This window comes from Actinomycetospora corticicola (assembly GCF_013409505.1).
Lineage (GTDB): Bacteria > Actinomycetota > Actinomycetes > Mycobacteriales > Pseudonocardiaceae > Actinomycetospora > Actinomycetospora corticicola.
On sequence record NZ_JACCBN010000001.1, the window covers coordinates 2,782,956 to 3,009,011 of the forward strand.

Consider the following 226,056-nt stretch of genomic DNA (forward strand, 5'->3'; position numbering starts at 1 on the left):
CCAGGTCGATCCGTCCGGTTCGACCGGTTTTCCGCTCCGGGCGCTCGTCGTCAGGAAGGCTGCGGCGCGACGGCGGCCATCACCGCCGCCTCGATGGCCCGACGGCGGGTGGGGTCGAGGGGCGTGACGCGTCCGGTGCCGGGGCTGTCGTGCTCGCCGTCGTCGCCCTCGGGCGACGCCTCGAGGCAGAACGCGTCGACCACCGACGACCCGAGGGTCGACACGCGTGCCCACCGGACGTCGACGGCCTCGGCCTCCAGCGCCGCCGCGACCCCGTGGAGCAGCCCGATCCGGTCGGCGGTGCGCAGCTCGAGCACCACCGCCCCGGTCGCCTCGTCGTCGAACCAGAGCACGCGGGTCGCGGGCGGGGTGCCCGTGGCCGCGGAGGACGAGTAGTCGCGCTCCTTCGCGGCGAGGCGCGCGGGGAGGTCGAGCGACCCGGTCAGCACCCGCACCAGGTCCTCGCGCAGGAGCGAGGCCTCGGGGAGCCGGCCGAACCGCGGCGAGACGGTGAAGCTGTCGACCGCGACGCCGTCGTGCTCGACCAGGACGGCCGCGTGGACCTGCAGCGAGTGCAGGGCGAGCACGCCCGCCGCGCGGCTGAGCAGGCCCGGTCGGTCGGGGGCGGCCACCGTCATGGTGACCGTGGTCAGCTCGTCCGCGGCCTCGACGGAGACCTCGGGGCTGCCCGAGGCGGCGACGGACCTCGCCAGCGCGAGCCGGTCGTCGGAGAGCGGCTCCGGGCCGGGCATCCCACCGCCGGCCATGACCTGGCGGCACCGCCGCACGAGATCGCCCAGCAGGGTCGCCCGCCAGGGCGTCCAGACGCCGGGTCCGGTCCCGAGCGCGTCCGCCTCGGCGAGGGCGTGGAGCAGCTCGAGCAGCACCGGGTCGCCCTCGAGGGTGTCGACGACGCGTTGCACCGTCGCCGGGTCCTCGGGGTCACGACGTTGCGCGGTGTGGGGCAGCAGGAGGTGGTGGCGGACCATCAGGCCGAGGGTCTCGACGTCGTTGGGCCAGAGCCCGAGCCGGCGCCCGATGTGCCGGGCCAGCTCCGCCCCGACGACCGAGTGGTCCTCGTCCCGACCCTTGCCGATGTCGTGGATCAGGGCGCCGATGAGCAGCAGGTCGGGCCGGGCGACGCGGGTGGTCAGCTCCGACGCGCGGCGGGTGACCTCGACGAGGTGGCGGTCGACGGTCCACACGTGGGTCCGGTCGCGCGGCGGCAGGTCGCGCACCGCGCCCCACTCCGGGAAGAGGCGCCCCCAGAGCCCGGTGCGGTCGAGCGCCTCGACGACGTCGACCATCCCCTCACCCGCGGCGAGCAGGGCGAGCAGCTCCTCGCGGGCGGCGCGCGGCCACGGCTCGCGGAGCTCCGGGGCGGCGTCGGCGAGCCGGCGCAGGGTCCCGGCCGCGATCGGCAGCCCGGTCCGGGCGGCCACCGCGGCCAGGCGCAGGACGAGGGCCGGGTCGCGGGTGACCTGGGCCTCCCGGGCCAGCACGATCTCGCCGGCCTGTTCGACCACGCCCTCGTCGAGACCACGACGGGACGGGGTGCGCCGCAGCGCGGCGAGCCCGCGGCGCGGCAGGGCCGCCTTGGCCGAGCGCAGGGCGACGTCGGTCGCGTAGACCACCGTGCGCGCGGCTCCGGACAGCGAGCGCGCCAGGTCGTAGCGGTCGGCGACCCCGAGGTCGGGGATGCCGGCGAGCTCGTGGGCGTCCTCGGCCTGCAGCACGTCGCGGGCGCGGCCGGCGCGGCGGTGCAGCTCGGTGCGCAGGTCGAGCATGAGCGTCCGGGCGGAGCGGACGTCGACGGCGGGCCGGTCGACGAGCTGGGCGGCGGAGAGGGCGTCCAGGAGCTGGACGTCGCGCAGTCCGCCGCGGCCGTTCTTCAGGTCGGGCTCGACGCGGTGGGCGACCTCCCCGGACCGCTGCCACCGGGAGCGGGTGGCCTCGACGAGGTCGTCGAACCGGTTGCGGATGCCGGCCCGCCAGGCCTGGCGGGCCGACGACGACAGGCGCTCGGCGAGCTCGGCGTCGCCCGCGATGAGGCGCACCTCGAGCAGTCCGAGCGCGACCCGGAGGTCCTCGGTGGCCACCCCGACGGCCTCGCCGACGGTGCGCACCGAGTGGTCGAGGCCGATCCCCGCGTCCCAGAGCGGGTACCAGAGCGCGTCGGCGATCCGGGCCACCTCGTCGGGGGTCCTCCCCCGGCTCCGCCCGGTCCCGTCGTGGATCAGGACGAGGTCGAGGTCGGACCACGGGGCGAGTTCCCGGCGACCCAGCGCACCGACCGCGACGAGGGCGGTGCCGGTGCCCGGCCCGACCCCCACGGCGGCGGCGCGGGTGGCGAGCCAGAAGTCGTGCAGTTCGACGAGGGCGTCGCGCAGGGCGGCCGGGCCGAGGCGCCGGGCCCCGGGCGGCGGGGTGAGCAGGGCGGTCCGGGCCCGGACCAGGTCGACGGCGGCCCCCTCGTCCGACTCCCCGGAGACGGCCAGGGAGGGCAGGACACCCTCGCCCCCGGTCTCGTCCCCGGTGCGCCCCGACCCGACTGCGACCATGCCCGTCCTCTCCGGTGGTGCGGGCCCGATGGAGGCCGGCACGGTGACTGCCGGGGGTCGACGTGCAGCACCGGGCCCGCCGTCGAAGCCTTCTCGACGGCGGGTCCGGTGGCGGTCGACCTGCGAGCTAGAGGGCGTCGGCCCCGCGCTCGCCGGTGCGCACGCGCACCACGGTCTCGATCGGGGTCACCCAGACCTTGCCGTCACCGATCTTGCCGGTGCGCGCGGTCTCGGCGATCGCGTCGAGGACCTTCTCCGCGGTCGAGTCGTCGGTGACGACCTCGATGCGGACCTTGGGCACGAAGTCGACCGAGTACTCCGCGCCGCGGTAGACCTCGGTGTGGCCCTTCTGGCGGCCGTAGCCCTGGACCTCACTGACGGTCATGCCCAGGACGCCGAGCTGCTCGAGCGCCCCCTTCACGTCCTCCAGGACGAACGGCTTGATGATCGCCGTCACCATCTTCACGGGTCAGCCCTCCTGACCGGCCGAGGCCGGCACCTTCGACGTCGCGGCCTCGAGGATCGAACCGCTCCCGCCGCCCGAGCGCAGCCCGGAATAGTCGTAGCTCGACTCGGCGTGCTCGGACTCGTCGATGCCGGAGGACTCGTCCTCGGCGGTGATGCGGAAGCCGATCGTGTACTTGATCAGCAGCGCGATGATCGTCGTGACCACGAAGGAGTAGGCGAGCACGGCGAGCGCGGCGACCACCTGGATGCCGAGCTGACCGAAGCCACCCCCGTAGAACAGGCCGTCGGCGCCGGCCGAGTTCAGCGACGTGGTGCCGAAGAACCCGATCAGGACGGTGCCGATGAGGCCACCGACGAGGTGGACGGCGACGACGTCGAGCGAGTCGTCGAACCCGAACCGGAACTTGATCGAGACGCAGAGCGCGCAGATCGCACCGGCGATGAAGCCGACGGCCAGACCGCCCACGGGGTTGACGAACGCACAGGCCGGGGTGATCGCGACGAGGCCGGCGACGGCACCCGACGCGGCGCCGAGCGTGGTCGGCTTGCCGTCGCGGAACTGCTCGACGACGAGCCAGCCGATGACGGCGGCGGCGGTGGCCAGCGTCGTCGTCGTGAAGGCGATCGCGGCGTTGGCGTTGGCACCCAGCGCCGAGCCGGCGTTGAAGCCGTACCAGCCGAACCACAGCAGGCTCGCCCCGAGGAGCACGAAGGGCAGCGAGTGCGGACGGCCCGGGTCACGCGGCCAGTTGCGGCGCTTGCCCAGCACGAGGCAGAGGGCCAGACCCGCGGCACCGGCGTTGATGTGGACCGCGGTCCCGCCGGCGAAGTCCAGCGCCTTGAGCTGGTTGGCGATCCAGCCGCCGGTCTCGGCGGTGTAGCCGTCGAAGGCGAACACCCAGTGGGCCACGGGGAAGTACACGATCGTCACCCAGACGGCGACGAACAGGCCCCAGCTCCAGAACTTCACGCGCTCCGGCACGGCGCCCGAGATCAGGGCCGGCGTGATGATCGCGAACATCAGCTGGAACATCGCGAAGGCGAGGATCGGAATCTTGTCCGGGTCCGTGCCGACGGGGTCGGTCGGCAGCCCGCCGAGCCCGACGAACTGGAAGTTGCCGATCAGGCCGCCGAACGCGTCGTTGCCGAACGCCAGGGAGAACCCGTACAGACACCACAGCACCCCCACGATCGCGAGGCACATGAAGTTCATCATCAGCATGTTCAGCACGCTCTTCGAGCGGACCATGCCGCCGTAGAAGAACGCGAGCCCTGGCGTCATGAGCATCACCAGCGCAGCGCTGGCGAGTACCCACGCGGTACTTCCGGCATTCAACACGGTCGTTCGTCCCTCCTGCGGTCGCCATCCGGCGCGGCGGTCACTGGGAGGAAAGAATGCTGAGAGCTTGTTTCGAGCGACGTCCACCGGTGTTTCTCGGCAGTTAACAGCCCGCCGATCCGTGTGACCATCAGGTTGCCGAATCGGACATCGCGGGGCGCAGTGTGCCAGGTCACGCGAACGCGGTCACGATGTGCGACATCCACGGCTCGTTCGTGACGCTTCGTGTCACCCGATCGGTCGTGCGAGGTGACGGGCGGACCCGCGCGCCGCGAGGTGCACAGGGCACAGGTTCCACGGCCCGCGCGACATGCCTGACGGACGTCTCGCGACGGCGCCAGCTCGGGCGGCCCGGGCCGCCCGAGCGAGATGCACACCAGGGAGCTCCGGAGGCCGTCCGGGCTGCCTCACGTGGACCTCGCGGCGGGGTGCGGGCCGACTCGGGCGCGAGGTTCACGTGGCGCAGGTTCCGGGGCCGTCCGGGCTGCCTCACGTGGACCTCACGGCGCTGCGGTCAGCGCAGGAGCGCGTCCACGAAGGCGTTCGGCTCGAACGGCGCCAGGTCGTCCGGCCCCTCGCCGAGGCCGACGAGCTTCACCGGCACGCCCAGCTCCCGCTGCACCTGGAACACGATGCCGCCCTTGGCCGTGCCGTCGAGCTTGGTGAGCACGACCCCGGTCACGTCGACCACCTCGCGGAACACCCGGGCCTGGGTCAGCCCGTTCTGCCCGGTGGTCGCGTCGAGGACGAGCAGCACCTCGTCGACCTCGGCCTGGCGCTCGACGACGCGCTTGACCTTGCCGAGCTCGTCCATCAGGCCGGTCTTGGTGTGCAGCCGGCCCGCGGTGTCGAGCAGCACGGCGTCGACCCCGGCCTCGGCGCCCCGCTTGACCGCGTCGAACGCCACGCTCGCCGGGTCCGCGCCCTCCGCGCCGCGCACGACGCGGGCGCCGGCCCGCTCCCCCCACGTCTGCAGCTGCTCGGCGGCCGCGGCCCGGAAGGTGTCCGCCGCGCCGAGCACGATCTCGTGTCCGCCGCCGACGAGGACGCGGGCGAGCTTGCCGGTGGTGGTGGTCTTCCCGGTGCCGTTCACCCCGACGACGAGCACGACGGCAGGTCGCCCGTCGTGCGCGAGGGCGCGCACGGAGCGCTCCATGCCGGTCCCGAGGGTCTCGACGAGGACCTCGTGCAGCAGCTCCCGGACCTCGTCCGAGGTGCGGACCCCGCGTGAGGCGATCCGTTCGCGGAGCTTGCCGACGACCTCCTGGGTGGTGGCCGACCCCAGGTCCGCCATGAGCAGCTGGTCCTCGACCTCCTCCCACGAGTCCTCGTCGAGGTCGCCAGCGCCGAGCAGGCCCAGCAGCCCGGTGCCGAGCGTGGATCGGCTGCGACCGAGGCGTCCGCGCAGCCGCTCCAGCCGTCCCTCCGGGGAGGCGATGGGCTCGCTCGGGGCGGGCGCGGCGTCCGGGGCGGCCGGAGCCGGGGGTGCGGGCTGCGCCGGCGGTGCGGACGCGGGGGCCGGCGGAGCCGCGGCGGGCGGGATCTGCGTGGTCCGGTCGGGCGTGGCCGGGGTGATCTCGGTCGTCCGGTCCGGGGCGGGCGACGCGGGGCGCTGCGGCGCCGGGGGCGCGGGGGCGCTCGCCGCGGGCGGGGTCGGCGTCGTCCGGTCCGGAGCAGCCGGCGGAATCTCCGTCGTCCGGTCCGGCGCGGGAGTCGACGGGGCGGGTGCGACCGGCGGGACCGCGGTCGTCCGGTCCGGGGCGGGAGCCGTCGGAGCGGACGCGGTCGGCGGGATCTCCGTGGTGCGGTCACCGGCCGGCGGGATCTCCGTGGTGCGGTCGGCGGACGGCGCCGGAGTCCCGCCGGGAGACGAGTCGATCTCGGTCGTGCGGTCCGGCTCGATCTCGGTGGTCCGCTCGGGCGCGACCGGCGTGATCTCGGTCTGCTCGGGGATCGCGGACGGGGCCTGGGTGGTGCGCTCCGGAGCAGGAGCAGGAGCGGACGGGCCCGACGGGCGCGACGGGCGCGCCTCGATGTCCGGGCCGGTCCCGGTGGGCGTGGTCCCGACCGTCGGCGGCGTCGGCCCGACCTCGGGCCGGTCCTTCGTCCCCGTCGCCCCGCCGCCCGCGGAGAACGAGAAGCCGCCGCCGGCGCTGTAGCTGCCCTTGGTCGGCTTCGGCGGCTCGGCCTGTTCCTCCTCCTGGTTCCGCAGCGAGATGCGGCGCCGGCGGGCCAGGACGAGCCCGACGATCAGGACGAGGAGGAGCACCACCACGACGACCGCGACGATGATCCCGGTCAGCACACCCGGCGAGAGCCCGGCGGCGGGGGCCTGCGCGAGCAGTTCCCGGGTCGAGGTGTCGAGGGTGGTCAGCGGCGACGTCACGCGTCCCATCCTGTCAGCCGTCGCGTCCGGCGGCCGCGACCGAACGTGGCGGGTTGCCGACGTCGATCATCAGCCGTGTGCCACCGCTGACACCGGCCGAGGTCAGGCCAGCAGCGAGAGCAGTGACCACACCCCGACGCCGAGGAGCGCGAGCAGCACCAGGAGGGCGGCGAGCAGGGCCACCACGCCGCGGGTCTGCTGCGGCACCGGCCCCAGTGCACCGGCGCCGGGCAGGACGGGCGCGCGGTAGAAGACGTCGACGGTGTGGCCCGCCGCGACCGGCACCGCCTCGACCACGCGGCCCCAGCCGTCCCCGCGGTCGACGGCGATCTCCACGCGGTGCCGACCGGGCGGGAGCGCGATGTCGGTGCGGCCCCAGCGGATGCTCAGCGGCAGGTCGTCGACGAGGACCGTCACCGGGTGGCCGGCGAGGAACGGGGTGAGGCTGCTGTGCGAGGCGTCGACCACGAGGTGCCCGACGGCGGGCTGCGGGGCCGAGGGCATGCGCCAGGACCCGCGGGCGGACGGGGCGCGCTCGACCTGCACGCGGCGCTTGGGCTGGAGCACCGTCATCCCGACCCACCTCCCCCGAGGGGAGCCCCCGCTCCCCTACCCGACGAGGTCGACGGTAGGCCCGGTCAACGCCTGGCGGCATTCCCCGTGCGCGTCGTTCGTCGGGCACGACCGCGTGATGTCTTGATCACGCAGCGCTAGGATAGCGCAACACAGCGTCACGACACGGGCGAGGGGTCCGCCCGGGCGAGTGGTCCGGGTGCCTCGGCCCCGCGGAGCCGCTGGGAGACGACCGCCGTGATGCCGTCGCCGCGCATGCTCACGCCGTAGAGCGCGTCGGCGATCTCCATGGTCGGCTTCTGGTGGGTGATGATCACCAGCTGCGAGGTGCGCCGGAGGTCGTCGAGCAGCGAGATGAGCCGCCGCAGGTTCGCGTCGTCGAGGGCCGCCTCGACCTCGTCCATCACGTAGAACGGCGAGGGGCGCGCCCGGAAGATCGCGACGAGCATCGCCACGGCGGTCAACGACTTCTCGCCGCCCGAGAGCAGCGAGAGGCGCTTGACCTTCTTCCCCGGCGGGCGGGCCTCGACCTCCACCCCGGTGGTCAGCAGGTCGTCGGGGTCGGTGAGCACCAGCCGTCCGTCGCCCCCGGGGAAGAGCACCGGGAACACGACCTCGAACTCCCGCGCCACGTCCGCGAACGCCTCCGCGAACACGTCGAGGATCCGCTGGTCGACGTCGGCCACCACCGAGAGCAGGTCCCGCTTGGAGGCCTTCACGTCCTCGAGCTGGGTCGACAGGAAGCGGTAGCGCTCCTCGAGCGCCGCGTACTCCTCGAGCGCCAGCGGGTTGACCTTGCCCAGCGTGCCGAGTTCCTTCTCCGCCCGGGACGCCCGCCGCTGCTGCTCCGCCCGGTCGTAGCGCAGGGGCGGCGGCATCGAGACCTGCTCGCCCCGCTCGCGCGCGGCCGTGACCTCCGCGACCTCGGCCTCGCTCGGCGGGATCCCGACGTCGGGGCCGTACTCGCGCACGAGGTCGTCCAGGCCGATCCCGAAGCGCTCGACGATCGACTCCTCGAGCTGCACGAGCCGCGTGCGCTGCTCGGCGCGCAGGACCTCGTCGCGGTGCACCGCGTCGGTGAGCCGTTCCAGCGTCTGCTGGAGGCCCCGCGCCCGCTCGCGGACCGCGTCGAGCTCGGCCGCCCGCGCCTGCCGCGCCGCGGCCAGCCGGTCCCGCGCCGCCGCCGCGGCCGCCACCGACGTGGCGATCCGGTCGACCCCGACCCGGCCGTACTCCAGGATCTCCCCGAGCAGCGCGGCCTGCCGCTCCCGTTCCCGCCGACGGGTCGCGGCGCGCTCGCGCTGCTCGCGCTCGGCCCGGGCCCGGTGGCGCAGTGCCTCCGCGCGGCCGGTCACCGCCCGGGCCCGCTCCTCGGCGGTGCGCAGCGCGAGCCGGCCCTCCACCTCGGCGGCCCGTGCCGCGTTGAGCGCCGCCGACGCGGCGTCCCGGCTCGCGACGTCGGCCCCGTCGACCTCGTCGGCGTCGGTGTCGGCCTGGTCGGTCGCCATCTCCAGGCGCTCCGCGAGGTCGTCCAGCTCGGCGCGCCGCTCCTCGTGCGCCTGCTCGACCGTCGCGCGGCGCTCCGTGAGCCGGGTGAGCTCCGCCTCCGCCCCGCGCACCGTCTCCGCCAGTCCGCCGAGCCGGCGCGCGAGCTGCGCGCGCCGGGCCTCGTCCTGCGCCCGGCGGGCGTCGGCCACCTTCCGCCGCTCGACGTCGGCCCGGCGCGCGTCGTCGCGGACCTGGCGGGCCACCCCGACCTCCGCCCGCGCCGCCGACTCGGCCTGCCGCGCCGCCTCGAGCGCGGCGGCCGTCGCCCGCTCGGCACGTTCCGCGTCGGCGCGCCGGTCCCCCGCCTCGTCGGCTGCCGACTGCATCTCCAGGATCGACCGGTTCCCCGAGGGCCCGCCGATCGCCCAGGCCCCGCCCAGCACGTCGCCGGCACGGGTGGCGGCGGTCAGCTCCGGGTGCGCCGCGACGAGGGCGCGTGCCGCCGGCAGGTCGTCCACCACGGCCACCCCGGCGAGCAGCCGGCCCACCGCTCCGGCGACCGCATCGGGCGCCCGGACGAGGTCGGCCGCCCAGACGGCGCCGGCCGGGGCGGGCCCCGTCGGCGCGGCGGGCCCCGCCCCCGCGACGAGCAGCCCGGCCCGGCCCGCGTCGCTGGCGTGCAGGTGGGCGAGGGCGTCGGCGGCGGCGTCCACCCCGGACACCACCACGGCGTCGGCCACCGGCCCCAGCGCCGCGGTCACCGCCGTCTCGTCACCCGGACCCACGCGCAACAGCGCGGCCACCGAGCCGAGCACCCCGTCGCGCGCCCCGGCGAGCAGTTCCCCCGCCCCGTCGCGCCGGGTGAGCGTCAGCTCGAGGGCCTCCACCCGCGCGCGCCAGTGCGCTCGGTCCCGCTCGGCGTCACGGTGGGCCGCGGCCGCGCGGTCGACCTCCGCCCGCACCTGCTCGTGGCGCTCGGTCGCGGCGTCGAACGCGGCCTCGGGATCGGGACCCCCGGCCCCGTCCTCGCTGCCGACCTCGACCGACACCCCGGAGTCCGGTGCCCCGTCGTCCGGCCCGGTCGGAGCGGACTCGCCCGCCGCGGCCTCCTCCTCGGCGAGCTCCGCCCGGGCCGTGGCCGCCCGCGCGGTCGTCTCCGCGATCGACGTCGCCAGGGTCTCGAGCTCCTCGACCGCCGCCGCGACGCGCCCACGCTGCGTCTCGACCTGCCCGGCGAGCCGGGCGAGCCCCTCGCGCCGGTCCGCGGCCGCCCGTGCCGCCGCCGCGACCCGCCGGTCGGCGGCCTCGAGGGTCTCCTCGGCGTCCTCCCGGCGGGCGGCGGCGTCCTCGAGGGTCTCCCGGGCGAGCGCGACCTCCTCGGCGAGTGCCTCCTCGTTCTCCGCGGCCGACGCGGCCTGGCGCTCCAGCTCGTCGGGGTCGGGGCCCGAGGTCGTCTCCTCCACCGCCGTCAGGTGCCGGTGGCGCTCGGCGGCGAGCGCCACCGTGCCGCGCAGCCGCTCGGCGAGCGACGCGAGCCGGTGGTGCGCCTCCTGCGCCCGGTCGTACGCCGGGGCGTCGACCTCGAGGGCGGCCTCCAGCTCCGTCATCGCCTCCGACTTGACCGCGAGCGCCCGCTCGGTCTCGTCGCGCCGGCGCCGGGCCTCGTCCTCGTCGGCCGCGTCCCGCGCGATCGTGCTCCGCAGCGTCACGAGGTCGTCCGCGGCGAGCCGCAGCCGCGCGTCGCGCAGGTCGGCCTGGATCGTCTGCGCCCGCCGGGCGATCTCTGCCTGGCGCCCGAGCGGCTTGAGCTGGCGGCGGAGCTCGGTGGTCAGGTCGCCGAGGCGGGCGAGGTTCGACTCCATCGCCTCGAGCTTGCGCAGCGCCTTCTCCTTGCGCTTGCGGTGCTTGAGGACCCCCGCGGCCTCCTCGATGAAGGCGCGGCGCTCCTCGGGGCGGGACTGCAGGATCGCGTCGAGCTGCCCCTGGCCGACCAGCACGTGCAGCTCGCGGCCGATCCCGGAGTCGCTCAGGAGCTCCTGCACGTCGAGCAGGCGGCAGGAGCTGCCGTTGATCTCGTACTCGCCCGCGCCGGAGCGGAAGACCCGCCGGGTGATCGACACCTCGGTGTACTCGATCGGCAGCGCCCCGTCGGAGTTGTCGATCGTCAGCGTCACCTCGGCCCGGCCCAGCGGGGCCCGCCCGGTGGTGCCGGCGAAGATGACGTCCTCCATCTTCCCGCCGCGCAGCGCCTTCGCGCCCTGCTCGCCGAGCACCCAGCTGATGGCGTCGACGACGTTGGACTTGCCGGAGCCGTTCGGCCCCACCACGCAGGTGATGCCCGGCTCGAAGCGCAGGGTGGTCGAGGACGCGAAGGACTTGAAGCCCTTCAGCGTCAGGCTCTTCAGATGCACCCGGACCAGGCCCCCTCCCGTCGCTGCGCTCGCCCAGGTCTCCCCGACCTGCCCGGGAAGCTACGCGACCCCTCCGACAGCCTCCCGCAGCACCGTCGCGACGTCGTCCGCCCGGTCCGCGAGGGCGCCCGTGCGGTCGATCACCGACACCGCGGCCACCACCCGCCCCTCCGACCACACCGGTACCGCCACCGCCACCGCGTCCGGCACCAGGCGCCCGCTGCGGCCCGTCTCGCACCCCGTCGTCCGGATGCGCTCGAAGTCCTCCAGCAGCGCGAGGGCCGCGGCCGGATCCTCCGGGCGGGCCGCCCGCACCACCGCCCGGCGAGCCTCGGCGGCGAGGTGCGCCACGAGCACCCGTCCGGCCGCGGTGTCCACCAGCGGTCGCCGCACCTGGGAGGAGAGCGCGTAGTCGAAGGCCTCGTCCGCCCCTGCCCAGTCGACCCAGACGGCGTCGTTTCCGACCCGCACCGCGAGCTGCACCGGGAGCCCCAGCCGCTCGGCGAGCCCGCCCAGCACCCCGGGCCGCACCGGGACCGCGGGCCGCCCGGCCCGGACCGAGAGCACCGACGGCGCCGGCCCGAGCGTGTACCGGCGGTGGGACTCGTCGAGGTACCCGACCGCGACGAGCCCGTCGACGAGCTTCTGCACCGAGGACACCGGCGCGTCGACCATCCGGGCCAGCTCGGTGAGCGACGCACCGGGCCGGGCGACCGCCGCCTCGAGCAGCTCCGCCACCCGGTCGACGGTCCGATGGTGCTTGTTACCCATATACGTAACGGTATCTCACATTGCGGAGAAGTTGTTAGCACGCCTAACGTCGATGGTGATCACGAAGGAGGCACCACATGCAGACCGACGGCGCCCTGAGCGGCGTGCGGGTCATCGACCTCGCCACCGTGGTGATGGGCCCCTACGCGGCGCAGATCCTCGGCGACCTGGGGGCCGACGTCATCAAGGTCGAGGCCCCGGGCGGCGACAGCGCCCGGCTCGCCCCGCCCGCCCGGCACCCCGGGATGGGCCATCTCGCCCTGAACGTCAACCGCAACAAGCGCTCGGTCACGCTCGACCTGAAGTCCGCGGACGGGAAGGCCGCGTTCCGCGACCTCGTCGCGGGGGCCGACATCCTGATCACCAACATGCGTCCCGGCGCGCTGGACCGCCTCGGCATCTCCCACGCCGAGCTCGCGGAGATCAACCCGCGGCTGATCACCTGCCGCGCACAGGGCTTCCGGTCCGACTCCGCGCTCGCCGACCGCGCCGCCTACGACGAGATCGTCCAGGCCGCGTCGGGCATGACCGACATCGTGCGCCGCGCCACCGGCACCCCGAGCTACGTGCCGACGGTCCTCGCGGACAAGGTCTGCGCGCTGACCATCGCCTACTCGGTGCTCGCGGCGCTGGTCCACCAGCGCGCCACCGGTGAGGGCCAGGAGGTCGAGGTCCCCATGGCCGACACGATGCTCGCCTTCACCCTCGTCGAGCACCTCGCCGGCCACACCTTCGTTCCCGACGACGGGGGCACGGGCTTCAACCGGTCCCTCGCGGCCGGGCACGCGGCAGTCGCGACGCAGGACGGGTGGGCCTGCATCCTGCCCTACAGCCCGCGCAACATCGCCGACTTCTTCGCTGCCGCCGGGCGCGACGACCTGGCGACCGACGAGCGCTTCGTCGACCGCACGCAGCTCGCCCGCCACCAGGAGGAGCTCTACGGCGAGATCGCCGCGATCGCCCCGACCCGCACCACGGACGCCTGGGCGACGCTGTGCGCCGAGCACTCCATCCCCTTCGCACCCGTCCTGGACCTCGAGACCGCGCACGAGGACCCCTACGTCGTCGACGGCGGCCTGCTCACCAAGCAGCAGCACCCGACGGAGGGCACCTACCGCTCGATCGGCTTCCCGGTCCGCTTCTCGGCGACCCCCGCCGGGATGCGCACCCCGACCCCGCGGCAGGGCGACGACACCGCCGAGGTCCTGCGGGAACTCGGCCGGTCCGAGGAACAGATCGAGGCGATGGTCCCGTGAACACCGACGAGATCCTCCGGCGCGGGACCACCCCGCTCTCCGCGCCCGCCTTCCCGCCCGGGTCGCACCGGTTCACCGACCGCGAGTACCTCAACGTGGTCTACCGGACCGACCCCGACGCGTTCCGCGCCGCGCTGCCCGAGCCCCTCGAGGTGGTCGAGCCGCTGGTGCGCTTCGAGGTGATGCGCATGGGCGACGTCGACGGCTTCGGCCCCTACACCGAGTGCGGCCAGGCGCTGAGCTGCGCGTTCGACGGCGAGCAGGGCGAGTACCTGCACGCGATGTACCTCGACAACGCCCCGGCCACCTTCGCCGGCCGCGAGCAGAGCGCGTACCCGAAGGCGTTCGGCTCGCCGCGACTGTGGGTCGAGCAGGGCACGCTCGTCGGGCAGCTGCACGTCGGCTCCCTGCCGGTCGCCACCGCGACCATGGCCTACAAGAACACCCCGCTCGACCCGGACGAGGCCCGCGCGCAGGTGGGCGTCCCGACGTTCGCGGTGAAGCTCTCCCCCGGCCGCGGCGGCCCGACCGCCGCGACCCTGCAGCGGACCCGGATCACCGACCTCGTCGTGAAGGACGCCTGGGAGGGCCCCGCCCGCCTGGAGCTGCACCCGCACGTCATGGCTCCCCTGGCCGACCTGCCCGTGCTCGAGGTCGTCGCGGCCTCGCACGTGCTGACCGACCTCACGCTCGCGCCCTTCACCCCGGTGCACGACTACCTGGAGGACCGATGAGGATCACCGAGATCGGCGCCGGCACGATCGGCGTCAGCTGGACCGTGCTGCACGCGGCGCACGGCCACGAGGTCACCGTCACCGACCCGCGCCCCGACCTCGACGAGGCGGTGCGCGACGGCGTCCGCCGCTTCGCGCCGTCGATCGGCGCGGACGCCGACGACCTGCTCTCCCGCGTCCGGACCGACCCGGACCTCGCCTCCGCCGTCGGGAAGGCGGAGATCGTCCAGGAGCAGGGACCGGAGCGCCTCGCGGTCAAGCAGGAGATCTTCACGACGGCGGGTGCGGCGGCTCCGGCCGACGCCCTCCTGCTGACCTCGACGTCGGGCATCGTCGCGAGCGACATCGCGGCGGACCTCGGCGCGGACGTCGCCGCACGGCTCGTCGTCGCGCACCCGTTCAACCCGCCGCACCTGCTGCCGCTGGTCGAGATCGTCGCGGGCGCCCGGACCGCCGCGGAGACGGTGGAGCGCGCCGCGACCTTCCTGCGCTCGGTGGGCCGGGACCCGGTGGTGGAGCACCTCGAGGTGTCGGGCTTCGTCGCGAACCGCCTGCAGTCGGCGCTGTTCCGGGAGGCCGTGAGCCTCGTCCGGCGCGGCGTGGTCTCCCCCGAGGAGCTCGACCGCGTGGTCACCGGCTCGCTCGGCCCCCGCTGGGCGACCGGCGGTCCGTTCCTGTCGTTCCACCTCGGCGGCGGGGCGGGCGGACTACGCCACATGCTGACCCACCTCGGGCCGGGGATGGAGCGTCGCTGGGCCGACCTGGGGCACCCCACCCTCGACGACGCGACGGTCGAGGCCCTGGTCACAAGCACCGAGGCCGCCTACGGGGACGACTACGACGCACTGACCCACGACCGCGACCGCGCCCAGGCGGCCGTGCTGAGCGCACGGGAGGAATCATGATCGAGCCGCTGCCGGGTGACGTGTACGGCTACGTCGAGCTGCTGGACCCCGAGGAGCAGGAGATCCTGGCCCGGGTGCGGGCGTTCGCCGAGCAGCGCATCGCGCCGATCGCGAACCGCTACTGGGCCGACGCGGAGTTCCCGCACGAGCTGATCGCGGGCTTCGCCGAGCTCGACGTCGTGGGCCTCGCCCGGGAGTGGCCGGACCGTCGCGCCTACTCCCGGCTGCTGACCTCGTTCGTCTCCCTCGAGCTGTCCCGGATCGACCCGTCGATGGCGACGTTCTTCGGCGTCCACGCCGGGCTCGCGCTGACGAGCATCGACCTGCTCGGGTCGGAGGAGCAGAAGGAGCGCTGGCTGCCGGCCATGCGCCGGATGGAGAGGATCGGGGCGTTCGGGCTCTCCGAGCCGCACGGCGGGTCGGACGTGGCGGGCGGCCTCGAGACCACCGCTCGACGCGAGGGCGACGAGTGGGTCCTCGACGGGGCGAAGCGCTGGATCGGCAACGGGACGTTCGCCGACCTCGTCGTCGTGTGGGCCCGGGACACCGACGACGGCGAGGTGAAGGGCTTCGTCGTCGAGCAGGACACGCCCGGCTTCACCGCGACCAAGATGGAGGGCAAGCTCGCCCTGCGCTCGGTGCAGAACGCCGACCTGACCTTCGAGGGCGCCCGCGTGCCCGAGGCGAACCGGCTGCCCGGCGCGCAGAGCTTCAAGGACACGAACCGGGTGCTGCGCGTGACCCGTGGCGGGGTCGCGTGGAACGCGGTCGGCGCGATGATGGGCGTCTACGAGCTCGCCCGCGACTACGCCGCCGAGCGGGTGCAGTTCGGCTCCCCGATCGCCTCCTACCAGCTGATCCAGGACCACCTCGTCTCGATCCTGGGGCACGCCACGGCGTCGCTCGCGATGGCGGTGAAGGTGGCGCAGATGCAGGACGCGGGCACCTTCCGCGACGAGCAGGCGGCCCTGGCGAAGCGCGAGGCCACGATCCACCTGCGCGACGCGGTGGCACGGGCACGCGAGGTGTTCGGCGGCAACGGCATCCTGCTGGAGAACAGCGTGGTGCGGTTCTTCAACGACGCCGAGGCCCTGTACTCCTACGAGGGCACCCGCGAGATCAACACCCTCGTGGTCGGCCGCTCGATCACCGGCGTCGGCGCGTTCGTGGGGCACGCCCCCCGTCGGTGAGATGCGCCGTTTGCGAGGACGGGTCGAGCGGCCATCACCGCGCATGGCAACCGCTACGCACTATCTCGAGGTCAACGCGCCGGCCGCCCAGTGCTTCCGCTGGTGGCGGCCGCTCACCCACCTGCCCCAGATCCTCGACGACGTCGAGTCCGTCGAGCCGAAGGACGGCAGCGCCGACGTGACGCACTGGGTCGTCGACGGCCCGCTCGGCAAGAAGATCGAGTGGGACGCGAAGATCATCGACGAGGAGCAGGACCGCAAGATCGCCTGGAAGTCGCTCGAGGAGAGCAACAACCACGTCGAGACCGGCGGTGCCGTGCGCTTCGACGACCACGGCGGCAAGACCGGCGTGGAGGTCAGCCTGCACGTCGAGACGCCCGGGGGCGCCATCGGCGACCTCGGCGCGAAGCTCTTCGCCGACCCGCAGAAGAAGATCGAGAAGGCCCTCCAGGAGTTCAAGCAGCTCATGGAGAAGTAGGTGCGCTGCGCGCACGTGAGCAGAAACGGTCGCTACGACGACCCTTTCTGCTCACGTGCCGCTCGCGGCACCTTCTGGCAGGTCGGGCACCAGAACGACGACCGGTTCATGAACGCGGTCCGTCGGATCGCCGTGCCGCACCGCGGGCACGGCTCGTCCTCGCGGCCGTAGACGGCGAGAGCACGCGCGAAGTACCCGGAGTCGCCGTGCACGTCGACGTAGAGCGCGTCGAACGACGTCCCGCCCTGGGCCAGGGACTCGGTCATCACCTCGTGGGCCGCGGTGAGGACGTTCCGGACGTCGGGTCGGGTCAGCCGGGCGGTCGGGCGCAGCGAGTGCAGGCGCGCCCGCCACAGGGACTCGTCGGCGTAGATGTTGCCGATGCCCGAGACGAGCGTCTGGTCGAGCAGGGCCCGCTTGAGCTCGGTGCGGCGGCGCCGGTAGGCCCCGACCGCGGCCTCCAGGTCGAACGCCGGGTCCAGCGGGTCGCGGCCGATGTGCCCGACGGGCAGGGGCACGCGCTCGCCGTCGGACTCGACGGTGTCCACGGCGGTGAGCCCGCCGAAGGTCCGCTGGTCGACGAACCGCAGCTCGGACCCGTCGTCGCGAAAACGCAGGCGCACGCGGAGGTGCTTCTCGTCCGGCCGGTCGGCGGGCTGCACGAGCAGTTGGCCGCTCATCCCGAGGTGGGCGAGCAGCGCCGTCCCGTCGTCGAGATCGACCCACAGGAACTTGCCGCGTCGGCGCGCGGCGACGAGCGTGCGGCCCGCCAGGCGGGCGCCGAGCTCGGGCGCTCCCCCGGCCTGGCGACGCACGGCGCGGGGATGCAGCACCTCGACCGACGCGACGGTCCGCCCGACCGCGTGGTCGGAGACCCCGCGCCGGACGACCTCGACCTCGGGGAGCTCGGGCACCTAGACGACGGGCCCGTGGATGGCCTCGTAGGCCGCCTGCGCGGCCTTCTGCTCGGCGTCCTTCTTCGTGCGGCCGATCCCGGTGCCGAGGCCCTCGCCGGCGACCACCGCCGTGGCGGTGAACTCCTTGGCGTGGTCGGGCCCCTCCTCGGTGATCCGGTATTCCGGGACACCACGGCCGGAGGCGGCCGTCAGCTCCTGCAGGCTGGTCTTCCAGTCCAGGCCGGCGCCGAGCCGCGGGGCCTGGTGGAGCAGGTCGCCGAACAGGCGGCCGACGAGTTCGCGCGCCACGTCGATCCCGTGCTCGAGGTGCACGGCACCCAGGATCGCCTCGACGGCGTCGCCGAGGATCGAGTCCTTGTCGCGGCCGCCGGTCATCTCCTCGCCGCGGCCGAGGTACATCAGCGCGCCGAGCCCGAGCGTGCGCGCGACGCTCGCCAGCGCGTGCATGTTGACCACACTGGCGCGCAGCTTCGCGAGCTGGCCCTCGGGCAGGTCCGGGTGCTCCCGGTACAGGCGTTCGGTCACCGCGATCCCGAGCACGGAGTCCCCGAGGAACTCCAGGCGCTCGTTGGTCGGCAGCCCGCCCTTCTCGTAGGCGTACGACCGGTGCGTCAGGGCGAGCCGGAGCAGCTCGGGATCGACCTCGATCCCGAGCACCCGGCAGAGCCGCTCGGCCGGCGAACCGTCCTGGTCAGTCGCGCCGGCCGCCGTCGCGGCCACGGCGATCAGGCCGGCGTGACGGCCCGACGGCCGGCGTACTGGCCGCAGGTGGGGCAGGCGACGTGCGGCGGCTTGGGCTGGCCGCAGGCCTTGTTCTGGCAGGCCACGAGGGTCGGCACGGACGCCTTCCACTGCGAACGGCGGGCGTGGGTGTTGGCGCGCGACATCCGGCGCTTGGGGACGGCCACGGTGCTTCTACTCCTCAGTTCTCAGTGCTGCCGCCGGCGAAACGCTCCTGCAGGGCGGCCCAGCGAGGGTCAATCCTCTCATGGGTGGTCCCCGCCGGGACGAAGGCCCATGCCTCCGGGTCCGGGGAGGCCACGCCGGGGCAGTCGTCGCTGCACAGCGGGGCGTTCGGGAGCTCCAGGAGGACGGCGTCGCGGGCGGCCGGCTCGAGGTCGATCTTCTCGTCGACGATGCGCGCGACGTCGTCCTCGTCGGTCGTCTCCTCGGTGACCGAGTGGGGATAGGCGTACAGCTCGGTGACGTCGACCTCGACGTCCTGGGTGACCTCACCGAGGCAGCGCGAGCACTCCCCCACGACGTGGGCGCTCACCGTGCCGCTCGCGAGGACGCCCTCCATCACCGACTCCAGGCGCAGGTCGAGGTGGATGGGGTCGCCCTCGGGGACGCCGATCACCTCGAGCCCGAAGTCGGACGGGGCGGGTACGTCGCGCACCCAGAGCTTCATGGTGCCGGGCCGGCGCGACAGTTCGCGGGCGACGTCGACGACCCACGGGCTCGATGCGTCTGGGCTGGGCGTGTGCTTCTCAGTCATCTCGATACGGACCAACGTGCTGCAGGCCGGGACGTGTTCCCGACGACGGGCGCGGCCCGGTTCTCCAGGCTACGCGGGCGCCCCCTCCCCGAACGAACGGCACTCTCGCGCGCGGGCGGGTTCCGAGCGAGCGGCACTCTCGCGCACATAGACGCTGCGAACGTGCCGCTCGCTCGGCCGGGAGCGCGGGCGGACGGTCCTACGCGCTGGCCCGTTCGGGGGTGTGCTCCTGGGCCGCGGCACCGACCTGGCCGGTCCGCAGCTGGTGGCGGTGCCGCCCGACGGTGTCGAGCACCGACTCGAGGGTCTCGGTGAACTCGGCGAGCGAGGTCTCGACGTAGTGGTCGCAGTCGGTGCGGGCCTGGTGCGCGTCGTCGGCGGCCCGGTCCAGGACGCGGGCGGCCTCGTCGCGCGCGGCGAGGGTGACCTCGTGTTCGGACACGAGCCGCTGCTGCTCGGCGCGCCCGTCGGTCACGGCCCGCTCGTAGCTCTGGCGGCCGGCCTCGGTCATCCGGTCGGCCTCGGCGGCGGCCCGGTCGGTCAGGTCGGCGTACTCACGACGGCCCCGCGCGACGACCCGCTCCGCCTCGTGCTCGGCCTCCGCGATCATCTGCTGGGTCTGCTCCCGCGCCTCGGCGAGCAGCCGGTCGGCCTCCGTGCGGGCCTCCTCGGTGGTCCGCTCGGCCTCCTCCGCCGCGTCGTTGACGAGCTTGTCGCGGTGGTCCAGCACATCCTGGGCGTCGTCGAGCTCGCCCGGGATCGCCTCGCGGATGTCGTCGAGGAGCTCCAGGACGTCACCCCGGGGGACGACGCAGCTCGTCGTCATGGGGACGCCGCGCGCCTCCTCGCAGATGGTCACGAGCTCGTCGAGCGCCTCGAACACCCGGTACATGTCGACCCACCTCCCGCGTCGCCGACCGCCAGTGTGCGGCGCGCGCTCCCCCGCCCGGCGCATTGCGGCGTGTCGGGCGTGTCCTCAGCGTCCGGCGAGCCGCTCCTGCAGGGCCGCGTGCACGCCCGTCGTCAGGAAGGCCGAGACGTCCCCGCCGCCGCGGGCGACCTCCTTGACCAGCGAGCTGGAGACGAAGGTGTGCTCCGGCGAGGCGGAGAGGAAGACCGTGTCGACCCCGGTGAGGTGCCGGTTCATGTGCGCCATCGGCAGCTCGTAGGCGTAGTCGGTGCCCGAGCGCAGGCCCTTGGCGATGACACCGACGCCCTGCTCGCGGCACCAGTCGACGAGCAGGCCGGAGAAGGCCGCCGTCGAGACGTTCGGCAGGTCGGCGAACGTGTCCGCGAGCAGCCCGCGGCGCTCGTCGACGGTGAACAGGCCCTGCTTGTTCGGGTTGACCGCGACGGCGACCACCAGCTCGTCGAACATCGCGGCCGCACGCCGCACCACGTCCACATGGCCGAGGGTGACGGGATCGAACGAACCTGGACAGACGGCCCTCATGGTCGAGCTCCGCTGCGCTGCGTCTCCTGCCTCATGATCCGGGGGTTATAGCAGGATCCGACCGTGGACTACGTCCGGGACGACCTCGCGGCGCTCTATCCCTGGTTCGCGATCCGGGTCGCGCACGCGGGTCTCGTCCTCACCCCGCCGACCGACGTCGAACTGCTGGAGATCGCCGCGTTCGTCGCCGAACCCGCCGGGGTCCTCGCTCCCGGCGCGGAACACTTCCTCACGCGGCCGATGGGCGACGACGCCGCCGCCCGCGTCTTCCTCGAGCACTCCTGGTCCCTGCGTCGCTTCCCGACGGCGGGTGGGGCGTGGCGGGTGCCCTTCGCGGTCCTCGACGGCGGGCGGGTCGTCGGCCACGCGACGCTCGACGCGGGCGAGCGGCCCGGCGAGGTGGGGACGACGTCGTTCCTGGCGCGGGCCGAGCACGGCCGGGGGCTCGGGCGGCGGGTCCGCCTGATGCTCCTGGAGCTGGCGTTCGAGCACCTCGGGACGACCCGCGCCGTGACCTCGGCGGCCGACGACAACCACGCCTCGCTGCGGGTGTCGCAGCGGTGCGGGTACCGCGAGACCGACCGCCGCCGCCACTCCGACGGCACCCCCGAGGTCCACCTCGCCGTGACCCCGGGGGCCTGGCGGCGGCGCCGGCTCGACGGTGTGGTGGTCGAGGGCGTCGAGCCGTTCCTCGCGGCGATCAGGCCGTGACGGTCCCGGTGATCGACGGCGGCACCCCGGGAACACCGGCCGCGACGCCGCCGTGGTCGTCGGTGCGGTCGGCGACGATCCGGGTCCCGGCGAAGGCGGGCCGCGAGAGCCGGTAGTCGAACGAGCGCACGGGGCGCCCCCGACGGCGGGGGATCTCCAGGCACATCAGGGCGAGCAACGGCCCGTGCACCACGAGGCCCGGGTAGCCCTCGACGCCGGTGACGTACGGCTGGTCGTAGTGGATGCGGTGGGTGTTGTAGGTCAGCGCGGAGAACCGGAACAGCAGCCGCTCGTCGGGGGTCAGCACCACGGCCTCGTCGGACGGGGCGGGCGCGTCGGCGTCCGGGTCGTCGAACGCGATGCCGCGCGCCTGGCCCGGCGCCTGCGAGCGGTAGACGACGTCGGACTCCTCGGTGACCAGCACGTCGTCCCCGTCGAAGAACTCGGTGCGCACGGTCACCAGCAGCATGTCGCCCGACCGCCCGTGCTTGACCTGCGAGCTCACCAGCGACGACCGGCGCGTGTAGGTCCGGCCCACCTGCATCGGCTCCCCGATGCGCAGGCGCCCGCCCGCGATCATGCGGCGCCGGTCGGGGATCGGCGGCAGGAAGTGGCCGTGGAGCGGGTGCCCGTCGTCACCCAGCTCGTCGGTCCGCGGGTGGTCGAGGAACCCGAACCAGTGCCACATCGGTGGGAGCGGGTCCCCCTCGCCGGCCACCGGGTCGAGGTCGAACATCCCGCTCACCGCCGCCACCGTCCAGGCGGAGGTCCCACCCGTCGTCGTGATCGGCTCCGGGGCCCAGTCCTGCGTCGCGTCCGCGAGGTCCACGGTGGTCGATCATGCCTCTTCCCCTGTGGCAGCGGAGCGTCGTTGCTGTCATCCAGTGGCAGAGAACCCACATCGTCGGACCGCCATGATCAGTGCTTCGGCGCCTTCCCCCGCCACGCGAGCGACTGCGCGTCGAGGGCCCGCACCGTCTCGGCGCCCTCGCGCAGCATCCGTTCCCCCTGCGCCACGGCGTGTTCGAGCTGCTCGGGCTCCAGCCGCCGGAAGGCCGCTCCGCGACCGCGCCCCAGCACGTCGTACCAGCACCCACCCACCGCGTCGTCGAGCAGGACCCGTCCGAAGCAGTGGTCGTTCCGGATGACCCAGCCGTCCCGACGGGCAGCCTCCGGCAGCTCGGACCGCACCAGCTCCAGGTACCGGTCCTCGAGGTCGCTCACCGGCCACGGGTACCCGTCGAGCGTGTCCCGATCCTGACGACGGGTGTCAGCCGTGTGCCACCGCTGACGTCAGGCCGGGCCCGCGAGGTGCAGCGTCGTCTCCCCGTAGACCCGCGGGTCCTCGGCCTCCAGCCCCTCCGGCCACGCGGGCGTCCGTGTCCGGGAGTCCCGCTCCAGCACCACCAGGGCGTCCGGGGACAACCACGGCACGAGCAGCCCCAGCACGGCGTCCACCTCGTCCTCGGTCCCGGCGTACGGCGGATCGACGAACACGAGGTCGACGGTGTCGGTCGGCCGCTTGAGGTAGGTCGGCACCGATGCGCGCCGCACGAGGGCCCCCGAGAGCCCCGTCGTCCGGACGTTCGTCTGGATGAACCCGCAGGCACGGGGGTCCCGCTCCACCAGCGTCGCCGTCAGTGCGCCGCGCGAGAGCGCCTCGAGGCCCAGCGCGCCCGACCCCGCGTACAGGTCGAGCACCGCGGCGTCCTCGAGCACGCCGCGGGCCGCGAGCAGGGAGAACAGCGCCTCACGGACCCGGTCGGACGTGGGCCGGACGCGGTGCGGCGGCACCTGGATCCGCTGCCCGCCGGCCGTGCCCGCCACGATGCGACTCATCGGTCGGAGAGCCTAGGTCTCGAAGCAGCGCACCTCGACCGCACCCGGTCCCAGGACGGCGGACCGGTACACGATCCCGCCGCCCGGCCGCGGCGCCCGGTGCTGCGCCACCACCGGCGTTCCCGACGGCAGGTCCGGTCCGAACTCGAGGTCCGCCGCGCCGACCGAGGGCACCGCGGACGGCATCCCGCCGCCCGCGAGCCAGTCCCGCGCCGACCCGCCGTCGAGCAGGACCCGGAACACCACCAGCCCGTCGATCCCCTGCTCGCGGCGCAGCGGACCGACCGGAGCCGGAGGTACCGGCAGCGCGCAGAACCCGGCCGCGGACGCGACCTCGGCGGCGGTGGGCGACGCCGTGATACCGCGGTCCAGCTCGACGTCGCGCGCCACCCAACGGCCGACGAGCACCCCCGCCACCACCGTCAGCCCCAGCGCGACCAGCCCCGCCGTCAGGAACGGGGCCCACCTAGCCAAGCACCACGACCAGGTCGCCGCCCTCCACCTGCTGCACCCTCCCGAGGGCGAGGCGCTGCACCGTTCCCGACGACGGGGCGGTGATGGCGGCCTCCATCTTCATCGCCTCGATGGTCGCGACGGTGTCCCCGGCGGACACCTCGTCGCCCTCGGCGACCTGCAGCGTCACCACGCCCGCGAACGGCGCCGCGACGTGTCCCGGGTCGGAGCGGTCGGCCTTCTCGGCGGCCTTGACGTCGGTGTCCACCGACCGGTCGCGCACCTGCAACGGCCGGAGCTGCCCGTTGAGCGACATCAGCACGGTCCGCAGCGCCCGCTCGTCGGGCTCGGAGATGGCCTCCAGCTCGATGAGCAGCTGGACGCCGGGTTCGAGGTCGACGGCGTACTCGGTCTCGGGGCGCAGCCCGTAGAAGAACTCCTGGCTGCGCAGCACCGAGGTGTCGCCGTAGGAGGTCCGGTGCTCGCGGAACTCCGTCGTCGGGCCCGGGAAGAGCAGCTCGTTGAGCGTGCTCCCGCGGTCGGAGTCGAGCCCCGCGCGCTGCTCGTCGGTGAGCTCCGCGACGCCGGGGCGCTCGGTCCGGCCCTCGAGCGCCCGGGTCCGCAGCGGCTCCGGCCAGCCCCCGGGCGGGTCACCCAGCTCACCGCGCAGGAAGCCGATCACCGAGTCGGGGATGTCGTACTTCGCGGGGTCCGCCTCGAAGTCCTTCGGGTCCACGCCCGCGCCGACGAAGTGCAACGCGAGGTCGCCGACCACCTTCGACGACGGCGTGACCTTCACCAGGTGCCCGAGCATCCGGTCGGCCGCGGCGTAGGCGTCCTCGACCTGCTCGAACCGGTCGCCCAGCCCGAGCGCGACGGCCTGCGTACGGAGGTTGGAGAGCTGCCCGCCGGGGATCTCGTGGGTGTAGACCCGCCCGGTCGGCGACGCGAGGCCCGACTCGAAGGGCGCGTAGACCTTCCGGACCAGCTCCCAGTACGGCTCGAGCGCGTTGACCGCGTCCAGCGACAGCCCGGTCTCCCGGTCGCTGTGGTCGGTCGCCGCGACCAGCGCCGACAGCGACGGCTGCGAGGTGGTGCCCGCCATCGAGGCGACGGCCGCGTCGACGGCGTCCACGCCGGCGTCGATCGCCGCGAGCAGGGTGGCGAGCTGCCCGCCCGCCGTGTCGTGGGTGTGCAGGTGGACCGGGAGGTCGAACCGCTCGCGCAACGCCGTCACGAGCTTCCGGGCCGCCGGCGGCCGCAGGAGACCGGCCATGTCCTTGATCGCCAGCACGTGGGCGCCCGCGTCGACGATCTGCTCGGCGAGGCGCAGGTAGTAGTCGAGGGTGTAGAGGTCCTCGGCCGGGTTCATCAGGTCGCTCGTGTAGCAGAGCGCGACCTCGGCGAGCGCCCCGCCGGAGCTGCGGACGGCGTCGATCGCCGGCCGCATCTGCGCCACGTCGTTGAGCGCGTCGAAGATGCGGAAGACGTCGATCCCGACGCGGGCCGCCTCGGCGACGAACGCGTCGGTCACCTCGGTCGGGTAGGGCGTGTAGCCGACCGTGTTCCGCCCGCGCAGCAGCATCTGCAGGCAGAGGTTGGGCATGGCCTCGCGCAGGCGCGCAAGCCGCTCCCACGGGTCCTCGGCGAGGAAACGCAGCGCCACGTCGTAGGTCGCGCCGCCCCAGCACTCCACCGACAGCAGCTCCGGCGTGGTCCGCGCGACGTGCGGGGCGATCTCGAGCAGGTCCCGGGTGCGCACGCGGGTGGCCAGCAGCGACTGGTGGGCGTCGCGGAACGTGGTGTCGGTGACCGGCACGGTCGTCTGCGCCCGCAGCCACGCCGCGAACCCCTCGGGGCCGAGCTCGCCGAGCCGCTGCCGCGACCCGTCGGGCGGCGCGGTCCCCAGGTCGACGGCGGGCAGCTTGTCCCGCGGGTCGACCAGGTCGGGCGGGGTGCCGTGCGGCTTGTTCACCGTGACGTCGGCCAGGTAGCTCATGATCCGTGTGCCGCGGTCGGCGGGTGCCCGGGCGGCGAGCAGCTCCGGGTGCTCGGCGATGAAGCTCGTGGTCACCCGGCCCTCGCGGAAGTCCGGCTCGTCGAGCAGGGCCATGAGGAACGGGATGTTGGTCGAGACGCCGCGGACCCGGAACTCGGCCAGGGCTCTCCGCGCGCGTCGGACGGCCGTCGTGAAGTCCCGGCCGCGGCAGGTGACCTTGACCAGCAGCGAGTCGAAGTGCGGGCTGATCCGCGCGCCGGCGAAGGCGGTCCCGCCGTCGAGACGGACGCCCGAGCCCGAGGCCGAGCGGTAGGCGGAGATCATCCCGACGTCGGGACGGAACTCGTTGGCCGGGTCCTCGGTGGTGATGCGGCACTGCAGCGCGAAGCCGTGCAGCGACACGGTGTCCTGGGACAGCCCGAGGTCGGCGAGGGTCTCCCCCGAGGCGATGCGCATCTGGGCGCCGACGAGGTCGACGTCGGCGACCTCCTCGGTGACCGTGTGCTCCACCTGGATGCGCGGGTTCATCTCGATGAAGTGGTGCCGGCCCTCGGCGTCGAGCAGGAACTCGACGGTGCCCGCGTTGACGTAGCCGATCGCGGTCGCGAACTTCACGGCGTCGGCGCAGATCCGCTCGCGCAGTCCGGGCGACAGGTTCGGCGCGGGCGCGATCTCGACGACCTTCTGGTGGCGCCGCTGCACGGAGCAGTCCCGTTCGAAGAGGTGCATCACGTGGCCCTCCGCGTCGGCGAGGATCTGCACCTCGATGTGCCGCGGGTCGATCACCGCCTGCTCGAGGATCACCGTCGCGTCACCGAACGCCGACGACGCCTCGTTCATCGCGGCCTGCAGGGCGTCCCGGAGGTTCCGTTCCTCCGTGACCAGCCGCATCCCGCGACCCCCGCCGCCCGCGACCGCCTTCACGAACAGCGGGAACGTCATCTCCGCCGCCGCCGCGAGCAGGGTCTCGATGTCGTCGGAGGGGTCCGAGGAGTCGAGGACCGGCACCCCGGCCTCCCGCGCCGCCGCGACCGCCCGGTGCTTGTTGCCCGCCATCGCCAGCACCCGCGCGGGGGGCCCGATGAAGGTGATGCCGGCCTCGGCGCAGGCCGTCGCGAGCTTGGGGTTCTCCGAGAGGAAGCCGTACCCGGGGTAGATCGCGTCGGCGCCCGCCTTCTGCGCCGCGCGGATCATCTCCTCGATCGACAGGTACGCCCGGACCGGGTGCCCGGCCTCGCCGATGAGGTAGGCCTCGTCGGCCTTGAGCCGGTGCTCGGACTGGCGGTCCTCGACCGGGAACACGGCCACCGTGGCGGCGCCCAGCTCGTAGGCGGCGCGGAAGCCCCGGATCGCGATCTCACCCCGGTTGGCCACGAGCACCTTGCGGAACATTCGGTCGTCCTCCCGGCGGGAACGGGCTGATCTCGGCGGCGCACGGTACCGCGGGCGTGGTCCGCCGCCGGGTCTTCCGGTACCAAAGAAGGGGACACGAGGAGGCGGCCCATGCCGGGTTCGACGATCACGCCGATGCGGCGCTCCGCCGTGCCGTGGCTCTACGGGCTCTCGGTGCTGCTGGCGGTCGTGTCACCGCTGGTGTTCCTGGGCGTCTGGGTCGCCGACGGCACCCTCGAGGGCGTCGGCGCCGCCCTCCTCGCCGCGGTGGCCGACCTCGTCGCCGCCGCGCTCGCCGCCATCGTCGCCACGGTGCTGGCGGCGCAGCGCGGGGTCCGGCGGGTCCGCACCGTCGTCCTCGGTCATCCCGACGGCAGGTCGGGTCGGCTGGGCGAGCACCGCGCCGCCCGGTGGGCCCTCGCCCGGGACCGCTTCGCCGCCCTGCAGCGCGACTACGCCGCGTTCGAGTCCGACCCGCGGGCCGTCGCCGCCCGGCCGGCCCTCGTGGACGTGTCGGTGCCGACGACGGAGGCGTTCGTCGAGGCGCTGGCCGACGCCCAGGTGCTCGCGACGCCCACCGAGCCCGGTGACCCGCGCCGCGAGGAGTTCGTCGCCGCCGTCGACCGGGCGGTCGCGGCGTGGGACGAGGCCCGCCGCTACGCCGACGCGGTCGCTCCCCGGATGTCCGCCCCGGGGTCGACCCCGCCCCACCCCGCCGAGACCCGGCCCCCGTCCGCCCTCCCCCCGCGGCACGGCACCCCGGTCGACGAGTACGCCGCGGTCGCCGACGCCGTGAAGCAGGCGGCCGCCCGGGGCATGCGCGACCTCCGGGGCCGGTTGCGCGCCTGAGTCGTCCACCGGCCGCGACGTCAGCGGTGGCACACGACTGTCACCCTGACGTCAGCAGCGCGCCACGCTCACCGGGCCCGCGACAGGAATGGCCCTTTCATGGCACCCGATGCGTCGACGGCGCCACCGACGCGCGGCCGCGAGCACCGGGCGGACGACAGGAATGGCCCATCCATGGCACTCGATGCGTCAACGGCGCCATCGGAGCGCGGCCGATCGCCCCACCCGCTCCCGCCGGTGTCGAGGTGCACAGGGGGCAGGTCCAGGGGGCGTCGAGCCTGCCTGACGTGAACCTCGCCGCCGGACCGGCCGGGCGGTCACCGGACCTCACCGGTGGGCGATCGACCGGATCGCGGCCGCGGTCCCGTGCGGCCGGTCCTCCTGCAGGTAGTGCCCCGCCCCGGGCACCACGACGACGTCCGCGCCCGGCAGGGTCGCGGCGCTGATCCCGGGCGCCCCACCCTCGAGCGCCGTCGCGGGCACGGCGAGCGGGCCGGCGTCCCGGTTGCGGGCGGCGTCACGGGGCAGGGCCCGGTACCGGCCCATCGCCGCGTCGTAGCGGCCGGGCGCCGAGTACGCGCGGACCGCGTCGTCGAGCGACCCCGACGCGACCACCGCCGGGTCCCCGACGAAGCGGGCGAGCACCTCCCGTTCGCGGCCCGCGACCTCGGCGGCGAGCCGTCCCCGCGGGGCGGCCGCGAAGGCGGCGACGTGCGGTGGTGCCAGCTCCTCCAGTCCACGACCCGGGACCCCGCCGCCGGAGAGGACCAGGTGCCGGACCTGGTCGGGCCGCGCGTGGGCCCAGGCGTACGCGGGCATGGCACCCATGTCGTGGCCGACGACGACCGCCGGCGCCAGGCGCAGGCGCGTGGCGAGCTCCGCGAGGTCACCGGCCAGCGTGGCCGCGTCGGGGTCGACGACGGGGCCGGGGTCCGAGCAGCCGGCGCCGCGGAGGTCGGGGACGACGACGCGGTGGTCGGCGGCCAGGTCGAGCGCGACGGTCCGCCACGTCCGCCACGTCTCGGGGAACCCGTGGAGCAGGAGGACGGCGGGGGCCTGCTCCGGTCCGCCGACCGCGACGTGCAGCTGCACGTCCCCCACGTCGACCGACGACGTCACCAGACCCGGCACGTCCGCACCGCACCGGGTGGCGCTCGCCGTCGGCACCGGGAGGACGGCGACGAGGACCGCCGTCAGCAGGAGGACGCGCCACACGGGGGCGGGATGTCCCGTTCCGGGCCGGTTCATGACGCCGGACCGACCGAGATCCCGTCCTGTGGGTGCGGCCCGTACCCGTTGGTCGGCAGGTCACCGCACATGGTGACGGTGTGACGCGCGCGATATCACACGATCAGACCCGCTTGAGACGCCGCCCGAGCGGACATTCCTAGTGCGTCGGGAGCGGGTGCCGACGACCGAGACCTTCGGTGCCGGGAGCTGGGGAGCGTCCGAACACCGATCACGGCCCGGGGTCCCCATCGGGGTGGGGGCCCCGGGCCACTCTCTTCTGCAGGGCTACACCACGCGGCGAGCGCCCACCGCGTTCTTCTCGATCTTCGAGAGCGGCGTGTACTTGACGTCCTGGCCGCTGGTCGGCGCCTCGATCACCTTGCCGTCGCCGATGTACATGACGACGTGGCTGACGGGGCTGTAGAGGAAGATCAGGTCGCCGGGCTGCAGGTCGTCCATCGACACCTTCTGGCCGACCTTGGACTGCGCGGCCGAGGTGCGGGGCAGGTCCTTGCCGGCCTTCTCGAACGCGTACTGCATCAGCCCGGAGCAGTCGAAGCTGTTCGGGCCGGTGGCGCCCCAGACGTACGGCTTGCCGAGCCGCGACTCTGCGGCCTCGATGGCGTCCTGCGCCATCTGCGCGCCGGCCGAGAGCTGCGGCGCGGCCGGGGCGGCGGCCTTCGCGGCCGCGGCCTGACGGGTCGTCGCGGACACCGTCTTGTACTGCGGCGTCGCCTGCGCCACGGCGGGGGCGGCGACCGGCATGACCGCGGTGATCGCGGAGGAGACCTGGGGGGCGGCCGGCAGGGTCATGCTGCTCGCCGCCAGCGTCGGGAGCGCGAACTCCCCGGTCGCGGCGGGCTCGTCCCCGGTCGGCACGAGTCCGTGGGCCGCGGCGCCCCCGGCACCGGCGAGCGCCCCGAGCGCGGCCAGCGACAGGCCGGCGGTCCGGGCGGCACGGTTGAGGGGCTGGGGGCCCTGCGGGGCGGGACGGCGCGCGCTGCGCGGGTCGGCGACCTGACGGGCGTCGCGGAGACCGGCGGGCGCCCCGTGGGCGCCGCGGCCGACCATCTCGGCGGGGATCGGCCCGAGGGAGCCGGTGGTGGCGGCGGCGGGAGCGGCGTGGCGGCCGTTCGGCGTCCGCACGGGCGGCAGCACTGCGGTCATACGTCGTCTCCACGCCCGGCGGCGACCTGGCGGGGACGCGCGTGCGACCCGTCCGTGTCGATCCGCTGCTGGGGAGTGCAGTCGGACCGACGATCTCCGTCCCGTCCTGGACGTCGTGCGCTCCGGGGAGGCCACCGGACGGGAATCCGAGCGAAGCGGCCGAGCGCATCGGGTCGCTGTTGCGAACCGACCGCCGAACCGTAACCGAACCGTGACCGCGAGCGCGCACCCGGCCGTTGCGTGTCGCGCCCGGAGGTCGCCCCCGCGCGCCGATCGGCTACCTCCGGGTATCCGACCGGTCACCCCGGGTGGGCCGCGACGGGCGGGCCGTCACAGCTTGTCGAGGAAGCTCGCGCCCTCCTCGCCGACCACACCCCGGACCAGACCGGCCAGCCGCGGGTGGTGGGCGAGCGTGGGGTCGTCGGCGAGCAGGGCCCGGGCGACCTCGCGGGCCTCGGTGATCTCGTCGAGGTGCCGGCGGACGGACAGGAAGCGCAGCGTCTTGCGGCGTCCGGCCTGCTCGGTGCCCAGCACGTCGCCCTCGTTGCGCAGCTCGAGGTCGAGGTCGGCCATGGCGAAGCCGTCGGTGATCTCGGCGATCCGTTGCAGGCGCTCCATCGACGGCCCCTCGAGGTCGCTGACGAGGAAGCACGACGAGGCGGTGTCACCCCGGCCCACGCGGCCGCGGAGCTGGTGGAGCTGGGAGACCCCGAACCGCTCGGCGTCGAGCACGACGATCACGGTGGCGTTCGGGACGTCCACCCCGACCTCGATCACCGTCGTCGAGACGAGCACGTCGACGTCGCCCGCGGCGAACCGGCGCATGACGTCGTCCTTCTCCTCGGCCGGCAGCCGTCCGTGCAGCACCTCCAGGCGCAGCCCGGCCAGCGGGCCGGCCGCGAGCAGCTCGGCGACCTCGAGGGCCGCGAGCGGTGGGCGCCGCTCCTCGCCGTCGGCGCCGCCGCCCTCCTCCTCGTCGCTCGCCGGTCCGTCGTCGCCGATGCGGGGGCAGACGACGTAGGCCTGGTGGCCCGCGTCCACCTCCTCGCGCACCCGCTCCCACACCCGGGCGAGCCACTTCGGCCTCCCGCCGGGCACCGCGTGGGTGTCGATGGGCTTGCGTCCGGCCGGCAGCTCGTCCAGCACGGAGTTCTCGAGGTCGCCGTACACGGTGAGCGCGACCGTCCGCGGGATCGGCGTCGCGGTCATCACCAGCAGGTGCGGGGCGGTCTCCCCCGGCCGTGACCGCAGCTCGTCCCGTTGGCGCACGCCGAACCGGTGCTGCTCGTCGACCACCAGCAGCCCGAGGTCGGCGAACCCGACCTTCTCCTGGATCACCGCGTGCGTCCCCACGACGATCCCGGCCACGCCGGACTGCACGTCGAGCAGGGCCTGCTTGCGCTCCTTCGCGGCCAGTGACCCGGTGAGCAGGACGATCCGCGTGGCCCGCTCGTCGGTGTCCAGCTCGACCGGCTCGTCGCCGTCGTCGCCGAAGAGGCCCGCGGGCTCGCCCGAGCGCCCGAGCGGGCCGAGCATCGCCCGCAGCGACCGTGCGTGCTGGGCCGCGAGCACCTCCGTGGGCGCGAGGAGCACGGCCTGCCGGCCCGCGTCGACGACCTGGAGCATCGCCCGCAGCGCCACGACCGTCTTGCCCGACCCGACGTCGCCCTGCAGCAGGCGGTTCAGCGGCGTGGTGCCGGCGAGGGCCTCGGCGAGCTCGGCGCCCACCCGGCGTTGGCCGCCCGTCAGCTCGAAGGGGAGCCGGGCGTCGAAGGCCGCGGCGAGCCCGTCGTCGGTCCGGGGGCAGGCCGGCGCGGGGCGGGTGGCGGCGTTCAACCGCTCGCCCTGCAGGGCCAGCTGGAGACCGAGGGCCTCGTCCCAGGTGAGCCGGCGCATCGCGGGGCGGGCGGCGTCGAGCGAGGCGGGGAGGTGGATGTCGCGCAGGGCCCGCCCGAGGTCGATCAGGCCGTGCCGCTCCCGGACCTCCTGCGGCACCGGGTCGATCGGGTCGTCGAAGACGTCGAGCGTCTGCCGGACCGCGGCGAGCAGCTCCCAGGTCTGCACGTCCTTGGTGGCGGGGTAGATCGGCGTGACCGGCGGGAGCTTGATCGACTCGTCGTCGGGATCGGTCTCGTCGTCGCCGGTGCTGATCCGCATGGCGCGCGGCGAGCCGAGCTGCCAGCGGTCACGGAACTTCTCGAGCTTGCCCGCGAAGAAGGCCCGGCTCCCGACGGGCATGGTGCGCACGCGCCAGGGCTGGTTGAAGAACGTCACCGACAGCTCGAGGTCGCCCGCGGCCACCGCCATCGTGGTGATGTGGATCTGCTTGCCCCCGCCGCGGCGGAACTTGCGCTCGCCCCGCGCGCTGCGCACCTCGGCGATCATGTTCACCTGGTCGCCCACCGACAGATCCCGCGGATCGACCTTGTCCAGGTCGTTCATCGTCTCGTAGCGCCGGGGCAGGTGGCGCAGCAGATCGCCCACGGTGTGCATGTCGAGGTGCTTGCGCAGCACCGAGGCCGAGCGTCCTCCGACGGCCTCGGCGAGGGGGGAGTCCATGTGCACCACGGACGCCAGCGTGCCACCCGGGTCCGACAGCGTCCGGCGGGCTCGGTTACCCTGGTGACCTGCCACGCGGTGGTGTTCCCGCGTGCTCTGGTGTCCGTTGAGGTCGAGAGGTGTTCGAAGTGGCTGCGGTGTGCGACGTGTGCGCGAAGGGCCCCGGTTTCGGGAAGTCGGTCTCGCACTCCCACCGCCGGACCAACCGCCGGTGGAACCCGAACGTGCAGACGGTGCACGCCCGGATCGGCAACGGGAACCGGCAGCGCCTCAACGTCTGCACCTCCTGCCTGAAGGCGGGCAAGGTCAGCCGCGCCTGACCCTCCCCACGCACACCACGGGCCCGGTACGCCTCTGCGTACCGGGCCCGTGGTCTGTCCGGGCCCGGATCAGGCGGGGCGGTCCTGCTCGGTGAGGTCGTCGAACTCGCCGTCGCGCACGCCGCGCACGAAGGCGTCCACCTCGGCGCGGGTGTAGTGCAGGACGGGGCCGTCGGCGTCGCCGACGACGCGGACGAGCAACCCGCCGTCGGGATGGCGGGCCGTCTCCAGGCCGGGGCCGCTCGCGACCCAGTCGCGTGCCGGACAGCACATCGGACCCCCTCGGCGCGGGCGTGGAGCGCCTCACGCACATGCGTTCGTCCTTGCGCCTGCACCGTACGTAGGTGAAGATCGAACAGATGTGGCAGGCGCGACGCAGCGACGAGCGGAGGTCCCGGTGAGCCGACCGGACCAGTTCTCCGGCTCGGCGGCCGACGAGCCCCGCCTCCCCCGGGCCGCCCGCACCGTGCACCGCCGCTCGGCCGCCGTGCCGCTGCGCGTGGTCTCGCACCGGGTCCGCGCGGACGAACCGTCCGACCGTTCGGCGCACGGGGCGCCGGTCCCCACCGTCGTGGCCGGCGTGCCCGCGACCGGGGCCGTCGCGACGCTGCAGCAGGCGCCGCTGCCCTCCCCCGACGTCGTCGGGCTCCCCGTCCGTCGGGCCGAGGCCGCGCCGGTGCTCGCCCGGCGCCGCCCGGTGACCCGACTCCTCGACCTGGTGCGCGGTCGACGCGACGGGGCCGGCCGGCACCGGCCGGACACGATCCCGAGCCGGGGCTGGAGCATGTTCGCCCCGGCCCGGCGCTCGCGGCGGCGCTTCGGCGTCCGCCGCTGACTCAGGGCAGGCGCCAGTCCACCGGCTCGTCGCCCAGCTCCTCCAGGAACTCGTTGACGCGGCTGAAGGGCCGTGACCCGAAGAACCCGCCGGCGGCCGACATGGGGCTGGGGTGGGCGGACTCGACGGTCGGCACGTCCTCGCCGAGCAGCGGGGTCAGCGACCGCGCGTCCCGGCCCCACAGGATCGCGACGAGGGGCTGGTCGATCCGCTCGACGAGGGCGGTGATCGCCTGCTCGGTGACCTTCTCCCAGCCCTTGTTGCGGTGCGACCCGGGCGCACCCGGCGCCACCGTGAGGACCCGGTTGAGCAGCAGCACGCCCTGGTCGGCCCACGGCGTCAGGTCGCCGCTGGTCGGCGCCGGGAGCCCGAGGTCCTCGGTGTACTCGCGGAAGATGTTCTGCAGGCTCTTCGGCAGCGGCCGCACCTCCGGCGCCACGGAGAAGGACAGGCCGACGGCGTGCCCCGGCGTGGGGTACGGGTCCTGCCCGACGACGAGGACACGCACCTGCTCGAAGGGCTGCTGGAAGGCCCGCAGCACGTTCTTCCCGGACGGCAGGTAGGTGCGGCCCTCGGCCACCTCGGCGCGGAGGAAGTCGCCCATGGCGGCGATCGTCTCGGCGACGGGCTCCAGGGCCTCGGCCCACCCCGCCTCGACGGACTCGGACAGCGGGCGGGCCATCAGGCGGTCCTCCGGAGCTCGGCGCTCGCCCGGGCGGAGGCGCCCGGACGGATCGGCACGCCGAGCACGCTAGACGCGCCACCGACGCCCGTGCCGGGCGGGGGCGGGACCCGCGGACCGGTCACGGCGCCGCGATCAGGTCCCGGGCGAAGCAGGTGCTGTCCGGCTCGGCGCGGTGCACGCCGAAGTTCGGCATCGGCACGTAGCCCTGCCGGCGGTAGAGCGCCTCGGCCTCCGGCTGCCGCGTGCCGGTCTCGAGCACGGTCCGTCGGCAGCCCGCGGCCGCGGCGGTGCGCTCGAGCTCGTCGAGCAGGGCCACGGCGAACCCCCGTCGGCGGTGGGCGGGATCGACCCACATGCGCTTGACCTCGGCGTCGAGCGGACGCAGCACCCCGCGGTCGGCCTCGGGGATCGCTGCGGCGGTCAGCCGTCGCCAGCCACCGCAGCAGACCGGGCCGACCGTGGGCAGCGCCCCGACCAGGAACAGCCCGCGCGGCGGCGCGAACTCGGCGGGGTCGACCGGCGTGCGGTCGATCCCGCCGTAGCGCTCCCGGTAGAACGCCTGGACGGCGTCCACGAACCGGACGCTCGTCGGGTCGTCGTACGCGACGACCCCGAGCACGAGTCCGCTGGTCCCCACCTCGCCGATCATCCCGGACGCGGGCAGCATGCGGACGTCGATCCGCCGTCGGGACGAGGAGGTCGGGCCGTGCCACGTCCGGTGGGGGTCTGCTGGGACATCGACGGCACGCTGCTGCGCGGCGGACGGGTGGGGGGTGACGTGCTGCGCGAGGCGTTCCTCGAGGTCACCGGCCACGAGCCCCCGCACGTCCCGATGGGCGGGATGACCGACCACCTCGTCGCCGAGGCCTTCCGCGACGGTCTGGCGCCCGCGGCCGCGGAACCGCTGCGCGGCCGCGGCCGGGAGTACACCGACGCGATGATCGCGGCGATCGGCGCCCAGTGGCGGGGCCGCGACGCCGCCCTCGCGGAGACCCTCCGGGTGCTGCCCGGCGTCCGCGAGGCGGTCGGGCTGCTCGCCGCCGAGCCGGGCGTCGACCAGATCGTGCTGACCGGCAACGTGCGCGCCGGGGCGGAGCTGAAGCTGAGCGTCGCCGGGCTCCACCCCGGGCTCTTCGATCTCGACGACGGGGTCTACGGCCACCTGCCCGGGCCGCGGTCGGCCCTGGTCCACGCCGCCCGCGCGGCACTCGAGCGTCGGCACGGACGGCCGGTGGGGCTCGTCGTCGTGGGCGACACCCCGCGCGACGTCGAGGCCGCGCACGCCGCAGGTGCCCTCGCCGTCGGGGTCGGCACGGGAGCGGCCACGCTCGACGACCTCGTGGCGGCGGGGGCCGATCACGTCACCCCCGACCTGTCCGACCCGGCGGCTCTGGTGGCGGTCGTGCGCGCGGCGGGTGAGGATCCGGAGGCCACCCGAGGGGATGTGTGACGCCCATGAGCACGACCACCACCGCGGCTCCGACACTGACGACGTCGCTCGCACGTGAGTTCGCCGCCGTCCTGCCCGAACACTGCGTGATCACCGACGAGGTCGGCCTGCGCAGCTACGAGTGCGACGGCCTGACCGGCTTCCGGCAGGTCCCCGCCGTCGTCGTCCTGCCGCGGGACACCGAGGAGGTGGCCGCCTGCGTGCGCGTCTGCGCACGTCACGGCGTGCCCTTCGTCGCGCGCGGCGCCGGGACCGGGCTGTCCGGGGGCGCGCTCCCGGTGGCCGACGGCGTCGTGATCTCGCTGCAGAAGCTGCGCCGCATCCTGGAGATCGACGTCGAGAACCGTCGGGCCGTGCTCGAGCCCGGGGTGTTCAACCTCGACATCTCCCGCGCCGCCGCGCCGCACGGGCTCTACTACGCGCCCGACCCGTCGAGCCAGCAGGTGTGCACCATCGGCGGCAACGTCGCGGAGAACTCCGGCGGGGCCCACTGCCTCAAGTACGGGTTCACCACCAACCACGTCCTCGAGATGGAGGTCGTGCTCGCCGACGGCAGCGTGATCACCCTCGGCGCTCCGACGGCGGAGCAGGCGGGTCCCGACCTGCGCGGGGTCTTCCTCGGCTCCGAGGGCACGCTCGGCATCTGCACGAAGGTCACCGTGCGGCTGCTGCGCAAGCCCGAGGCGGTCCGCACCGTCCTCGCCGACTTCCCGTCGATCGAGGCCGCGGGCGAGACCGTCGGCGCCATCGTCGACGCGTCGATCGTGCCGGCCGCCGTCGAGATGATGGACTCCCTCGCGATGGAGGCCGCCGAGGCCGCCGTCGGCGCGGGGTACACGGTGGAGTCCCCGTCCGCCCTGATCATCGAGCTCGACGGCCCCGCCGAGGAGTGCGACGAGCAGTTCGCCGAGATCACCCGGATCTGCGAGGAACACGGGTCGACCCGCATCCACGTGGCCGACAGCGCCGACGAGCGGGCCCGGGTGTGGAAGGGCCGGAAGGCCGCCTTCGCGGCGGTCGGCCGCATCAGCCCGGACTACATCGTCCAGGACGGGGTCGTCCCGCGGACCCGGCTCGCCGAGGTGCTCTCCCAGATCGCGGAGATGGGCTCCGAGGTCGGGCTCCGGGTCGCCAACGTCTTCCACGCCGGCGACGGCAACCTGCACCCCCTGGTCCTGTACTCGGAGTCCGCGGGTGAGCACGACGCGGCCGAGGACCTCTCGAGCCGGATCGCGGAGCTCTGCGTCGAGCTCGGCGGGTCGCTCTCGGGCGAGCACGGCATCGGCGCCGACAAGGCGTGCTCGATGGGCCGGATGTTCACCGACGACGACCTCGCCGTGATGCAGCGGGTGCGCACGGGCTTCGACCCCGAGGGCCTCTGCAACCCCGGGAAGATCTTCCCGACGCCCCGGCTGTGCGGCGAGCGCCCGGGGCCGTTCCGCGCGCACCCCCTGGAAGAGGCCGGAGTGATCAGCCGACTGTGAGCACCGCATCCGTGAACACCTCACCGACCTCGCTGGTCGAGCTGCGCGACGCGGTCCGCGACACCCCGGGCCCCGTGGTGGCGACCGGCGCGGGCACCGCCGCCGACTGGGGCGCGCCCGTCGTCGGAGACGCCACGCCGGTCTCGGTGGCCGGCCTGTCCGGCGTCATCGCCCACAACCCGGGCGACATGACCGTCTCGGTCGGCGCCGGGACGCCGCTGTCCGAGCTCCAGGACACGCTCGCGGGGTCCGGGCAGCGGGTCGCCCTCGACGCCGCCCGCGTCCGCCGCGGTGCCACCGTCGGCGGCCTGCTCGCGACGGCGGACGCCGGTCCGCTCGCGCTCGGGTTCGGCTCGCTGCGCGACCTGGTCATCGGCGTCACCGTGGTGCTCGCCGACGGCACCGTCGCGCGCTCCGGCGGGCACGTCATCAAGAACGTCGCGGGCTACGACCTGACGAAGCTGCTGCACGGCGCGTACGGGACCTTCGGGGTGATCGCCGAGGTCGTGCTGCGGCTGCACCCGCTGCCCCCCGCCACCCGCACCGTGGCCTACCGCGTGGCCGACCCCGCCGACCTCCCCGGCGCGGGCCGGGCCGTCACCGACACCCCCGTCGAGGCGGCCGCGCTGGAGTGGGTCGACGGGCGCCTGCTGGCCCTGCTCGAGGGCACCGAGGCCGGGGTCGAGGGGCGGGCCGGCCGGCTCGTCGACCTGCTGGGCACCGGCGCCGAGGTCCTCTCCCCCGCCGACGCCGACGCGGCCTGGGACGCCCACCGCGCCGCCGTCGACCGGCGCCCCGACGACCGCGCGGTCGTCCGCGTCGGCGTCGCCCCGACGAGGCTCGGCGACCTGCTCACCGGGCTGGTCGCCGACGCCGGGGCGGACGACGTCACCGCCGCCCCCGCCACCGGCGTCGCCACGCTCACCGTCCCGGCCGAGGCCGCCCTCGTCGACGCGGTGCACGCCCGCGTCGCCGGCGTCGGCGGCACGTCGACCCTCCGCGCCCGTCCCGCCGGCGCCGCCGTGCCCGCCTGGGGCCCGGCCCCGTCGAGCGCGGCCCTGCTGCGCGCCGTCGCCACCGCGTTCGACCCCGACCAGCGCCTGGGCCGTGGCCGGCTCGCGCCCTGGCTGCCCGTCCCCGAAGGAGCGTCCGCGTGACCAGTACCCCCACCACGGGTCCCGCGGGCCCCGGCCCCGACTTCACCTCGCAGCGCGGGGAGAACGCCCCCGGTCCGGAGCGGACCGACGCGCTGGCGGCCGCCACGTACGGCAGCTTCGACGACCACCACCCGCCGGCCCAGGAGCTGCTCGACGACTGCGTGCACTGCGGGTTCTGTCTCCCGACGTGCCCGACCTACGCCCTGTGGGGCGAGGAGATGGACTCGCCGCGCGGACGCATCTACCTCATGGAGATGGCCGAGAAGGGCGAGATCCCGCTCGAGGGTGCCTTCACCACGCACATGGACCGCTGCCTGGGCTGCATGGCCTGCGTGACGGCGTGCCCCTCCGGCGTGCAGTACGACCGCCTGCTGGAGGCCACCCGCCCGCAGATCGAGCGCAACGTCCCCCGCAACCGGGCGGACCGGCTCTTCCGCGAGGCGATCTTCACGCTGTTCCCGTACCGCCGTCGGCTGCGGGCCGCGTCGCTGGGCGGAGCGCTCTACCAGAAGCTGCGGCCGAAGCGGATGGACGCGCTCCTCGCCAAGCTGCCGAAGCGCTTCGAGCGGCTCGTGGCGATGGAGTCGCTGCTGCCGCCGGTCAGCGTCCGCGACGCCTTCGCCCGCACGCCCGCCGTCACCCCGGCGCGCACCACCTCCGAGCACCCGGTGCGCCGGGGCCGGATCGGGATGCTCGTCGGCTGCGTGCAGGACGTGTTCTTCCACCAGGTCAACCTCGCCACCACGCGCGTGCTCGCGGCCGAGGGCTACGACGTCGTCGCGCCCCGGGAGCAGGCGTGCTGCGGCGCGCTCGGGCTGCACGCGGGCCGCGAGGAGGAGTCGATCCGGCGCGCGAAGGACCTCATCGCCGTCTTCGAGCAGGCCGACGTCGACGTCATCGCCGTGAACGTCGCCGGGTGCGGTTCCTCGATGAAGGAGTACGGCGAGCTGCTCGCGGACGAACCGGAGTGGAAGGAGCGCGGGGAGGAGTTCTCGCGCAAGGTCCGGGACGTCTCCGAGGTGCTCGCGGACGCCCTCGCCGAGTCCCGCGCGCCGCGGCACCGGGTCGACGCGACCGTCGTCTACCACGACGCCTGCCACCTCGGGCACGCCCAGAAGATCCGGCAGCAGCCGCGGGACGTGCTGCGGTCCGTCCCGGGCGTCGACCTCGTCGAACTGCCCGAGGCGGAGATCTGCTGCGGGTCGGCCGGGATCTACAACATGCTCCAGCCCGAGGCGGCCGGGGACCTCGGCCGGCGCAAGGCCGACAACATCCGGGGCACCGGGGCGGACCTGCTCGTCACCGCCAACCCCGGGTGCCTGTTGCAGATCCGGAAGTACCTCGAAGGCGACCTCCCGATGCTGCACCCGATCCAGCTGATCGACGCGTCGATCCGGGGGGTGCGCCCGCCGGGGATGTAGGTGGCTCCGCCCTGTGAGTACTTTTCCGTGTCTGGACACGGATTACTACTCACAGGGCGAAGCCACCTAGCGCCAGTGGCGCCAGCCCGGGTCCCCGGCACCGCCCCACCGGTCGGCGTCGACGGTGACCCCGATGCCGAGCCGGCAGTCGGCGAACACGGTCCACCCCTCCGGCACCGCGTCCTCGTCGGGGAAGCAGGCGACCAGCGAGTGGTCCTCGCCGCCGGTGAGGGCCCACCGCAGCGCGTCCCCGCCGAGTGCGGACGCCACGTCGCGCAGCTTGTCCGCGACCGGCACCAGCTCCGACCGGATGTCGATCCGCACCCGGGACGCCTCGGCCACGTGCGCGAGGTCGGCGAGCAGACCGTCCGACGTGTCGATCATCGCGCTCGCTCCGGCCCGGGCGGCGATCGGACCGGCCGCGATCGGGGGGCGCGGCGTCCGGTGCGCGGCGACCATCGCGAGCGGCGAGCGGAACCCGCGGCGCAGGACCTCCATGCCGGCCGCCGACCACCCGAGGACGCCGCACACGGCGACGACGTGGCCCACCTTGGCGCCCGACCGGCGGACCGGCTCGCGGCCCTCGAGGTCGCCCAGCGCCGTGATCGTCACCACGATCTGGTCGGCGGAGACGGTGTCCCCGCCCACCACGCCGACGCCGACCTCGGAGGCGGCGTCCCAGATGCCGGCGGCGAGGCCCTCGACGACGTCGGTCGACGTGGACGCCGGGCACGCCAGGGAGAGCAGGAGACCGGTGGGGACGGCGCCCATCGCGGCGACGTCGGCGAGGTTCGCGGCGACGGCCTTGCGCCCGACCTGCTCCGGCGCCGACCAGTCCAGACGGAAGTGCACGCCCTGCACCAGGGTGTCGACGGTGGCCACCACCCGGCCGTCGGGGGCGGCCACGACGGCGGCGTCGTCCCCCGGTCCGAGCAGGGTGCCGTCGGGCTGGGGGCGGCCGGCGACGATCCGGTCGATCACCCCGAACTCGCCCAGCTCCGACACCGGCCCGCCGGACGACGCCCGGGACGTCCGCCGCTGTGACGCGTCTCCCACGTCCGCGGGCGAGCTGCGTCGCGCTCCGTCTCCCGACCGCCTCACCCGTCTCCTCCCTGCGGTACGTTCCGACCCGTCGTGTCACCCGTGTGCGCCCACTCGAGCCCCGAGCGGGTGCGCCCGCTCCCCGAGGAGGCCCGTTCGTGGTCCAGGCCTACATCCTGATCCAGACCGAGGTGGGCCGCGCCGCCGCGGTCGCGTCGGACGTGGCCGGGATCGACGGCGTCTCCCGGGCGGAGGACGTGACCGGCCCCTACGACGTGATCGTGCACGTGGACTCCAACGACGACGCGGCCCTCTCGGACACCATCACGGCCGTGCAGAAGGTGCCGGGCATCACCCGCACGCTGACCTGCTCGGTCGTCGGCTCCCCCGTCGCCTGACCCGACGGTGGCGCGCACCCGGGCACCGGAGCTCGACCGCCGCCTCCCCCGCATCGTGCTGGGCGTGGCGCTGGCGTTGCCGGTGCTGCTCGTCGTCGGTGTGCTGGTGGCCTCGCAGGTCCTCGGACGCCGGACCGACCCCAACCCGGACACCGGGCCGCTGGCGCTGACGGCGGTCCCGGTGCCCGCGGCGGCCTCGGCCGACTGCTCCCGCCTGCTCTCCGGACTCCCCCAGGAGATCAACACGGGCGACGGCCTCCTCCCCCGACGGGTGCTGGCGAACCCGGTCCCGGCCGGGACGGTCGCCTGGGGCGGGGAGAAGGAGGCCACCGGCCGCCCCGAGGACCAGCCCGTGGTGCTGCGCTGCGGGCTCCCCCAGCCCCCGGAGCTCGGGCCCACCAGCCCGCTGCTCGACGTGGACGGCGTCGACTGGCTCCGCATCCCGGGCAACGGGACGACCACCTGGGTCACCGTGGACCGCGCCATCTTCGTCGGCCTCACGCTGCCCGACGGCATCGGCAGCGGGGCCATCCAGGACGTCTCCCGCGGCGTCAAGATCACCCTGGTCAGCCGGGACACCGAACCGGCCGACCCGACCGGCGCGCCGACCACCGCACCGTCGCGCTGATCAGCGGACGCCGGTGCCGCTCGCCAGCGCGGAGTCGACGAGCGTGGTGAGCAGCGTCGGGTAGTCGACGCCGGTGGTGGCCCACATCCGCGGGTAGAGCGAGGTCGCGGTGAACCCGGGCATCGTGTTCAGCTCGTTGACCAGGATCCGGCCGTCGTCGGTGACGAAGAAGTCGACCCGGGCGAGGCCGGCGCAGTCCATCGTCCGGAAGACCCGGACCGCCGCCTCGCGCACCCGCTCGGCGAGGTCGTCGTCGAGCTTGGCCGGGACGTCGAGCTCGCAGGCGTCGTCGAGGTACTTCGTGTCGAAGTCGTACCAGTCGGCCGCGCCGGTCAGCCGGATCTCCGCGGGCACGCTCGCCTCGACGCGGCCGTCCGGGAACTGCAGGACCCCGCACTCGATCTCCCGGCCGGCGATCCCGGCCTCGATCAGCACCTTCGGGTCGCTCTCGCGGGCGAACGCCACCGCCGCCGGCACGTCCTCCCAGTCCGTGACCCGGGAGATGCCCACCGAGGAGCCCGCCCGGGACGGCTTGACGAAGACCGGCAGGCCGAGCAGTTCACGCTCGGCGGGCTCGAGGTCGGGCGCGGTCCGGTCGAGCGCGACGGCCTCGCCCGTGGCGAGCCCGGCGTCGCGCAGGATGCGCTTGGTGACGACCTTGTCCATCGACGCGGCGCTCGCGCAGACCCCGGCGCCGACGTAGGGGACGCCTGCCGTCTCGAGGAGCCCCTGGATCTCGCCGTCCTCGCCCGCCGGGCCGTGCAGGACCGGGAAGACGACGTCGATCGTGGCCACGGTCTCGCCGCGGCGGCCGTCGGCGAGGCTGATCAGCTCACGGCGGGTGGGGTCGGGCAGGAGCGCCACGGGCTCGCCGGACGCGAGGGTGACCTGCGGCATCTCGCGCCCGTGCAGCCGCCAGGGCGCGGTGTCGTCGCCGACGTCGAGCCACACGCCCTCCGCGGTGATGCCCACCGCGACGACGTCGAACCGGTCCCGGTCGAGGTTGTCGAGGATGCCCCCGGCGGAGACGCACGAGACGGCGTGCTCCCCCGACCGCCCGCCGAACAGGACCAGCAACGTCGGCCTCGTCCCCATGGCGCGGCACCCTACGCGCGGGCGCTCCCCACCCCGGCCAGCACGCCCCCGAGGCGCCCGAGGGCCGCCTCCAGCTCCACGCGGGACGGGGCGGCCCAGCCGACGAGGATCCCGGACACCCCGGCGGCGCCGAGGTGATGGGCGGCGAGGCCGTCGACCACGACGTCGACCTCCCAGGCGGCCGCCACGACCTCCCGTTCGACCGGTCCCATCGGGAGCGGGACCACCAGGTGGGCCCCGGCCCGGTCCCCCAGCACCTCGTGTCCCGCCGTCCGGACCGCGTCCACCACGAGGCCGCGCCGGACGCCGAGCTCGCGCCGCAGCCGCGCGAGGTGCCGCCCGCACCCGCCGTCGTGCACCCAGGCCGCGAACACCTGCTGCCCCGCCGGCGCGGGACGCGTGCCGGTGGCCCGCCGCAGCGCCAGCAGGTCGGCCGCGAGCGCGGGCGGCGCGACCATCCAGCCCACGCCGAGGCCCGGCGTCGCGATCTTGCCCGCGGTGCCGAGGTGGACGACGACGTCGGGGCCGAGCGCGGCCAGCACCGGCAGCGGGGCCACGTCGTAGCGCAGCTCTCCGTCGTAGTCGTCCTCGACCAGCCAGAAGCCCTCCGCGCGGGCCCGCTCCACCAGCGCCGCGCGCCGCGCGACCGGCAGGCGCCCGCCGAGCGGGTACTGGTGGGCCGGGGTCACGTAGACGAGGTCGAGGCCCGGCGGGAGGTTCCCGACGACGAGCCCCTCCGCGTCCACCGCGAGCGGGGTCACCTCCGCGCCCGCGGCGCGGAGCACGCCGACCGCGCGGCGGTAGCCCGGGTCCTCGATCCCGGCCCGCGGCGGGCGCCCGAGCCGGCGGGTGAGGACGGCGACGAGCTCGCCGAACCCCGCGGTGGCGCCCGCCGTCGCGAGCACGCCGGCCCCGACGAGGCCGCGGTGGCGCAGCAGGTGCTCGCCCACCGCCGCCCGGAAGGCCGGCACCCCCGCGTACTCCGGTCGGTCGGACGGCGGGAGGTCGCCCGCACGGCGCCAGGCCCGGCGCCAGGACGCGGGGTCGAGCACCTCCAGGCACGGGGCGCCCGGCCGCAGGTCGGTCGCGTCGGCGCTCGACGACGACGTGGCGTTCCTGTCATCGGGTGCAGGCACCGACGCCCTGCGTGCACCGGGAGGTGCCGCGAGCACGAACGTCCCCGCCCCGTGGCGGGCACCCAGCCACCCCTCGGCGACCAGCTGGTCGTACGCCGCCGCCGTGACGGTTCGGCTGACCCCGAGCTCGCGGGCGAGCGTGCGCGTCGCCGGGACCCGGTCGCCGACCCGGAGCCGGCCGTCCAGCGCCGCGGCCCGCAGCCCGTCCGCGACCTGCACCGCGAGCGGGGTCGCTGCGGTGCGGTCCAGTGGCACGGTCACGAGTGGCCTCCCGGATCGAGGCGGAAGTGGCCCTCGAAGAATGCCACTCGGGGCGCCGATGATCAGCGCATGCTCTCCCCGACCCCGCGCACCCGGCTGCGGCGCAAGCGTGACCGGCAGCAGTCCGACCCGACGACCCTGCACGCGATCCTCGACGAGGCGCTCCTCTGCCACCTCGGGCTCGTCGACCCCGAGGGCGCCCCGCTCGTGCTCCCGACGATGCACGCCCGGGTGGGCGACGTCGTGTACGTGCACGGCTCCAGCGGCGCCGCGAGCCTCGCGCGCGACGGCGAGGTCTGCCTGACCGTCACCCTGCTCGACGGGCTGGTGCTCGCCCGCTCGGTGTTCTCGCACTCCGCGAACTACCGCAGCGCGGTGATCCGGGGACGGGCACGGCGGGTGACCGACCCCGACGAGCACCTCCGGGCCCTCGAGGCGATCGTCGAGCACCTGACCCCGGGGCAGTGGGACCACGCGCGGCGACCGGACCGGAGGGAGAGCGCCGCGACGGCGGTCCTCGCCCTCGCGCTCGACGAGGCCAGCGTCAAGGTGCGGCAGGGCCCGCCCGGCGACCCGGAGGCCGTCGCGGAGGGCGACGGACGGTGGGCCGGGGTGGTCCCGGTGACGACGGTGTTGGGTGCCCCGGAGACCTGCCCGGCACTGCCGGCGGACGCCGAGGTGCCATCGCACGTGGCGCGGTGGTGCGGCTGACGCCGCTACGGGGAGACCCGGCTCCGCAGCTGCACCGTGGTGCCGTGGACGCCGGAGAGCACGGTGGCCCGGGTGAGGGTGTGCATGAGCGGCAGCCCGCGCCCGCGCCAGCCGCAGCCGGTCGAGCGCCGCCAGGACCCGTCGTCGGAGACCGTGATCACGAGGTCACGGCCCCCGGCGAGCGGCGGCGAGACGGCGGCCCACAGCCGCATCTCGCCACGCCGCGGTGCGGCCGAGTAGGCGTGGTCGACCACGTTGGCCAGGGCCTCGTAGACGGCGAGCGCGAGGTCGTCCGCCGTGTCCGGGTCGGCCCACTCGCGCAGCCAGGACCGGAAGGTGCGGCGCAGCGCCGAGGCACTCGCCCGGTCCGCCGGCACGGTCCGCTCGAGCATGACCACCGGGCGGTCGGCGCTCACCCGGGGCGGCGGCCCCATGCGCTGCAGAACGTCCACGAAGCCGGGGATTCCTCGGACGAGCCGCCACGAAACGCACTCGATGCGGCGCCCGCCCTCACTCCGGCTTGCGTTCCCGGTTGATCAACTCGTCCCCGACGTCACGCGCCGAGACCGAGCCCGCACACACGCGGCGGACGGCGTCCACGATCGGGGTGTCGACCCCGTGCGTGCGGGCCAGTTCACCGATCGCCTCGCACGACTTGACGCCCTCGGCGACCTGCCCGTGGTTGGCCTCCTCGGCCTCGGCCACCGACATGCCCCGGCCCAGCGACTCGCCGAAGCGGCGGTTCCGCGAGAGCGGGGACGAGCAGGTGGCGACGAGGTCCCCCATCCCGGCGAGCCCCGCCAGCGTCATCGCCTCCCCGCCGAGGGCCACGGTGAGCCGCGAGATCTCGGCGAGCCCGCGGGTGATCAGCGACGCCGTCGTGTTGTCCCCGTAGCCCTGGCCGGACGCCATCCCGCACGCGAGCGCGATGACGTTCTTGCACGCCCCGCCGAGCTCGCAACCGATGACGTCGACGTTGGTGTACGGCTTGAAGTACCCGGTGGAGCACTCGTGCTGGACGGCGACGGCCCGGTCGTGGTCCGAGCAGGCGACGACGGTGGCGGTGGGCTGCTCGGCGGCGATCTCGCCCGCGAGGTTCGGTCCCGAGAGCACCGCGATCCGGTCCGGCGCCACGCGCCCGGCGTCGGCGATGACCTCGCTCATCCGCTTGAGCGTGCCCATCTCCACCCCCTTGGCCAGGCTCACCACCGTGGCCCCGCGCGGCAGCTGGTCGGCCCAGTCCTGCAGGTGCTCGCGCAGCCGCTGCGCGGGGATCGCGAGCACGACGGTGGTCACCCCGTCGAGCGCGGCCGCGGCCTCGTGCGTGGCGCGCAGCGCCGGCGGCAGCTTGATGTCGGGCAGGTACTCCGCATTGACGTGGTCGGTGGCGATCGCGTCCGCGACCTCCTGACGGCGGGCCCAGAGGGTGACGTCGGTGCCCGCATCGGCCAGCACCTTCGCGAAGGTCGTCCCCCAGGAGCCGGCGCCGAGCACCGCGTACCGGCTCACGCCCCGTCCCCCGTCGGCCGGACCTCGCCGCGCACGTCCTCGAGCAACGCCCCGACCGCGCTCATCATCCGCTCCGTCGTCTCCTTCATCAGCCTCGCGCCGGGCGGGCGGTCGCCGACCCGGGCCCGCAGGTCGTCCATGGGCAACGGCTCGCCCGCGCGCACGGTGATCGTCGTGCCGAACGGCGAAGGTCGCACCCGCTTGCGGTAGTGGTCGTAGACCGAGAGCGTCCCCCAGTGCACGACCGGGATCACCGGGACGTCGTGCAGCAGCGCCAGCCGCGCGGCCCCCGAGCGGGCCTCCATCGGCCAACCGGCCGCATCCCGGGTGATCGTGCCCTCCGGGTAGATCACCACCACCCCGTCGTCGGCCAGCGCCGCCTCGGCGGCCGCCAGGCTCGACCCCGCGTCCCGGGAGCCGCGGGCGACCGGGATCTGCCGGGAGCCGGCCATGATCCGGCCGAACACCGGCACCCGCCAGAGCGAGTCCTTCGCGAGGAACCGCGGCACGCGACGGGCGCGGTGCACGAAGACCGCGGTGTACACCGGGTCGAGGTAGGAGACGTGGTTCGAGACCAGCAGCGCGGGACCCTCGGCCGGCACCTGCTCCAGCCCGACCATCCGGCGCCGGGCCAGCAGCCAGGTCATCGGGTAGAAGACCACCGCGGCCAGGAACACCCACGGGCCACCGGGCTCCCGGCGGCGCCGTGTCACCGGCGCCGGGGCCGTCGGAGAACCGTCTGCGATCGCCACCCGGGCCCGCCTCCTCGTCAGCGTGGAGTCACTCCTCGACCGCGCCGGGGCGGCCCCGGCACGCTGCGGGGCGAGTCTCCCGTGAGCGGTGATCGCCGTCCAGACGGCCGCCGACGAAGATCGGGTCCGCCCGGTGGCCCCGCCCCGCCCGCGAGGTACAGGATGGGTCGCATGGCCGACGGTGGTGCCCCGGCGGACCGGCGGGCGACCGACCTCGTCGTGCCGGTGAAGGAGCTGGTCCGCGCGAAGACCCGGCTGGCCGCCGCGAGCGCCGCCGTGGCGGTCGACCCTCGCTCCGCCCACGCCGACCTCGCCCTCGCGCTGGCCACTGACACCCTCGCCGCCGTCCTCGCCTCGTCGGTCGGACGGCTCGCCGTCGTGACCTCGGAGCCGCGCCTGACCACCGGCGTCGCACCACCCGGCGTCGGGACGGATCCGCGGGTCGAGCTCGTGGCCGATCCCGGCCGGGGCCTCGACGCCGCGATCCGGGCCGGGATCGAGCACCTCGGCCGGTTCCCGGTGGGGGTGCTCCTCGCCGACCTCCCCGCCCTGCGGCCCGAGGAGCTCGACGACGCCCTGGCGGCCGCGCGCGTCGCGCTGCGCACCGCACCGGCGGCGTTCGTGGCCGACCACACCGGGGAGGGGACCGCGCTGCTGGTCGCCGGGCCGGGCTTCGCGCCGCGGTTCGGCCCCCGGTCGGCGGCCGCGCACGCGGCGGCGGGAGCGGTCGCGCTCGGAGGGGACTGGCCGGGGCTGCGCCACGACGTCGACGTGCCCGGCGACCTCGACGAGGTGCGCGCGCTCGGCGTCGGACCCGCGACCCGGGCCTGGCCGGGCCTGGGGACCCTCGCCGCCGGGTGCCGCTGACCCGACGGGTCGGGCGCCACCGACCCGACGGGTCGGGCGCCACCGACCCGACGGGTCGGGTGGCGTGTCCCGCACTGGTCGCCCTCCGGTGGCGCGCGCCGTCAGAATGGGCCGGGTGAGCGACGCGACGGACACCACGCTCGAGGAGGACGGCCCGATCTCGGAGCCCGGACCGCCCCCGCCCGCCCCGGCGCCGCCGACCCGGCCGGCCGACGGTCGGAGCCGCCTGCCCACCGCACCGGCCGCCGCGACGCCGGCCGCCGACGACGTCCCCGCGGACCTGGCCGACGACCGGTACGACAACCGCGAGCTGTCGTGGCTGGAGTTCAACGCGCGGGTGCTCGCCCTCGCCGAGGACACCAGCCAGCCGCTGCTCGAGCGGGCGAAGTTCCTGGCGATCTTCGCGTCGAACCTCGACGAGTTCTACATGGTCCGCGTGGCCGGACTGAAGCGCCGCGAGGAGACCGGGCTGTCGGTGCGCAGCGCGGACGGGCTCACCCCCCGCGAGCAGCTGGCCCGGATCGCGGCCCGCAACCAGGAGCTCGCCGAGAAGCACGCCCGGGTCTGGCGGACCGACGTCGGGCCGGCGCTCGAGGACGCCGGCGTCCACGTCATCGGGTGGGACCAGGTGACCGCGGAGGCCCGCGAGCGGCTCGCGGCGTGGTTCGACGCCCAGGTCTTCCCCGTGCTCACCCCGCTCGCGGTGGACCCGGCGCACCCCTTCCCCTACATCTCCAACCAGTCGCTCAACCTGGCCGTCGCGGTGCGCGACCCGCAGACCGGGGTCGAGCACTTCGCCCGCGTCAAGGTCCCGAACAACGTGCCCCGGCTGGTGCGGGTCGGCCCGGAGCCGGGCGAGGACGACGACGCCGCGAACGACTCGCCCAACCTGGACCGCCGGTGCTGGTTCCTGCCCATCGAGGACCTGATCGCCGAGCACCTCGACCACCTCTTCGAGGGGATGGAGGTCGCCGAGCACCACGTGTTCCGGGTGACCCGCAACGCCGACCTCGACGTCGAGGAGGACCGCGACGAGGACCTCCTGCAGGCCCTCGAGCGGGAGCTCGCGCGGCGCCGGTTCGGGCCGCCGGTGCGCCTCGAGATCACCGACCGGATGAGCGAGCACATGCTCGAGCTGCTGCTGCGCGAGCTCGACGTGGACCCGCACGACGTCGTCCAGGTGCCCGGTCTGCTCGACCTCTCGTGCCTGATGGAGCTGCTCTCGCTCAACCGCCCCGAGCTCAAGGACCCGGTGTTCGTCCCGGCGACGCACCCCGCGTTCAGCGAGGGCGAGACGCCCAAGAGCGTCTTCGCGACGCTGCGCGAGGGCGACGTGATGGTGCACCACCCGTACGACTCGTTCTCCACGAGCGTGCACCGCTTCATCGAGCAGGCGGCGAACGACCCGAAGGTCCTCGCGATCAAGCAGACGCTCTACCGCACCTCCGGCGACTCCCCCATCGTCGAGGCCCTCATCGAGGCCGCGGAGATGGGCAAGCAGGTCGTGGCGGTGGTGGAGATCAAGGCCCGGTTCGACGAGCGCGCGAACATCAACTGGGCCCGCGCGCTGGAGCGGGCCGGGGTGCACGTGGTGTACGGGCTGGTCGGGCTCAAGACCCACTGCAAGGCCGCGCTGGTGGTGCGCCAGGAGGGCTCGAAGATCAAACGGTACTGCCACCTCGGCACCGGCAACTACAACCCGAAGACCGCCCGGCTCTACGAGGACATCGGCGTCTTCACCGCCGACGAGACGATCGGCGCGGACCTCACGGACCTGTTCAACGTCCTCACCGGCTACGCCCGGCGGCGCAAGTACCGCCGGCTGCTCGTCGCCCCCTACGGCGTCCGGCGCGGCCTCATCGAGCGGATCGAGACCGAGCGCAAGCGCGCGACGAAGGGCAAGAAGGCCGGCATCCGGATCAAGGTCAACGGCCTGGTCGACGAGCAGGTGATCGACGCGCTGTACCGCGCGTCGCTGGCCGGGGTGCCGGTGGACCTGGTGGTCCGGGGCATCTGCGCGCTGCGCGCCGGGGTACCGGGGCTCTCGGAGAACATCCGCGTCCGGTCGATCCTCGGGCGCTTCCTCGAGCACTCGCGGATCTTCCACTTCGTGGGGGCCGGCGAGCACTTCATCGGCAGTGCCGACATCATGCACCGCAACCTCGACCGCCGGGTCGAGGTGCTGGCACCGGTCACCGACCCGCGGCTGATCGCCCAGCTCGACGACATCCTCGATTCCGCGACGGCCCCGTCCACCCGGTGCTGGAGCCTCGACCCGGACGGGTCCTGGACCCCGTGGCCGGTCGCGGCCGGCGAGGGGACCGAGGGGATGCAGGTGTGCGACCACCAGACCCAGCTGCTGCTGCGCCGGGACGGGAAGGGGTGAGCATTCCGGCCGACGTCCTTCCCGACGACGGGGCGGTGCCGAGGGCGGTGCACGCGGCCGGCGCCGTGCTGTGGCGGCCCGCGGCCGGGGGTGTGGAGGTGGCGGTCGTGCACCGGCCGCACCACGGCGACTGGAGCCTGCCCAAGGGCAAGGTCGACGAGGGCGAGTCGCGGGCACGGACCGCAGTGCGCGAGATCGCCGAGGAGACCGGCTTCGCGGCCGTGCTCGGGCGCCACGTGGCCACCGTGCGCTACATGGTCGGTGAGGACCGCAAGGTCGTCGACTACTGGGACGCGCGCGCCGGCGCCGGGAGCTTCACCCCGAACGGGGAGACCGACGAGCTGCGCTGGCTCGCCCCGCGCGACGCCCGTCCCCTGCTGTCGTACGACTCCGACCGCGACGTGCTCGCCGACTTCACGGAGGCGCCGTTCCCGCTGCGCACGCTCCTGCTGGTGCGCCACGCGAAGGCGGGCAAGCGGGGCAGCCACCCCGACGACGACGCGCGACCCCTGGTCGACGACGGCCGCGAACAGGCCCGGCGGCTCGGCGATCTCCTCGCGGCCCACGGGGTGACGCACCTGCACGCGGTCGGGCGCACGCGGTGCGTGGAGACCCTCGAACCCGCCTCGCACCGGCTCGGCGTCGGGATCCTCGTCGAGGACGCGTTCGCCGACGAGGCCGTCGCCGCCGATCCGGAGCGGGCCCGCGAGCGCCTGCTCGAGCTGGTCGCCGGCGAGGGCGTCGCGGCGGTGTGCGCGCAGGGCTACGGCATCCCGACCCTGGTCCGCGACCTCGCCGCCGACCCGGACCCGGCCGTCGGACCCCGCCCCGAGGTGCGCAGCAACCGGCGTCTGGCCGACCCGCCGTCACGGAAGGGCAGCGCCTGGGTGCTCTCGTTCGACGGCGACCGGCTCGTCGCCGCGGACTACGTGCGGGATCCGTCCGTCTGACCGGGTCCGGACTGCCGTCCGTCGATCATCGGTACCCGGTCGGCGACCACGCGGCCCCGTGGCGAGGTCACGAATCGGACTCGATTAGCGTGAGGCCCGGCCGTCCGCCGGGTCGGCCCCCGGCCTGAGCTCCCCCGACGTCAGGCCCGATCCGGCACGAGGTGACCGTGGAGGGTTGGGCTTGCGCGCGAAGACACGTCGGTACCGCCAGATCGCACTGGTGGCCGTCGCCGCCGCCGTGCTGCTGGGCGTCAACGTGCCACCGGCGTTCTCCTATGTCCAGGAGTGGCGCCACGAGCAGCTCATCAACAGCCCGGGCTACAAGGCGCAGTACGGGCACTGGGACACCATCGAGGTGCCGCAGGACAACCGCGTCAACTCGATCCACGCGGTCCTGCTGGACAACGGCAAGGTCCTCCTCATCGCCGGGTCCGGCAACAAGGAGGACATGTTCGCGACGCGGGCGCTGAAGAGCCTCGTCTACGACCCGACGACGGGTCAGTCGCGGATGATCCCGGTCCCCGACGACATGTTCTGCGGCGGTCAGACCGTGCTCCCCGACGGCCGCGTGCTCTTCGCGGGCGGGACGCAGCGCTACGAGAAGCTCGACGGCGCCGTCACCAACGCGGCCGGCGCGATGCGCATCAAGAACGAGAACCCGAACGGACCGCGCTTCCTGCCCGCGGGCACCGAGTTCGTGGCGCCGTCCGGCCAGAAGTACAAGTCGGCGTTCGACGTGACGCTGCCGCCCGCGGCCAAGACCGGCGTCGGCAAGCGGACCCAGGTCACCGCGTCCGAGGAGAAGGTCTTCGTCGAGTCGGAGACCCCCGGCCCGCAGGCGGTGAACGGCAACCGCGACAAGTACACCGTCTCGGGGCTCTCGGCGGCCGACTCCAAGAACATCTACGGGCTCGGCGAGCCGATGACCCTGGACAAGCAGGACTACCAGGGCACCAACAAGGCCTACACGTTCGACCCGAAGACCGAGGCCTGGACCGAGCTGCCCAACATGAACCAGCCCCGCTGGTACCCGACGCTCACCCCGCTCTCCGACGGCAACGTGCTCACCGTCGCGGGCCTCGACGGCGTCGGCCAGGTGCTCAACGGGCTCTCCGAGGAGTTCAACCCGCGGACCAACACCTGGATCGACCGCCGGGCGACCCTCACGCAGTACTTCCCGACCTACCCCGCCCTCTTCGAGACCGAGAAGCCGCGGCAGATCGTCTACACCGGCTCGAACGCCGGGTACGGGCCGGCGACCGAGGGCCGCGTCCCGGGCTTCTGGGACCTCGACACCGGCGCCTTCACCCCGATCCCCGGCCTGCGTGAGCCGGAGCTGATGGAGACCTCCGGGTCGTCCTGGATCGGCCCGGTGCAGGACCAGCGCCTCGCCGTCGTCGGCGGCGGCGGGGTCGGCGAGAGCCCCATCTCGTCCTCGCGGATCGACTTCCTGAACCTCAAGGACCCGGCGCCGCACTTCACGCCGGGCCCGAACCTGGCGCAGCCGACCCGGTACCCGAACCTGGTCAACCTGCCCGACGACACCACGCTGATCACCAACGGGTCGCTGGACTATCGCGGCAAGGGTGCGACGAACAACCACCTCGCCTACACCCTCGACCCGGCGACCAACCAGCTCACGCCGATGGCCGACCCGCGGATCGGGCGCGACTACCACACCGAGGCGCTCCTGCTGCCCGACGGCCGGGTGCTCGTGGCCGGGTCGGACCCGCTGTTCGACGACGAGAAGAACACGGTGCCGGGCACGTTCGAGCAGCGCATTGAGATCTTCACGCCGCCGTACCTGGAGAGCGGGGCGCCGCGGCCGACGATCTCCTCCGCCCCGCCCGTGCTGACCCGCGGCCAGACGGTGACGATCCCGACGCCCGACGCGTCCCGCATCGCCAAGGCCCGCCTCATCCGCACGTCCTCGGCCACGCACGTGACCACGACCGACATGCGCGACGTGGCGCTGGACATGCAGAAGACCCCGGACGGCGTGTCGATCACGGCGCCGAACGAGGCGACGATCGTGCCGCCCGGGCCGTACATGCTGTTCCTGGTCGACGACAAGGGCGTACCGAGCGAGGCGAAGATCGTCGACGTGCCCTGACTCCTCCGTGACAGGAAAGCGTCGTTGCTGTCAGCCAGTGACAGCAACGACGCTTTCCTGTCGGACGGGGTGGGCGATCAGACCGTCGTCGGCTTGTGCGACGGGCGGGTCTTCTCGTAGGCGTCGATGTCGGCCTCGTGGCGCAGGGTGAGGCCGATGTCGTCGAGACCTTCGAGCAGGCGCCAGCGGGTGTAGTCGTCGACCGAGAACGGGACCACCAGGTCCTCGGCCGTCACCGTCCTCGCCTCGAGGTCGACCGTGAGCTCCAGCCCCGGACGGGACTCGATCTTCTTCCACAGCAGCTCGACGTCGGACTGCGCGACGGTCGCGGCCAGCAGGCCGGCCTTCGAGGAGTTGCCCTTGAAGATCTCGCCGAAGCGCGACGAGATCACCACGCGGAAGCCGTAGTCCATGAGCGCCCAGACCGCGTGCTCGCGGGAGGAGCCGGTGCCGAAGTCGGAGCCGGCGACCAGCACCGAGCCGCGGTCGTAGGGCTCCTGGTTGAGCACGAACGCCGGGTCGTTGCGCCACGAGGCGAACAGCCCGTCCTCGAACCCGGTGCGCGTGACGCGCTTGAGGTAGACCGCCGGGATGATCTGGTCGGTGTCGACGTTCGACACCCGCAGCGGGGTGGCGATGCCGGTGTGGGTCGTGAACTTCTCCATGGTCAGCTCCCTCAGGCCGTCGTCAGCACGGTGGGCGTCAGGTCCTCGGGCGAGCTCAGCGTTCCCCGGACGGCCGTGGCTGCTGCGACCAGCGGCGACACCAGGTGGGTCCGCCCGCCCTTGCCCTGCCGACCCTCGAAGTTGCGGTTCGACGTCGAGGCGCAGCGCTGCCCCGGCGCGAGCTGGTCGGGGTTCATGCCGAGGCACATCGAGCAGCCCGCGTTGCGCCACTCGGCCCCGGCGTCGAGGAAGACCCGGTCGAGCCCCTCCTCCTCGGCCTGCGCCTTGACCGCCATGGACCCGGGCACGACGAGCATCTGCACCGAGTCGGCGACCTTCTGGCCGCGCAGCACGTCGGCGGCGGCACGGAAGTCCTCGATGCGGGCGTTGGTGCACGAGCCGAGGAAGACGACGTCTACCGCGACGTCGCGCAGCTTCGTGCCGGGCTCGAGGTCCATGTAGGCGAGCGCCTTGCGGGTGGCCGCGGCGTCGTCGTCGTCCATCGTCGCGGGGTCGGGCACCGACTCGCCGAGCGGGAGGCCCTGACCCGGGTTCGTTCCCCAGGTGACGAACGGCGTGAGCGAGTCGGCGTCGATGTGCACGACGGCGTCGAACTCGGCGTCGTCGTCGGTGCGCAGCTCCCGCCACGCCTCGACCGCGGCGTCCCACTCGGCGCCCTGCGGGGCGTGGGGGCGACCCTTCAGGTACGCGAAGGTCGTCTCGTCCGGGGCGACCATCCCGGCGCGCCCGCCGGCCTCGATGGACATGTTGCACATCGTCATGCGCGCTTCCATCGACATGGTCCGCACGGCCTCGCCGCGGTACTCGAGCACGTAGCCCGCGCCGCCACCGGTGCCGATCTGCGAGATGACCTTGAGGATGACGTCCTTGCTGGTGACGCCGGGTCGGAGCGTCCCCTCGATCTCGATCGCCATCGTGCGGAACGGCTTGAGCGGCAGCGTCTGGGTGGCCATGACGTGCTCGACCTCGGAGGTGCCGATGCCGAACGCGAGCGCCCCGAACGCGCCGTGGGTGGAGGTGTGGGAGTCCCCGCACACGACGGTGGTGCCCGGCTGGGTCAGCCCGAGCTCCGGCCCGATCATGTGCACGATGCCCTGGTTGGCGTCGCCCATCGGGAACAGGCGCACGCCGAACTCCTCGACGTTGCGCCGCAGGGTCGCCACCTGGGTCGCCGAGACCTCGTCCGCGATCGGCGCGAGGATGTCGAGCGTCGGGACGTTGTGGTCCTCGGTCGCGATGGTCAGGTCCGGGCGGCGGAGCGTCCGACCGTGCAGCCGGAGCCCGTCGAAGGCCTGCGGGCTTGTCACCTCGTGGACGAGGTGGAGGTCGATGTAGAGCAGGTCGGGCTCGTCGCCCTCCCCCTGCCTCACGACGTGCTGGTCCCAGACCTTCTCGGCGAGTGTGCGTCCCATCGATCCCTGCCTGCGTGGTGGTGAATCTCAGAATATGAGATTACTGTGTCGCTCTATGGGACAGAGTAGCGGAATCGGCGTGCTCGACAAGGCGGTGGGTGTGCTGCGGGCCGCCGCCGTGGCGCCGTGCGGGCTCTCCGAGCTCGTCGACCGCACCGGTCTCCCCCGGGCCACCGCACACCGCCTCGCCGTCGGGCTCGAGGTCCACCGGCTGCTCGAGCGCGATCCCGACGGCCGGTGGCGCCCCGGGCCCGCGCTCGCCGAGATGGCCCACGGCCACCACGACCCGCTGCTCACCGCCGCCGAGGAGGTCCTGCCGACGTTGCGCGACCTCACGGGCGAGTCGGTCCAGCTCTACCGCCGCGAGGGCGACTCGCGGGTGTGCGTGGCGGCCGCGGAGCCGGCGTCCGGCCTGCGCGACACGGTGCCGGTGGGGGTGCGCCTGCCCCTGACGGCGGGGTCGGGCGCCAAGGTGCTCCTGGCCTGGTCGCCGGAGGGCCCGGGCTCCTTCGACGCCGAGCTCCTCGCCGAGATCCGGCGGCGCGGGTGGGCGCAGAGCGTCGCCGAGCGGGAGAAGGGCGTCGCGAGCGTGTCCGCGCCCGTGCGGGGCCCGGACGGCTCGGTCGTCGCGGCGGTGTCGGTCTCCGGACCGGTCGACCGCATCGGACGCAAGCCGGGCTCCCGGTGGGCGAACGACCTGCTCGCGGCCGCCCGCGCGCTGGAGAAGGCGCTGGCGTGAGCCGACCTGCGACGTCAGCCGTGGGCCACCGCTGACACCGGACGTCAGCAGCTCGCCACGACGACGGGCGCAGCGTGTCGATCCTCCTTGCGCAGCTGCTTACCGTGAGCGGGTGACCGAGCAGATCACCACTCTCGAGCAGCTCCGCGAGGTCGTCGGGGAACCGGTCCGGCGCGCGGTGACCAAGCAGCGCGACCGGCTGGACGACGTCGACCGGGCGTTCATCGCGCACAGCCCGTTCCAGCTGGTCGCGACCTCCGATGCCGCGGGCCACCTCGACGTCTCCCCCAAGGGCGACCCGGCCGGCTCGGTCCTGGTCCTCGACGACCACACGCTCGTCCTGCCCGACCGACCCGGGAACCGGCGCGTCGACGGCTTCGCGAACATCCTCGAGAACCCGCACGTCGGGTTGATCTTCCTGGTCCCGCGGCGCCACGACACGCTGCGGGTCAACGGCACCGCACGGCTGCTGCTCGACCCGCCGTACGCCGAGCGGCTGCGCCACCGCAACCACGTGCCGCGCCTGGTGCTGGAGGTCTCCGTCGAGGAGGTCTTCACCCACTGCGCGAAGGCCTTCCTGCGCTCGGACCTGTGGGAGCCGGAGAAGTGGCCGGAGGACGACCTGCCGTCGATCGCCGTCATGGCGTCGCGCACCACCGACGACATGACCGTCGCGCAGATGGAGGCGTACTACACCGAGGAGAACACCCGGGCGATCATGTACGGGACGACGCCACCCTGACCCGACCCCGCTCGACGTCGGGAAGGAAGCCCGCGAGTGCCCGGCCCTCCTCGGTCACCGCGCTGCGGTCGGCGCGCGTGAAGCGTCGCAGCGGCTCGACGACGAGGACGCCCCCGGCGACGGTCCACGTCGCCGCGACCCGGCCGTCGAGCAGCACGAACCGCTTCCCGGCCACCGACAGCAGCCGGTGGGCGTCGTCGATGATCCGGCTGCGGTCGTCGTAGCCGAGGACGGCGTTGTCGAAGGCCGGGAGGAAGCGGACCGGCGCGGGGGTGTCGGGGTCGGGGCGGGGCGCGTCGGGGAGGTCGAGCAGCTCGCGCCCCCGCTCGTCGCGGAACGAGACGAGTTCGTCCCGCACCGCGGCGACGGCCGCCGGGAGCCCTGCGAGGCCGCACCAGGCGCGGAGGTCGGCCGAGGCGGCCGGGCCGTACGCGGCGAGGTAGCGGCGCACCAGCTCCGCGTCGACCCTTCCCGACAGCAGGTGGGGCTCGGTCCCGAGCCACGTCGCCAGCAGCGCGTAGCGCGCCCCCGCCGTCGTCCCGAACAGGCCGCGGGGCGGGGTCTGGACGACCGGTACCTCCGTGATCGCCGCCTCACCGAGGGCGCGGTGGCCGGCGTCGGGGTACCGCTCGGCCAGCGTGCGCCCGACGTCGGGCATCGACGGCTCGCCGGCCGCGAACAGCTCCGCGGCCTCGACCGCGAGCGCGTCGAGGTCGATGTCGGTGAGCTCGGCGCGGTACACCCCCAGCAGCCGTTGGCGCAGCAGCGCGCCGTGGCGGAGCCGCCAGGCGAGCGCGTCGCCCGCCGTCACGAGGTGGACCGTGCGACGCATGAGGTGCAGGCGCGCCACCCGGCGGTCGGTGAGCAGGGTGTCGAGGGCCGCCGGGTCGAAGGGGTCGAGCCGCGACCAGAGCCCGATGAACGGCGCCTGCGGCTCCTGGGCCTGCAGCCCGGCGAGGTGGGCGACGGCGTCGCAGGGGCTCACCGCGGCGCGCTCCAGCAGGTGCTGACGCGCGAGCGTCGCCCGGTTCAGCGCCCGGGCGTCGAGGACGGTCACGGCGACAGCATCCCGGAGGAGGCGGACGGTTCCGGTCCGCCTCCCCGCGTGGCAGCGGAGCGTCGTTGCCGTCGTCCAGTGGCAGGGAAGCCACATCGTCGGCGCGGCCGGCCTGTCCTCCCGGTCCCGGCGGTGCCAGGATCGGCCTCGTGACCGCCGCCGGGCCCGCCGTCGACGCCCTGACCGCACGCTTCGTGGCCGCCCTCGGGCGGCGCGGGGCGATGGCCGAACTGATGGCGGTGGCGAGCCTCGGCGGCCCGCCGCAGCTGGCCGCGCAGCCGCCGGACCTGCCCGTGCTGGCCCACCTCGACGACGCGGTCGCCCGGATCGCCGACGAGGTGGACGGCCAGCTCGCGGAGGCGGTCCGCCTTCTCGCCCGCCGCGCGGCCTGGACACGGACGGCCTCGTACGTCGACGACACGGCGCTGTTCGCCGGGTACGCCCACGCGGGTCTGCGCACCGACGACGACGTGGTGCTCGGCCTCGTGGTCCTCGGTCCCGGCGTGCACTACCGCGCCCACCACCACCCCGCCGAGGAGTACTACCTCCCGCTCGGCGCCATCCGGTGGGACCACGGCGAGGGGTGGGTCGACGAGCCGGCGGGCGAGCTGATCCACCACGCCCCGTGGCAGCCGCACGCGATGACCACGGGAGACCGCCCCGTGCTGCTCGCCTACCTGTGGTTCGACGAGGTCGACACACCGTCGGTGTTCGTGGAGCCCTGACGCCGACCGCCGCGGGCGAGATACACACCACGCAGGTCGGCGGCCGGCGGGACCTGCCCCACGTAAGCCTCGCGAACGCACGGGTCGCTGGACTCTTCGCGAGATACACACCACGCAGGCCGCGGGACCTTCGAACCTGCCCCACGTAGCCCTCGCGAGCGCGGGCGCCGCCGACCCGCCGTCGGGAAGGACCCCGGCAACGACGAAGCGCCCCGGCCCGGGTGGGCCGAGGCGCTGCGTGATGTAGCCCCGAGGGGATTCGAACCCCCGCTACCGCCTTGAGAGGGCGGCGTCCTAGGCCGCTAGACGACGGGGCCCTAGGAGGAACAGCGGCTGGAACTCTACAAGATCGCCCGGTCGCTGCTCGCAGCTGGGGTACCAGGACTCGAACCTAGAACAACTGAACCAGAATCAGCCGTGTTGCCAATTACACCATACCCCATGGCTGTCACCCACCGTGACCAACAGGCCCCGGCGGCGACGCGGACAACTGTACCGAACGCCCGGGACCGGGTTCGAACACCCCCCACCCGTCGCACCCTTCCCGCAGGTCACGCACCCGTCCGGGCGTGCAGGCACGCTGAGTACGCTGGACCGGTGAGTTCGAGCTTCGCCCCCCTGCCCGCCAGCGTCGACCTGCCGGCGGTCGAGCAGGAGATCCTCGAGCGCTGGGACAAGCGCGACGTGTTCCGGCGCTCGCTGGAGCAGACCGCCGAGGGCGAGCCGTGGATCTTCTACGAGGGCCCGCCGACCGCGAACGGCACGCCCGGCACCCACCACGTCGAGGCCCGCGCCTTCAAGGACCTGTTCCCCCGCTTCAAGACGATGCGCGGCTACCACGTGCCGCGACGCGCGGGCTGGGACTGCCACGGCCTGCCGGTGGAGCTCGCCGTCGAGAAGGAGCTCGGCTTCACGAGCAAGGGCGACATCGAGCGGTACGGGATCGCGGAGTTCAACGCGGCCTGCCGCGAGTCGGCGCTGAAGAACGTCTCGGCCTTCGCCGCGATGACCGAGCGCATGGGCTACTGGGTCGATCTCGACGAGGCCTACATGACGATGGCCCCGCGCTACGTCGAGAGCGTCTGGTGGTCGCTCAAGACCATCTTCGACAAGGGCCTGCTGGTCGAGGACCACCGCGTCACCCCGTACTGCCCGCGGGACGAGACGCCGCTCTCGGACCACGAGGTCGCCCAGGGCTACGAGGACGACGTCGACCCGAGCGTCTACGTCCGGTTCCCCCTCACCGACGGCCCCTGGGCCGGCGCGGACATGCTGGTGTGGACGACCACGCCGTGGACCCTGCCGTCGAACACGGCGGTCGCGGTGGAGCGGTCGGTGGTCTACGTCCGGGTGCGCCACGGCGACGAGGACCTGGTGCTCGCCGAGGATCTCCTCGGGCACGTCCTCGGGTCCGACGACGTCGAGGTGACGGCCCGCCTCACCGGCGCCGAGCTCATCGGCTCCCACTACACGCGGCCGTTCGAGCTCCTCGCGGGCGACCGCTTCGGCGACGCCTTCCGGATCGTCCACGGCGACCACGTCACCACCGACGCCGGCACGGGCCTGGTCCACATGGCCCCCGCCTTCGGCGCCGAGGACCACCTCGTCGCGAAGAACGAGGGCCTCGAGATGGTCAACCCGATCAGCTCGAACGGCCACTTCCTCGACGACGTGCCCCTGGTCGGCGGGATGTTCTTCAAGGCCGCCGACCCCACGCTGATCGCCGACCTCGAGGCGCGCGGCGTGATGTTCCGCGCCGAGTCCTACGAGCACTCGTATCCGCACTGCTGGCGCTGCCACACGCCGCTGATCTACTACGCGCTGCCGTCGTGGTTCATCCGGACGACCGCGATCCGCGAGAAGCTCCTCGCCGAGAACGAGGGCACGAACTGGTATCCGCCGCACATCAAGCACGGTCGATACGGCGCCTGGCTGGAGAACAACGTCGACTGGGCGCTCTCCCGCAAGCGCTACTGGGGCACGCCGCTGCCGATCTGGCGCAACGACGCGGACCCGTCCGAGGTCGTCGTCGTCGGCTCGCTCGCCGAGCTCGGGGAGCACGCCGGCCAGGACCTGAACGCGCTCGACCCGCACCGCCCCTACGTCGACGACGTCACCTTCCCCGCGCCGAGCGGCACCGGCACGATGCGGCGGGTCCCCGACGTCATCGACGTCTGGTACGACTCCGGCGCGATGCCGTTCGCCCAGTGGGGCGCGCCGCACCACCACGAGGCCGACTTCGAGACCGCCTACCCGGCGCAGTACATCTGCGAGGCGATCGACCAGACGCGCGGGTGGTTCTACTCGCTGATGGCGGTCGGGACGCTGGTGTTCGACCGGTCGTCCTACGAGAACGTCGTCTGCCTGGGCCTGCTCCTCGACGAGCACGGCCGCAAGATGTCGAAGCACCTCGGCAACATCCTCGACCCGTTCGAGCTCTTCTCCACCCACGGCGCGGACGCCGTCCGGTGGCTGATGCTCGCGCAGGGTTCGCCGTGGGTGGACCGGCGCGTCGGGCACGACACGCTGCGCGAGATCGTCCGGAAGGTCCTGCTGACCTACTGGAACACGGCGTCGTTCCTCGTCACCTACGCCAACGCCGCGGGCTGGACGCCGTCCGCGGACGCCCCCGCGGCCACCCACGTGATGGACCGCTGGGCCCTCGGCGAGCTGCGCGGGTGCGTCACCGAGGTGACCGCGGCGCTCGACGACTTCGACTCCTCGCGGGCCGGTCGCGCGATCGTCGCGTTCATCGACGACCTGTCGAACTGGTACGTGCGCCGCTCGCGGCGCCGCTTCTGGGACGGCGACCCGGCCGCGCTCACGACGCTGCACGAGTGCGTCGAGACGGTCAGCCGCCTCATGGCGCCCTTCACGCCGTTCGCCACCGACTACCTGTGGACGCTGCTGCAGGGCGAGGGCGGCTCCGGGCTGCCCGAGGGCACGCCGGACTCGGTGCACCTCGCGCCGTGGCCGTCGGTGGATGCTCTTCCCGACGACGAGCCCGGGCTGCGGTCGGAGATGGACCTCGTCCGCCGCGTGGTGGAGCTCGGCCGGTCGACCCGCGCCGCCTCCGGGGTGCGGACGCGCCAGCCGCTGTCGCGGGCGGTCGTGTCGGCGCCCGGCTTCTCCTCGCTGGGCTCCGAGCTGCTCGCGGAGATCGCCGAGGAGCTCAACGTCGGGCAGGTCGAGACGGCGGGCTCGGAGCTCGTGCAGCTCGACGTGAAGCCCAACTACCGTGCCCTGGGCAAGCGGTTCGGCAAGCAGACCCCGACCGTGGCCGACGCCGTCAAGGCCTCCACCGACGCGCCGGTCGACGGGGTGCTGACGGTGACCGTCGACGGCGCCCCGGTGGCGCTCTCCGGCGACGAGATCGTCATCTCGGAGACCCCGCGCGAGGGGTGGGCGGTGCGCTCCGAGGGCGGCCTGTCGGTCGGGCTCGACACCGAGCTGACCGACGAGCTGCGCGAGGCCGGTCTCCTGCGCGACGTGCTGCGCTTCGTGCAGGACGCGCGCAAGCGCCTGGGCTTCGAGGTGTCCGACCGGATCGAGCTGTGGTGGACCGCCGGGCGCGCGGACACCGCCGCCGCGATCCGCAACAGTGCCGACACGCTGGCCACCGAGTGCCTGGCCGTGTCGATCACCGAGGGGACGGGGCCGGGCGAGCTGTCGGCGCAGCCGTCCGAGGACCTCGGTCTGACGGTGTGGGCTACGCCCAGGTGAGCACTCAGTGGGCCTATAGCGCTCCTTAATGCTCACCTGCGGAGCACATACCGGCCGCTCGGTGACCGGCACGGCTGCGACGCTCCGCCCATGAGCAGCTTCGAGGGGTCCCGGATCGACCACCTGAACCTCCCCGTCACCGACCTGGCCCGCGCGACGGCCTTCCACACCGCAGCGCTCGCCCCGCTCGGGATCGAGCCCCTGATCACCGTGCCCGCGACGCCGGGCCAGAAGGCCATGCAGGCGTTCGGCGTCCACCCCAAGCCGTTCTTCTGGGTCGTCGAGGTCGATCGCGAGCTCGCCTACGACGAGGACACCCACCTCGCCTTCACCGCCCCGGACCACGCGACGGTCGACGCCTTCCACGCCGCCGCGCTCGCCGCCGGGGCCGTCACGCTCCGCGCGCCGGGCCTGCAGCCCGAGTACCACGCCGACTACTACGGCGCGTTCGTCGCGACCCCCGACGGCGTCAACCTCGAGGCGGTCTGCCATCGGGCAGGCTGAGCGCATGGGACGGCGTATCGCGGTGGGGGTTCCCGACGACGGGCCCTACGCCCTCGGGCTCGACCCGACCGGAGGCGTGTGGGCGTCGCTCGTGTACTCCGGGCGGCTCGCGCGCGTCGGCCCGGACGACGAGGTCACGGTCCACGACCTGGACGCCCCCGGCTCCCGCCCCTCCCGGTTCGCCGCCACCCCCGACGGCAGCCTCTGGTGCACCCGCACCGGCGACCACCGCGTCGAGCGGCTCGTCGAAGGGACCTGGCACGGCGTCGACACCGGGGCGGGGACGGGTCCGTACGACGTCACCGCCGGCCCGGACGGCGCCGCGTGGTTCACGGCGATCGAGGCCGAGGCGGTCGGGCGGATCGACCCGGCCACCGAGGAGGTGACCCTCCACCCCCTCCCGATCGCCGGGATGCCCGCCATGATCACGACCGGTCCGGACGGCGCGCTGTGGTGCACCCTCAACCGCGTCGGCGCCCTCGCCCGCCTGGACCCGGCGTCGGGCTTCGCCCTGACCCACCTTCCCGACGCCGGGTGTGGCCCGGTCGGCATCGCCGCCGACGGGGACGGGCTGTGGTTCGTCGAGATCCTCGCCGGCCGTGTGGGCCGACTGGACCTCGACGGCCGGCTCACCGAGCACGACCTCCCGGACCGCGGGGCGAAACCGCACGACGTCGTGGCCGTCGCGGGCGGGTGCGTCGCCTCGCTGTGGGGCGCGAGCGGCCTCGCGCGCGTCACCTCCGACGGGTCCGTCCACGCCCTCGACGGGTTCGAGCCCGACGACCACCCGCACGGCCTTCTCGGTCGCGGCGACGACCTGTGGGTGGCGTGCGACAGCGGCGCCGTCTTGGTCCTGAATCCGTACTGAACCATTGCGGAAGCGGAGTCCGATCTGTCACGGTAGTCACCATGAGCCTTCCGGAGATCACCGACCGTGACACCTGGCTGAAGGCGCGCCGAGCGCTCCTCGAGGAGGAGAAGGCACACACGCGGGCGCGCGACGCGCTCAACACCCGTCGTCGGGAACTGCCGATGGTGGAGGTGACCGAGGACTACCGGTTCGCCGGGCCGGACGGCGAGGTGACCCTCGCGGAGCTGTTCGGCGGGTACCGGCAGCTCGTGGTCAACCACGTCATGTTCGACCCGGCCTGGGACGAGATGTGCCCGAGCTGCTCGGCCGGCATCCGCGAGTGGTCGCCCGGCACCCGGGAGCACCTGCGCAGCCGCGACACCGAGCAGGTCTTCGTCTCCCGGGCGCCGTACGAGAAGCTGGCCGCCTGGAAGGAGAAGGTCGGCTGGACGATCCCCTGGTACTCGTCCTCCGACTCCACCTTCAACGCCGACTTCGGGGTCACCGTCGACGTCTCCGGCGACACGATGCACTACAACTACCGCGACGACCCGACGTGGGAGGGCGCGGAGGGCACCCAGGAACTGCCGGGATTCAGTGCGTTCCTGCGCGTGGACGACCGCGTGTTCCACACGTACTCCTCGTACGCGCGGGCCGCGGAGTGGTTCGGCGGGTCGTTCGCCTACCTCGACCTCACGGCGCTCGGGCGTCAGGAGGACTGGGAGCAGCCGGAGGGGCGCGCCGAGTCGGTCCGCGCCGGGATCCCGGTCTTCGACTAGGGGCGGCCTACGCGCTCCCCCGGATCACCAACCGCGGCGCCAGGGTCCGGTGCTCCGCCGGGTGGCCGTCGAGACGGTGGGCGAGCACCTCGACGAGCGTGCGGCCGAGCTCGTACTTGTCGGTGTGCACCGTGGTCAGGGGCGGGTCGAGCAGGGCGGCCATGGTGATGTCGTCGTAGCCGACCACCGCGATCTGCTCCCCCGCCCGCCGTCCGGCCGCCCGCAGGGCCTGGACCGCCCCGATCGCGAGCAGGTCGTTGAACGCGAACACCCCGGTCACCCCGGGGTGCCGGGCGAGCAGGTGGCGCAGGGCGGCGGCTCCACCGGCGACGGTCGGGGGCCCGGCGACGACGTGGTCGGCCGGGTCCGGCTGGCCGGCAGCGCCGAGCACCTCGAGGAAGGCCCGTCGTCGTTCCGGCTTGTTCTGCACGGCGCCGTCGAGCATGCCGAGTCGGGCGTGCCCGCGCGACGACAGGTGCCCGCAGGCCAGGCGCGTCCCCGCCCGGAAATCGGTGCGCACGGTGGCCACGGCGCCGTCGGGCGCGGGCCGGTCGGCCACGACCAACGGGATCCGGCGTCCGAGCGCGGCGAGCGCCGCGTCGTCGAGGGCCTCGAAGAACCCGATCGCCCCGGCCGCCCCGGCATCGACGATCGCCCGGCCCGCCTCGGCCTCCGCGCCGGCGTCCGCGTCGGTGTTGTGCACGACGACCGACAGGCCCCGGGCGGCCGCCGCGTCGAACACCCCGCGGGCGACCGCGGGGAAGAACGGGTTCGCGATGTCGGGGAGCACCAGCGCGACCGTCCCCGCCCGCTGCGTGCGCATGCCCCGTGCGAAGGCCGACGGCCGGTAGTCGAGTTCCTCGATCGTCGCGAGCACCCGACGGCGGGTGGCCTCGCTGATGTCGCCCTTGTCGTTCATCGCGCGCGACACGGTCTGGCGGGAGACGCCGGCCGCCCGGGCGACGTCGTCGATGGTCACCCGGACCGAGCCGCCGGTCACGACGCTCGACGCTCCAGGACGACGACGGGGATCACCCGCCCGGCCTCGTCCGCCCGCCGGCGGTCGCTCGTGGACGGCCCGAGGACGGAGCCGAACCGGTGCGCCGAGACCATGGCGCGATCGTAGGGCGACCCGTCCGCGCTCACCCCTCGCGCCGCGCGCCCGGCGCCGGCGCGACCTCGCGCACCGTCGGCCGCGGCGAGAGCGTGGAGCAGGCCTCGTCCACCGCCCCGGTGCGCTCGACCGGCACCAGTGCGATCACCGATCCGCCGAACCCGCCACCCATGATGCGGGCCCCGAGCGCGCCCGCGCCGACGGCCGCCTCGACGATCGCGTCCACCTCCGGCACCGAGACCTCGTAGTCGTCGCGCAGCGAGGCGTGCGAGGCGGAGAGCACCGCCCCGACCTCCGTCGGTCGCCCGGCGCGCACGAGCGCCACGGTCTCGTGGACCCGCGCCTGTTCGGTCACCACGTGCCGCGCGCGCTTCCGGGGCGCCCCCTCGGGCAGGTTCTCGACGGCGGGGAGGGTCGCGTCGCGCAGCGCCGGCACCCCGAGCGCCTCGGCCGCCGCGACGCACGCTGCGCGGCGGTCGGCGTACCCGCCGTCGGCGAGGTCGTGGCGCACCCGTGAGTCGATCACCAGGACCGCGAGACCCGCCGTCTCGAACCCGAGCGCGACGTCCTCGGTGGCCATCGAGCGGCAGTCGAGCAGCAGCGCCGAACCCTCCCGGCACAGCAGCGACGCCGCCTGGTCCATGATCCCGACCGGCGCCCCCACCACCTCGTTCTCCGCCCGCCGCCCGGCCGCGGCGAGCGCGACCCGGTCGAGCCCGGCCCCGGTCAGCTCGTCCACCGCCAGGGCGACCGCGCTCTCCAGCGCCGCCGAGCTCGACAGCCCGGCCCCCAGCGGGACCTCCCCGTGCACCACGAGGTCCCAGCCCCGGTCGACCCCGAGCGCCCACAGCGTGCCCAGCGGGTACGCGCTCCACCCGGTCGCGGTCGCGAGGTTCCCGACGGCGAGCTCGGTCGCCTCGGTGCCCGGGTCGTCCGAGCACACGGTGACCCGGTCGTCGTCGCGCCGGGCCGCCGCGACGTAGGTCCGCCGGTCGATCGCGAAGGGCAGCACGTGCCCCTCGTTGTGGTCGGTGTGCTCGCCGATCAGGTTGACCCGCCCGGGCGCGGAGAAGACGCCCTCGGGGTCCCGGCCGTGGACGTCGCGGAAGGCCTCGAGAACCCGCTCGGCCCCCTCGGGTCGAGCTCCCCTATCGGCGTGCTCTCCCCTTTGGTCCGTCTCCCGCCCGCTCACGCCGGCACCGTCGCGCGCTCGGCCGCCTCGCGCAGCCGCGGGCCGGCGACCTCGGGGGCGACGTCGGTGAGGAACGCGCCGCCGAACGTCTCCGAGCCCGCCAGGTACTTGAGCTTCCCGCCGCCGCGGTGGGGCGGACAGATCTCGAGGTGCAGGTGGCCGAGCCCGCGCTCGTCGTCGGGAACGTTCACCGGCGCCGAGTGGACGCCGAGCAGGTACGAGGTGCGGAAGCCGAAGTACGCGTCGTACCCCGCGAGCACGCGGGCCAGGACGCGGGCGAGGTCGTCGCGGGCCCCGGCGTCGAGCTCGGGCAGCGTGCCGACGTGGTCACGCGCCCAGATGTCCACCTCGTAGGGGAAGCGCGCCCACGGCGGGACCCCGGCCAGGAAGTGCGTGCCCTCGACGACCACGCGCGGCCCGCCCGACTCCTGCGCGACGACGTCGCAGAAGACGCACCGGCCCGTGCGGTCACGGTGGTGGCGCGCCGCGCGCTGCTCGCGGGCGGGCCGGGGCGGGACCTCGGGATACGCGTAGATCTGCCCGTGGGGGTGGTGCAGCGTGACCCCGACGGCCTCGCCCTTGTTCTCGAACGGCAGCACGTAACCGATCTTCCCGTCGGCCGCCAGCGCCGCGAACCGGTGGGCCCAGGCGTCGACGAGCAGCCGGATGCGCCGCTCGCCCACGCTCGCCAGGGTCGCCTCGTGGTCGTCGGTGAAGACGACCACCTCGCAGTGCCCGTAGGCGGGCTCGACCGGCACGAGGTCGGTGCCCGCGAGATCGGGCGCGGGCGGGGTGGGCGACAGCGAGGGGAACCGGTTGTCGAACACCGCGATCTCGAAGTGCTCGCGCGCGATCTCGGTCTCCGGGCCGCCCGGGTGGGTCGGGCACAGCGGGCAGTCGGCGGTGGCCGGCTTGTACGTCCGGTCCTGACGGTGCGTGGCGAACGTGACCCACTCGTCGTGCGTCGGGTCGTAGCGGCGCTCGCTCACGGCCGGACCTCCGCGGCCGACCGGGTCGAGCTCCGCTGCGCTCCGTCTCCCGCCGACCGGGTCGAGCTCCGCTGCGCTCCGTCTCCCGTCGAGAAGTAGGTGATCGACCTGCCGTCGGGAAGGGTCTCCGGCTCGACGACGAGCCCGGGCATCCCGCCGGCCCCGGTGTCAGCGGTGGCACACGGCTGACCCCCACCGTCAGCGGTGGGCCACCGCTGACCGTCCTCGCCCGTCATCCGGCCGTCCCTTCATGCCCTCTTGACGCCCGGCGACTCCGGGCCCACAGTGTGCGCCTGCTAACGATAACGTTCACGGGAACCTTCACGGAACCCCGGACCGCACGAGAGGTCGCGATGCTGCGCCTGAACCCGGGATGGCTGGACTACACGCTCCTGGCGCTCTACTTCGTCGTCGTGCTGGGCATCGGCGTGGTCGCCCGCCGCGCCGTGGGCACCAGCGCCGACTTCCTGCTCGCCGGCCGCTCCCTGCCCGCGTGGGTGACCGGACTGGCCTTCGTCGCCGCCAACCTCGGCGCGACCGAGATCATCGGGATGGCCGCCAACGGCGCCGAGTACGGCGTCGCGACCGTGCACTACTACTGGATCGGCGCCGTCCCGGCGATGGTCTTCCTCGGCATCGTGATGATGCCCTTCTACTACCGCTCGAAGGTCCGGTCGGTGCCGGAGTTCCTCAAGCTGCGGTTCGGCAACTACACCCACGTCCTCAACGCGCTCGTCTTCGCGATCGCCTCGGTGCTGATCGCCGGCGTGAACCTCTACGCGCTCGCGATCGTGCTGAACGCCCTGCTGGGCTGGCCCGAGTTCCTCGGCATCGTGGTCTCCGCCGCGGTGGTGCTGGTCTACATCGGGTTCGGCGGCCTCGGCTCGGCGATCTACGGCGAGGTCCTGCAGTTCTTCGTCATCCTCGCCGGGCTGATCCCGCTCGCGATCGTCGCCGTCCGCCACGTCGGCGGCTTCTCCGCGCTGGCCGACAAGGTCACCGCGTCCGCCCTGGGCGAGGGCGGCCTGCACGCCTGGCAGGGCACCGGGATCGGCGACGTCACCAACCCCATCGGCGCCAACTGGATCTCGATCGTCCTCGGCCTGGGCTTCGTGCTGTCCTTCGGCTACTGGACCACGAACTTCGCCGAGATCCAGCGCGCGCTCTCCGCGAAGGACCGCAGCGCCTCGCAGCGCACGCCCCTCATCGCGGCGTTCCCGAAGATTCTCATCCCCGCCGTCACGATCATCCCCGGGCTCGTCGCGCTCATCGCGATCCCGAACTTCGGCAACGAGAACGCCGGCGGCCTCGAGTACAACGACGCCATCCCGGCCCTGATCGGCCAGCTGCTGCCCGAGGGCGTGCTCGGCATCGCGCTGACCGGCCTGTTCGCCTCGTTCATGGCGGGCGTGGCGGCCAACGTCAGCTCGCTGAACACCGTGGTCACCTACGACCTGCTCCAGCCCTACCTCGCGAAGGGCCGCAGCGACCGGTACTACCTCAACGCGGGCCGGGTCGTCACCGCGGTCGGCGTGGTGATCGCGATCTTCACCGCGCTGCTCGCCGCCGACTTCAACAACATCATGACCTACCTGCAGTCGCTGTTCGGGATCTTCAACGCCCCCATCTTCGCGACGTTCATCCTCGGCATGTTCTGGAAGCGCACCAGCGGGTGGGGCGGGTTCACCGGGCTCCTGACCGGTGTCCTCGCCGGCGCCCTGGTGTTCGTGCTGGCGGAGGCGGGAGTGGTCGACTTCGGCTCCGGGATCGCGACGAGCTTCTACCAGGCCGGGGCGGCGTTCGTCGTCGACGTGGTCGTCACCGTCGTCGTCTCGCTCGCCACCGCCAAGCCCGAGCCGGAGCGCCTCGCGGGCATCGTCTACGGCGTGCCCGGCGCCGACGGCGTGGTCCCGACGCTGCGCCAGCCCAAGGAGCGCGTTTGGTACCGCAAGCCGGTCCTCCTCGGCGGTCTCGCCCTCGCGCTGACCGTCGTCCTCAACATCGTCTTCGCCTGAGCCGGGGAGTCACGTCATGAGCGAACCCATCCAGTCCGGTCAGCCGCAGACGACGGTCGAGACCGGCAGCCGCATGCAGCGGCTGTTCGACCTGCGCTACGTCATCGGCGCCCTGCTGGGCGTCTACGGGGTGATCCTCGTGATCCGCGGCCTGCTCGACGGGCCGGAGCAGCTGGCCCGCGCGGCGGGCCTGTCGATCAACCTCTGGACCGGGATCGGCCTGCTGGTCGTGGCCGCGATCTTCCTGGTCTGGGGCCTCACCCGGCCGTTGGGCATCGACGTGGAGGAGACCGAGTAGGCCCATCCCGACGCCGGGTCCTGCCGGACCCGGTGCCCGGTGCTGGCCGGACCCCGTGGGACAGCACCGGGCTCCGTGATCAACGGACCCTCACCGGTCTCCGGACACCCCGTCGAGCCCGATGAGGGTCCGTTGATCACGGGAAGGAGCGCCCTCGGACGGGCTAGACCTGCGGCCCGACGTCGGGAACGGGGTCCATACGCGGCCGGCGCCCGTCGAGGAAGGTGATCGGCGGCAGCAGCGTGCGGAACGGGCCGTGCGAGGTCTCGACCTCGACGAACCGGCCGCGCTCCTCGTGCTGCGGGTGGGCGAGGACCTGGTCGAGCGTGCGCCGCCGGGCGTTGGCGATCCCGGCCTCCTCGAGCCGCTCGACGAGCTGGTCGCCGGTCAGGTCGCGCAGGACCCCGTCGATCGTCTCGTGCAGGGCCGGCCGGTTCTCGATGCGGTCGGAGTTCGTGACGAACCGCGGATCGTCGGCGACCGTCGCGTCGCCCAGCACGACCTCGCAGAAGCGCCGCCACTCACGGTCGTTCTGGATGGAGAGCACGACCTCCTGCCCGTCGCCGGCCGCGAACGAGCCGTACGGGGCGATCGCGGCGTGGCTCGTGCCGGCCCGCACCGGCGCCTTCCCGCTGCCGGCCGCGTAGTGCAGCGGGAATCCCATCCACTCGCTCAGGGCGTCGAACAGGCTGACCTCGAAGGTCGTGCCCTCGCCGGTGCGCTCGCGGTCGTAGAGCGCGGTGAGGATGCCGGAGAACGCGTACATGCCGGCCCCGATGTCGGCCGCGGGGATGCCCGCCTTCGCCGGGAACTCCTCCGTGCCGGTCACCGAGACCAGGCCCGTCTCGGCCTGGATCAGCGCGTCGTAGGCCTTCGCGTCGCGGTACGGGCCCGACGAGCCGTAGCCCGAGATGCTGCAGTGGATCAGCCCGGGGTGGTCCCGGCGCAGGTCCTCGGCCCCGAGTCCGAGCCGCTCCGCCGCCCCCGGCGCGAAGTTCTGCACGAAGACGTCGGCCTGCGCGATCAGCTGCTTCACGCGCCCGAGCTGCTCGGCGTCCTTGAGATCGGCGGTCACCGACTCCTTCGACCGGTTCAGCCACACGAAGTGGCTCGACAACCCGTTCACCGTCGTGTCGTAGTCCCGGGCGAAGTCGCCCCGTCCCGGGCGCTCGACCTTGATCACGCGCGCCCCGAGATCCGCCAGGTGACGGGTGGCCAGAGGTGCCGCGACGGCCTGCTCGCAGGAGACGACGAGGAGGCCCTCCAGCGGGAGCGCCCGGGTGTTGAGCATGCGGATGATCGTGCCCGTCCCGACCGCCCGGCGCGCGCCATCGTCCGCATCACGCTCCGTTTCGCGTCACGTGAACCGGTCGTGCTCGTTCCGCGAACGAGTGACAGCCATTCGGACCAGTCAGTGACTTCAGGAGTGAGGGCATGAGAGCCACGAGCACCGCGACCGCAGCCCTGGCGGTCGTGTCCACCCTCGGTATCGGTGCCGCGCTGTGCTCCCAGGCCCCACCGACCACGGTCCTCGCCTCCGGTCCGGCCCTCGCCGCCGTCGAGGTGGCAGCGCCGGTCGACCGGGCAGTGCGGCTCCCCTCGGTGCAGGAGTCGTTCGGGTCGAACGCCGCGGCCCTCGCCGCCGAGGCGCCCACACAGCAGCCCGCACTGGTGCCCCTCGTGGTGAGGTCGCCGGTCAGCGCCCTGCCGACCCAACTCTCCGGCACCCCGGTCGGCAACCAGGGCGTACTCCGCGTCGCGCACCTCTCCCCCTCGACCGGCACGGTCGACATGTACATCGAGGGCCCGGGCCTGCCCCTGACCAAGGTCGCCTCCGACGTCGGCTACCGCGCCCTGTCCGGGTACCTCGCGGCGTCGCCCGGCACGTACACGCTGCAGGCGCGCCCTGCGGGCGCTGCCGCGTCCACGCCGCCGGCGCTCAGCGCGAACGTCGAGGTCGGGGTCCGCACCGCGCAGACCGCAGCCTTCGTCGACGTCGGCCCCGACGGGACGCCGCAGGCCGAGGTCCTCCAGGACGGCACGCAGGAGGCCGCGCCGGGCAAGGCCTTCGTGCGGGTCGTGTCCGCCGCCGCCGGCGTCGGCCCGCTCAGCGTCGTCGCCGAGGGCGGCGGCCCGATCGCCTCCTCGATCTTCTACGGCGCCACCTCGCCGTACACCGAGGTCGACGCCCGATCCTGGACGATGGACGTCACGACGACGTCGGGCGAATCTGCCCGGGCGACGCTGCCGGTCACCAGCACCTCGGTGAACACCGTCGTCGTCACACGCAACCCGCAGGGCGACCTCGCCGTCACGGCCGTGCCGGACGCCGCGCCCCTGTTCGCGGGCGCCTCCCCCGCCCCGGCCGCTCCTGCTCCGGCAGCGTCCGCCCCGGCCGCGCCCGCCGTGCCTGCCCCGGCGGCACCGGCTGCGCCTGCGTCGCCCGCCCCGGCCCAGCCCGCTGCACCGGTCCCGGCAGTTCCCGCCCCTGCCGCCCCGGCCCAGCCGAGCCCGTCCGCCACGGCGACCACCTCCGCGCCGCCGACGACCACCTCCGCGCCGCCGTCGCCGGCCCCGTCGACGAGCACCACCCCGCCCGGCACCGCCCCGTCGTCGAGAACGCCCGCGCGACCGACGCCCCAGGGTGGTGTCCCGGCCGGCTTCGGCGGCATGGCGACCTCGTTCGCCGACGGCGCCGCCCTCGCCCCGGCCCCGGCCGCGCCGGACCTGCCGACCTGGGGCGCACCGACGAGCCCGGTCCGCCCGGCGGGCCTGGTGGTGCCGGGCGCGAAGATCGACGCACCCGCCGTCGGGAACCTCGGCCTCGACGCCGACGGCGAGCTGCAGGCGCCCGCGACGCCGCAGGACGTCGGGTGGTTCGGGTCGACCCCGGGTGACACCGGGCCCGCGGTGCTGGTCGGGCACGTCGACTCGTGGCGCGGCCCGGGCGTCTTCTGGAACCTCAAGGACCTGAAGCCGGGGGACCCGATCGACGTGCCCCGCAGCGACGGCACGGTGGCGCGGTTCGCGGTGGACCGCGTGGAGACCGTCGACAAGGACAGCTTCCCCACGCAGGCGGTCTACGGCCCGACGGCGGGTCCGTCGCTGCGGCTGATCACGTGCGGCGGCCCGTTCGACCGCACGGTGCGCTCCTACGAGGACAACGTCATCGTCTTCGCCTCCCCGCGCTGACGAGCGAGCACCCTCGGTGGTCGGGCACCCGTCCGCACCGCCGAGGGTGCTCGTCGATCGTGCGTCGCTGAGCAGGGCTCCGGGCGACCCCGAGACGCGCGCGAGGGCTATCCCGGGGAACTCTGGGGGTTGTCCCCCTCGTTGACCGTGCGTGTCCGCCGCGAGGATGATCTCGCCCGGACCACCGGGCAGCAATCACCCCGAGTGACCAGGAGACGGCCGTGCGCAGCAACCTCTTCGCCCCCGAGAACCAGGAGCAGGAGTCGGCCCAGCCGGGGCTGCGCCTGCAGAACTCGAAGATGCTCAAGATCGAACTCGACGGCGAGGCCATGGCCCGCCAGGGGTCGATGGTGGCCTACCAGGGCGACGTGCGGTTCGAGGCCAAGGGCTCCGGCGGGATCGGCAACTTCCTCAAGCAGAAGCTCACCGGCGAGGGTGTGCCGCTGATGAAGGTGAGCGGGCGCGGCGACGTGTTCCTCGCCAACGCGGCGTCCGACGTGCACCTCATCGACCTCGAGGGCCCGAACGACGCCCTCACCATCAACGGCAAGAACGTGCTCGCGTTCGACCCGACCCTGTCCTATGACATCCAGATGGTCTCCGGCGCCGGGTCCATGGGAGGCGCGGGCCTGTTCAACTGCGTGTTCCGCGGTCAGGGCCGGCTCGCCATCACGTGCAAGGGCACGCCCGTGGTGCTGAACGTCGACGCCCCCACCTACGCCGATCCGCAGGCCGCGATCGCGTGGTCGGCGGGGCTGCAGGTCGGGGTGCACCGGGCGGAGCAGTTCGGGCTGCGCACGCTCATGGGCCGCACCACCGGCGAGGCGTACACGATGGCGTTCGGCGGCCGGGGCTTCGTCATCGTGCAGCCGTGCGAGGAGGTCCCGCTCGACCTGGTCGCCGGCCAGGGCAGCGGTCAGGAGGCCGGCGTGGGCGGCGCGCTCGGGGGCCTCTTCCGCTGAGCGGTTGACCTCGAGTCCGGTCGAGGTTGCACGGTGCTCGACATGACCACCGTGCGACCTCCCACCGACCCCGCCGAGCTGCACCGGCTGATGTCGCTGATGACGGGCGACGAGAAGCACTCCGCCGCGGCCACCTCCACCCTCGACGTGCTGCACGTGCTCTACGACCGCGTGCTGCACGTCGATCCGCAACACCCCGACGACCCGGTCCGCGACCGGTTCCTGCTCTCCAAGGGCCACGGTCCGATGGCCTACTACGCCGTCCTCGCCGTCCATGGGTTCCTCGACGAGGCCGAGCTCGCCACGTGGGCGCAGCCGGGCTCCCGGCTCGGCCTGCACCCCGACCGCGTGCTGGTGCCCGGCGTGGAGATCGGGTCGGGATCGCTCGGCCACGGCCTCCCGCTCGCCGTCGGGACCGCGGTCGGTCTGCGGATCCGCGGTCTCACGACGCCGAGGGTGGTCGTCCTCGTCGGCGACGCGGAGCTCGACGAGGGCTCCAACCACGAGGCCGTCGCCTACGCCGGGCGGTCCGGGCTCGCGAACCTCACGGCGGTCGTCGTCGACAACGACTCCGCGACCCACCGCGGCGACCTCGCCGAGCTGTTCCTCGCCGAGGGCTGGCGCGCGATCACCGTCGACGGCCGCGACCACGACGTCCTCGAGACCGCCCTCACCGCCGCGCACGACGACCGGCCGCTGGCGGTCGTCGCCGTCGTCGAGCCGAAGGGATGACCCTCGTGACGACGAGCCTGACCACCACCACCATGCGCGAGGCCTTCCTGCACGCCACCGCCGACGCCATCGACACCGACGACCGCACCGTGCTCGTCCTCGCCGACATCTCCGCCGGTGCCGACCCGGTCCCGGACCTCGCGCGACGTCGCCCCGGTCGGGTCGTCAACGTCGGGATCCGCGAGCAGCTGATGATCGGGGTCGCCGGCGGCCTCGCCCTGACCGGTCTGCGCCCGGTCGTGCACTCGTACGCCCCGTTCCTCGTCGAGCGCCCCTACGAGTCGCTCAAGCTCGACCTCGGCCATCAGGACGTCGGGGCGGTGCTGGTCTCGATCGGCGCCTCCTACGACCAGCCGGGGATCGGGCGCACCCACGAGGCACCCGAGGACGTCGCCGTCGTCGACACCCTTCCGGGCTGGACCGTCCACGTGCCGGGCCATCCGGACGAGGCCGACCGGCTGGTCCGCGAGGCGATCGCCGGCGACGGTCCGGTCTATGTCCGACTGTCGAGCGAGGTGAACGCGGCACCGCACCACGGCACCGGGCTGCAGACGGTCCGGGAGGGCTCCCCGGACGACGTCGTCGTCGCCGTCGGTCCCACCCTCGACCGCGTGCTCGCCGCGGCCCGGTTCCGCGACGCCACCGTGCTCTACACGTCGACGGTCCGGCCGTTCGACGCCGCCGGGCTGCGGGCCGTGGTCGGCGAGGTCCCCACCGTCACGATGGTCGAGCCGTACCTGGAGGGCACCTCGGCCCGCGTCCTCGACGAGGCGCTGTCCGACCGCCCCCACCGCCTGGTCATGATCGGGTATCCGCGGGAGGAGTCGCACCGCTACGGCGACCACGAGCTGCCGCTCTAGGTCAGCTTCTCGCGGGACCCGTCGTCAGGAACCGAGCTGGCGGCGGACGGCCTCCGGGCCCGCGGCGAGCAGCAGCGTGGGCAGGCGCGGCCCGGTCTCGGAGCCGACGAGCGCCCGGTAGAGCAGCACGAAGAAGCGGCGCTGGGCGGCCTTCAGCTCGTCGGTGGGCGTCGTGTCCAGCGGCAGGCCGGCCTGCTGCTTGGGCACGCCGTAGACGAGCGTGGTCAGGCCGTCGAGCGACCAGTCCTGCTCCAGCCCGTCGAGCAGCAGACGCAGCGACTCCCGGTCGGTGTCGTCCAGCGACCCGAGCAACGACGCGTCCGGCGCCGGCAGCAGCCGGGTGTGCGACTCCTCGGGCATGTAGTGCTCGACCCAGGCCTCCGCGCGGTCCAGCCGCGGGCGCAGGTCGTCGAGCGTCACCGGCTCCTCCGGGTCGCTCGCCACCAGCCCCGTGAGGATGCGCCCGAGCTGCTGCGGGTCGCCGGTGGTCACGTCGACGACGGAGGTGAGGGTGCGGAACGAGACCGGCTGAGGCGTGACCGGCAGCGCGCGCTCCGCCGTCGCCACGGACCGCGCGTGCCCGAGCGCCTCGATCGGCGGGGCCGTGCCGCCCGCGACCTTGCGCGAGAGCGCGTCCCACTCGTCGTAGAGCCGGGAGAGCTCGGCGTCGAACGCGACCTTGATGGCCTGGTTCGGACGACGGCGGGCGTAGAGCCAGCGCAGCAGCGGGGCCTCGAAGACCTCGAGTGCCGACGACGGGGTCGGCACGCCGCCCTTCGACGACGACATCTTCGCCTGCCCGGAGATGCCGACGAAGGCGTACATGGGACCGATCGGCTGCCGGCCGCCGAAGATCTCGGCGACCAGCAGGCCGCCGACCTCGTACGACGAGCCCGGGGACGAGTGGTCCACCCCGCTCGGCTCGAAGTCGACGCCCTCGTAGGCCCAACGCATGGGCCAGTCGACCTTCCACACCAGCTTGCCGTGGGTGAACTCGGAGAGCAGCACCGTCTCGGACGACCCGCAGGCGCAGGTGAAGGTCATCTCGGTGGAGTCGTCGTCGTAGGCGACGATCGTGGTGTCGTCCTTGCCGCAGGACGAGCAGAACGGCTTGTAGGGGAAGTACTCCCCCGTGGCCGAGCCGACCACCTCGTCGTCGGGACCCTCCTCCCCGTCGTCGGGAAGGGTCTTCTTCGTCCGGAAGCGCCCCAGCACCGCGTCGATCCGCGAGCGCTCGCGCATGGCGAGCAGCGTCTGCGTGACGTACGCGCCGGAGGTGTACATCTCGGTCTGGGAGATGCCGCGGAAGGGCACGCCGAGCTGCTCGAGCGCGGCGATCATCGGCGCCTTGAAGTGCTCGGCCCAGTTCGGGTGCTCGCTGCCCCGCGGCGCCGGGACGGCGGTGAGCGGCTTGCCGATGTGCTCGGCCCACGAGTCGTCGATGCCCTCGACGCCCTTCGGCACGCGGCGGAAGCGGTCGAAGTCGTCCCAGGAGACGACGTGCTCGCACGGGAGCCCGCGGCGCCGGATCTCGTCGGCGACCAGGTGCGGGGTGAGCACCTCGCGCAGGTTGCCGAGGTGGATCGGGCCGGACGGGCTCAGCCCGGAGGCGCAGACGATCGTGCGCCCGGGCTCGGCCTTCGCGACGACGTCGTCGGCGAGCGTCGCCACCCAGTCCTGGGAGGTGGACTCGGCGCTCCCACCACCGCGCTTGCGCGCCATCAGCGATCCCGGACCGGGTTCGTCAGCGTGCCGATGCCCTCGACCGTCACCGACACCGTCTGCCCGTCGACCATCGGCCCGACGCCGGCGGGGGTGCCGGTGAGGATCGTGTCGCCGGGCAGCAGCGTCATGACCCGCGAGATGTACGCGATCTGCTTCTCGATGCCGTGGATGAGCATGCTGGTCCGCGACTTCTGCACCGACGCCCCGTCGAGCGTCGTCTCGATCGCGAGGTCGGACGGGTCGAGCTGGGTCTCGATCCACGGCCCGAGCGGGCAGAACGTGTCGTACCCCTTGGCGCGGGTCCACTGGCCGTCGGCGGACTGCAGGTCGCGGGCGGTCACGTCGTTCGCGACGGTGTAGCCGAGCACCACGTCCTTCGCCCGCGCCTCGGGCACATCGCGGCACGGCACCCCGATCACGACGGCGAGCTCGCCCTCGTAGTCGACGCGCTCGGAGTCCGCGGGACGCAGGATCGGCAGGCCCGGCCCGATCACGCTCGTCGAGGGCTTCATGAAGATCAGCGGGTTCGCCGGCGCGTCGCCGCCGCCCATCTCGGCCACGTGCTCGGCGTAGTTCTTGCCGATGCAGACGACCTTCGAGGGCAGGATCGGCGCGAGCAGCCGGACGTCCGCGAGCGGCCAGGTGCGGCCGGTGAAGGTCGGGTCGCCGAACGGGTGCTCGGCGATCTCCGCACACACGTCCCCGCCCTCCGGGCTGCCACCGGCGGTGGTGGGCGACTGGAGGGCGGCGAACGAGACACCGTCGGCGTGGGCGATCCGAGCAAGACGCACGGCGACCACCCTAGTCGCCGCGCGGGACCACCTCTCCGGCCGCCACCGGCTCCTCGTCGGCCACGAGCGTCCACTCCCCGGCCCGCCCGAGCTCGGCGTTGAGGGCCCGCAGATCGGTCCGTGGCACGGCCAGCCACGCGCCCTGGTCCGACCACGTCCACGCCAGTGGGACCTCGGGCAGGGCCCGCGCCACGGCCGCGTGCAGCACCGTCGAGAGGTACTTCGGGTGGCTCGCCCAGGCGAGCTCGAGGGCCTTCCCGACGACGGAGACGGTCAGCTCGGTGCGTCGCTCCCCGACCTCGAGGTGCTCGACCGTGATCGGGGTGCCGGTGAGCCGGGCGAGGTCGGCGACCTGGGCGCGGAGGTCGTCGGAGAACTGCTCGACGTGGCTGTCGTGGAAGGCGAGGGCCGCGAGGTGGTCGTCGGTCTCGAACTCCGGGTGGTAGTACCCGCCCTCCCACAACGCCGAGAGCACGCTGTACGCCGTGACCGGTTCGCCCGCGTCGGCCACCGACTCCATGAGGTCGACCGGCCGCGGGGTGCGGGGGCGGAAGAGGCCGGCGCGGTCGAGGACGCCCACCACCCGCGCCAGCTCGGCCCGTCCCTCGACCGACAGCTCGGGCGGCGACGGGCGCTCGAGGGTCTCCGGGGTCTCCGCCCGGACCGGCACCGGCCCGGCGTCGGGAACGCGAGCGGGGATCCGCCAGCCGGAGACGGGGCCGGACTCCCGCGCCGCCCGGGCCGCGTTCGCGGCCCGGCGATGGCGGACCGCCACGATCGAGAAGCCGACCAGGGCCACGACGGCGAGCCCGACGAGCGGCCACGGCGACCCGAAGCTCCCGGGGCCGAAGGCGAGGTAGAGGAAGTAGCCGGAGACGACGAGACCTCCTGCGCCCCAGAGCAGGGCGAGGAGGTCGTCGATGGTGCCGCGCACGGCTCAGGCGAGGGAGCGGGTCCCCGCGGCGCTGGAGACGAGGGCGGCGAGCCGGTCGCCGACCGCGCTCGTGCCGCCGGGGTTCTGGTGGTCGCGGGTCGCGAGGTCGAACGCGACGGCGGCCTCGACGCGGCGGGCCAGCTCGGGCTCGCCGAGGTGGTCGAGGAGGAGCGCGACACTCAGGATCGCGGCCGTCGGGTCGGCGATGCCCTTGCCGGCGATGTCCGGGGCGGACCCGTGGACCGGCTCGAACATGCTCGGGTTGGCGCGGCTGACGTCGAGGTTGCCGGACGCGGCGAGGCCGATGCCGCCGGTGACCGCGGCCGCGAGGTCGGTGAGGATGTCGCCGAACAGGTTGTCGGTGACGATCACGTCGTAGCGCGACGGGTCGGTGACCAGGTGGATCGTCGTGGAGTCGACGTGCTGGTAGTCGACCGCGACGTCGGGGTGCTCGAGCGAGACCTCCTCGACCACGCGCGACCACAACGACCCGGCGTGGGTGAGGACGTTGGTCTTGTGCACCAGCGTGAGCTTGCGGCGCGGACGGTTGGCGGCGCGGGTGAACGCGTCACGCACCACCCGCTCGACGCCGAACGCCGTATTGATGCTGACCTCGGTCGCGATCTCCTGCGGGGTGTCCTTGCGCAGCAGACCGCCGGTGCCGGCGTAGGGGCCCTCGGTGCCCTCGCGGACGACGACGAGGTCGATCTCCGGCTGCGCGGACAGCGGCCCGCGCACGCCCGGGTAGAGCCGCGCCGGCCGCAGGTTCACGTGGTGGTCGAGCTCGAAGCGCAGGCGCAGCAGCAGCCCGCGCTCGAGGATGCCGCTGGGCACCGACGGGTCGCCCACGGCACCGAGGAGGATCGCGTCGTGCTCGCGCAGCTCGGTGAGCACCGACTCGGGCAGGAGCTCGCCGGTGGAGTGCCAGCGGGCGGCGCCGAGGTCGTAGTGCGTCGACTCGATCTGAGGGGCCAGCTCGGAGAGGACCTTGAGGGCCTCGTTGGTGACCTCGGGTCCGATGCCGTCTCCGGGAACCACCGCGAGTCGCATGTCCTGCATTCCTCCCCCGACGGGCCGACCTCGATGGTGCGACCGGGCTCACCTGCGGTGGAGGCTACCGCGCGTGTCGGCAGGACTCCGCACCGGATCACTCCATGGGATGTGTCGCTACCCGATCTGCCCGATCCGGCGCTCAGCCGAACGGGATCATCCGGGTGGTTCGCGCGTCGAGGGCGGTCCCGATCGGGGCCAACACCTCCTCCGGGACCGCCCGGTCGACGCGCAGCAGCATCAGCGACGAGCCCCGGTCGCGGGTCTGGGAGAGCTGCGCGGCCTCGATGTTGACCCCCGACTCCCCCAGTCGGGTGCCCACCTGCCCCATCGCCCCGGGCCGGTCGGTGTACTCGAACAGCAGGACGTGGCCCTCGGCGCGCAGGTCGAACGAGCGGCCGTTGATCTCGACGAGCTTCTCCACCTGGTCGGTGCCGGTGAGCGTGCCGGAGACCGTGGTGTCCCCGGCGCGCAGCGTGACGAGGCTGCGGTGGTTCGGGCTCTCGGTGGCGGTCTCGACGGCGACGCTCACCCCCCGCTCGGCCGCCAGCGCCGGGGCGTTGACGAACGTGACCGGCTCGTCGACGACCTCGCCGAACACCCCGCGCAGCGCCGCGAGCTCCAGGATCCCGACGTCCTCGTGCCCGAGCTCGCCGCGCACCTCGACGACGATCGACTCCGGCTGCCCCACGAGCGTCGACAGCAGCGTGCCCAGCTTCTGCGTGACGCCGAGCCACGGACGGACCTCCTCGCCGACGGCCCCGCCCTGCACGTTGACCGCGTCCGGCACGAAGTCCCCGCGCAGCGCCTTCAGCACGGAGTGGGCGACGTCGGTGCCGGCGCGGTCCTGGGCCTCGGCGGTGGAGGCGCCCAGGTGCGGGGTCGCCGTGACCTGCTCGAGCTCGAACAGCGGACTCTGCGTGGTCGGCTCGGTGACGTAGACGTCCACGCCCGCTCCCGCCACGTGCCCCGAGCGGATCGCCTCGGCGAGCGCGTCCTCGTCGACCAGCCCGCCCCGGGCCGCGTTGATCACGATGACGCCGGGCTTCGTCCGCGCCAGCGCCTCCTTGCCGATCAGCCCCTGAGTCTCCGGGGTCTTCGGCAGGTGGATGGTCATCATGTCGGCGCGGGCGAGCAGCTCGTCGAGTTCCACGAGTTCGATGCCCAGCTGCGCGGCGCGGCTCGCGGGCAGGTACGGGTCGTAGGCGATGACGTGGGTGTCGAACGCCTTGATCCGGCTCGCGAAGAGCTGGCCGATCTTCCCGAGCCCGATCACGCCGACCGTCTTGCCCTGGATCTCGACACCGGAGTACCTGCTGCGCGCCCACTCACCCCGACGCAGGGCGGCGTCGGCGGCCGGGATGTGGCGGGCGGTGGCGAGCAGCAGGGCGAGGGCGTGCTCCGCGGCCGAGACGATGTTGCTGGTCGGGGCGTTCACCACCATGACACCGGCCGCCGTCGCCGACGGCACGTCGACGTTGTCGAGCCCCACCCCGGCCCGCCCGACCACGGTCAGCCGCTTCTGCGCGGCGAACACCTCGGCGTCGACCTGCGTGGCACTGCGGACCAGGAGCGCGTCGGCGTCGGCCACCGCCTCGAGCAGGGCCGCCCGGTCCGTGCCGTCGACCTGCCGGACCTCCACCTCGTCGCCGAACACCTCCAGCGTCGACGGGGCGAGCTTCTCGGCCATCAGGACGACGGGCTTCGACATGCTTCTCCCCCGGTCGGCGACGCTGCGGACGGCGAACATGGTGCCCTACGCCACACCATTCCGGGCGCCGAGGTGTGACCTGGACCTCATCCAGGCCGTCGCTGTGGCCGGCCAGTGTTGCGGAGTGCGTCAGCGTGGCCACTCGTCCACGGCCCCGCCCTCCGACGCCTCGCCGCGTCCGGGTCAATGGCCGATCCGTGTCACTGGACGCGCCAACGGCGCCACCCACTCACCGGGCCCGCCCTGCACTGCGGCGCCGCCCTTCAGGTCGCTGGCCGATCCGTGTCACCCGACGCGCCAACGGGGCCACCCACCCAGCGACCGCGTCGTCATACCGCCCGAGGAAGGTCGGGCGTCCAGAGCACGTTCGGGGTCGGCAGTCGCTCCGCGACGGCGATCGCGTCGAGCACGTCACGGCGCAGACCGCTGGAGTCACTCCGCATGCGGCTCGGACGGATCCCGTACACGTGCAGTCCGGCGGCCCGGTACGCGCGATGTTGCCGTTCGGTCTCCTCGACCTGACCCGGCGTCATGAAGTGCTGCTCCACCGAGTCGATCGGGAGCACGAGACCGAGTTCGGGCAGGAAGCCGTCAGCGATGCCGAGGAAGATGGCGTCCGACGTCAGCCGGACGTTGAACAGGATCGTGACCCGGGCGAGTTCCGGGTGCGTGAACCACCAGTCGTGGAAGTCCACCTCGGCGACGGATCGCGCTCCGGCCGTGATCGCGCCGAGGACGGCTCGCGGGAGCGCCGACCCCCGGGAACTCGCCGCCTCGACCTCCACCTGCAACGTGGTCGGCAGCAGCATCCGTCGTTGCACCGGCTCGGTGAGGATCGCCGCGACATCGGACCGCGACGACATGCACCGTGCCGCGTCGACGAGGCAGCGTTCCATCGGCGCGACCGGGAGGCCGTCGCGTTCGCGGACGGGAGGCATCCGGTGCGTCCGCTCCACACGGATGCCCGGGACCGACTGCACCTTGATCTCGGCCGGGATCAGCAGGTGGACCGACTCGGGGAGATCTCCGCGTCGGAGGCGGTGTGCCCGAGCACCGTCGAGTCCTGTGAGAGCGGCCTGCTCCCCCGCGTAGAGGAGCGCAGCGCGGGCCAGCTGTCGGCGGGTGGCGGTGCCCGTGCCGAGCCGGACGGTGGCGGGTGCCATGAGCGTCCACGGCCCGCCGTCCCGGCACCGGCGGTAGATCGTGCAGGCCGGCACCCCGAGTCCCACCAGGACGGCCACGCGGATGATCGTGTCGACGGCCGCCGCACGGATCGCCTCCGGGTCGTGGGCCCAGTCCCCTCGTCTCACGGCACTGGACGATGCGCCCTCCGACACCGCAGGTCGATCACGTCGCCGTTGCCTGTGGACAGGGCCGGGGTGCCCTGCCGGTGGGGACGCATGACTGCTCCGGACGGACGCGCTCGCGAGGACCGGCATGAGCGAGAACCGCCACCGACGCGTCCCGTGCCACCGATGGGCCGTTCCCGTCGGAAAGGGGGACCCGACCCACGACGCGTGCCCCCGGAACGACGACGGCGGGCGTACCCGTGAGGTACGCCCGCCGTCGGGCACGGTCAGCAGGTCAGAGGGACTGCTTCGGGATGAACGGCATGAGGTCGCGGAGCTTGGCGCCGACCTGCTCGATCTGGTGGGCCTTGCCCTCGTCCTCGAGCTTGGTGAAGTTCGGGCGTCCGTTGTCGTCCTCGGCGATCCACTCGCGGGCGAAGGACCCGTCCTGGATCTCGGTGAGCACGCGGCGCATCTCGTCCTTCACGGCCGAGTTGATGATGCGCGGGCCGCGGGTCAGGTCGCCGTACTCGGCGGTGTCCGAGCAGGAGTAGCGCTGCCCGTAGATGCCCTTCTCCCACATGAGGTCCACGATCAGCTTGAGCTCGTGGAGGCACTCGAAGTAGGCGATCTCCGGGGCGTAGCCGGCCTCGACGAGGGTCTCGAACCCGGCCTGGACCAGCGCCGAGGTGCCGCCGCAGAGCACGGCCTGCTCGCCGAAGAGGTCGGTCTCGGTCTCCTCGGTGAACGTCGTCTTGATGACGCCCGCGCGGCCGCCGCCGATGGCCGACGCGTAGGAGAGCGCGAGCGCCTGGGCCTGACCTGACGCGTCCTGCTCGACCGCGATGAGGCAGGGCACGCCCTTGCCGTCGACGAACTGGCGGCGGACCAGGTGGCCCGGGCCCTTCGGCGCGACCATCGCGACGTCGACGTCCGACGGCGGCTTGATGAGGTCGTACCGGATGTTGAAGCCGTGCCCGAAGAAGATCGCGTCGCCGGACTTGAGGTTCGGCGCGATGTCGTCGGCGTAGATCTGACGCTGCTTGGTGTCCGGCGCCAGGATCATGATGAGGTCGGCCTCGGCGGAAGCCTCGGCCGGCGTGACCACCCGCAGCCCCTCCTCCTCGGCCTTGGCGCGCGACTTCGAGGACTCGGGGAGCCCGATGCGCACGTCGACGCCCGAGTCGCGCAGCGACAGCGAGTGGGCGTGGCCCTGGGAGCCGTAGCCGATCACCGCGACCTTGCGGCCCTGGATGATCGACAGATCGGCATCGGCGTCGTAGAAGATCTCGACACTCATGGGAACTGCGGTTCCTTCCTGACTGACGCTCTGAAAGACGTACTAACGATTCGCGGCGATCGCGCGCGGCCCGCGGGCCAGTGCGACCATCCCCGACTGGACGATCTCGCGGATGCCGTAGGGCTCGAGCATCCGCCGCAGGGCCGACAGCTTGTCAGCCGTGCCGGTGGCCTCGACGGTGACCGCGTCGGGAGCGACGTCGACCACCTTCGCCCGGAACATCTGCGTCACCTCGAGCACCTGCGACCGCACGGTGGCGTCGGCCCGCACCTTGAGCATGACCAGTTCGCGCTGGACCGAGGTCGTCGGCTCCAGCTCCACGATCTTGATGACGTTGACCAGCTTGTTGAGCTGCTTGGTCACCTGCTCGAGCGGGAACTCGTCGACGCTGACGCAGATGGTCATGCGGGAGATCCCGTGCTCCTCGGTCGGGCCGACCGCGAGCGACTGGATGTTGTAGCCGCGCCGGGAGAACAGCCCCGAGATCCGGGCCAGCACGCCGGGCTTGTCCTCGACGAGGACCGACAGCGTGTGCGTGCTCATCGGACCTCGTCCTCGCGCTCGATGTTCGTGACGACCTCGTCCGCGCCCCCGGCCTCGGGGTCGTCGAACAGGGGCCGGATGTCCCGCGCGGCCATGATCTGGTCGTTGCCGGTGCCGGCGGCGACCATCGGCCACACCTGGGCGTCCGCCCCGACGGTGAAGTCGATGACGACGGGACGGTCGTTGATCGCCATGGCCTGCTCGATCACGCGGTCGACGTCGTCCTTCGACTCGCAGCGCAGGCCCTCGCAGCCCAGCGCCTCGGCGAGCATCACGAAGTCGGGCACGCGGTGCTTGTGCGTGCCGAGCTCGGTGTTCGAGTAGCGCTCCCCGTAGAACAGGGTCTGCCACTGACGCACCATGCCGAGGTTGCCGTTGTTGATGACGGCGACCTTGATCGGGATGCCCTCAATCGCGCAGGTGGCGAGTTCCTGGTTGGTCATCTGGAAGCAGCCGTCGCCGTCGATGCACCAGACGGTCGTGTCGGGCATGCCGACCTTCGCGCCCATCGCGGCGGGCACGCCGTAGCCCATCGTCCCGGCGCCGCCGGAGTTGAGCCACGTCCGCGGGTGCTCGTAGCCGATGAACTGCGCGGCCCACATCTGGTGCTGGCCGACGCCCGCGGAGTAGATGGCCTCGGGGCCGGCGATCTTCCCGATGCGCTCGATGACGTACTCGGGCGACAGGGTGCCGTCGGCCGGCTCGTCGTAGCCGAGCGGGAAGGTCTCGCGCCAGGAGTTGAGCTGGTTCCACCACGACGTCAGGTCGGGGCGCTCGGCCCCGTCCTGCGAGCGGGTGCGCAGGGCCGCGGTGAGCTCGCCGATGACCTCGCGGGCGTCGCCGACGATCGGCACGTCCGCGACCCGGTTCTTGCCGATCTCGGCGGGGTCGATGTCGGCGTGCACGATCTTCGCACCCTGCGCGAACGTCGACAGATCGCCGGTGACGCGGTCGTCGAACCGGGCGCCGAGCGCGACGAGCAGGTCGGAGCGCTGCATGGCCGCGACCGCCGCGACGGTGCCGTGCATGCCGGGCATGCCGAGGTTCTGCGGGTGCGAGTCGGGGAACACGCCGCGCGCCATCAGGGTGGTGACGACGGGGGCCCCGGTCTCGCGGGCGAGGTCCATCAGCTCGGCGGCGGCCTCGGCCTTGATCACGCCGCCGCCCACGTAGAGGACGGGACGCTCGGCCTCGGCGATCAGCCGGGCGGCCTCGCGGATCTGCTTGCCGTGCGGCTTCGTGGTCGGGCGGTAGCCGGGCAGCGCCATCTCGACCGGCCACGAGAACGTGGTCTGCGCCTGCAGCACGTCCTTGGGCAGGTCGACGAGCACGGGGCCGGGACGGCCGGTCGAGGCGATGTGGAACGCCTCGGTGATCGCCCGGGGAATGTCCGCCGGGTCGGTCACGAGCATGTTGTGCTTCGTGATCGGCAGCGTGATGCCGCAGATGTCGGCTTCCTGGAACGCGTCCGTGCCGATCATCTTGCGCCCGACCTGCCCCGTGATGGCGACGATCGGCACCGAGTCGAGCATCGCGTCCGCGAGCGGGGTCACCAGGTTGGTGGCGCCCGGACCCGACGTCGCGATGCAGACCCCGACCCGCCCGGTGGCCTGGGCGTAACCGGTCGCGGCGTGGCCCGCGCCCTGCTCGTGGCGCACGAGGATGTGCCGCACGAGCGTCGAGTCGTAGAGCGGGTCGTACGCCGGGAGGATGGCGCCGCCGGGAATGCCGAAGACGACGTCGCAGCCCACGGCCTCGAGCGATCGCACGAGGGACTGCGCCCCGGTGGCCGGGGTGGGGTCGACGCGGGCAGGACGAGCCGCCGGGCGGGACGACGGCGACGCCTGGGCGGCCGTGTCCTGCTGCTCGCTCGGCGCGCCGGTGCGCGGCGCCGGGCGCGGTCTGGCTGTGGTCATCGGTGATCAGCCTCTGTGGAAGTCAGGCGGGCCAGGACACGAAAAAGCCCTCGCCGCCGGTGGCGGAGAGGGCAGGCGCGTCAGGTTCTTTCAGGCGGCGAGCACGATGCTCGTCAGACGCTGACGCGCCCGGCGAGTACGAGAATTCGCTGCATGGGGCAGACGTTAGCACGCGCCCCGGACCCTCCGGGACCATCACCCGCGTCACACCCGGATGCGGCCGACCCGGCCCGGGATGCCCGACGCTGGCACCATCACGGGGTGGCCGACGAGCAGCAGACTCCCACCGGGACGGCGACCGCCGGACGCCCCGCGCCCGCGGTCTTCCGGGCCGTGCCGACCGTCGCGCTCGTGGCCGTCGCCTTCCTCGCCCTGTGTCTCTCCCCGATCGCCTTCCAGGGCGGGCCCTGGTTCCTGCTGTTCCTGGGCCCGCTCGCCGTCGGCGCGTGGGTCGTGCGGTCGCGGACGCGGGCCGACGAGGAGGGCCTCCACGTGCGTCGGGTCCTCGGGACGCGGTCGGTGGCGTGGTCGGAGCTCTCCATGCTGCGCCTGCCGCAGAAGGGCTGGGTCCGCGCCGTGCCCACCGACGGCGCCGAACTCGAGCTGCGCGGCGTCCGCATCCGCGACCTCGGGCGGATCTCCGAGGCCTCCGGGAACCGGATCACCGCCCCGACGCCCGCCGAGGCGGAGGCCGCCGCGGAGCACGCGCGCGAGCTCGAGGCGGCCCGCATGCGCGTGGCGAAGCTCCGGGAGCTCCAGAACGCCGAGCCCGCCGACGACGAGACCGCCGAGCAGCCCGACGACGAGCCCGCGACGCACGCCGCGACCACGGACACGGCCACACGGGACGCCGCCACCACGGACACCGCGACCACGGACACGACCGCACAGGACGCCGCCGACGCCCCGCACGACGACGGGTCCTCCCGCCGGGACGCCTGAGCGCCCCACCCGCACCGACCCGGCGTCTCCGGAAGTGCGGCGTAGCCTCCGATCGGTACCGCACCCGTTCCAGGAGGACCCCCGTGCCGCCGCTCCGTTCCCGCGTCACCACCCAGGGCCGCAACGCCGCCGGCGCCCGCGCCCTGTGGCGGGCCACCGGCATGACCGACGACGACTTCGGCAAGCCGTTGATCGCGATCGCGAACTCGTACACGCAGTTCGTGCCGGGGCACGTGCACCTCAAGGAGATGGGCGAGCTCGTCGCGGGCGCGGTGCGTGAGGCGGGTGGGGTCGCGCGCGAGTTCCACACCATCGCGGTCGACGACGGCATCGCGATGGGCCACGGCGGGATGCTGCACTCGCTGCCGAGCCGTGAGGTCATCGCGGACGCGGTCGAGCACATGGTCCAGGGGCACGCGGTCGACGCGCTGGTCTGCATCTCGAACTGCGACAAGATCACGCCGGGCATGCTCAACGCGGCGATGCGGCTGAACATCCCGACCGTCTTCGTCTCCGGCGGCCCCATGGAGGCCGGCAAGGCGGTCGTCGTGGGCGGCGTCGCGCAGGCCCCGACCGACCTCATCACGGCGATCTCGGCCAGCGCGAGCAGCGAGGTCACCGACGACGGCCTCACCGAGGTCGAGCGGTCCGCCTGCCCCACCTGCGGTTCCTGCTCGGGCATGTTCACCGCGAACTCGATGAACTGCCTCACCGAGGCCCTGGGCCTCTCCCTGCCGGGCAACGGCTCCACGCTCGCCACCCACGCCGCCCGCCGGGACCTCTTCCTGACGGCGGGTCGCACGGTCGTCGAGCTCGCCCGCCGGTTCTACGAGCAGGACGACGAGTCGGCGCTGCCGCGCGCGATCGCGAACAAGCACGCCTTCGAGAACGCGATGGCGCTCGACGTCGCGATGGGCGGCTCGACGAACACGGTGCTGCACATCCTCGCCGCCGCCCACGAGGCCGGCCTGGACTTCACCCTCGCCGACATCGACGCGGTCAGCCGCCGGGTGCCGTGCGTGTCGAAGGTGGCGCCGAACTCGAACTTCCACATGGAGGACGTGCACCGCGCCGGCGGCATCCCCGCGATCCTCGGCGAACTCGACCGCGGCGGCCTGCTGCACCGCGACGTGCACACCGTCCACGCGGATTCGCTGGACGCCTGGCTCGGGCGCTGGGACATCCGCGGCGCGAACCCGTCCGACGAGGCCGTCGAGCTCTTCCACGCCGCGCCGGGCGGGGTGCGCACGGTCGAGCCGTTCTCCACCTCCAACCGCTGGTCGTCGCTGGACACCGACGCGAGCGAGGGCTGCATCCACGACGTCGAGCACGCCTTCTCCGCCGATGGCGGGCTCGCCGTGCTCACCGGCAACCTCTCCACCGACGGCGCGGTGATCAAGAGCGCCGGCCTGCCCGAGAACGGCCGCCACTTCCGGGGCCCGGCCCGCGTGGTCGACTCCCAGGAGGAGGCCGTCTCGATCATCCTCAACCGCGAGGTGCAGCCGGGCGACGTCGTCGTCGTGCGCTACGAGGGCCCCGCCGGCGGCCCGGGCATGCAGGAGATGCTGCACCCGACGGCCTTCCTCAAGGGCGCGGGCCTCGGCGCGAAGTGCGCGCTCATCACCGACGGCCGGTTCTCCGGCGGCTCGTCGGGCATCAGCGTCGGGCACATCTCCCCCGAGGCGGCGCACGGCGGCGTGATCGCGCTCGTCGAGCAGGGCGACGAGATCCTCATCGACGTCGACTCGCGGCGGATCGAGCTGCTGGTCGACGACGAGGTCCTCGCCGAGCGGCGCGCCAAGATGGAGGCCTCCGAGCGGCCGTGGCAGCCGCGGACCGATCGCGGCCGCCACCTCACCGCGGCCCTGCGCGCCTACGCGAAGCTCGTGACGTCGGGTGCCACCGGCGCCGTCCGCGACATCTAGCTCTTCCTGACGACGGGAGCCGGTGCGGCTCCCGTCGTCAGGAGCCTGTCGTCAGGACCGCAGCGCGAGCAGGACCGTCAGGGCGGAGCCGACCGCGATGAGCGCGGCGACGCCACCGACCGCGGTCTGGGCCCGGTACCAGGGCCGATCGGCGTCCCCGCTGATGCGACCCGGCCCGGCGAGGACGACGACCGCGGCCAGCGCGACCGCGAACAGCGGCAGCTCCGCGGGGCCGACCGTGCCGGACGCCCAGGCGGTGGGCACGGTGACGACCAGCGCCACCAGCGCGACCGCGAGCAGCGCCGACCCGGCGAACGAGGCGAACACGCCGACGGCGACCAGCACCCCGGCGACCAGCTGGACCCAGCCGAGAGCGGTCGAGAGCTCGGCGACGGACCGGAAGCCGTAGCCGCCCAGCAGCGCCTGGGTGTGCGCGGTCCCGTCGCCGTGGCCGCGCGGGAGGTCGAACAGGGTGCGGGCGCCGCCGAAGAGCGCCGTCACCCCGAGGACGACCCGGGCGACCAGCAGCCCGACCTCCGTGCCCCAGGGCCGGACGGCGAGCACGGTCGTCGTCGGGACCGGCTCGTCGATCGTCGAGGCGCCCCGCTCCTCGCGCCACGGGAAGACGGCGGTGTCGTTGGGCGCCCCCTCGAAGCCGAGGAACGCGAGGTCGCCGCCGCCGCTCTCGACCGGGGTCCGCCGCCAGAGGCTCACGACCGAGGAGCGTAGGCGGCCTCGAACGGGTGACCGCGCCGACGCGCGGGGGACCCGGGTCGGTCAGTACTGCCCGACGACCAGGTTCGGCGGGTCCTCCCCCGCGACGACCGCCTCGATCTGCGGCACGACGACCCGGTAGGCCCGCTCGAGGTGGCCCGGCACGCTGCCGCCGACGTGCGGGGTGATCAGCAGGTTCGGCGCGGACCACAGCGGGTGGTCGGCCGGGAGCGGCTCGGGATCGGTGACGTCGACGGCGGCCCGGAGCCGCCCGGACGTCAGCTCGGCGAGGAGCGCGTCGGTGTCGACGACGGGGCCGCGGGCGGCGTTGACCAGGAGCGCGCCGTCGGGCATTGCGGCGAGGAACGCGGCGTCGACCATCCCGCGGGTCGTGTCGGTGAGGGGCACGAGCAGGACCGTGACGTCGTGCGAGGGCAGCAGGTCGGGCAGCTCGTCGACCCCGTGCACCCCGTCGCGGGCCCGGGTGCCGACCAGCGTCACCGGGCCGACGTCGAAGGGCTCGAGACGACGGCCGGTCTGCTCGGCGAGGTCGCCCGCGCCGACGAGCAGCACGCTCTTGCCCGTCAGGGTGTCGGTGAGGTGCTGGTCCCAGTGCGCGGCGACCTGGTGCCGCACGAATCCGGGGATCTCGCGCAGCACGGCGAGGATGGCCGCGAGCACCCACTCGGCGGTGACCCCGCCGTGGGCGCCCTTGCAGTCCGACAGCGCGACCCCGTCCGGGAGCACCCCGACGAACTTCTCCGCCCCCGCCGTCAGGAGCTGGACCAGGCGGACCTGCGGGCAGGCCTCGAGGAGGTCGCGGGCCGCGTCGGCGCCGAGGAAGCCCGGGACGAACACCTGCGCCTCGGCCGCCTCGGCGGGGAGCCCGTCGACGCCGGCGTCCTCGTCGTAGCGCACCACCCGGACGCCGTCGAGCCGGGCGAGCTCCCGCTCGCCGACCTCGTCGGGCACCAGCACGGTCACCGTGTCGTCGCTCATCGGGGCGTGAGGCTAGACCACCGCGCGGGGCTCACGACGGGTTCAGTCGACGCCGCCTACGCTGATCTCGATGTCATCGGGGCGAGCGCAGCGACGGGGTGTGTCCTCGGGTCGGGTCGCGCACGCCGTCGTGCTCCTCGCCCTCGTGGCGGGCTGCGCCCGGTTCCCCGACGCCTCCGACGAGCCGTGGCGCGACAAGCCCGAGATCGGCGCCGAGCGCGCACCCCAGCCCCAGTCGCCGCCCCCGTCGGAGCCCCGGGCACCCTCGGCGCCCGGGGGCGGGACCCCGCCGTCGGGGCCGTGCGTGGACCCCGACCCGCAGGTGGTCGCGACCTGCCTCGCCCCGGTGTCGGCCGTGGTCACCCTGCCCGGCGGCCAGGCCGCCCTCGTCGCGGAGCGGACCACCGGCCGCATCCTGCGGGTCGCCCCGCAGACCGCCCCCGAGGTGGTGGCGACGGTGCCCGTGGACGCCGCGGGCGACGGCGGGCTCACCGGGCTCGTCCTGTCCCCCAGCTACGCCGAGGACCAGCTCCTCTACGCCTACGCGACGACGTCGTCGGGCAACGCCGTCCTGCGCATCGCCGCCGGGGACACCCCGAAGCCGGTGCTCGCGAACATCCCGCGGGGCGCGACGGACAACCGCGGCACGATCGGGGTCGAGCCGAACGGGACGCTGCTGGTGGCGACCGGTGACGCCGGCACCCCCGACCCGGGTCCCACCTCGCTCGCGGGCAAGGTACTGCGGATCGACCCCTTCGGCCGCCCGGCCGCCGGCAACCCGGACCCGGCGTCGCCGATCGTCGGGTCGGGCCTGCACTCCCCCGGCGACGCCTGCGCCGACCCGACGTCGAACACCACCTGGATCACCGACCGCAGCGGTGCCCGCGACGTGCTCCTCGCCGTCCGGCCCGGCGCCCCGGTCGGGACGGCGGCCGCCGCGGCCCCCGCGTGGACCTGGCCGGACCGGCCCGGGGTGGCGGGCTGCGCTGCCGGCGGCGGCACGCTGCTGGTGGCCCTCGGCGACGCCAAGGGCCTGTTCGTGCTCAACCCGACCGCGGAGGGCCGGTTCGTGGGCGCCCCGCAGACCGTCCTGCAGAACACCTACGGCCGGATCGGCGGCGCCGACCTCGCCTCCGACGGGTTCGTGTGGTTCGGCACCACGAACAAGGACGGCGGGACCCCCGGGGCCACCGACGACCGGGTGGTACGCATCCGGCCGCCGTCCGGGGGCGGCTCCGGGCCGGAGTAGGTCGGTGCGGCCCGGCCGTCAGTCGGGCTTGGCCGTCAGTCGGGCTTGGCCGTCGTGCGGGTGACGTAGCGTTCGACCACGTCCCGGGCCTCGTAGACCGTGCGGGCGTGCCCCCACCGGTCGCTGTCGAGCGTCGAGTGCGTCCACCCGCCCGGAGGCACCCGGGTGCCGAGGGTCAGGTACCCGATCTGCCGGTCCCACAGGATTTCCGACTCGAATCCCCGCGGATCGTCCCAGCGCCACGAGTAGCCGTGGTCCTCGGTCGATTCCAGGACCTCGATCCCGTCGATCTCCATGAATTCCTCCTCCTCGCCGAGCCCGAATCGTAGGATCGGTCCGTGACCGTCTACGTGTCCCTTCCGCAGATTCCGCTGACACTGAAGTTCGAGGAGCCGATGGAGGAGGTCGCCACTCATCTGCAGGGGCTCGTCGAGAACGCGAAGGTGCACCGCTACCACCTCGACAACGGTGCGATGGTGCTGCTCAACTGGGGTGTCATCGAGTCGCTGACCCTCAACGAGGGGCCCCGCACGCTGGAGCTCGACGAGGTCAACCGAGGCCTGAAGGCCTCGATCGACACCGTCTCCGACGAGTGAGGATCAGCGGTCGCGTGGCAGCAGCGGGCCCAGCGGACCGAGATCGAGATTCAGGTCCGCGGGCGTGAGCCCGAACTGCTCGGTCAATTCGTCCATGGCGTCCGAGAGCAGCATCAGCGCCGTTCCCAGGTCCTCCTCCTGTTCCTCGGTGAGTTCCGAGTTCTCCACCCGTCGGATGGCCTGACGCTCCATGAGCTGGCGCAGCAGTTCGATGATCGTGAGCACGAGTTTCATCAGGTCACGGCGCACCGCGTCCTTGTCGATCTCGATGCGGTTCTCCCGGGGACCGGTCGGCGGGTCAGCCATCGATCACCCGCTGCTCGCCGACGCGCTCGGAGGGCACCGGCAGGGCCGGCCCCGACTCGGCGGGCGCGATCGAGGTGATCAGCGCCCGCAGCGAGATGCGCACCAGGTCGACGCCGGCCAGCGAGATCGTGATGTCCCCGGTGAGCACCACGCCGCCGGCGAGGAGGCGGTCGAGGAGGTCGACCAGGGCCACCTCGCGGTCCCCGAACAGCGACGTCGGCCGGTGCTCCACCGTCATGTCGCACCGCCCGCGAACGAGTACGGCACCCACGGGCCGGTGAGCTCGAGGTCGACCGACCCCGTCCGGGCGAGCTCCTCCACGAGGGCCCGCAGCTCCCCGGTGGCCGACCGCTCCACCAGGTAGGCCCCGTTGAGCACCATCTGCTCGGGGCGCCCGGTGAGCGACCGGTCCTGCGGCGGGTGACGTCGCGACTCGACGGCCAGGGCGGCGACGGCGGCGTCGATCTCGTCGGCCTCGCGCTCCGCCGCGGCCACGGCGGCGTTGCCCTCCCGGAGGGCCTCCCGACGCGCCCGCAGGTACGCCGCTCCCGACGACGGGCGCTCCGCACCCGCGGACGCCTTCGCCACCCCCGGACGGAGGTAGGCCTTGACGCCCCACTCGTCCCGGCCGTCGACCCGGTCGAGCACCGCGGCGAAGGCGTCGTGGCTCTCGCGCAGCACCGCGCGGACGCGGTCGTCGTCGAGGTACACCGTCGCCAGCGCGAGCGGCGCCACCGCGTGGTCGCGCCCGACGGCCTCGACCACCCCGTGGTGCGCCCGCGCGACCGCCGCCAGCCACGCGAGGTCCTCGCGGTGCTCGTCGAGGTCGGCGAAGGCCTCCCGGTCCACGTCGGAGACCACGGCCTGCAGTCCGGCCTCGCTCACGAGCCGCAGCGCACCGCCCGCGACCCCGCCCGACCCGACGTCGGGAACCCGCTCGAGGTCCCGGCCGACGGCGTAGAGGTAGGTGATCACGCCTCCTCCTCCGCGTCCGGCTCGCGTTCCGGCTCCGGCCGGGGCGCCTTCTCGACCTTCTTGCGCCGCCGCGCCGGGCGGGCCTGCGCCTGCTCCAGCGCCGAGATGCGTTCCCGCAGCCGCTCGTTCTCCTCCTCGAGGTCGCGGTGCCCGGCCGAGAGCGTCGGGTCGCGCTCCCACCAGTCGATCCCCATCTCCTTCGCCTTGTCGACGGAGGCGACGACGAGGCGCAGCTTGATGGTCAGCAGTTCGATGTCGAGCAGGTTGATCTGGATGTCCCCGGCGATCACGATGCCCTTGTCGAGCACGCGTTCGAGGATGTCCGCGAGATCGGTGCCTCCCGGCGCCCGGGCGGCCTGACCACCCTGGCGGCCCTGCGTCGGAGGCATCGAGCCCGTCCAGCGGACCGGCTCGTTCATGCGTCCCTCCTCAGTCGTCGTCGCCCCGGCCGCGGGTGTAGCGGGAGACCCGCTTGTAGCCGACGAGCTCGCCGTCGGCGTCCATCTCGACCTCGTAGATCGCGAGCAGGTCCGTCGAGTCCGGGATGCGCCGGCTCTCGACGACCTCGAGCGAGACCGTCCACCCGTCCTCGTCGCGCCGGACGGACGTGACGCTCTCGGACTCCTTGCCGGTCATCTCCATGACCTGCTCCGCCGCCCACCGCGCCACCACGCGGGCCGGCACCTTGCGCGGTCGCTGGGGCTCGGGTTCCGGCTCGGGCTCGGGTTCCGGCTCCTCGTCGACGTCGTCCTCGGGGTCGTCCTCGAGCTCGTCGTCGTCCTCGAGCTCGTCGTCGTCCTCGAACTCGTCGTCGACCTCGTCCTCGGGTTCGGGTTCGGGCTCCGGTTCGGGTTCGGGCTCCGGTTCCCGACGGCGGGGGCGCTCCTGGTCCGTCGTCGCGTCCCCGGTGCTCCCCCGACGACGACGGGGTCGTTCCTGGTCGGTCGGTGCCGTGTCGCCGGTGCCGTTCCGACGCCGGGGTCGCTCCTGGTCGGTCGGCGCCGCGTCCTCGTCGTCGCGACGACGGGGCCGTTCCTCCGCGGCGCCGTCCGGGTCGCGACGCCGACGACGAGGCCGACCCGTCGACGACGAGGCCGACCGGCCGCCGGACCGGCGGCGGTCGGCCTCGTCGAGCGGATTGCGGCGACGGGGGCGCTCGGTCCCGCTCACGTCCCTCCGCCCGACGGTTCACGTCCGGTCAGGCGGGCGAGCAGCACGTCCTGCTGGGCGTCGCGCTCGGACTCGCTGATCTCCCCGCGCTCGTGCGCGGCGTCGAGATCGTCGATCTGGGCGCGGATCACCGCCGGGTCGTTCAGGCGGTGGTCCACCTGTTCCTCGATGCGTTCGGCGACCCACACCACGCCGCGCACCGGGGCGAGCGGCAGGAGGAGGAGCTCGGTGAACAGCCCCACGGCTCACTCACCGTCCTGATCCGGCACGTCGTACTCCGGCAGGAAGTCGAAGCACGCCGTCGGTCCGAACAGGCGGAGCTCGACGCGGCCGGACCACTCGTCACCGAGGTCGTCCACGGCGCGCTCGAAGTCGGAGCGGTGGTCCCGGCGCACGAGGAACGCCACGTGCACCGCACCGGTCTCCCCGCTGGCCTCCTTGACCACCGTCGCGACCGCGTACCGCCCCAGCGCGTCCAGCGTCGCGTCGGCGTCGTTCGCGCGGATGGCGTCCATCGCCTGCGAGACGGCCTCGCCGAGCTTGACCCGGTCGTAGTAGGAGCTGTCCTCGTCCATCCCCGAGATCCGCTCGCGCAGATCGCGGATGGACGGGTTCTCCTCGACGATCCGCGTGAGGACCACGCCCTGGTCGTAGTCCCCCCGCAGCGAGAACTGGACGAGGTCGGCCATGTCCTCGAGCGCCCGGGCGAAGTAGTCCCGGTGCGGCTCGAGCAGTTCCGAGCGGACCGCATCATCGTCGGTCAGCACCCCGCCGAACCGCATCGGGAGCACCGCGGTCTCGACGGCGATCGCGTTCAGCACCCGCTCGTGGGCGAGCAGGTGCTGACGCGTGCCGAGCGGCCGGTCGATCGCCACGTCGCTGACGACGGCGGCGAGCGGCCCTGCACTGACCAGCCCGAGCCCGGACTCGCCCGCCTCGCTGCCGGTGTCGATCCCCTCCAGCCCGTCCGGGATCCGCTGCCCGGACCGCAGGATGCCGTAGACGTAGGACCCGACCCGCTCCTCACCGGAGTCCTGCTCCGGCGCCTCGCTCACGACTCCTGCTTCCGGCTCGAACGGCGCTCCTCGCGGAGCTCGTCCCACTTCTCCTTGCCGGCGTCGAGGACACCCTTCGTCTTGCCCTTGGCGCCGCCCTTCATGGTGTTCTCGGTCATGCCGCCCATGAACTCCCCGAGGTCCTTGCCGCCCTTGGCGTGCAGGTCGAGCCGGTTGGTGGCCTCGGCGAACCGCAGGTAGGTGTCGACGCTCGCCACCACGATGCGCGCATCGATCGTGATGAGCTCGATCCCGACCAGCGAGACCTTGACGAAGGCGTCGATCACCAGGCCCTTGTCCAGGATCAGGTCGAGGACCTCGGCCAGACCCCCCTGCGGGGCCTTCTGCACCCCACCGCCCTGCCGTTGACTGACGGTCACGTCTCCTCCTCCTCGCGATGCTGTTCACGTGACCGGGCGCGCTGCTGGACCCGGGAGGTGCCGGGGTCAGGCAGGGGCGGGCTGGCGGCGTCCACGACGGCGGGAGGAGCGTCGACCGCTGTCGGCCTCGTCCTCGGTGTCGCTGTCCTCGGGCTCGACGTCGCCGTCATCCGGCTCGTCGTCCGCGTCGGTCACGTCGTCGGCCTCGTCCAGGTCGTCCTCGGCGAGGTCGTCGTCGTCCAGCCCGTCGTCCTGCTCGTCGTCCAGCTCGTCGTCGGCGAGCTCGTCCGTGTCGAGTTCCTCGTCCGAGGGTTCGTCGTCGGCGAGCTCGTCGTCGGCGAGCTCGTCGTCGTAGCCCTCGACGTCGTCGCCCTCCTCCTCGGCTGCGCGCTCCTCCTCGAGGGCCTCCTCGTGGGTCTTGACGACCTCGCTGTCGCGAATCTCGCCGCGCCAGCCCTCGATCTGGTCACGATTGACCAACGAATCCATCATCACGTGCCGACAGAAATGCTTGAACTCGAGTCGTGCCCGCCGGCCGACCGCCCGCCAGAGGTTCCCGGTCTTCTCGAAGAATCCCTGCGGGTAGTACTCCATGATCAGGACGATGCGCGTCAGGTTCGGCGCGAGCTCACTGAAGGTGACGATTCCGTCCGCGCGCCCCTTCTGCCCCGAGGATGTCCACAGGATGTGCGAGTCGGGAATCTGCTCGACGATCGTGGTCTCCCACGAGCGCTTCGACCAGAACACCTTGGCGTGCCACGTGACCTTCTCGTCGGAACTCTGGTCGACGTTCTCGACCTTCTTCATGAAGCTCGGGAAGTCGGCGAACTGCGTCCACTGGTCGTAGGCCAGGCGCAGCGGGACCCCGACGTCCTGGGCCTCGAAGATGTTCATGAACTTGAACTTGCCGCGGGCACCGGCGTTCCCGCCGCCCCCGCCCCCGCCCTCGGAGTCGGCGTCCTCGTCGTCGTCCCCGCCGCCGAGGCCCGGGACCACGTTGCCGAGCGCGCCGGTGACCTTGTCCTTCACCGTGCCCGCTCCGGAGGCGAGCGCGCCCATGATGCCCCGTCCCCCGCCGTCGCCGTCCTCGTCGTCGTCGTCCCCACTGCCGCCGCCGCCGAAGGCACCGGCCAGTCCGACCCCGCCGTTCTGGGCGACGTCGGTGAGGCGGTCGGTCAGTCCTTCCACCTGCTGCAGGGCGGCGTCGCCGAGCTTGCTGACCAACGCCTGGACGAGCCGCTGGGCCGCGTCCTTCATCGCCTCGGTCGGCAGGGCCCCGGCGATCGAGCCGGTGCCCGTGTCCGTCGCGGTCTCAGTCATCGCTTCCCCTCGTACGTCGCGCCGACGAGGTGGTGGCGCCCGAGCGCGAGCGGCCACTCCCCGACGTGCTGCGGGCCGAGCGCCCGGACGACGCCGAACGACCGTTGCTCGACGCGTTCTTGCTGCCCGACGAACCCTTGGCCGCGCGGACCGCGGGCTTCGCGCTCGACCCGGACCCGTTCGACGTGGAGGTCCGACGCGGACGTCGGGGCCGTTCCTGGTCGGTCGGCGCGTCGGCCGGGGCCTCCTCGGCGGCCTCGGCGGTGGCGGCGTCCTCGTCCGCGGGCTCGCCGTCGTCCGTGGTGTCGGCGTCCACCGCTTCCTGCTCGGCGGTGTCCTCGTCGAGGTCCTCGTCGTCGGCGTCCTCGACGTCCTCGAGGTCGTCGGCGTCCACGTCGTCGGTGTCCTCGACGTCGTCACCGGCGGTGTCGACCTCGCCGCGCGGGTCCTCCTCGACGACGTCGTCGTCCTCGGTCCCGTCGACCACGTCCTGCTCGGTGGTCTCGTCCGCCGGCTCCTCGCTCTGCTCGCCCCGCCGCTTGCGACGACCGAGGCCCTTGCGCACCGCACCGCCGGCCTTCTTGCCGGTCTTCCCGACGGTGCCGGTGACGGCCCCGCCGGCCGCACCCGCGGTGTCCACGACCGCGCCGCCCGCCTCGGTCGCGGTGTCACCCACCGCGCCCCCGGCCTGGGTGGCCGCCTGGCCGGCGGCCTGCGCCGCTCCGGACGCGGGCTTGCCGAGGTTCTCGACGCGGTCGACCAGGCTGTCGGTGAGGGCCTCCATCCGGGCGCTCGCCGCGGCCAGGGCCGCCTCCTTGCCGACCTCGAGCAGCCGACCCCGCACGGCGGTGTCGAGACGCTGCAGCTCCGGCGAGGCGTCGACGAGCTTCGACGCGGCGGCGAGGAGCTGGGTCGGGTCGGTCGGGATCTTCTTCCCGACGAGGGCCCCGCCGAGCATGATCGCCAGCTTCATCTTCTTGGTCCGCCCGAGGAGGTAGCCCCCCACCACGGCGAGGACCAATTTCGCGCCACCCATCAGCAGTTACCCCGCAATTCGATCGGGCGCGCTGGTTCGATCCCTCGCGCGTGGTCGCCGTTCTTCCCGAACACTCGGCGTCTCCAAACCTCGTCGGCCAACCGTGTCGACTATTTACGCCGTACTCCGGTGGTGGCGGACCCTACAAGTCGTGATCGCCGGTGGCGACGGCGCGGGCGGAGATCCGGGAAGGTTCGGCCGAATGCCGATCAGCACTTCCCGCAGGGGGCGGATGAATGCCCGGAGAACCACGGCGAATGCTTCCGCAAAAGGGGTCATTCGGTCCGCAACAATGGGCGATCGCATTCGTCGAATGGACCGGACAGGCCCGTGTCCGCTCGACCGAACACTGATGATGATCAGGAGGGCCTCATCGGCCGATCTATCACTGACTGAGAGTGTAAGCCAGGTCACACACCCGTCCGGTCGCAGCTCTCGGCGGACCGGCAGTGCGCGCGCTGGACCGTCCGCTGCAGTCGCGGTACGTCCGTCGGGCGGACAGGGCGCGAGGACCGGAGGGGGCGGACCCGTCGTCGCGACCGCCCCGCTCCGGACGGGGATACCTCGACCACGCAGGCGGCACACCGGGACGGGGCGGGGACGAGTGGGATCGACCCCGGAGGCCGACGTGACCGCTCGGCGCATCGCCCGCCCGGGAGGTGGCGACCGTGCCCGGACACACCACGACCCCGCCGTCCACCCCGGGGCAGCGGGGAGGACGACGGGGTCGTGGGTTCGGGGAGCGGACGAGGACGGACGGGCGGGCCGCCGACCGGGTCGGAGTCGGTCGGAGGGGCCCGCCGTCCGCGTCGCCGCTGCCGGGCGGGGAGGCCCGGCACCCGACCCCGCGTCCGACCCGATCGGGGAGGGGCCGGGATGACGCGGGGCGGTCGGGTCGGTCAGCCGAAGGACAGCAGCGAGGCTCCGGCCGGCACCGACGAGGAGAGCTTCGAGCTCCAGTGCGAGACGTCGTTGCGACCGTTGTCCACGGCGTGCGCGACGTCGTCCCCCATGAGCCCGAACTGGTCGGACGCCTCCTGCGGGGTGAGGCCGTCCTTCGCCGCGGCGGTCCAGTTGTACCGCGCGTGCTCGAGGTCGTTCTTCGTGTTGCTCAGCGCGTGTCCACCGTCGGTCGCCATGTCGGCGAGGACCGAGGACGACGCCTTGCTCTTCAGCGAGGACGCGACGTCCGACCCCTGGTGCTTGAGGTCGGCACCGTGGCTGCGCAGCGAGTCGGCGTCGACCGACGACCGGACCTTCTGCGCGCCCTCGGAGAACTGGTGGGCCCCGTCGGTGAGCGTGCCCTGGACCTCGTGGCCCGCGGACTGCACCTGGTGGGCGGTCGGCGCCTCGTGCGCGAACGCCATCGAGGCGGTGCCCCCGGCGACGACGGCCACGGCGGCTGCCGTGAAGGCGCCGCGGCCGGCGAGGCGGGCAGCCTGGGACGCCACGTGGGGAGCGTGGGGAGCGTGATGAGCGCCCATGCGAAGGCCTCCTCCGATCGGTGTTGGGTGAGTAGGTCGTACGGCGGAACGAGCACTGGTCCGCCCGGAGGACGGCTACGAACCGTCTCCCGCACACCCCAACGGGCGACTCCTGAATGGGTTACGGATCAGTCACGAACGGCGTCGAAAAACGCTGCCTTGGTGACTCACCGTAGATCGGGCACACGCTCGGTGATCATCCCGTGACGCACGAACGGCACCCCCGCGGCGCGAGGGTGCCGTTCGTGGACCAGGAGGTGTCAGGAGCCGGCCGCGACCCGCTCCAGCACCAGCGACTGCACGCGGGCGGCGTCCGCCTGGCCGCGCGTCGCCTTCATGACCGCGCCCACGATGGCGCCGGCGGCCTTCGTCTTGCCCGCCCGGATCTTCTCGGCGATCGCCGGCTGGGCCGCGAGGGCCTCGTCGACGGCGGCGGTCAGCGCCGAGTCGTCGCTGACCACGGCCAGGCCGCGACCCGCCACGACGTCGTCGGGCGTGCCCTCGCCGGCGAGCACGCCGTCGACGACCTGGCGCGCCAGCTTGTTGGTCAGCGTCCCCTCGGCCACCAGCGCGATCACGCGCGCCACGTCGGCCGGGGTGATCGCGAGCTCGGACAGCTCGACGCCCGCGGTGTTGGCCTGCTGGGTCAGGTAGGACACCCACCACGAGCGGGCCGACTCGGCGGGAGCGCCCGCCTCGACGGTGTCGGCGACGAGGTCGAGTGCGCCCGCGTTGACCAGGTCGCGGAGCTCCTCGTCGGACAGGCCCCACTCGGTCTGGATCCGCGCGCGCCGCTCCCACGGACGCTCCGGCAGTCCCGCCCGCAGCTCCTCGATCCACGCCGCGGACGGCTCGATCGGGACCAGGTCGGGCTCCGGGAAGAACCGGTAGTCGGCGAAGGTCTCCTTCGGGCGTCCGGCGGAGGTGGTGCCGGACTGCTCGTCGAAGTGCCGCGTCTCCTGCGTGATCGTGCCGCCGGAGAGCAGGACCCCGGCGTGCCGGCCCATCTCGTAGCGCACGGCCCGCTCGACCGACCGCAGCGAGTTGACGTTCTTGGTCTCGGTGCGCGTGCCGAACTCCGTCGTGCCCTTCGGCATGAGCGAGACGTTCGCGTCGCAGCGCATCGACCCCTGGTCCATCCGCACGTCCGAGACCCCGAGGCCCTGGATGACGTCGCGGAGCGCCGAGACGTAGGCCCGCGCGATCTCCGGGGCCCGCGTGCCGGCGCCGAGGATCGGCTTGGTGACGATCTCGATGAGCGGCACGCCCGCCCGGTTGTAGTCGAGCAGGGAGTACGAGGCGCCGTGGATGCGACCGGTGGCGCCGCCCATGTGCAGCGACTTGCCGGTGTCCTCCTCCATGTGGGCGCGCTCGATCTCCACCCGCCACGTCGTCCCGTCGTCGAGCGGGACGTCGAGGTGGCCCTCGAAGACGATCGGGTCGTCGTACTGGGAGATCTGGAAGTTCTTCGGCATGTCCGGGTAGAAGTAGTTCTTCCGGGCGAAGCCGCTGCGCTCCCGCACCTGGCAGTTCAGCGCCAGGCCGATCTTGACGGCCCCCTCGACCGCGCGGGCGTTGACCCGCGGGAGCGAGCCGGGCAGACCGAGGCACACCGGGCAGACGTGCGTGTTCGGCTCGGCGCCGAACTCGTTGCGGCAGCCGCAGAACATCTTCGTGGCGGTGTTGAGCTCCACGTGCACCTCGAGCCCCATCACGGGGTCGAAGCGCTCGCAGACCTCCTCGACGGTGTAGGGCGCCGCGTCGACGGTGCTGGTCATGAGCTGGTCTCCAGGACGGCGGGCTCCGGGATGGTGTCGGCGAAGGGCCTTCCCGACGACGAGTCCCGGGCGAGTTCGTACGCGGCCGCGACCCGGTAGGCGCGGTCGTCGGCCAGGGCCGGGGCCATGATCTGCAGCCCCACCGGGAGGCCGTCGTCGGCCGAGACGCCGCAGGGCACGGAGAGCGCGGCGTTGCCCGCGAGGTTGGTGGGCACCGTGCAGAGGTCGGCGAGGTACATCGCCACCGGGTCGTCGACGCGCTCGCCGATCGGGAACGCGGTGACCGGCACGGTCGGCGAGACGAGCACGTCGCACTGCTCGAAGGCCGCCGCGAAGTCGCGGACGATGAGCGTGCGGGCCTTCTGCGCCCGGCCGTAGAGCGCGTCGTACGCGCCCGCCGACAGGGCGTGCGTCCCGATCATGATGCGGCGCTTGACCTCCGGGCCGAAGCCCGCCTCGCGGGTCAGCGACATGACCTCGTCGGTCGAGTGCGACCCGTCGTCGCCGACCCGCAGGCCGTAGCGCATCGCGTCGAAGCGGGCGAGGTTCGACGACGCCTCGCTCGGCGCGATGAGGTAGTACGCCGGCACGGCGTAGGTGAACGACGGGCAGTCGACCTCGACGACGTCCGCGCCGAGGTCGGTGAGCACCCGCACGGCGTCGGTGAACGCGGCGAGCACCCCGGGCTGGTTGCCCTCGCCGGAGAGCTCGCGCACGACGCCGACCCGGACCCCGGCGAGGTCGCCGCGCGCCCCGGCGTAGGCGGCCTCGACGACGGGCGGGAGGGGCGCGTCGATGGAGGTCTGGTCGTTCGGGTCGTGCCCGCCGATCACCTCGTGCAGCAGCGCGGCGTCGAGCACGCTGCGCCCGAAGCTGCCGATCTGGTCGAGCGACGACGAGAACGCGACGAGCCCGTACCGCGACACCGTCCCGTAGGTCGGCTTGACCCCGACGATGCCGGTGAACGCCCCGGGCTGGCGGATCGAGCCCCCGGTGTCGGAGCCCAGGGCCAGCGGCGCCTCGCCCGCCGCCGTCGCGGCGGCGGAGCCGCCGCTGGACCCGCCCGGGACCCGGGAGGCGTCCCAGGGGTTGCGCACCGGGCCGAACGCGGAGTTCTCGTTCGAGCCGCCCATGGCGAACTCGTCGAGGTTGGTCTTGCCCAGCGGCACGAGCCCGGCGTCGCGCAGCCGGCGCACCACCGTGGCGTCGTAGGGCGGACGCCAGCCCTCGAGGATGCGCGAGGCGCAGCTCGTCGGCAGGTCGCGCGTGGCGATGTTGTCCTTGATCGCGACCGGGACCCCGGCGAGCGGGCCGCGGACGGTGCCCGCCGCGATCTCGTCGTCGGCGGCGGCGGCCGCGGCGAGCGCCGCGTCGCGGTCGACGTGCAGGAAGGCGTTCAGCGTCGCGTCGACGGCCTCGATGCGGTCCAGGTGCGCGCGGGTGACCTCGACGGAGGAGACCTCGCGGGCCTGGACGCGGCGGGCGATCTCGACGGCGGACAGACGGGTCAGCTCGCTCACTGCGACTCCCCCAGGATGCGCGGGACGCGGAAGCGCCCCTCCTCGGCCTCGGGCGCGCCGGCGAGGGCGGCCTCGCGGGACAGACTCGGCGCGGGTTCGTCGGGCCGCAGGACGTTGGTCAACGGGGCGACGTGCGTGGTCGGCGGCACGTCGTCGGGGATGTCGGAGACGCGACCCAGGGTGTCGAGGATCGCGTCGAGCTGCCCGGAGAACACGTCGAGCTCGTCGTCGGTGACGGCCAGGCGGGCCAGGCGGGCCAGGTGCGCGACGTCGGAGCGCGTGATGTCGGACATGATCCTCCGTGTGGGGAGACGGAGCGCAGCAGAGCTCGACCCATCGGGTGCGGGAGCCCACGCGCGGGCGCGCGGGGCGTACCGATCCAGTCTAGGCGTCGGTCGCGGCGGCGAGGTTTGCCGGGACCGCCTCCGGGCCACCTCCCGCCGGGCGGCCCGCAGGGGCCGCACCGACCCGCCCTCCTCGCCCGGCGGCCGCGCGACTGGCACACTCGCCGCGCCCGACGACGGGTCGCCGCGGGCTCGACGACGGGAGTGGCCCGGGCGCGCGGGATGCTCGACGAGTGGGACGGAGGCGGCGTGACCTACCTGCTGCGCGTGGTGCTGCCGGACCGGCCGGGCACCCTCGGCGCGGTGGCCTCGGCGCTCGGCGTCGAGGGCGCGGACATCCTCAGCGTCGACGTGGTGGAACGGCACCAGGGCCAGGCGGTGGACGACCTCGTCGTCGACCTGCCCAACGCCCGCCCGCCGGACGTGCTGATCACCGCCGCGGAGTCGGTGCGCGACGTCGTGGTCGAGTCGGTCCGGCCGTTCTTCGGCCCGCTCGACACCGCGCGGGAGCTCGAGCTCGTGGAGAGCGTCGCCGCCGCCCCCGAGCGGGGCATCGACCTGCTGGTGGACGCCGTCCCGCGCATCTTCCGGTCGGCGTGGGCGCTGGTGGTGGAGGCCTCCACCGGCGACGTCTGGAGCGACGGCGGCACCCGCGTGCGTCGGGTGGCCGCCAGTTCGGCCGCGCCGGAGACCGAGGCCCAGACGCTGCCGTGGCTGCCGCTGGTCAAGGCCACCGTGCTCGACCCGTCGGCCGGTCAGTCGGTGCCGAGCGCCTGGACCGACCTCGACACCGAGCTCGCGGCTGCTCCCCTGGGCCGGTCCGACCGGGCCCTCGTGGTGGGCCGCCCGGGCGGTCCGGGGTTCCGCCCCTCGGAGCTCGCCCGGCTCTCCCACCTGGCCGGCATCGTCGCCACGATGACGGGCTGACCTGCTCCCTCGAGGTGCACACCAGGCATCCCGCGGGCCGCTTGGAGCTGCCTGACGTAACTCTCGCGGCCGGCCGTGTCGCCGCAGCCACCTCGAGATGCACACCAGGCATCCCCGGCGCCGTCGAAACCTGCCTGACGTCACTCTCGCGGCGTCGGGGCGGTCAGCGACGGTGGTCGGGGCGTCCGCGCAGGCCGAAGCCGCCGAAGTTCGAGCCCCAGCCGGGACGACGGCGCTCGGCCAGACGCGGGGTCACGGCCTGCCCGAGGGCATAGCGGACGAGTTCCTCGTTGCCGGTGGCCAACCAGGTGCCGTCAGGTCCCTTGAGCGTGTCCTCGAAGCCGATCCGGGTGTCGAGGTTGTTGCGGCGCGCGTAGTCGAGCACCGGCCAGGCGCCGCCCTCCTCGCCGTGCAGCAGGATCGGCACCTGCATCGGGCCGAGCGCCTTGAGGATCCGCACCGCCTCGGCGACCGCGGTCTCCGGGTCGGTGACCGTGACCTCGGCGAGGACGCGGACGGTTCCCGCCGGCACGCCGGCCTGTTTGAGCTGCACGGCGTCGCCGGTGGTCCACACCCCGAGCTCGATGCCGATCCCGACCGAGTCGAGCGCTTCGCAGACGATCTCCCAGCCGCGCTCGTGGACGTTCACCGACGCGACGTCGGGGCGGGCGTGCTGGGGCAGGCGGGCCCACTGCTGCACGAGTTCCGTGCGTTTGAAGGGGTTCGGCTCCACCCAGCGCGCGGTGGTCACACCGATCTCCATCGACGGCGCGGCCTGCCGGATGGCGGACACGACGGCTCCGATAGGCCCGGGATCGAGGCTCTCCTGGCCGTCCACGTCGCGCGGGTGGACGTGGAAGCTCGAGACCCCGAGGGCGGCCACGGCGCGCGCGTCCCGCGCGAGGTGGCGCGGCGTCATGGGGACGGCGGGGTAGACGTCGGCGGGCCGGGCGCCGTTCGGGCAACACTGCAGCACCGTCGCGTCACCTCCTGTCCACCGTCCCGGGGACGCCAGAGTGACCCGAGTGCGTCCAGTCTTCAACCTCTCGGGCGTCGACGGCAACGTCTGCACGTGCGTCTGCACGCTTTTCCCGCAATGCCACCCGTCCGCCGCAGCCGGTCACTCTGCGGCGTCCGGCGTGTCGGACTCCTCCCCGCCGACCTGGGCGACCTCCCGGGCCGCGTCGGGGCCCTGCTCGAGCAGCACCCGGAAGCCCGCCTCGTCGAGGATCGGGACCTTCGCCGCCACGGCCTTGTCGTACTTCGACCCGGGCTCGTCGCCGACCACCACGAACGCCGTCTTCTTCGACACCGAGCCGGCCGCCCGCCCGCCGCGAGCGAGGATGGCCTCCTTCGCCTCGTCGCGGGAGTACTCCGGCAGCGACCCGGTGACCACGATCGACAACCCCTCGAGCGTGCGGGGCGTCGACTCGTCGACCGCCTCGACCAGGTCGACCCCGGCCGCCCGCCACTTCTCGACCACCTCGCGGTGCCAGTCCACCGCGAACCACTCCCGCACGGCGGCCGCGATCGTCGGCCCCACGCCGTCGACGTCGGCCAGCTCCTCCTCGGTCGCGGCGTCGATCGCCTCGACCGAGCGGAAGTGCCGCGCCAACGCCTGGGCCGCGGTGGGCCCGACGTGGCGGATCGACAGCCCGACGAGGACCTTCCACAGCGGCCGGTGCTTCGCCGAGTCCAGGTTGGCGAGCAGCTTGCGGCCGTTCGCGGACAGGTTCCCGGCCTTGGTGCGGAAGAGCGGGACCTGCTCGAGCTGGTCCTCGGTGAGCGCGAACACGTCGCCCTCGTCGCGCAGCACGCCGGACTGCAGCAGCGCCGTCGCCGCCTCGTAGCCCAGCACCTCGATGTCGAAGGCGCCGCGCCCCGCGACGTGGAACAGGCGCTCCCGCAGCTGGGCCGGGCAGGACCGGGAGTTGGGGCAGCGCAGGTCCTTGTCGCCCTCGCGCATCTGACGGAGCTCGGTCCCGCACTCCGGGCAGTGGGTGGGCATGACGAACGCGTGCTCGCTGCCGGTCCGGGCCTCGACCACCGGGCCGAGCACCTCGGGGATCACGTCCCCCGCCTTCCGGATGATCACGCGGTCGCCGATGAGGACGCCCTTGCGCTCCACCTCGCCCGCGTTGTGCAGCGTCGCCATCGACACCGTGGAGCCCGCGACGAGGACCGGGTCCATCTCGGCGAACGGGGTGACGCGGCCGGTGCGGCCCACGTTGACGCTGATGTTCCGCAGCGTCGTCGTGGCCTGCTCCGGCGGGTACTTGTAGGCGATCGCCCATCGCGGCGCCCGCGCCGTGGAACCCAGCCGGCGCTGCAGCGTGACGTCGTCGACCTTGACCACCACGCCGTCGATCTCGTGCTCGGCGTCGTGCCGGTGCTCGCCCCACCAGCGCGTGTGCTCGATGACCGCGTCGACCCCGTGGAGCACGCGGGTGTGGGTGGACACCGGCAGGCCCCACGCGGCGAGCGCGTCGTAGGCCTGGGACTGCCGCTCCGGGGTGAACCCGCGCCGTCTGCCCAGCCCGTGACAGATCAGGCGCAGCGGCCGCGTGGCGGTGACGCGCGGGTCCTTCTGCCGGAGGCTCCCGGCCGCGGAGTTGCGCGGGTTGGCGAAGGGCTGCTTGCCCGCCGCCACGAGCCCGGCGTTCAGCTCCTCGAAGTCGTGCACCCGGAAGAAGACCTCGCCGCGGACCTCCATCAGCTCGGGCACCGGGAACTCGTCAGTGCCCGTGAGCTCGGTGGGCACGTCGGCCAGCGTGCGCATGTTGAGCGTGATGTCCTCGCCGGTGCGCCCGTCCCCCCGCGTGAGGGCGCGCGTGAGGTGGCCGTTCTCGTAGAGCAGGTTGACGGCCAGGCCGTCGATCTTGAGCTCGCACAGGTACTGCAGCTCGTCCTGGGGGAAGTCGAGCTCCCGCTGCACCCGCAGCACCCACTCGCGCAGCTCGTCGGGCTCGAACGCGTTGTCCAGCGAGAGCATCCGCTCGAGGTGGTCCACCGCGACGAAGTCGGTGGAGAAGCCGCCGCCGACCCGCTGGGTGGGGCTCGAGGGCGTGACGAGCGAGGGGTACTGCTCCTCCAGCCGCTGGAGCTCGCCGAACAGCTCGTCGAACTCCCCGTCGGTGACGATCGGCGCGTCGAGCACGTAGTAGCGGAACTGGTGGTCGGCCAGCAGCTCGGCCAGCTCCTTGTGCCGCGCCTGCACGTCGGCCGGCACGTCCGGGGAGGTCAGAGGGGTCTCGCTGGTCACGGGGCCGAGGATATCCACGGGGTCCGACGGTCACGCCCGATCGCGCGGGACCACCCCGGACGGGGTCACCAGGACGACGGCGGGTCCGCGAAGGCCGTCGCGAGCTCCACCGTGCGCGCCATCGCCGTCCGCGCCCACCGCGGGGTCGCACCGGCGAGCCCGCAGGTCGGCGTCACGACCGCCCGGTCCGCCAACCGCGCCCGGTCGAACCCGAGCCGGTCGGCGAGGTCGAGCGCGGGACGGGCGAGCGCGGCGAGCTCGGGCGGCGGCTCCGGGGCGGTCCCGCCGGGTCGGGCTCCGCTGCGCTCCGTCTCCCGCGACGGCACGAGCCCCAGCCACAGCTCCCGGCCGGCGTCCCACTGCTCCCCCACCGCGTCGAGCACCGCGCCCGACGGGTCCAGCGCCGAGAGGTCGACGGCCAGCCCGTCCACGCCGGTCGCCCCGAGCAGGGCCAGCGGCGGTGTCGGGTGGCAGCAGTGCGCCACCACGCCCACCGCCCCCGCCTCGCGGGCGGCGTCGACGAGCACCGCGAGCCCCGCCCGCGCGTCCGCCCCGGACACCGACCGCACCGTGCCGAACCCGCTCGGCGTCGGGAGCGACCCCGCCAGGACCGCCGGCAGCGTCGGCTCGTCGATCTGCACGACGACGCCCGCACCGGTGCGCCGGGAGAGCTCGGCGACGTGCCCGCGCAGCCCCTCGGCGAGGCTCTCGGTGAACTCGGCGACGGCGCCGCGGTCGGTGAGCACCCGGTTGCCGGAGCGCAGCTCCACACCCGCGCACAGCGTCCACGGGCCCGCGACCTGCGTCTTCACCCGGCGGGGGGCCGCGCCGGTCTCGTCGATCGTCGAGTCGAGCGCGTCGACGTCGCGGGCGAGCAGGTCGACCCCTCGCCGGTGCTGCGCGCCGGGCCGGGCACTCACCCGGTAGCCCGAGGGCCACACCTCGACGGCGAGGTCGACGAGCAGCGCCGCCGCCCGCCCGACCATGTCCGCCCCGACCCCGCGGTCGGGCAGCTCGGCGACGTGCGGGAACCCCGGCAGCTCCCCCACCACCGTCCGCGCGGCCTCGTGGTGATCGACACCCGGCAGCGAGCCGATCCCGGTGGCACGCTCCTCGGGGCGCAGGGGCTCCTCGGGAACCTCGACCGCGGGCACGGCCCCGTCGTCGGGAAGATCGCTCACCTCGTCAGGTGTACCAGGGAGGATCGTGACCGACCGCAACGGACGGCTGCTCGGCATCGGCGCCGTCGGCGGCGTCGTGGGCGGGCTGCTCGGCGGGGGCAACGGGGTGCTCACGGTGCCCGCGCTCGACCACTACACGTCGCTCCCCCGCCCGGCCGTCCACGGCACCTCCACCCTCGCCGCGACGTGGGTGTGCGCGGCCGGCGCGCTGGTCTACTGGCTGATCGGCGGCACCCTCGACCTGCGGGCCGGCGGCGGCATGATCGTCGGCGGGATGATCGGGGGCTTCTACGGCGCGAAGCTGGTCGCGCGGGCCTCGGAGACCCTGCTCCGCGTGCTGCTGATCGTGATCCTCGTGCTCACGGCGACGAAGCTCTACCTCGACGCGGCGGGGCTCGACCCGGTCGCCGACGGGGCGGTCGTCCCGGCCGACCTGCTCGCGACGTGGTGGTTCGTGGTGCCGCTGTCGGTGGTCGTCGGGATCGTGGTCGGCGCGTGGGCGGGCGCCATGGGCCTCGGCGGTGGGCTGCTCGCCGTCCCGGCCCTGGTGCTGCTCTTCGGCGTCGACCTGCACACCGCGGCCGGCACGTCACTGCTCGTGTTCCTGCCGAACTCGCTGGTCAGCGGGCTCTCGCACTGGCGGCAGGGGACGGCGGACCTGCGGATCGCGAACCTCGTCGGGCTCGCCTCGGCGCCCGGCGCGGTCGCCGGGGCGCTCCTCGCGCTCGCCCTGGGCAACGTGGTGCTCGGCGTCGTCTTCGGCACCTTCGCCGCGGTGATGGCGGTGCGCGAGGTGGTGCTGTTGGTCCGGCGACGGCGCCGTCCCCTTCCCGACGACGGGTGAGCGTGGCGCGCTGCCGACGTCCGGCGTCAGCCGTGTGCCACCGCCGACGTGCCGCGGCAGCCCGCCCTGGCACCCTGGAGTCCGCGATGCTCCACCTCGACGAACCCACCTGGCGCGCCCGGGCCCGGGCGCACGCGGAGCGCGCCGACGTGCTGACCGCCGCCCACCGGGCGCGGCGCGAGCGCCACGAGTCGCACCCCGTCGAGGACTTCCTCTACACCTACTACCCGACCCGGCCGAACCGCCTGCGCGTCTGGCACCCGGGGGCCGGCGTCGTCCTGGAGCACTCCGACCGGGCGGGCTGGAAGCACTACGCCGCCGACGGCGGGTCCGTCGACCCGACGACGATCCGCCCCGCCACCGTCGCGTTCGTCCGGAGCCTGGTGCGGGCCACCGCCTCCCGCGCGCCGCACCTGGGCTGCTTCGGGCTGCACGAGTGGGCCATGGTCTACCGCGCCGACGCGACCCGGCACCCCGTCCCGCTCCGGCTCGGCGCCCCCGGCACCGACGCCGTCGTCGAGCAGCACCGCATCCGCTGCACCCACTTCGACGCCTACCGCTTCTTCACCGACGAGGCCGTGCCGCGGAACGTCGAGACGCCCACCCGCGAGCGGCAGGTCGAGCTGGAGCAGCCGGGCTGCCTGCACGCGACGATGGACCTCTACAAGTGGGCGACGAAGCTCGGCCCGCTCGTGCCCGGCGAGCTGCTGCTCGACTGCTTCGAGCTCGCCCGCGACGTGCGCACCCTCGACATGCGGGCCTCGCCGTACGACCTCGCCGACCACGGCTACGACCCCGTCCGGATCGAGACGGCGGCCGGGAAGGCGACCTACGCGGCGGCCCAGCAGGGGTTCGCGGACCGCGGTGCGGCCCTGCGCGAACGGCTCCTGGACACGCTCGCCCATTGCTAGCATTGCTGTCATGGCCACGATCACGGTGCGGGACCTCGACGACGAGGTGCGGTCCCGCCTGCGCGTGCGCGCGGCGGAGAACGGGCGGTCCATGGAGGCCGAGGTGCGCGCGATCCTGGAGGAGGCGGTCCGTCCCTCCCGGCTCGAACGACGACGGGCCGCGCTCGCCCGGTTCCGGGCGGCGGCCGACAACGATGACGCCATCGACGAACTGATGGCGTCCATCCCACCCCGGAGCAGCTACCCGGCCCCTCGTGGGATCGAGTTCGACCCGTGATCGTCCTGGACACGAACGTCGTGTCCGACCTGGCGAGACATCGGCGGCCGGTGGCCCTCGACGACTGGATCGCGACCGAGGTCGACGACATCGCCGTCTCCGCGGTCTCGATCGCCGAGGTGGAGGCGGGCATCGCGATCATGCCGGTCGGAGCACGCCGGGAAGGCGTCGACGGCGACGTGCGGTTCGTTGTCGACGACGTCCTGGAGGGGAACGTCATCGACTTCGATCGCGCAGCCGCGGAACAGTACGGCGCCGTGGTCGCCGCTCGTCGAGCCGCCGGCCGGCCGATCTCGGTCCCGGACGCGCAGATCGCCGCCATCTGCCGGGCACGCGGCGCGACGTTGGCCACGAGGAACACCCGGGACTTCGAGCACACCGGCGTCACCGTCTTCGACCCGTCGTCGTGACCGTCGACGAGCTCGCGGCGCGGGCACGGCAGCTGATGCGCGACGACCGCCGGGCCCTGCTCGGCATCGCCGGAGCACCCGGAGCAGGCAAGACGACGCTCGCGCTCGCCCTGGTCGAGGCGCTCGGGCCGGAGGCCGTGCACGTGCCGATGGACGGCTTCCACCTCGCCGACGTCGAGCTCGACCGGCTCGGCCGCCGCGACCGCAAGGGCGCGCCGGACACCTTCGACGCCGGCGGCTACGCCGCCCTGCTCGCCCGGCTGCGCCACCCGCCGTCGGGAACGGTCTACGCCCCCGCCTTCGACCGCGAGATCGAGCAACCCATCGCTGGATCGATCCCGGTACCCTCCTCGTGCCGCCTGGTCGTCAGCGAGGGGAACTACCTCCTCGTCGACGACCCGGCGTGGCGGGCCGTGCGTGCCCGCTTCGACGAGGTGTGGTTCCACGAGACCGACGAGGTCCTGCGGCACGAGCGCCTGGTCGAGCGCCACGTACGGTTCGGCAAGACCCGCGACGGTGCCGTCGCGTGGGTCGAGGCCGTCGACGAGCCCAACGCTCGTCTGATCGAGGCCACCCGTCCACACGCCGACCTCGTCGTGACGGAGGACGGGCCGACACGACCGGAGGACCAGTGACGGCGACAGCGGGGGACGACGCGGGGCTCGCGGGCGACATCAAGGCCGACGACCTGCTCATCGAGACGCTCGGCCCGGGCCGCATCACCTCGCCGCTCTCGCCCCTGCTCGACGCCAGCCGGGGCACGACCGAGCACTACGTCGACTCCGGCGACCGGGTGCTCCTCGACGACACCGCGGCCGGGATCGCGGCCCGCGGGACGGCGGTGGAGGACCTGCCGGGCCTCGAGCCCTGCGGCCCACGGCGCCAGATCTACTTCGATCCGTCGAAGACCCGCGCGGGCATCGTGACCTGCGGCGGACTGTGCCCGGGCCTGAACGACGTCGTCGCGGGCCTCGTCCGCACGCTGACCTACCACTACGGGGTCCGGCGGGTCGTCGGGTTCCGCAACGGCTACCGCGGGTTCGTCTCCGCCTACGGCCACGACGTCGTCGAGCTGACGCCGGAGTCGGTCCGGGACGTCCCGGTGGACGGCGGCACGTTCCTCGGGACCTCGCGCGGGCCGCAGGACCCCGAGGAGATCGTCGACTGCCTCGAGCAGATGCACCTCAACGTGCTGTTCGTGATCGGCGGCGACGGCACCATGCGGGGTGCGATGGACATCGCCGGGGTGATCCGCGAACGCGGGCTGCGCATCGCGGTCGTCGGCATCCCGAAGACGATCGACAACGACATCCCGTTCATCGACCAGAGCTTCGGCTTCCAGACCGCCTTCGCCGAGGCGAGCGAGGCGATCCGCTCGGTGACGGTGGAGGCGAAGTCGACACCGGGCGGGATCGGCCTGGTCAAGCTCATGGGCCGCCACTCCGGCTTCATCGCCTGCTACGCCTCCCTCGTCCGCTCCGACGCGGACGCGGTGCTCATCCCCGAGGTGCCCTTCGAGCTCGACGGCGAGACCGGGCTGCTCGAGCACCTGCGACGCCGGGTGCAGACGCGCGGCCACGCGGTGGTCGTCGTCGCCGAGGGCGCGGGGCAGGACCTGCTCGATCCGATCGGCCGGACGGACGCCTCCGGCAACCAGAAGCTCGCCGACGTCGGCCCGTGGCTCAAGGAGCAGATCGAGAGCCACTTCGCGACGGCGGGGACGGAGACCTCGGTCCGCTACGTCGATCCGAGCTACCTCATCCGCAGCGTTCCGGCGAACCCCTACGACAGCGTCTACACCGTGCGGCTCTCGCACGCCGCGGTGCACGCGGCGATGTCCGGGCGCACCGCGATGGTGGTCGGCCGCGTCCGGCGCCGGTTCGTGCACATCCCGATGAGCCTCGCCGTCAGCCGTCGCAACCAGGTCGACCCGCACGGCGACCTGTGGATGGCGGTGCTCGAGTCGACCGGGCAGCCGTGGCGGTTCGGCGAGGACTCGACGAGGCAGACCGGGGCACCGCACGCCTAACCCGCGAGCACCCCGCACACCAGGTGCGACGGGGCCGGCGCGGGTGCGCCCGCCCGCAGCCAGGCGCAGCACTCGGCCACGTCGGCCGGCTCGTGGAGCGGGCCCACCACCAGCGCCGGGCCGGTCGGCCGACGGTGGACGTCGCAGGGCTGCACCAGCACGGTCGCACCCGCCGAGGAGGTCGCCGTGGAGCAGCCCTGCAGGCAGCCCGACCGCACGAGCACCCCGTGCGGGGTCGCCCGGATCGCCGCGCGGAGCTCGTCGTCGCAGTCGTGCGGGGAGGCGGCCGCGTGCGGGCAGGCCTCGACCCCGCACGCGACCACCGTCACGCCGTTCACCGGCTGCGCCCGCTGCCTGGGTCGAGCTCCGCTCCGCTCCGTCTCCCGTACCGCTTGTTGAACTTCTCGATCTGCCCGCCCCGCTCGACCGGGCGGGCGGTGCCGGTCCAGACCGGGTGCGACGACGAGGAGATCTCGACGTCGAGCACCGGGTAGGTCTCGCCGTCGGTCCAGGTGATCGTGGGGAGCGTGCGCGTGCCGACGACGGTCGAGCGGGTCAGGAACATCTCGCCGCTCGTCTGGTCGCGCACGACGACGGGGCCGTAGGTCGGGTGGATGTCCTTCACGTCTGCTCTCCTCGGTTCTCGACGGGGACCACGGGGCCCTCCAGCTCGTCGCACGGATCGGTGTGACTGATGCCGAACGGGTCGGCGTAGGTGCGCCAGACGTCCTCGCCCGCGGCGATCTCGGAGTCGGTGAGCAGCGCGAGGTCGAGGGCGGCGACGATCTCGGCGGGCTCGGCGTCGTGCACGAGCACCACGAGCTGCTGCTCCCGGTCGCCCCAGCGGTCGTCCCACCGCAGCGAGGCCGAGGCGCGGCGCAGCTCGTCGACGTCGTCCCAGGCCAGGGAGTCCGCGAGCCATCGCCCGGCCATCCCGATCTGCAGCCCGCCGCCGGCCGACTCGATCCACAGCGCGTGCTCCGGCCGCGACGCCACCCAGACCCGGCCGCGCACCCGCACGGTGCCGGTGAGCAGCACGTCGAACGCCTCGTGCAGACGTTCCGGGTGGAAGGGTCGGCGCAGCCCGACGTGCAGGAGCGACACCCCGACGTCCCGCGCGAGGGGCGGCTGCCCGCGCAGCAGCGGGCCGTGCGGGTCGTCGGGGACGCCGCGGCGGGCGTCCGGGTGGAGCTCCGCGAGCACCGGCGTCACGTCGGGGACGCCCGCGGCCGCCGACACCACGTCGAGGCGGCGGGCCTGCGGGGCCAACCGCGCCAGCACGGCGTCGCGACGCACCCGCTCCCACGGGTCGGGGGCACCGACCACGACGAGGACGTCCGCGAACTCCGCGTGACCCACGACGATCTGTGCGACCGTGCGGTCGTCGTCCTCGGTCAGGGCCAGGCCGCGGTCGGCCAGCGCCTCGTCGGAGCCCGCGTCGTCGAGCCAGGTCGGACCGTCGAGCACGGCGACCACCCCGACGAGGCCGAGGACGTCCGTCACCGGACCCTCCCCGCCGTCCGGAACGACGTGGGCGAGGGCCTCGCAGACCGGCTCCGGCTCCATCCCCGGGTCGAGCAGCAGGACCACCCGCCCGACGTCGGGATCGGCGGCGAGCGCGAGGAGCAGCGGCAGCAGGTCCTCGCGCAGCGTGCAGGAGATGCAGCCGTGGGCGAGCTCGAGCGCGGTGACGCTCCAGCGGCCGTCCCGGCGGACCGCGCGGGTCACGACGCCCTCGCCCAGTCTCCGCAGGTCGTGGGCCACGAGCACGGTGCGCGGGTCCGCCGTCGCCACCGCCTCGCCGGTGGCGAGCACGGCGTCGCGGTCGACCCCGCAGACGATCACCAACGGGTCGGGCATCGGGGAATCCTCCTCGGTCGGTTAGTGTTAATGATAATCGATACCAACACGGAGGAGGAGTGATGGCTCGCAACGAGATCCGACCGATCGTCAAGATGCGGTCCACGGCCGGCACCGGGACGACCTACGTCACCCGCAAGAACCGGCGGAACGACCCCGACCGGCTCGTGCTGCGCAAGTACGACCCGCGGGTCCGCACGCACGTCGACTTCCGCGAGGAGCGCTGATGGCCGGCCGGGCGGCCCGTGTGGGGCGGCCTCCGAAGAAGAAGGCCAACCCGTTGCACGCGCGCGGGATCGACACGGTGGACTGGAAGGACACCGCGCTCCTGCGGACCTTCGTCTCCGACCGCGGCAAGATCCGGTCCCGGCGCGTCACGGGGCTGACCGGCCAGCAGCAGCGCCAGGTCGCGACCGCGATCAAGACGGCCCGCGAGATGGCGCTGCTCCCCTACACGTCCACGGCGCGCTGATGTCGCGGACGTGCCAGGTGACGGGGCGGACGCCGTCCGCCGGGAAGAACGTCTCCCACTCGCACCGGCGGACGAACCGCTGGTTCGAGGTCAACGTGCAGTCCAAGCGCTACTGGCTCTCCTCGGAGAACCGGTGGGTGCGCCTGCGGCTCTCGGCCAAGGGGATCAGGACGGTCGACCGGGACGGCATCGAGTCGATCGTGGCCCGGCTGCGGGCCGCCGGGGAGAAGATCTGATGGCGAAGCGCAGCAAGATCGCGGCCAACGAGCGACGCAAGGCCACCGTGGCCCGCTTCGCCGCCCGCCGGGCCGAGTTCAAGGAGATCGTCCGGCACCCGTCGTCGTCCGACGAGGCCCGCACGGCCGCCGTCGCCGAGCTGGCCCGTCAGCCGCGGGACGCGAGCGCCACCCGGGTGCGCAACCGGGACGCCGTCGACGGGCGCCCGCGCGGACACCTGCGGGCGTTCGGTCTGTCGCGCGTCCGGCTCCGCCAGTACGCCCACGCCGGCTACCTGCCCGGCGTCACGAAGTCGAGTTGGTGAGGATCATGAAGGTTCGCGCGTCCCTGAAGGCGTTGAAGCAGAAGCCGGGCTCGTCCGTGGTGCGCCGCCACGGCAAGGTCCTGGTGATCAACAAGCTGAACCCGAAGTGGAAGGCCCGTCAGGGCTGATCGGTGACCCGCAGCAGGAGGGCCAGGAAGGCGTCGGCCTGCAGTCGCCCTCCACTGCGGGGCTCCTCGCCGCGGCGCACGTCGTCCTCGCGGAGCTCGTCGGAGACCCGTGCCATCGCCCGGAGCAACGCCTCGGCGAGCTCCGGGGCGATGTCGCCGGTCAGCTCGAGGTCCCCGTCGTCCCGACGACGGGTCCGGACGCTCGCCAGCGCCTCGCGCAGGACCGCGCGAGGTTCGCCGGCGACCTCGTCGACGGACTCGCCGGTCAGCGCCGCGCCAGCCGCCGACCCGTACCGGGCGCGGCCGGGATGCCGTAGTGCTCGAAGATCGCGGGCTCGTCGGAGGCGGGCAGCTCGCCGTCGGTGTCGATCGACGGGGCGTCCTTGGCGAGGTCCTTGTCGACCGTGACCTTCACGTGGTCCGGGTGCACCGTCGCCCCGTGCAGCGGGACGAACACCAGCCGCTTGCCGGAGAACATCCCGGTCGTCACGGTGACGAAGGCGGGCTCGTCGGTGGCGGTGTCGTAGTACACCGCCTCGAGGTCACCGATCTTCGACCCGCTCGGGTCGACGACCTTCTTGCCCAGCCAGTCGCGGATGTTCTCGGCCTCGAAGCCCATGGCCGCTGATCATAGGGTCATCCGGTCCCGACGCCGGGTCGGCGCGGCCGGGCGGGCCCGACCCGCCGTCAGGACGTGGCGTCGATGGTGGCCGAGCCCAGCACCCGGTCGCCCTCGTAGACCACGACCGCCTGCCCCGGGGCCACCCCGCGCAGCGGGGAGCGCAGGGTGACCGCGAGCCCGTCGTCGTGGACCTCCACCGAGGCCGGTGCGAGCCCGCCGTGGGCGCGGACCTGCACCGTGACGTCGTCGAAGCGTCCCGCTCCCCCGTGCCAGACCGGCGCCTCCGTGCCCAGCCGCCACACGTCGAGCGACTCGGCCGGGCCCACCCGCACCTGGCGGGACACCGGCTCGATGCCGAGCACGTAGCGGGGGCTGCCGTCGGGGGCCGGTCGGGACAGGCCGAGGCCGTGCCGCTGGCCGACCGTGAAGTTCTGGACGCCGCCGTGCGACCCGAGGACCGTCCCCGACACCGCGTCGACCAGCTCCCCCGGCGCGTCCGGCACGTGCGAGGACAGGAACCCCTGCGTGTCACCGGAGGGGATGAAGCAGATGTCGTGGCTGTCGGGCTTCTCGGCGACGACGAGCCCACGGGCGGCCGCCTCGGCGCGCACCTCGGACTTGAGCGAGTCGCCCAGGGGGAACATCGCGTGCGCGAGCTGGTCGGCGGTGAGCACGCCGAGGACGTAGGACTGGTCCTTGTCGGGGTCGGCGGCCCGCCGCAGCTCCCCGTCGTGCAGCCGGGCGTAGTGCCCCGTCGCGACGGCGTCGAAGCCGAGGGCCCGGGCCCGGTCGAGGACCGCCGAGAACTTGATCTTCTCGTTGCAGCGCAGGCAGGGGTTCGGGGTGCGGCCGGCCGCGTACTCGGCGACGAACGGCTCGATCACGTCCTCGCGGAACCGGTCGGCCATATCCCACACGTAGAACGGGATGTCGAGCACGTCGGCGCAGCGGCGGGCGTCTCGCGAGTCCTCGATCGAGCAGCAGCCGCGTGCGCCCTCCCGCATCGTGGCGGGCTTCGCGGACAGCGCCAGGTGCACGCCGACGACGTCGTGCCCGGCCTCCCTCGCCCGCGCGGCTGCGACGGCGGAGTCGACCCCGCCGCTCATGGCGGCGAGGACGCGCAGCGGAGCGGAGCCGGACGGGGTGGCCGGGCCGCCCATCAGGTCCCCACCCGCTCGCCGCCGGCCCGGGCCAGGGCGCCCCGGGCGCGCTCGACGACGGGTCCGATGGCCGCGACCGCGGCGTCGACGTCGGCCGCCGTCGACGAGTGCCCGAGCGAGAAGCGCAGCGACCCGCGGGCCGCGGCCTCGTCCACGCCCATCGCGAGCAGCACGTGCGAGGGACGGGCCACCCCGGCGGTGCAGGCGGAGCCGGTGGAGCACTCGATCTCGTGCGCGTCGAGGAGCATGAGCAGGCTGTCGCCCTCGCAGCCCGGGAAGGACAGGTGGGCGTTGCCCGCGAGCCGGGCGGGGCCACCCCCCACCGCGGGCGCGTCGAGCGGCACGCCGTTCAGCGTGGCGTCCGGGACGACCTCGATCAGGCGCGCCACGAGGTCGTCGCGCAGCGCGGCGAGCTCGACGACCCGGCGCGGCATCGCGTCGACGGCCGCGCGGACGGCGGCCGCGAGCGCCACCGTGCCCGCGACGTCGAGCGTGCCCGAGCGGACGTCCCGCTCCTGGCCGCCGCCGTGCAGCAGCGGCACGCAGGTGGCGTCCCGGCGCAGCAGCAGCGCGCCGACGCCGACGGGCCCGCCCAGCTTGTGCCCGGTCAGCGAGAGCGCGTCCGCGCCGGAGGCGGCGAAGTCGACCGGGAGCGACCCGACGGCCTGCACGGCGTCGGTGTGCAGCGGCACCCCGAACTCGTGGGCCACCTCGGCCAGGGCCCGCACGTCGTTGACCGTGCCGACCTCGTTGTTCGCCCACATGAGGCTGACCAGCGCGGTCTCGTCGCCGTGGGCCGCGAGCTCCGCGCGCAGCGCCTCGGGGGTCACCCGTCCGACGGCGTCCACCGGGAGGACGACGAGCGTCGCGCCCTCGTGGGAGGCGAGCCACTCCGCGGCGTCGAGGACGGCGTGGTGCTCCACGGCCGACACGACGACCCGGGTGCGGCGGGCGTCCTGGGCGCGGCGGGCCCAGTAGAGGCCCTTCACGGCGAGGTTGTCGCCCTCGGTGCCACCGGTCGAGAGGACGACCTCCGTGGGCAGGGCACCGACGGCGTCGGCGATCGTCTCGCGCGCCTCCTCGACGTCCCGGCGGGCGCGGCGACCCGCCGTGTGGAGCGAGGAGGGGTTGCCGACGCGGCCGAGCGCCTCGGTGTAGGCGGCGACGGCCACGGACAGCATCGGCGTGGTGGCCGCGTGGTCGAGGTACGTCATCGTCCCACGAGCGTAATCCCCCTCGTGGCGTGCGCACCCGCCGATGTACCGCCGGACACCCGGGGAGGGTGCCGAGACCTGCCCCGGACATGCGTGAGGGGAACCCCCGGGCCGCCGGAGCGGCCGGGGGTTCCCCTCACGTGGGCACTGCGGGGTCGGGTCAGCCCCGCTTGCCGACCTCCTCGGTCAGCTGCGGCGCGACCGAGAACAGGTCGCCCACGATGCCGAAGTCGGCGATCTCGAAGATCGGGGCCTCGGGGTCCTTGTTGACCGCGACGATCGTCTTCGAGGTCTGCATGCCGGCGCGGTGCTGGATCGCGCCGGAGATGCCGAGCGCGACGTAGAGCTGCGGCGACACGGTCTTGCCGGTCTGCCCGACCTGGAACTGGTTCGGGTAGTAGCCGGAGTCGACCGCGGCCCGGGAGGCACCCACGGCGGCGTGCAGCGAGTCCGCGAGGACCTCGACGACGTTGAAGTTGTCGGCCGAGCCGACCCCGCGGCCACCGGCGACGACGACGGACGCCTCGGTGAGCTCGGGACGGTCGCCACCGACGATCGGCGCCCGGTTGGACACCTTCGCCGACTTCGACGCGTCGGTGGCCGGGACCTCGACGGTCTCCTGCGTGCCGGCGCCCGACTGCTCCTCGACCTCGAGCGAGCCCGAGCGCCACGAGACGATCGCGGTGTCGGTGGTGACGTGCGACTGCACGGTGAAGGCGCCACCGAAGATCGAGTGCGTCCCCGCGCGCTCGCCGTCGATGTCGACCAGGTCGTTCAGCCAGCCCGAGTTGGTGCGCACGGCCAGGCGGCCCGCGACCTCCCGGCCGTCGGCGCCCGCCGGGATCAGCACGGCCGGCGGGGAGACCCGCTCGACCAGGGCGGCCAGCACGTCGACCTGCGGGGTCGACAGGTAGTTGACCACGTCGTCCGACTCGGCGACGTAGATCTTCTCGGCGCCGTGGGCGGCCAGGCCGTCGGCGAGCTTCGACGTCGTGCCGGGGGTCCCGACGACGACGGCGGAGGGCTCGCCGATGCGGCGCGCCGCGTTCAGCATCTCGTAGGTGTTCTTCTTGATCTCACCGTCGACGTGATCGACGAGGACCAGTACCTCAGCCATCTCGGTTCTCCTCGTGTGCTCGTGGACGGCAGCTCAGATGAGCTTCTGGCCGACGAGGAACTCGGCGATCTTCGCGCCGCCGTCGCCCTCGTCCTCGACCTTCTGGCCACCCGACTTCGGGGGCCGCGGGGCGAAGGAGTCGACCTGCACGAGCGAACCGGCGAGCCCGACCTCGGAGGCGTCGAGCCCCAGGTCGGAGATCCCGAGGGTGCTGACCGGCTTCTTCTTGGCCGCCATGATCCCCTTGAACGAGGGGTAGCGCGGCTCGTTGATCTTCTCGCCGACGCTCACGACGGCGGGCAGGGCGGCCTCGAGGTCGCAGGTGCCCTCGTCGGTCTCGCGCTTGGCCTTCGCCGTGCCGTTCTCGACGGAGAGCTCGTTGGCGTGGGTCAGCGAGGGCCAGCCCAGGAGCTCGCCGAGCATGCCGGCCATCGCGCCGCTGCGGCCGTCGGTGGCCTCGTTGCCGGCCAGCACCAGGTCGACGTCGCCGACGGTGCCGATCGCCTTCGCGAGGACCTTGGCGGTGGCGACCGCGTCCGATCCGTGGATCGCGTCGTCGTTCACGTGCACGGCCTTGTCCGCGCCCATGGAGAGGGCCTTGCGGATGGCGTCGGTGGCGCGGTCGGGCCCGGCGGTGAGGATGGTGACCTCGGCGTCGCCGGCCTCCTTGATCTTGAGCGCCTCCTCGACGGCGCGCTCGTTGATCTCGTCCAGCACCGCGTCGGACGACGCGCGGTCGAGGGTCTTGTCGCCGTCGGAGAGCTTCCGCTCCGACCAGGTGTCGGGCACCTGCTTGATCAGAACCACGATGTTCATGGTTGTTCCGTGACCTCCTGTGCTCACGTGCAGACGGCTCCCCGGGAGCCTGGTGGCTACCGACGGGTAACAACGCCTCTGACCCGACTGTCCCACGTCCTCGCCCCGAGAGCGACGTGGCGTACCCCTCTCATGTTACTCGTGAGTAGGTAGTAGGGAGCTACTGGCGGGTAACTTGGGGGCCGTACGCTGATGTGGACACAACGGATTCCCGGTAGGAGATCACCGTGCCCGGTCTGTTCAGCAAGGTCTCGGAGTTCCTCAAGAGCCCGCAGGGCCGCAAGTACACCGACCAGGCGAAGCGCTACGCCTCGGACCCGAAGAACCGCCAGAAGGCGCAGGATCTGTTCAAGCGCTTCGGCGGCGGGGGCAAGAAGCACTGATCAGGTGACGGCCACCGCCCGGCCGGCGCGGAACACCGCGCGCAGCCGGGCGGAGAGGTCGTCCAGCCCGGCCCCGCGGGTGAGCGACCCGTCGAGCACACAGAGGTCCGCGGCGAGGCCGGGGGCCACCCGGCCGGTCTCGTCGCCGAGGCCCAGCAGGCGGGCGCCGGCCGAGGTCGACGCGGCCACGACCGCCTCCGGCGCCATCCCGCACGCCGCCATGAGCGGCAGCTCCTCGAGGTTCCGGCCGTGCGGTCCGACGCCCGAGTCCGTGCCCATGGCGATCCGCACGCCCGCGTCGACCGCCCGTCGGATCGAGTCGACGTGCACGTCGACGACGGCCGCCGCCTTGGCGACGACCTCCGCGGGGAGCCGCGCCCCCTGCTCGGCGGCCTCGAGCACGGCCCGGGGCGCGACGAGCGTCGGTACGAGCACGGTGTCGTGCTCGAGCATCAGGGCGATCGCCTCGTCGTCGAGGAAGATGCCGTGCTCGATCGAGCGGACCCCGGCCCGCACCGCGTTCTTCACCCCGAGCGCGCCCTGCGCGTGCGACATCACCTCGCGCCCCTGCGCGGCGGCCTCGGCGACCACGACCGCGATCTCCTCCGGCGAGAACTGGGTGTGCTCGGGATCGTCGCCGGGCGAGAGCACCCCGCCCGTCGAGCAGATCTTCACCACGTCCGCGCCGGCCCGCAGCACCTCGCGGACCTTCCGCCGGACGCCGTCGATGCCGTCGCACACCCCGTCGGGCCGTCCCGGGTGCGGCAGCGAGAGCGGGACGCAGTGCCCGGAGGGCAGCCAACCGTCGGAGTGGCCGCCGGTCTGCCCGAGGATCGTCACCGCGATGCGCATCCGCGGTCCCTCGACGAGCCCGTCCTCGACCGCGCGGCGCACCCCGGCGTCCGCGCCGCCCGCGTCCCGCACCGTCGTGACCCCCGCCCGCAGCGTCGCGGTGAGGTTCCGCGCCGCCGCGAAGAACTGGTAGCTGAACGGCGTGGCGAGCCGCGCCATGAGGTCGACCCCGGAGCTGGTCACGTGGACGTGGGCGTCGACGAAGCCCGGCGTGATCGTGGCCCCGGCGCAGTCGAGTGCCTCGTCGCCGTCGAGACCCGACCCGACGTCGAGAATCCTGCCGTCCTCGACGACGACGTCGGCGCGCCCGGCCGGGGCGCCAGTGCCGTCGAGCACCGTCCCGCCGTGCAGCAGCAACCTCACGGGGCGACCTCCTGCGGGACGGGCCGCCGGGCGCGGCGCTCGAGCAGGGCGCCGATCCCGACGACGACGAGGTTGGGCACGAGCGCGATCAGACCCTCGTTGACCGTGCCCGAGTAGGGCCCGAACGTCAGCGCCACCACCACGACCTCCCCCACCGCGAGCCCCGCCACCACCGGGCGCAGGCCCACCCACCGGCGCGCGAAGAGGGCGAGGACGAGCGCGGGGACGAGCTGGTCGAGACCCGAGTAGGTCAGCAGCAGGAGGTTGGCGAGCAGGTCGGGCCGCACGATCGCCAGCACGAGGGCGAGGGCCGTCAGCCCGACCACCGAGGCCTGGTTCACCCGGGTCTCGGCCCGCGGCGTCGTCGTGCGCACCACGTTGCGGGCGACCAGAGAGGACATCCCGATGATGAGACCGGCGGCCGGGACCATGGCGGTCGCCGCCGTCGCCACGACCACCACGCCGACGAACCACGGCGGGAAGGCCTGTGCGGCGAGGGCGAGGAGGGCGCCGTTGCTGCTCGTCGTCGGGGGCAGCGTGGTGAGCGCGACGAACCCGATGATCATCGGGATGACGATGCAGACGGAGTAGACGGGCAGGAAGGCGTAGTTGCGGCGGACGGCGCGCTCCGACCCGGCGGAGAGCAGGGCGGGCCACATGTGCGGGAGCGTCAGGAAGAGCACCCCGATGGTCGAGGCGACGGTCGAGGAGATGAAGTACCCGGCGTCGTACTCCCCGGCGTGGATCGTGAGCATGCGCGGGGCGTCGGCGAGCACCCGCTCGAAGGTCGCCCCGATGCCGCCGTTGACCTCGGCCGGGATCACCACCAGCAGGACGACGAGCACGACGAGCATGAGCGCGTCCTTGAGGTAGGACGTCGTCGCGACGCCCCGGATACCGGCCCACAGCACGAAGGCCACGGTGAGCACGAACGCGACGACCATGCTCACGGTGCCGTTCGCCTTGGCGCCGGTGGCGAGCTGCACGGCGAGCCCGAGGCCGGTGATCTGCAGCTGCAGGTAGGGCAGCAGGAAGAGCACGCCCAGGACCGCGACGAGCGTGCCGAACGCGCGGGAGCCGAAGAAGTCGGCGAGGAAGTCGGCCTGCGTGACCTGACCCCGTTCCCTGGCCCGGCGCCACACGACCGGGCCGAGGAAGTACAGGCCCGCGTAGGCCAGCGGGACGTAGGGCAGGGCGTAGAGGGCGGCCGCGCCGCCGGCGAACGCCAGTCCGGCCATGCCGAGGAACGTGAAGGTCGTGAAGACCTCGCCGGCCTGGAGGAACCACATGGTCCACGCGCCGAAGCGTCGGCCCCCGACCGCCCAGTCCGAGACGTCGGAGATCGCCCCCCGCCGCCCCGCGAACCCGACCGCGGCGATCACCACGATGCCGATGCCGGTGACCACCAGGACGGTGCTCATGCGTCGTCCTCCGGGCGCGTGAACTCGAGCGCGGCGAGGACCGGGGTGATGAGCAGGACGAGCACGCTCATCCACACCATGATCGCCGGGAGCCCGAACCACAGGGTCGGGGTGTTGACGAAGGGCAGCAGCGGGCTGAGCAGCAGCCCGAGGGTGATGAGTCCGAGCAGGACGTAGCAGGTCGGCTTCACGACGGCGCTCCCGCGACCGGTCCGCGCGCGAGCGCACGGCGGGCGAGTTCGGCGTGCAGCAGCACGCCGTCGGTCATGACCGCCTCGTCGAACACGGCCCGCGGGCTGTGGTTGGACGGGGTCCGCTTCGGGTCCCCGACCGCGGCGCCGAGCAGGCAGAACGCTCCGGGCACCGCGTCGAGCACCCGGGAGAAGTCCTCCGCGCCCGCCTCGGGGTGGGCCATCCCGACCACCCGGTCCGGCCCGAGCAGCTCGCTCGCGACCTCCGCGGCGAAGGCGGCCTCGGCGCCGTCGTTGACCGTGGCCGGGTACTCGCCGGCGACGACGACCTCCGCCTCGCAGCCGTGGGCCCGCGCGATGTCCCGGCACACCTGCGGCAGGAGCTCGAGCATCCGCTCGCGGGCCACGGCCGAGAAGGTGCGGACGGTCGCCTCGAAGAACGCGGAGTCGGGGATGATGTTGCTCTTCGTCCCGCCTTCGATCCGGCCGACGGTGAGGACGACGGGGTCGAACACGTCGAAGCGGCGGGTGACCATGGCGTGGAGCCCCGAGATGACCTCGGCGAGCGCCGAGATGGGATCGCGGGTCCGGAACGGCGACGAGCCGTGCCCCCCGGCCCCGTGCACCGTGACCCCGACGGTGGCACGCGCGGCCATCACCGTGCCGGGGCGGGTGTTCAGGGTCCGCGGGGTGTAGGTCGACGCCATGACGTGGAGGCCGTAGGCGCTGGACACACGGGGACCGGCCGCGTCGAGGACCCCCTCGTCGACCATGGAGGACGCGCCGTCCCAGCCCTCCTCCCCCGGCTGGAACATGAACACGACGTCGCCCTGCAGCGAGTCGCGGTGGGCGCTCAGCACCCGGGCGGCCCCGACGAGCATCGCGGTGTGCAGGTCGTGGCCGCACGCGTGCATCGCGCCGGGGACCTCGCTGGTGAACGGTTCGCCGCTCTGCTCGTCGACGGGGAGGGCGTCCATGTCGCCGCGCAGCAGCACGGCCCGGTCGCGGCTCGCGCCACGGAGGACCGCGGTGACGCTCGTGGTGGACGTGCCGGTCGTGATCTCCAGCGGCAGGCCGTCGAGCGCCTCCAGGACCGTCTCCTGCGTGCGCGGCAGCTGCAGCCCCAGCTCCGGGGCACGGTGCAGACGCCGCCTGAGTTCCACGAGGTCGCCGGAGACGGCCTCCACGTCGTCGCGCATGGATGCGGAAGCTACGCATCCATCGGGTCGTTCGTCACGTGGTGTCCCACGCGCGCTGTCAGCCGTGGCACTCCGCTGACGTCCGGTGTCAGCGGCGCGCCACGCTCAGGTCCGCCGGCCCAGCGCCCGGCGCACCAGGACGATCTCGGCGACCGACGGGCTGCCGGGACGTCGCTCGACGTGCACGTCGTCGACGAAGCAGAGTTCGGCCAGGCGGTGGCGACGGTCCGCGAGGTGACGGAACTCGACCCCGACCGGTAGCCAGAGCCGGACCACCACGCCGCGCGAGCGGGCCGCGCTGCGCAGCACGTGCGGCACGCGGCCCCTCGGGTCGGTGATGCGGAGCGCCAGCAGCGCGGCCCGGAGCCGACGCTCCAGGACCAGGCGCCACGCCTGGTCCACGACGAGATCGCGCACCTCGGGCACGCTGGTGCTCGCCAGGACGACGGCGGTCACCACGGCCACGTCCTCCAGGGAGCCGGTGGCGAGCCACACGCCGGCCGGGATGCTCGCGGCCGCCGCGGCGAGGCCGGCAACGGTGCGGTGCCGCAGGGCGACCCACCACGGCGCCGAGGACTCCCGGGGGTGCGGGCGGTCTTCCCAGTCGCCCGGGTCCGGGCGCTTCACGGCGCACCCCGCGGTGCGGTGGAGGTGAGAGCATCGATCCGGTGCGACATGCCGGCCCCCCAAGGCTCGTGCAGCGATGTCAGTTCATGGTGAACATTGGCACCTACTCTGTCACCTACTTTGTTCCCTACCTTTTGATAACGCTACCTACCGTGCCGAAGCTGCCACTTCGGCCGGCAGCTGCCCGCCACACAGGGGGAAATCGGCCCCCGTCCGGCCTCAAGTCCCCCACTTCACCGGCCGATGTCACTAAGGTGCGCGGCGTGATCGGTTCAGCGGCCTACCTGAGGTAGGTGACATCGTGACGCGGGGTGGCCCGGAGCTGGCCGAGGAGTTCGCGCGCGCGCTGCGGCGGCTCCGTCTCGCCTCCGGCATGACCCAGCAGGCCGTGGCGGATGCGTTGTCCGTCCGACGCCCCACCTTCACGCAGTGGGAGAGCGGTCGATATCTGCCGTCCGAGCGCAACATCGCCGCCCTCGACGACCTGCTGCGGTCCGACGGCGAGCTCGCTCGCGTCGTCGACCCTCAGCCGTCCACGGTCGCTGCCACGCCGGAACCGACGACGCCGTCGGCGTACGAGGTCTTCCGACGGGTCGGTCGCACTCTCGTCGACGAGATGGCCCGGGACGACGACGGCCACCCCGTGGGGTGGCGTCGGGACTTCGGGCAGCGGCCGGCGAGTCCGCTCAGCACCGCGACCGGAATCCGCCTGCTCACCATCGTCGACACCCCCTTCGTCGACCTCGGGCGGCTGGGCAGGTCGCTCGCCGCGATGGAGGACAGCAGCGGCGGCTGGGGCGCCCGGGGCTTCCGCGGTCGCCCCGAGGTGACGGCACTGGTGATGGACGCGCTCGCACGGATCGGGGGACCCCTGGACCTCGATCGTCTCGTCCCGATCCTCGACCGACAGACGACGGCGCGGTCATTGGGGCAGGTCCACGTGACCTCCGAGGTCCTCCGGAGCCTCGCCCCGCTGCGGACGGACGCCGACCTGACGAAACGAGCGGTGCACGCGCTGCTGGGCACACGCCTGGAGAACGGGGCCTGGCCGGAGAAGCGAGCCACCCGGTCCGGCATCACCCCGCAGTCCTCACCCGCCCACACCGCTCGGGCCGTCATCGCGCTCCGGACCTACTGCGACTGCGGCGGCGAGGAGGAGGCCACCGAGGTCGGAAGTGCGCTCGACGAGGCCACGACCTGGCTCGCCGGCCAACAGGACTTCTACTACCCGGTCCGCGAGAACCTCGAGCCGTCGCCCGAGGACCCCGAGTACGGGGACCTCGAGATCCGGCACTTCACCGGCGCCCTGGTCGCCCAGGCACTGCTCCGTCACCGCCCCACGAGCCGTACCGCCATCGACGCCGCCGTCGATGCGACGTGGCAGCACTACTGGCGCGCCGCGGGCCTGTGGGCCTGGCCCAACGGCGACACCCCGATCTGGATGCAGCACGAGGGCGTGCTCGCGATCCTGTTGCTCCTGCAGCGCCGGCACCACGCTCCCCCTGCCGAGCCGGCCATCCCACTCCGTTGACGCGAGGATCGATGACCTCTCCGCACTCCCTCACCGCGGCCCCCGTTCTCCGCGGTGCCGTCGCCGCGCGACCTGACGACCTCGACGAACTCGCCGCGCGGGTCACGGACGTGGCGGGGAACCCGTCGTTCGCCGTCCTGCTCGCGAACCTTCCGTACTCACCCGGGGCGCTCGCGGAGATCGCGGCCCGCTCGTACTGGCACAGCAACGGCTTCGCGAAGATCGTCCTGGCCACGGACGACGACGGCGAGGACGGCGGCAAGCTCCGACTGCACGTCTGGCCCGAGGCGCTGGACGACGCACCACGGGGAGAGAGCGACCCGCACGGACACCGCTGGGACTTCGCCTCCACCGTGCTCGTCGGGAAGGGGTTCGACGTCGTCGAGTACCAGCTCGTCGAGCAGGGCGGTGACCTCTACGGCGGGTACGAGTACGACCCCCGGACCGGCCTGCGCGGCGGGATCGAGGTCCAGCTGCAGGCGGGTCCGTCCCTGCTGCGCCCGGTCGGTGACGTCTACCGATGCCCGACCGACGTGCTGCACACCGTCGAGCCTCGCGGCCGTGGGGTCGCCGCGACCCTCGTTCTCCAGGGCCCGGTCGTCCACGACTCGACGTGGGTCTACCGGCGCGAGCCGCTGCGCTACGGGCGTCCGCGCGCGCTGCGTCCGGACGAGGTGGCGCGCCTGGTCACCCTCGTCCTGAACCGCCTCTGAGGATCACTCCGGCCTGCGGTGCCGGCCACCCGCCTCGCGCACCGGGTGCGGCGTGCGCACGGGCTGACGCGCCGCGGGCGCCGGTGGGAGCGCGAGCATCTCGACGGGCGCCGCGAGCGCCTTCTGCGCCGCCGGCGTCGGCATCCCGGCGCGCAGCAGGCGCACGAGCACCTCGTACCACTGCATCAGGACCGCCCACGGCGTCGGACCGGCCGGCCGGGCCTCGCGCCGACGACGGGTGACCGCCTCGCGGCACGGGCGGCAGACGTGGGCGCCCGTGGCCCCGAGCGGCGCCGGGTCGACCACGACCCCGCACAGGCTCATGGGGGGCGTCCCGGTGCGGTTCGTCTGCTCGAGCTCGGTCGCCATCACCGCGTGCTCGGTCCGGTCGGTGCAGGACGTCATCGACAGCGGACGGTCACCGGGCACGGGCGGCGGCCACGCTCCCCATGCGCCGGGCGGTCGACCCTCGACCGCTGGACGCGCCTCACGGACCTTTCGGCGCGCCTCGATCGTCATGAGTCCATTCTGGGGCCACGACCCGCGACCCGTCGGACGGACCGTGCCGCCCGTAGGGGTGAACTTCGGGCGACCGGGAGACGACCTCCCGCCACCCGACCGGTCGCGCGGGGAGATCGACACTGCTCCGACCGCGCGGTCTGCCGACCGTCACCAATCGGACACCACGCGTGATCCGTCCGACGATGGACCGACGTCCGTCTGACAGGTTAGCCTCGCCTAACTCGACGCCCGAGTCCCTCGTCGGAAGGACCCTGATGTCTGCTGTCCCGCAGCACCCCGCCGGCCGGGAGGCCGTGCTCGACGTCGTCGGGGTCGGGTTCGGGCCCTCCAACCTCGCGCTCGCGATCGCTCTCGCCGAGTACGGCGACACGCACCCGGGGCCGCCGCTCTCCGGCCACTTCCTCGAGCGGCAGGAGCGCTTCGGCTGGCACCGCGGGATGCTGCTCGAGGACGCGACGATGCAGGTCAGCTACCTCAAGGACCTCGCCACGCTGCGCAACCCGCGCAGCGGCTTCTCCTTCGTGTCCTACCTCTACGACCGTGGTCGGCTCGTCGACTTCATCAACTACGGCAGCTCCTACCCCACGCGCGAGGAGTTCCACGACTACCTCGAGTGGGCGGCGGACCGGGTCCCGGCGGACGTCGTGGACTACGGCACCGAGGTCACCGCGCTGCGCCTCGTCCCCGGGCCGGACGGACCCGAGGACCTCGTCGAGGTCGACGTCGAGGGCCCGCAGGGCAAGCGCACCCTCACCGCCCGCAACGTCGTCCTCGGCACCGGACTCGTCCCGCACGTCCCGGAGGGCACGCCCCTCGGCGACCGCGTCTGGCACTCGAAGGACCTGCTGCACCGGCTGCCCGAGATCGACCGCGAGCCCCGGCGGCTCGCGGTCGTCGGTGCCGGGCAGAGCGCGGCGGAGGTCGTGGGCCATCTCCACCGCCGCTTCCCCGGGGCCGAGGTGTCGGCGATCTTCGCCCGCTACGGCTTCAGCCCGGCCGACGACAGCTCCTTCGCCAACCGCATCTTCGACCCGGACGCCGTCGACGACTTCTACGACGCGCCCGCCGAGGTCAAGGAGCGCATCCTCGGCTACCACGGCAACACCAACTACTCGGTGGTCGACGGCGAGCTCATCACCGCGCTCTACCGGCAGCACTACAAGGAGCGCGTCGCGGGCCGCGAGCGGCTGAAGTTCCACAACGCGTCCGAGGTGGCCGAGGTCCGCCCGCGGGGCGACCGCACGGACGTCGTCGTCGAGTCGCTGATCGACGGCCGCCGGACCACCGTCGAGGCCGACCTCGTCGTCTACTGCACGGGATACCGCTGCGCCGACCCGCTCGCGATGCTCGGCGCCGCGGCCGACGGCTGGCCGCGTGACGACCTGGGCCGGGCCCTGTTCCACCGGGACTACAGCGTGGTCACCCCGCCGTCGGTGACCGCGGGGTTCTTCGCCCCGGGGGCCACCGAGCACACCCACGGCCTCACCTCGTCGCTGCTCTCCAACGTCGCGGTGCGCGCCGGGGAGATGGTGGCCGCCATGGTCGCCGCCCGCGACGCGGGCCACCGCGTCCCGGTCACCCGCCCGGCCGTCGCCGCCGTCGGCCGATGACGGTCACCGGCCGGCCCACGACCACCACGCTGCGCACCTGGCCCGACCGGTTCGCCGAACAGGTCGGCCGCCGCGGCGACGCCCTCGCCGTCGTGCACGCCGACGAACGGCTGACCTACCGGGAGCTCGCCGACCGGGCCGCGCGTCTCGCCCACGTCCTGCGCGAGCGGGGCGCCGGGCCCGAGCGGCTCGTGGCGATCGCGCTCCCCCGCGGCGCCGACCTCGTCGTCGCGCAGGTCGCGGTGCTGTGCGCGGGAGCGGCCTACGTCCCGCTCGACGTCGACCAGCCCGCAGCCCGGGTGGCGGCCGTCCTCGCCGATGCCCGACCCGCCGTCGTCGTGACCAGCCGTCGTCAGGACCCGGGCAGCCCGGACGCCCTGTACCTCGAGGACGTCGACCTCGACCGGGGCCCGCAGGCCCCGCTCGACCCCGGCATCACCGCCGCGCACGCCGCGTACGTGATCCACACGTCGGGCTCGACCGGGCGCCCCAAGGGCGTCGTCGTCACGCACGCGGGGGTCGACGGCCTGCTCGCGACGCAGACGGAGCGGTTCGGCATCGGTCCCGACGACGGGGTGCTCGCCTTCGCGTCCCCGAGCTTCGACGTCGCCTTCTGGGACCTGTGCCTCGCGCTGCTCTCCGGCGGACGGCTCGTCGTCGTGCCGAGCGAGCTGCGGACGCCGACGCGCGAGCTCGCGGACTACGCGTGGGCGCACGACGTCACGTTCATGATCCTGCCGCCGGTGCTGCTCGCGGCCATGCCCTCCGACGTCGACCTGCCACCGGCCACCCTGCTCGCGGGCACCGAACGGGTGTCGCCGGAGCTGGTCGCCCGCTGGGGACGCGGCCGGCGGATGTTCAACGCCTACGGCCCCACCGAGGCCACCGTGAACTCCACGCTCGGCGAGGTCGACCCCGACACCACGGCCGCCAGCGTCCCCATCGGCATCGCCGACCCGCTGACCACGGCGCACGTCCTCGGGCCGGACCTGCACCCCGTTCCCGACGGCGGGTCGGGCGAGCTCTACCTCGGGGGTCCCGGCCTGGCGCGCGGCTACCTCGGGCGCCCGGACCTGACCGCCGAGCGGTTCGTCGCCGACCCCTTCGGCGCGCCCGGCGACCGGCTCTACCGCACGGGCGACCTCGTGCGCACCGAGAACGGCGTCCTCGACTTCCGGGGGCGCACCGACGACCAGGTGCAGATCCGCGGGTTCCGCGTGGAGCCCGGCGAGGTCGAGTCGGCGCTGCGCGCCCGACCCGAGGTGGCCCAGGCGGCCGTGGTCGTCCGCGACGAACGGCTCGTCGCCTACGTCGTGCCGTCGCTGGACGACACGGCGGACGTGGCGGAGTGGGAGGAGCTGCACGAGCTGCTCTACTCCGCGGCCGACGCCGACGCGACGTTCGACGACGGGTTCGCCGGCTGGAACTCGACCTACGACGGCTCCGCCATCCCGCGCGAGCACATGCGCGCCTGGCGCGATGCGACCGTCGAGGCGATCCGCGCGGCGGCACCCGAGGCGCGCCGCGTGCTGGAGGTGGGGGTCGGGTCCGGGCTGCTGCTGACCGAGATCGCCCCGCACGTCGAGGCGTTCGTCGGGATCGACCTGTCCGCCGCGGGCATCGAGGGCCTCCGACGACGGGTCGCGCCGCTCCCCTGGGCCTCGCACGTCACGCTCGAGGCGCGCCCGGCGCACGAGGTGGGCAGCCTGCCCGGGCCGTTCGACCTCGTCGTCGTGAACTCGGTGGCGCAGTACTTCCCGGACGAGACCTACCTCCGGGACGTCGTCGCACAGGCGGCGTCGCTGCTGACCGACGACGGCGTGCTCTTCCTCGGCGACCTGCGGCACGCGGGGCTGCTGCGTCCGTTGCGCAGCGGCGTCGCCCGGGCCCAGGGCCTGACCGGCGCGGACGCGGCGCGGGCGGTCGAGGCCGGGGTCGCGTGGGAGCCGGAACTGCTCGTCGACCCGGACCTCGTCTGCGCGGTCGGCGCGTCCCTCGGGCTCGCCGTGGACGTGACGGTCGAGCGTGCGCAGGTGCACGACGAGCTCTCCCGGTACCGGTTCCACGCGGTGCTGCGTCGTGGTCCGGCACCCGCGTCGGACGTCCCGGCGCGGCCGTGGACCGGCCGCGTCCCCGACGAGCGGCCCGTGCGCGTGAACGGCATCCCGAACGCGCGGCTGGCCCCGGACGTGGAGATCACCGGCGGGGTCGACCCCGAGGAGCTGTTCGCGCAGGGAGCGGTCGGCGTCGCCCCCGACCCCGACGACCCGACGTGCCTGGTCGCCCTGTTCGGCGCCGGCGGGCCGGTCTACCTGCCCGCCGGTCCCGGGAGCGCGACCCGGCCGGCCCCGTTCCGCGACGTCGCGCAGGTGACGAGCGCCCTGCGGGCCGCACTGCGGAAGGAGCTGCCCGCGCACCTGGTGCCGTCCGGGATCGTGGCGGTCCCGTCGTTGCCGATGCGGTCGTCGGGCAAGCTCGACGTCGACGCGCTGCCGCTGCCCGACCCGGCCGCCGAGGTCGGCGGGGTGGCGCCCCGCTCCCCCCGCGAGGAGATGCTCGCGGCGCTGGTGGGCGAGGTGCTCGGGGTGCCGGGCGTCGGGGCGGAGGACGACTTCTTCGCGATCGGCGGCGACTCCATCGTCTCGATCGCGCTGGTGGTCCGCGCCCGCGCCGCGGGACTGGAGATCACGCCGCGACAGATCTTCACGGAGCGGACCGTGGCCGGGCTGGCCGCCGTGGCCGTCGCGTCCGACGAGGTGGAGGTGCCGGACGGGCCGCTCGTGTCGGGCCCGGCGGGAGACGCAGCGGAGCGGAGCTCGACCCTTCCGTCGGGTGCCGCCGACGTCTGGCCGGCGTCGCCGTTGCAGGAGGGGTTCTTCTTCCACGCGGCGGTGTCGGACGTCTACGTGGTGACCGAGGTCGTGCGGTTGCGCGGGGCGGTCTCCTCCGCCCACGTCCGGGCGGGCCTGCAGGCGGCGCTGGACCGGCACCCCCAGCTGCGGGCCGGGTTCGTGCAGCGCGAGGACGGGCGCGTGGTGCAGGTGATCGCCGACGCCGTGGAGCTGCCGTGGCGGGAGGTGGACCTGCGGACCGCCGGCGGACCCGTCGACACGGAGATCGCCCGGGAGCGGGCGACCCGGTTCGACCTCGCGGCACCGCCCCTGCTGCGCGCGGCGCTGCTGCGGACCGCCGACGACGAGGCGCGACTCGTCCTGACCTTCGAGCACCTGGTCCTCGACGGGTGGTCGGTCGCGCTGCTGGTCCGCGAGGTCCTGGCAGGTACCGGCGTCGACGACACCGCACTCATGCGTCGGCGTTTCGCCGCCCTCGAGGTGTCCCGGGACGACGACGGGGCGGTGTCGGCCTGGCGCGCGGCGCTCGCGGACCTCGACGGTCCGACCCTGCTGGTCGACGCCCTGCCGCCGGCCGACCCCACCCCACGTGACAGAAAAGCGTCGTTGCTTGCGTCCAGTGACAGCAACGCCACATCGTCAGCCGGCGCGCATCGCGCGGACGACGATGTGGATTCCCTGGCGTCCAGTGCACGCAACGACGCTTTCCTGCCACCGGCGGAGGGGACACCACCCCACCGGCAGATCCGCCACGAGCTGGACGCCACCACGACCCGACGCCTCACCCGGGCGGCCCGGCAGCGCGGCCTGACGTTCGGCACGCTCCTGCACGGGGCGTGGGGGCTGACCGTCGGGGCGCTGACCGGGAGCCGGGACCTCGTCGTCGGGAGCACCGTCTCCGGGCGCGACGCGGGGCTGGACGGGATCGGCGAGGCCGTCGGCCTGTTCATCAACACGATCCCGGTGCGCGTGACGTGGGCGCCGGGCGACACCGCGGCCGCCGTCCTGGGCCGGCTCCAGGAGCGGCGGACGGATCTGCTGGACCACTCCGACGTCCCCCTCGGCGCCCTGCAGCGCGCCCTCGGGCACGGCGAGCTGTTCGACTCGCTCGTCGTCGTCGAGAACTACCCGCCGTCGGGCAGCACCGGGGACGTCGCGGTCGAGGGCGTCGACGTGGTCGACGCCGTGCACTACCCGCTCGCCCTCATCGCGGCGACCGGCGAGCACACCACGCTGACCCTCAAGCACGACGCCGCCCGGGTGTCGGCGGCCGCGGCCGACCTCGTCCTGGGACAGCTCGCGCGCACCCTCGACGCGCTGGCCGCCGACCTCGACGTCACCGTCGCGGCCCTCCCGTCCGGTGTCGAGCCCGTGCAGGACACCGACCACCCGGTCGACGCGCGCACCCTCGGGCAGCGCATCGCCACGCAGGTCGCGGCCACCCCGCACGCCACCGCCGTGATCGACGCCGACGGCACGACCCTCACCTACGCCGAGCTCGACGCCCGGGCCGCGGGCCTCGCGCAGCGACTGCCACACGACCGCGACAGCACCGGCGACACCGTCGGCGTCGCGGTCCCCCGCAGCGCCGACCTCGTCGTCGCGCTCGTCGGCGTCCTGCGCGCGGGCGCGGCGTACCTGCCGCTCGACCCGGACCTGCCCGAGCAGCGCCTCGCCGGGATGATCGCGGACGCGGGCGTCACCACCGTCGTCACCACGGCCGGGACCCCGACCCCGGAGGGCGTCCGGCGGGTCGAGATCGACGACACGACCGGCGACGCCCCCTGGCCCGACACCGACCACGACGCGGCCGCCTACGTCCTGTTCACCTCCGGCTCGACCGGCCGCCCCAAGGGTGTCGTCGTCAGCCACCGGGCCATCGACAACCGCCTCGCCTGGATGGACGCGACGTACGGTCTCGGGCCGGCCGACCGCGTGCTGCAGAAGACGCCGACCAGCTTCGACGTGAGCGTCTGGGAGTTCTTCTGGCCGCTGTCGGTCGGGGCGGCGATCGTCCTCGCCCGCCCCGGCGGCCACCGCGACCCCGGGCACCTCGCCGACCTCGTCGCGCGCCACGCGGTCACGACGATGCACTTCGTCCCGTCGATGCTCGCGGGGTTCCTCGCCGACCCCGCCGTCACCGCGGACGCCTCGTGGGCCACGAGTCTGCGTCACGTGTTCGCCTCCGGCGAGGCCCTCCCGGCCGGCGACGCCCACCGCTGGCACGAGCTCACCGGCACCGCGATCCACAACCTCTACGGCCCCACCGAGGCCGCCGTGGACGTCACCGCCCACACCGTCGTGCCGGGCGAGACCCACGTGCCGATCGGCGCGCCGGTCTGGAACACCCGCGTGCACGTCCTCGACCCCGCGCTCCGTCCGGTCCCGGACGGTGTGCCCGGCGAGCTCTACCTCGCCGGCGTGCAGCTCGCGCAGGGCTACATCGGGCGGCCCAGACTCACGGCCGACCGCTTCGTCGCGGGCCCGGGCGGCGAGCGGTGGTACCGCACCGGCGACGTGGTCCGGCGCCACGACGGCGAGCTGGTGTACCTCGGCCGCGCCGACGGTCAGGTCAAGCTCCGCGGGCAGCGCCTCGAGCTCGGTGAGGTCCAGGCGGCCCTCGCGGCCGTCGACGGGGTCCGACGCGCCGCCGCGATCGTGCGCACCGACGGCCCCTCCCCCGCGCTCGTCGGGTACGTGGTGGGTCCCGACGACGGGGCCGCGGTCCGATCCGCCGTCGCGGGCTCGCTCCCCGAGGCGATGGTGCCGAGCGCCGTCGTCGTGCTCGACGACCTCCCGCTGACCCCGAGCGGGAAGCTCGACCGGGCCGCGCTGCCCGCCCCGACCGCGACCCGCAGCGTCGCCCGCGAACCTGCCACCGACGCGGAACGGACCCTCGTCGCGGTGTTCGCCGAGGTGCTCGACACCGACGACGTCGGCCCGGACGACGACTTCCTCGCCCTCGGCGGCGACTCGATCTCCTCGATCGGCGTCGCGAGCCGGGCCCGCCGCGCCGGCGTCGACGTCGGCCCCGCCGAGGTGCTGCGGGGCCGGACCCCGGCCGGCATCGCGGCCCTCGCGGGCGACGGCCGGGCGGTGCACCGGCACGAGCTGGTCGCCCCCGTGGCCCCCGAGGACGTCCGCGCGCCGTACGAGGTCGCCGAGGTCTGGCCGCTCTCGCCGCTGCAGGAGGGCCTGTACTTCCACGCGACGATGGACGCCGGGGCCGACGTCTACGGCATCCAGGAGACGATCGACCTCGACCACCGGGTCGACGTCGCCGACCTCCGCCGTGCCGTCGCGACCCTCCTCGACCGGCACGACGCCCTGCGGGCCGCGTTCACCGACGCCGGTCTCGACCAGCCGGTCCAGGCCGTCGCCGCGCACCTCGACCCGCCCGTCTCCGAGGTCGACGCCCCGAACGTCACCGACGTCGACCGGATCACCGCCGAGGACCGCGAGCGACGCTTCGACCTCGCGGCCCCGCCGTTGTTCCGGGTCCTGCTCGTCCACGGCCCGGACGCCGACCGCATCCTGCTCTCCCGGCACCTGCTGCTCTGGGACGGCTGGTCGGCCTGGATCGTCCTCACCGAGCTCCTCGACGCCCTGCACGGCGGGGAGCCCGACCCCGTGTCCCTGCCCGACACCGGCTCCTACCGGGACCACCTCGCGTGGCTCGGCGCCCAGGACGACGACGCGGCGACCGACGCGTGGCGGACCGCGCTGGCCGGGCTCGAGGAACCGACGCTGGTCGACCCGCCGTCCCCGCAGCCGTTGCGCGAGGACGAGCTCGAGCTCCCGGCCGACGTCACCGACGCCGTCCGGGCCCTGGCGCGGGACCGCGGGGTCACCCCGAACACCGTGCTGTCGACGGTGTGGGGGCTCGTCCTCGGCGTCGCCACCGGCCGCACCGACGTCGTCTTCGGCACCACGGTCGCGGGCCGCCCCGACGCCGTGCCGCACGTCGAGTCCACCGTCGGGCTCTTCCTGACGACGGCGCCCGCGCGGCTCACGCTGCGCGCGGACGAGCCGGTCGGGGCCCTCGTCGAGCGGGTGCAGACCGAGCGGCTGTCGCTCGCGGCGCACGAGTGGGTCGGGCTCGGCGCGATCCAGCGCTGCTCTACGCACCCGACCCTGTTCGACACCCTCTTCGTCTACCGGCCCGAGGGCGGCGAGGAGCGCATCGCCGAGTTCTCGGCCCGGCACGGCGTCACCGCCCTGCGCAACGCGGACGCGACGCACTACCCGCTGACCTTCGTCGTCACCCCGGGCACCCGCATGCGCCTGATGCTCGGGCACACCCTCGGCGACGCCGGGGCCCGGTGGCTGGACCGCTTCGCCCACCTGCTGCGTCAGGTGCTGGCCGACCCGTCCGCGTCGGCCGCCGCCCTCGACCCGCTGCTGCCCGACGAGCACGCGGCCGTGGCGGCGACCCGCGACGGCAGCACCGTCGACGTCGGGAACGCCACCGTCGCCGACCTGCTCGCCGAGCGTGCCGCCCTGGTGCCGGACGACCTCGCCGTCGTGAGTGAGGCGACCATCCGCCCCTCCGGCCCGCGCCAGGGGTCCCCCCACGCCGATGAGTCGGCCTCCCGCCGGGCGACCCGCCTGACCTACCGCGAGCTGGACGAGGCGGTCGACCGCACCGCCCGGCTGCTGCGTTCGCGCGGCGCCGGGCCGGAGACGGTCGTGGCGCTCGCCGTCCCGCGCAGCGCGGAGACCGTGATCGCGCTGTTCGCGGTGCTGCGCGCGGGCGCGGCGTACCTGCCGCTGGAGCTCGACCACCCGGCCGAACGTCTCGTGGAGACGATGCGCGACGCGCGCCCCGTCGTCCTGCTGACGGTGTCCGCGGTGGCACCGACGCTGGCCGACGCCGACGTGCCCGCGCTGGTGATCGACGACCCCGACGTCCTCACCGAGCGCGCGGCGCTGCCCACCGGGCCGCTCGAGGACGTCGACGGCTTCGCCCGCGACGACCCCGCCCGGCTCGACCGGCCCGCGTACGTCATCTACACGTCGGGCTCGACCGGGAGGCCGAAGGGCGTCGTCACGCCCTACCGGGGCCTGACCGGGATGCAGCTCAACCACCGCACCGAGATCTTCGAGCCGGTGATCGCGGCGGCGGGGGGCCGGCGGCTGCGGATCGCGCACACCGTGTCGTTCGCCTTCGACATGTCGTGGGAGGAGCTGCTCTGGCTGGTCGAGGGCCACGAGGTGCACGTCCTCGACGAGGAGCTGCGCCGCGACGCGACGCGGCTCGTGGAGCACGCGCGCACCGAGCACGTCGACGTCGTCAACGTGACGCCGACGTACGCGGAGGCGCTGCTGGAGGAGGGCCTGCTGGCAGACCGCCCCATGCCGCTGGTTCTGCTCGGCGGCGAGGCGGTGTCGGACACGCTGTGGACCGCGCTGCGCGAGGCCGACGGCGTCCTCGGCTACAACCTCTACGGCCCCACCGAGTACACGATCAACACGTTGGGCGCGGGGACCGCCGACTCGACCACGCCCGCCGTCGGGAAACCCATCGTCAACACGCGGGCGCACGTGCTGGACCCGTGGCTCCGTCCGGTCCCGGACGGTGTGCCCGGGGAGCTCTACATCGCCGGCGACGGCCTGGCGCGGGGCTACCTCGACCGCTTCGGACTGACCGCGGAGCGGTTCGTCGCCGACGCCGACGGTGGGCGGATGTACCGCACCGGCGACCTCGTCCGGCGACGCCCCGACGGCATCCTCGACTACCTCGGGCGGACCGACGACCAGGTCAAGATCCGGGGCCACCGGGTGGAGCCGGGTGAGGTCGCGGCGGCGGTGTCGACGCTGGTCGGGGTGCATCGGGCCGCCGTCGTCGCCGACCGGCGGGGACCGGGCGGGGCACGTCTGGTCGCCTATGTCGTGGGCCGGACCGACGGTGTGCGCGACGAGCTCCGCACCCGGCTGCCCGACCACCTCGTGCCGGCCGCCGTCGTGGCGGTCGACGACCTCCCGCTGACGGTCAACGGCAAGCTCGACGTCGGGGCGCTCCCCGCGCCGGGCCTCGCGTCCCCGGGCAGCGGCCGGCCGCCGGCCGGACCGGTCGAGGAGACGGTGTGCGGACTCTTCGCCGACGTGCTGGGCCTGGAGCGGGTCGGGCCCGACGACGCGTTCTTCGACCTCGGCGGGCACTCGCTGCTCGCGACGCGGCTGCTCTCCCGGGCCCGGACGGCGCTGGCCGCCGACCTGACGTTGCGGGACCTCTTCGACGCGCCGACGCCCGCCGGCCTCGCGGCCCTCGCGGGTGCGGGCACGGGCTCGGTACGGCCGGAACTCGTCCACCGCGAGGTCGACGGCCCCGTGCCGCTCTCCCCCGCCCAGCAGCGGCTGTGGATGCTCGCCCAGCTCGACGGGGCGGGCGCGGCCTACCACTACCCCCTGGTGGTGCGGCTGACCGGCGAGCTCGACACGGACGCGCTCGAGGCGGCGCTGACCGACGTCGTCGCCCGCCACGCGCCGTTGCGGACCGTGGTGTCCGGGGAGGAGCAGCGGATCCTCGAGCGGCCGACCGTCCGCCTCGCGAGGGCGACCGGGGATGTGGCGGAGCGGGTCGACGCCGAGGTCGCCCGTCCCTTCGCCCTGGACCGCGAGCTGCCGGTGCGGGCGCTGCTGATCGCCGACGGCTCCGACCACGACGGGCACGTGCTCGTCCTGACGCTGCACCACATCGCCACCGACGAGTGGTCGGACCGCCCGTTCGCCGACGACCTCGCCACCGCCTACGCGGCCCGGCGGGCCGGGCGCGCGCCCGAGTTCGAGCCGCTGCCGGTCGACTACACCGACTACACGCGCTGGCAGGCCGACCTGCTCGACGCGGTGGGGGCCGACCAGCTCGCGTTCTGGGCCCGCACGCTCGACGGTGCGCCCGAGGAGTTGGTGCTGCCGACCGACCGGCCCCGTCCGGCCCGGCCGACCTTCACCGGCGGCACGGTGACCCTCCCGCTCGACCCCGAGATCAGCGCGGGTCTGCGAACCCTCGCCGCCGACCGCGGCGCGAGCACCTTCATGGTGCTGCAGGCCGCCGTGGCGACGCTGCTCTCGCGGGTCGGGGCGGGCGTGGACCTGCCCCTGGGCGCGCCGGTCGCGGGGCGGGACGACCCCCGGCTCGACGACCTCGTCGGGTTCTTCGTCAACACGGTGGTCCTGCGGACCGACCTCTCCGGCGCGCCCGGGTTCGCCGAGCTCGTCGACCGGGTCCGGGAGACCGACCTCGCCGCGTTCGCGCACGCCGACGTGCCGTTCGAGGCGGTCGTGGCGCACCTCGACCCGTCGCGCACCGCCGCGCGCACCCCGCTGTTCCAGGTGATGGTCGGCCACCACGTGCGCTCCGGGGCGCCGCTCGCCCTCGAAGGGGTCGAGGCGGCCGAGGTCGACGTCGCGCACCGCACGGCGATGTTCGACCTGGTGTTCAGCTTCGCCGAGCACGACGGCGAGCTGACCCTGCACCTCGAGTACGCCGCCGACCTGTTCGACGCGGAGTCCGCCCGGCAGCTGGCGGCCCGGTTCGCGGTGGTGGCCCGGACGGTGGTCGGGTCGCCGGACAGCCCGGTCGACGACCTCGACGTGCTGCTCGCCGGCGAGCGGGAGGCCCTCGCCCGCTTCGGCGGTTCCGCCGCGGCGCGTGCCGTCGAGGAGGAGACGCTGACGGCCGCCTTCGCACGGTGGGTGGCGACGACGCCGGACGCGGTCGCGGTGGCCGACGTCGACCGGGAACTCTCCTACGCCGAGCTCGACCGGCTCGCCGCGGGCATCGCCTCGGTGCTGACCGACGTCGCCCCGGGGGACGTCGTCGGCGTCGCGGTCCCGCGGTCGGTCACGATGGTCGCGACGGTGCTCGCCGTGCTCCGTCGCGGCGCCGCCTGGCTGCCGCTCGACCTCGCCCACCCGGCCGACCGCCTGGAGCACATGATCGTCGACTCGGGCGCGGCGCTCGTCGTCGCGACCCGGGAGACCGAGCCCGCCCTCCCCGACGTCGGGAAGTGCCTGGTCCTGCCGGACGTCCTTCCCGACGCCGGGCCGGGGCCGGTCGCGCTGCCGCTCGCGGCGACCGCGTACGTGATCTACACGTCCGGGTCGACGGGGCGCCCCAAGGGCGTCGCCGTGCCGCACGAGGGCGTCGCGTCGCTCGCGGCGACCGCGGTGGACCGGATGGGGGTGACGGCGGGCTCGCGGGTGCTGCAGTTCGCGTCGGTCGGCTTCGACGTCGCGGCGCTCGAACTGACCATGGGGCTGACCCTCGGCGCGCGCCTCGTGGTGCTGCCGGACGAGGCCCGGGTCGCCGGGCCGGTACTGACGACGTTCCTGCGGGAGCACCGGATCAGCCACGCGATCCTGCCGCCGTCGCTGGTGGCGGCCCTGCCCGACGACGCCACGATCCCCGACGGGACCACCGTCCTCGTCGGGACCGAGACCGTGCCCCCCGCCGTCGTCGCGCGGTGGGCGGAACGCCTCGACCTGTTCGTGGCCTACGGACTCACCGAGGCGACCGTGAACTCGACGTTGTGGCGGGCCCGGCCCGACCACGTCGGGCCGCTGCCGATCGGCGAGCCGGACCCGAACACCGTGGTCCGCATCCTCGACGGGCGGCTGCGGCCGGTGCCGCCGGGCGTGGCGGGCGACCTCTACGTCGGGGGCCGCGGCCTCGCCCACGGCTACCTCGGGAAGTCCGCGCTGACGGCAGGTCGGTTCGTCGCCGCTCCGGACGGCGCGCGGCTCTACCGGACCGGCGACCGCGCGCGGTGGCGGGCGGACGGCGACGTCGACTTCCTCGGACGCGACGACGACCAGGTCAAGGTCCGCGGCGTGCGCATCGAGCCGGGCGAGGTGGCGGCCGCGCTGGCCGACCACCCCGAGGTGCGGCAGGCCGTCGTCGTGGCCGACCGCGACGGGGACCTGACCCGCCTGGTCGGCTACGTGACGCCGGAGTCCTCCCCCGTCGCTTCGCTCGCCCCTGCTGGGGCGCCGGATCCGGCCGCCGTCCGCGAGCACGCCGCGGCGCGGTTGCCGGAACACATGGTGCCGTCGCTGGTGCTCGTGGTGTCCGAGATCCCGCTGACCCCGAACGGCAAGCTCGACCGCCGCGCCCTCCCGGCGCCGGACTGGTCGGCGCTGGTCGGCGGCGAGGCACCGACGTCCGCCCTGGAGTCGCAGCTGGCCGCGCTCGTGGCCGACACGCTGCGGCTCGACGCCGTCGGGGTCACCGACGACTTCTTCGCCCTGGGCGGCCACTCGATGGCGGCGATGCGGCTGCTGTCGGCGATCCGCGTCGAGCTGGACGCGGAGCTCGCGGTGCGCGACGTGTTCGAGGCGCCGACCGTGCGGGCCCTGGCCGCCCGCGTGGCCGACGCCCCGCGGGCGCGGCCGGCGTTGGTCGCCACGGGTGCGGCGCCGACCGTGGCGCCGGCGCAGCGCTGGCGGCTCGCGCGGGGGCTGACGCCCGCGCCGGACCACGTGCTCCGGCTGGCCGGACCGTTCTCCTCCGACGTGCTCGCCGCGGCACTGGACGACGTGGTCGCGCGGCACGAGGTCCTGTCGTGGAGCTATCCCGACGGTTCTCCCGAGCCGGTCGACGTGCCGCTGCGGCGGTCGTCGTCGTCCGCCGCGGAGCTCGCGCGGGTGCCGTTCGACCTCGCCGTCGAGCCGGCGTTCCGGGCGCACCTTCTCGACGACGGGTCACTGCTGCTCGTGCTGGGCTACCTCGCGGTGGACGAGTGGTCGGTCGTGCCGTTGCTGCGGGACCTGGCGACCGCGGTGTCCGCGCGGTCGTCGGGGTCGGCACCGTCGTTCGCGCCGCTGCCGGTGACGTACGCGGACCACGCGCGGTGGGCGGCGTCGCTGCCCGGTGCGTCGTCGGTCCCGCCCGGGCTGGCGGGGGCGCCGACCTCCGTGTTCGGGCCGTCGGACGACGCGGCGGCCGTGACCGACGTGGTGACGGTCGACGCCGAGGTCCGTCGCGGGCTGGACACGCTGGCCCGCCGGCACGGGGCCTCGCTGCTCATGGTGCTGCAGACGGGGCTGGCCCGGACGCTGGGCGGGCTGGGCCACGGTCCCGACCTGCCGCTGGCCGCGCTGACGGCGGGGCGCACGGATGCGGCGCTGGACGGGCTCGTCGGCGGGATCGCGGACCTCGTGGTGCTGCGGACCTCGACGGAGGCGTCGCTGGACGAGGTGCGCCGTGCCGACCTGGCGGCGTTCGCCCACGTGGGGACGCCGTTCCTGGTGACGGCGGAGGCGACCGGGCTGTGGCGGCCGCCCGTGGTACTGGTGCAGCACGAGGAGCCGTCGCTGGAGCGCGAGACCTCGGTGCTCGGCGAGCTGTCGGCCGTGCCGACCGGGTCCTCCGACGCCGACCTCGTGGTGTCGTTCGCCGAGTCGGCGCCCGGCTCCGCGCTGACGCTGGAGGTCACCCGCCGCGTGGCGTCGGTGCCGCCGGAGGTGGCGGACCGGCTGGTGGCGGCGCTGGCGGAGCTGGTCTGACCCGCTCGTCCCGTGGCAGCGGAGCGTCGTTGCTGTCGTCCCGTGGCAGCAACGACGCTTCGCTGTCATGTGGGGTCGGGATACCCGGCGAGCTGCACCCCGCGGGGTCGGCCGCCGACGGTGTGGCTTTCCTGTCACTGGACGACAGCAGTGACGCATTGCTGTCACCGAGAGGCGACCCGGCGTCAGGCCTGCTGGGTCGACCAGAGCCGGGCGTAGCGCCCCCCGGCAGCGAGCAGTTCGTCGTGCGTGCCGGACTCCACGATCCGGCCGGCGTCCATGACGACGATCCGGTCGGCCGTCGCGGCCTGCACCAGACGGTGGGCGACCACGATCCCGGTGCGGCCGGCGAGCACCCGGTCGGCCGCGTCGTCGAGGGCCCGCGCGCCGGAGCTCCCCGCCTCGGCCGTCGCCTCGTCGAGCACCGCGACCGGCGGGTCGGCGAGGAGCAGGCGGGCGAGCGCCAGCTGCTGGGCCTGCGCGCCGGTCAGCCCGTGTCCGCCGGCCCCGACGACGGTGTCGATCCCGTCCGGCAGCGCGGCCACCCACCCCGCGGCGCCCACGGCCTCGAGGGCGGCCTCCAGGTCCGACGACGACGCGGACGGGGCGGCGAGGCGGAGGTCGTCGGCGAGGGTCCCGGCGAAGACGTGGACCTCCTGGGTCACGAGCCCGACCCGGCCCGCGTGCACCGAGCCCGCCGTCGGGACGTGGACCCCCGCGACGAGCCCGGCGAGCGTCGTCTTGCCGGCCCCGCTCGCCCCGACGAGGGCCACGCGGGAGCCCGCCGGGACCTCCAGGTCGACGTCGGAGAGCACCTCGTGGCCGGCGACGTAGGCGTGGTGCACGCCGCGGACCGCGACCGTCCCGTCCTCCCCCGGCGGCCGTTCCGGGGCCGGCTCGAGGTCCGCCACCCCGACCACGCGGGCCAGCGAGGCACCCGCGGACTGCACGGTGTCGAGCAGGAAGAGCGTCTCGTTGATCGGCGTGAACAGCGCGACGAAGTAGAGCGCCGCGGCGCTGGCGGTGCCGACCGACGCCGCGTCGATCGAGACCAGCCACGTCCCCGTCGCGAGCACCGCGGCGATCCCGAGGAACTCGGCGAGGTTGAGCCGCCCGAAGAACCCGGTCTGCAGCCGGACCACCCGCAGGGCGAGCGCCACGACGTCGGCGGCACGCGAGGACACCCGGTCGCGGTGGTCGTCGTGGAGCACGAGGGAGCGCACCGTGCCGATCCCGCCGACGGTGTCGAGCAGCTGCTGCTGCTGCGCTCCGCCCACCTGGCGCTGCTCGGCGTAGAGCGGGGTCGAGCGCCGCAGGTACCAGCGCGCCGTGAGCGCCTGGACCGGGAGCGCGACGAGCGCGGCGATGAGGAAGCGCCAGTCCAGGGCGGCGAGCCCGACGAGGGTCGCGAGGATCACCAACCCGCCCCGCGCCACGTTCGGCACCGCCTCACGCACGGCGTCGCCGACCAGGGAGAGGTCGGAGGTCACGCGGCTGGTGAGGTCACCGGCGCCGGCCTCCTCCACCCGCGCGAGCGGCAGCGACAGCGCCCGGGCGACGAAGCGCTCCCGCAGGTCGGCGAGCAGGCCCTCCCCGGCCCGCGCCACGAGCGCGCCGCCGAGCACCGCGAGCGCGCCCTGCGCGAGGGCGGCCGCGACGAGTCCGAGCACGGGGGCGGTGACGGCGTCCGGCCCGCGGCGCTGCACGACGACGTCCACGACCAGGCCGAGCAGCGGCGCGACCGCCATGCTCGCCCCGGCGCTCGCGAGCAGGGCCAGCAGACCGCCGAGCACCACGCCCCGCCGCTCGCGCAACAGACCGACGAGCACGACACGGATGCGCGCCGCCGGGGCGACCGGCAGCAGGGTCCGGCTCATCCGAGGGCTCCGCGGTAGGTGGGGTCGGCGAGGAGCGTCGCGTGCGTCCCGCCGGCGGCGACCCGGCCGTCGACGACGTGCACGACGCGGTCGGTGGCGGCCAGCAGGGCGGGGCGGGTCGCGACGACGAGCGTGGTCCGGCCCGCGCGCAGGGCCGCGACGCCCGCCGCGATCCGGGCCTCGGTGACGGCGTCGACCGCGGTGGTCGGGTCGTGCAGGACGAGCACGGGCGGGTCGGCCGCGAGCGCCCGGGCGAGCGCGAGCCGCTGGCGCTGGCCGCCCGAGAGCGAGCGGCCCTGCTCGGACACGGCGCTGTCGAGCCCGTCGGGCAGCACCTCGGCGACCTGGTCGGCGTGCGCGGCGGCGAGGGCCGGGGCGACGTCGCCGGCGGCCGCGGCGCCGACCGTCTCGGCGACGGTGCCGGAGAACAGGACGGCGTCGTGGGCGGCGACCAGCACCCGTCGTCGGGAAACGGCGGGGGCGAGGGTGGCCACGTCGGTGCCGTCGAGGGTCACGACGGCGGGCGTCGAGGTCTCGCGGGCCAGGGTGCGGACGATCGCGGCGGCGTCCGCGGGGTCGGCGCACACCACCCCGACGTGGGCGCCCGGCTCGAGCTCGAGGTCGACACCGGACAGCAGGCCGCGGGCGCTGAGCTCGCCCTTGCCGAGTTCGTGAGGGGAGGATTCGAGCGCTCTTGTGGGATGAGGGTTCCCCTCACGCGCAACGTCGACCGCATACGGCGCGGACAGCACGTCGGCGATCCGCCGCGACGACGCCCGGCCCTGCGCGAGCCGGCCGTTGACCCACCCGAGGATCTGCAGGGGCGTCACGAGGAACTGGGCCAGGCCGACGGCGGCGACCAGCTCCCCCACCGAGATCACGCCGGAGGCCGCCAGCCGACCGCCGACGAGCGCCACGAGGGCGAGGAAGAGGCCGTTCGCGGCGAGCACCGCGCCCTGGTAGAGCGCCTGGGCGCGGGTGGCGCCGAGGGTCGCGGCCAGCGCGGCCCGGGAGGCACCGACGTAGCGGGTGACCGCCGCGGGCTGGGCCCGGAGCCCGCCGAGGACGCGGAAGCCCTCGACGAGGTCGGCCGCGACGCCCGACGCGCGGGCCGCGGCCTCCTGCTCCGGGCCGGAGCGGCGCTCCAGCGGGCGGCCGAGGTAGTGCACGGCGGCGAGCAGCAGCGGCGTGCCGACGAGGACGAGCACGCCGAGGACCGGCGACGAGGTCAGCAGCACGGTGGCGGCGACCGCCATCGCGGCCAGCGCGGCGATCCCGAGCGGCAGGGCGAAGGCGACGACGCCCACCCGCTTCGCGTCGTTCACGGCCACCGAGGTGAGCTCGCCGGGCAGGCGCCCGGTCTCGGCGCCGCCGCGCGGGTCGAGGACCCGCTCGGCGACCTGCAGCCGCAGGGACTGGTCGGTGGTGACGTCGGCGTACCAGGAGCGGCGGGCGCCCCAGCGGTAGCAGAAGGACAGGACGAGGAAGTCGAGCCCGAGGAGGGCGAGCCACCCGACGAGGGCGCCCGGGTCGCCGGTGGCGACGGCGCGGTCGATGACTACGCCGACGAGCACCGGGACGAGGGCCTCCCCCGCCTGGTGACCGCAGAACAGGACGGTCGCGGCGGCGATCGGTCCGCGGCGCGCACGGAGTGCGCCGCCCAGGACGGAACGAACGGCACTCTCGGGCGCATCAACGCTACGAGAGTGCCGTTCGTTCGTCATGATCCTGCTCCGATCAGCGCAGGGCCTGGGCGAGCGGCGGCACCATCGCGTCGATCGCGTAGGGCAGCGACAGCGGGCTGCCGAAGCCGACGGCGCCGGCGAACACCGAGGTCTCACCGCCGAGGAACGCGACGCGGCCGGCCTGCACCACGGGGAGGGTGTTGAAGGTCGGGATCGCACGCGTGGTCGCCTCGTCGGCACCGAACACCGCCAGCGCGTCCTTGTTCAGCTCGCCGAGCTGCTCGGAGGAGAGCTCCTGGGTGGTCGGCGCGACCTGCATGCCGAGCCCGGTGAACGGCTGCGTGCGCAGGTCGTCGGTGCCGAGCGAGTTCGTCGAGCCGTTCGCGGTGAGGTCGACGGCGACGGTCTTGCCGGCGAACTGCGGGTTGGCGTTCTTGGCGTCGGTGAACTTCTGCTCGACGCTCGCGATGACCTGGTCGGCCCGCGCGCTCTCGCCCAGGGCCTGACCGGTGATCCGGGTCTGCTCCTGCCACGGCACGGCGACGCCGTCCTGCGGGTCGGCGATCGTCGGCGCGATGCGCGAGAGCGCGTCGTAGTCGGCACGCTCCATGTAGGAGTAGACGCCGAGGATGAGGTCGGGCCGCAGCGAGGCGACCTTCTCCACGTCGATCTGGTTGCCGCCGACGAGCTCGGGGCGCTGCCCGCCGAGCGCCTGCTGCGCCCAGGGGCGGTTCGCGGCGTCGAAGGAGCCGAGGAACTGCCGCTCCCCCACCGGCACCACGCCGAGAGCGAGGGCGAAGTCGACGTCGTTGTAGCCGACGGTGACGACCCGGACCGGCTTGGTCGGGATCGTGGTCTGCCCGAACTTGTGGGTGATCGTCACCGGGAAGCCGGGCGCGGCCAGGGCCGAGGACGCGGTGCTGCCCGACTCCGAGCCGCCTCCGCAGGCGGACAGCACGAGGGCGGCGACGATGCCGAGGAGGAGCGCCACGAAGGGGCGCCGGCGGGGACTCATGGATGCGGCTCCGGACGGACGGTGATGAAGTCGGAGGTGAGGCTTACCTAATTCGACTCGAAGGTCAACTGTCCGAATCGTCACGTCCGCGGTGCCGACGCCCGATCGGGAGCACCAGCGGCGTGCCCGAGACGGGGTCCTCCACCACCTTCGCCTCCAGGCCGAAGACGTCGCGCATCGTCTGCTCGGTGAGCACGTCGGCCGGGGCGCCGGAGCACGCGATCCGGCCGTCGCGCATGGCGACGAGCCGGTCCGCGTACCGCGCGGCGAGATTGAGGTCGTGCAGGACCATCACCACGGTCCGGCCCCGCTCGCGGTGCAGCCGTTCGACGAGGTCGAGCACGTCGACCTGGTGGGCGAGGTCGAGGAACGTCGTCGGCTCGTCGAGCAGCAGCACGTCGGTGCCCTGCGCGAGCGCCATCGAGATCCACACCCGCTGCCGCTGCCCGCCGGAGAGCGTCTCGAGCGGACGGTCGGCGAACTCGGAGGTCCCGGTCCAGGCGAGCGCCTCGGCCACCACCGCCTCGTCGTCGGGACTCCACTGCCGGAACCACCGCTGGTGCGGATGCCGGCCCCGGGCCACGAGGTCCGCGACGACGAGCCCCTCGGGCGCCACCGGGTCCTGCGGCAGCACGCCCAGCACGGTCGCGACCTGCTTCGACGGCATCCGGTCGATGCGCTCGCCGTCGAGCAGCACGTGCCCGTGGCGCGGCGCGAGCAGGCGGGCCATGGCCCGCAGCAGGGTCGACTTGCCGCAACCGTTCGGCCCGATGACCGCGGTCACGGTGCCCTCGACGACGTCGAGGTCCAGGCCCTGCTTTCCGTCTTCCGGGCTGGCCGCGCCCACGACGAGTTTCTCGCCGTAGCCGACCTGCAGTCCCTCGGTGCGCAGCCGGGTCCTCGTCGAGGTCCCGACGGCAGGTCTGGTCAGGTCCGTCGTCATACGGTCCTCCTCCGGGTCCGGCGCACGAGCAGGTAGATCAGGTAGGGGGCGCCGACGACGACCGTGACGACCCCGACCGGCACCGCCTCGCCGAGCACGGTGCGCGCGACCAGGTCCGCGGCCACCACGAGCAGCGCCCCGCCCAGGGCGGAGCCCATCAGCGGCGGCCGCGAGCCCCCGGAGAGGCGCAGCATGATCTGCGGGACGACGAGGGCGACGAACCGGATCGGCCCGGCGCAGGCGGTCGCCACGGCCGCCAGCACCACGGCGACGCCGACCACCCCGGCCCGGGCACGGTCCACCCGCACCCCGAGCCCCCGGGCGGACTCGTCGCCGAGCTCGAGGGCGGCGAGCCGGAACGCCAGGACGATCGCGAGCGGCAGCCCGACCGCCAGGACGATCCCCGCGGGCACCACGTTCTCCCACGAGCGGCTGGCCAGCGACCCCCGCAGCCAGGTCAGCACCTGGCCGGCCTGCTGGACGTTCGCCGACACCAGCAGGTAGGTCGTGAGCGACACCGACGCCGAGCTGACCCCGATGCCGACGAGGAGCAGGCGGAACCCGTCGAGCCCCTTGCGGTACGCCAGCGCGTAGACCAGGGCGGCGGCGATCAGCCCGCCCGCCAGGGCCGCGACCGGGGTGCCGATCGGCGACACCGCGAGCCCGGACACGCCCGCCCCGCCCGCGAGGACCACCGACCCGACGGCGAACAGGCTCGCGCCGTCGGTGACGCCGAGGATGTCCGGGCTGGCCAGCGGGTTCCGGACGACAGCCTGGGTCAGCGCCCCGGAGAGTCCGAGCGCGGCGCCCACGAACACCCCGGTGAGCGTCCGCGGGAGCCGGAGCTCGGTCACGATGTAGGCGTCGGCCGAGTCGCCGCCGCCGAGCAGGATGCGGATCACCTCGGTGACCGGGATCGGGAAGTCGCCGCGGCCCAGGTTGACCGCGGACACCAGCACCAGCAGCACCGCGGCGACGACCGCCACGACGACCGCCCGGGTACGCCACACGCCGGTGACGGGCCCGGCCCGGAACCCGCGCCGGGCCGTCGTCAGGACCCCGGCCCCGAGGGTCGAGCTCCGCTGCGCCCCGTCCCCCGTCACAGCCGTGCCAGCTTCCGCCGCCGCACGAGCGCGATGAAGAACGGCGCCCCGACCACGGCCAGCACGATCCCGACCTGCAGTTCCCCGGGCCGCACCACGAGCCGGCCGACGACGTCGGCGACCAGCACCAGCGTCGCCCCGCCCAGGCCGGCGACCGGGAGCAGCCAGCGGTGGTCGGGGCCGGTGAAGAAGCGGGCGATGTGCGGCGCGACGAGGCCGACGAAGGAGATCGGCCCCGCCACCGCCACGGCGGACCCGGCGAGCAGCGTGATGGCGGCGATCCCGAGCGCCCGGGCGCGGCCGACGTGGTGTCCGAGGCCGCGGGCATTGTCCTCGCCGAGGGCGAGCACGTTGAGGCCCGGCGCGTTGATCGCCGCGAGGACCAGCCCGGCGAGCACGAACGGGGCGATCTGCAGCGAGGCGAGCGAGTCCTTGTCGTCGAGGGCGCCCGCGGACCAGAAGCGGTAGGCGTCGAGCGAGGACGTGTCGCGCAGGACCAGCGCGGACGTGATCGCGATGAGCAGTTCACTGACCGCGACGCCGGCGAGGGCGAGCGTGACCGGGGTCGGGCCGCCGGCGCGGCTGCCGCCGAGGGAGGCCAGGCCGAACACCAGCACGCTCGCGAGCCCGGCGCCGGCGAAGCCGAACCACACCGTGCCGTAGAGGCTCGAGATGCCGAGGAACTGGATCGCGACCACGAGCAGGAAGCCCGCCCCCGCGCTCACCCCGAGCAGGCCGGGATCCGCGAGCGGGTTGCGCGTGTGGCCCTGCATCAACGCCCCGGCGACCCCGAGGGCGATCCCGACGAGGGCCCCGAGCAGCGTCCGCGGCACCCGCAGGTCCTGCACGATCGCGACCGACTGGTCGACCCCGGTCCCGGTCAGCCCGGCCCACACCTGCGCGGGGCTCAGCAGGGCCGCCCCGACCATGATCGAGAGCACCCCGGCGGCGAGGAGCGCCACCACCGCGATCCCGACGACGAGCGTCGGGCGCCGCGTGCGCGGGACGGTCGTCCCCGCCGGGCGGTCGGTGAGCGCGGTCACGGGTCCTCCCTCGACTGAGGTGAGCCCAACCTAACCCACCCGGGCCGTAGCGACAGCGGGCCGTGGTCGGCACCTCCACGGCCGGGCCCCGCGGCACGTCCGGCGCCCTGCTCGGCGAGGATGGCGCCCCGTGAGCGAGACCCTGCCGCTGACCGGCGAGCGCACCGTGCCCGGCATCCCGGCGGAGAACTACTGGTTCCGCCGCCACGAGGCGGTGTACCTCGCGCTGCGTGACGACTGCCGCGACGCCGTCGTGCTCGAGGCCGGGGTGGGCGAGGGCTACGGCGCCGCGCTGCTCGCCGGCGTCGCCGAGCGCGTGATCGGGCTGGAGCTGGAGGAGGCCACGGCCGTGCACGTCCGCCGTCGCTACGGGCTCGACGTGGTCCGCGCCGACCTGCAGCGCCTCCCGCTGCCCGACGCCTCGGTCGACGTGGTGGTGAACCTGCAGGTCATCGAGCACCTGTGGGACCAGCCGGGGTTCCTGCGCGAGTGCGCCCGCGTGCTGCGCCCGGGCGGCCGGCTGCACTGCTCCACGCCCAACCGCCTCACCTTCTCCCCCGGCAACGCCCTCGACGACCGCCCGCTCAACCCCTTCCACACCCGCGAGCTCGCGGCCGAGGACCTCACGGCGATGCTTCCCGACGCCGGGTTCTCCCGCGTCGAGGTGCGCGGGCTCCACCACGGCGCCGCCCTGCGCGAGCGCGACGCGCGGCACGGCGGGTCGATCGTCGACGCGCAGATCGCGCTGGCGCTCTCGGGCGCCCCGTGGCCGGACGCGCTGACGGCCGACGTGGAGGCCGTCACCGTCGACGAGTTCGAGCTGCGTGCCGACGACGTCGACGCCTCACTCGACCTCGTGATCAGCGCGGTACGGCCGACCTGACGTCGGTGTGGACGAAGTCGTCCCCCTTGTAGAGCAGGGGCTCCCCGGTCTCGATGGCCAGCGCGTAGGAGAAGCAGTCGCCGTAGTTCAGCTTCGCCGGGTGCCCGGAACCCCGTCCGAAGTCCCGGTGCGCCTGCCGGGCGATCTCCGCCTGGCGCGCCGTGAGGTCGACGATCTCGATCGCCGCCGTCTGCAGCAGGGCGTCGAGCGTCCGGCTCAGCACCGGTTCCCGGTGCCCGTCGATCACGATGGCGACCTCGAGGTACGTGGCCGCCGACAACCGGGTCCGCGCCGACGCGGCGAGGGCACGCGCGTAGCGCTCGGCGTCCTCCTCGCGCCGCAGGATCGCCACCAGCGCCGACGAGTCGACGATCACCGCGGCAGCCCCGTCTCCTCGTCGTAGAGGAATGCCGTCGGATCCTCGTCCGGGTCGTACGGCCCCCACCGCGCGGCCGCGTCAGCGGCGATCTCGCGGATCGCCGCCAACCGCGCCTCGAACTCGTCGTCCTCGGTGCGCAGCGCCAGCCGGGCGAGCCGCTCCTTCACCGCGGTGGTCACGGCCTCGGTGAGACTCTCGCCGGTCTCGTCGGCCAACTGCCGCGCGAGGGCGTACGTCTCGTCGTTCTTGATGTTCAGCGCCGCCATCGTTCCTCCATGGTGGAACATCGACGGTAGCATGGTGGATTGTCATCCCGGCCCGAGATCACCGCCTACCCGGCAGTAACGTGCGGCGACGATGACGAGGAGGGCGATGAGCGAGGGCACCTTCTGCCTGGTCCTGCACTCCCACCTGCCCTGGCTCGCCCGGCACGGGTCGTGGCCGGTCGGTGAGGACTGGCTCTACCAGGCGTGGGCGCACTCCTACCTGCCCGTCGTCGACGTGCTGCACCGCCTGGCCGAGCGCGGACACCGGGACGTCCTCACCCTCGGCGTCACGCCCGTGCTCGCCGCCCAGCTCGACCACCCGTACACGCTGCGCGCGATGCACGCCTGGCTCGCCGACTGGCAGCTGCGCGCCCACGCGACCCACGCGCGGCTCCCGGACACCGCCTACCGCGAGCACCGCGCTGCCGCCGCGGCCCTGGAGACGTTCGAGCACACCTGGCGCCACGGCGGCTCGCCGGTGTTCCGCGGCCTCGCCGACGCCGGCGTCGTCGAACTGCTCGGCGGCCCCGTCACGCACCCGTTCGGCCCGCTGCTGCCCGGCCGGGTCCGCCGCTTCCTGCTCGACGGCGGGCTCCGCGACACGACCCGTCGGCTCGGCTCCCGCCCTGAGGGCATCTGGGCTCCGGAGTGCGGATACGCACCGGGGATGGAGCGCGAGTACGCCGTCGCGGGCGTGCGGCGCTTCCTCGTGGACGGCCCCGCCCTGCACGGCGACACCGCGGCGGCGCACCCGGTCGACGGGTCCGACGTCGTCGCGTTCGGCCGCGACCTCGAGGTCACCTACCGGGTGTGGTCGCCCCGCTCGGGCTACCCCGGCGGTCCCGACTACCGCGACTTCCACGCCTTCGACCACGCCTCGGGCTTCAAGCCCTTCCGTGTCACCGGGAAGCGCGTCGCCGCGAAGGCGCCCTACGCGCCCGACCGGGCCGCGCTCGCCGTCGGGAAGGACGCGCAGGACTTCGTCGCGACGGTGGTGCGCCGGCTGCGGGAGCTGCACGCCAGGAGGGGCAAGCCCGGGCTCGTCGTCGCGGCCTACGACACCGAGCTGTTCGGGCACTGGTGGCACGAGGGTCCGGCCTGGCTGGAGCAGGTGCTGACGCTGCTTCCCGACGCCGGGGTGCACGTCACCACCCTGCGGGGGGCGGTCGAGGCCGGGCACGTCGAGGAGCCGGTGGTGCTCCCGCCGTCGTCGTGGGGCTCGGGCAAGGACTGGCGGGTGTGGGACGGCGCGGCCGTGCGCGACATGGTCGCCGACAACACCGAGGTCGCGACCCGGCTCCTCGCCGCGGTCGACGGCGTGCCCCGCTCGACGGGCCGCGACGCCACGCTCGACGCGCTCGCCGTGCAGGCGGCGCTGGCGCTGTCGAGCGACTGGGCGTTCATGGTCACCAAGGACTCGGCCGCGCACTACGCCCGACGACGGGCCGCGGAGCACCGCGACCGGGTCCGGGAGCTCACCGACCTGCTCCCGGCGGGCCGGCACGAGGAGGCCGCGCGCCGGGCCGCGTCGTTCACCGCGCAGGACGACCTGTTCGGTCACCTCGACGCGCGGCAGCTGGCCACCGCCCGCGCCCGGACGCTGGTGACCGCGTGACCACATCCCCCGTCGCTCCGCTCGCCCCGACCAGGGTCCTGCTCGTCTCCTGGGAGTACCCGCCGGTGGTGGTCGGCGGGCTGGGACGCCACGTCGGGGCGCTCGCGACGCACCTCGCGGAGCAGGGTCACGACGTCGTCGTGCTCACCCGCCAGCCCACCGGCACCGACGCCTCGACCCACCCGACGAGCGACACGGTCGTCGACGGCGTCCGGGTCGTGCGGGTGGCCGAGGACCCGCCGCACCTAGAGTTCGTCCGCGACCTCGTCGCCTGGACGCTCGCGATGAACCACGCGCTGCTCCGCGCCGCGGCCCGGCTGCTGCGCGGGTGGCGGCCCGAGGTGGTGCACGCCCACGACTGGCTCGTCGCCCACGCCGCGATCACGCTCCGGGACCTGGCCGACGTGCCGCTGGTCGCGACGGTCCACGCCACCGAGGCCGGACGGCACGGCGGGTGGCTCTCCCAGCCGTTGAACCAGCAGGTCCACAGCGTGGAGTGGTGGCTCGCGAGCGCCGCGGACGCCGTGGTGACCTGCTCGCACGCCATGCGCACCGAGGTCGCCGACCTGTTCGACGTCGACCCGGTCGGGATCACCGTCCTGCACAACGGGATCGACGCGGCGGCCTGGTCCGGGATGCCGGTGGAGCGTCGTCCGGTGGCAGAGAACTCCCATCGTCGATCCGGCCCGCGGACGCTCGTCACGTTCGGCCGGCTGGAGTGGGAGAAGGGGATCCAGGACGTGATCGCCGCGCTCCCGGCGATCCGGCGCGCCCACCCCGGGACCCGGCTGATGATCGCCGGCTCCGGCTCGCACGCCGCGTGGCTCGCCGCGCGCGCCCGCGAGGCCCGGGTGCGGCGGGCGGTCGTCATGCTCGGCCACGTCGACGACGTCACGCTCACCCGGCTCCTCGGGTCCGCCGACGCCGTCGTCCTGCCGTCGCGCTACGAGCCGTTCGGGATCGTCGCGCTGGAGGCCGCCGCCGCCGGCGCCCCGCTCGTCGCGTCGCGGGCGGGCGGGCTCGGGGAGGTGGTGCTCGACGGGGTCACCGGGCTGTCGTTCGACCCGGGCGACGTCGCGGGCTGCGCCGCCGCGGTGATCGCCGCGCTCGACGACCCCGAGGCGTCCCGACGCCGGGCCGACACGGCCCGCGCGCGCCTCGACACCGACTTCGCCTGGCCCACGATCGCAGCGGACACCGCCGCGCTCTACCGCGCCACCCGTCGTCGGGAAGAAGGCCCGTTGGAGCGACCGAAGATCCCCGGCGGGAACGTCTTCGGCCGGACCTGAGCCGGGCGTCGAGATGGCGATGGTCGGTCCGCCGGCGCGTCCCGGGCACCCACCAGTGCCAACTCGACTAGTCCCGGGCCGCCTCCGCGGCGGCCTTCGCGGTCTTGCGGGCGATGTCGGCGAGCGCGGCCCGCTCGGCGGCGGCCGCCTCGTAGTCGGCGATCCGGTCCCGGACGACCCGCGCCGGAGCGCCCACCGCGACCGCGTAGTCCGGGACGATCCCCTTCACCACGGCGTGCGCGCCGAGCACGCAGCCGCGGCCCACCGTCGTGCCGCGCAGGATGGTCACCTTCGTGCCCACCCAGGTCTCCGGGCCGACGCGGACCGGGGTCTTGACGATGCCCTGGTCCTTGATCGGGCGGTGGATGTCCTCGTAGCGGTGGTCGAAGTCGCAGACGTAGATCCAGTCGGCCAGCAGCGTGGCGTCGCCGAACTCGACGTCGAGATAGGCGTTGATCGTGTTGTCGGCGCCGAACACGGCCTTGTCGCCGATGCGCAGCGACCCCTCGTGGCAGCGGACCTTCGTCCGGTCGCCGATGTGGGTGAACCGGCCGATCTCCAGGCGCCCGAGCCCCGGCCGGCACTCCAACGAGACGTCCTTGCCGAGGAACACCATCCCGCGCAGCACGATGTGCGGCTGCCGCCACCGGACCTTCAGGATCCGCCAGTAGCGCACGAGGTACCACGGGGTCCACGCCCGGTGACGCACGATCCACCGCAGCGACGCCAGCGAGACGAGGCGCGCCTGGTCCGGATCGTTCCGGGTCGCCCAACTGCCCACCCGGAGAGGGTACGGGCAGGATGTGCCGGTGACATCGGTGACCGTCGTCGGCAGCGTGAACCTCGACCTGGTCGCGCGCCTCGAACGCCTGCCGTCCCCCGGCGAGACGCTCACCAGCCGCGGCGTCACCCGCCACCCCGGGGGCAAGGGGGCCAACCAGGCGCTGGCCTGCGCGCGGTTGGGCGCGACGGTCCGTCTGGTCGGGGCGGTGGGGTCCGACCCGTTGGCCGACGAGGCGCTCGCCCTCCTCCGGGACGGGGGTGTGGACCTGAGCGCGGTGACGACGGTGGACGACGCCCCGACCGGCACCGCGCTGATCCAGGTCGACGACCACGGCGACACCACGATCGTCATCGACACCGGCGCCAACGGGCACGTGTCGACCGGCGACCTCGACGCCGACCTGGTCCTCACCGTCCTCGAGGTCCCCGACGACGCCGTCGCGGCCGCGATGGCCGCGACCGGCTTCACGGTGCTCAACGCGGCGCCGGCCAAGGAGGTCCCGGCCGAGGTGCTCCGGACCGTCGACCTGCTCAGCGTCAACGACGACGAGTACGCCATCCTCGGCCGCACCGCGGACCTGGAGGCGCTGCCCGCCCTCGTCGTGACCCACGGGGCGAGCGGCGCGACGCTGTACCGTCACGGCTCGCTCGCGGCGGAGGCCCCGTCCCCGCAGGTCGACGCCGTCGACGGCACCGCGGCCGGGGACGCCTTCACCGCGACGCTCGCCCTGGCGCTGGTCGAGGGCCGTCCCGACGACGAGGCGCTGACGCGGGCCTGCGCCGTCGGGGCCCTCACCGCCACCCGCGCGGGCGCCCAGCCCGCGCTGCCCACGCTCGCCGACCTCGACGCCTTCCTGGAGGGCCGCGCATGACCCCCCTGATCATCGACACCGACCCCGGCGTCGACGACGCGTTCGCCCTCGCCGTGGCCTGCCTCGCCCCCGAGGTGGACCTGCTCGCCGTGACCACGGTGCACGGCAACGTCGGCGTCGAGCAGACGACCGAGAACGCGCGCCGGCTCCTGGGCACCTTCGGCCGCCCGGACGTCCCGGTCGGCCGCGGCGCGGACCGGCCGCTCGTGTACCTGCTCGACCAGCGCGCCGACGACGTCCACGGTGACGACGGGCTCGGCGGGAAGGCGCTGGACTTCGGCCCGCCCGTCGACGAGTCCCCGCTGCGCGCGGTGGCCCTCATGGCGTCGGTGCTCGAGCAGGCGACCGAGCCGGTGACGATCGCCGCGATCGGGCCCTACACGAACATCGCGACGCTGCTCTCCGCCCGGCCGGACCTGGAGTCCAGGATCGGCCGGTTCGTCCTGATGGGCGGCTCGGTGGCCTACGGCGGCAACGTCACCGCGGCCGCGGAGTTCAACGTGTGGGGCGACCCGGAGGCGGCGCGGCGCATCCTCGCCGGGTCCCGGGTCCCGACCACCCTCGTGCCGCTCGACCTCACCATGCGGATCACGCTCTCCGCCGACTGGCTCGACGACCTCGCGCGGACCTCCCCGATCGGCGCCGCGCTCTCGTCCACCCGCGACGCCTACCTCGCGGCCTACTCCGCCCGCTTCGGCACGCCCGCGATCGCGGTGCACGACGCGGTCGCGGTGCTCGAGGCGATCGTCCCGGGGACCGTCCGGACGATGCCGGTGCCGGTCGACGTCGACACGTCGTTCGGCCCCGGACGGGGCGCGACGATCGCCGACATGCGCGGCGCCGAGGCCGTCGTCATGGGCCGCCCGGTGGACGTCGCCCTCGACGCGGACGCGACGTTCGTCCGGGCGGAGCTGCGGCGGCGGTTGTGCGCGGAGCGCACGTGAGCAGAAGGGGTCGTCACAGCGACCGTTACTGCTCACCAGGCGAAGCCACATGAGTCCCGAGGCGATCGTCCTCGGCCTGCTCAGCGCCGTCCGCGCGACACCGCTCGCCCTGGTCTCGGGCTTCCTGCTCGCCCGGACGCCCGCCCGCCTCGTCGCCGCCTACCTCGTCGGCGGACTCCTGGTGAGCCTGCCGGTGGGGATCGGGGCGGTCCTGGTGTTCGGGGCCACCGCCGGCACCTCGGAGTCCGGGATCGGGCGGGACGTCGTCGACGTCCTGCTCGGGGCGGCCGCGCTCGGGTACGCCGTCGGCTACGCGACCGGGCGGTTCGGACAACGGGCCCCCGACGCCGGGCCGGGTCGGTTCGGGGCGCTCACCGAGCGCCTGCGGACCCCGACCGTGCCCGTCGCGGCCGCTGCCGGGATCGCGACCAACCTGCCCGGGCTCTACTACCTGGCGGCACTGGTCGCGATCCTGGAGACGCAGCCCGGACCAGCGAGCGCCGTGTTCCAGGTCCTCCTCTACAACGTGCTCCGGTTCTCCCTGCCCGCCGCCGCGCTCGCCCTCGTCGTCCTGCGCCCGGCGCAGGCGCAGCGGGTGACCGAGGCCGTCCGGGCCTTCGGGGTGCGCCATCGCCGGACGCTCATCGTCGGCGCCGCCACGGTCGTCGGGCTCTACCTCGTCGTGCGCGGCGTGGACGGGTTGCTGGGCTCGCACACGTAGGCCCGCGCGCCACGCTCGACGCGCGCGAGCACGACCGTCGCCGCGTGCGGCCCGGCGAGCTTCAACCGCGGCCGCAGCCGGTCCGGCTCGACGTCGAGCCCGCGCACCAGGATCTCCACCCGTCCGACCCCACGGCGTCGCAGCGCCTGCCGGAGCTGCTTCTCCCCGTACGGCCCCTCCTCCAGCACGCGGAACGCCCTTCCCGACGGCGGGTGGGGCCCGGTCAGGTAGGCCAGGTGCGGGTCGAGCTGGGCGAGGCCGTGCCGGGCGGCGTACTGCCGGACCAGGCCGGCCCGCACGACGGCGCCGTCGGGGTCGACGAGCCACTCGTCCACCGGCGTCACCGGGCACGTGTCGTCGTCGAGGTCGGTGAGCTCCCACCCGTCCCCGGTCGAGCTCAGGACCGTCGCCCGGCGCCGCGGCCCGCCGTCGGGAACGAGTCCCGCGGACCACAGCGCGGCCTCGCGCACCCGCCCGTCCAGCGACACCAGCTCGACCTCGCGGGCCCACGGGACGAGCCCGAAGTCCAGCCCCGGGGCGGTCGACACGACGAGGTCGGGGCCCGGCAGTGCGGCGAGTGGCGGGGCCATCTCGTCCGGCCGGCGCACGCGGCGGCCGGAGGCGGTCCGACGGGCCGGGTCGGCGACGACGACCGCGTTCCGCGTCGGAGGCGCCAGCGCGTCGGCGCGGACCAGCGACGCGCCGGGCACGTTCGCCCGGGCCATCGCCAGGCGGACCGGGTCCAGGTCCGAGCCGACGACGCGGTCCAGCACGGCCGAGAGCGTGGCCACCTCGACGCCCACCGAGCAGGTCACGTCGTGCACCACCCGGTCCGCCGCCACGGCCGCGAGGCGCCGCGCCCGGTGCTCGGCGACCGGGACGGCGGTGGCCTGCTCCAGCGCGTCGGAGGTCCAGAACCAGCCGTCGGAAAACCGGCCCGCAGCCCGGGCGCGCAGCAGCGCCGTCTCCAGCAGCGCGGCCGCGTGCTCCTCCCCCACGAGCCGCCGGGCCGCCGCGACGTCGCGCAGCGGGTCCCCGCCCGGGACGAAGGACGACAGCGCCGCGCGCCCGGCCCCCGACGTCAGGAAGGCGACGTCGGCGACCGAGAACGCGAACGGCACCTACAGCTCGACCGGACCCGCGGGCTTCACCCCGGTGACCAGCGCGTTGTAGAACAACCCGCGCGGCACGACCCGCGAGAGCACGTGCTCGTCGAGCCAGGAGAGCCGCTGCCAGGACCGGTAGGCGAACATCGCCCACGGGAACCCGAGCTTCTCCGGCGGCACGGCGGCCTCGAAGGTCCGCACCGGCCAGCCGAACAGGGCCGCCGCGAACTCCTCGGTCACGCACCGCACGTCGACCGCCCCGGCGCCGAGCGCGAACCGCTCCAGCCGCTCCGGGTCGAACACGTGCTGGTCGACGACCGCCTCCAGCGCGGCCGCGCGCGACGACTCGTCGAGCTCCGCCTGCGGACGCCGCCAGCCCTGCAGCGGGCCGAGCTTCGTCAGGTTGGTGGTCGCCCACCAGGTCGCCTGGCCGAGCTTGCGCGCGTACAGGTCGCCGATCCGCGTCGGCTCCCCCGCGAACACGAACCGGCCACCCGGCTTCAGCACGCGGAGGATCTCGCGGAACGCCCGGTCGAGGTCGGGGATGTGGTGCAGCACGGCGTGACCGACGACGAGGTCGACCGACGCGTCCGGCATCGGGATGGTCTCGGCGTCGGCGACCTTGCCGTCGACGTCGAGCCCGAGGCCCTCGGCGTTGCGCACGGCCACCTCGACCATGCCCGGGGACAGGTCGGTGACCGTGCCCTTCTTCGCGATCCCGCCCTGCATGAGGTTGAGCAGGAAGAACCCGGTGCCGCTGCCGATCTCGAGGGCGTGCTCGAACGGCCCGACGTCACCGGCCACCGCCCGGAAGCGTCCGACCGCGAAGGAGATGCAGCGCTCGTCGTACGAGATCGACCACTTCTCGTCGTACGTCCCCGCCTCCCAGTCGTGGTAGAGGACGTTGGCGAGCTTGGGGTCGTCGAAGGCGGCGTCGACCTCCGCCTGGGTGGGGGATACGGAGCGCAGCGGAGCTGGACCGTTCGAGGCAGCCACGCTCACCGACCCAGGAACTGGGCCTTGCCGGGCCCGTTCTCGACGAAGCTGCGCATGCCGATGACCTGGTCCTCGGTGCCGAACAGCGCGGCGAACACCTCGGACTCGAAGTCCAGGCCGTCGCGCAGGTCCATGCCGAGGCCGCGGTCGATGGCGTTCTTCGCGGCGGCGAGCGCGCGCGTCGGGCCGTTGGCGAACTGCTCGGCCCAGGCGCGCGCCCGCGTGTAGACCTCGTCCGGCGCGACGACCTCGTCGACGATGCCCAGCTCCAGCGCCTCGGGCATCTTCACGAAGCGCCCGGAGAAGATCAGGTCCTTGGCCTTGGCCGGGCCGATCAGGCGCGCGAGGCGCTGTGTGCCGCCGCCGCCGGGGATGATGCCGAGCAGGATCTCCGGGAGGCCGACCGTCGCGTTGTCGCCGGCGATCCGGCGGTCGCAGGACAGCGCGATCTCGAACCCGCCGCCGAGCGCGTAGCCGGTCAGCGCGCACACCGTCGGCTTCGGGATCTCCGAGACGGCCCCGAACCCGTGCGAGAGCTCGCGGGACCGCGCGGCCATCTGCGCGTAGGTGAGGTCGGCCATCTCCTTGACGTCGGCGCCGGCCGCGAGGACCTTCTCGCCGCCGTAGACGATCACCGCGCGCACGTCGTCGCGCTGCGCCGCCTCCGACGCGATCTGCGCCAGCTCGATGTTGACCTGGCGGTTCACCGCGTTCATCGGCGGACGGTCCAGGCGGATGGTGCCGATGCCGCCCTCGACCTCGAGGCGCACGAACTCCGTCACAGCTGCTCCTTCTGGGTTGATCGCCGCGACCCTAGCGCCGGTAGGCGGTGAAGCGACCGCGGCGGCTCAGCAGCTCGAGCGGCTGACCGAAGGCGGCCGAGAGGTTCTCCGAGGTCATGACGTCGTCGAGCAGGCCCTGCGCGACGATCCCACCCTCGCGCAGCAGCATCCCGTGCGTGAAGCCCGGCGGGATCTCCTCCACGTGGTGGGTGACCATCACCATGGTCGGGCCGTCGGGGTCGGCGGCGAGCGCGGTGAGGCCCGCCACCAGGTCCTCGCGGCCGCCGAGGTCGAGCCCGGACGCCGGCTCGTCGAGCAGCAGCAGCTCCGGGTCGGTCATCAGCGCCCGCGCGAGCAGGGTGCGCTGGCGCTCGCCGGAGGACAGCGTGCCGAAGGCCCGACCGGCCAGCGGCAGGGCGCCCAGCACCTCGAGCATGGCCTCGGCGCGCCCGTCGTCGACCGCGTCGTAGGTCTCCCGCCAGGTGCCGAGCACGCCGTAGCCCGCGGAGCGCACGACGTCGAGCACGAGCTCGTCGCCGGGCACCCGGGTGCCGAGGGCCGCGGAGGCGAGGCCGATCCGTTCCCGCAGCTCGAACACGTTGACCCGGCCCATCCGCTCCCCGAGCAGGTCCACCAGGCCCGACGTCGGGTGCAGCTCGGCCGCCGCGAGACGCAGCAGCGTCGTCTTGCCGGCGCCGTTCGGGCCGATCACGACCCACCGCTCGTCGAGCTCCACGGTCCAGTCGATGCCGGTGACCAGCCGGTTCCCGCCCCGGCGCACCGAGACCTCGCGCATGCGCACGATCTCGTCGTCGTGCGGGCGGTCGTCGGTGGCCGGAACCGGGTCAGCGCTCACAGTGGCCATCCTCTCCGATCCGATCGGGGCGATCATGGGAGGGGACGGGGTTCATCGGGCACGATCGACCGCCATGCGCACCACCAGCCCCACCGGTACCTCGTTGCGCGGCGTCGAGCTCGGTGAGGACGGCACCCTGTCGGTCGCCGTCCCCGCGACGACGACCGCCGAGGCGGTCGAGGTGTGCCTGCTGGAGGGCTCCTGGGAGTCCGGACGGCGGGTGGAGCTCGTTCCCGACGACGGGGGCTGGTGGCGCGGGCAGGTCGCGGGAGTCGGGGCGGGCACCGGATACGGCCTGCGGGTCCACGGGCCGTGGTCGCCCCGGACCGGGGTGCGCACCAACCCGGCCAAGCTCCTCGTGGACCCGTGGGCCCGCCGGGTGGACGGGAACCTCACCTCGCTCGGGGCCGCGCTCGCGCACGTCGACGACGACCCGTTCGGCCGGGTCTCCGCCGTCGACTCGGCCGGGCGGGTGCCCTTCGCGCTGGTCCCGGAGCCCGCACCCGTCGTCGGGAAGGAGCGGCCGGAGGTCCCGTGGCGGGACACGGTGATCTACGAGACCCACGTGCGTGACCTGACGATGCGGCACCCCGAGGTGCCGGAGCACCAGCGCGGCACGTTCGCCGGCGTGGCGCACCCGGCGGTGCTCGAGCACCTCACGCGGCTGGGCGTCACGACCGTCGAGCTGCTGCCGGTGTTCGCGAACGCGCCGGAGCCGTCGCTGCTGGCGCGCGGGGCGCACAACCACTGGGGCTACTCGACGCTGGCCTACCTCGCGCCGGAACCGCGCTACGCCTCGGTGCGGGGGCAGGAGATCCCGGAGTTCCGGGCGATGGTCGACGCCCTGCACGCGGCCGACCTCGAGGTCGTGCTCGACGTGGTGTTCAACCACTCCTGCGAGGGCGGGGTCGGCGGGCCGTCGCTGTCGTGGCGCGGGCTGGACGCCCCGTCGTGGTACCAGATCGGGCCCGACGGCCGGGACATCGACTTCACCGGGTGCGGCAACACCTTCGACGCCGGATCACCGCTGGTGGCGGCCCTGGTCCTCGACTGCCTGCGGTACTGGGTGACCGAGATGGGCGTGGACGGGTTCCGGTTCGACCTGGCGTCGACGCTCGGGCGGCCGGGACGCTCGGGGTTCTCGCGGGACGCGCCGTTGCTGTCGGCGCTCGCCTCGGACCCCGTGCTGTCCGGCGTCAAGCTGATCGCCGAGCCGTGGGACGCGACCGGCGAGGGCTACCAGGTCGGCGGGTTCGGCGCGGTGTGGGCGGAGTGGAACGGGCGCTACCGCGACGGCGTGCGCGACTTCTGGCGGCGCGAGGGCGCCGTGTCGGAGATCGTCACGCGGCTCGCGGGCTCCTCGGACATCTACTGGCCGCGGCGGGGTCCGGCCGCATCGGTGAACTTCGTGACCGCCCACGACGGCTTCACCCTGCGCGACCTCGTCTCCTACGACCACAAGCACAACGAGGCCAACGGCGAGGACAACCGCGACGGCACGGACGACAACCGCTCCTGGAACGGCGGGGTGGAGGGTGAGACGGACGATCCCGCCGTCCTGGAGCTGCGAGCGCGGCAGACCCGGAACCTGCTCGCCACCCTCGGGCTCTCGGCCGGCACCCCGATGCTGCTCGGCGGCGACGAGCTCGGCCACACCCAGCACGGCAACAACAACGCCTACTGCCTCGACGACGAGACGTCGTGGCGGTCGTGGGACGCCGATCCGGCCCTGGCGGGGTTCGTGGCCCGGGTGTTCGCCCTGCGTCGGTCGGTGCCCGAACTGCGCCGCGACGACTTCTACTACGGGCACTCCGACCTGCCGGCCGGCGAGGTGCCGGACATCGTCTGGCTCTCCGAGACCGCCCGCGAGCTCGGCGCCGAGGACTGGGGCCACCACAAGGAGACCCTCGTCGTCCGGGTCCGCTCGTCGTCCTCGCTGCTGCTGGTGCTGCACTCCGGAGCCGGCGACGTCGACGTCGAGCTGCCGACCTGGCTCGGCGACACGACGTTCGTGCCCGAGCTGACCTCCGGCACCCCGGACGGGGCGCCGGCGTCGGTGGAGCCGTTGGCCGCCGGCTCGTCGGTCACCGTGCCGCCGCACTCGTTCCTGGTGTTCCGCTCGGTCTGAGCCGGGCTTTCGAACTTGTGTGGCATTGGGGTCACCCAGGTGCACCCGTTGCCACACAAGTCGGTGCGGGCGGAACCCGTGGGAGCCGATCGGCCCGCCGCTGCGTCGGAGCCCGTGTGGGGAACGGACAGATGGGTGCAGCTCGACTGCGCCGCCAGATGCAGGATCAGGACGGCGTGGCCACCGTGCGGCAGGCGAAGGATGCCGGCTACTCGAAGGTGGCCATCGCCGGGAAGATCCGCCGCGGCGAGTGGGAGCGGCCGGCACACGGGGTGCTCCGGACGACCGACCACCCGAACACGCCGAGGTCCCGCATACGCGTCGCCATGCTGTCGGTCGGCGCCGACGCGACCCTCGTCGGCCGGTCCGCCGCGTACTGGTGGCAGATGACGGACATCGCGCCGGCAGACGTCGAGGTCGCCGTCCCGAAGCGCAGTCAGCCACGGCGTCGTCCGGGCGTCAGCGTGATCCGACGGGACCTGTCACCGTCCGATCGGATCTCCGTCGACGGACTCCTGGTCACGAAGAAGGCGGTCACCGTCCTGGCCGCGGTCGCCGCCCTCGGACTGCTCGCGGGCGCCAAGTTCATGGACCGGGTTCTGCAGAAGGGGCTGGTCGCCCTCGATGCGCTCCTGGAGTGCCATGAGAGCAGTCGAGGACGTCACGGTGCCGTCGTCGGCGCGTCGCTCCTGGCCCTGGCCGCCGGTGGTGCCCGGTCCGAGGCCGAACGGATGGCACACCGGGTCCTGCGGGAGGCGGGAATCACGGGATGGGAGGCCGACCACCGCGTGATGTTGCCGCGCCACGGCCCCGCCGTCCTGGACCTGGCGTTCCTGGGGCAGCGGGTGCTCGTGGAGATCGACGGCTGGGCGTACCACCGGGGCCTGCGCGCATTCCTCCACGACACCCGGCGGCAGAACGCGCTTGTGCTCGCGGGTTGGATCGTCATCCGGACGAACTGGCACGAGTTGAAGGAACGCCCCGACGCGTTCGTCGTCACGGTCCGCGATGCACTCGCCGACCGAGCCCGGTGCTGACTTGTGTGGCACGGAGTGCACCTGGGTCACCCGCGTGCCACACAAGTCCCGGCAGTCATCCGGCGCGACGGGCCCGGGGCGACCCGGACCCGTCGTCGGGAACGGGACTAGGCCGGGAGGACGACCTTGCCCAGCTCCACCGGCGAGGCGAGCAGTTCGTTGGCCGGGAGGACGCGGACGGTGTAGCCCAGAACGCCCGCGTGCGGGAGGGCGACGGTGGCCTCGTAGGTCTCGACGTCGCCGTGCGAGCCCACCGACACCATCGGCTCGACCACGGAGGCCGACAGCTCGTCGGAGTCGTCGGCGCGCCCGACGACGGCCTGCACGAGCACGTCCGAGGTGGACAGCCCGCCCAGGTCGACCGAGGCGCGCACGGTCATCGGCGCGCCGAGGACCGGGGTGTCGGCGGCACCGGAGGCGTCGACCTCGGCGACGCGCACCGACGGCCAGGCGGCGTCGAGGCGGGCCCGGAAGTCGGCGAGCTCCTTGGCGCCCGCGTAGCCCCCGGCGTTGACCCGGCGGGCGGCGCGCGCGGCCGGCGCGTACCAGTCGGTGACGTAGTCGGTGACCATCCGCGTGGCCTGGACCTTCGGCGACAGCGTGGCGAGCGTGTGGCGCACGAGCGCGGTCCAGCGGTCGGGCACGCCGTCGGCGCCGCGGTCGTAGAACAGCGGCGCGACCTGGGTGGACATGAGGTCGTAGAGGGCGGCGGCCTCGATGTCGTCGCGGCGGTCGGGGTCGTCGACGCCGTCGGCGGTGGGGATCGACCAGCCGTTGCGGCCGTCGTAGAGCTCGTCCCACCAGCCGTCGCGCACGGACAGGTTGAGCCCGCCGTTGAGGGCCGACTTCATCCCGGAGGTACCGCACGCCTCGAGCGGGCGCAGCGGGTTGTTCAGCCAGACGTCGCAGCCCCAGTAGAGGTAGCGGGCCATCGACATGTCGTAGTCCGGGAGGAACACGATGCGGTGGCGGACGGCCGGGTCGTCGGCGAACCGGACCATCTCCTGGATGAGCCGCTTGCCGGAGTCGTCGGCGGGGTGCGACTTGCCGGCGATGACCAGCTGCACCGGGCGCTCCGGGTCGAGCAGCATCGCCTTGAGCCGCTCCGGGTCGCGCAGCATGAGGGTGAGCCGCTTGTAGGTCGGCACCCGGCGGGCGAAGCCGATGGTGAGGACGTTCGGGTCGAAGATCCGCTCGGTCCAGCCCAGCTCCGGCTCGGAGGCGCCGCGGTCGAGCCACGAGGCCTTCACCCGACGGCGGACCTCGTGGACCAGGCGGGCCCGCAGCTGGCCGCGGACCTCCCAGAGCAGCGAGTCCGTCACGCCGAACAGCTCCGGGCCGGCCCCGGCCGCCGCCGCACCCGCCGTGAGGCCGACCATCTCGCGGGCGGTCCAGGTGGGGCCGTGCACGCCGTTGGTCACCGAGCCGATCGGCACCTCGGGAGCGTCGAACCCGCCCCACAGCGACGAGAACATCCCGCGCGAGACCTCGCCGTGCAGCTGCGAGACGCCGTTCGAGCGCTGGGCCAGACGCAGGCCCATGTGCGCCATGTTGAACATGTCGGAGTCGGACTCGCGGCCCAGCGCGAGCACCCGGTCGACGCCGATCCCCGGCAGCAGGTCGCCGGAGAAGTAGTGCTCCATCAGGCCGATCGGGAACCGGTCGATGCCGGCGGGCACGGGGGTGTGCGTGGTGAAGACGGTCCCCGCCCGGACCGCGGCGAGGGCCTGGTCGATGTCCAGACCCGCCGTCGTGACCAGTTCCCGCATGCGCTCGAGGCCGAGGAAGCCCGCGTGGCCCTCGTTGGTGTGGAACACCTCCGGGGCCGGGTGGCCGGTGGCACCGCAGTACGCGCGCACGGCCCGCACCCCGCCGACCCCGACGAGGATCTCCTGGCGGATGCGGTGCTCGGCGTCGCCGCCGTAGAGCCGGTCGGTGATCTGGCGGAGGTCGGCGTCGTTGTCCTCGATGTCGGCGTCGAGCAGCAGCAGCGGCACGCGGCCGACGGAGGCGACCCAGATGCGGGCGCGGAGCACGCGGCCCTCCGGCATCGCGATGTGCACCAGCAGCGGTGCCCCGTCCGCTCCGGCGAGCAGGTGCAGCGGCAGGCCCTGCGGGTCGAGCGCCGGGTACTGCTCCTGCTGCCAGCCGTCGAGCGAGAGCGACTGCCGGAAGTAACCCGAGCGGTAGAGCAGGCCCACCGCGATCAGCGGCACGCCGAGGTCGGAGGCCGCCTTGAGGTGGTCGCCCGCGAGGATGCCGAGGCCACCCGAGTAGTTGGGCAGCACCTCGGAGACGCCGAACTCCATCGAGAAGTAGCCGATCCCCGCCGGGAGATCCTGTCGACCCTGGTACCAGCGCGGCTCGGTCAGGTACGCGCGCAGGTCGTCGGACACCTCGCGCACGCGGGCGACGAACGCGTCGTCCTCGGCGAGCGCGGCGAGCCGCGAGGGGCTGACCTCGCCGAGGAGACGGACCGGGTCACCCCCGCCGCGGCGCCACGCGGTCTCGTCGACCGCGGCGAACAGGTCCTGCGTCGGACCGTGCCAGGTCCAGCGCAGGTTGGTCGCGAGGTCCTGCAGCGGCGCGAGCGCGGCCGGGAGCTGGGCGCGGACGGAGAAACGACGCAGTGCCTTCACGGGGTCGAAGCCTAGGCAAACCCTTCCGACGCGCCGTCATCGCCCGTCGCGGCTGGATCGATTCGCTGGCTACGCTGCGTGGCGTGAGCGTGCTGGGGAGATGGTGGCCGTCCGGACGACGGTCCGAGGGTGAGAACGACGAGGGCGGCACGGGCGGGTTCGACCTGCTCGACGGGCCGGAGAACGCGTCGGGTGAGGACCAGGCGCCGCCGCGGCGCAGTGAGCCGTGGAGCGGTCGTTTCAAGGCGATCGTCACCGGGCGGCGCACCGACACCGGGAGCTTCCCGGCCGTCGGCCCGGAGCCCGCCGATGGACCTCGTCCCGACGACGGGCCGGGTCACTGGGGCTCCGACGGTGCGGCCGCTGCCGAGGACCTCCCGCCGCGCTACGACCCGCGCGACCGGCCGTCGCCCACCCGACGTCCCTGGGGGTCGTCGGGCGACGTCGAGCTCGGCCCGCCCCCGCCGCCGGACGCCCCCGTGAACCCGGGCCTGCCGTCGGGCCCGATCCCGCTGCCGGGCCACGCGCGCCCCGCGTCGGACCGCGCGCCCGCCGGGCCCTCGATCTCGAACGGCCCGACCGTGCCGTCGGCGCCGCTGCCCCCCGTCGACCGCTCGCGCCCCGCGCCGATGGGTCGGCCCGCGCCGTCCGGTCCCCCGGCCGCACCCGCCTGGTCCCGCTCCACGAACACCGGCGGCTTCCGGGCCGTCGTGCCGCCGTGGCGCCGGCCCGTGGTGCCGCAGGCGGCCGATGCACCGGCCGACGTGTCCACCGAGGCGCCCACCGCCACGACGGCGCGTCCGGTCGCGGACAACGCTTCGGATCCGGCCGGTTCGGGTAGGGCGACCGACATGAGTTCGTCGTCCGCCGATCGGCCGACCACCGAGCACGGTGCGTCCGCGCCCACCGCCGCGACCCCGCCCGCCCGGCTGTTCCCGGCCGAGCGCGCGACCGAACGCATCCCCGAACGCGCCGCCGACGGCTCCTCCGCGACGCCGGGGCGCCACGCCCGCGCCGACGCGCCGGTCGGGTCCTCGCCGCTCGCCCCCACTCCGGCGTCCCCCACGCCGCCCGCCTCCACCCCGGTCGCCGCCACCCCGGCCGCCTCCACGCCGCCGGCCGCCACCCCGCCCGCTGCCACGCCGCCGGCTTCCACCCCGGCCGCCGACGACCTCGACCTGCAGCGCCGCGGTCCCGGGGACGAGCCGCTCGACGAGCCCGGCTCGGGGCCGGCCCTGGGCGCCGTCGCGGCCGGTGCCGCCGTGACCGCCGGTGCCGCGACCGCAGCCGCCGCCGGCCGGGGCGAGGACCGGATCACCGACGCCGAGTGGACCCCCGCCGAGCCCGAGGGTCACGCCACGCAGGCTCCGGCCGCTGCGGACCTGCCTGAGGTGAACCTCGCGAAGTCCGGGAGCACGACGCCCGGCGAGCCCGCCGCCGAGGGTCACGCCACGCAGGCCCCGGCCGCTGCGGACCTGCCCGACGTGAACCTCGCGAAGTCCGGCGCCGGCAGCCCCGACGCCGAGGGACACACCACGCAGGCTCCGGCCGCTGCGGACCTGCCTGAGGTGGACCTCGCGGACACCGACGGCACCACCCCTGCCGTCGGGACCACCTCCGACGAGGACACGCCCGCCGCCGAGGAGCCCGAGGTCGCCTCGCCGACCGCCGCCGAGACCGACGCGCCGGCCCCCGCGATCGCCCCGGCCGGCACGGTCGCCGCCGCGCTCGCGCAGACGGACCCCGACCCCGCGCCGGCCCCCACCCGCACCACCGGGACCACCGACCTCGCCGCCGAGCGGGCCCGCCTCGCGCAGGGCCGGCTGGGGATCGACGAGGTCACCCCCGAGGTGTCGGGCGGGCGGTTCCCGTCGAAGGCCGTCGTCGGGGAGGTCGTGCCCGTCAGCGCGTCGGTCTGGCGCGAGGGGCACGACGCCATCGCCGCCACCCTGGTCTGGCAGCGCTGCGCCGACGTGGACCACGCCGACGCGGAGGCGGTCGCGACCGCGCCCGTCGTCGGGCACGAGCGCACCGCCCGCATGGTCAGCACGGGCAAGGACACCGACCGGGCCGCCGCGAGCCTCGTGGCCGACGCCGAGGGCCTGTGGCGCTTCCGGGTCGACGCCTGGAGCGACCCGTGGGCCACCTGGCGGCACGCGGTCGAGGTGAAGGTCGCGGCCGGTCAGGGGCCGGGCGAGCTCGCGAACGACCTGGAGAACGGCGCCCGGATCCTGGAGCGCGGTGCCGCGCAGATCGAGGACCGCAGCACGGCCGACGAGGTCGCCCACCAGCCCGCCACCGAGGCGACCACGCCGCTGGAGATGCCGCCGTCGTTCACGTTCGCCACCCAGCTGCGCGAGGCCGCCGCGTCCCTCCGCGACGTCGAGCGCCCGCTCGTCGAGCGGCTGGCGAAGGCGCTGTCCGAGCCGGTGCAGCACACGATGACCGAGCGTCCGGTACGCGAGCTCATCACGCGCGGCGCCGACCACCACGTGCTCGTCGAGCGCCCCCGGGCCCTCGACGGCGCCTGGTACGAGTTCTTCCCGCGCTCGACCGGCGGGTGGGACGCGGACGGCAGGCCGGTGCACGGCACGTTCCGCACGGCGCAGCGCGAGCTGGAACGGGCCGCCGCCATGGGCTTCGACGTCGTCTACCTGCCGCCGATCCACCCGATCGGCCACGTGAACCGCAAGGGCCCGAACAACACGCTGACCCCGGGCCCGGACGACGTCGGGTCCCCGTGGGCGATCGGCTCGGTCGAGGGCGGGCACGACGCGGTGCACCCGCAGCTCGGCACGATCGACGACTTCGACGCGTTCGTCGCCCGTGCCCACGAGCTCGGCCTCGAGGTCGCCCTCGACTTCGCGCTGCAGTGCGCGCCCGACCACCCCTGGGCGGCGACCCACCCGGAGTGGTTCACGGTGCGCCCCGACGGGACCATCGCCTACGCCGAGAACCCGCCGAAGAAGTACCAGGACATCTACCCCGTCAACTTCGACACCGACCCGGCCGGCATCTACGCCGAGTCGCTGCGGGTCGTCCTGTACTGGCTCTCGCACGGCGTGCGCGTGTTCCGCGTGGACAACCCGCACACCAAGCCGGCCGACTTCTGGTCCTGGCTGATCGCCAAGGTGCACGAGGTCGACCCGGGCGTGGTGTTCCTCGCCGAGGCGTTCACCCGCCCCGCGCGACTCTTCGGGCTCGCGAAGGCCGGGTTCAGCCAGTCCTACACGTACTTCACGTGGCGGACCGGCCGCGACGAGCTGCGCGAGTTCTTCGAGATGCACCGCGACCGCATCGACGAGGCCCGCCCGAACTGCTTCGTCAACACCCCGGACATCCTCCACGAGTCGCTGCAGACCGGCGGGCCCGGCATGTTCGCGATCCGGGCCACGCTGGCCGCGATGCTGGCGCCGAGCTGGGGCGTCTACGCGGGCTTCGAGCTGTTCGAGTGGCAGCCGGTCAAGGCCGGCAGCGAGGAGTACCTGGACTCGGAGAAGTACCAGCTCCGGCCCCGGGACTTCGACCGTGCGCTCGCGGAGGGCCGCAGCCTGCAGCCGTGGATCACGCGGCTCAACGAGATCCGCCGTGCCCACCCGGCGGTGCGCCAGCTGCGGACCCTGCGCTTCCACGACACCGACAACGAGGCGCTGCTGGCCTGGTCCAAGACCGACCCGGTCACCGGCGACACCGTGATCGGCGTCGTCAACCTCAACCCGTTCGGCGCCGAGGAGGGCACGCTGCACCTCGACATGGCGGCGCTGGGCCTCGACCCGTTCGCCCGCTTCGGGGCGTACGACGAGGTCAGCGGGCAGGTCTTCGACTGGGGCCAGGCGAACTTCGTCCGCCTCGAGCCGTGGCGCGACGTCGCGCACGTGGTCTCGGTGCAGAAGCGGTAGCCCTCAGCAGCACTCGAACGGCACTCCCGCGCCCGTGGGGAGTGCCGTTCGTCCGTTTCCCGGGCCTTCCCGACGCCGGGTCCGGGCACTTTCCGGACACCCCGCGCGTTGGAGGAGGTGACAAGACCCCGGAGGTTGCCGTGCCACTCCTGCTCGCGTTCCTGGCCTACGTCGCCGTGGAGATCTGGGTCCTGGTCCTGGTGGGCCAGGCCGTCGGGTTCCTCGGCCTGCTGGGCCTGCTGCTCCTCTCCGCCGTGGTCGGCGCCTGGGCCCTCAGGCACGAGGGGCGGCGCTCGATCACCGAGCTCGGCCGGGCCGTGCAGAACCGGCGCCCGGCCGAGGCGCAGGTCGCCGACGGCATGTACGTCGCGCTCGCGGGGGTGCTCCTCGTGGTGCCCGGCATCCTGTCCACCGTCGCGGCCCTGGTGCTGCTCGTGCCGCCGGTGCGCCGCGCCCTCGCCCGCCGGGCGGCCGACCGCGCCGTCCGGGCCGGGAGCGCCCGGATGACCCCCTCCGTCGTCGTGATCGGCGGTTCGGTGCCCCCCACCCGCCCGAACGCGGGACCGGGCGCCCCGATCGTCATCGAGGGCGCCCCGGCCGACCCCGAGCGCGAGCGCTGAGTCGAAGGACACGACGAACGCCCTCCGGTGCGGCGCGGGGGCGGGTCCGACCACTACCGTGGCGCGCGATGAACGAGGGGACTCCGAGCGCGCCCACCAGCACCCATGTCGCCGAACCGGGACACGAGGTCGTCGAACCGAACGCCGAGGACTTCCGCCGCGCGCGCCAGCTCCCGGTCGAGGACGACTGGTACAAGCGGGCCGTCTTCTACGAGGTCCTGGTCCGGGCGTTCTCCGACTCGAACCGCGACGGCTTCGGCGACCTGCGCGGGCTGACCGACCGGCTGGACTACCTCGCGTGGCTCGGCGTCGACTGCCTGTGGCTGCCGCCGTTCTACGACTCCCCGCTGCGCGACGGCGGGTACGACATCCGCGACTACCGCAAGGTGCTGCCGGAGTTCGGCACCGTCGAGGACTTCGTCGAGTTCGTCGACCAGGCGCACGCCCGCGGCATCCGCGTGATCACCGACCTCGTCATGAACCACACCTCCGACCAGCACGTGTGGTTCCAGGAGTCGCGTCGCGACCCCGAGGGCCCGTTCGGCGACTTCTACGTCTGGTCCGACGACGGGTCCGAGTACGCCGACGCCCGCATCATCTTCGTCGACACCGAGTCCTCGAACTGGACCTACGACTCGGTCCGCGGGCAGTTCTACTGGCACCGGTTCTTCTCCCACCAGCCGGACCTGAACTTCGACAACCCGGCCGTGTGCGAGGCGATGATCGACGCGCTGCGCTTCTGGCTGGACCTCGGGATCGACGGGTTCCGCCTCGACGCCGTGCCCTACCTCTTCGAGCGCGAGGGCACCAACGGCGAGAACCTCCCGGAGACCCACCAGTTCCTCAAGCGCTGCCGGAAGGTCATCGACGACGAGTACCCGGGCCGCATCCTGCTCGCCGAGGCCAACCAGTGGCCCGCCGACGTCGTGGAGTACTACGGCGACCCCGAGGCCGGCGGGGACGAGTGCCACATGGCGTTCCACTTCCCGCTCATGCCGCGCATCTTCATGGCCGTCCGGCGCGAGTCCCGGTTCCCGATCTCGGAGATCCTGGCGCAGACCCCGGAGATCCCCGAGAGCGCGCAGTGGGGCATCTTCCTGCGCAACCACGACGAGCTGACCCTCGAGATGGTCACCGACGACGAGCGCGACTACATGTACGCGGAGTACGCCAAGGACCCGCGGATGAAGGCCAACATCGGCATCCGCCGCCGGCTGGCCCCGCTGCTCGACAACGACCGCAACCAGCTCGAGCTGTTCACCGCGTTGCTGCTCTCCCTGCCGGGTAGCCCCGTCATCTACTACGGGGACGAGATCGGCATGGGCGACAACATCTGGCTGGGCGACCGCGACGGGGTCCGCAGTCCGATGCAGTGGACGCCGGACCGCAACGCCGGGTTCTCCGCGTGCGACCCGGGCCGGCTCAACCTGCCGATCGTGATGGACCCGGTGTACGGCTACCAGGCCGTGAACGTGGAGGCGCAGTCGAACTCCAGCGCCAGCCTGCTGCACTGGAACCGGAGGATGATCGAGATCCGCCGCCAGCACACGGCGTTCGGACTCGGCGACTTCCACGAGCTCGGGGGCTCCAACTCCTCGGTGCTGAGCTACGTCCGTCAGAGCGTCGACAAGGACGGCCACCGCGACGTCGTGCTGTGCGTCAACAACATGTCCCGATTCCCGCAACCCGTGGAGCTCGATTTGATCGCCTGGAAGGACTGGACGCTCACCGAGTTGACCGGAGGCGTCCCCTTCCCAGCGATCGGTGAGCTGCCCTACCTGCTCACGCTGCCAGGGCACGGCTTCTACTGGTTCTCGATCCAGCCCGCGCAGGAGCGGTGATGAGCGCACCGACCCTCGACGCCCTGCTCCCCGCCCTCACCGACTGGCTGCCCGGCCAGCGCTGGTTCGCCGCGAAGGACCGGACCGTCGCCGAGGTGCGCCTCGTCGGCCACCAGGAGGTCACCCCCGCGGACGCCGTCCCCGCCGTCGCGCACGCCGTGATCGCGGTGTCGTTCACCGACGGACCGGAGGACCGGTTCCAGCTGCTGCTGGGCTCGCGTCCCGACGTGTCCGGCGACCTCGAGCACGCGGTGATCGGCCGCGTGGGCGACCGCGTGGTCTACGACGGCCTCGCCGACGGCGAGATCAGCCGGCTGCTGCTCTCGATGATCGTCTCCGACACCGCGGTCGGGTCGCTGCGCTTCGTGCCCGAGCCCGGCACCGAGGCGCCCATCGTGGGGCCCGGACGCCCGCTGCTCGGTGAGCAGTCCAACTCGTCGGTGATCTACGGCGAGCGCGCGATCATGAAGCTCTTCCGACGCGCGACGCCGGGTCTCAACCCCGACCTCGAGCTGCACCGGGCGCTGCGCCGCGAGAACTCCGGCGAGGTCGCGCCGCTGCTGGGCGCGATCGAGGGCGAGATCGTTCCCGACGACGGGGGCGCCCCGGTGCCGATGACCGTCGCGATGCTCCAGGTCTACGCCGCGAACTCCGCCGACGGCTGGTCGATGGCCCTGACGAGCGTGCGGGACCTGCTCGCCGAGGGGGATCTGCGCCCCGACGAGGTCGGCGGCGACTTCGCGGGCGAGGCGCACCGGCTCGGGAAGACCATCGGGATGGTGCACCGCGAGCTGGCGCGGGCCCTGGGCAGCGAGCGGCTCGGTGCCGACGGCGTGTCCGCGGTCGCCGACTGGATGCTCGAGCGCCTGGACGCCGCGGCCGGCGCCGTCGAGGCCGTGGCCGCCCGGCGCGACGACATCGCGCGCGTGCTGGAGGGCGTCCGCGCGGCCGACGACGGGGGTCTGGTCGTGCAGCGCGTGCACGGCGACCTGCACCTCGGCCAGACGCTGCGCACCCCGCGCGGCTGGCTCGCGATCGACTTCGAGGGCGAGCCGTCGCGTCCGCTGGACGACCGGGTCCGCCCGGACTCCCCGCTGCGCGACGTGGCGGCGATGCTGCGCTCGTTCGACTACGCGGCCTTCCACCAGCTCGCCGAGTGGGAGACCGGTGCCGAGGCCCCGGCCTACCTGCAGCGGCGCGCCCAGGAGTGGGCCGATCGCAACCGCTCGGCGTTCTGCGACGGCTACGCCGAGATCGCCGGCGCCGACCCGCGTGAGCACCTCGCCGTGCTGCGCGCCTACGAGCTCGACAAGGCCGTGTACGAGGTCCTGTACGAGACCCGCAACCGGCCGAACTGGCTGACCATCCCGCTGCGGTCGATGGCCCGGCTCGTGGGCGACCCCGACCCCGCGCGAGGGGCCCCGGACCACTAGAACGCCCGGATCCTCCCCTCACGGTGGTCGCGGGTTGAGCCCGCGCCCACCGCGGGTAGGAGAACCGGACCCGATCCCGATCCCGGAGTGCGCACCACCGATGACCCGCCCCACGCCGACGTCCGGCCCGCTGCCCGTCACGCCCGGAGAACTGGACGTGCACCTGCTCGTCGAGGGCTCGCACCGCGACCCGCACAGCGTGCTCGGGCCGCACCGCCGTCCGGCGAACCCCGGCACCGTCGTGGTCCGCACCCTGGCCCCCGGCGCCGACGAGGTCGACGTCGTGGTCGAGCAGGGCCCGACGGCGGGCCGCTACCCGCTGAGCCCCGTCGACACCTCCGGGCTCTTCGCCGGCCCGGTGCCAGGGCCGCTGCCCCACTACCGGCTCGCGATCCGCACCACCGACGAGTCCGGCGGCGACACCCACGGCGAGGGCCACGAGCGCATCGTCGAGGACCCGTACCGCTTCTCCCCCGTCCTCGGCCCGGTCGACCTGCACCTCATCGGCGAGGGTCGCCACGAGCGGCTCTGGGAGGCCCTCGGGGCGCACTTCCGCCGCTGGCCGACCCCGTCGGGCCCGGTCGAGGGCACGTCGTTCACCGTGTGGGCCCCCAACGCCCGCGGGGTGCGGGTCGTCGGTGACTGGGACCCCGAGCACGGCAGCTGGGACGGCGTCGCCACCCCGATGCGGGCCCTCGGATCCGGGGTGTGGGAGCTCTTCCTGCCCGGCGTCGGGCTCGGCACCCGCTACGGCTTCCGCATCCTCACCCCCGCCGGTGTGTGGCTCGACAAGGCCGACCCGATGGCGTTCGCCGCGGACCTGCCGCCGACCCCCGCGTCGGTGGTCACCGCCTCGACCCACACCTGGGCCGACGAGGCCTGGATGACCCGTCGTCGGGAATCCAAGGCCCACGCCGAGCCGATGAGCGTCTACGAGCTCCACGCCGGGTCGTGGCGGCAGGGCCTGACCTACGCCGAGCTGGCCGACGAGCTCGTCGACTACCTCACCGAGCGCGGGTTCACCCACGTCGAGCTGCTGCCGGTGGCCGAGCACCCGTTCGGCGGGTCGTGGGGCTACCAGGTCTCGTCCTACTACGCGCCCTCGAGCCGCTTCGGCACCCCCGACGACTTCCGCACCTTCGTCGACACGATGCACCGCGCCGGCATCGGCGTGATCGTCGACTGGGTGCCCGCGCACTTCCCGCGCGACGAGTGGGCGCTCGCCCACTTCGACGGGACGCCCTGCTACGAGCACGGCGACCCGCGCCGCGGCGAGCAGCTCGACTGGGGCACGCTCGTGTTCGACTTCGGGCGCTCCCAGGTCCGCAACTTCCTCGTCGCGAACGCGCTGTACTGGCTCGAGGAGTTCCACGTCGACGGCCTGCGCGTGGACGCGGTCGCCTCGATGCTCTACCTGGACTACTCGCGCTCGGAGTGGACGCCCAACAAGTACGGCGGCCGCGAGAACCTCGAGGCGGTGTCGTTCCTCCAGGAGTTCAACGCCACCGTCTACAAGCACCACCCCGGCGTCGTGACGATCGCCGAGGAGTCCACCGCCTGGCCCGGCGTCACCCGCCCCACCCACCTCGGCGGCCTCGGGTTCGGCATGAAGTGGAACATGGGTTGGATGCACGACACGCTCGACTACGTCATGCGTGACCCGGTGCACCGCGGCTACCACCACAACCAGATGACGTTCTCGCTGACCTACGCCTGGTCGGAGAACTACGTGCTGCCCTTCAGCCACGACGAGGTGGTGCACGGCAAGGGCTCGCTGTGGACCCGCATGCCCGACATGGGTCGCGGTGACCACGGCAAGGCCGCCGGGCTGCGCGCGCTGCTGGCCTACATGTGGGCCCACCCGGGCAAGCAGCTGCTGTTCATGGGGCAGGAGTTCGGGCAGGTCCGGGAGTGGTCCGAGGAGCGCTCGCTGGACTGGGAGCTGTTCGACGACCCGCTGCACGCCGGGATCGCCCGCCTCGTCACCGACCTCAACGCGGCCTACCGGGCCCACCCGGCGCTGTACGCGGGCGACACCGACCCGGCGGGCTTCTCCTGGATCGACGCGAACGACGCGGCCGGCAACGTCTTCTCGTTCGTGCGCCACGACCCGACCGGCGGCCCGGACGTGGTGTGCGTGGCGAACTTCGCCGGGCTCGTGCACGACCGCTACCGCGTCGGGATGCCGAAGGCCGGCCGCTGGCGCGAGGTGGTCAACACCGACGCCGACGTCTACGGGGGCGACGGGGCCGGCAACTTCGGGTCGGTGTTCGCGGCGTCCGTACCGCAGCACGGGCGCCCGGCGTCGGCGGAGATGACGCTGCCGGCCTCCGGGATGCTCTGGCTGGTCCACGACGGCGCCTGAGCACCTCCCGGTGCCAGCAATGCCCTCTCGGCGTGCTCCTCCTGATTGCTTGCAGACCAGCGGCAGGAAAGGCGGCATCGTCGAATCGCCCCATTCCGCCCCCACGGCCGACCCGGCTCCCGCACACTGATCAGGTGCGGATCCGGGTCGTGCTCGCGGTGGTGGCGGTGCTCGCCGTCCTGCTCACGGCGGGGTGCGCCTCGGCGGTCGACGGGCGGGCGTTCGCCGGCCCGCAGGTCAGCGCCGGCCTCGACCCGCAGTTCGTCCGCGACAACGACGGGTCGGACGACGACCGGCTCGCCGCCGCCGTCCTGCGCGACCTCGAGGGCTGGTGGGGCGAGCAGTTCCCGCGCGTCGCGGACGGGCAGCGCTTCGAGCCGCCGAAGGGCTACTTCTCGGTCGACTCGTCGCGGCCCGGGCCGCCCCCGCCCTGCACGGAGTCCACCGACGAGGTCGAGGGCAACGCCTTCTACTGCCCGCGGGCCGACGTCATCGCCTACGACCGCGCGGCCCTGATCCCCGTGCTGCGCGAGGAGTTCGGGGACTCGGCGGTCGTCGTCGTCCTCGCCCACGAGTTCGGGCACGCCGTCCAGCAGCGCCTGGAGGACACCGTCGCCACCAGCGCGAGCCTCGGCTCCGGGGCCCCGACGATCCTGTCCGAGGGCCAGGCGGACTGCTACGCCGGCTCGTTCCTGCGCGCGGTGCACGACGGCGACACCTCCGACCTGCGTACCGGCGACGCCGGGATCGACGCCGCGATGAGCGCGCTGATCACCTTCCGCGACCCGGTGGGCACCGACGCCCGCGACGACCGGGCGCACGGCAACGCGTTCGACCGCGTGTCCTCCTTCCAGGACGGCTACGCCGACGGCGCCGGCTCCTGCGCGCAGATGACGCTGACCAACCGCTCGTTCACCCAGCAGGCGTTCGCGTCCCTGTCCGACGCGCAGAGCGGGGGGAACCTGCCGCTGCCCGACCTGCTGCGCGCCATGGGCACCGACCTCGACCGGTTCTTCGGCGCGCTGGTGAAGGCCAAGGGCGGGCAGTGGACGGCGCCCACGATCCGCCAGGGGCAGGACGCCTGCGGGCAGGGCGCGGTCGGGCTGTGCGACGGCGGCGTGGTCCAGGCCGACGAGGCGCTGGACGGGATCCACGACGGGCTCGGCGACTACGCCAGCGGCACCCTGCTCGCCTCCCGCTACGCGCTCGCCGCGCTGGCCGCCACCGGCCGCCCGACGACGGGTCCCGCCGCAGGCCGCACGGCGCTCTGCCTGGCCGGGGCCTACACCGCCGACGTCGGCGCCCCGGGCTCGGACTTCAGCCTCTCCCCCGGCGACCTCGACGAGGCCGTCAACCTCCTGCGTCGCAGTGACGACGCCGCGACCGCCACCGACGGGACGGTCGCCGACACCACGGCGTACGCGCGGATCGCCGACTTCCGGCAGGGGGTCGACGGCGGCGCGGACCGCTGCCTCGCCCTACGCTGACCGGCCGATGGCCACGATCCGGCACCACCCCGAGGCGATCGGGGTCGGGCTCCTGCTCAGCGCCGTCGGTGGCTACCTCGACGCCTACACCTACGTCGGGTACGGCGGGGTGTTCGCGAACGCGCAGACCGGCAACGTGGTGCTGCTGGCGATCGGGCTGATCCGCGGCGAGTTCGCCGAGGCGCTGCGCCACGTGCCCCCGCTGCTGTCGTTCCTGGTGGGGCTCGGTGTGGCGGAGTCGCTGGCCCGCCCGTGGGCGCGCCGCACCCTGCGGCGGCCGGCACGGGTGGTCCTCGGGACCGAGGCGCTGGTCCTGGCGCTCGTCGCCCTGATCGCCCTGCCGAACACGGTGGTCACCGTCGCGGTCGCGTTCGTCGCCGCCCTGCAGGTCTCGACGTTCAAGAAGGTGGGCGACGTCCCCTACAACGCGACCGTCACCACCGGGAACCTGCGCAGCCTCGTCGCCGAGTTCGCGAACTGGTGGGCCGACCGCGTGTCCGGCGCCCGCCGACGGTTCGGCGTGCTCGCCGGGATCGTGCTGTCGTTCGCCGGCGGGGCCGCCGTCGGCGCCGCCCTCACCCTGACGACGGGCCGCTTCGCCGGGCTCCTCCCGGCGGTCGCGGTGCTGGTGGCGCTGACCGCGATCGCCGTGGAGACCCGTCGTCGGGAGAGGGAGGAGCGCTAGTAGAGCGCGCGGGCGAGGGCGCGGCGGGCCGTGGTGACCCGCGGGTCGTCCGGGGCGAAGAGCTCGAAGAGCGACACCAGGTGCTCGCGGGCCGCGTCGCGGTCCTCGGCGGCGGTGCGCTGCACGGTCTTCACGAGACGGTCGAACGCGGCCTCGACCTGCCCGCCGGCGAGTTCGGCGTCGGCGGCCGCCTTCTGCGCGGCGACGTCGTCGGGGCTGGCGTCGGCCGCGGCGATCGCGGACGGGTCGGCCGACTCCGCGCGGGCCATGAACCGCACCTGGGCGAGCGCGGCCTGGGCCTCGGCGTTGGCGGGCTCGACGGCGAGGATCTGCTCGTAGGCGGCGACCGCGGCGTCGTAGTCACCGCGCTCGAGGGCGTCCTCGGCGGCGACGAACCGCGGGTCCTCCGGCTCGGGCTCCGGCTCGGCCGCCCCCGTCGCCGGGCCGCGGGCCTCGGCCTCCGCGATGCCGGGCATCCGGTCGCGCAGCGCGTCGAGGATCTGCGCGATCCAGCCGCGCAGCTGCTCCTCGGGCTGCACACCGGAGAACGACGTGACGGGCTGCTGCGCGACGACGACGTGGACCGTCGGGATCGACTGCACCTGGAACATCTGGGCGATGCGCGGGTTCGCGTCGACGTCGACCTTGGCGAGGATCCAGGACCCGTTGCCCTCGGCGGCGAGCTTCTCCAGCGTCGGCGAGAGCTGCTTGCAGGGCTGGCACCACTCGGCCCAGAGGTCCACGACGACGGGGACCGTCATCGACCGCTCGAGCACCTCGTCCTGGAAGGTGTCCTCGGTGACGTCGACGACGAAGGAGCCGGCGGCGGGAGCCGGGGCCTGTCCCGGGTCCGGCGGCGGGGTGGGGGTCGCGGGCCGGGCCTGCTGCGTGGAGCGCTGCTCCGCGCGGGCCTTCAGCCCGGACAGGTCGACGGCCCCGGCCATGGCCGAGGACAGGGCTGCCGCCTGCGCGGCCTGACGGGGATCGGGGCGTGCCACGCGTCAATCCTGCCAGCTCGACAGACGCTCCTCGACCCGTGCCACCTTCGCGTCCATCTGACCGGTCCAGCCCGGCCGGATGTCGGCCTTCAGCACGAGCGACACGCGGCTGCCGTAGCGGCCCGCGGCCTCGGTCGCCCGCTTCACCACGTCCATCACCTCGTCCCACTCCCCCTCGAGCGAGGTGAACATCGACGAGGTCTCGTGCGGCAGCCCGGACTCGCGGACCACGCGCACGGCGGCGGCCACGGCCTCGCTCACCGAATCGGACTCCCCGCCACTGGGGGCGACACTGAAGGCGACGATCATCCGACCATTGTCCTGCTAGATTCCCGCCGATGCCCGCGTCCGACCCGTTGCCGTTCGACCCCATCGAGCGGGCCGCCGACATCTGGGCGAGCAAGATCGGCGACGCCACCACGATGGCCGCCACCACCAGCGTCTTCCGGGTCCAGCAGATCCTGCAGCAGGCCGTCGACGCCGCGCTGCGCCCGCACGAGCTGACGTTCGCCCGCTACGAGGCGCTCGTGCTCCTGACCTTCTCCCGGCACGGCGCCCTGCCGATGAGCCTCATGGGTCAGCGGCTGCAGCTGCACCCCACGTCGATCACCAACATCGTCGACCGCCTCGAGGGCGCCGCGCTGGTCCGGCGCACGCCGCACCCGACCGACAAGCGCACCACCCTCGTCGAGATCACCGACGCCGGCCGGGCGCGCTGCGAGGAGGCGACGGCGGCCGTGAACGCCGTGGACTTCGGCCTGGTCGGGCTCGGCGCCGACGAGGCCCGGACCCTCTTCGGGCTGCTCGCCCGGGTCCGGCACGCCGCCGGCGACTTCGGCTGATCCTCCCTCTTCCCTTCCCGACGCCGGGTCGGGTCAGCTCGCGACGAGCGCCCCGCTCCGGAGCTCCCCGTCGACGAGCTCCAGCACCGTGTCCATCCGGTCCAGGCCCTCCGGTCGGTGGGTGAGCAGCAGGACGGTGTGGTCCCCGGCGAGCAGGTCCGCCATCAGCGCCTGCGCCGTCGCGACGTCGAGCCCCTCGGTCGGCTCGTCGAGGAGCCACACGCCCGGCCCCGCCAGCACGAGCCGGGCCGCCGCGAGCCGACGCCGCTCCCCGCCCGAGATGCTCCCGGGGCCGATGACGGTGTCCAGCCCGTCGCCGAGCGTCGCGACCCACCCGTCGAGGTGCACCCGGCGCAGCGCGGCGTGGAGGCGCTCGTCGTCGGCGTCCGGGGCGGCGAGCAGCAGGTTCCGGCGCACGGAGGTGGTGAAGACGTGGTCGTGGTCGCCGAGCAGCCCGATCCGCCGTCGCACCTCGTCGCCCGGCAGGTCGCGGACGTCGACCCCGTCGATCGTCACACGTCCCGACGCCGGGTCGAGGAACTTCAGCAGCACCGCCGCCAGCGTCGACTTCCCCGAGCCCGACACCCCCGTCACGCCGACCCGCGCGCCGGGCGGCAGGTCGAGGTCGACGTCCCGCAGCGCCTGCCGGGCACCCCACCCCGCGGTGAGGCCGTGCACGGTGACCGCCGCGGGCGTCGCGTGGCCCTGCGTCGATGGCTCCTCCGACGCATCCAGTGCCACAGATCGGCCACCGACGCCCCGGCCGTCGTCACCCCGACCGTCGTCACCGGTCGACCGTGGCGACCTGCTGACCTCCGACGTCAGCGGTGGCACACGGCTGACATCCGGGACGCCGAGGCGCTCGACCGAGCGTGGCGACCTGCTGACGTCCGACGTCAGCGGTGGCACACAGCTGTCATCAGCCGGGTCCGCCGCGGGCGGCGGCACGGACGCGAGCACCTCGGTCCGGGCGCGGGCCTGACGTCCCCGCACCAGGGCCCGGGCGGCCCCGGGCAGGGCGAGCACGGTGCCGGCGAGGGCGGTCGGCAGCAGGACGACGATCCCGACCAGCTCCGGCGACGCCTCGAGCGACACCGCGGCGAGGGCGGCGCCGACCGTCGTGACGCCGAGCGCCAGGTGGGCGACCCCGTCGAGCAGGCCCTCGTGCACCGCGGCCCGACGCCGGGCCCGGTCCAGGTCGGCCGCGCGGGCCCGTGGGACGGCGAGCACGTCGTCGCGGTCGCGCACGACCAGTTCCTCCCGGGCGGCGAGGGTCTCGACGACGGCGGCCCGGAGGCGGTCCCCGGCCCGGTCGAGCACCGGACCGTCGCGGCGCGCCAGGCCGGCCGCCAGCAGGGGCACCGCCACGCCCGCGACGCCGAGGCCCACCACGAGAGCGGGCAGGGTCGCGGGCACCGCGAGCCAGGCGACGAGCAGCACGACCGGGAGCACCAGCGCGGCGACCAGCACCGGCTGCCGTCCGCGCACGAGACCGTCGAGCCGGACGTCGACGTCGTCGACCGCCCGGGCCAGCAGGTCACCCCGTCGGCCGGCGACCGCGCCCGGCACCCGGTCGACGAGCACCGCGACGAGGGCCCGGCGCCACCCGGCGACGCGGGCGAGGGCGTCGTCGTGGGTCACGAGCCGCTCCAGGTAGCGCAGCAGCGGGCGCAGGACGGCCGTCCCGCGCACGATCACCACCGCGATCGACAGCGTCAGCACCGGCGGTCGCGCGTCGGCCCGCACGATCAACCACGTCGACGCCGCCGTCAGGACCAGCCCGGCGAGCACGGACCCGGCGCCCAGCGCGACCCCACCCGCCGTCCGGAACCCGCGGCGAGAACCCGCCCCCGAAGCGTGAGGGGAACCCTCGAGCGCTCTTGTGGCACCAGGGTTCCCCTCACGCGGGACGGGGGGACCGCTGGGACGCGCCAGCGTCACGACCCGGTCGGCCGCAGCGAGGGCAGCCGGCCGGTGCGCGACCAGCAGCACCGCCGCGCCCCGGGCGGCGGCCGCCCGCAGCAGGTCGAGCACCCGGGCCTCGGTGGCGGCGTCGAGATGGGCGGTCGGCTCGTCGAGCAGCACCGTCTGGCGTGGGTCGGCCTCGAGCGCCACGAGCACCCGGGCGAGCGCGAGCCGCTCCCGCTGGCCGGCCGACACCGAGCCGCCCTCCTCGGCCAGCGACGCGTCGACGTCGAACGGCAGGTCCAGGGCGTCCAGCACGGACCGGTCAGACGACCCCAGGGCCTCGCCGACCGTCCGCGCGTGCGGGAGCGTCGGGCGCTGCGGCAGGTACTGCACCGGTCCGCCGACCGCCACGGTGCCCTCGTCCGCCCGGATCGCGCCCGCCAGCACGCGGAGCAGCGTCGTCTTCCCGGCGCCCGACTCGCCGGCCAGCGCCACGACCTCCCCGGGCGCCACCTCGAGCGAGTCCAACACCAACGCGTCCGCCCGCCGCTGCGGGTAGCGGACGCGGACGGCGGAGGCGCGGACGCCCGCTGCGCCCGGCCGATCGCCCGGACCACGGGCGGCACTCACGAGCCCGGAGGGCACCTGCGCGTCGTGGAACCGTGACCCGACCTCCCGGATCGGCCGGTACGCCTCGGGCGCCAGCAGGATCGCGACGAGCGCGGGCGCCAGACCGAGCGAACCGTCCACCACGCGCAGCCCGGCCGACACCGCGACCAGCCCGACCGACACCGTCGCCACGAGGTCCAGCGCCGTCGTCGACAGGAACGCGACCCGCAGCACGGACGCGGTCGCACGCCGATGCGCCTCCCCGGTCCGCGCCACCTCGTCGACCTGACGGCGGGCGCGCCCGAACAGGCGCAGGGTCGCGAGCCCGGTGACGACGTCGAGCACGTGCCCCGACAGCCGCTCCCCGGCGGCCCACTGCGCGGCCGCACGCTTCTCGGTGACCCAGCCGATCAACGCCGCGAACACCGGCAGCAACGGCAGCGTGACCAGCACGATCACCGCCGAGGTCCGGTCCGCGAGGAACAGCCCGACGAGCACCAGCGGCGGCAGCACCGCCGCCAGCACGAGCGCCGGGAGGTAGGAGGTGAACCAGGCGCGCAGGTCGTCGACGCCCCCGGCGGCGAGTTCCCGACGACGGGTCGCGCCCGGGTCGCCCCGCTCGGCGTCGACGTCGCGGGCGTCGAGGAGCCGCTCGCGCTGCGGTTCCACCACCCGCGTCGCGGTCCCGGCGGCCACCCACGGCGACACCGCCGCCACCAGCGCCCGCACCAGCACCGCCCCGACCAGCCACGCGATCTCGGTGGTCGGGCGCCCCCCACCGACCAACGACGCGACGAGCAGCCCGGCCGCGACCAGCGCGACCGCGTCCGCCACCGCACCGGCCACGCCCAGCACCACCTGCGCCGCCACCCCGGGCAGCGCCGGCCGCGCCAGGCGCAGCAGCCGGGGGTCGACCGGCCCGCTCACGCCGTCACCCGCTCACTGGCCACCCGCCGCCGGAACACCCAGTACGAGAACGCCTGGTACGCGATCACCCCGGGCAGGATCAGCACCGCGCCGACCGTGATCACCGTCAGCGCGTACGGCGAGGCGGCCGCCCCGGAGATCGTCAACGACGACGCCGGGTCGAGCGTGGAGGGCAGCACGACCGGCACGTGCGCGGTGAAGGCCGCCACCACGGCGCCGACCACGCCGAGCGTCGCCGCGGCGAACGCGGTGCCCTCGTACCGCCACGCGGCGGCGACGGCCGCGGCCAGGGCGAGCAGCGCGACGACCCCGGCGAACAGGGCCGCCAGGCCGCCCACGACCACCGCGACGCCGGCGGCGACCACGCCGGCCGCCACCGCCGACCCGACCGCCACCCGCCGCGCCCGTACCCGGACCGGCCCGGTGGTGCGCAGGCCCAGGAACGTCGCGCCCTGCACCAGCGCGGCGAGGACGCCGAGCACCGCACCCGCGAGCGCCGGTCCCGAGACCAACGGCGCCAGCGACCGCTCGAGACCGGTCCCGACGACGGCGCCGGTCGGGTCGAGCGCGAGCCCCGTCATCGCGACGGCGACGACCGCGCCGAACAGACCCGCCGTCAGGAAGGAGGAGACCGCGAGCGCGACCTCGCAGCGCCGCCGCCAGACCGGGGTGTCGACCTTGCCGCGGAACTCGATCGCGACGCCGCGGGCGGCGAGGGCCAGCAGCACCAGCACCATCGGCAGGTAGAGCCCGGAGAGGAGCGCGGCGTACCAGTCGGGGAAGGCCGCGAAGGTGACGCCGATCGCGGCGACCAGCCAGACCTCGTTGCCGTCCCACACCGGGCCGACGGTGCGGATCGCCGCACCGCGCTCGTGGTCGTCCCGCCCGAGGGCCGGGGCGAGCATCCCGACCCCGAAGTCGAAGCCCTCGAGCGCGAAGAACAGCACCCAGCACAGGACCGCGAGGGCGAACCAGAGGATCTCCATCAGTAGCTCATCTCCAGCACGGGCTCGGGCTTCTCCTGCGGTCCCGACGACGGGTGCAGCGGCGCGGGCTCCAGCCGCGAGACGTGCAGCACGAGGCGGACCCAGACGACCGCGAGGACGCCGTAGACCAGGGCGAACCCGGCGAGCGAGGCCACCAGCTCGACGGGGGTGAGGGTGGGTGAGACGCCGTCACGGGTCTGGAAGAGGCCGAACACGAGCCAGGGCTGGCGGGCGGTCTCGGTGAACAGCCAGCCGAAGGTCGCGGCGGCGGTGGGCAGGACGGGCAGGGTCCACAGGAAGCGCAGCAGCCAGCGGTCGGCGAACCACGCGGGCGTGAACTCGCGGCCGCGGCGGGTGCGCCAGAGGACGTAGGCGGCCACCGCGGCGGCGACCATCCCGAGCCCGATCATCAGCCGGAACGTCCAGTAGGCGACCGGGATCCAGGGGGTGTAGTCCCCGGGGCCGAACTGCAGCTCGTACTGCCGCTGCAGGTCGTCGATGCCCCGCACGGTGGCGGTCGGGTCGCCGGTGGCGAGGAAGCTCAGCAGCCAGGGGACGTCGAGCGACCACGGCTCCTGCCAGCCGGGGAGCTGGAAGGCGAACAGGCTGAACGGGGCGTGCGAGGTGGTCTCGTAGAGCGCCTCCGCGGCGGCCATCTTCATCGGCTGCACCTCGGTCATCACCTTGCCCAGCAGGTCGCCGGTGAGGCTGACCGCGGCGCCGCCGACCAGGGTGGTCCAGGCGCCGACCCGGGCGAGGAGCCGCCAGGTCGGGCCCTGCGCGGCGTCGTCCCGGCGCCGCCACAGACCGATCGCCATCAGCAGTGCGCCGCCCGCCATGAAGGCCCCCGCGATGGTGTGCGGGAAGGAGGCGACGACGACGGGGTTGGTCAGCAGCGCGGTGAAGCTGCCGAGCACGGCGCGCCCGGTCGCCGGGTCGATCGTCGCGCCGACCGGGTGCTGCATGAACGCGTTGGCCGCGAGGATCACGTACGCCGAGATGAGGGTGCCGACGGCGACCACCCAGATCGTCGCGAGGTGCAGCCCGGGGCGGAGCCGGTCGCGGCCGAACCACCACAGGCCCAGGAACGTGGCCTCGAGGAAGAACGCGAGCATGCCCTCGATCGCGAGCGTGGGGCCGAAGACGTCGCCGTAGTACTGCGCGAACGCCGACCACGAGAGTCCGAACTGGAACTCCTGGACGAGGCCGGTCACCACCCCGACGGCGAAGGTCGCCATCAGCAGCTTCCCGGCCAACATGGTGGCCCGCGAGTACCGCTCGTCCCTGGTGCGCCACCACATCGTCTGCAGGCCCGCCGTCAACGCCGAGAGCGAGATCGACAGCGGGACGAACAGGTAGTGGTAGACGGTGACGACGGCGAACTGCAGGCGTGAGAGCTCCAGTGCGGTCACGACCCGACCTCCTGTCGACTACGACGCTTCGTAGTACCTACGACCGACGGTAGTACGACAGGTGTCGTTGATACATCGTGTCGCTGGGTACACTCCTTCGCGTGGCCCTCGGAGAGCTCGAACGCGCGGTCATGGCGCAGCTGTGGTCGGCCGAGGAGCCGCTCACGGTCCGCGACGTGCACGATCGACTGGAGCGGGAGCTCGCCTACACCACCGTGATGACCGTCCTGGGCCGGCTGGCCAAGAAAGGGCTGGTCAGGCAGGAACGGGACGGCAAGGCCTATCGCTACGCGGCCGCGTCGAGCCGCGAGCAGATGGCCGCGGAGCTGATGCTCGACGCGCTCGGGGACGTCGGGGAGGACCGCACGGCCGCGCTCGTCGCCTTCGTCGACCGGGTCGGCCCCGAGGAGGCCGAGGCGTTGCGCCGCGCGCTCGACACGCCGCCGAGCGGCACGCCGCGCCCGGCCGGCTGATCACCCGAGTCGTGAGAACCGCCACCCACGCGCCACACTGACGTCCCATGGCGTCGGTGTGGCTGACGGGGATCGCCCTCGTCCTCGCCGGGCCCGTGCCCGCCCTGCTGGCCCGGGCCCGCTGGACCCGGTCCGTGCCCCGCGCGGCGATCGTGCTCTGGCAGTCGGTGGCCGTCGCGGCGGTGCTGGCCGCCGTCGGGAGCGCCCTCGCCGCGCCGGAGGCCCTGCTGCGCGTGTTCCTCCACCCGGAGGAGCGCACCGGGGTGGCCCTCGCGGTCGCGGTGGGGGCGGCGGCGGTGCTCGCCGGCCTCATCGTGGTGCGCCTCGTGGTGGTGCTGGTCCTGCTCGCCGTGCGCACCCGGGTCCGCCGGGCGCGCCACCGCGACATGGTGGACCTGCTCGCGCGCGCCGACCGGGGTGACGCCGTCGGCGCGCTGCGGGCCGGCACCGTGCGGGTGCTCGACGGCGCCGTGCCGTTCGCCTACTGCGTGCCCGGGCGGGTCGGCCGGGAGGGCCGGGTGGTGCTGACCGGCGCGGCCCTCGACACGCTCTGCCCGAACGAGCTCCGCGCCGTGATCGCCCACGAACAGGCCCACCTCGACGCCCGCCACGATCTCGTGCGGGAGGGCTTCACCGCGCTGCACAAGGCCTTCCCCGTGATCGTGCGCAGCCGCGAGGCCCGCGACACGGTGGCCCTGCTGCTCGAGATGCTCGCCGACGACGCGGGCCGGCGCCGGCACGGCGACGCCGCGATGGCGGGCGCGCTCGACGCGTTCGCCTCCACCGGACGGGCGGGCTACGGCACCGACGTGGTGGAGCGCCTCGAACGCATCCGCTCCCACGTCCGCGGCGGACGCGCACTCGCCGTCGGGACCTACCTCGCGGCCGTGGCGCTCGTCGTCGTCCCCACGATCACCATCGTCGTCCCCTGGCTCGCCGACGCCCTGCCCGTCGTCGGCATCCGCTGAGCTCCGCCGTCACGGCTCCGGCCGCCCGCCGGGCCACTCGCGCATCGTCCCGCGCCGACCGCGGTGCGCGCCCCGGCACCTCCGGCGGTGCCGTCGCCACCGCCCCGCGTAGTCCGCCCCCTGCAGCAGGGCCAGCACCGTGACCGCCCACCAACACAGCACGGCCACCCCCTCTCGCCCGACCGGGGTCGAGCTCCCGCTCCGCTCCGTCTCCGGCGGGGCGGACCGTACACTCACCCCCCGTCAACCTCGGCCGCCGAACGCAGCCGGTCGGCCGCGACGAACGGGTCGAGCCCGCCGGTCGCCACCTCCCCCGCGAGCGTGTCCAGCGCCGCCGACCCGGAGACGGCCCGCAGCTGTGCCCGCAGGTCGGCCAGCGCGATCGCCTCGATCTCCGCCCGCGCCCGCCGCCGTCGGCCCTCGTCGCCCCGGCCGTGGGCGTCCATCCACGCCCGGTGGGCGTCGATCGCGGCCAGCAGCTCGTCGATCCCGCGCCCGGCCGAGGCCACGGTCCGCACGACGGGGGCCCGCCACTGCGGGCCGGTCCCCCGCCGGCCCATCGCCATGGCGTTCTCGATCTCCCGGACGGTGGCCTCGGCGCCCTCGCGGTCGGCCTTGTTGACCCCGAACACGTCGGCGATCTCGAGGATCCCGGCCTTCGTCGCCTGGATGCCGTCGCCCATCCCCGGCGCCAGCAGCACGACGGTGGTGTCGGCCAGCGCGACCACCTCCACCTCGGACTGACCGACCCCCACGGTCTCGACCAGCACCACGTCACATCCGGCCGCGTCGAGCACCCGCAACGCCTGCGGCGCCGCCGCCGACAGCCCGCCGAGGTGGCCGCGGGTGGCCATCGAGCGGATGAACACGCCCGGGTCGGTCGCGTGCTCGGCCATCCGCACGCGGTCGCCGAGCAGGGCACCGCCGGTGAACGGGGAGCTGGGGTCGACGGCGAGCACCCCGACCCGTCGTCCGGACCGGCGCAGCTCCCCCACCAGCGCGGACGTCGTGGTCGACTTGCCCACCCCGGGGGACCCGGTGAGCCCGACGACGAGGGCGTGGCCCGCGTGGGGGGCGAGCTCGGCGGCGAGCTCCCGCACGGCGGGCCCGCCGTCCTCCACCATCGACACGAGCTGGGCGACGGCGCGCGGGGAGCCCTCACGGGCACGGGAGACGAGGTCGGACAGGTCCGGCACGCCCGGCATCCTGGCACCGACCCCCCGGGCGGACAGGGTCACCCACCCGAGGTCGGGGTGGTGGCCGTCACCTGCTTGGTGTCGCGATTCAGTCGCTTAGTGTCCCGAGCATGACTGCACAGCTCGACGCAGCGGTCGGCATCGTGGCCGTGGACCACGTCGGGATCGCCGTACCGGACCTCGACGAGGCGATCGCCTGGTACGCCCGCACGCTCGGCCTCGAGGCGACGCACACCGAGACCAACGAGGAGCAGGGCGTCCGCGAGGCGATGCTCCACGCGCCCGACGACCCCTCCGGCACCGCGATCCAGCTGCTCGCGCCGCTGAACGAGTCCTCCACGATCGCGAAGTTCATCGACCGCAACGGCCCCGGCCTCCAGCAGGTGGCCTACCGCGTGCGCGACGTCGAGGACACCGCCGCGAAGCTGCGCGAGAAGGGCGTCCGGCTGCTCTACGAGCAGGCCCGCCGCGGCACCGCCGACTCCCGCGTGAACTTCGTCCACCCGAAGGACGCCGGCGGCGTGCTCGTCGAGCTGGTCCAACCGGCCGCCGGCCACTGACGCACGTCACCCTTCTCGCTCTAGCTACTCGTCGGTAGCCTCACCGCACCCGACCACCCCGGAGGCAAGACCAGTGCAGGACATCCGCGACGCCATCCTCGCCGACGATCTGGCCGGCATCAGCTCCATGACCGTCCCCGAGTCGTACCGGGGCATCACGGTGCACGCCGACGAGGCCGACATGTTCGCGGGGATGCCCGCCCAGGAGAAGGACCCCCGCAAGTCGCTGCACCTCGACGAGGTGCCGACTCCCGAGGTCGCTCCCGGCGAGGCCCTGGTCGCCGTCATGGCCAGCGCCATCAACTACAACACCGTGTGGACCTCGATCTTCGAGCCGGTGTCCACCTTCGGCTTCCTCAAGCGCTACGGACGCATCTCCGACCTGGCCAAGCGCCACGACCTGCCCTACCACGTCGTGGGCTCCGACCTCGCCGGCGTCGTGCTGAAGGTCGGCGCGGGCGTGCAGATGTGGAAGCCGGGCGACAAGGTCGTCGCGCACTGCCTCTCGGTGGAGCTCGAGAGCCCTGCGGGCCACGACGACACGATGATGGACCCGGAGCAGCGCATCTGGGGCTTCGAGACCAACTTCGGCGGCCTGGCCGACATGGCCCTGGTCAAGACCAACCAGCTGATGCCCAAGCCGGACCACCTCACCTGGGAGGAGGCCGCGTCCCCGGGCCTGGTCAACTCCACCGCCTACCGGCAGCTGGTCAGCCCGCACGGCGCGAACATGACCCAGGGCGACGTCGTCCTGATCTGGGGCGCCTCGGGCGGCCTCGGGTCCTACGCCACGCAGTTCGCGCTCAACGGCGGGGCGACCCCGGTCTGCGTGGTCTCCTCCCCGGAGAAGGCCGAGCTCTGCCGGAAGATGGGCGCCGAGCTGATCATCGACCGCTCCGCCGAGGGCTACAAGTTCTGGTCCGACCCCGAGACCCAGGACCCGCGCGAGTGGAAGCGGTTCGGCGCGAAGATCCGTGAGCTGACCGGTGGCGACGACCCGGACATCGTCTTCGAGCACCCGGGCCGCGAGACCTTCGGCGCCTCGGTCTACGTCGCCAAGCGCGGCGGCACGATCGTCACCTGCGCGTCGACCTCGGGCTTCATGCACCAGTACGACAACCGCTACCTCTGGATGAACCTCAAGCGGATCATCGGGTCGCACTTCGCGAACTACAAGGAGGCCTACCTGGCGAACCGCCTGGTGGCCCAGGGCAAGATCCACCCGACGGTCTCGAAGAGCTACGCGCTCGAGGACACCGGCGAGGCGGCCAACGACGTCCACCACAACTCCCACCAGGGCAAGGTCGGCGTGCTCTGCCTCGCGCCCGAGGAGGGCCTGGGTGTCACGAACCCGGAGCTGCGCGAGCAGCACCTGGAGGGCATCAACCGCTTCCGCGGCCAGTAGTCCGGCTCGATCCGAACGGCACCTCCGCCTCCGCGGAGGTGCCGTTCGTCCGTTTCCGGGCCCCATCCCGACGGCGGGGCGGCGCGGGTGACCGGACTCACCCGACCGTGTGACCGGTACCGATCCGGGTGGGAGCGGCGTGTCCGTCACCCGACCGTGGCCGTGTCGCACAGGGCCCTAGTAACCTGGGCAGATGCCGTCGGGAGACCGTGATCTGCTGCCTCTGGGCACCGGCTTCGACGTCGTGCGTCGGGGCTACGACCGCGGCCAGGTGGAGGAACACCTGGACCGCGTCGAGGCCGACCTGCGCATCCTCACCGCGGACCGCGACGCGGCCGTGGCGCAGGCCTCCGAGCTCGCCCGGGCCCTCGATCGCACGCGCGCGCACGTCGAGGAGCTCCGCGCCCAGATCGACCGGCTGGCCGCGCCGCCGGACTCGATGGAGGGCCTGTCCGAGCGGCTGCAGCGGATGCTGCGCCTGGCCCAGGACGAGGCCCGCGAGATGCGCTCGTCGGCCGAGCAGGCCGCGCGCCGCACCCGCGAGGACGCCGAGGAGCGGGCGCGCCGCACGATCGCGGAGGCCGAGGAGCAGGCCACCCGCACCATCACCGACGCCGACGAGTACGCGCGGAACACCACCGACGAGGCCCGTCGTCAGGCGCAGGAGACGCACGCCGCCGCCGAGGCGGCCGCCGACGAGACCCGCACCCGGTACGACGCCGGGCTCGCGGACAACGACCGGCGCCGCACCGAGATGGAGGACGAGCACCGCGCGCTCATGGACTCCGCCCGCGCCGACGCCGCCCGCGTCCGCACCGAGGCCGAGAACGAGCGCCGCCGCCTCGACGAGGAGTCCCGGGCCCGCCGTGCGCAGGTCGAGGAGGACTTCGAGATCGCGATGGCCTCCCGCCGCACGGAGTCGATGCGCGTCCTGGCCCGGAGCGAGGCCGACGCCCGCTCGCGCGCCGAGAAGCAGCTGCGCGACGCCTCCGAGGAGGCCCGCCGCCGCCTGCGCGAGGCCGACGGCGAGGTCGCCGAGATCCGCCGCCTCCGGGCGCGCGTGACCAACCAGCTCGCCACGCTGCGCGAGTCCCTCGCCGACCTGCCGGGCCTCGACGCGTTCCCTGACGAGACGCCGGACGACGCCACCGCCCCGGTCCCGATGCCGACCGTGGCCGCCGACGACCACGCGAACCGGCGGGACTACGAGACCTCGGGGACGTAGGGGCCCCCCTTCGTGGCAGGAAAGCGTCGTTGCTGTCGTCCAGTGGCAGGAACGCCCCACCGTCGCTGACGGCCGGGTCCAGCACCCGCCCGCCGCGACCCGGCACCCCGCCCGGCCACGAGGTGCACACCAGGCAGCCCCGGAGCCGGTCCGGCCTGCCTGACGTGAACCTCGCGGCATCGGCGGCGACCGTCTCTGCGCCGAGGTGCACGCCAGGCATGTCCGGGACCGGTTGGACCTGCCTCATGTCACTCTCGCGGCGCGCCCCACCGGCGTCCCGGCCGCGAGGTGCGCTCCAGGCAGGCCGGCACCAGCTCGGACCTGCCCCACGTGACCCCTGCGCACGTGGCCGAGCGGTCATCGGCCCGCCCTCCCCGAAGGCCTTTACATCCCGGCAACCCCGATGGTCTCCTGATGAGAGACGCTGTTTCTCAGTGAGAGATCGTCGATCCGCCGAGGAGCCCCCATGACGCTCACCGACCCCCGGGCCGACGGGTCCCCCACCACGATGGCCGCGCCCGCGAGCCTGGCGGAGCGGGCCCGCGCGGACGGGGTCCGGTTCCTGCTCGCGCTGTTCGTCGACCTCACGGGCAAGCCGTGCGCGAAGCTCGTCCCGGTCGAGAGCGCCGACGAGCTGGAGCACGAGGGCGTCGGGTTCGCCGGCTACGCCGTCGGCGCGATCGGGCAGCAGCCGTGCGACCCGGACCTCATCGCGATCCCGGACGTCGCCAGCTACACCCCGCTCCCCTGGGTCCGCGAGGGCCTCGCGCTCGTGCACTGCGACCCGCACGTCGAGGGCCGCCCCTGGCCCTATGCGCCGCGCGTGCTGCTCAAGGCGATGCTGGCCAAGGCCGCCGGGCTCGAGCTGATGGCCGGCGCCGAGGTGGAGTACTTCCTGGTCACGCGCGACGAGCAGGGCACGCTGCGCCCCGCCGACACCCTCGACGACGGCATCCGCCCCTGCTACGACGCCCGCGGCCTGACCCGGATGTACGACCACCTCACCGCCGTCTCCACCGCGATGAACGCGCTGGGCTGGGGCAACTACGCGAACGACCACGAGGACGCGAACGGCCAGTTCGAGCAGAACTTCGCCTACGCCGACGCCCTCACGACGGCGGACCGGGTCATCACCGCCCGGTACCTCATCTCCATGCTCGCCGAGCAGCGCGGGATGACCGCGACGTTCATGCCCAAACCGTTCGCCGACCGCACCGGCTCCGGGATGCACCTGCACCTGTCGCTCTGGTCGGACGGCTCGTCGCGCTTCCCCGACGACGGCGACGGGCGCGGCCACGGCCTCTCCGAGCTCGCCTACCGCTTCCTCGCCGGCCTTCTCGAGCACGCGCCCGGGATGCAGGCGGTCCTCGCGCCGACGGTGAACTCCTACAAGCGCACCGGGGCCACCTCCACCCGTTCCGGCGCCACCTGGTCGCCACGCCGGGCGACCTGGGGCGGGAACGACCGCACCCACCTCGTGCGCGTCCCCGACGGCCACCGCGTGGAGCTGCGCGGCGGCGACGGCGCGGCCAACCCCTACCTCGCACTCGCCGTCGCCCTGGCCGCCGGCCTCGACGGGATCGACCGGCAACTCGAGCCCGACAGCACCGAGGACCGCCCCGAGCTGCCCCCGACGCTGCTGCACGCGGTCGAGGCCCTCCGGGCCGATCCCGTCGTCGGGAAGGCACTCGACGCCGCGGGCCCGGGCGTCGCCGAGTACTTCGCCGGGCTCAAGCGCGAGGAGTTCCTCGACTGGCACGGCACGGTCGGCTCCTGGGAGCACGACCGCTACCTCACGGCCTTCTAGGAGAGCACATGTGCGGGATCGTGGGGCTCCACCTGCGCGACCCGGGGCTGCACCCGCAGCTGGGGCGCCTGCTGGAGTCGATGCTGTGCGGGGTCGTCGAGCGCGGCCCCGACTCGGCGGGCGTCGCGGTCTACGGCGACCACCGGCGCGTCCCCGAGGGACACGCGGCCGTGTCGGTGCTCCTGCCGCCGGAGGCGGACACGAGCGGGCTGGACGCCACGGTGACCGTCGCGGGTGACACCACCGTCGTCGCCGCACCCGTGCCGGTCGCGGACCTGGTCGCCCGGGTGAGAGCGGCCTTCCCGACGGCGAGGGTGGTCGGGTCGGGCCACGACCTCACCGTCTACAAGGGCGTCGGCCACCCCCGCGAGCTCGCCGCGACCTACGGCCTGGCGGACGCCGTGGGCTGGCAGGGCCTCGCCCACACCCGCATGGCCACGGAGTCCGCGGTGACCCCCGAGGGCTGCCACCCGTTCTCGGTCGGCCCCGACCAGTGCCTGGTGCACAACGGGTCGTTCTCCAACCACGCCTCGATCCGGCGGGAGCTCGTGCGCCAGGGGGTGGAGTTCGACTCGGAGAACGACTCCGAGGTGGGCGCCCGCTTCGTCGCGTCCCGGCTCGCGCAGGGCGAGGACCTGGAGAAGGCCCTGCTCGCCCTGCGCGAGACCTTCGACGGCTTCTACACCCTGCTCGTGACCAGCGCGGACGGGTTCGCCGTGGTCCGCGACCCGATCGCCTGCAAGCCCGCGGTGATCGCCGAGACCGACGCCTGGGTGGCGATGGCCTCGGAGTTCCGTGCCCTCGCCGCCCTGCCCGGCATCGACGGTGCCCGCCTGTACGAGCCCGAACCCGGGAGGGTCTACGCATGGAGGCGCTGAGCTTCGACCTGGCCGAGACGACGGTCCGCGCGCTGAACGCCGAGCTCCACGACCCCACGGTCAAGAGCTACGAGGTGCTCCACCCCGACGGCGCACACGCCGTCGCGGCCGGGATCGACACCGGGATCGCGGTCGAGGTCCGCGGGCACGTCGGCTACTACTGCGCCGGCATGAACGACGGCGGCACCGTCACCGTCCACGGCAACGCCGCCACCGGGCTGGCCGAGAACATGATGTCGGGGACGGTCCGGATCACCGGGGACGCCTCCCAGTCCGCGGGCGCCACCGCGCACGGCGGGCTGCTCGTGATCGGAGGCAGTGCCTCCATGCGCTGCGGCATCTCGATGAAGGGCGTGGACATCGTCGTCGGCGGCTCCGTCGGCCCGATGAGCGCCTTCATGGCCCAGGCCGGCCGCATGGTCGTCTGCGGCGACGCCGGCGACGGGCTCGGCGACTCGATCTACGAGGCCCGGCTCTACGTCCGCGGCACCGTCGGGGAGCTCGGCGCGGACTGTGTCGAGAAGGAGATGCGCGACGAGCACCGCGCGGAGCTGGCGGAACTCCTCGCCGCTGCCGACCTGCCGTACGCGCCGGACGAGTTCCGCCGCTACGGCTCCGCCCGGCGGCTCTACCACTTCACCAGCGACCACTCCGGGAGCTACTGATGGCCAGACCGTCGGCGACGTTCGGTGCGGACGTCATCGCCGAGATCCAGCGGGCCGCCGAGACCGGGGTCTACGACATCCGCGGCTGGGGCGCCAAGCGCGCCGTCCCGCACTTCGACGACCTGCTCTTCCTCGGCGCCTCCATGTCGCGCTACCCGCTCGAGGGCTACCGCGAGCGCTGCGACACCGACGTCGTCCTCGGCGACCGCAACGCCCGGTACCCGCTGCACCTGCAGACCCCGGTGACGATCGCGGGGATGAGCTTCGGCGCGCTGTCCGCCCAGGCCAAGGAGGCCCTCGGCCGCGGGGCCTCCGAGGTGGGCACGTCCACGACGACCGGCGACGGCGGCATGACCCCCGAGGAACGCGGCGAGTCCAAGTACCTCGTCTACCAGTACCTGCCCTCGCGCTACGGCATGAACCCGACCGACCTGCGCAAGGCCGACGCCATCGAGGTCGTCCTCGGACAGGGCGCCAAACCCGGCGGCGGCGGCATGCTGCTCGGGCAGAAGATCTCCGACCGGGTCGCCGGGATGCGCACGCTCCCCGCCGGGATCGACCAGCGCAGCGCCTGCCGCCACCCCGACTGGACCGGCCCCGACGACCTCGCCATCAAGATCCTCGAACTGCGCGAGATCACCGACTGGGAGAAGCCGATCTACGTCAAGGTCGGCGCCACCCGCACCTACTACGACGTCAAGCTCGCCGTCGCCGCCGGCGCCGACGTCGTCGTCGTCGACGGGATGCAGGGCGGCACCGCCGCGACCCAGGACGTGTTCATCGAGCACGTCGGCATCCCCACCCTCGCCGCGATCCCCCAGGCCGCGCAGGCCCTGCAGGAACTCGGGCTGCACCGCCACGGCGTCCAACTGATCGTCTCCGGCGGCATCCGCTCCGGCGCCGACGTCGCCAAGGCCATGGCCCTCGGCGCGGACGCCGTCGCCATCGGCACCGCCGCCCTCATCGCCCTCGGCGACAACTCCCCCCGCTACGCCGCCGAGTACGAGGCCCTCGGCACCGAGGCCGGCTGCTACGACGACTTCCAGGACGGCCGCGACCCCGCCGGCATCACCACCCAGGACCCCGAGCTCGCCGCGCGGCTCGACCCCGTCGAGGGCGGGCGTCGCCTGGCCAACTACCTGCGGGTCCTGACGATGGAGGCGCAGACCATCGCCCGCGCCTGCGGCAAGGCCCACCTGCGCCACCTCGAACCCGAGGACCTCGTCGCCCTCACCGTCGAGTCGGCCGCGATGGCCCGGGTACCCCTGGCCGGCACGAACTGGATTCCGGGAGGTCGAGGTGCCTGAGGTCATCGTCGTCGGAGGCGGTCTGGAGGGCTGCGCCGCCGCGTACGCGCTCACCCGTCGCGGCGTCACCGACGTGACGATCGTCGAGCGCGCCACCGTGGGGGCGGGTGGCACCGGCAAGTCCTCCGGGGTCGTGCGCTGCCACTACGGCGTCTCCTCCCTCGCGGCGATGGCCACCCGCTCGCTGGACACGTTCGAACGGGCCGAGGACGTGCTGGGCGAGGACGTCGGGTTCCACCAGACCGGCTACGTGGTGGGGGTCGGGGACGGCAACGTCGAGGCCCTGCAGGCGTCGATGGCCGACCAGCGCGCCGTCGGGGTGCGGACCGAGGACATCGACCACACCGAGGTGGCGAAGCTCTGGCCGGTCGCCGACCTCGAACCGTTCGCGGCGTTCGCGTGGGAGGCCCGCGGCGGGTACGGCGACGCCTACCGCACCGCCCAGGCGTTCTCCGGCGTCGCGCGCCGCGCCGGCGCCCGGCTGCGCCAGGGCACCCTGGTGACCGGACTCGTCGTCCGGAACGGGGCGGTGGCGGGCGTCCGCCTGTCCGACGGCGAGGTGCTCGAGGCCGACGCGGTGGTGCTGGCCGCGGGCCCGTGGTCGGTGCCGCTGCTCGCCGAGCACGGCGTGGAGCTGCCGATCACGGTGCACCGCGAGGCGATCGTGCTCGTGGACCCGGGGCAGGACCTCGGCGACGTCCCGGTGTTCTCCGACCTCGTGTCGCTGCAGTACGTGCGCCTGGAGGCGGTGTCGAACGAGCTGCTGATCGGCAACTCCGACCTCGCCGTCCTGGAGCCCGCCGACCCCGACCGGTACTCGAACCAGGCCACCCCGGAGGCCCTCGACGCCGCCGTCGAGAAGGTCGGCACCCGGTTCCCGGGCCTGGTCGACGCCTCCATCGCCTCGACCTACGCCGGCTGCTACGACGTGACGCCGGACTTCAACCCGGTGATCTCGCGGGTCGACGGGCTGGACGGCCTCGTCGTCGCGGCCGGGTTCTCCGGGCACGGGTTCAAGATCTCCCCGGAGGTGGGCCGGCTGGTCGCCGACCTCGTGCTCGACGGCGAGAGCTCGGTGCCCGAGACCCCGGCGTCGGACTTCCGGCTCTCCCGGTTCGCCGAGGGTGACCTGTTGACCAGCCCGCACCCGTACGTCGGCGCGGGGCAGATGCGGTGATCGTCCCGGCGGGAGACGCAGCGGAGCGGAGCTCGACCATCGACACAGGTCCGGCCGCGCGCGAGATCGACGTCCCCGACGACGGGGAGGGTCGGCTCGAGCGGGCGATCGGCACCCAGGTACGCCGCATCCGGGCCGACGCGGGCTGGACGCTGGCCGAGATGGCGGCGCGGACCGGGCTGTCGAAGGCGATGCTCTCCAAGATCGAGAACGCGCAGATCTCCTGCTCGCTGACGACGGTGGCCCGCCTCGCGTCGGCCCTCGACGTCCCGGTCACCGCGCTCTTCCGCGACGCGGAGGGCCCCCGGGAGGCGGTGTTCACCCCGGCCGGCGGCGGCGCCCGCATCGTCGCGCGGGGCACCCGCGTGGGGCACGACTACACGCTGCTCGGCGCGCTGCGCGGCCAGCACAAGCGGATGGAGGCTCACCTCGTCACGCTCACCGAGCGCAGCGAGGAGTTCCCGCTCTTCCAGCACCCCGGCACCGAGCTGCTGTTCATGCTCGACGGCACGATGGTCTACGGGCACGGCGACGCGTCGTACACGATGCGTCCCGGCGACGCGCTCCAGCTCGACGGCGAGGGCGCCCACGGCCCCCGGGAGCTGGTCGAGCTGCCGATCCGGTTCCTGTCGGTCGTCGCCTACGGGGAGACGCCGGCCTGAGCGGACCGCCCCCAGCGGTCGATCGCGGCGCCGGCCGCGTGGACGTCGTCGCCGACCCGGTGGTCCTCGCGGACGTCGGGGAGCGAGGCGTCCAGGTCCGCGAACCGCGCCGCGAGGAGACGTCCGCGCGGGGCGGTCCCGGCGAGCCGCAGCACCCGGACCGCGGCGACCAGCTCGCACGCGAGCACGGTGCGGTAGCTCCCCGCCGACGCCGCGGTGCTGCGCGCGGCGTGCGGGGTGAAGCTGGCGTGGTCCTCCACCCCGCGCGAGATCACCGAGGTCCCCAGGGTGACCGGACCCGCCGCGTGCCGCAGCCGGCCCAGGGCGTCGTGGGTCAGGTACTCGAGGATCATCAGCCCGGAGCTGCCCTCCGGGCCGGCCGCGAGGAACGGGGCCAGGCCGGTGAACTCCGGCTCCATGAGGTCCCCGAGCCGTGCCGCGGACAGCTCCGCCACGTGGTGCACGGCAGCCCGGACCTGGTCGAGCGCCAACGCGACGTAGGCGGTGGAGAACAGGCCGTGGTGGAACACGCCACCGCCGACGACGTCGATCAACGGGTTCTCGGCGGCCGCGTTCACCTCGATCTCGAGCGTGCTCCGCAGCCGGTCGACGGCGTCCAGCGCCGGTCCGTGGACCTGTGGGAAGGCGCGCAGCCCGAACGGGTCCTGGATCCGTCGTCCGGGGCTGAGATCGCCCTCGTGCCAGAGCAGCTCCCGCAGGCGGGCGGCCGAGCGGACCGAGCCGGGGTGCGGCCGGCGGGCGTGGACCTCCTCGGCGAACGCCTCCGGCGACCCGGCGAGCGCGCAGTACGACAGCGCCGTGACGGTGTGCGCGGAGCCGAGCAGCCGGTTCAGCTCGTCGGTGGCGAGCACGGCCCGGGCCAGCGTGACCGCGTTCGAGGACATGAACGCCAGGGCGTCCCCCGGCTCCAGCGCGACCGCCCGCACGGCGCCGCGGGCCCACGGGACGTGGCCGGTCAGGGCGAGGGCGATCTCGGCGAGGGTGGCGAGGTCGCCCGTGCCGATCGACCCGCCGTCGTGGACCGTGGGCACGGCCCCGGTGCGCAACGCGGTCTCGAGCGCGGTGACGAAGCGTGGGTGGATGCCGCTGCCGCCGGCCGCGAGCTGGTTGAGGCGGATCAGCATCGCCGCCCGGACGACGGCGGGCTCGAGCAGCTCGCCGACCCCGGCGGCGTGGCTGCGCAGCAGGCGCAGGTCGTGCTCGCCGGGCCCGCCCGTCCCCACGACGGCGTCCTTGTTGGCGCCGACCCCGGTGGTCCGGCCGTACACCGGGCGGGCGGAGCTCGCCGCGCCCGCGGTCTCCCACGCGAGGTGGGCGGCGGCCATCGCCTCCGGCGCGACCCGCACCGGCACGTCGCCGGTCGCGACCCGGACCACGTCGTCGCAGCTCAGCGTGCGCCCGTCGACCACGAAGGCGTCCGGGACGGTCATCTCTCCTCCTCCAGCCCGACGGCGGGGTGCGCTCAGCCGACGACGGTCCGGGACGGCTCCTGTCGGTCGGACCGGGTGAGCACCCCGGCCACCCACAGCGCCCACAGCACCAGCAGCGGCTGGAAGAACAGCCGGGTGAGGCGGGCCCGGTCGTCGTCCAGCCCGAAGGCGGACACGCCGTCGAGGTACTGCCACAGGTTGCCGGGGAAGACCGCGACGAAGAACAGCGCGACGACGACCCCCACCACCCGCCGTCGGGACCGCAGCAGCAGGAGTGCGAGGCCGAGCGCGATCTCGACGACGCCGGACACCAGCACCACCAGGTCCGCGTCGACCGGGAACCACGACGGCACCTGCCCCCGGAACTCCAGCCGCAGCGGGCCGAGGTGGGTGATCCCGGCCGCCGTCAGGAAGAGGCCCAGCAGGACCCGGCCGACGAGGCGCGGCCGCGGCTCCACCGACTCAGCCACGGTTCCAGCACCCCGTGTGCCAGTGCCGGCGCTCGTCGCCGCCCCCGATCTCGTCGACCGGCCACGCGACCACGTGCGCGGTGCCGGGGAAGATCTCCTGGTTGCAGCCCGGGCAGCGGTAGACCTTCGTGGCTCCCGACCCGGCGACGCGGCGGACCGCCCAGCGGCGGCCGCCACGCTCGACGTTGGAGAGCGCACCACCGAACAGCGGGCGGGGTTCCCCGCTCGCTGCGCGTCGGTTGCGTCTGGCCATGTGGCTTCGCCTCGTGAGCACTAAAGGGGGCTATAGCCCCACTTAGTGCTCACGGGAGCTTCGCTCACCGGTAGTCCCGGAACCCGTGCCCGGTCTTGCGGCCGAGCCGGCCCGCCGTCACCAGGTGCTCGAGCAGCGGCGTCGGCGCGAAGCCGGGCACGCGGAACTCCTGGTAGAGCGACCGCTCGATCGCGAGCGACACGTCGAGGCCCACGACGTCGAGCAGGGCGAAGGGCCCCATCGGCAGGCCACAGCCGTTCTTCATGGCCGAGTCGATGTCGTCGACGGTCGCGTAGTGCGCGTCGAGCATCGCCACCGAGTCGTTGAGGTACGGGAAGAGCAGCGCGTTGACGATGAAGCCCGCGCGGTCCCCGCAGAGCACCGGCGCCTTCTTGATCTTCGCGCACAGGTCCCGGACGGTCGCGGTGACGTCGGGCGCGGTGGTGATCGGCGAGACGATCTCCACCAGCTTCATCACGGCAGCCGGGTTGAAGAAGTGCATGCCGATGACGTCGGCGGGCCGCGACGTCGCCGCGGCGCACTCGACGACCGGGAGCGACGACGTGGTGGTCGCGAGGATGGTCCCGGGCTTGCAGACCTCGTCGAGCGCGGAGAACGCAGCCTGCTTGACCTCGAGGTCCTCGGCGATCGCCTCGACGACGATGTCGCACTCGGCGAGGCCGGAGAAGTCGACCGTGGTGGAGATGCGCCCGAGCGTCTCGTCGCGCGCGTCCTCGGTCATCTTGCCCTTGACCACGGCCTTCTCGAGCGACTTGCGTACCGCCGCGATCGCGCCCTCGCCCTTGGACTCCGAGCGCCCGCGCACGACGACGTCGTAGCCGGCCTTCGCGAAGACCTCGGCGATGCCGGTGGCCATCGTGCCCGTGCCCACCACGCCGACCCGCGAGATCGGACGCAGCTCGGCGTCGTCGGCGCCGGGCGGCGGCGGGGTCAGGTGGTCGGGGACGACCGTGCCCGAGCCCGGCTCGGCGTAGGTGTAGAAGCCGCGGCCGGTCTTCCGGCCGAGAAGACCCGCCGTGATCATCTGCTTGAGGATCGGGGCCGGCGCGTGGCGCTGGTTGCGCGACTGCCGGTACATCTCCTCGAGGATCTCGTAGGCGGTGTCGAGGCCGATGAGGTCCATCAGGGCCAGCGGGCCCATCGGGTAGCCGCAGCCGAACTTCATCGCGGCGTCGAGGTCCTCGCGACCCGCGTAGTGCGACTCGAACATGCCCACGGCCTGGTTGAGGTACGTGAACAGCAGCTGGTTGGCGATGAAGCCCGCCCGGTCGCCGCAGACCACGGGCGACTTGCCGAGGCGCTCGGCCAGCGCGCGGACGTCGTCGACGACGTCGGGCTCGGTGACGACCGTGCGCACGAGCTCCACCAGCGGCTGGACCGGCGCCGGGTTGAAGAAGTGCATCCCGACGACCTTGCTCGGGCGCTGGGTGCGCACCGACAGCTCGGTGATCGAGAGCGACGAGGTGTTCGAGGCGAAGATCGTGTCCGCGGCGCAGACCTTGTCCAGGGCCGCGAACACCTCGCTCTTGAGCTCCAGGCGCTCGGGGACCGCCTCGACGACGAGCGCGACGTCGCCGAGCTGCGCCATGTCGGTGGTGACGGTGACGCGCTCGAGCAGCGCGGCGCGGTCGTCCTCGGCGAGCTTCCCGCGGGAGACGGCGCGCGCGGTGGAGGACTCGATCTGTTCCTTGCCGTGCGCGGCGGCGGCCTCGGTCACCTCGACCGCGACCACCTCGATGCCGCCCTTGGCGAACACCTCGACGATGCCGGCCCCCATCGTGCCGAGACCGACCACACCCACCCGGGCGAACTCGCGCGCCACTACTCGTCCCTTCGTCGGCGACATTGCTGATTGCGGCGATCGTGGCACGTCGGGGTCGCGGGCCCTACCCCTCGGACCCGCACGTGACGCACCCCTCCGCGCGCTTTACCGGTTCCGTCGGTAGATCACGCCGGCCAGCACGGACAGCAGCTTGACCACCCAGCCGGGCCGGTCGAACGTCATCACGTTCAGGCTCTTGAAGCGGCGCTCGGACACGGCGAGGGCCCGCGTGAACTCCCGCAGCCCGTCGCGGCCGTGGATGCGCCCGAAGCCCGAGTCGCCGACCCCGCCGAACGGCAGCGACGGCATCGCCGCGAACGCGATGACGCCGTTCACCGACACCATGCCGACCCGGAGCTTGCGGGCGATCTCGTAGCCGCGCTTCTTCGCGAAGACCGAGCCGCCGAGGCCGTACTTCGAGGCGTTGGCCCGCTCCACGGCCTCGTCGATGTCCCGCACGCGATTGATCACGACGGTCGGCCCGAAGGTCTCCTCGGTGACCGCGGTCGAGTCCTCCGGGACGTCGGCGAGCACCACCGGGTCGACGTACGGCGCGCGCACGGACTCGCGGCCGCCGAGCACGGCCCAGCCGCCCTTCGACAGCGCGTCGTCGATCTGGCCGGAGATCACGTCGAGTTGGCTCGGCATGGTGATCGGCCCGTAGACCGAGCGCAGGTCACCGCCCGGGCGCAGCTTCGCCGCCCGCTGGGCCACCTTGTCGAGGAACTCCTCGGCCACCGAGTCGACCACGTACACCCGCTCCACGCCGATGCAGGTCTGCCCGGCGTTGGACATCGCGCCCCACACCGCGGCGGCCGCGGCGTCGTCCAGGTCGGCGTCGTGGTCGACGAGCAGCGCGTCCTTGCCGCCGCACTCCACGAGGATGGGCGTCAGCGTCTCCGCGCACGTGGCCATGACCTTCTTGGCGGTGGCGGTCGAGCCGGTGAAGGCGACCTTGTCCACGCCCGCCCGGCACAGCGCCGCGCCCGTCTCGCCCTCGCCGGTGACCAGGCCGAACAGGCCCTCGCCGTAGCCGTCGGTGCGGTGCAGCACCTCGGCGAACGAGTCGACGAGCCACTTCCCCACCGTCGGCGTCAGCTCGCTCGGCTTGAACACCACGGCGTTGCCGGCCGCGAGGGCGTAGCCGATCGAGCCCATCGGCGTGAAGACCGGGTAGTTCCACGGGCCGAGCACACCGATCACGCCGAGCGGGCGGTACTCGATGGTCGCCTTGTGGTTCACCATCAGCGCGCCGGCCTCGAAGCGCTTGCGGCCCAGCGCCGCCTTCGCGTGCTTGCCCGCCCAGTGCAGGTGGTCGATGACGAGGACGACCTCGAGGCGGGAGTCGTCGAGCGGCTTCCCGGTCTCGCGGCTCACCAGCTCGGCGAGCTCGTCGGTGCGCTCGATCAGGAGCTTCCGCCAGGCGCCGAGCCGCTCCCGCCGGCCGTCGAAGCCGAGGTCGGCCCACCACTGCGCCGCGCGGCGCGCGCGCTCCACGACCGCGCCCACCTCGTCCGGGCCGTGGACCGGGTGGGTCGCGATGACGGACCCGTCCCGCGGATCGAGGGAGTCGAAGGTCTTTCCCGACGACGGGTCGGTGGTCGCCTCGGGCCGCGCAGCCGTGCTCGTCATCCTCCGGACGTTACCGGTGGGTACTCGACTCGTCAGCCTCAGTCGCCGAAGGAGCCGGCGGGATCGGGCCAGGCGGTCGCGTCTGGCCAGTGAGCACATCGAGCGGCGTCGTGTTCAGCACGCCCGCGATGCGCTCCATGTCGTCGGTGCTCATGGCGTGACGCCCGGACAAGCGCTCGTTGACCCAGGGCGGCGTGACACCGAGCGCGCGGGCCAGGCCGCGCTGAGACATGCCAGTGCGGCCCAGCTGGGCACGGAACTCGCCGGCGACCCACTTCGTGAACAGGCCGCGGGGCAGGGTGCCCTCGTCGACTGCAGCGCTCGTCATAAGGCACACGCTAACAGTGTCACGGTCGGCGTTACAACAGCCGGGCTAGCGCTTCCGGGTCACGGCCGCATCACAGCTTGACCTGGAAGCGTCTCGCTGACAATGTGCTCCTCGTGCCTGACGACGCCAACCTCCGCAGCTCGGTTCGCGCCGAGCTTGCTCGCCAGGGCCTCAGCGCCCGGGCGATGAACGCGCGGCTCGGCTGGGGCCTGCACCACCTGACCCGCCGTCTGTCCGGCGAGGTCGAGTTCCGCAGCTCCGAGCTGGAGGCGATCGCCTCCGAGCTCGGCATCCCCGTCTCGCGCTTCTACGACCCACCGCGCGACGCCGTACCCGCGTCCTGACCTGACCAACAACGAGGGCCGGCGCCATGGCCCGGCACCGGCCCCCTGACACGGAGGAGAGTCCGTGAACGAGCACCACGATATCGACGTCCGGATCCGACCGGGAGTGTTGCCGACCAAGCGTCTGGGCTGCATGGACTCCGGCATCCCGCAGCTGCCCATGGGCGACGGCCCGCAGTCTGCGGTCGAGGTGATCCTGGCTGCCCCCGCCATGGCGTGCTCTTCGAGAGCCGCCAACCGCGCTGACCGGCGACGCGTCGCGAAGGCGTCGCGCAAGCTCGGCGTGCAGGCGTCGGCGTGATGAGCCCCTTGATCGGCGGCGACGACGGCCTCGACGTCTTCGTCCCCCGCCAGCCCACCGCCCGCGAGCGGGAGCGCACCCGCCTCCGCGCCGCCGACGTCGTCGGCCTCGGGATGGCCCTCGGCTCGCTGATGGTCCTGCTCGCCGCCGGGGCCGGCTGGTTCGGATGGCTGCTGACGTGAGCGCCGGACCGATGCGGTTCCTCGAGGAGGACGACGAGCAGACCGGCCCCCTGTGGGTCAGCCGCCCCGGCCGCGCCCGGCACCGCCGCCAGCTCACCGACCGCGAGCAGGCGATCCGCGCCGCCATCGGCCTCGCGCTGCTGCTGCTCGTCGTCCTGCTCTTCGTCGCCGCGATGGGCGCGGTGACGTGAGCCGCCGGCACGCCGACACCGGCGACACCCCGCTCGTCCCGCCGCCGTCGTGGCGCCGCGACGACGAGCCCGCCGACGACGGCTGCCGACGACGCGTCGTCCTCGACGGCGACCACACCCGCTGCGGCCACGGCTACGGAGCCCACGACCGCCGCATCCCCGGCGGCCCGCGCGACGCCTGCTCGCTGTGCGACTGCCCCGGCTATCACCCCGACTTCCGCCCTGCGTTCCTCGTCCTCGGCGTGCTGATCCTCGTGGTCACCGCCCTGGTCCTGATCTTCGGAGCCTTCTGATGACCGACCTCGACGACCGCCCCGCCGGCCGGCCCGCCGGCCTCGTCACCCTCGACCACCCCGCCACCGCCGCGATCACCGTCCCCGACGACGGGAACGCCCTCAACGACCACGACCTGCTCGACGACCTCGCCGGCTGGCCGCAGGCCCCCGCCCCGTTCGTCATCGACGTGCCGTTCACCCACGGCACCGTCTACGTCGGCCGCGTCGTCCAGGACTGGATCCGCGCCCTCGACGTCGACCACGGCCTCACCGACCCGCAGGACGTCCGGGTCAACCGGTACGGCGCCCACCTGCACTTCGACGACGAGGCCGCGCTCCGGACTGCGATCGCCTACGGCGAGCAGCTCGACGCGAGCACGCCCGTCGGGGTGCTCCTCGACGTCGTCGGGGACCTCGTCGGCGTCGAGATGACCGGCGCCGTCCTCGGCGTCCCGGTCACCCTGCACGTCGACACCCGCGCCCGGCTCGCCACCGCCGCCGTCCTCGAGCTGCGCGACCTGCGCCGGCACGCCGACGCCGACCGGGCCTGCCGCGCCGTCGGCGGAGAGCTGACCGTCGCCACCTCGGAGGGTGGTGAGCAGGCGTGACCGCCGAGACCGAGACGAAGCCGCGGCGCCTGCAGGGCGAGTGGTTCGCGCCGACCCGCACCGCGACCGACGCCCCGCCGCGCGCCGAGATGCGGCACGTCGCCCGCATGCTCGACGACCAGACCGACCTCTGCGCGGCCGGCGCAGAGGTGCTCCGGGTGATCGTCGACTGCGCCCGCCACGGCGGCGTCAGCGCCCTGGGCGTCGGCGAGCTGGAGCGGCTGTCGGTCGTCCTCGACGGCATCGCCGCCCCGGCCGTCGACGAGCTCACCCTCGCGGCCGCCGTCGGCGTGCTCGTCCCGACGTCGGGCGGTGCCCGATGATGCGCGCGCTGCTCGGCAAGCTCGCCCGCGCCGCGACCCCGGCCTACGACCTGCAGGACGCGCAGGAGGACGTCTGGGTCGCCGACGGACCGGACTGGTGGCGGCTCGTGCCCACCGACTCCTCCGACCGGCCCGCGCCTCGCACCACGCGCGCCGAGGTGGCCCGCTGCTACGGCCCCGTCGTCGAGCTTCCGCACATCGGGGGCGCGTGATGGCCTTCGCGATGATCGACGACCTCACCGGCGACAGCCACCCGGTCGAGGCCGCGCACAAGCTCACCCTCCACCTCGACCGGCATCTCGTCGCCGAGGGCGACACCTCCGAGATCGCCGGGTGGGACGTCGCCTCGACCGACCCCCGGGAGCTCCTCGCCCAGCTCGGCGAGCACTTGTCCGGGGTCGCCGCCCCGCTGCGCCCGGTCGGGCCGCTGCCCGGCGTGGAGTCGCTGCGCCAGGCACTCAAGGGCGTCCGCGGCGGCCCGCCGCCCGCCCTCGACGCCGACGCCGACGCCGACGCCGACGCCGACGAGGCCCGGGCCGGCGGCGCCGAGGTGAGGCAGCCGACGCCTGCTGGCGGGCAGGACACCGACCCGGGCGACGAGGACGCTACCGACGATCCCGAAGTCGTCGAGCAGCCGGCGGTCGTCCCCGCACCGCGGCCCGCGCCCCGGCCCACCGCGCCCGAGCGGGTCGCCGAGGCCGTCGGCGGCCAGGCCACCGACGCGACCATCCGGCTCTGGGCGCACCAGCACAACGTGCCGTGCTCGATGACCGGCAAGCTCAACGCCTGGGCCCGCGCCGGCTACCTCCGCGTCCAGGGCGGCGCCCCCGACCAGCAGCTCTGGGAGGACTACCGCGCCTCCATCAAGCCCTCGCCGGCTGCTCGCCCAGCCGACGAGACGCCGTCGCCGCCCGACCCGAGTCCCCCCGCGGGACGGGCGGCGACGGCACCCACAGCCCCGGACCGCGCGGGTCGCGGTCCGGACGGCCCACCGGCGCCCGCACCCTCGGGGAAGAACGGGTCGGGCGCCGGTGCGGACCAGGGCCGACCCCGACCCGAGCAGCTCGACCTCGCCGAGGAACTCGCCGCAGACGGTGCCACTCCGATGACCATCGTCAACCGGACCGGCGTCTCGCTGGTGTTCGCGCGCGAGCTGGTCTCGAAGGCGAAGGGGCCGCGCCGATGAGCACCATCACCATCCTCGCCTGCGACCTCGACGGCGTGGCGCACACCGACGACGACCCCGTCACGACCATCGAGTGGGGTCTCGACGACGCGCTCTACGAGATCGACCTCTGCGCATCCCACGAGCTCGAGCTGCGCGAGGTCCTCGAGCGCTACGCCCTCGCGGGCCGGAAGGCCGGCGCGACCGCGAAGCGCGCGCCCGCTCCCACCGCCACCGCCGCCGACCGACCGAAGCGGATCGCCGCCGCCGGGTCCGACCGGGCCCGCAACGCGCGGATCCGCGAGTGGGCCCGCGCGCAGGGCATGACCGTCCCCGACCTCGGCCGCCTGGCCAGCGGCGTGGTCGCCGCCTACGAGGAGGCTCACCTGTGAAGCCCTGGATCACCGAGCCCGGCGCCTACCCGGAGCTCACCGAGGAGCAGTACCACGCCGACCCCGTCGTCGGGTCGAGCCTGTCCTCGAGCGGCGCGCGCACGCTGATCAACGAGACGCCGCTGCACTTCCGCTACCAGCGCGACCACCCGCAGCCCGCGAAGAAGGAGTTCGACTTCGGGCACGCCGCGCACCTGGTCGTGACCGGGTCCGGCTCCCCGATCGTCGAGGTGCCGCACGACAACTGGCGCACGAACGCGTCGAAGGAGGCGGCGGCCGCGGCGCGCGCCGAGGGCGGCGTTCCGCTGCTCACCCGCGACGTCGAGCACGTCGAGGCGATGGCCGAGGTCCTGCGCCGACACCCGGTCGCCGGGCCGCTGCTCATGCGCGAGGGTGTCGGCGAGCAGTCCTTCGTCGGGCGCGACCCCGAGTCCGGGGTGATGTGCCGGGTCCGTGTCGACTGGATGCCGAAGGTCGCGGCCGGTGAGCGGCTGATCCTCGTCGACTACAAGAGCGCCGCCGACGCCGACCCGCGCCACTTCGGCACCTCGATGGGCCGGTGGGGCTACCACTGCCAGGGCCCCTTCTACGTCGACGTCCTGCACTGGCTCGGCCTCACCGCCGGCCCCGACGGCGACCCGATCGAGCCGCTGTTCCTGCTCGTGGCCCAGGAGAAGGAACCGCCGTACGCGGTGTCCCTCGACCGGCCCGACGACAACGCGTTCGCGTGGGGCCGGGTCGTCAACCGCAAGGCACGCGACGTGTTCCGCGAGTGCACCGAGATCGGGCGCTGGCCCGGCTACGAGGAGCGCGTCCACGACCTCTCCCTGCCCGGCTGGCTGATCCGCGACTACGAGCTCGCCGAGAGCGCCGGTCACTTCGACACCGCATCCGACATCGAGGAGGCCCTCGCATGACCACGACCACCGCCGACGTCGAGGCCCGACCAGAGGACATCGCCGCCGCCGTCGGCGTCCCGGTCGGCGCGCTCGCGATCCGCGCCGACCAGACGACCCTCGACGAGGCCCAGCGCAAGGCGCTTGGGCACATCGGCTTGCAGGACTGCAACGACGCCGACATCACCGCGTTCCTGCACCTGTGTCAGCGCACCGGGCTCGACCCCTGGGCTCGGCAGATCTACCTGATCAACCGACGCGAGAAGGTCCCCGGCACTCGCGACCAGTACCGCGACAAGTGGCAGCCGCAGACCGGCATCGACGGGTTCCGGGTCATCGCCCAGCGCCACGGCGATATCTACCGCGGGCAGACCGCGCCCGAGTGGTGCGGTGACGACGGCGTTTGGATGCCGGTCTGGCTCAAGAAGGGGACGCCGCCGGCCGCCTCCCGGGTCGGCGTGCTGCGTTCCGATCGGGATGAGCCCGTGTGGGGCATCGCGGTGTTCTCCGAGTTCGCGCAGTACACCTCGGGCGGCGACCTCAACGCGATGTGGAAGACGAAGAGCTCCCACATGATCGCGAAGTGCGCCGAGGCCGCGGCCCTGCGCAAGGCGTTCCCGCAGGACATGGCCGGGCTGACCATCGCCGAGGAGGTCGGGGCGAACCGCCCGACCCGCGTCGAGTCGACCCGTGTCACCCCCTCCGGCCCGGTCGACAACTCCGAGCTGACCGGCAAGCCCGCCCCGAAGGACACGCCGAAGAAGAGCGACGCGCCGAAGGCGTCGGCGGTCAAGGCCGCGGGCGACAGCATGACCCCCGAGCAGCAGCGGACGTTCCTGCGTCTGCGCCGCGAGGCCGACGTCGGCGACGCGAAGGCCTACGCCTCGCAGCACCTCGGCCGCACCATCAACTCCCTCGGCGAGCTCACCCAGGGCGACGCGGCGAAGCTGATCGAGAACCTCGAGGCCATGCTCGGCGCCGACGAGCCCGGCCAGCCCGAGGTCATCGACGCCGAGGTCGTCGACGAGGGCCAGGCCACGACCGAGCAGCCGGCGGCCCAGCAGTGAGCGCCCCGCACTACGTCGTGCGCGGCGACTTGTCCTCCGAAGGCCCCGACCTCTACGCCGAGTCGGGCAAGCTCGTCGCCTGGGCCGACTCGCCCGAGCGGGCGCACTTCCTCGCCGAGGCGCACAACGCCTACGTCCCAGCGCTCCGGATGCTGATCCGGGTACTGCACGTCGACGCCATCCCGGAGTCCTGGAGCGCCGAGGGTCGCGGGCCGATCTCGATCCGCGAGGTCGCCGAGCGCATCGCCGAGCTCCTGCCCGCGGACTCCGTCGGTGCGCCGCTCTCCGCCGATGAGGTCCGCGACGCCGCGATCGCGGACCGGGCCCGCGCGGCGTCCGACACGCTGAACGGGGCGAGCGCATGACCTACTGCGCACCCCGGGTCACCCCCGGCGGCCCGGCCACCGACCTTCCGGACGCCGGAGAGGGCGCGTGCTGCTGGGGCAACGTCATCGGCGGGCCGAACCACTGCACCTGCTGGGTCCCGGTCTACGACCTCGAGCAGGGCCCGCTCGACGAGACGCTCGCGGGCTGGCTCGCGGCCGGCGTCGAACCGAACACCGCCGCCACCATGTGCGGCGGCTGCGCCTACCGGCCCGGGTCCCCGGAGAAGCTCGGCGACGATCGGCACGCCGCCGACGCCGACGAGCTCGAGCGGGTCGCGGGCAGCGCCACTGACCGCTTCTTCTGCCACGCCGGCATCCGCCGCGTCGTGCGGTGGCGCCACCCGTCGGGCGCCGAGATCGACGGGCACGCCGCGTCGTACCACCCGCCGATCCGGCACGGCGCCCCGTGGCGCGCGGACGGCCAGCCCGCCGAGCTCTGCGCCGGCTGGGCCGCCCGTCGCCGCGCCCTCACCGCCGGAGGTGCCCGATGAGCAACACCACCGTCTACCGCTACCGCCTCCGCGTACAGCCCACCGAGGACGTGGCGATGCCCGCCGGTGCCCGGGTGCTCAGCGTGCAGCGCCGAGACCACGGCGACGGCGCTGTCGACCTGTGGGCCGAGGTCGACCCGGAGCAGCCCGACGCCACGATCCGCGTGCAGCTCGTCGGCACCGGCTGGGCCGAGATCCCCGCCCAGCCCCCGGCCCGCTACGTCGGCACCGTCCAGCTCGGCGACGGCTTCGTGATCCTCCACGCCTACGTCACCGGCGACAGCGACACCGACCTCGAGCGGATCGCCAGCGCGCTCGCCGATGGGACGGCAACGTGAGCGTCCCGTGCTGCGACTTGCACCGGGACGTCGGGTGCTGCGACCCGCTCGACTGCGGACCGTGCTGCGAGGGCTGCCCCACCTGCCCGTCCGAGATCCGCATCCGCCAGAGGCGTGACCCGTGGTCCTCGTGGCGGCACCGGCTGGCCAACCGGCTGACCGGCGGCGAGCTCTTCGCCGTGCGCGGCCGTGTCCGCCAGGGCGAACGGGCGCTGGCCACCGCCCTCGACGGTGAGACTCGGGCCCGCGAAGCGGCACGCAAGACGCAGGGCCGGCTCGCCGAGCTACGCCAGGCCAACGTGACCCGTGACCGCCAGGTCCGCGCGGTGCACCTCGCCGAGACCCTGCTCGACCGCTTCCGCGAGCGCGGCGCAGTGCCCGGCATCGCGGTGGCCACCGTCGACGCGGTCACCCTCGCGACCTGGCACAGCCTGCTCGACGAGCTCGCCCGCCCGGCCCCCGAGCTCGACGCCGCGGTCGCCGACCGCGAGCCGCTGCAGCCCGCATTCGTACACCCGGGCACCGACAGCGAGGTCGCCGATGCGTGACCACGTCCGCGCCCAGCAGTACCGCGACCACCGACTCGTGGCCGGCTTCCAGCGCCTCGAGGTCGCCGAGACCCGGCCCGGCGACTCCGGCGTCCAGCTCGCCCTAGGCGACTCCCTGGTCGTCCTCGACGCCGAGACCGTCGAGCGCCTCGGCATCGACCTGCAGATCCGCGCCAGCTACCTGCGCGGCATCCGGCCGCCGCCAGGACCCGAGCCCGATCGGGCCCCCGGACCCGACGACGTCCCCCTGATCGAGGAGACCCAGGCATGACCGACGTGCACGAGCTGGCCCCGCTCGCGTTCATCGACACCGAGACCGACGGCGTCCACCCCGACCGCGCGGTGTGGGAGATCGCCATCGTCCGACGCGAGCCGGACGGCAGCGAGGAAGCGTGGGAGACGTTCGTCGACGTCGAGCTCGACACGGCGAACCCGTTCGGCCTGAAGGTCGGGCGCTTCTACGAGCGCCACCCGCTCGGCCGACGGCTCTCCGGTCGGGACCCTCTCGTGCCGTCGACCCGAGACGACACCCTCTCCGTCTACACCGCCGCCCATCACGTCGCGCGACTCACGCACGGCGCACACCTGGTGGGCGCGGTGCCGAACTTCGACGCCGAGGTGCTCGACCGCGACCTGCGTAACCAGGGCCTGATCGGGGCCTGGCACTACCACCTGGTCGACATCGAGAACCTGGCCGTCGGCTACCTCGCCGGCCAGGGGCGGCCGCTCCCGCCGCCGTGGGACAGCGACGAGATCACCGCCATGCTCGACCTGGAGCCGACGCCGCAGGACGAGCGGCACACCGCGATGGGCGACGTGCGGTGGGCGATGCGCGTCTACGACCGCGTCATGGGCCGGACCTCGTGACGCCGGCCCGTCCCGTCCGGGCCGCGCCCGGCTCGGCCGCGTTCCTCGCGATCGTCGACCGGGCCGTGCCGGCCCGGTCCGGGCACGACCACTCGCGACCGATGTGCGCGGCCTGGGACGACCACCTCTCCCGCGAGCTCGCAGCCCTGACCGCTCCCCCGACCACCGAGGAGAACCGATGACCGAGACCAGCTCGAACGTGCGCAGCATTCAGGGTGAGCAGCAGCCGCCCGAGAGCGCCAAGGTGAACTTCACCGGGACGAACGCCGAGCTCTCCGGCGACTCGCTGCCCTCGGTCGGCGACGAGCAGGTCTTCACCGTCCGCGCCGTGTGCAAGCGCCAGGGCATCCAGCTGATCGACGACAGCCACGTCCCGTTCCGGACGATGAAGGTCACCGAGATCATCCCCGGCGACATCACCGAACGCGCCGACGTCGAGGGCCCGACCCTCTTCGACGACGCGTCCGAGGGCTGAGCGGCGTGCAGGGACTGACCCCGCGGCCCGCGGCGGCCGTGCACGCCCCGAGCTTCTCGTGCCTCTACCCGGGCCCGGTCGACGACGAGTCGGTCGGCATGCTCTACGGCCCGGACCTCGACGGCCGCGAGGCGTTCCGGCTCACCTTCACCGAGCCGGCCGCCGGCGGCCGCACCCGCGCGCACTTCGAGCCGGTCCCGATGCACCAGGTGCGGGCCCTTGCGGCCGAGGAGCGCGCAACCGACGAGGCCGCCGCTCGCGCGCGTGCGCACGCCTTCTGGGGGCGCCGGTGACCACCTACTTGCGCGGCCGCCAGGAGCTCGCCGCCCAGGCCGCCGACGAGGCCGACGCGCTGCGCTTCACCATCCGCCACCCCGAGCAGCGCGGCGCCTGGGACCGGGCGTGCGGGCTGATCCACCGCGACCCGCAGCTCGCCGCCACGACCCTGCTCGCGCTCGCCGCGATGGTGCCCGCCGACGCCGACACCGCCGAGCTCCTCGCGCGGATCGACGAACTGCACGCGCCGGCCCCGAGACGTGGCTGAACCCGTACCCCCGACGAGAGAGAGGAGGCGCCGATGGCACGCGAGCACGCACGGATCCTGACCTCGATCTGGTCCGACCGGGACTGGCGCGCGCGCAGCGTCCTCGAGCAGTGGCTCTACGTCCGCGTGGTGTCCGACAAGCACATCAACAACGCCGGCGTCCTGCCGCTGTGGGAGTCCCGCTGGGCCCGGGCCGCGGTCGACCTGGACGTCGACGCAGTCGAGAAGGCCCGGCGTGGGCTGTCCGAACACCGCTTCCTGGTGGTCGACGAGGAGACCGACGAGGCCCTCGTCCGATCGTTCATGCGCGGCGACCGTGTCTACCGCCAGCCCAACGTCCTCAAGAACGCGCTCGGCGAGGCGGCCACGACCGAGTCCCCGATCCTGCGCTCGGTGCTCGCCGAGGAGCTGCTCCGGATCGTGCCGATGCTACCGACCGGCAAGGGCTTCGAGGGCATGCCGGGCGAGGTCGCCCGGGTCGCCCACCTGCTCGACCCCGAAGGGTCCGCGCGCACGCCCTACGAAGGGTCCGGGAACCCTTCCGCGAACCCTTCGATCGAACCCCACGGGAACCCTTCGATATCGGCGAGAACGAACCCCACCGCATCGCGAGGGGTTGGGGAAGGGGTAGGGGAAGGGGGTACGTCCCGTCCCGTAGGTGGTCGGGTTGGGGGGTCGCGGGCGCGCCAGACCCCGGACCGTCCCGGCTCGTCGGCCTCCGGCGGGCCCCCCACCCCGAGCTCCTCCGACGCGACGAGCACCCCGACGCCGGGCTCGCTGCCCGGGTTCACCGAGCAGCCCTGCGGCCGGCGGCACAGCCCGGACGAGCGGTGCCGTCGGTGCGGCGAAGCCCGCGAGGCCCGGGCCGCCGACGCCGACCGGGCCCGCCGCGACGCCGCCGCCGCGGTCTCGGCGTGCCGGATGTGCGACGGCGACGGTCGGCTCCTCGAGGTCGGCCGCTTCCTGCCGGTCTCGCCCACCGCCTGGTGCGACCACGAGACCGACCAGCGCCAGCAGGTCGCCGACGCCCGGGACGAGGCGTCGTGACCGCCCCCGCCGGCGACCCCCGGGTGCTGCTCGAGGAGACCGTGTCGTGCCCGGCGTGCGGCGAGGACCTCGCCGTGCCGGGCGGCGGCTTCGCCTCCCAGGACGCCTACCTCGAGGTCGGCTTCGCGGTCGCCCGCGAGCACGCCGCCGCCCTCGACGACGAGCGCCACCGCGACCTGGTCGCGCAGCTCGACGAGGACCCGGCGTGACCCCGCGCCAGTGGCACCACGCCGGCACCGACACCGACGACCGCGGCCGACCCCGCGGCCTGTGCTGGTGCGGATGGCGCGGCGACTCGCAGCACGGTGACCGGCCCCGGCTCGCGGCCCGTCGCGACGCCAACCGGCACGTCACCGAGGCCGGCGCGTGAGCCGCCGCCGGCCCCCGCGCTGGGTCGAGTGGGCGCCGCGGGCCCGCGAGCGCCGCACCCGGGGTCGCGACATGGACTGGCACGCCGACCGCGAGCTCGCGAACACGGTCGTCTGCCCGCCGAAGCCGAAGGGCTGCAACGCCCCGATCGGCACCACCTGCCGGAACTTCGGGACCGGTCAGGAGCTGGAGAACTGGCCGGCCCACGAGGCGCGCCTCAAGCGCGCCGAGGCCGTCTTCCAAGCCGCCGCCGAGGCCGAGCAGGCCGAGGCACCCGTCCCCTCGGAGGAGACAGCATGAGCACCACCGACACCGACCAGCCCGAGACCGAGCCGACCCGGCCGACGCACGCCAGCGAGGTCGCCGCCGAGCACATGCTCGTCACCGACGTCCTCGGTCGCATCGGTGAGAACCCCGACCGTGCGGAGATTGAACGCGTCCTGCGCGAGTCGATCCGCGCGGCCGGCAACCTCATCCCTAGCTCGTTCGCCCGTCGACCCGTCGAGGTCCGCGTCGCGGTCGAGGACGAGGAGGGCTGCGAGGTCGACCAGACCGTCGCGCTGACCCGTGCCCAGGGCGGCACACCAACCGTCCTCGGCGGCACGCTCGGCAACCTCGTGGCCTCCGTCCTCGGCAGCTTCTACGTGGCCGCCGACGGCGCCGAGTACGGCGACGCGCTCGACGCCGCGCTCGTCACGCTGCAGGCCCGGCAGTGACCCGCATCGGGACTCGGCTGCGTGAGGCCATGTCCGCCACCCGGCTCGCCGCGGAGTACGAGCGTCAGCGCGACGACGCGCGCGGCGCGAAGGACCAGGCGCTGTCGCAGCTCGCCGCCACTCGCGAGGCTCACGAGGTCGGGCAGCGGGCCGCGGCGAAGCTCGACGGCAGCATCGAGGCCACACGCGACGTACTGCGAGAAGGCGGCTTCCCGACCGACAGCAGCATGAGCCTCGCCGACGACGTCTCCCGCGCGCTGGGCAAGCTGCGCGAGAGCACCCTGATGCCAGGCGAGCAGTACTTCCCAAACGTGAAGGGCCGCTGCCCCTCCTGCGGCGGGTCATCGCTGTTCGTGGGGGTCGGCGGCCACATCACCTGCGGGCGCGTGGACTGCGGCAGTCCTGAGGCAGCCGACCAGTTACTCGCCGGGGACGACCCGTGGCGCCACGCGCTCGCCGAACTGCGCCTTGAAGTCCGCGCTGCCCGTGACGTCCTCGCGCCCGACGTGTCCACCGCGGGCACACCGCTCGACGAGGTCGCGCGCACCGCGCTCCGGGTGGCGCGGGCGACCTCGGTGGCCGCCGAGCTCCGCTGGTGGGTCGAGCCCGGCAACGCACCCGGGCAGGACATGGTGCCCCGCGCGCTGCTCGCGAAGCGGGCCGCCGGCCTGGACCCCGGCGGCGGCACCCCGGAGGGGCGCCAGCCGCCGACCCCGTCGATCTCGCACGACGACTTCGAGGTGCGCGGCACCGAGCCGCGCGTGCCCCACGCCGTGCCCGGTCGCTCGCGGGCCGCCGAGCGGTTCGCGATGGACATCATCGGCGAGGCGGTGGCCGACGCCGGTCAGCGGCAGTGCGACGAAGACGCGAAGGCCAGCTACTCCGTCGAGGTCCTCGCCGCACTCCGGGCCGCCGACAGGGCGGGAGAGGTCCACGCGCAGCCGCGCTACCGGATCGTGCATCCGACTGATCTGTCGTACACCGAAGCCCTCGTCGTTCTCGCCCGAGCGGTCCGCGCCTACGGCGAGCAGCCCGACGATGAGCCGGTGGCCGACGAGCAGGTCGAGCAGGTGGCCCGCGAGGCTGCACGGGTCGCCGTCGTGCACGGCGGAGTCGAAGCCGACCACCACGCCGACGACGTTGTCGACGCGCTGGCCCGTGCCGGGTTCGTGCCCGGGGTCTACCCGCCGGGCATGGCCATCGACGGCGACCTGCTCCGCACGCTCATTGCCGACGCTCTGCCCCGGCGGGCCACCGACGAGTTCGCCGGCGAGCTCGCCGACTCGGTCCTCGACGCCGCGGTCCGGGCCGGGTTCACGATCCTGCACGGCACGAACCTCGCGCCGCGGACGGCGCCGACGCCCACGCACGAGTGGGCCGGGTACGTGTCGTGGACCGCCTGGACGGCCGGAGCAGCTCGCGCGGTGGGACGCCGCACCGGAGAGCTCGACCTCGACTGGTGCTCCGACGAGTTCGGTCGGTGGGTCGAGCAGCAGGTCGCCCGTGACGCCGAGGCGGTGCAGTTCTGATGGCGCAGCGTCCAACTCTGGCGACGTCGCCGGCCATCGACGACGTGAGCGCCCCGCAGTGGCTGATCGTCGCGGCCGTTGTGCTGGTCGTCATCGGCCTGGTCGAGGCCCGCCGCTCGGGTCAGGCCGAGGACCGCGGGGACCTGGCCGCCGCCTATCGCAGCTACCTGCTGTCCCGAGGCCTCGCGGCCGTCGGCGTCCTCCTCGGCGCCGCAGGCCTGATCTGGGAGATGACCCGATGACCGAGACCGACCCCCAGCCCGGCGCGGGCACGCGGATCACGGACGCCGAGATCGCCGACTTCGTCGGGCGCGACGCTCGCCGTCAGCGCCGCCGCGCTCGACTTGGCGTGCTGCGCCTGCTCGCGGCCCGCTACCTGTACGTGCCCTGGCGCTGCGAGGTCTGCGGCTGCCTCGTGTCCGCGCGCCGCCTCGGCCGGCACGCGAAGTGGCACCACTGGCAGGCCATGACCGCTTGGGTGGCCGGCGGCGGCCGAGGCCCGAAGCCGAAGCGCGCGCCGCTCCCGCCTCGCTTCCTCGGGAGGTCCTCGTGACCGACCCGACTCCACCGACCGACGTCCGGGTTCGGCGCGCGGACGGCAGCACCGTCCCGCTCGACCTCACCTACGAGGGCATCGGCGACGACGGGTGCCACCGCTGGGTCGCGACCGCCCCGACGTGGATCGGCGACGACTCGGCGGTGCACCTCGAGTGCGCGCTGCTGCCGCCCGAGACGACAATCGTCCTCGAGCTCGACGGCGAGGTCAGGGCATGAGGGCCCGCGTGATCGGCATCGACCCCGGCCTGGCGAACCTCGGCGTCGCCGAGCTCGTCTGGGACGGCCACTCCTGTACGAGCCTCACGACCCGCCACGAGAAGACCCACCCACCGGCCACCCCGACCGACGACCAGACCGCGGCGCGGATGTCCCGGATGATCCGGGCCGCGGCCCCGGTCGGCGAGCCGTGGCTGTGCGAGGGGTGCGGCTACACCCACAACCCGCCGCCCTCGGACCTCGTCATGGTCATGCTCGAAGGCCCGTCCTACGGGTCGACCACCCCGTACCAGCACGACTCCGCAGGCCTCTGGTGGCGGCTCCGGTCGCTGCTCACGTCGCGCAGCATCCCCGTCGGGAAGTGCCCGCCCGCGACGCTCAAGCTGTGGGCCGCCGGCGACGGCCGCGCCTCGAAGGACCAGATGAAGCTCGCCCTCGACCGGCTGTGGCCCGGGGTGCTCGCCCGCACCGAGCACGAGGTCGACGCGGCGCTCCTCGCGCTCGCCGCGGCGCAGCGCCTCGGCTGGTTCACCGGCGGCGAGCCGCTCCGCCAGGCCCGCCAGCTCGGGAAGATGACCTGGCCGCGGCTGCCCGAGGTGCGCACCGTCCCGGCGGTGACGACGTGACCCGGCCCCACGACCCGACGTCGCCGCGCTGGGACCTCCGCCCCGAGCCGCTGCCGGTCGACCTCGATGCCCTGCCGTTCGGCCCGACACCGCCGCGACGGCGCTGGTGCCCCTGCGTGATCACCGAGGGCGGCTCGCCCGTCGGGTTCGAGACGGATCCCGAGTGTCCGGACCACGGCCATCCCGCCTACCAGCTCGACGAGCACGCCGACGACGACCCGGCGTGCGACGACCCCGACTGCACCTGCCACAACTGGCTCGCCGAGACCTTCGCCGAGCCGCCGTGGACCACCCTCGCCCCCAACCCGGAGTACCTGTGACCCAGCACCGTCGCCCCACCCTCGCCCGCCAGGGCGTCGCCGGCACCGCCGCCGCCCTCGTCCTCGGCTACCTCGCCGGCACCGTCCTGCTCATGCAGCTCGTCTACCGGCTCGCACCCGTCCTCGGGCCCGTCGGCGCCTACTCCGTGCTCGTCGCCGTCGTCCTCGTCGGCACCGCCGGGTACGTCCTCATCGGCCGCCGCTACGAACACCTTGACGCCGCCGAGCCGGACCCCGAGCGCTGCGACCGCGACCACGTCGCCCACGCCGAGGAGCAGGTCGACGCGCAGATCGCGATGCTCGTCCGCTCCGGAGTCGACCAGGACAAGGCCCAGGAGCTCGTCCGCGACAGCCTCGTCTGGGCCCTCACCCCGCGCGGCGGGCCGTCCATCGCCGACATCCTTGGCGGCCGGAGCGGGCAGCGTGACGGCGAGCAGCGCGAGCGGACCGGCAGCCTGCCCGTCGCAGGACGGCCCTACCTGTGATCGCCGAGGTGCGCGACGCCCTGGAGCAGGTCGCCCGCGACGACGACCTCGACCACGCACCCGCCGTCATCCACGCCATCGCCCGCGGCGCCCGCGCCGCCGGCCGCGAGGTACTCACCCTCGACGACCTGACCACCATCGCCGACGAACTCGGGTGGCCGCCGTGAAGTTCCATCACCAGCTCGACGGGCGTCCCGTCGCTCGCATCAGCTTCCCGAGCGCCTGCGCGAGGTCCGGCCACTCCTCACGCAGCCGCGCGACCTGGTCCTGGCCGCCGTTGCGGCACGCCCGCGCCACCTTCTCGGCGGCTTCGAGCTGGGCGGATTCACTCGTGCTGGCGTCGGTCACGTCCAGCACGCTAGCGACGAGGTGCGGGTGATGAGCGAGGTGTTCCAGACCCAGGCCGCCGCTCGAACCCGACGTCGGGCCGCGCACTGGCACTGGCCCGGCGACCGCGTCCCGTACCGGCCCTACCCCGGCTCCGCCTGCGGCGACCACCGCCTCGCCCGCGAGCACGGCCGCGACCCGGCAGGCGTGCCCGCCGAGGCACGGTGCCGGGCACGCGGCTGCCGCGAACGGTGGGCCGCCGTCGAGCAGGGCCCGGACCTGATGACCGTGACGACGGAGGGACCGTGATGGACGTACCCGAGCTGTGGGTGGTCAGAGAGCGCGCGGCCTTCCCGTCTGTGGGGGCGCCGGAAGCCCGACGGCCTGTTCTTCGCGTTCGCTCCCACCGGCACCGAGCAGCCCGTCCACCTGCTGGACGAGCTGCCTGACGACGCCGTGCTGCTCGTGCCTGCCGAGCCCGTCGACGAGAAGGGCCGCGGCGAGACGTACTGGCGCGGCCACGCCGACGGGCGGATGGCCGAGCGGGCCGACCGAGGAGGAAACCTCTGATGCAGTTCACCTGGCACGTCACCACCGTCGCCGGCCTGCGCGAGTTCCTCGCGCGCTGCGAGCAGCTCGGCGTGTCCGACGACGCCCCGCTGCACGCCCGCACCGGGTTCGACGTCAGCCAGGCCGGGCCGCCGCTCAAGCAGCTGACCGTCCGGCACGACGACGGGCAGCGCCGATGACCGGCAGCACCTGCCTGCTCGACCAGCGACCCACCGGCGACGGCGGACATCTCTGCCGCGGCTGTACCGACCGGCTCCGCCGCGACCTCGACGCTGTCCCCGACATCGTCTCCGAACTCCTCGTCACCGTCTCCCGCCAAGACCACGTCCAGCCCGTCCGCGCCGGCCGCAGCACCGCCACCCCCCTCGTCTACAACCCCGACGCCAGCGACGAACTCACCGACCTCGCCTACCTCCTCGGGTCCTGGTCCCGATGCATGGCCGATGACCTCGGCATGAAGCTCGAGGTCCCCGACACCCCCGACACCCCCGCCGCCCACGCCGCGTGGCTCGCGCTCCGACTCCGCGTCATCCGCCACCACCCCGCCGTCGACGACCTCGCCGGCGAGATCGGGCACGCCGTCGCCCGCGGTCGCCGCGCCGTCGACGTCCACGACGTCGCCAGCCGCTTCCTCGT

229 protein-coding genes and 2 tRNA genes (1 of these 231 cut by a window edge) are annotated in these 226,056 nt (G+C 74.0%); 119 read left to right on the forward strand and 112 right to left on the reverse strand.

All coding sequences use genetic code 11. The features are described 5' to 3' along the window. Window positions 1-50: 50 nt before the first annotated feature. From BJ983_RS13385 to BJ983_RS13415, 7 genes are all read right to left on the reverse strand, one after another. Window positions 51-2,561 (reverse strand): [protein-PII] uridylyltransferase, encoded by a 2,511-nt coding sequence (locus tag BJ983_RS13385; RefSeq protein WP_246325584.1) that lies wholly within the window; start codon window positions 2,559-2,561, stop codon window positions 51-53. 127 nt (window positions 2,562-2,688) lie between these two features. After that, window positions 2,689-3,027 (reverse strand): P-II family nitrogen regulator, encoded by a 339-nt coding sequence (locus BJ983_RS13390; protein WP_179794233.1) that lies wholly within the window; start codon window positions 3,025-3,027, stop codon window positions 2,689-2,691. Between the two features lie 3 nt (window positions 3,028-3,030). After that, window positions 3,031-4,368, reverse strand: a complete 1,338-nt coding sequence (locus BJ983_RS13395; RefSeq protein ID WP_179794235.1) for an ammonium transporter — start codon at window positions 4,366-4,368, stop codon at window positions 3,031-3,033. 514 nt (window positions 4,369-4,882) lie between these two features. Then, window positions 4,883-6,754 carry a signal recognition particle-docking protein FtsY gene (gene ftsY / locus BJ983_RS13400; protein WP_343054124.1) on the reverse strand — a complete coding sequence of 624 codons (1,872 nt, stop codon included), beginning with the start codon at window positions 6,752-6,754 and terminating at the stop codon, window positions 4,883-4,885. Window positions 6,755-6,856: 102 nt separating this feature from the next. Then, window positions 6,857-7,327, reverse strand: a complete 471-nt coding sequence (locus tag BJ983_RS13405) for a hypothetical protein (protein WP_179794237.1) — start codon at window positions 7,325-7,327, stop codon at window positions 6,857-6,859. 158 nt (window positions 7,328-7,485) lie between these two features. Further along, entirely contained in the window at window positions 7,486-11,226 is a 3,741-nt protein-coding gene (smc, locus tag BJ983_RS13410) for a chromosome segregation protein SMC (RefSeq protein ID WP_179794238.1), read from the reverse strand. A 60-nt stretch (window positions 11,227-11,286) separates the two neighbouring features. Continuing rightward, complete coding sequence (locus tag BJ983_RS13415) at window positions 11,287-11,997, reverse strand: IclR family transcriptional regulator (RefSeq protein WP_179794239.1); 711 nt, start codon at window positions 11,995-11,997, stop codon at window positions 11,287-11,289. A 77-nt stretch (window positions 11,998-12,074) separates the two neighbouring features. Between BJ983_RS13415 and BJ983_RS13420 the strand changes: the two genes are divergently transcribed. Genes BJ983_RS13420 through BJ983_RS13440 form a run of 5 tightly spaced genes read left to right on the forward strand, consistent with a single transcriptional unit; the run spans window position 12,075 to window position 16,560 of the window. After that, entirely contained in the window at window positions 12,075-13,253 is a 1,179-nt protein-coding gene (locus tag BJ983_RS13420; protein WP_179794240.1) for a CaiB/BaiF CoA transferase family protein, read from the forward strand. Further along, window positions 13,250-13,987 carry an acetoacetate decarboxylase gene (locus BJ983_RS13425; RefSeq protein WP_179794241.1) on the forward strand — a complete coding sequence of 246 codons (738 nt, stop codon included), beginning with the start codon at window positions 13,250-13,252 and terminating at the stop codon, window positions 13,985-13,987. Before BJ983_RS13420 ends, BJ983_RS13425 begins: the two co-directional genes overlap by 4 nt. Then, the gene (locus BJ983_RS13430; RefSeq protein WP_179794242.1) at window positions 13,984-14,892 is read left to right on the forward strand and encodes a 3-hydroxyacyl-CoA dehydrogenase NAD-binding domain-containing protein; all 909 of its coding nucleotides are present in this window, start codon (window positions 13,984-13,986) and stop codon (window positions 14,890-14,892) included. Before BJ983_RS13425 ends, BJ983_RS13430 begins: the two co-directional genes overlap by 4 nt. After that, window positions 14,889-16,082 carry an acyl-CoA dehydrogenase family protein gene (locus BJ983_RS13435; RefSeq protein WP_179794243.1) on the forward strand — a complete coding sequence of 398 codons (1,194 nt, stop codon included), beginning with the start codon at window positions 14,889-14,891 and terminating at the stop codon, window positions 16,080-16,082. The genes BJ983_RS13430 and BJ983_RS13435 overlap by 4 nt, the downstream gene beginning before the upstream one ends. A gap of 43 nt (window positions 16,083-16,125) precedes the next feature. Further along, window positions 16,126-16,560 (forward strand): SRPBCC family protein, encoded by a 435-nt coding sequence (locus tag BJ983_RS13440; protein ID WP_179794244.1) that lies wholly within the window; start codon window positions 16,126-16,128, stop codon window positions 16,558-16,560. A 32-nt stretch (window positions 16,561-16,592) separates the two neighbouring features. Here BJ983_RS13440 and mutM read toward each other — a convergent pair whose 3' ends face one another. The 6 genes from mutM to coaD form a co-directional block, all read right to left on the reverse strand. Further along, window positions 16,593-17,474 carry a bifunctional DNA-formamidopyrimidine glycosylase/DNA-(apurinic or apyrimidinic site) lyase gene (mutM, locus tag BJ983_RS13445; RefSeq protein WP_179794245.1) on the reverse strand — a complete coding sequence of 294 codons (882 nt, stop codon included), beginning with the start codon at window positions 17,472-17,474 and terminating at the stop codon, window positions 16,593-16,595. Then, window positions 17,475-18,197 (reverse strand): ribonuclease III, encoded by a 723-nt coding sequence (gene rnc / locus BJ983_RS13450; protein ID WP_179794246.1) that lies wholly within the window; start codon window positions 18,195-18,197, stop codon window positions 17,475-17,477. Between the two features lie 5 nt (window positions 18,198-18,202). Then, window positions 18,203-18,385 (reverse strand): 50S ribosomal protein L32, encoded by a 183-nt coding sequence (gene rpmF / locus BJ983_RS13455; RefSeq protein WP_179794247.1) that lies wholly within the window; start codon window positions 18,383-18,385, stop codon window positions 18,203-18,205. A gap of 14 nt (window positions 18,386-18,399) precedes the next feature. Next, window positions 18,400-18,975, reverse strand: a complete 576-nt coding sequence (locus BJ983_RS13460) for a YceD family protein (RefSeq protein WP_179794248.1) — start codon at window positions 18,973-18,975, stop codon at window positions 18,400-18,402. A gap of 199 nt (window positions 18,976-19,174) precedes the next feature. Then, entirely contained in the window at window positions 19,175-19,867 is a 693-nt protein-coding gene (locus BJ983_RS13465; RefSeq protein WP_179794249.1) for a DivIVA domain-containing protein, read from the reverse strand. Between the two features lie 84 nt (window positions 19,868-19,951). Further along, a complete protein-coding gene (coaD, locus tag BJ983_RS13470; RefSeq protein ID WP_179794250.1) occupies window positions 19,952-20,428 on the reverse strand; it encodes a pantetheine-phosphate adenylyltransferase in 477 nt (158 codons plus the stop codon). A 63-nt stretch (window positions 20,429-20,491) separates the two neighbouring features. Between coaD and BJ983_RS13475 the strand changes: the two genes are divergently transcribed. After that, window positions 20,492-21,139, forward strand: a complete 648-nt coding sequence (locus BJ983_RS13475) for a GNAT family N-acetyltransferase (RefSeq protein ID WP_179794251.1) — start codon at window positions 20,492-20,494, stop codon at window positions 21,137-21,139. On the opposite strand, the gene BJ983_RS13480 is transcribed toward BJ983_RS13475, so the two are convergent. The 5 genes from BJ983_RS13480 to BJ983_RS13500 form a co-directional block, all read right to left on the reverse strand. Beyond that, window positions 21,129-21,968 (reverse strand): HTD2 family dehydratase, encoded by an 840-nt coding sequence (locus BJ983_RS13480; protein WP_179794252.1) that lies wholly within the window; start codon window positions 21,966-21,968, stop codon window positions 21,129-21,131. The two genes, BJ983_RS13475 and BJ983_RS13480, sit on opposite strands and share 11 nt — an antisense overlap. An 89-nt stretch (window positions 21,969-22,057) precedes the next feature. Continuing rightward, a complete protein-coding gene (locus BJ983_RS13485) occupies window positions 22,058-22,363 on the reverse strand; it encodes a hypothetical protein (protein WP_179794253.1) in 306 nt (101 codons plus the stop codon). A 69-nt stretch (window positions 22,364-22,432) separates the two neighbouring features. Further along, a complete protein-coding gene (gene rsmD, locus BJ983_RS13490) occupies window positions 22,433-22,978 on the reverse strand; it encodes a 16S rRNA (guanine(966)-N(2))-methyltransferase RsmD (protein ID WP_179794254.1) in 546 nt (181 codons plus the stop codon). Window positions 22,979-22,990: 12 nt separating this feature from the next. Next, window positions 22,991-23,452, reverse strand: a complete 462-nt coding sequence (locus tag BJ983_RS13495; RefSeq protein ID WP_179794255.1) for a hypothetical protein — start codon at window positions 23,450-23,452, stop codon at window positions 22,991-22,993. Next, window positions 23,445-26,822, reverse strand: coding sequence for a pyruvate carboxylase (locus BJ983_RS13500; RefSeq protein ID WP_179794256.1), 3,378 nt, complete (start codon window positions 26,820-26,822; stop codon window positions 23,445-23,447). The genes BJ983_RS13495 and BJ983_RS13500 overlap by 8 nt, the downstream gene beginning before the upstream one ends. 111 nt (window positions 26,823-26,933) lie before the next feature. Between BJ983_RS13500 and BJ983_RS13505 the strand changes: the two genes are divergently transcribed. Further along, window positions 26,934-27,671: a hypothetical protein gene (locus BJ983_RS13505; protein ID WP_179794257.1), complete on the forward strand. Its 738-nt coding sequence runs from the start codon at window positions 26,934-26,936 to the stop codon at window positions 27,669-27,671. Between the two features lie 327 nt (window positions 27,672-27,998). On the opposite strand, the gene BJ983_RS13510 is transcribed toward BJ983_RS13505, so the two are convergent. From BJ983_RS13510 to BJ983_RS13520, 3 genes are all read right to left on the reverse strand, one after another. Further along, window positions 27,999-28,886, reverse strand: coding sequence for an alpha/beta fold hydrolase (locus tag BJ983_RS13510; protein ID WP_179794258.1), 888 nt, complete (start codon window positions 28,884-28,886; stop codon window positions 27,999-28,001). Between the two features lie 300 nt (window positions 28,887-29,186). Further along, a complete protein-coding gene (locus tag BJ983_RS30185; RefSeq protein ID WP_218890265.1) occupies window positions 29,187-30,068 on the reverse strand; it encodes a C40 family peptidase in 882 nt (293 codons plus the stop codon). A gap of 330 nt (window positions 30,069-30,398) precedes the next feature. Beyond that, window positions 30,399-32,627 carry an ATP-dependent DNA helicase RecG gene (locus BJ983_RS13520; protein ID WP_179794259.1) on the reverse strand — a complete coding sequence of 743 codons (2,229 nt, stop codon included), beginning with the start codon at window positions 32,625-32,627 and terminating at the stop codon, window positions 30,399-30,401. Window positions 32,628-32,755: 128 nt separating this feature from the next. Here BJ983_RS13520 and rpmB (BJ983_RS13525) point away from each other — a divergent pair, with 128 nt between their 5' ends. After that, complete coding sequence (gene rpmB, locus BJ983_RS13525; RefSeq protein WP_026204958.1) at window positions 32,756-32,947, forward strand: 50S ribosomal protein L28; 192 nt, start codon at window positions 32,756-32,758, stop codon at window positions 32,945-32,947. Window positions 32,948-33,016: 69 nt separating this feature from the next. Here rpmB (BJ983_RS13525) and BJ983_RS13530 read toward each other — a convergent pair whose 3' ends face one another. Then, complete coding sequence (locus BJ983_RS13530; protein WP_179794260.1) at window positions 33,017-33,220, reverse strand: DUF397 domain-containing protein; 204 nt, start codon at window positions 33,218-33,220, stop codon at window positions 33,017-33,019. Between the two features lie 124 nt (window positions 33,221-33,344). Between BJ983_RS13530 and BJ983_RS13535 the strand changes: the two genes are divergently transcribed. Next, window positions 33,345-33,782, forward strand: a complete 438-nt coding sequence (locus BJ983_RS13535; protein WP_179794261.1) for a hypothetical protein — start codon at window positions 33,345-33,347, stop codon at window positions 33,780-33,782. A 1-nt stretch (window position 33,783) separates the two neighbouring features. On the opposite strand, the gene BJ983_RS13540 is transcribed toward BJ983_RS13535, so the two are convergent. Continuing rightward, a complete protein-coding gene (locus BJ983_RS13540; RefSeq protein ID WP_179797781.1) occupies window positions 33,784-34,467 on the reverse strand; it encodes a uracil-DNA glycosylase in 684 nt (227 codons plus the stop codon). Between the two features lie 118 nt (window positions 34,468-34,585). Continuing rightward, entirely contained in the window at window positions 34,586-35,134 is a 549-nt protein-coding gene (locus BJ983_RS13545; protein WP_246325586.1) for a GNAT family N-acetyltransferase, read from the reverse strand. Window positions 35,135-35,173: 39 nt separating this feature from the next. Between BJ983_RS13545 and BJ983_RS13550 the strand changes: the two genes are divergently transcribed. The 4 genes from BJ983_RS13550 (at window position 35,174) to BJ983_RS13565 (ending at window position 39,979) form a co-directional block, all read left to right on the forward strand. Next, entirely contained in the window at window positions 35,174-35,917 is a 744-nt protein-coding gene (locus tag BJ983_RS13550; RefSeq protein WP_179794262.1) for an HAD family hydrolase, read from the forward strand. A gap of 5 nt (window positions 35,918-35,922) precedes the next feature. After that, window positions 35,923-37,401 (forward strand): FAD-binding oxidoreductase, encoded by a 1,479-nt coding sequence (locus BJ983_RS13555; RefSeq protein WP_246325587.1) that lies wholly within the window; start codon window positions 35,923-35,925, stop codon window positions 37,399-37,401. After that, a complete protein-coding gene (locus BJ983_RS13560) occupies window positions 37,398-38,558 on the forward strand; it encodes an FAD-binding oxidoreductase (protein ID WP_343054131.1) in 1,161 nt (386 codons plus the stop codon). Before BJ983_RS13555 ends, BJ983_RS13560 begins: the two co-directional genes overlap by 4 nt. Before the next feature lie 92 nt (window positions 38,559-38,650). Continuing rightward, complete coding sequence (locus BJ983_RS13565) at window positions 38,651-39,979, forward strand: (Fe-S)-binding protein (protein WP_179797789.1); 1,329 nt, start codon at window positions 38,651-38,653, stop codon at window positions 39,977-39,979. Window positions 39,980-40,045: 66 nt separating this feature from the next. Here BJ983_RS13565 and BJ983_RS13570 read toward each other — a convergent pair whose 3' ends face one another. Further along, entirely contained in the window at window positions 40,046-41,035 is a 990-nt protein-coding gene (locus BJ983_RS13570) for a thiamine-phosphate kinase (RefSeq protein ID WP_343054132.1), read from the reverse strand. Window positions 41,036-41,178: 143 nt separating this feature from the next. On the opposite strand from BJ983_RS13570, the gene BJ983_RS13575 reads away from it, so the two are divergent. Together BJ983_RS13575 and BJ983_RS13580 are read left to right on the forward strand one after the other, a co-directional pair. Continuing rightward, window positions 41,179-41,418: an Lrp/AsnC ligand binding domain-containing protein gene (locus tag BJ983_RS13575; protein WP_179794263.1), complete on the forward strand. Its 240-nt coding sequence runs from the start codon at window positions 41,179-41,181 to the stop codon at window positions 41,416-41,418. 7 nt (window positions 41,419-41,425) lie between these two features. After that, window positions 41,426-42,046, forward strand: coding sequence for a DUF3515 family protein (locus tag BJ983_RS13580; protein ID WP_218890267.1), 621 nt, complete (start codon window positions 41,426-41,428; stop codon window positions 42,044-42,046). Here the strand turns inward: BJ983_RS13580 and BJ983_RS13585 are convergent, their stop codons facing one another. After that, the gene (locus tag BJ983_RS13585; protein ID WP_179794264.1) at window positions 42,047-43,141 is read right to left on the reverse strand and encodes a D-alanine--D-alanine ligase family protein; all 1,095 of its coding nucleotides are present in this window, start codon (window positions 43,139-43,141) and stop codon (window positions 42,047-42,049) included. It lies immediately after the preceding gene. A gap of 11 nt (window positions 43,142-43,152) precedes the next feature. Continuing rightward, window positions 43,153-44,538 (reverse strand): aminotransferase class I/II-fold pyridoxal phosphate-dependent enzyme, encoded by a 1,386-nt coding sequence (locus BJ983_RS13590; RefSeq protein ID WP_179794265.1) that lies wholly within the window; start codon window positions 44,536-44,538, stop codon window positions 43,153-43,155. 69 nt (window positions 44,539-44,607) lie between these two features. Here BJ983_RS13590 and BJ983_RS13595 point away from each other — a divergent pair, with 69 nt between their 5' ends. Continuing rightward, window positions 44,608-45,249 (forward strand): pyridoxamine 5'-phosphate oxidase family protein, encoded by a 642-nt coding sequence (locus BJ983_RS13595; protein ID WP_179794266.1) that lies wholly within the window; start codon window positions 44,608-44,610, stop codon window positions 45,247-45,249. Between the two features lie 5 nt (window positions 45,250-45,254). Here BJ983_RS13595 and BJ983_RS13600 read toward each other — a convergent pair whose 3' ends face one another. The 3 genes from BJ983_RS13600 to BJ983_RS13610 are packed head-to-tail and all read right to left on the reverse strand — an operon-like array spanning window position 45,255 to window position 47,510. After that, entirely contained in the window at window positions 45,255-45,701 is a 447-nt protein-coding gene (locus BJ983_RS13600; RefSeq protein WP_179794267.1) for an ATP-binding protein, read from the reverse strand. 58 nt (window positions 45,702-45,759) lie between these two features. Further along, window positions 45,760-46,758 (reverse strand): NAD(P)H-dependent glycerol-3-phosphate dehydrogenase, encoded by a 999-nt coding sequence (locus BJ983_RS13605; protein ID WP_179794268.1) that lies wholly within the window; start codon window positions 46,756-46,758, stop codon window positions 45,760-45,762. Then, window positions 46,755-47,510, reverse strand: a complete 756-nt coding sequence (locus BJ983_RS13610; RefSeq protein WP_179794269.1) for a 1-acyl-sn-glycerol-3-phosphate acyltransferase — start codon at window positions 47,508-47,510, stop codon at window positions 46,755-46,757. Before BJ983_RS13610 ends, BJ983_RS13605 begins: the two co-directional genes overlap by 4 nt. Before the next feature lie 171 nt (window positions 47,511-47,681). Here BJ983_RS13610 and cofC point away from each other — a divergent pair, with 171 nt between their 5' ends. The 4 genes from cofC to glxA all read left to right on the forward strand — a co-directional run bounded on the left by cofC (window position 47,682) and on the right by glxA (window position 53,826). After that, window positions 47,682-48,377 carry a 2-phospho-L-lactate guanylyltransferase gene (gene cofC / locus BJ983_RS13615; RefSeq protein WP_179794270.1) on the forward strand — a complete coding sequence of 232 codons (696 nt, stop codon included), beginning with the start codon at window positions 47,682-47,684 and terminating at the stop codon, window positions 48,375-48,377. Between the two features lie 106 nt (window positions 48,378-48,483). Continuing rightward, window positions 48,484-50,763, forward strand: coding sequence for an RNA degradosome polyphosphate kinase (locus BJ983_RS13620; RefSeq protein WP_179797795.1), 2,280 nt, complete (start codon window positions 48,484-48,486; stop codon window positions 50,761-50,763). Further along, window positions 50,760-51,713: an NUDIX hydrolase gene (locus BJ983_RS13625; protein WP_343054134.1), complete on the forward strand. Its 954-nt coding sequence runs from the start codon at window positions 50,760-50,762 to the stop codon at window positions 51,711-51,713. Before BJ983_RS13620 ends, BJ983_RS13625 begins: the two co-directional genes overlap by 4 nt. 181 nt (window positions 51,714-51,894) lie before the next feature. Continuing rightward, window positions 51,895-53,826, forward strand: coding sequence for a radical copper oxidase GlxA (glxA, locus tag BJ983_RS13630; RefSeq protein WP_246325588.1), 1,932 nt, complete (start codon window positions 51,895-51,897; stop codon window positions 53,824-53,826). A 77-nt stretch (window positions 53,827-53,903) separates the two neighbouring features. Here the strand turns inward: glxA and leuD are convergent, their stop codons facing one another. Together leuD and leuC are read right to left on the reverse strand one after the other, a co-directional pair. Further along, window positions 53,904-54,491 carry a 3-isopropylmalate dehydratase small subunit gene (gene leuD, locus BJ983_RS13635; RefSeq protein WP_179794271.1) on the reverse strand — a complete coding sequence of 196 codons (588 nt, stop codon included), beginning with the start codon at window positions 54,489-54,491 and terminating at the stop codon, window positions 53,904-53,906. Between the two features lie 11 nt (window positions 54,492-54,502). Then, the gene (gene leuC / locus BJ983_RS13640; RefSeq protein ID WP_179794272.1) at window positions 54,503-55,924 is read right to left on the reverse strand and encodes a 3-isopropylmalate dehydratase large subunit; all 1,422 of its coding nucleotides are present in this window, start codon (window positions 55,922-55,924) and stop codon (window positions 54,503-54,505) included. 55 nt (window positions 55,925-55,979) lie between these two features. Between leuC and BJ983_RS13645 the strand changes: the two genes are divergently transcribed. Further along, entirely contained in the window at window positions 55,980-56,663 is a 684-nt protein-coding gene (locus tag BJ983_RS13645) for an IclR family transcriptional regulator (RefSeq protein WP_179794273.1), read from the forward strand. A gap of 112 nt (window positions 56,664-56,775) precedes the next feature. Next, window positions 56,776-57,405, forward strand: coding sequence for an MSMEG_1061 family FMN-dependent PPOX-type flavoprotein (locus tag BJ983_RS13650; protein ID WP_179794274.1), 630 nt, complete (start codon window positions 56,776-56,778; stop codon window positions 57,403-57,405). Here the strand turns inward: BJ983_RS13650 and BJ983_RS13655 are convergent. Beyond that, the gene (locus tag BJ983_RS13655; protein WP_179794275.1) at window positions 57,380-58,462 is read right to left on the reverse strand and encodes a DNA glycosylase AlkZ-like family protein; all 1,083 of its coding nucleotides are present in this window, start codon (window positions 58,460-58,462) and stop codon (window positions 57,380-57,382) included. The genes BJ983_RS13650 and BJ983_RS13655 overlap by 26 nt on opposite strands. 149 nt (window positions 58,463-58,611) lie before the next feature. Between BJ983_RS13655 and BJ983_RS13660 the strand changes: the two genes are divergently transcribed. Further along, the gene (locus BJ983_RS13660) at window positions 58,612-59,187 is read left to right on the forward strand and encodes a dimethylsulfonioproprionate lyase family protein (protein ID WP_179794276.1); all 576 of its coding nucleotides are present in this window, start codon (window positions 58,612-58,614) and stop codon (window positions 59,185-59,187) included. 244 nt (window positions 59,188-59,431) lie between these two features. On the opposite strand, the gene BJ983_RS13665 is transcribed toward BJ983_RS13660, so the two are convergent. Beyond that, a tRNA-Glu gene (locus BJ983_RS13665) sits at window positions 59,432-59,504 on the reverse strand. Window positions 59,505-59,557: 53 nt separating this feature from the next. After that, window positions 59,558-59,629 (reverse strand) — tRNA-Gln (locus BJ983_RS13670). Window positions 59,630-59,784: 155 nt separating this feature from the next. Between BJ983_RS13670 and ileS the strand changes: the two genes are divergently transcribed. From ileS to BJ983_RS13690, 4 genes are all read left to right on the forward strand, one after another. Continuing rightward, window positions 59,785-62,910, forward strand: coding sequence for an isoleucine--tRNA ligase (gene ileS, locus BJ983_RS13675; RefSeq protein ID WP_179794277.1), 3,126 nt, complete (start codon window positions 59,785-59,787; stop codon window positions 62,908-62,910). 90 nt (window positions 62,911-63,000) lie between these two features. Next, window positions 63,001-63,414 carry a VOC family protein gene (locus tag BJ983_RS13680; protein ID WP_179794278.1) on the forward strand — a complete coding sequence of 138 codons (414 nt, stop codon included), beginning with the start codon at window positions 63,001-63,003 and terminating at the stop codon, window positions 63,412-63,414. A 4-nt stretch (window positions 63,415-63,418) separates the two neighbouring features. Then, window positions 63,419-64,282: a Vgb family protein gene (locus BJ983_RS13685; protein WP_179794279.1), complete on the forward strand. Its 864-nt coding sequence runs from the start codon at window positions 63,419-63,421 to the stop codon at window positions 64,280-64,282. 41 nt (window positions 64,283-64,323) lie between these two features. Beyond that, entirely contained in the window at window positions 64,324-65,043 is a 720-nt protein-coding gene (locus BJ983_RS13690) for a DUF899 domain-containing protein (protein ID WP_179794280.1), read from the forward strand. Between the two features lie 7 nt (window positions 65,044-65,050). Here the strand turns inward: BJ983_RS13690 and BJ983_RS13695 are convergent, their stop codons facing one another. From BJ983_RS13695 to BJ983_RS30190, 4 genes are all read right to left on the reverse strand, one after another. Then, complete coding sequence (locus BJ983_RS13695; protein WP_179794281.1) at window positions 65,051-66,043, reverse strand: substrate-binding domain-containing protein; 993 nt, start codon at window positions 66,041-66,043, stop codon at window positions 65,051-65,053. Between the two features lie 142 nt (window positions 66,044-66,185). Continuing rightward, window positions 66,186-67,349 (reverse strand): galactokinase, encoded by a 1,164-nt coding sequence (gene galK, locus BJ983_RS13700; RefSeq protein WP_179794282.1) that lies wholly within the window; start codon window positions 67,347-67,349, stop codon window positions 66,186-66,188. After that, window positions 67,346-68,338: a galactose-1-phosphate uridylyltransferase gene (gene galT, locus BJ983_RS13705; RefSeq protein ID WP_179794283.1), complete on the reverse strand. Its 993-nt coding sequence runs from the start codon at window positions 68,336-68,338 to the stop codon at window positions 67,346-67,348. The genes galK and galT overlap by 4 nt, the downstream gene beginning before the upstream one ends. Continuing rightward, window positions 68,335-68,574, reverse strand: a complete 240-nt coding sequence (locus tag BJ983_RS30190) for a hypothetical protein (protein ID WP_218890270.1) — start codon at window positions 68,572-68,574, stop codon at window positions 68,335-68,337. The genes galT and BJ983_RS30190 overlap by 4 nt, the downstream gene beginning before the upstream one ends. 117 nt (window positions 68,575-68,691) lie before the next feature. Between BJ983_RS30190 and BJ983_RS13710 the strand changes: the two genes are divergently transcribed. Both BJ983_RS13710 and BJ983_RS13715 read left to right on the forward strand, forming a co-directional pair. Then, window positions 68,692-70,353 carry a sodium:solute symporter family protein gene (locus BJ983_RS13710; protein WP_179794284.1) on the forward strand — a complete coding sequence of 554 codons (1,662 nt, stop codon included), beginning with the start codon at window positions 68,692-68,694 and terminating at the stop codon, window positions 70,351-70,353. Window positions 70,354-70,369: 16 nt separating this feature from the next. Beyond that, window positions 70,370-70,651, forward strand: a complete 282-nt coding sequence (locus BJ983_RS13715) for a hypothetical protein (RefSeq protein WP_246325589.1) — start codon at window positions 70,370-70,372, stop codon at window positions 70,649-70,651. A 163-nt stretch (window positions 70,652-70,814) separates the two neighbouring features. Here the strand turns inward: BJ983_RS13715 and BJ983_RS13720 are convergent, their stop codons facing one another. Then, window positions 70,815-71,942 carry a CaiB/BaiF CoA transferase family protein gene (locus BJ983_RS13720; RefSeq protein WP_179794285.1) on the reverse strand — a complete coding sequence of 376 codons (1,128 nt, stop codon included), beginning with the start codon at window positions 71,940-71,942 and terminating at the stop codon, window positions 70,815-70,817. Window positions 71,943-72,085: 143 nt separating this feature from the next. On the opposite strand from BJ983_RS13720, the gene BJ983_RS13725 reads away from it, so the two are divergent. The 4 genes from BJ983_RS13725 to BJ983_RS13740 all read left to right on the forward strand — a co-directional run bounded on the left by BJ983_RS13725 (window position 72,086) and on the right by BJ983_RS13740 (window position 76,397). Beyond that, the gene (locus tag BJ983_RS13725) at window positions 72,086-73,843 is read left to right on the forward strand and encodes a class F sortase (protein WP_179794286.1); all 1,758 of its coding nucleotides are present in this window, start codon (window positions 72,086-72,088) and stop codon (window positions 73,841-73,843) included. A gap of 221 nt (window positions 73,844-74,064) precedes the next feature. Continuing rightward, window positions 74,065-74,805, forward strand: coding sequence for an AIM24 family protein (locus BJ983_RS13730; protein WP_179794287.1), 741 nt, complete (start codon window positions 74,065-74,067; stop codon window positions 74,803-74,805). Window positions 74,806-74,847: 42 nt separating this feature from the next. Next, window positions 74,848-75,537, forward strand: coding sequence for a thiamine pyrophosphate-dependent enzyme (locus BJ983_RS13735; protein ID WP_179794288.1), 690 nt, complete (start codon window positions 74,848-74,850; stop codon window positions 75,535-75,537). Further along, entirely contained in the window at window positions 75,534-76,397 is an 864-nt protein-coding gene (locus tag BJ983_RS13740; protein WP_179794289.1) for a transketolase family protein, read from the forward strand. Before BJ983_RS13735 ends, BJ983_RS13740 begins: the two co-directional genes overlap by 4 nt. Before the next feature lie 24 nt (window positions 76,398-76,421). On the opposite strand, the gene lysS is transcribed toward BJ983_RS13740, so the two are convergent. From lysS to BJ983_RS13785, 9 genes are all read right to left on the reverse strand, one after another. Beyond that, window positions 76,422-78,119: a lysine--tRNA ligase gene (gene lysS / locus BJ983_RS13745; protein WP_179794290.1), complete on the reverse strand. Its 1,698-nt coding sequence runs from the start codon at window positions 78,117-78,119 to the stop codon at window positions 76,422-76,424. Further along, window positions 78,119-78,913 carry a fumarylacetoacetate hydrolase family protein gene (locus BJ983_RS13750; protein WP_179794291.1) on the reverse strand — a complete coding sequence of 265 codons (795 nt, stop codon included), beginning with the start codon at window positions 78,911-78,913 and terminating at the stop codon, window positions 78,119-78,121. Before BJ983_RS13750 ends, lysS begins: the two co-directional genes overlap by 1 nt. 10 nt (window positions 78,914-78,923) lie before the next feature. Continuing rightward, window positions 78,924-79,847, reverse strand: a complete 924-nt coding sequence (locus BJ983_RS13755; RefSeq protein WP_179794292.1) for a hypothetical protein — start codon at window positions 79,845-79,847, stop codon at window positions 78,924-78,926. 3 nt (window positions 79,848-79,850) lie between these two features. Then, window positions 79,851-80,897: a 3-isopropylmalate dehydrogenase gene (locus BJ983_RS13760; protein ID WP_179794293.1), complete on the reverse strand. Its 1,047-nt coding sequence runs from the start codon at window positions 80,895-80,897 to the stop codon at window positions 79,851-79,853. A gap of 142 nt (window positions 80,898-81,039) precedes the next feature. Further along, window positions 81,040-82,608, reverse strand: coding sequence for a phosphoglycerate dehydrogenase (serA, locus tag BJ983_RS13765; protein ID WP_179794294.1), 1,569 nt, complete (start codon window positions 82,606-82,608; stop codon window positions 81,040-81,042). 329 nt (window positions 82,609-82,937) lie between these two features. Beyond that, on the reverse strand, window positions 82,938-83,918 hold the full coding sequence (locus BJ983_RS13770; protein WP_179794295.1) for a hypothetical protein: 981 nt from the start codon (window positions 83,916-83,918) through the stop codon (window positions 82,938-82,940). A 274-nt stretch (window positions 83,919-84,192) separates the two neighbouring features. Further along, window positions 84,193-85,197, reverse strand: coding sequence for a ketol-acid reductoisomerase (gene ilvC, locus BJ983_RS13775; protein WP_179794296.1), 1,005 nt, complete (start codon window positions 85,195-85,197; stop codon window positions 84,193-84,195). 42 nt (window positions 85,198-85,239) lie between these two features. Further along, window positions 85,240-85,740, reverse strand: coding sequence for an acetolactate synthase small subunit (gene ilvN / locus BJ983_RS13780; RefSeq protein WP_179794297.1), 501 nt, complete (start codon window positions 85,738-85,740; stop codon window positions 85,240-85,242). Then, window positions 85,737-87,656, reverse strand: a complete 1,920-nt coding sequence (locus tag BJ983_RS13785; RefSeq protein ID WP_179794298.1) for an acetolactate synthase large subunit — start codon at window positions 87,654-87,656, stop codon at window positions 85,737-85,739. The genes ilvN and BJ983_RS13785 overlap by 4 nt, the downstream gene beginning before the upstream one ends. Window positions 87,657-87,917: 261 nt before the next feature. Between BJ983_RS13785 and BJ983_RS13790 the strand changes: the two genes are divergently transcribed. After that, a complete protein-coding gene (locus BJ983_RS13790) occupies window positions 87,918-88,598 on the forward strand; it encodes a PH domain-containing protein (protein ID WP_179794299.1) in 681 nt (226 codons plus the stop codon). Window positions 88,599-88,681: 83 nt separating this feature from the next. Beyond that, the gene (gene ilvD, locus BJ983_RS13795; RefSeq protein ID WP_179794300.1) at window positions 88,682-90,523 is read left to right on the forward strand and encodes a dihydroxy-acid dehydratase; all 1,842 of its coding nucleotides are present in this window, start codon (window positions 88,682-88,684) and stop codon (window positions 90,521-90,523) included. Between the two features lie 51 nt (window positions 90,524-90,574). Here the strand turns inward: ilvD and BJ983_RS30855 are convergent, their stop codons facing one another. Together BJ983_RS30855 and BJ983_RS13805 are read right to left on the reverse strand one after the other, a co-directional pair. Next, window positions 90,575-91,237 carry a DoxX family membrane protein gene (locus BJ983_RS30855; protein WP_179794301.1) on the reverse strand — a complete coding sequence of 221 codons (663 nt, stop codon included), beginning with the start codon at window positions 91,235-91,237 and terminating at the stop codon, window positions 90,575-90,577. A 63-nt stretch (window positions 91,238-91,300) separates the two neighbouring features. After that, window positions 91,301-92,236: a 2-hydroxyacid dehydrogenase gene (locus tag BJ983_RS13805; RefSeq protein WP_179794302.1), complete on the reverse strand. Its 936-nt coding sequence runs from the start codon at window positions 92,234-92,236 to the stop codon at window positions 91,301-91,303. Window positions 92,237-92,306: 70 nt separating this feature from the next. Between BJ983_RS13805 and BJ983_RS13810 the strand changes: the two genes are divergently transcribed. After that, complete coding sequence (locus tag BJ983_RS13810) at window positions 92,307-93,485, forward strand: PQQ-dependent sugar dehydrogenase (protein ID WP_179794303.1); 1,179 nt, start codon at window positions 92,307-92,309, stop codon at window positions 93,483-93,485. A 35-nt stretch (window positions 93,486-93,520) separates the two neighbouring features. Here the strand turns inward: BJ983_RS13810 and BJ983_RS13815 are convergent, their stop codons facing one another. Next, complete coding sequence (locus BJ983_RS13815; protein WP_179794304.1) at window positions 93,521-93,781, reverse strand: hypothetical protein; 261 nt, start codon at window positions 93,779-93,781, stop codon at window positions 93,521-93,523. Between the two features lie 42 nt (window positions 93,782-93,823). Here BJ983_RS13815 and BJ983_RS13820 point away from each other — a divergent pair, with 42 nt between their 5' ends. Then, complete coding sequence (locus tag BJ983_RS13820) at window positions 93,824-94,081, forward strand: hypothetical protein (protein ID WP_179794305.1); 258 nt, start codon at window positions 93,824-93,826, stop codon at window positions 94,079-94,081. A 3-nt stretch (window positions 94,082-94,084) separates the two neighbouring features. Here the strand turns inward: BJ983_RS13820 and BJ983_RS13825 are convergent, their stop codons facing one another. The 14 genes from BJ983_RS13825 to gatC all read right to left on the reverse strand — a co-directional run bounded on the left by BJ983_RS13825 (window position 94,085) and on the right by gatC (window position 105,398). Beyond that, window positions 94,085-94,387: a gas vesicle protein K gene (locus BJ983_RS13825; RefSeq protein ID WP_179794306.1), complete on the reverse strand. Its 303-nt coding sequence runs from the start codon at window positions 94,385-94,387 to the stop codon at window positions 94,085-94,087. After that, window positions 94,380-94,625 carry a gas vesicle protein gene (locus tag BJ983_RS13830; protein ID WP_179794307.1) on the reverse strand — a complete coding sequence of 82 codons (246 nt, stop codon included), beginning with the start codon at window positions 94,623-94,625 and terminating at the stop codon, window positions 94,380-94,382. Before BJ983_RS13830 ends, BJ983_RS13825 begins: the two co-directional genes overlap by 8 nt. Next, window positions 94,622-95,362 (reverse strand): GvpL/GvpF family gas vesicle protein, encoded by a 741-nt coding sequence (locus tag BJ983_RS13835; RefSeq protein ID WP_179794308.1) that lies wholly within the window; start codon window positions 95,360-95,362, stop codon window positions 94,622-94,624. The genes BJ983_RS13830 and BJ983_RS13835 overlap by 4 nt, the downstream gene beginning before the upstream one ends. After that, a complete protein-coding gene (locus tag BJ983_RS13840; RefSeq protein ID WP_425484759.1) occupies window positions 95,359-95,781 on the reverse strand; it encodes a gas vesicle protein in 423 nt (140 codons plus the stop codon). Before BJ983_RS13840 ends, BJ983_RS13835 begins: the two co-directional genes overlap by 4 nt. A gap of 10 nt (window positions 95,782-95,791) precedes the next feature. Beyond that, window positions 95,792-96,532, reverse strand: coding sequence for a gas vesicle protein GvpO (locus BJ983_RS32285; RefSeq protein WP_179794309.1), 741 nt, complete (start codon window positions 96,530-96,532; stop codon window positions 95,792-95,794). Then, window positions 96,529-96,774 carry a gas vesicle protein GvpG gene (locus BJ983_RS13850; protein ID WP_179794310.1) on the reverse strand — a complete coding sequence of 82 codons (246 nt, stop codon included), beginning with the start codon at window positions 96,772-96,774 and terminating at the stop codon, window positions 96,529-96,531. Before BJ983_RS13850 ends, BJ983_RS32285 begins: the two co-directional genes overlap by 4 nt. A gap of 3 nt (window positions 96,775-96,777) precedes the next feature. Beyond that, a complete protein-coding gene (locus tag BJ983_RS13855) occupies window positions 96,778-97,587 on the reverse strand; it encodes a GvpL/GvpF family gas vesicle protein (protein ID WP_179794311.1) in 810 nt (269 codons plus the stop codon). After that, entirely contained in the window at window positions 97,584-97,967 is a 384-nt protein-coding gene (gvpJ, locus tag BJ983_RS13860; protein ID WP_179794312.1) for a gas vesicle protein GvpJ, read from the reverse strand. Before gvpJ ends, BJ983_RS13855 begins: the two co-directional genes overlap by 4 nt. Before the next feature lie 66 nt (window positions 97,968-98,033). Beyond that, entirely contained in the window at window positions 98,034-99,287 is a 1,254-nt protein-coding gene (locus tag BJ983_RS13865) for an SRPBCC family protein (RefSeq protein WP_179794313.1), read from the reverse strand. Next, window positions 99,280-100,323, reverse strand: a complete 1,044-nt coding sequence (locus BJ983_RS13870; RefSeq protein WP_179794314.1) for a hypothetical protein — start codon at window positions 100,321-100,323, stop codon at window positions 99,280-99,282. Before BJ983_RS13870 ends, BJ983_RS13865 begins: the two co-directional genes overlap by 8 nt. A gap of 899 nt (window positions 100,324-101,222) precedes the next feature. After that, the gene (locus BJ983_RS13875) at window positions 101,223-101,774 is read right to left on the reverse strand and encodes a hypothetical protein (protein ID WP_179794315.1); all 552 of its coding nucleotides are present in this window, start codon (window positions 101,772-101,774) and stop codon (window positions 101,223-101,225) included. Between the two features lie 293 nt (window positions 101,775-102,067). Further along, entirely contained in the window at window positions 102,068-103,585 is a 1,518-nt protein-coding gene (gene gatB / locus BJ983_RS13880) for an Asp-tRNA(Asn)/Glu-tRNA(Gln) amidotransferase subunit GatB (RefSeq protein ID WP_179794316.1), read from the reverse strand. Then, a complete protein-coding gene (gatA, locus tag BJ983_RS13885) occupies window positions 103,582-105,105 on the reverse strand; it encodes an Asp-tRNA(Asn)/Glu-tRNA(Gln) amidotransferase subunit GatA (protein WP_179794317.1) in 1,524 nt (507 codons plus the stop codon). Before gatA ends, gatB begins: the two co-directional genes overlap by 4 nt. Beyond that, window positions 105,102-105,398 carry an Asp-tRNA(Asn)/Glu-tRNA(Gln) amidotransferase subunit GatC gene (gene gatC, locus BJ983_RS13890; RefSeq protein ID WP_179794318.1) on the reverse strand — a complete coding sequence of 99 codons (297 nt, stop codon included), beginning with the start codon at window positions 105,396-105,398 and terminating at the stop codon, window positions 105,102-105,104. Before gatC ends, gatA begins: the two co-directional genes overlap by 4 nt. 300 nt (window positions 105,399-105,698) lie before the next feature. Here gatC and BJ983_RS13895 point away from each other — a divergent pair, with 300 nt between their 5' ends. After that, entirely contained in the window at window positions 105,699-106,376 is a 678-nt protein-coding gene (locus tag BJ983_RS13895) for an ACT domain-containing protein (protein WP_179797803.1), read from the forward strand. Between the two features lie 163 nt (window positions 106,377-106,539). On the opposite strand, the gene BJ983_RS13900 is transcribed toward BJ983_RS13895, so the two are convergent. From BJ983_RS13900 to BJ983_RS13910, 3 genes are all read right to left on the reverse strand, one after another. Further along, on the reverse strand, window positions 106,540-107,352 hold the full coding sequence (locus BJ983_RS13900) for a 3-keto-5-aminohexanoate cleavage protein (protein ID WP_179794319.1): 813 nt from the start codon (window positions 107,350-107,352) through the stop codon (window positions 106,540-106,542). A 144-nt stretch (window positions 107,353-107,496) separates the two neighbouring features. Further along, complete coding sequence (gene ligA / locus BJ983_RS13905; RefSeq protein ID WP_343054143.1) at window positions 107,497-109,638, reverse strand: NAD-dependent DNA ligase LigA; 2,142 nt, start codon at window positions 109,636-109,638, stop codon at window positions 107,497-107,499. A 65-nt stretch (window positions 109,639-109,703) separates the two neighbouring features. Next, window positions 109,704-110,792 carry a uroporphyrinogen decarboxylase/cobalamine-independent methonine synthase family protein gene (locus BJ983_RS13910; protein ID WP_179797807.1) on the reverse strand — a complete coding sequence of 363 codons (1,089 nt, stop codon included), beginning with the start codon at window positions 110,790-110,792 and terminating at the stop codon, window positions 109,704-109,706. A gap of 52 nt (window positions 110,793-110,844) precedes the next feature. Between BJ983_RS13910 and BJ983_RS13915 the strand changes: the two genes are divergently transcribed. From BJ983_RS13915 to BJ983_RS13940, 6 genes are all read left to right on the forward strand, one after another. Further along, complete coding sequence (locus tag BJ983_RS13915; RefSeq protein WP_179794320.1) at window positions 110,845-111,663, forward strand: TSUP family transporter; 819 nt, start codon at window positions 110,845-110,847, stop codon at window positions 111,661-111,663. Window positions 111,664-111,749: 86 nt separating this feature from the next. Continuing rightward, window positions 111,750-112,574, forward strand: a complete 825-nt coding sequence (locus BJ983_RS13920) for a 3-methyladenine DNA glycosylase (RefSeq protein WP_179794321.1) — start codon at window positions 111,750-111,752, stop codon at window positions 112,572-112,574. Between the two features lie 10 nt (window positions 112,575-112,584). Further along, window positions 112,585-112,851, forward strand: coding sequence for a FitA-like ribbon-helix-helix domain-containing protein (locus tag BJ983_RS13925; protein WP_179794322.1), 267 nt, complete (start codon window positions 112,585-112,587; stop codon window positions 112,849-112,851). Further along, window positions 112,848-113,261, forward strand: a complete 414-nt coding sequence (locus BJ983_RS13930; RefSeq protein ID WP_179794323.1) for a PIN domain-containing protein — start codon at window positions 112,848-112,850, stop codon at window positions 113,259-113,261. The genes BJ983_RS13925 and BJ983_RS13930 overlap by 4 nt, the downstream gene beginning before the upstream one ends. Before the next feature lie 35 nt (window positions 113,262-113,296). After that, window positions 113,297-113,896, forward strand: a complete 600-nt coding sequence (locus BJ983_RS13935) for a nucleoside/nucleotide kinase family protein (RefSeq protein WP_218891133.1) — start codon at window positions 113,297-113,299, stop codon at window positions 113,894-113,896. Further along, on the forward strand, window positions 113,893-115,290 hold the full coding sequence (locus tag BJ983_RS13940) for an ATP-dependent 6-phosphofructokinase (RefSeq protein ID WP_179794325.1): 1,398 nt from the start codon (window positions 113,893-113,895) through the stop codon (window positions 115,288-115,290). The genes BJ983_RS13935 and BJ983_RS13940 overlap by 4 nt, the downstream gene beginning before the upstream one ends. On the opposite strand, the gene BJ983_RS13945 is transcribed toward BJ983_RS13940, so the two are convergent. Genes BJ983_RS13945 through mrf form a run of 3 tightly spaced genes read right to left on the reverse strand, consistent with a single transcriptional unit; the run spans window position 115,287 to window position 117,150 of the window. Beyond that, window positions 115,287-115,619, reverse strand: a complete 333-nt coding sequence (locus tag BJ983_RS13945) for a hypothetical protein (protein ID WP_179794326.1) — start codon at window positions 115,617-115,619, stop codon at window positions 115,287-115,289. The two genes, BJ983_RS13940 and BJ983_RS13945, sit on opposite strands and share 4 nt — an antisense overlap. Window positions 115,620-115,624: 5 nt before the next feature. Beyond that, on the reverse strand, window positions 115,625-115,915 hold the full coding sequence (locus tag BJ983_RS30860; RefSeq protein ID WP_179794327.1) for a type B 50S ribosomal protein L31: 291 nt from the start codon (window positions 115,913-115,915) through the stop codon (window positions 115,625-115,627). After that, the gene (mrf, locus tag BJ983_RS13955; RefSeq protein WP_179794328.1) at window positions 115,912-117,150 is read right to left on the reverse strand and encodes a ribosome hibernation factor-recruiting GTPase MRF; all 1,239 of its coding nucleotides are present in this window, start codon (window positions 117,148-117,150) and stop codon (window positions 115,912-115,914) included. The genes BJ983_RS30860 and mrf overlap by 4 nt, the downstream gene beginning before the upstream one ends. A gap of 62 nt (window positions 117,151-117,212) precedes the next feature. Between mrf and rpmG the strand changes: the two genes are divergently transcribed. From rpmG to ykgO, 5 genes are read left to right on the forward strand one after another with little or no spacing between them, the layout of a single operon-like run. After that, the gene (gene rpmG / locus BJ983_RS13960; protein ID WP_179794329.1) at window positions 117,213-117,377 is read left to right on the forward strand and encodes a 50S ribosomal protein L33; all 165 of its coding nucleotides are present in this window, start codon (window positions 117,213-117,215) and stop codon (window positions 117,375-117,377) included. Then, window positions 117,377-117,622 carry a 30S ribosomal protein S18 gene (gene rpsR, locus BJ983_RS13965; protein WP_179794330.1) on the forward strand — a complete coding sequence of 82 codons (246 nt, stop codon included), beginning with the start codon at window positions 117,377-117,379 and terminating at the stop codon, window positions 117,620-117,622. The genes rpmG and rpsR overlap by 1 nt, the downstream gene beginning before the upstream one ends. After that, entirely contained in the window at window positions 117,622-117,858 is a 237-nt protein-coding gene (gene rpmB, locus BJ983_RS13970; RefSeq protein WP_179794331.1) for a 50S ribosomal protein L28, read from the forward strand. Before rpsR ends, rpmB (BJ983_RS13970) begins: the two co-directional genes overlap by 1 nt. After that, window positions 117,858-118,163 carry a 30S ribosomal protein S14 gene (gene rpsN, locus BJ983_RS13975; RefSeq protein WP_179794332.1) on the forward strand — a complete coding sequence of 102 codons (306 nt, stop codon included), beginning with the start codon at window positions 117,858-117,860 and terminating at the stop codon, window positions 118,161-118,163. Before rpmB (BJ983_RS13970) ends, rpsN begins: the two co-directional genes overlap by 1 nt. Window positions 118,164-118,168: 5 nt before the next feature. After that, window positions 118,169-118,291: a type B 50S ribosomal protein L36 gene (gene ykgO / locus BJ983_RS13980; RefSeq protein WP_018334958.1), complete on the forward strand. Its 123-nt coding sequence runs from the start codon at window positions 118,169-118,171 to the stop codon at window positions 118,289-118,291. On the opposite strand, the gene BJ983_RS31660 is transcribed toward ykgO, so the two are convergent. The 6 genes from BJ983_RS31660 to BJ983_RS14010 form a co-directional block, all read right to left on the reverse strand. Next, window positions 118,282-118,407 (reverse strand): hypothetical protein, encoded by a 126-nt coding sequence (locus BJ983_RS31660; protein ID WP_281376278.1) that lies wholly within the window; start codon window positions 118,405-118,407, stop codon window positions 118,282-118,284. The genes ykgO and BJ983_RS31660 overlap by 10 nt on opposite strands. 149 nt (window positions 118,408-118,556) lie before the next feature. Continuing rightward, complete coding sequence (locus tag BJ983_RS13990; RefSeq protein WP_179794333.1) at window positions 118,557-118,910, reverse strand: PRC-barrel domain-containing protein; 354 nt, start codon at window positions 118,908-118,910, stop codon at window positions 118,557-118,559. A gap of 68 nt (window positions 118,911-118,978) precedes the next feature. Beyond that, complete coding sequence (mnmA, locus tag BJ983_RS13995; RefSeq protein WP_179797812.1) at window positions 118,979-120,037, reverse strand: tRNA 2-thiouridine(34) synthase MnmA; 1,059 nt, start codon at window positions 120,035-120,037, stop codon at window positions 118,979-118,981. Window positions 120,038-120,072: 35 nt separating this feature from the next. Continuing rightward, a complete protein-coding gene (locus tag BJ983_RS14000; protein ID WP_179794334.1) occupies window positions 120,073-121,287 on the reverse strand; it encodes a cysteine desulfurase family protein in 1,215 nt (404 codons plus the stop codon). A gap of 160 nt (window positions 121,288-121,447) precedes the next feature. Continuing rightward, window positions 121,448-122,404 carry an electron transfer flavoprotein subunit alpha/FixB family protein gene (locus BJ983_RS14005; RefSeq protein WP_179794335.1) on the reverse strand — a complete coding sequence of 319 codons (957 nt, stop codon included), beginning with the start codon at window positions 122,402-122,404 and terminating at the stop codon, window positions 121,448-121,450. Between the two features lie 33 nt (window positions 122,405-122,437). Continuing rightward, entirely contained in the window at window positions 122,438-123,220 is a 783-nt protein-coding gene (locus BJ983_RS14010; protein WP_179794336.1) for an electron transfer flavoprotein subunit beta/FixA family protein, read from the reverse strand. Window positions 123,221-123,447: 227 nt separating this feature from the next. Here BJ983_RS14010 and BJ983_RS14015 point away from each other — a divergent pair, with 227 nt between their 5' ends. Continuing rightward, a complete protein-coding gene (locus tag BJ983_RS14015; protein ID WP_179794337.1) occupies window positions 123,448-123,603 on the forward strand; it encodes a hypothetical protein in 156 nt (51 codons plus the stop codon). On the opposite strand, the gene BJ983_RS14020 is transcribed toward BJ983_RS14015, so the two are convergent. The 5 genes from BJ983_RS14020 to BJ983_RS14040 all read right to left on the reverse strand — a co-directional run bounded on the left by BJ983_RS14020 (window position 123,604) and on the right by BJ983_RS14040 (window position 128,256). Beyond that, a complete protein-coding gene (locus BJ983_RS14020; RefSeq protein ID WP_343054144.1) occupies window positions 123,604-124,818 on the reverse strand; it encodes a metal-dependent hydrolase family protein in 1,215 nt (404 codons plus the stop codon). Next, window positions 124,815-126,239: a sodium:solute symporter family protein gene (locus tag BJ983_RS14025; RefSeq protein WP_179794338.1), complete on the reverse strand. Its 1,425-nt coding sequence runs from the start codon at window positions 126,237-126,239 to the stop codon at window positions 124,815-124,817. The genes BJ983_RS14020 and BJ983_RS14025 overlap by 4 nt, the downstream gene beginning before the upstream one ends. Continuing rightward, complete coding sequence (locus BJ983_RS14030) at window positions 126,236-126,430, reverse strand: hypothetical protein (protein WP_179794339.1); 195 nt, start codon at window positions 126,428-126,430, stop codon at window positions 126,236-126,238. Before BJ983_RS14030 ends, BJ983_RS14025 begins: the two co-directional genes overlap by 4 nt. Next, a complete protein-coding gene (locus BJ983_RS14035) occupies window positions 126,427-127,629 on the reverse strand; it encodes a M20 metallopeptidase family protein (protein WP_179794340.1) in 1,203 nt (400 codons plus the stop codon). The genes BJ983_RS14030 and BJ983_RS14035 overlap by 4 nt, the downstream gene beginning before the upstream one ends. A gap of 105 nt (window positions 127,630-127,734) precedes the next feature. Continuing rightward, window positions 127,735-128,256: a hypothetical protein gene (locus BJ983_RS14040; protein WP_179794341.1), complete on the reverse strand. Its 522-nt coding sequence runs from the start codon at window positions 128,254-128,256 to the stop codon at window positions 127,735-127,737. Between the two features lie 301 nt (window positions 128,257-128,557). Between BJ983_RS14040 and BJ983_RS14045 the strand changes: the two genes are divergently transcribed. Next, window positions 128,558-129,787 carry a helix-turn-helix domain-containing protein gene (locus BJ983_RS14045; protein WP_179794342.1) on the forward strand — a complete coding sequence of 410 codons (1,230 nt, stop codon included), beginning with the start codon at window positions 128,558-128,560 and terminating at the stop codon, window positions 129,785-129,787. An 11-nt stretch (window positions 129,788-129,798) separates the two neighbouring features. Beyond that, on the forward strand, window positions 129,799-130,500 hold the full coding sequence (locus BJ983_RS14050; RefSeq protein WP_179794343.1) for a hypothetical protein: 702 nt from the start codon (window positions 129,799-129,801) through the stop codon (window positions 130,498-130,500). A 3-nt stretch (window positions 130,501-130,503) separates the two neighbouring features. Here the strand turns inward: BJ983_RS14050 and BJ983_RS14055 are convergent, their stop codons facing one another. Beyond that, complete coding sequence (locus tag BJ983_RS14055; RefSeq protein WP_218890272.1) at window positions 130,504-130,905, reverse strand: hypothetical protein; 402 nt, start codon at window positions 130,903-130,905, stop codon at window positions 130,504-130,506. A 371-nt stretch (window positions 130,906-131,276) separates the two neighbouring features. Between BJ983_RS14055 and BJ983_RS14060 the strand changes: the two genes are divergently transcribed. Then, window positions 131,277-132,632: a lysine N(6)-hydroxylase/L-ornithine N(5)-oxygenase family protein gene (locus BJ983_RS14060; RefSeq protein WP_179794345.1), complete on the forward strand. Its 1,356-nt coding sequence runs from the start codon at window positions 131,277-131,279 to the stop codon at window positions 132,630-132,632. Next, window positions 132,629-145,990, forward strand: coding sequence for a non-ribosomal peptide synthetase (locus BJ983_RS14065; protein WP_179794346.1), 13,362 nt, complete (start codon window positions 132,629-132,631; stop codon window positions 145,988-145,990). Before BJ983_RS14060 ends, BJ983_RS14065 begins: the two co-directional genes overlap by 4 nt. Before the next feature lie 185 nt (window positions 145,991-146,175). Here the strand turns inward: BJ983_RS14065 and BJ983_RS14070 are convergent, their stop codons facing one another. From BJ983_RS14070 to BJ983_RS14095, 6 genes are all read right to left on the reverse strand, one after another. Then, complete coding sequence (locus BJ983_RS14070; RefSeq protein ID WP_179794347.1) at window positions 146,176-147,867, reverse strand: ABC transporter ATP-binding protein; 1,692 nt, start codon at window positions 147,865-147,867, stop codon at window positions 146,176-146,178. Beyond that, window positions 147,864-149,591, reverse strand: coding sequence for an ABC transporter transmembrane domain-containing protein (locus BJ983_RS14075; RefSeq protein WP_179794348.1), 1,728 nt, complete (start codon window positions 149,589-149,591; stop codon window positions 147,864-147,866). The genes BJ983_RS14070 and BJ983_RS14075 overlap by 4 nt, the downstream gene beginning before the upstream one ends. Window positions 149,592-149,604: 13 nt before the next feature. Next, window positions 149,605-150,567, reverse strand: a complete 963-nt coding sequence (locus tag BJ983_RS14080; RefSeq protein ID WP_218890273.1) for an iron-siderophore ABC transporter substrate-binding protein — start codon at window positions 150,565-150,567, stop codon at window positions 149,605-149,607. Window positions 150,568-150,631: 64 nt separating this feature from the next. Next, the gene (locus tag BJ983_RS14085) at window positions 150,632-151,510 is read right to left on the reverse strand and encodes an ABC transporter ATP-binding protein (protein ID WP_218890275.1); all 879 of its coding nucleotides are present in this window, start codon (window positions 151,508-151,510) and stop codon (window positions 150,632-150,634) included. Continuing rightward, window positions 151,507-152,613 (reverse strand): iron chelate uptake ABC transporter family permease subunit, encoded by a 1,107-nt coding sequence (locus BJ983_RS14090; protein WP_179794349.1) that lies wholly within the window; start codon window positions 152,611-152,613, stop codon window positions 151,507-151,509. Before BJ983_RS14090 ends, BJ983_RS14085 begins: the two co-directional genes overlap by 4 nt. Beyond that, window positions 152,610-153,656 (reverse strand): iron chelate uptake ABC transporter family permease subunit, encoded by a 1,047-nt coding sequence (locus tag BJ983_RS14095; protein ID WP_179794350.1) that lies wholly within the window; start codon window positions 153,654-153,656, stop codon window positions 152,610-152,612. Before BJ983_RS14095 ends, BJ983_RS14090 begins: the two co-directional genes overlap by 4 nt. A gap of 130 nt (window positions 153,657-153,786) precedes the next feature. Here BJ983_RS14095 and BJ983_RS14100 point away from each other — a divergent pair, with 130 nt between their 5' ends. Beyond that, window positions 153,787-154,539, forward strand: coding sequence for a methyltransferase domain-containing protein (locus BJ983_RS14100; protein WP_179794351.1), 753 nt, complete (start codon window positions 153,787-153,789; stop codon window positions 154,537-154,539). Here the strand turns inward: BJ983_RS14100 and BJ983_RS14105 are convergent. After that, window positions 154,517-154,915, reverse strand: a complete 399-nt coding sequence (locus tag BJ983_RS14105; RefSeq protein WP_179794352.1) for a PIN domain-containing protein — start codon at window positions 154,913-154,915, stop codon at window positions 154,517-154,519. The two genes, BJ983_RS14100 and BJ983_RS14105, sit on opposite strands and share 23 nt — an antisense overlap. Beyond that, window positions 154,912-155,184 carry a type II toxin-antitoxin system VapB family antitoxin gene (locus tag BJ983_RS14110; protein WP_179794353.1) on the reverse strand — a complete coding sequence of 91 codons (273 nt, stop codon included), beginning with the start codon at window positions 155,182-155,184 and terminating at the stop codon, window positions 154,912-154,914. Before BJ983_RS14110 ends, BJ983_RS14105 begins: the two co-directional genes overlap by 4 nt. 106 nt (window positions 155,185-155,290) lie before the next feature. Here BJ983_RS14110 and BJ983_RS14115 point away from each other — a divergent pair, with 106 nt between their 5' ends. Together BJ983_RS14115 and BJ983_RS14120 are read left to right on the forward strand one after the other, a co-directional pair. After that, window positions 155,291-156,799, forward strand: coding sequence for a 1,4-alpha-glucan branching protein domain-containing protein (locus BJ983_RS14115; protein WP_179794354.1), 1,509 nt, complete (start codon window positions 155,291-155,293; stop codon window positions 156,797-156,799). Further along, window positions 156,796-158,088: a glycosyltransferase gene (locus BJ983_RS14120; RefSeq protein WP_179794355.1), complete on the forward strand. Its 1,293-nt coding sequence runs from the start codon at window positions 156,796-156,798 to the stop codon at window positions 158,086-158,088. The genes BJ983_RS14115 and BJ983_RS14120 overlap by 4 nt, the downstream gene beginning before the upstream one ends. Before the next feature lie 67 nt (window positions 158,089-158,155). On the opposite strand, the gene BJ983_RS14125 is transcribed toward BJ983_RS14120, so the two are convergent. Further along, complete coding sequence (locus BJ983_RS14125; RefSeq protein WP_179794356.1) at window positions 158,156-158,869, reverse strand: acyltransferase; 714 nt, start codon at window positions 158,867-158,869, stop codon at window positions 158,156-158,158. Window positions 158,870-158,897: 28 nt separating this feature from the next. Here BJ983_RS14125 and BJ983_RS14130 point away from each other — a divergent pair, with 28 nt between their 5' ends. From BJ983_RS14130 to BJ983_RS14140, 3 genes are read left to right on the forward strand one after another with little or no spacing between them, the layout of a single operon-like run. Beyond that, window positions 158,898-159,743 carry a PfkB family carbohydrate kinase gene (locus tag BJ983_RS14130; protein ID WP_179794357.1) on the forward strand — a complete coding sequence of 282 codons (846 nt, stop codon included), beginning with the start codon at window positions 158,898-158,900 and terminating at the stop codon, window positions 159,741-159,743. Continuing rightward, window positions 159,740-160,687, forward strand: a complete 948-nt coding sequence (locus BJ983_RS14135; protein ID WP_179794358.1) for a nucleoside hydrolase — start codon at window positions 159,740-159,742, stop codon at window positions 160,685-160,687. Before BJ983_RS14130 ends, BJ983_RS14135 begins: the two co-directional genes overlap by 4 nt. Before the next feature lie 49 nt (window positions 160,688-160,736). Next, window positions 160,737-161,408: a GAP family protein gene (locus tag BJ983_RS14140; RefSeq protein ID WP_179794359.1), complete on the forward strand. Its 672-nt coding sequence runs from the start codon at window positions 160,737-160,739 to the stop codon at window positions 161,406-161,408. Here the strand turns inward: BJ983_RS14140 and BJ983_RS14145 are convergent. Genes BJ983_RS14145 through BJ983_RS14160 form a run of 4 tightly spaced genes read right to left on the reverse strand, consistent with a single transcriptional unit; the run spans window position 161,360 to window position 165,088 of the window. Beyond that, window positions 161,360-162,529 (reverse strand): THUMP-like domain-containing protein, encoded by a 1,170-nt coding sequence (locus tag BJ983_RS14145; RefSeq protein WP_179794360.1) that lies wholly within the window; start codon window positions 162,527-162,529, stop codon window positions 161,360-161,362. The genes BJ983_RS14140 and BJ983_RS14145 overlap by 49 nt on opposite strands. Next, window positions 162,530-163,516, reverse strand: a complete 987-nt coding sequence (locus BJ983_RS14150; RefSeq protein ID WP_343054150.1) for a class I SAM-dependent methyltransferase — start codon at window positions 163,514-163,516, stop codon at window positions 162,530-162,532. Continuing rightward, on the reverse strand, window positions 163,513-164,292 hold the full coding sequence (locus BJ983_RS14155; protein ID WP_179794361.1) for an enoyl-CoA hydratase-related protein: 780 nt from the start codon (window positions 164,290-164,292) through the stop codon (window positions 163,513-163,515). Before BJ983_RS14155 ends, BJ983_RS14150 begins: the two co-directional genes overlap by 4 nt. A gap of 31 nt (window positions 164,293-164,323) precedes the next feature. Then, complete coding sequence (locus BJ983_RS14160) at window positions 164,324-165,088, reverse strand: ABC transporter ATP-binding protein (RefSeq protein ID WP_425484808.1); 765 nt, start codon at window positions 165,086-165,088, stop codon at window positions 164,324-164,326. A 133-nt stretch (window positions 165,089-165,221) separates the two neighbouring features. On the opposite strand from BJ983_RS14160, the gene glgX reads away from it, so the two are divergent. Both glgX and BJ983_RS14170 read left to right on the forward strand, forming a co-directional pair. Then, complete coding sequence (glgX, locus tag BJ983_RS14165; protein ID WP_179794363.1) at window positions 165,222-167,276, forward strand: glycogen debranching protein GlgX; 2,055 nt, start codon at window positions 165,222-165,224, stop codon at window positions 167,274-167,276. A 131-nt stretch (window positions 167,277-167,407) separates the two neighbouring features. Next, entirely contained in the window at window positions 167,408-168,313 is a 906-nt protein-coding gene (locus BJ983_RS14170; protein ID WP_246325591.1) for a DUF559 domain-containing protein, read from the forward strand. A gap of 107 nt (window positions 168,314-168,420) precedes the next feature. On the opposite strand, the gene glgP is transcribed toward BJ983_RS14170, so the two are convergent. After that, window positions 168,421-170,952: an alpha-glucan family phosphorylase gene (glgP, locus tag BJ983_RS14175; RefSeq protein WP_179794364.1), complete on the reverse strand. Its 2,532-nt coding sequence runs from the start codon at window positions 170,950-170,952 to the stop codon at window positions 168,421-168,423. A gap of 1,823 nt (window positions 170,953-172,775) precedes the next feature. Here glgP and BJ983_RS14180 point away from each other — a divergent pair. The 7 genes from BJ983_RS14180 (at window position 172,776) to BJ983_RS14210 (ending at window position 183,282) form a co-directional block, all read left to right on the forward strand. Further along, window positions 172,776-174,851 carry an alpha-1,4-glucan--maltose-1-phosphate maltosyltransferase gene (locus BJ983_RS14180; protein WP_218891144.1) on the forward strand — a complete coding sequence of 692 codons (2,076 nt, stop codon included), beginning with the start codon at window positions 172,776-172,778 and terminating at the stop codon, window positions 174,849-174,851. Between the two features lie 140 nt (window positions 174,852-174,991). After that, entirely contained in the window at window positions 174,992-175,471 is a 480-nt protein-coding gene (locus BJ983_RS14185; RefSeq protein ID WP_179794365.1) for an FxsA family protein, read from the forward strand. 68 nt (window positions 175,472-175,539) lie between these two features. After that, window positions 175,540-177,312 (forward strand): maltose alpha-D-glucosyltransferase, encoded by a 1,773-nt coding sequence (gene treS / locus BJ983_RS14190; protein ID WP_179794366.1) that lies wholly within the window; start codon window positions 175,540-175,542, stop codon window positions 177,310-177,312. Beyond that, complete coding sequence (locus BJ983_RS14195; RefSeq protein ID WP_179794367.1) at window positions 177,312-178,745, forward strand: maltokinase N-terminal cap-like domain-containing protein; 1,434 nt, start codon at window positions 177,312-177,314, stop codon at window positions 178,743-178,745. Before treS ends, BJ983_RS14195 begins: the two co-directional genes overlap by 1 nt. 100 nt (window positions 178,746-178,845) lie before the next feature. After that, window positions 178,846-181,110, forward strand: coding sequence for a 1,4-alpha-glucan branching protein GlgB (gene glgB, locus BJ983_RS14200; RefSeq protein WP_179794368.1), 2,265 nt, complete (start codon window positions 178,846-178,848; stop codon window positions 181,108-181,110). Between the two features lie 134 nt (window positions 181,111-181,244). Beyond that, the gene (locus BJ983_RS14205) at window positions 181,245-182,597 is read left to right on the forward strand and encodes a neutral zinc metallopeptidase (RefSeq protein WP_179794369.1); all 1,353 of its coding nucleotides are present in this window, start codon (window positions 181,245-181,247) and stop codon (window positions 182,595-182,597) included. A gap of 7 nt (window positions 182,598-182,604) precedes the next feature. Next, window positions 182,605-183,282, forward strand: a complete 678-nt coding sequence (locus tag BJ983_RS14210) for a YoaK family protein (RefSeq protein ID WP_179794370.1) — start codon at window positions 182,605-182,607, stop codon at window positions 183,280-183,282. Here the strand turns inward: BJ983_RS14210 and BJ983_RS14215 are convergent. Then, complete coding sequence (locus BJ983_RS14215; protein WP_179797826.1) at window positions 183,279-184,226, reverse strand: tetratricopeptide repeat protein; 948 nt, start codon at window positions 184,224-184,226, stop codon at window positions 183,279-183,281. The two genes, BJ983_RS14210 and BJ983_RS14215, sit on opposite strands and share 4 nt — an antisense overlap. A 57-nt stretch (window positions 184,227-184,283) precedes the next feature. Beyond that, window positions 184,284-184,589, reverse strand: a complete 306-nt coding sequence (locus BJ983_RS14220) for an MTH1187 family thiamine-binding protein (RefSeq protein WP_179794371.1) — start codon at window positions 184,587-184,589, stop codon at window positions 184,284-184,286. Window positions 184,590-184,618: 29 nt separating this feature from the next. On the opposite strand from BJ983_RS14220, the gene BJ983_RS14225 reads away from it, so the two are divergent. Next, window positions 184,619-185,122, forward strand: a complete 504-nt coding sequence (locus tag BJ983_RS14225) for a MarR family winged helix-turn-helix transcriptional regulator (protein WP_179794372.1) — start codon at window positions 184,619-184,621, stop codon at window positions 185,120-185,122. 33 nt (window positions 185,123-185,155) lie between these two features. Here BJ983_RS14225 and BJ983_RS14230 read toward each other — a convergent pair whose 3' ends face one another. The 3 genes from BJ983_RS14230 to BJ983_RS14240 are packed head-to-tail and all read right to left on the reverse strand — an operon-like array spanning window position 185,156 to window position 190,964. Next, the gene (locus BJ983_RS14230) at window positions 185,156-188,566 is read right to left on the reverse strand and encodes an ATP-binding cassette domain-containing protein (RefSeq protein WP_218890278.1); all 3,411 of its coding nucleotides are present in this window, start codon (window positions 188,564-188,566) and stop codon (window positions 185,156-185,158) included. Further along, entirely contained in the window at window positions 188,563-189,552 is a 990-nt protein-coding gene (gene cydB / locus BJ983_RS14235) for a cytochrome d ubiquinol oxidase subunit II (RefSeq protein WP_179794373.1), read from the reverse strand. Before cydB ends, BJ983_RS14230 begins: the two co-directional genes overlap by 4 nt. Then, window positions 189,552-190,964 (reverse strand): cytochrome ubiquinol oxidase subunit I, encoded by a 1,413-nt coding sequence (locus BJ983_RS14240; RefSeq protein WP_179794374.1) that lies wholly within the window; start codon window positions 190,962-190,964, stop codon window positions 189,552-189,554. Before BJ983_RS14240 ends, cydB begins: the two co-directional genes overlap by 1 nt. Window positions 190,965-191,065: 101 nt before the next feature. On the opposite strand from BJ983_RS14240, the gene BJ983_RS14245 reads away from it, so the two are divergent. Together BJ983_RS14245 and BJ983_RS14250 are read left to right on the forward strand one after the other, a co-directional pair. Further along, window positions 191,066-191,437 (forward strand): BlaI/MecI/CopY family transcriptional regulator, encoded by a 372-nt coding sequence (locus tag BJ983_RS14245; protein ID WP_179794375.1) that lies wholly within the window; start codon window positions 191,066-191,068, stop codon window positions 191,435-191,437. 47 nt (window positions 191,438-191,484) lie between these two features. After that, on the forward strand, window positions 191,485-192,405 hold the full coding sequence (locus tag BJ983_RS14250; protein WP_179794376.1) for a M56 family metallopeptidase: 921 nt from the start codon (window positions 191,485-191,487) through the stop codon (window positions 192,403-192,405). A gap of 9 nt (window positions 192,406-192,414) precedes the next feature. Here BJ983_RS14250 and BJ983_RS30200 read toward each other — a convergent pair whose 3' ends face one another. Both BJ983_RS30200 and meaB read right to left on the reverse strand, forming a co-directional pair. Continuing rightward, a complete protein-coding gene (locus tag BJ983_RS30200) occupies window positions 192,415-192,573 on the reverse strand; it encodes a hypothetical protein (RefSeq protein ID WP_218890279.1) in 159 nt (52 codons plus the stop codon). Window positions 192,574-192,638: 65 nt separating this feature from the next. Beyond that, entirely contained in the window at window positions 192,639-193,610 is a 972-nt protein-coding gene (meaB, locus tag BJ983_RS14255; protein WP_179794377.1) for a methylmalonyl Co-A mutase-associated GTPase MeaB, read from the reverse strand. Between the two features lie 101 nt (window positions 193,611-193,711). On the opposite strand from meaB, the gene mce reads away from it, so the two are divergent. From mce to BJ983_RS32290, 9 genes are all read left to right on the forward strand, one after another. Then, window positions 193,712-194,161 carry a methylmalonyl-CoA epimerase gene (gene mce / locus BJ983_RS14260; RefSeq protein ID WP_179794378.1) on the forward strand — a complete coding sequence of 150 codons (450 nt, stop codon included), beginning with the start codon at window positions 193,712-193,714 and terminating at the stop codon, window positions 194,159-194,161. Between the two features lie 127 nt (window positions 194,162-194,288). Next, complete coding sequence (ccrA, locus tag BJ983_RS14265) at window positions 194,289-195,566, forward strand: crotonyl-CoA carboxylase/reductase (RefSeq protein ID WP_246326199.1); 1,278 nt, start codon at window positions 194,289-194,291, stop codon at window positions 195,564-195,566. Window positions 195,567-195,759: 193 nt separating this feature from the next. Beyond that, window positions 195,760-196,791, forward strand: a complete 1,032-nt coding sequence (locus tag BJ983_RS14270; RefSeq protein ID WP_179794380.1) for a DivIVA domain-containing protein — start codon at window positions 195,760-195,762, stop codon at window positions 196,789-196,791. A gap of 466 nt (window positions 196,792-197,257) precedes the next feature. Continuing rightward, window positions 197,258-198,598, forward strand: coding sequence for a type III glutamate--ammonia ligase (gene glnT, locus BJ983_RS14275; RefSeq protein WP_179794381.1), 1,341 nt, complete (start codon window positions 197,258-197,260; stop codon window positions 198,596-198,598). A gap of 8 nt (window positions 198,599-198,606) precedes the next feature. Then, window positions 198,607-199,476, forward strand: coding sequence for a class II glutamine amidotransferase domain-containing protein (locus BJ983_RS14280; protein ID WP_179794382.1), 870 nt, complete (start codon window positions 198,607-198,609; stop codon window positions 199,474-199,476). Then, window positions 199,464-200,141: a glutamate synthase gene (locus BJ983_RS14285; protein WP_179794383.1), complete on the forward strand. Its 678-nt coding sequence runs from the start codon at window positions 199,464-199,466 to the stop codon at window positions 200,139-200,141. Before BJ983_RS14280 ends, BJ983_RS14285 begins: the two co-directional genes overlap by 13 nt. Next, window positions 200,141-201,448, forward strand: coding sequence for an FMN-binding glutamate synthase family protein (locus BJ983_RS14290; RefSeq protein WP_179794384.1), 1,308 nt, complete (start codon window positions 200,141-200,143; stop codon window positions 201,446-201,448). Before BJ983_RS14285 ends, BJ983_RS14290 begins: the two co-directional genes overlap by 1 nt. Then, on the forward strand, window positions 201,441-202,625 hold the full coding sequence (locus BJ983_RS14295) for an FAD-dependent oxidoreductase (protein WP_179794385.1): 1,185 nt from the start codon (window positions 201,441-201,443) through the stop codon (window positions 202,623-202,625). Before BJ983_RS14290 ends, BJ983_RS14295 begins: the two co-directional genes overlap by 8 nt. Then, on the forward strand, window positions 202,622-203,287 hold the full coding sequence (locus BJ983_RS32290) for a helix-turn-helix domain-containing protein (protein WP_343054154.1): 666 nt from the start codon (window positions 202,622-202,624) through the stop codon (window positions 203,285-203,287). Before BJ983_RS14295 ends, BJ983_RS32290 begins: the two co-directional genes overlap by 4 nt. Here BJ983_RS32290 and BJ983_RS14305 read toward each other — a convergent pair. From BJ983_RS14305 to BJ983_RS14330, 6 genes are all read right to left on the reverse strand, one after another. After that, window positions 203,266-204,738, reverse strand: a complete 1,473-nt coding sequence (locus BJ983_RS14305; protein WP_179794386.1) for an aromatic amino acid ammonia-lyase — start codon at window positions 204,736-204,738, stop codon at window positions 203,266-203,268. The two genes, BJ983_RS32290 and BJ983_RS14305, sit on opposite strands and share 22 nt — an antisense overlap. A gap of 32 nt (window positions 204,739-204,770) precedes the next feature. Continuing rightward, window positions 204,771-205,208 (reverse strand): DoxX family protein, encoded by a 438-nt coding sequence (locus BJ983_RS14310; protein WP_179794387.1) that lies wholly within the window; start codon window positions 205,206-205,208, stop codon window positions 204,771-204,773. Further along, complete coding sequence (locus tag BJ983_RS14315; protein ID WP_179794388.1) at window positions 205,201-205,461, reverse strand: hypothetical protein; 261 nt, start codon at window positions 205,459-205,461, stop codon at window positions 205,201-205,203. The genes BJ983_RS14310 and BJ983_RS14315 overlap by 8 nt, the downstream gene beginning before the upstream one ends. 64 nt (window positions 205,462-205,525) lie before the next feature. Continuing rightward, on the reverse strand, window positions 205,526-207,304 hold the full coding sequence (locus BJ983_RS14320) for a 3-hydroxybutyryl-CoA dehydrogenase (protein WP_179794389.1): 1,779 nt from the start codon (window positions 207,302-207,304) through the stop codon (window positions 205,526-205,528). A gap of 105 nt (window positions 207,305-207,409) precedes the next feature. After that, window positions 207,410-208,936, reverse strand: a complete 1,527-nt coding sequence (locus BJ983_RS14325; RefSeq protein ID WP_179794390.1) for an aldehyde dehydrogenase family protein — start codon at window positions 208,934-208,936, stop codon at window positions 207,410-207,412. Window positions 208,937-208,946: 10 nt separating this feature from the next. Further along, complete coding sequence (locus BJ983_RS14330; RefSeq protein WP_179794391.1) at window positions 208,947-209,264, reverse strand: helix-turn-helix transcriptional regulator; 318 nt, start codon at window positions 209,262-209,264, stop codon at window positions 208,947-208,949. 113 nt (window positions 209,265-209,377) lie between these two features. Here BJ983_RS14330 and BJ983_RS14335 point away from each other — a divergent pair, with 113 nt between their 5' ends. From BJ983_RS14335 to BJ983_RS14505, 35 genes are all read left to right on the forward strand, one after another. After that, the gene (locus BJ983_RS14335) at window positions 209,378-209,608 is read left to right on the forward strand and encodes a hypothetical protein (protein WP_179794392.1); all 231 of its coding nucleotides are present in this window, start codon (window positions 209,378-209,380) and stop codon (window positions 209,606-209,608) included. 64 nt (window positions 209,609-209,672) lie between these two features. Further along, entirely contained in the window at window positions 209,673-209,909 is a 237-nt protein-coding gene (locus BJ983_RS14340) for a hypothetical protein (RefSeq protein ID WP_179794393.1), read from the forward strand. Further along, window positions 209,909-210,091 (forward strand): hypothetical protein, encoded by a 183-nt coding sequence (locus BJ983_RS14345; RefSeq protein ID WP_179794394.1) that lies wholly within the window; start codon window positions 209,909-209,911, stop codon window positions 210,089-210,091. Before BJ983_RS14340 ends, BJ983_RS14345 begins: the two co-directional genes overlap by 1 nt. Next, on the forward strand, window positions 210,076-210,282 hold the full coding sequence (locus BJ983_RS14350; protein ID WP_179794395.1) for a hypothetical protein: 207 nt from the start codon (window positions 210,076-210,078) through the stop codon (window positions 210,280-210,282). Before BJ983_RS14345 ends, BJ983_RS14350 begins: the two co-directional genes overlap by 16 nt. After that, window positions 210,279-210,575 carry a hypothetical protein gene (locus BJ983_RS14355; RefSeq protein WP_179794396.1) on the forward strand — a complete coding sequence of 99 codons (297 nt, stop codon included), beginning with the start codon at window positions 210,279-210,281 and terminating at the stop codon, window positions 210,573-210,575. Before BJ983_RS14350 ends, BJ983_RS14355 begins: the two co-directional genes overlap by 4 nt. Then, complete coding sequence (locus BJ983_RS14360; RefSeq protein WP_179794397.1) at window positions 210,575-211,165, forward strand: hypothetical protein; 591 nt, start codon at window positions 210,575-210,577, stop codon at window positions 211,163-211,165. Before BJ983_RS14355 ends, BJ983_RS14360 begins: the two co-directional genes overlap by 1 nt. Then, entirely contained in the window at window positions 211,162-211,488 is a 327-nt protein-coding gene (locus BJ983_RS14365) for a hypothetical protein (RefSeq protein ID WP_179794398.1), read from the forward strand. Before BJ983_RS14360 ends, BJ983_RS14365 begins: the two co-directional genes overlap by 4 nt. Beyond that, a complete protein-coding gene (locus BJ983_RS14370; RefSeq protein WP_179794399.1) occupies window positions 211,488-211,700 on the forward strand; it encodes a hypothetical protein in 213 nt (70 codons plus the stop codon). Before BJ983_RS14365 ends, BJ983_RS14370 begins: the two co-directional genes overlap by 1 nt. Beyond that, the gene (locus BJ983_RS14375; RefSeq protein ID WP_179794400.1) at window positions 211,697-212,674 is read left to right on the forward strand and encodes a hypothetical protein; all 978 of its coding nucleotides are present in this window, start codon (window positions 211,697-211,699) and stop codon (window positions 212,672-212,674) included. Before BJ983_RS14370 ends, BJ983_RS14375 begins: the two co-directional genes overlap by 4 nt. Further along, the gene (locus tag BJ983_RS14380; protein WP_179794401.1) at window positions 212,671-213,045 is read left to right on the forward strand and encodes a histone-like nucleoid-structuring protein Lsr2; all 375 of its coding nucleotides are present in this window, start codon (window positions 212,671-212,673) and stop codon (window positions 213,043-213,045) included. The genes BJ983_RS14375 and BJ983_RS14380 overlap by 4 nt, the downstream gene beginning before the upstream one ends. Beyond that, the gene (locus BJ983_RS14385; protein ID WP_179794402.1) at window positions 213,042-213,962 is read left to right on the forward strand and encodes a PD-(D/E)XK nuclease-like domain-containing protein; all 921 of its coding nucleotides are present in this window, start codon (window positions 213,042-213,044) and stop codon (window positions 213,960-213,962) included. Before BJ983_RS14380 ends, BJ983_RS14385 begins: the two co-directional genes overlap by 4 nt. Beyond that, the gene (gene bet, locus BJ983_RS14390) at window positions 213,959-215,008 is read left to right on the forward strand and encodes a phage recombination protein Bet (RefSeq protein ID WP_179794403.1); all 1,050 of its coding nucleotides are present in this window, start codon (window positions 213,959-213,961) and stop codon (window positions 215,006-215,008) included. Before BJ983_RS14385 ends, bet begins: the two co-directional genes overlap by 4 nt. Beyond that, window positions 215,005-215,373 (forward strand): hypothetical protein, encoded by a 369-nt coding sequence (locus BJ983_RS14395; RefSeq protein ID WP_179794404.1) that lies wholly within the window; start codon window positions 215,005-215,007, stop codon window positions 215,371-215,373. Before bet ends, BJ983_RS14395 begins: the two co-directional genes overlap by 4 nt. Then, window positions 215,370-215,885 carry a hypothetical protein gene (locus tag BJ983_RS14400; protein WP_179794405.1) on the forward strand — a complete coding sequence of 172 codons (516 nt, stop codon included), beginning with the start codon at window positions 215,370-215,372 and terminating at the stop codon, window positions 215,883-215,885. Before BJ983_RS14395 ends, BJ983_RS14400 begins: the two co-directional genes overlap by 4 nt. Further along, window positions 215,882-216,223: a DUF7352 domain-containing protein gene (locus tag BJ983_RS14405; protein WP_179794406.1), complete on the forward strand. Its 342-nt coding sequence runs from the start codon at window positions 215,882-215,884 to the stop codon at window positions 216,221-216,223. Before BJ983_RS14400 ends, BJ983_RS14405 begins: the two co-directional genes overlap by 4 nt. Before the next feature lie 17 nt (window positions 216,224-216,240). Next, a complete protein-coding gene (locus BJ983_RS14410) occupies window positions 216,241-216,771 on the forward strand; it encodes a hypothetical protein (RefSeq protein WP_179794407.1) in 531 nt (176 codons plus the stop codon). Continuing rightward, a complete protein-coding gene (locus BJ983_RS14415) occupies window positions 216,764-217,042 on the forward strand; it encodes a hypothetical protein (RefSeq protein ID WP_179794408.1) in 279 nt (92 codons plus the stop codon). Before BJ983_RS14410 ends, BJ983_RS14415 begins: the two co-directional genes overlap by 8 nt. Continuing rightward, complete coding sequence (locus BJ983_RS14420; protein ID WP_179794409.1) at window positions 217,039-217,638, forward strand: 3'-5' exonuclease family protein; 600 nt, start codon at window positions 217,039-217,041, stop codon at window positions 217,636-217,638. Before BJ983_RS14415 ends, BJ983_RS14420 begins: the two co-directional genes overlap by 4 nt. Next, window positions 217,635-217,820: a hypothetical protein gene (locus BJ983_RS14425; RefSeq protein WP_179794410.1), complete on the forward strand. Its 186-nt coding sequence runs from the start codon at window positions 217,635-217,637 to the stop codon at window positions 217,818-217,820. Before BJ983_RS14420 ends, BJ983_RS14425 begins: the two co-directional genes overlap by 4 nt. After that, window positions 217,817-218,113: a hypothetical protein gene (locus BJ983_RS14430; protein ID WP_179794411.1), complete on the forward strand. Its 297-nt coding sequence runs from the start codon at window positions 217,817-217,819 to the stop codon at window positions 218,111-218,113. The genes BJ983_RS14425 and BJ983_RS14430 overlap by 4 nt, the downstream gene beginning before the upstream one ends. A gap of 5 nt (window positions 218,114-218,118) precedes the next feature. After that, window positions 218,119-218,406: a hypothetical protein gene (locus BJ983_RS14435; protein ID WP_179794412.1), complete on the forward strand. Its 288-nt coding sequence runs from the start codon at window positions 218,119-218,121 to the stop codon at window positions 218,404-218,406. Further along, on the forward strand, window positions 218,403-218,657 hold the full coding sequence (locus BJ983_RS14440; RefSeq protein ID WP_179794413.1) for a hypothetical protein: 255 nt from the start codon (window positions 218,403-218,405) through the stop codon (window positions 218,655-218,657). The genes BJ983_RS14435 and BJ983_RS14440 overlap by 4 nt, the downstream gene beginning before the upstream one ends. A 33-nt stretch (window positions 218,658-218,690) precedes the next feature. After that, window positions 218,691-219,704 carry a hypothetical protein gene (locus BJ983_RS14445; RefSeq protein WP_179794414.1) on the forward strand — a complete coding sequence of 338 codons (1,014 nt, stop codon included), beginning with the start codon at window positions 218,691-218,693 and terminating at the stop codon, window positions 219,702-219,704. Beyond that, complete coding sequence (locus BJ983_RS14450) at window positions 219,701-219,913, forward strand: hypothetical protein (RefSeq protein WP_179794415.1); 213 nt, start codon at window positions 219,701-219,703, stop codon at window positions 219,911-219,913. The genes BJ983_RS14445 and BJ983_RS14450 overlap by 4 nt, the downstream gene beginning before the upstream one ends. Next, the gene (locus tag BJ983_RS14455; protein ID WP_179794416.1) at window positions 219,910-220,074 is read left to right on the forward strand and encodes a hypothetical protein; all 165 of its coding nucleotides are present in this window, start codon (window positions 219,910-219,912) and stop codon (window positions 220,072-220,074) included. Before BJ983_RS14450 ends, BJ983_RS14455 begins: the two co-directional genes overlap by 4 nt. After that, window positions 220,071-220,373 carry a hypothetical protein gene (locus tag BJ983_RS14460; protein WP_179794417.1) on the forward strand — a complete coding sequence of 101 codons (303 nt, stop codon included), beginning with the start codon at window positions 220,071-220,073 and terminating at the stop codon, window positions 220,371-220,373. The genes BJ983_RS14455 and BJ983_RS14460 overlap by 4 nt, the downstream gene beginning before the upstream one ends. Continuing rightward, complete coding sequence (locus tag BJ983_RS14465; protein WP_179794418.1) at window positions 220,370-220,789, forward strand: hypothetical protein; 420 nt, start codon at window positions 220,370-220,372, stop codon at window positions 220,787-220,789. The genes BJ983_RS14460 and BJ983_RS14465 overlap by 4 nt, the downstream gene beginning before the upstream one ends. 29 nt (window positions 220,790-220,818) lie before the next feature. Beyond that, a complete protein-coding gene (locus tag BJ983_RS14470) occupies window positions 220,819-222,318 on the forward strand; it encodes a hypothetical protein (protein ID WP_179794419.1) in 1,500 nt (499 codons plus the stop codon). A 44-nt stretch (window positions 222,319-222,362) separates the two neighbouring features. Then, entirely contained in the window at window positions 222,363-222,560 is a 198-nt protein-coding gene (locus BJ983_RS14475; RefSeq protein ID WP_179794420.1) for a hypothetical protein, read from the forward strand. Continuing rightward, the gene (locus tag BJ983_RS14480) at window positions 222,557-222,871 is read left to right on the forward strand and encodes a hypothetical protein (protein WP_179794421.1); all 315 of its coding nucleotides are present in this window, start codon (window positions 222,557-222,559) and stop codon (window positions 222,869-222,871) included. Before BJ983_RS14475 ends, BJ983_RS14480 begins: the two co-directional genes overlap by 4 nt. Beyond that, window positions 222,868-223,092 (forward strand): hypothetical protein, encoded by a 225-nt coding sequence (locus BJ983_RS14485; protein ID WP_179794422.1) that lies wholly within the window; start codon window positions 222,868-222,870, stop codon window positions 223,090-223,092. The genes BJ983_RS14480 and BJ983_RS14485 overlap by 4 nt, the downstream gene beginning before the upstream one ends. Then, entirely contained in the window at window positions 223,089-223,718 is a 630-nt protein-coding gene (locus tag BJ983_RS14490; RefSeq protein WP_179794423.1) for a hypothetical protein, read from the forward strand. The genes BJ983_RS14485 and BJ983_RS14490 overlap by 4 nt, the downstream gene beginning before the upstream one ends. Beyond that, a complete protein-coding gene (locus BJ983_RS14495; RefSeq protein ID WP_179794424.1) occupies window positions 223,715-224,038 on the forward strand; it encodes a hypothetical protein in 324 nt (107 codons plus the stop codon). The genes BJ983_RS14490 and BJ983_RS14495 overlap by 4 nt, the downstream gene beginning before the upstream one ends. After that, window positions 224,035-224,523, forward strand: a complete 489-nt coding sequence (locus BJ983_RS14500) for a phage holin family protein (protein ID WP_179794425.1) — start codon at window positions 224,035-224,037, stop codon at window positions 224,521-224,523. The genes BJ983_RS14495 and BJ983_RS14500 overlap by 4 nt, the downstream gene beginning before the upstream one ends. Continuing rightward, the gene (locus tag BJ983_RS14505) at window positions 224,520-224,690 is read left to right on the forward strand and encodes a hypothetical protein (RefSeq protein ID WP_179794426.1); all 171 of its coding nucleotides are present in this window, start codon (window positions 224,520-224,522) and stop codon (window positions 224,688-224,690) included. Before BJ983_RS14500 ends, BJ983_RS14505 begins: the two co-directional genes overlap by 4 nt. Before the next feature lie 7 nt (window positions 224,691-224,697). On the opposite strand, the gene BJ983_RS14510 is transcribed toward BJ983_RS14505, so the two are convergent. Next, a complete protein-coding gene (locus BJ983_RS14510) occupies window positions 224,698-224,871 on the reverse strand; it encodes a hypothetical protein (protein WP_179794427.1) in 174 nt (57 codons plus the stop codon). Between the two features lie 30 nt (window positions 224,872-224,901). Here BJ983_RS14510 and BJ983_RS14515 point away from each other — a divergent pair, with 30 nt between their 5' ends. The 3 genes from BJ983_RS14515 to BJ983_RS14525 all read left to right on the forward strand — a co-directional run. After that, the gene (locus tag BJ983_RS14515) at window positions 224,902-225,159 is read left to right on the forward strand and encodes a hypothetical protein (protein ID WP_179794428.1); all 258 of its coding nucleotides are present in this window, start codon (window positions 224,902-224,904) and stop codon (window positions 225,157-225,159) included. A 260-nt stretch (window positions 225,160-225,419) separates the two neighbouring features. Continuing rightward, window positions 225,420-225,599, forward strand: a complete 180-nt coding sequence (locus BJ983_RS14520) for a hypothetical protein (protein WP_179794429.1) — start codon at window positions 225,420-225,422, stop codon at window positions 225,597-225,599. Then, on the forward strand, window positions 225,596-226,056 hold the 5' portion of the coding sequence (locus BJ983_RS14525; RefSeq protein WP_179794430.1) for a hypothetical protein. The gene runs 220 nt beyond the window's last position; only the first 461 of its 681 coding nucleotides appear in the window; it begins with the start codon at window positions 225,596-225,598; the stop codon falls past the right edge of the window. Before BJ983_RS14520 ends, BJ983_RS14525 begins: the two co-directional genes overlap by 4 nt.

Coding starts and splice junctions, on each gene's coding strand:
- BJ983_RS13840 (WP_425484759.1), bottom strand. CDS start 95,781: ATGAACGAGCCGGTCCGCTGGACGGGCTCGATGCCTCCGACGCAGGGC.
- BJ983_RS14250 (WP_179794376.1), top strand. CDS start 191,485: ATGGCGTCGGTGTGGCTGACGGGGATCGCCCTCGTCCTCGCCGGGCCC.
- BJ983_RS14000 (WP_179794334.1), bottom strand. CDS start 121,287: ATGACGTACCTCGACCACGCGGCCACCACGCCGATGCTGTCCGTGGCC.
- BJ983_RS13810 (WP_179794303.1), top strand. CDS start 92,307: ATGTCATCGGGGCGAGCGCAGCGACGGGGTGTGTCCTCGGGTCGGGTC.
- BJ983_RS13685 (WP_179794279.1), top strand. CDS start 63,419: ATGGGACGGCGTATCGCGGTGGGGGTTCCCGACGACGGGCCCTACGCC.
- BJ983_RS14380 (WP_179794401.1), top strand. CDS start 212,671: ATGAGCACCATCACCATCCTCGCCTGCGACCTCGACGGCGTGGCGCAC.
- BJ983_RS14370 (WP_179794399.1), top strand. CDS start 211,488: ATGCGCGCGCTGCTCGGCAAGCTCGCCCGCGCCGCGACCCCGGCCTAC.
- serA (WP_179794294.1), bottom strand. CDS start 82,608: ATGTCGAAGCCCGTCGTCCTGATGGCCGAGAAGCTCGCCCCGTCGACG.
- cydB (WP_179794373.1), bottom strand. CDS start 189,552: ATGGAGATCCTCTGGTTCGCCCTCGCGGTCCTGTGCTGGGTGCTGTTC.
- BJ983_RS14345 (WP_179794394.1), top strand. CDS start 209,909: ATGAGCCCCTTGATCGGCGGCGACGACGGCCTCGACGTCTTCGTCCCC.
- BJ983_RS13500 (WP_179794256.1), bottom strand. CDS start 26,822: ATGTTCCGCAAGGTGCTCGTGGCCAACCGGGGTGAGATCGCGATCCGG.
- BJ983_RS13420 (WP_179794240.1), top strand. CDS start 12,075: ATGCAGACCGACGGCGCCCTGAGCGGCGTGCGGGTCATCGACCTCGCC.
- BJ983_RS14050 (WP_179794343.1), top strand. CDS start 129,799: ATGACCTCTCCGCACTCCCTCACCGCGGCCCCCGTTCTCCGCGGTGCC.
- BJ983_RS14270 (WP_179794380.1), top strand. CDS start 195,760: ATGCCGTCGGGAGACCGTGATCTGCTGCCTCTGGGCACCGGCTTCGAC.
- BJ983_RS14420 (WP_179794409.1), top strand. CDS start 217,039: ATGACCGACGTGCACGAGCTGGCCCCGCTCGCGTTCATCGACACCGAG.
- BJ983_RS14290 (WP_179794384.1), top strand. CDS start 200,141: ATGGCCAGACCGTCGGCGACGTTCGGTGCGGACGTCATCGCCGAGATC.
- BJ983_RS14445 (WP_179794414.1), top strand. CDS start 218,691: ATGGCACGCGAGCACGCACGGATCCTGACCTCGATCTGGTCCGACCGG.
- BJ983_RS13710 (WP_179794284.1), top strand. CDS start 68,692: ATGCTGCGCCTGAACCCGGGATGGCTGGACTACACGCTCCTGGCGCTC.
- BJ983_RS14140 (WP_179794359.1), top strand. CDS start 160,737: ATGAGTCCCGAGGCGATCGTCCTCGGCCTGCTCAGCGCCGTCCGCGCG.
- BJ983_RS14110 (WP_179794353.1), bottom strand. CDS start 155,184: ATGGCGGCGCTGAACATCAAGAACGACGAGACGTACGCCCTCGCGCGG.
- BJ983_RS13735 (WP_179794288.1), top strand. CDS start 74,848: ATGACCACCGTGCGACCTCCCACCGACCCCGCCGAGCTGCACCGGCTG.
- rpsN (WP_179794332.1), top strand. CDS start 117,858: ATGGCGAAGCGCAGCAAGATCGCGGCCAACGAGCGACGCAAGGCCACC.
- BJ983_RS14005 (WP_179794335.1), bottom strand. CDS start 122,404: ATGGCTGAGGTACTGGTCCTCGTCGATCACGTCGACGGTGAGATCAAG.
- mrf (WP_179794328.1), bottom strand. CDS start 117,150: ATGCCCGACCCGTTGGTGATCGTCTGCGGGGTCGACCGCGACGCCGTG.
- BJ983_RS14055 (WP_218890272.1), bottom strand. CDS start 130,905: ATGACGTCCTGCACCGACCGGACCGAGCACGCGGTGATGGCGACCGAG.
- BJ983_RS13520 (WP_179794259.1), bottom strand. CDS start 32,627: ATGGACTCCCCCCTCGCCGAGGCCGTCGGAGGACGCTCGGCCTCGGTG.
- BJ983_RS14285 (WP_179794383.1), top strand. CDS start 199,464: ATGGAGGCGCTGAGCTTCGACCTGGCCGAGACGACGGTCCGCGCGCTG.
- leuC (WP_179794272.1), bottom strand. CDS start 55,924: ATGGGACGCACACTCGCCGAGAAGGTCTGGGACCAGCACGTCGTGAGG.
- rsmD (WP_179794254.1), bottom strand. CDS start 22,978: ATGAGTCGCATCGTGGCGGGCACGGCCGGCGGGCAGCGGATCCAGGTG.
- BJ983_RS13830 (WP_179794307.1), bottom strand. CDS start 94,625: ATGACGGTGGAGCACCGGCCGACGTCGCTGTTCGGGGACCGCGAGGTG.
- BJ983_RS14060 (WP_179794345.1), top strand. CDS start 131,277: ATGTCTGCTGTCCCGCAGCACCCCGCCGGCCGGGAGGCCGTGCTCGAC.
- BJ983_RS13920 (WP_179794321.1), top strand. CDS start 111,750: ATGCTCCACCTCGACGAACCCACCTGGCGCGCCCGGGCCCGGGCGCAC.
- BJ983_RS13415 (WP_179794239.1), bottom strand. CDS start 11,997: ATGGGTAACAAGCACCATCGGACCGTCGACCGGGTGGCGGAGCTGCTC.
- BJ983_RS13725 (WP_179794286.1), top strand. CDS start 72,086: ATGAGAGCCACGAGCACCGCGACCGCAGCCCTGGCGGTCGTGTCCACC.
- gatC (WP_179794318.1), bottom strand. CDS start 105,398: ATGTCCGACATCACGCGCTCCGACGTCGCGCACCTGGCCCGCCTGGCC.
- BJ983_RS13815 (WP_179794304.1), bottom strand. CDS start 93,781: ATGGAGATCGACGGGATCGAGGTCCTGGAATCGACCGAGGACCACGGC.
- leuD (WP_179794271.1), bottom strand. CDS start 54,491: ATGGAGAAGTTCACGACCCACACCGGCATCGCCACCCCGCTGCGGGTG.
- rpmG (WP_179794329.1), top strand. CDS start 117,213: ATGGCTCGCAACGAGATCCGACCGATCGTCAAGATGCGGTCCACGGCC.
- BJ983_RS14010 (WP_179794336.1), bottom strand. CDS start 123,220: ATGAACATCGTGGTTCTGATCAAGCAGGTGCCCGACACCTGGTCGGAG.
- BJ983_RS14170 (WP_246325591.1), top strand. CDS start 167,408: ATGGGTGCAGCTCGACTGCGCCGCCAGATGCAGGATCAGGACGGCGTG.
- BJ983_RS14415 (WP_179794408.1), top strand. CDS start 216,764: ATGCGTGACCACGTCCGCGCCCAGCAGTACCGCGACCACCGACTCGTG.
- BJ983_RS14315 (WP_179794388.1), bottom strand. CDS start 205,461: ATGGCCAGACGCAACCGACGCGCAGCGAGCGGGGAACCCCGCCCGCTG.
- BJ983_RS14490 (WP_179794423.1), top strand. CDS start 223,089: ATGAGGGCCCGCGTGATCGGCATCGACCCCGGCCTGGCGAACCTCGGC.
- rpmB (WP_179794331.1), top strand. CDS start 117,622: ATGTCGCGGACGTGCCAGGTGACGGGGCGGACGCCGTCCGCCGGGAAG.
- rpsR (WP_179794330.1), top strand. CDS start 117,377: ATGGCCGGCCGGGCGGCCCGTGTGGGGCGGCCTCCGAAGAAGAAGGCC.
- ccrA (WP_246326199.1), top strand. CDS start 194,289: ATGACCGTCCCCGAGTCGTACCGGGGCATCACGGTGCACGCCGACGAG.
- glgX (WP_179794363.1), top strand. CDS start 165,222: ATGCGCACCACCAGCCCCACCGGTACCTCGTTGCGCGGCGTCGAGCTC.
- BJ983_RS13925 (WP_179794322.1), top strand. CDS start 112,585: ATGGCCACGATCACGGTGCGGGACCTCGACGACGAGGTGCGGTCCCGC.
- BJ983_RS14280 (WP_179794382.1), top strand. CDS start 198,607: ATGTGCGGGATCGTGGGGCTCCACCTGCGCGACCCGGGGCTGCACCCG.
- BJ983_RS13990 (WP_179794333.1), bottom strand. CDS start 118,910: ATGGGCTTCGAGGCCGAGAACATCCGCGACTGGCTGGGCAAGAAGGTC.
- BJ983_RS13585 (WP_179794264.1), bottom strand. CDS start 43,141: ATGGGGACGAGGCCGACGTTGCTGGTCCTGTTCGGCGGGCGGTCGGGG.
- treS (WP_179794366.1), top strand. CDS start 175,540: ATGAACGAGGGGACTCCGAGCGCGCCCACCAGCACCCATGTCGCCGAA.
- gatB (WP_179794316.1), bottom strand. CDS start 103,585: ATGACCAGCACCGTCGACGCGGCGCCCTACACCGTCGAGGAGGTCTGC.
- coaD (WP_179794250.1), bottom strand. CDS start 20,428: ATGAGGGCCGTCTGTCCAGGTTCGTTCGATCCCGTCACCCTCGGCCAT.
- BJ983_RS13870 (WP_179794314.1), bottom strand. CDS start 100,323: ATGGGTGGCGCGAAATTGGTCCTCGCCGTGGTGGGGGGCTACCTCCTC.
- BJ983_RS14070 (WP_179794347.1), bottom strand. CDS start 147,867: ATGAGCCGGACCCTGCTGCCGGTCGCCCCGGCGGCGCGCATCCGTGTC.
- BJ983_RS14160 (WP_425484808.1), bottom strand. CDS start 165,088: ATGCGCGAGGTCTCGGTGCGCCGGGGCGGGAACCGGCTGGTCACCGGC.
- BJ983_RS13595 (WP_179794266.1), top strand. CDS start 44,608: ATGCTCTCCCCGACCCCGCGCACCCGGCTGCGGCGCAAGCGTGACCGG.
- BJ983_RS14350 (WP_179794395.1), top strand. CDS start 210,076: ATGGCTGCTGACGTGAGCGCCGGACCGATGCGGTTCCTCGAGGAGGAC.
- BJ983_RS14330 (WP_179794391.1), bottom strand. CDS start 209,264: ATGACGAGCGCTGCAGTCGACGAGGGCACCCTGCCCCGCGGCCTGTTC.
- mce (WP_179794378.1), top strand. CDS start 193,712: ATGACTGCACAGCTCGACGCAGCGGTCGGCATCGTGGCCGTGGACCAC.
- BJ983_RS13385 (WP_246325584.1), bottom strand. CDS start 2,561: ATGGTCGCAGTCGGGTCGGGGCGCACCGGGGACGAGACCGGGGGCGAG.
- BJ983_RS14115 (WP_179794354.1), top strand. CDS start 155,291: ATGAGCGAGGGCACCTTCTGCCTGGTCCTGCACTCCCACCTGCCCTGG.
- BJ983_RS13555 (WP_246325587.1), top strand. CDS start 35,923: ATGAGCACGACCACCACCGCGGCTCCGACACTGACGACGTCGCTCGCA.
- cofC (WP_179794270.1), top strand. CDS start 47,682: ATGGCCGACGGTGGTGCCCCGGCGGACCGGCGGGCGACCGACCTCGTC.
- BJ983_RS14360 (WP_179794397.1), top strand. CDS start 210,575: ATGACCGACCTCGACGACCGCCCCGCCGGCCGGCCCGCCGGCCTCGTC.
- BJ983_RS13760 (WP_179794293.1), bottom strand. CDS start 80,897: ATGCGACTCGCGGTGGTTCCCGGAGACGGCATCGGACCCGAGGTCACC.
- BJ983_RS30190 (WP_218890270.1), bottom strand. CDS start 68,574: ATGACGGGCGAGGACGGTCAGCGGTGGCCCACCGCTGACGGTGGGGGT.
- BJ983_RS14470 (WP_179794419.1), top strand. CDS start 220,819: ATGTCCGCCACCCGGCTCGCCGCGGAGTACGAGCGTCAGCGCGACGAC.
- BJ983_RS14400 (WP_179794405.1), top strand. CDS start 215,370: ATGACCTACTGCGCACCCCGGGTCACCCCCGGCGGCCCGGCCACCGAC.
- ykgO (WP_018334958.1), top strand. CDS start 118,169: ATGAAGGTTCGCGCGTCCCTGAAGGCGTTGAAGCAGAAGCCGGGCTCG.
- BJ983_RS14215 (WP_179797826.1), bottom strand. CDS start 184,226: ATGGCCGGGGCCGTCGACCTGTCCGGGCTGAAGGCCCGCGCGGAGCAG.
- BJ983_RS14035 (WP_179794340.1), bottom strand. CDS start 127,629: ATGCGCGACGACGTGGAGGCCGTCTCCGGCGACCTCGTGGAACTCAGG.
- BJ983_RS13720 (WP_179794285.1), bottom strand. CDS start 71,942: ATGCTCAACACCCGGGCGCTCCCGCTGGAGGGCCTCCTCGTCGTCTCC.
- BJ983_RS14405 (WP_179794406.1), top strand. CDS start 215,882: ATGAGCAACACCACCGTCTACCGCTACCGCCTCCGCGTACAGCCCACC.
- BJ983_RS13935 (WP_218891133.1), top strand. CDS start 113,297: ATGCGCGACGACCGCCGGGCCCTGCTCGGCATCGCCGGAGCACCCGGA.
- BJ983_RS14135 (WP_179794358.1), top strand. CDS start 159,740: ATGACCCCCCTGATCATCGACACCGACCCCGGCGTCGACGACGCGTTC.
- BJ983_RS14465 (WP_179794418.1), top strand. CDS start 220,370: ATGAGCACCACCGACACCGACCAGCCCGAGACCGAGCCGACCCGGCCG.
- BJ983_RS13680 (WP_179794278.1), top strand. CDS start 63,001: ATGAGCAGCTTCGAGGGGTCCCGGATCGACCACCTGAACCTCCCCGTC.
- BJ983_RS14065 (WP_179794346.1), top strand. CDS start 132,629: ATGACGGTCACCGGCCGGCCCACGACCACCACGCTGCGCACCTGGCCC.
- BJ983_RS14080 (WP_218890273.1), bottom strand. CDS start 150,567: ATGAGTCCCCGCCGGCGCCCCTTCGTGGCGCTCCTCCTCGGCATCGTC.
- glgB (WP_179794368.1), top strand. CDS start 178,846: ATGACCCGCCCCACGCCGACGTCCGGCCCGCTGCCCGTCACGCCCGGA.
- BJ983_RS13530 (WP_179794260.1), bottom strand. CDS start 33,220: ATGTGCTGTCCGGCACGCGACTGGGTCGCGAGCGGCCCCGGCCTGGAG.
- BJ983_RS14210 (WP_179794370.1), top strand. CDS start 182,605: ATGGCCACGATCCGGCACCACCCCGAGGCGATCGGGGTCGGGCTCCTG.
- BJ983_RS14325 (WP_179794390.1), bottom strand. CDS start 208,936: ATGACGAGCACGGCTGCGCGGCCCGAGGCGACCACCGACCCGTCGTCG.
- BJ983_RS14430 (WP_179794411.1), top strand. CDS start 217,817: ATGACCGAGACCAGCTCGAACGTGCGCAGCATTCAGGGTGAGCAGCAG.
- BJ983_RS13545 (WP_246325586.1), bottom strand. CDS start 35,134: ATGCTGCCCGCGTCCGGGATGATCGGCGAGGTGGGGACCAGCGGACTC.
- BJ983_RS14220 (WP_179794371.1), bottom strand. CDS start 184,589: ATGATCGTCGCCTTCAGTGTCGCCCCCAGTGGCGGGGAGTCCGATTCG.
- BJ983_RS13465 (WP_179794249.1), bottom strand. CDS start 19,867: ATGTACCGGGTGTTCGAGGCGCTCGACGAGCTCGTGACCATCTGCGAG.
- BJ983_RS13435 (WP_179794243.1), top strand. CDS start 14,889: ATGATCGAGCCGCTGCCGGGTGACGTGTACGGCTACGTCGAGCTGCTG.
- BJ983_RS13430 (WP_179794242.1), top strand. CDS start 13,984: ATGAGGATCACCGAGATCGGCGCCGGCACGATCGGCGTCAGCTGGACC.
- BJ983_RS13405 (WP_179794237.1), bottom strand. CDS start 7,327: ATGACGGTGCTCCAGCCCAAGCGCCGCGTGCAGGTCGAGCGCGCCCCG.
- BJ983_RS13740 (WP_179794289.1), top strand. CDS start 75,534: ATGACCCTCGTGACGACGAGCCTGACCACCACCACCATGCGCGAGGCC.
- BJ983_RS14515 (WP_179794428.1), top strand. CDS start 224,902: ATGAGCGAGGTGTTCCAGACCCAGGCCGCCGCTCGAACCCGACGTCGG.
- lysS (WP_179794290.1), bottom strand. CDS start 78,119: ATGGCGCGCAAGCGCGGTGGTGGGAGCGCCGAGTCCACCTCCCAGGAC.
- BJ983_RS14075 (WP_179794348.1), bottom strand. CDS start 149,591: ATGACGAACGAACGGCACTCTCGTAGCGTTGATGCGCCCGAGAGTGCC.
- BJ983_RS14195 (WP_179794367.1), top strand. CDS start 177,312: ATGAGCGCACCGACCCTCGACGCCCTGCTCCCCGCCCTCACCGACTGG.
- BJ983_RS13805 (WP_179794302.1), bottom strand. CDS start 92,236: ATGAGCGACGACACGGTGACCGTGCTGGTGCCCGACGAGGTCGGCGAG.
- BJ983_RS13715 (WP_246325589.1), top strand. CDS start 70,370: ATGAGCGAACCCATCCAGTCCGGTCAGCCGCAGACGACGGTCGAGACC.
- BJ983_RS14305 (WP_179794386.1), bottom strand. CDS start 204,738: ATGACCGTCCCGGACGCCTTCGTGGTCGACGGGCGCACGCTGAGCTGC.
- BJ983_RS13825 (WP_179794306.1), bottom strand. CDS start 94,387: ATGGCTGACCCGCCGACCGGTCCCCGGGAGAACCGCATCGAGATCGAC.
- BJ983_RS14085 (WP_218890275.1), bottom strand. CDS start 151,510: ATGACGACGGACCTGACCAGACCTGCCGTCGGGACCTCGACGAGGACC.
- BJ983_RS13505 (WP_179794257.1), top strand. CDS start 26,934: ATGCCGGGTTCGACGATCACGCCGATGCGGCGCTCCGCCGTGCCGTGG.
- BJ983_RS13785 (WP_179794298.1), bottom strand. CDS start 87,656: ATGACCACAGCCAGACCGCGCCCGGCGCCGCGCACCGGCGCGCCGAGC.
- BJ983_RS14025 (WP_179794338.1), bottom strand. CDS start 126,239: ATGAGCACCGTCCTGGTGGTCACCGGCATCGGCATCGTGGTGATCGCC.
- BJ983_RS13440 (WP_179794244.1), top strand. CDS start 16,126: ATGGCAACCGCTACGCACTATCTCGAGGTCAACGCGCCGGCCGCCCAG.
- BJ983_RS14480 (WP_179794421.1), top strand. CDS start 222,557: ATGACCGAGACCGACCCCCAGCCCGGCGCGGGCACGCGGATCACGGAC.
- BJ983_RS14520 (WP_179794429.1), top strand. CDS start 225,420: ATGCAGTTCACCTGGCACGTCACCACCGTCGCCGGCCTGCGCGAGTTC.
- bet (WP_179794403.1), top strand. CDS start 213,959: ATGACCACGACCACCGCCGACGTCGAGGCCCGACCAGAGGACATCGCC.
- BJ983_RS13865 (WP_179794313.1), bottom strand. CDS start 99,287: ATGACTGAGACCGCGACGGACACGGGCACCGGCTCGATCGCCGGGGCC.
- BJ983_RS13620 (WP_179797795.1), top strand. CDS start 48,484: ATGGGCCGGGTGAGCGACGCGACGGACACCACGCTCGAGGAGGACGGC.
- BJ983_RS13645 (WP_179794273.1), top strand. CDS start 55,980: ATGGGACAGAGTAGCGGAATCGGCGTGCTCGACAAGGCGGTGGGTGTG.
- BJ983_RS13460 (WP_179794248.1), bottom strand. CDS start 18,975: ATGACTGAGAAGCACACGCCCAGCCCAGACGCATCGAGCCCGTGGGTC.
- glnT (WP_179794381.1), top strand. CDS start 197,258: ATGACGCTCACCGACCCCCGGGCCGACGGGTCCCCCACCACGATGGCC.
- BJ983_RS30185 (WP_218890265.1), bottom strand. CDS start 30,068: ATGACCGCAGTGCTGCCGCCCGTGCGGACGCCGAACGGCCGCCACGCC.
- meaB (WP_179794377.1), bottom strand. CDS start 193,610: ATGCCGGGCGTGCCGGACCTGTCCGACCTCGTCTCCCGTGCCCGTGAG.
- ilvC (WP_179794296.1), bottom strand. CDS start 85,197: ATGAGTGTCGAGATCTTCTACGACGCCGATGCCGATCTGTCGATCATC.
- BJ983_RS31660 (WP_281376278.1), bottom strand. CDS start 118,407: ATGGCACGGGTCTCCGACGAGCTCCGCGAGGACGACGTGCGCCGCGGC.
- BJ983_RS14225 (WP_179794372.1), top strand. CDS start 184,619: ATGCCCGCGTCCGACCCGTTGCCGTTCGACCCCATCGAGCGGGCCGCC.
- ilvN (WP_179794297.1), bottom strand. CDS start 85,740: ATGAGCACGCACACGCTGTCGGTCCTCGTCGAGGACAAGCCCGGCGTG.
- BJ983_RS13690 (WP_179794280.1), top strand. CDS start 64,324: ATGAGCCTTCCGGAGATCACCGACCGTGACACCTGGCTGAAGGCGCGC.